Origin of the sequence: Halobacillus sp. HZG1 (assembly GCF_035818575.1) — a bacterium.
Taxonomy (GTDB): domain Bacteria; phylum Bacillota; class Bacilli; order Bacillales; family Halobacillaceae; genus Halobacillus; species Halobacillus litoralis.
This window is the reverse complement of the sequence record NZ_JAYLVQ010000070.1, coordinates 112,368-278,216: the sequence shown is the minus strand read 5'-3', so window position 1 is coordinate 278,216 and position 165,849 is coordinate 112,368. Positions and strand designations below refer to the sequence as shown.

Genomic DNA, 165,849 nt, shown 5'->3' with positions numbered 1-165,849 from the left:
TTGATTTTGATGATCTTGCATTTTATACTTCATATTAGAGTTCCTCCTAAGAATTGGTTTATCTGACTATAATCATCTTAGCGAGGGGCTCTTTTTTTATCAAACTTGAAATTTAACGCTCTACAGGAATGCTAACGGGGGCGTTAGTTAAACTATTACTGAGATTAATTTAGGGGGGGATGTGAGTGGGGCAAATTGAATTAAATCGTTATAAATTAAAGAACGGTCAAGAAGTACAAGTAAGAACTGCTCGTATTGAGGATGCTTTCAAAATACTTGAATTTAATAAAGAGATTATTAGCAACTCACCTTATTTATTGACTACTGAGGAAGAATTTCAGCTAACCTTAGAACAACAGAAAGACTTTATAAAAAAGATAGTAAATGATGAAGGAAAGCTTGCAATAGTAGCTGAGTACCGTGGAGATATTATAGGGTTTTTGGATTTCCATAACGGAAACAAAAAAAGAATTAAGCATCAAGGAAGTTTTGGGATGAGTGTCTCCGCTAGATTCAGAGGCAAAGGCATCGGTAAAGCTTTGTTGATGGAATTGCTTAAATGGGCAAAAATTAACTCGTCCATTGAGAAAGTTTCACTTGAGGTATTTGCATCTAATACTAATGCTATATTTCTTTATGAAAAGGCAGGGTTTATAGTAGAAGGTCAAAAACAAAAAGCTATCAAGGATGATTCAGGAAGATACTTTGATCTAATATTAATGGCTTATTTTGCAAAATGAAATACACACGATATATGCAGTTAGAGAAGATTATGTGAAAATTATCTCGAAACTGAGTCTTCCAGAAACGGGGGCGTTTCTGTTATTGGATAAGTAACACTATTTTAAAAGAGGTGTTGAAATGGAATTCATAGCTTTTTTCTTATTTGGATTTTTAGCATGCTTTATCATAAGTTCTATATTTAACTTTGTGTTTAATATGAGAAGCAGAAGGGACTGGATCATTACATTGGTATTGAGTATTGTACTAGGTTTAATTTTCTTGCCTTTCATGGTAGGTTAGGTTGTTTATACTCAATAACTTATGATTTATCTCAATTTCAAGTCTTATAGAAGCGGAGCGTTACTTGAACAATTGCCTTGCGTCTTAATGTTGAAGAATACTTATTATAAAAAGAGGATAGGGGTCTTCAAATGAAAGTGATTAGAATTCTATCAGCTATCCTTGTATTATCCTTAATAGTTTATAGTTTTACAATTGATAACAAACAAATCTTTGTTTCACTTTCTGAACACCCATTTTTAAAACATTCTATCTGTTTCGATTACTAATTTCCATATAAATAAAACTCATTTTGTTACGGAGAAGCCAGATAAAAGATGAAGAGAAGGTTAATCGAGTGAAATTTATTTTTGAAAGCTTCAAAAGTATTAAGGAACCTACATCATCACTTAGCACGACGTATTCTTTGAAGTATATGAACCTAATAACAGTATGTCTGTTCACTAAGCTTATTTGTGGTACAAATCAGAAGGTGGAGCTGTTGCAAGTAAAACTACAAACGAAGATGAATATTTTGAAATTACTCAAGAACAAGGAAGTACATTAAAAGATCTATTTAATAATTAGTTGATAATACTAAAGAAAACCAGGTTCCAGTTTTTTTAATATTGGTGGAAAAATCTGAATATCTTGAATTTGAGTCTTCAACTATAGTGGGAGATTATTCAATAAGACTAATTGCATAGATATGCTCTGTGATATTTTAGTTGTTTTTTATGTATTGAGGAGGGACGACAGATTAAAGTAGGTGAAGTGTTATTACTTATAATCGCCATGGCGGGAGTTTGTACATATCTTTTTTATGAGCCGGACTATTTAATTTATATAACTCTAGCTGCAGGGATTGGCTATTCAGTATTACATTTAATAAGAACATATGATAAAAGAAGGGGTGAAGTATTAGGTAACCCTGACGCTAAATACTATAATACATTTGATACATATCATGACGATTTTTCTAATGGGGATAGTTTTACTGACGATAGTGATAATTAATAAACCATTCTGCAACCAGAGTATGTGTAGATTATCTTGATATTGAGTCTTAAGGAAACGGGAGCGATTGTTCAAGAGTGCGTTCGCCCTTTAATACATAAGCGTAAGTAATATCAGTTGTTAAACCTATTTAACTGACGGATCAGTAAACTTTAATAAATAAAAGGGTTATCATTTATATAAAAATATGTGGGGGTGTAATAATGTGGTTAATATTTGGGGTTATTGCCATAGTAGTAACTTTTATAAATCTTTTTTTGTATGCAGCAGGAAAGGATTATAAGCTTGCTATGGCGTTGGCTTTATCATTTACAGCATTAACAATTTGTGCTGATTACAGTTATCTTAATCGGTGGATAGAAGCAGAAGATTGGGCGGCTATAATGGATGTAGTACCTGGTATGTCAAAGGTATTTTGGTTTTTGACAATTGTTTCTATCTTACTAAATATATCACCTATATTTTTAGAACGAATTCGTAAGAAATAATGGCTAAATATCACGTCATTTATTTAATATTCAACAATTGTGTAAGATTTTATGTATAACTAAAGGGGTTTCAAGTAGAACCGTGAAAGATATCTCGAATTCAAGTCTTACATAAACGGGTGCTTATCCGTAATCGACAAAGATAGAATGTTAGGTTCAAATTTCTCAAAAGAGGTGGTATTATGTGCGTTCTTTATTTGTATTGCTTATAGGTTGTTTAATAGGAATGAATGGTTGCTCTAGCCCTGATCAAATAATAAGAGTTGGACAGCCTAGCACAGAGAATTCTGAAAACGAAAAAGGATATAGCATACAAGGCAGTAGCATTACTCAAGAGATAAAAGATGAAGAGAAAGTTAATCGAGTAAAAGTTATTTTTGAAAGCTTCAAAAGTATTGAGGAACCTACAGACATCACTTTCCGAAAGCCCAACGTATTCTTTGAAGTATATGAACCAAATAACAGTGTGTCTGTTCACCAAGCTTATTTGTGGTACAAGGCAGAAGGTGGAGCTGTTACAAGTAAAACGACAAACGAAAATGAATATTATGAAATTACTGCAGAACAAGCAAGTACATTAAAAGATCTATTTAATCATTAGTTGATCATACTAAAGAAAACCAGATACCGGTTGCTTTTTGGAGTTAACGATTTTAGTTGATTGTAGCGGAGGAAAGTGGGGGACCTGAGCGGTTATGCTGAGGAGGCTCCCATCCCTCCACGCGGAAATCAACAGACGAACTTTATCGTCTAAAGACGACAATCAATGCGAATACAGCCTAAATAAAAGAAGTTAAATAAATGTCTCATTTAACTTCTGAAAGCTTGTTAGAAGATAACTACTTTTGGGGTGTTACTGCATAGATTGCAATACTTTCCTGTGATAAGTATCTAACAATCTCAGGGATTTGTTGTCTTGCAATATTGACTTTAAATCCATATTGTAAGTGTTCAATTTTATCAATAAAAGCAATTTTTTTAAATACTTCTAAAGTGGATTTTTTATCTGCTACTTCAAAATAGACTGAGAATTTTTTGTCACTATAATCAAATGGTGTTGTTTCCAATAAAATCACTACTTTCTATAAAAAATTCTTTATATTTAGTACCTGTTTATTTATTATATAAAAAATATCCGTTTTAAGCTAAAGAGGTCACGCTATTAATAGCTGCCTATGTTTTAATGGCCTGTTTGATCTTGAAACCAAGTCTTAAAGAAACGGGAGCAATGGTTCAATAAGAACAATCGCTCAGGGGCATTTATTGAATGACTAAGGGAACCCATTTTTAATGAGGTTCCCTTTTTAAATCCACTATTATATGTTGTGAGTAACACCGTTTGAAGTTTGTCAACGCTTTGAGAATACAGAAAGCTTTATCAGGTTTCTTTCATCATATGGCGGAAAATGATTGGAGCTAATAAAGAGAAAAGAAGGACACACAACGTTACCCACCAACCAAACGATTTAAATGTGTCTTCAGGAATGATAAATGTGTATCCCAAATAGGATAAGAACAAAATACCTTGAAGTACTTTCAATGTTTTCGCATCGGCTTGATTCTTCTCGGCTACAAGTCTCTCATCCGTCTCCGATACAATAATTTTAGGGTTCTTTTTTATTTTCATTAGTTTAAGGAAGGAAGCTAGTGCTGCACTGAAAGGAATAAGTGATAAGGCTAAGAAGGCTTTGCTGTTAGTAAAAGAAATGGCCGTTGTTTCGAAAATAAACCAGGTGATAAAAAGGGCTAAGCTAACAAATAACGATATACCAATGGTTAATTTAGTTTCCTTAACTAACTTTTCAGCACTCATTGATCATTCCTCCCAGAATAAATCGTCTAATGTTTTATTTAATGCCTTACATATGGCCGTGCACAATTTTAGACTCGGGTTATAGTTGCCAGCTTCAATTAAATTAATGGTCTGCCTTGTAACCCCTACAATATCTGCTAATTTTTCTTGAGAAACGTCGGCTTCAGCACGGGCGATCTTCATTTTTTTGTTTTTCAAAAAAAATCATCCCCTCCTCCTACATTTATAATATTTAACACCTTACAAAATGTCAATTATATTTTACTTTTTGTAAGATGTTTAAAGAGAAGTTTCATCATGGCCTAGAAAAGCATCTGTGACCTGCAAATTTTACCTTTAGGGGAAACTAGTTGATTAAGATGTCCAGGGCCGAAATTTTGGATTTATTAGGGTTGTACCTTGAAGTCGAGATTCCGGGAGGGAATAAGGGAACAGATTCCACAAAATCTATCTCGAACTCGAGTCTTACATAAACGGGTCGATTGTTCACTCGAGCATCAGCCCTTGAAGTCCTTTGTTGTTAGTAATATCAACAAAAAAGGGGAGTGTTTCAACACATGACTCGATTAGGATTCAAATCACGCGCTTCAAAGTTTTCTGTGTGAAGGTAGTTGGTTAAGACTTCATAAAGTTCTTCATCACTCAACTCCTGAGTAGAGATGTTTAACATTAAAAAAAACGGACGCTCTTAGGAGGAGCGTCCGTTTTTTCCTTAGTTTACCGATAGATCATGGATCGATGTTTTCATGTGTTTGGATAGATCCTGAAACAAGTCAGCGCTAAATTCCTTCATAGGGAGAACTTTGAAATCCTGGTCATTTTCAAAGTCTACATATGTGAGTTTAAACCTGGGTTCCTTTATATTGATGGATGTTTCTTCCATTCCTTTCACTTTTTGTACAGTCATCCCCGCTATCCCACCAATCCTTCGGTACTTTTCTTCCTGGCCTGAGAGAAAATTGCCGAGAGAATAAAAAACGAGGCTTTTAGACCCATCCGTATTTTGAATCCATTCCGGTGGCTGCAGCACGTGCGGGTGATGACCGAGGATAATATCTGCGCCTTGCTCCGCGGCAAAAGCTGCCAATTCCTTCTGCTCAGCATTTGGGTGTCTTTCATATTCCTTGCCGAAATGTAAACTCATGACTACGACATCAGATTTGCTGGAAGCCCGCTTGATGTCAGAGGCAATCAGATCTTTATCAATCCTGTTCACCAGGTAAGGCTTCCCATCAGGGGTCGGTACCCCATTTGTTCCATAGGTGTAAGCCAAAAAGGCGAAAGTGATGTCATTCCTTTTGATCGTTGTAACCGTGTCTCTTTCCTCCGGTGACAAGTAGGAACCCACTTTTTTTATTCCTAGGACCTCCCATTGATTAATCGCGTTCTCAATAGCGTGTACACCCCGGTCCAAGGTGTGATTGTTGCTCATAGATACGATATCAATGCCGTTAGCTTTTAACGTATCCCCTAATTCAAAGGGCGTGTTGAAGGAAGGGTAGGTGGATACGCCGATTGCTGCGCCACCCATGATGCTCTCTGAATTCGCAAATGTAATGTCAGCGTTTAAAAGATAGGGAGTGACCTCCTGAAACATAGGATTAAAATCATAGCCTGAAGAAGTCTTCGCATCATTGTACACTTCTTTATGTATTAACAAATCCCCTACGGCTGCGAGAGAAACTTCTGTCACTTCTTTCACTTCTGTCTTGTTCGTTGGTTTGTATAGCGTTCTCATATTGGATGACACGCGTTTTTCCAACTCTGCTTCATTAGATTGAGAGAAGATGGTGGAACCGCCAATGAAACTGGAAATCAAAATGATCACTAAAATAATAAGCAGGCTTTTATTTTTCATCATATCCTCCTGATTTGTAGATATTTTGATTCGGTTTTCCTATAATCCACCAGTAATATTCTTGAAAAAGTTATGTTAAAGAGCATTAAAAGACATAAGCGGAATAGTTTCGACATATTCATATTATTATTATAAAAGAATTGCAAAATTCAGGCAAATTACCTTATTATTATTTATTCTTTCCTAATATCTGTGAAAGAATGTAATAGGAACAAAGTCTAGAGAACCCTTTCATTAGCGAAACGATTCTTAAGGACTCCTCTGTTTGGTTACCTTTGATGTGGATAGGGATGTTTACCACTATAAAGAAGAAGTAGGAAAGCAGTAAGATAAAAGTGTGCAGCACCAGGTCACGAATCCTATTTTGCTTGGTAGGAGGAAGTGCTCTTTAAAATCATGTCACAAGATACTAAAGAAAAGACTGTCGCCGTAATTGGCAGTTGGCTATTTTCGAGTGGATTAAATAATAGTGGAGAACAGATGGGAATTGAAAAATATAAACGGCAGAAGAAAACCAATGAATCATGTTACCCGAAGGAGGAGACTATCATGGAGTTACAGAAGAGGAAGTTCAAATGTTTGTTCGTGAAGATGTTACAAAAAGCCAGATCCCATAGGTGAGGGTTGGGAATGAGTGCTATTTCTCTGCTATGCCATAGATCAATGGTTGCTTGAATCTGGACCTATGAAAGTCGGACGATGCTAAAACCTTCTTAAAACTAGGGTGGTAAGATCTGATAGTTGATTCCTTTGAAAAAGTTTTAGGGTGAAGCTCTGTACATCCTTGAAAATCACTTGGTAATAAGATATTAGATAATGTAAAGATTGTTCATAGTTAACGTCAACGAACCCGATTTCTTTGTAAAACCCAATAGTTATGGTAGGAGAAAAAGGTTTGTTCGGTTTTTTTATATTTTTGTAAGATATTCGAGTTTATCGCGTCTTATATGTAAGGAGGTGAAATGGTGACACAGCTTGAGGATATTTATCATACATACTTTAAAGATGTATTTTTATACGTGTATAGTTTATCTGGCGATAAGCATATTTCTGAAGATATCACTTCAGAAACTTTTATGAAGGCATTAACATCGCTAGACAGTTTCAGAGGTGATAGTGATATCCGTGTTTGGTTATGTCAAATTGCTAAAAACAGTTATTACTCTTATTTGCGTAAGAAAAAAAGCTTTGTAGATTTTGATTCAGTTCCAGAAACAGTTAGTGGAGACAATGTAGAACACGAAATAGCCACTTCAGAAGCGTCTATGAAGGTACACGAAATGATCCAGAATTTAAAAGAGCCATACAGAAAGGTCTTTACGCTCCGTGTATTTGGAGAACTTTCATTTAAGCAGATTGGCAAATTGTTTGCAAAAAGTGATAACTGGGCTTGTGTTACTTATCACCGGGCTAGAGAAAAGATTAAAGCGCGATTGGGGGATTACCGATGAAAATCAGCTGTAATGTGATTAGAGATATACTGCCGTTATATGTCGAGAATATGGCAAGTCAAGATACTAGGGATCTAGTTGAAGAACATATAGCTTCTTGTGAAAACTGCAAAAAACAACTTGAGGAAATGAGAACTGTTGAAGAACCGCCAGTAGATACCGATTTAGCTCCCTTAAGAAACATACAACATACATTGCGAAGAAAAAAGCTGCAAACGATTATTCTTTCAGTCATGGTAACGTTGGTTTTCGCACTGGTTACAATGGCTTACCTGACAACCCCCGAATACATCTCTTATAATGATGATGCGGTTTCAATCTTTGAAAAGGATGACGGAACAGTACTTTTGAATTTTAGTGAAGAAGTCTCTGGATTCGATGTAGAACAATATCCAGCAGCAGACAATTCAGGTTATGTTTATGATATAACAACATGGGGAACGATTTGGCACCAGAAAATAAGCAAAAACAACCTGGAAAATACGGTCTTAAACCCGAACGGGGAAACGGTCGCTTCCATCTACTATTACAATACCGATGGAAGTGAAAATACTTTAATTTATGGAGATCCCATCACGGATGGTTCTGTCATGACGTTACCTCGGCTAGTTTTAAGCTACTATGTGTTGTTTGCTATAGGGTTTACAATTATTTGTGGAATTGGATTGGTCATATTCCGTAAGAACGAGAAAATAAGAAATGGACTAGAAAAAATTATTCTAGTGCCTATCTCCTACGTGTTTGCTCACTTCCTTATAAAAGGTCTTCACTCTGCCACTTACCTTGCTGGACGAGACTTTTATCTAATATTACTAGTCGCCATTTCATTATATTTTGCGTTGTTAGCTGGAAGGAACATATTTAAGAAGTTATCATTTAAGAAGCCGGAAAGAACCTTATAATAGGGTTGCTTTCACTTAGAGTCCACCTTCAACAAAAGAGTGCGTTTGTTGAAGAGCGAGTTGCAGAAAATGATCAAAACTTTTCATAAAACAAATAAAGAAGCCGTTTTGATTTTTTTCAAAACGGCTTCTTTGTAGGAGTTATATCACTAATCTCATTAATTATTATGTTGGTGTTTTTAATTTTCTACGCAATCCTTATTGTCAGTCATTGGAAAAAGAGACGTCAAGGTAAACTAAAAAAAGCTTGCTAAGCTATTGGGAGTTGAAGGTCAACTTCATAATAACTCCGAATCGAGTCTTCACTAACGGGGGCGATTATTCATCTAAGAATGGCTGCATTTTTTATATAGGGTTAAGGATGGTGTTCGATTTCTATAAAACAATTAGTTTGAAACAAAGGGCGACTTTCTTTCGTAGATATATTTGAAACGGATGAAAATATTGAAGAAGGACTAATTGCAAATGTAATTGTGAAGATTAGAGGTGATCAAGGTGCTAAGTCATATTAGATTTTTCTTTTCCATGATTGTCGGCCTTTTATTATGGAATGCATTGTTTTCATCTAATAGCCAGACAATCGTTGATATATTTGGGATCTCTTTTTTAGGAACATTCTTTAAATGGTTGTATGAAGTTGCTTTTGAAAGAGGAGAAGGTACTGAGAAAACTTAAATTAGGGTAATTAATGGAGATGGAAACAATATGAGGTGTCTATGTAAAGAACAAGAAAAAAATGAATTGAAAGTTGAGGGGGATGTGGGAGCAGACCCTATCTGGTGTAATCAATGTAATTGTAACCTTGATCTAGAAGAGGCTCCAATTGAACTCCATTTGAAGTTGGAGTTAATGAAATGGAATGAGGAATATGGAGCATGGATTGATTGGGATAAAGATGGAATCATTCCTAATGGCGTTGAACTTGAAAAAGAGCATAATAAAAAAGGATTGAAACTTACAGAAAAAGTACAGAAAGAACTTGAAGGAAAATATAAAGTTTCATTTTCACCTTCGACATTTGCAAAAGGTATATAGAAAGGGAAGATAGATTACTTCTATACTTGCCTTTCAAATGGGCAGGAAAACATTTATAACCCAGGACGGGCGAACAATGGATAATCTGCCTGGAAAATATCAGAGGAGGTGATGGGTTGAAACAGGTCGTACACACATGGGTTCCGCATGAAGCATGTACCCGTTACATTTCGTTGGATAAATGCACACTCCTGCCTTACTGGATAGAATTGACTTTCGTGCTGCTTTTCCAAAATGATGACGGCTGCTTTAGTGAGTCAGGAAAAAAGATCACCTTTACGTTCGAATCCCCTATAGCCGTGCGGTACTCGGAGGAGGCAGATCGGGAAGACTTAATTCATGCAGATGTTGTTGATGCGGCATCTGTGGCCCAAGACCTTGTGTGGCCTTACTTCAAAGTGGAAAATTCCGAATTCCTGCAATGGCAACTCGATCTTCATGCAGCTATTGGCGACCCGAGTGAGCTGACGTGTTTTGGTTTTACCGAAGAGCACTATTTATTTGAAATTCTTAGTAATGAGGACCCTGTCGTGAAAGTAGATTAATCCCCTCTTTACATAAGGTGTTTTACTGGAGTAAGAAACTTTCCTATGGAGGTAGTATACGTTGAAAGTACTTAAAATAGTGAATTTCATCTTAGCTATTATCGCAATATTGCTGGGGTTCTCTCATCTATTTGTTAACAATTCCCGAATATTATCCGTTATATTTATTCCTTTTTTGTTGATCTTCTTTTTACTAATGGGAGTTGAGCAAGTAAAGACTAATCGAACGAAAAGAGGATATTTATACATTGTTGCAGCTATCCTTTTCGTTTTTCCAGCGATAAAAGTTTTTGCTGACTACTTATAATATAAAATGATGCCTATGTAATTACACAAGTTATTTAACGGGGGTAGTTCTGCTAAATCAGAATTGCTCCCCCTTTTTTATGTGTTGGTCAGGGGAGAAGATGCCTTAGTTTAGATACTAATGCAATAGTTACCTAAATTTTGAAACTTCATCCAGTTTTATTCGTAACTAATAGAAGGAGGGATAATTTTGAAAAACATAAATAAATACGCCCTGTTCATTGGCATAACTACCTTCTTTCTTTGTTTTTTCATCACAAAATTAGGATGAATCTATTTAAGTACATCTTTAGAAATCTATAACAGTATAAATGGCAAGCTGTATCTAGAAGAAGCGGAGTAGGAGAAGTGAATTTGAATTATTAGCATTTCTAATATACATAATCAAAAGAGGTGGAAAGTATGGATAATTCTGAAAAGAGAACTTGCCTTAAATGTGGTAGCGAAATGACTAAATGCTATGTGGCGGAGGGATTTAGGGGACTGCTTGTAAAAAACCCCGAAGGAGATCGGATATTTAGCAACAAGAAGAACACAAATATCAATCCAGTCATTTGCACCCATTGTGGGTTTGCTGAATGGTATGCAGATGAACCGGAAAATTTAATTTGATATATTCTTATTTACAAATATTTTTATACATACTGTCTTTAAAATGAAACCTTAACAAACGGAACAATTACTATAGTGATGGATAACTTCGAGTATTATCTTTCATGGGAAAATTTAAATAGAAAAATTGATAAGTAAAACCGGTTCTTAGATATATTGTAAAGGAACCGGTTTTTTATGCAGTAATGTGCTTTGTCGTTGTAGATCCTCCTTTTCACGAAGCTATCCTATGTAGAAAATCTAAAATCTATGTTAATTGACACAATTTAATACAATTGCTAAGATTACCTTACGACCGTTCGTAAGTTTTGTGGAGTAGTTTAAAAATACTAAAGGAGTCTTATATATGAAGCTTTCTTGGTTTTATGTTTTAATTGGATCTTTATTTGAGGTGGTTTGGGTTATAGGTTTAAAGCATGCCTATAATAGTTTTACGTGGATAGGAACAGGTATAGCCATTTTTCTTTCGTTTGCTATGATTATTAAAGCCACGAAGAATCTAGCCGTAGGAACGGTGTATGCTGTCTTTACAGGACTTGGCACAACCGGTACCGTATTGATGGAAATGGTAGTTTTCGGGGAACCTTTTAAGATGTTAAATGTCCTGCTGATTCTTATTCTTCTCATTGGAGTGATGGGTCTGAAGTTAGTCACTGGTGAACCTGAAGCAGAAAGGAGTGCGGCCTAATGGCATGGGTATTTCTTTTAATTGCTGGAGGTTTCGAAGTCATGGGAGTAACCGGACTGAATTTAATAAACAGACACAAGAATGTTGGGTCTGTGGCCGTATTCGTGCTTGGAATGATCTGTAGTTTCAGCTTCTTGAGTTTTGCTATGCAGACTCTGCCAATGGGAACGGCTTATGCCATATGGACGGGAATCGGAACAGTAGGGTCCGGCCTTGTGGGTATCTTATTTTTTGGTGAATCTAAGCATTGGCTTCGAATTGTATTTATGACGATGGTCATAAGTGCAGCAATTGGATTAAAGTTGATTAATTGAAAAAGCTGTCAAGTATGATAAGAGGATGGTGACTTACGTTGAGCATTACTTCGGTTCAAATTAAAGAAATATCATTGAAAAATTTTGCTCGAAATGGATATGAAGGGGCGTCGATGTCGGAAATAGCTGACGAAGTAGGGATTAAAAAACAATCGATCTATACTCACTTCAAAGGAAAAGACGACCTTTTCCTTACTTTGTGCCAGGATGCATATGAACAAGAAATAGCATTCTTAATGAATTATGTTGAACAAAAGAAGGAGCTTCATTTAAAAAACTTTTTGTACAATCTTCTTATAGAAAGTAAGGAACGTTACGAAAAAGAAGACTCAACCAAGTTCTGGATCCGTACAGCGTTTTACCCTCCGGTTCACCTGACTGACCAGATCATGCGCCTAACCTATGATTACCTGGACAGAGCAGAGGAATTATTGCTTCCTGTTATAGCTTCCGGCCAAGAAAAAGAAGAAGTTGCTGCTGAAGTTGGAAAGAAGCAGGTTGCTTCTGCTTATCTGGCCCTGCTGGATAGTCTTTACGTGGATATGCTATACGGAGGCCCTCATCGCTTAGAGAGAAGGTTAGAGGCTTCGTGGTATATTTATTGGCGCGGAATTTCGTATCGATCTCAGTAAAAAGGATAGATGAAAATCATATACTATGGCGAGTTTATAGATGAAGAAATGTATGACGTATTGCAAAGTGAGTATTGATCTTATAAAGAGTTTCTGATCTTTTATCCAAGTCTTAAACAAAGGGGTGCGATCTTTTTAACAAAAAGATCGCACCCCTTTCATCATGCTTGGATAGCATTGTTAGAAAGCTAGTTTCAATAATGATTAGACATGAAGATGAGCCATTCTCTACCTTGAAGAGTCATTCCATTAAGGTACATCAGTACAGTCACCAACAAACATAACTGGGTTTATATGAGCAGTGAAAGTGGTAGGAAAAGTGTTTCCATGGGAATATGTAGTATTAACGGTCTATAAAGCTAATCCTCCTGCTAACCCTCGGGTGATAGTCACTTCATAAATACCGCTAGGCAGAACATTCCCTGTTGTTCGAGCTGTTCCACGTATAAGGTTGTTACCTTCACAATCAATTTCTATTCTTCGTCCGGGAAGAAAATTGATTGTGTTACCGCCACTACTATCGTACATTTATTTTTTGTGTCAAAAAAGAGGGGAAGTAATCGAAAGTGTAGAAGTAATGTAATTGCCATGTAACATATTTTGGAATTTTTCAACAGTACATATTAAGAAAGAGGAGCAGGCATGACACTTACATTCTTCCGGAAATCGCTGATTCAATTTATTCTTACGTCTATCAGCATTGTTTTGATTGGATCGCTTCCTTATCTCTTCTTCAATATGAAATCTCAGGTGGACGTATTGATGATGATTGAAAAAAAAGAGTTGAATAATACGCTCTTTTTACAGGATACAATTGTGTTTAATGTGCAAGAATATGGTCTCCATATGTGGAATACCGTGAAACGAATGACGACTGGGGGCATGGGAGAGTACTACGAAAGTGGGAGATACTATTCACTTTTTCCTGAGCTATTAGAGTTATTTACGAAGTCTATGATGTATCTGATTTTAGGATTAATACTTGGTCTAGCTGTAGCTGTTGTGATGACGATACTGATTATGTCGTTATCCAGCAAAGTCCGGAAGTTCCCCAAAATGATATTGTTTGTTTTGGAATCCCTGCCTGACATCTTTATCATTCTAATTCTTCAATTATTAATCATTTGGATCTACAAAAAAACAGACCTTCTTCTATTCAATATCACCAGTACTTTGGATGGCGAACCTGTCTTACTTCCCATCCTGGTTTTATCACTTCTGCCTGGGATTTATGTCACGAAGTACTTGTTATTGGCATTTGAGTATGAAGAAAAACAACCCTATGTGAAGTTAGCCTTAAGCAAAGGACTAAGCAAATGGACCATCCTGTTCGTACATATGTTTAGAAATTCTGTCCTAACGCTATTCAATCATTTTAAAAGTATTTTCACCTTTGCTTTGGCTAATCTTTTGATGTTGGAAATCATATTTGATATAGAAGGGTTTATGACGTTCATTTATAAAAATAGTGTGTTGAATCCGGAAATACTGACGATCAGCTTATTTCTTGTGTTTGTTCCGTTTTTTATCGTTTTCACAATTATCCAATGGGTATTGGAGTCGAAGTTTTTGCAGTGGGGTGGAACTCTTGACTAGGAATAGCAAAATCTTAGTTTTCATCGGGGCTGCTTACCTTATTGGGTTAATGGTAGCAAGTTTCGGTTACAGTCATTTCATAGAACCGGAACTAGCAAAGCCGGAGAAATTATTAATTGATGATGACGGAAGTCTTATTGCCATGGCGCCATTTCCACCCTCCATGGCCTATCCATTGGGAAGTGACATTGACGGGAACAGCTACCTCACCAAAATCATAGAAGGGGCGAAATATACGATTGGTCTTTCCGTTATTATTGCTTTAGGGAGAGTTCTTTTATCTTTACTGGGTGGCTACCTTTTATTTTTACTTCCGACTTCAATGAAACGTACGTTTAAAGGGCTCTCGGATGCGCTGCCCTATGCTCCAGTCACTGTCTTCACTTATATATTAATCACGCCGGTTATTTTAACTTTTAGTTGGAGCTACGATTTGACAACCAAAATTGTATTTCCATGTTTAGTAATCATTGCAGTGAGCGTCCCTGTGTTGTCTTTATATGTACAGGAAGAGATCGACCTCGCTTCCAATAATGAGTTTATTGATAGTGCGAGAACGATGGGTGCGAGCAGGTTTCACATATTTAAAAAACATATTGTCCCTTTTCTTACCCCTAAAGTAGTAGTAACCTTTGTTCAGCAAATGGTACAAACACTCATTATTTTTGCTCATTTAGGGCTTTTAAATGTATTTATAGGAGGTTCAGAAACAAGGGTTATGGAGTACGATATTGATACGGGAGATGCAATTACTGAAACGTTTTCCATGTCAAATGAATGGGCAGGTATGATCAGTGATAACTTTCAATACATAAGGTCTTTTCCATGGATGGTTCTTGCTCCTGTTACGGCCTTTGCTTTGACAATTCTGGCCATTAATTTCATCGCGTATGGGCTGAAAACGAACCGGAAACCTAAAAGAGTAAATGTACCGCAGGAAAAATTTAAGACTACAAGTATGTCTTTGGACAAGGAGAAACTTCGCATGGTCAAGTAACATGACTCTTTAAGGTATTCCATAACAATTGGAAGTTCCTTTTTATAGGCAGATCGATCATAAAACTATATCCCAATTACCCCCCCTTTTTCGATTAGGGAAGAAGGGTTTTTAGTTCTTCTCTTCTCTCAGGTGAATAAGCTTTAATTGGGGAATCTTTGGGAGGAGTGGGTGTGATGAACCAATATGGAAATCCGGATATGTTGGCATGGCAGGCTGCTAAATATGATATGCTCGCCAACTATTATAAGTATTTGAATCCGCAAAAACATGTGCACTATTACCACATGCATCTACAATGTATGCAGCAGTGGTTGATGAGTGAGCGAAGTGATCAAATGATGGGGATAGTCGGCTCCCCGGCAAAAGTGAGAGTTCTTCACGCGTCTCCAGATGCACCAGCTGTTGATGTGTATGTGAATGGTCAGAAGGTCTTGGAAAACGTTTCTTATAAGCAGCAAAGCGACTACTTAGAAGTTCCGGAAGGCCAGTATAAAATCGATATTTATCCGGCTGGGAACACCAATCAGCCCGTACTTTCGCAGAACGTCGGCGTAGAGGGCGGGAACATGTATACCGTTGCCGCTGCTGGAAAACTAAACAACCTCCAACTGATTGCAGTCATGGATAATGACGCAGTGTCTAATGGTAAAGCTAAGGTTCGTTTCTGGCATTTATCCCCGAATGCACCTGCTGTTGACATTGCTGTCAAAGGAGGAGACGTTCTCTTTAGAAACATCCCATTTGGAAAGGCTACCCGCTATTTGACTCTGCCGCCAACCACTGTCGATTTGGAAGTCCGCGTGGCAGGAACCAATCAAACGGCTTTAGAAGTACCTGGAGTAAGTGTAAGCCCGAATCAGATATATACAGCTGCAGCGTTAGGTTTAGCTGGTGGTCAACCACCGCTGGAAGCTATGTTTCTACAACCTTAAAAAACAGGCATAGTTTATGCCTGTTTTTATTTGTACTCTTTTTAGAAATTGGATTTGCTGATGTTTGTTGTGTCGAAATCGAATCTCCAATAAACGAGTATCTCCGTTTGAAATAATTTTACTTGTAGTGATTTTACAATAGGTTACCCGATGAAATTAATTACAAAATATGGATGGTGTGGTACGGTTATATAAATATAGTTCAACACAATAGTTGTTTTTTCACGGTTACACGAATTTGCTACGTATATGTCTTACAATTAGAAAGGAGGGAGTAAAATGAAAAACATAGTCATGTATTTCATTTTATTTACTGTATTGATTCACGGTGTACTGGATATATTTGATGGAGTTGATTTGATTTACCGATTAATTAATTTAAGTTTTTTACTGTTTATTGCTGTTGTCGTTCATATATTATCAACAAAGAGAAAGAATGGCGCTGGAAACACTCAACTATAGAAACAAAGAAGAAATTTTTTGTCTTTCGTTGGTATTTTTCTTCTAAATTGAACTGCCATCAGAAAAACGAACGTTTACGTGTTTTTCAGATGCGCTGCACTATGTTTCAATTACTGTCTTTACAATCAATCTTATCCTGTGACAAAGAATAGGAATTTCATTATCCATACGTCCACCGAGAGGTCATTGCGAAGAGAACTTAGCAATAAAGGGGGAGGTATTTTGAGGAAAATAAAGATCGCCTATGTTCTTAACACGATTTTCAGCGGCTTCATTGCGATTCTTATATCCACTTTTTTTGCTGGGGGCACAATAGCCGAGAACTATACCGACAAGACCTGGGTGGCCCCGGAGTTTTTTGTAATATTGCCTATATGGGTTCTGGGATGTTTACTTGGATTGCTTGTTTACAGGAGTAAAGTCCCTGGAATCTATTTGTTTATCTCTATTCTTATCACGTGGGCTTCTATACCAGTAGGAATACATTTTGGGTTTAATCTAGCTACATAACCAGCATTCCATGACAAGAGGTCGGTGTTTATAAATACTTTAATTACAAATGGCAGGGTGAATGGACATGATAGGAATAAGTATAGCGACAAAGTGGGAATATGAAGCGGCATTGGAATACTTCAGCATAGAAGATAACGAACGTTTCGGTTATCCTTATGGCGAGTATTTCATGAGGACGATGAACAATAATGATCTTGTTTTTTATAGTACCGGTGTAAGAAAAGTAAATGGTGTTGGTGGGAATCAGTTTATGATTTCTAAATTTGATCTAACTAAAGTCATTGTCGCTGGAACATGTGCGGGAATAGATGATAAGTTCAGTACCCTGGATATTTTGGTACCAGATAAAGCCGTTCAATATGACTGCACAGTAAAGGAAATCGAGCCTTTTCTTAAAAAATCCTTCATCATCGACATCGATCTATCCAAATATGGAAATGATTTTCATTTCGGAACCATTGGCACTGCTGATAAAGCAGTAGTCATGTGGAAGGACTATTTAGAACTGAAAGAAAACAATATAATCATAGCTGATACAGAAGCGGGTGCCATTGCTTATATCTGTAAGAAGAATGATGTAGAGTGCATTATTATTAAAGGAATATCTGATTTTCCAACAGAAGAAAGTAACTTTGATAAATTTGAGACCAATAGTGAACAAATGAATATTTATATAGAAAACACTCCAAAAGTTATGAACAAAATATTTGGCGAATATTTAAAGAGGTTTGTTTGAGATATAAAGCTTACTTTGTTCTACGTTCAATAGCAATTATTAAAAAATGTTCTTATGCTAAAACTGTTGAGGGTGTTAAATCCACTTCAAGTCTGGAAGAAGGATTGGTTCCAGTTTCAAGTAATATATATGGCTCTATCGGAAATTCATGAGAAGTCGTCAACCATCAGCGGAGGATGTGTTAGCTGTAGATGGATTGTCCGTATATGAATCTCGTTACGCTAATCACCTTATCGAAAGAAAAATTCATATGAAGTATAGTGGGAGATACAAAACATTTCACATTATTGTGGTAACGAAGAGTTATTTCAAGAAGCCCGTTATAGAAGGGGGGCCTCCAGAACAATGGAGGGTCCTCTTTGTTGTTTTTGAATTTCCTTGTTTCACTAAATTTAGAAAAATTTTGTTTGAAATTCCCGCAATTTATGTCACAGTGTGATATAGTTGTAGTGTGACATACTTAAAAATGGAAAAAGGGGCTGAATGAATGAGAAAGCCAGAAAAAACATACATACCTATGACCGAAACGGCTTTCTACATCTTGCTTGCATTAACGGAACCCCGCCACGGTTACGGCATCATCAAACATGTGGAGAACCTGACAAATGGAAGAATACGTTTAGGCTCGGGGACTGTTTATGGCACGTTGACGAAGATGCAACGAGATGGTTTGATCGTCAAGTACGCGGATGGTGAGCGAAAAAAAGTATATGAAGTTACAGAAGACGGTAAAAGGATCATGAGAATAGAGATAGAAAGGCTGAATGAACTTTACACTAATGCGGTTCGTTATAGGGAGGATTTTTTATGACTACATCAATCTTTCGTCCATTTTGGAGTTATGACCCGATTAAAACGGAACAGTGGCTTGAGAAGAAAGCGAGTGAAGGGTTAGTTCTGAGCGGCTTCAATCGTTGGTCAAGAAAGTTCCATTTTGAAGAAGATGATCCTAAAAATTATACATTTAGACTTTATTATGAGAAGGTGGATCACTTCCCGAAGGCTTTAGAAGAGTCAGGATGGGAATCGATTACGAAAGAAGGTCGTTGGAGAATGATTCGCCATGAAGGCGCTGCGAACAGGGAGCCCTCAAGGGATCATGTGGCTTCTAGGAACAAAGTTCATTACTATATTTTTCTGGCGGTTTTGATTTATATGCTCCTTTCCGCTGGTTTGGTTGGAATCCTGACACTCTCCGTATTTTTAGGTGGGGGATCTGCGACGTTCGTTCCCAGTCCATATTGGGCCATAACCATTACCGTAGGGTTGACACTTTGGACGCTGGTTCCTTACTCGACACTGAAATTACATAAAGGATTGAAGAAACTTAAAGTGGACCCTTTATTTTCTACTGAAGAGAACTCAAAACCTATTACATTCACAAAATGGCGGTTAGCCTGGGTGTTTGCTCCTGACCGTTTAGAAAAGTGGTTGGAGCGTATGGAACAAAAAGGATATCACTTGGAGAAGGTAAGCAGATGGGGGATTCGGTTTTCATTCAGTGAAGGAGAACCAAGAATGGTGAGTTATGCAGCTGATTTTCAAAAATCGATTGAATCGGACTATTTCTATATGCACAGCGACCGGGGGTGGCGTCAATTGTTCCACTCTACCTCTACGTTCATGTCTTGGACGTTATGGGCGAAAACGTATACGAGTGAAGAGGATAAACCCCAGCTGTACAGTGACCCCCATCACAAGTTAAAGCATGCCAAGCGTGTGACTATATGGCAGGGAGGCATTTTCCTACCATTGACGATTTTATATATAGGATTAATCACAACGAATATCCGTACGATTCTTCAGGGAGGCATTTTTGACTCTACCTTTTGGATATTAGTGGTGCAAACGATCGTCGTCATCGAATTCGGTTATTTTTCTGTTCGGTCCTTTTTGTATTATTGGCGAGTAAGGAAGAGCATACAGTGAATGGGAAAGTATAACTCTGATCCTTTAATATCATTGAATACATAAAAGGAGAAATTGAAGACTAGAGAGGATTTTAGATATCTTTAAAAAATTATTCGCTACGTTTTATGTAACTCTTCTCATTTATTATTTGAGAATGAACCTCCTAATAAAAAAAAGAGAAAACATACACAGCATGTTAAAACGCGTAGAAAAGAAACTGATAGATTCCGGTCTAATGAATGAGAATTTTGAACAGGGTACGGTCAAGCCTGAAAATAAAACCATTGAGCGGCTGCTTCATGGTTTTTGGGTGAATCGATCCTATTCAGAAGAAGAAGGATATTACGGATACGTGGCTGATTCATTGATTGAAAAGAATACGCTGTTTTGTTGAGGGTTTCGCTCTTTTTTGCGTTTGTCTTTGTGTTATTGTGGCTCGGTATCCGAATATATGTGATGTATTTCTATTCCATTTCAGGAATCATCGCAATGGGAATGTTCGTTGGCCTGTTTGCAGCTCCGTTCTTCGGTTTATTAAGTGCTATTTTGATTCCAGGGTGGAAAAAGTATCCCTTAATACTCTTGAATCTGGGTCTGCTGATTTTTATCAATTTCAGTCTGGTATAGGATGATTTGGACTTTTGACAGTGTCCATGTTTTTCAATACGAATGGAGATGATTAAAACCATAACCAGTGAAAAAGAAAAGCGTAGGAAACCAAGATTTGAAAATCCGGTTTCCTACGCTTTTTCCTTAGTTAGAAGTCTGAAACAGTAGGATTATACTTTGATCCAAACTTCTTTTTCACATTACTGAACAGCAGCTTGTACGTCGATCACTCCGTTCCCATAATAGAAGGAATCACCAAGAGGTACAGCTGTGTCAATCAATGTTTGACGGATCTGGTCATTCGTCAATGTAGGATCATCTGCCAATATGAGAGCAGCTGCCCCTGCGACATGCGGGCTTGCCATGGAAGTACCATTGTAGCGGTCATAATTATTACCTGGGACAGAACTCAAAATATCTACACCAGGAGCCATCACTTCAAGCTCTTCCCCGACACTGGAAAAAGAAGCTCTATTATTGGCGCTGTCTACGGCACCAACAGCCATAGCTGCTGTATATTTCGCAGGATAACCGATGGTGTTTTTCTTACCTTTAGACCCTTCGTTACCAGCAGCAGCTACGACTAATACGCCTTGAGCATCAGCATTGTTCACCGCTTGTTCCAGAGTGGCTGAACCACGGCTTCCTCCAAGGCTCATGTTAATGATGTCCATGTCATTGCTGATGGCCCACTCAATTCCTTGAGCAATTCCACTGTAAGAACCGCTGCCTTCACTGCTTAATACTTTAACAGCGTAGAGCTCAGTGGATGGTGCTACACCAAGCACACCTAGTGTGTTGTTGACACCTGCAACCGTTCCAGCTACGTGAGTACCATGACCATTACCATCCACTAAGGCGTTCGGTTCACCACTGACAAAGCTCTCTCCGCCAGCTACGTTCAAGTCTTCATGTGCTCCATCGATCCCGGAGTCCAGAATCGCTACCTTTACACCATTCCCAGTCGTTCCTTGAGCTTGTACATCATCCGCATTAATTTGGGAGATTCCATAGGGCGTCGTTTGACTCGTTGCCTGTGCGGTGTAATCTTTCTCTACATAGGCGATATTAGGGTTGTTGGATAGGGCTTTTACTGCTTGTTCCGGCAGCTTGGCATGGACGACATTCATATATTTATATTCATGAAGTACTTTTCCTCCCAAGCCTTTGACAGCCTTTTGGTTCACTTTTGATTTAAAACCAATTAAGTATTCTTCGACCTGTGCCTTTTGCTCCGAAGCTTTTTCAACGGAAGCTTGGGCTATGTTATTGAATGAAAAGGCTAAAGCTAAAGCAAACACTAACACAATCCCGGCTACTTTCCACATGTGTTTACGCATCGTATTCCTCCTTTGATTTCTATTCAGATTGAGTTATATTCTGAATAGTATAAATATTATGATAACATGAATAGGAGGACAAGTGTTTGGGAAATATGGATGTGAAAAAAGCCTCTTAAAGGGGTGTTGAAAGGTCGACTTGGGCAAGTTTAATCATGGGATTGATTCTGCCGCATCATTTTTAGATCATCGGACGAGCAATTAAGAATGAGCTTGCTTGTGTAAGGTATTTCATGGAGAACAGTGTGGCTGGTTCTGGGAAAACCACATTCTTACAACATTAGAAAAAGAAGGATTCGTACGTCTTTCTATTGATGAAGAAATATGGACTGCAAATGGTCGTTATGGAATTGATTTCCCCGTTGAAAAATTGGATGCCTACAAGATAGAGGCAGAAAGAAAATTACAACATCGTTTAATAAAGTTGATTCATGATAAACAACCTGTGGTCATTGATTTCAGCTTTTGGAATCGGGCAAGATGGGACCAGTATAAAAAACGAATGGAATATTGTGGAAGAAGATGGAAACTTATTTATTTAAAAGTTCATCCTGATGATTTGCGTGAGCGACTTAAGTTACGTAACAAACGTTTTGATGCAAATTCCTTTCCTATTTTCGAAGAATTGTTATCTTCTTACCTTAAGGGGTTTGAAATCCCAAATGGTGAAGGAGAGATCGGCATTGAAAATCAAATCCATCCCCTAGCACAATTGGTTTATATTCCATTATATCTTGAAGCGGAATTTTCCAGGGAGAAGGGGCGGTAGTTGGACAGCAGCTATCGTTTATGTATTAACGGAGCAGTAACATTCTAGTGGTTTATTCATTGAAGATCTTCCGATTCAAATAAAAGGAATGGATTTATTAATCCATTCCTTTTTCATGCGCTCCGACGATGGAAGAGGAAGCTATTATTCTGCCTCATACCCTGGTTCTGTGCATCAGCCTCTTTTTTCTTTCTTTTTTATAATCCATCATAAAAAGGGTAATAATAAGAACTACTTCTACGATGGATTACACCGAAGATAGATTTTTTGAAAAAGAGGTAGGTATTTTGAATAGTAAAATCATCCCGTTTACATTAACGCTGGCAATATGGTTTATTTTTGCTGGCCGCGTGAATCTTCAAATCCTTATGGTGGGTACTATTGTTTGTTTGATGATCTCGTTTATGTTGACCAACCGTCTGTTTAGGTTAGGACATCGGACATATAAATGGAAAACAATAGGTATAAAAATATATGGCCTATTTTTGCTCATTCTTATTTATCTATTTGATGTTTTTCAATCTGCGGTCAGAGTATCCGCGCATGCCTTTGAAATAAAGCCGTCATTTTCCCCTCGTATCGTTATAATGGAAGGCTCGTTTGATAAGTCAAACCGTATTTCCGTTTTAGCCAGTTTCATTACGTGCAATCAAGGGAGCCTGGCGATGGATTTCGATCATTTAAACAATAATTACCTTATTCACTGGATGGATGTTCAAAGTGATCAGGAGGTAGAAGAAAAGAAAACACGTATCCGTGAACATGAGAAATTAATAGCGAAATTATTTGATTGAATCCGTTTAGAATCCCTGTTTTCTGGAGTGTGATGGACGTGCTTTATTTAATACTGGCTGTTGTCTTATGTGTGATTTTAACTTTTTACAGGTTAGTTAAAGGGCCTTGTCTACCTGATCGAATGGCTGCTATGTATTCAATTGGTGTGATGTTTTTATTGGTTTTGGTTTTATTGAGTAGTTATTTTGAAAGGAAACTGTTGATCGATGTGGCTTTAGTTTATGGAGTTTTATTATTTATCAATGTTTTAGTTATGGCTAAATATTTAAGAGAAGCTTAAAAGGAGGAGCTGGTGATTGATTTTCTTCATCATTTAAGACAAATCGTTGCCTATGTATTTTTTTTAACAGCGTTTTATTTTTTGTTAAGTACAGCAGTGGGAATGATGCGTTTTCCTGATTTATATACCCGGTTACATGCAATGTCTAAATGTTTAATGGCCGGAGGTATATCCGTTTTCATAGGGTGTATCATGCTGGAAGAGAGCGGGCTTGTTTCTTTAAAATTAATGGTCATTTTAATTTTTTTACTACTGACTAATCCCATAGCCATGCACGTCATAGCCCGCCTTTCCAGTCCGTTACATTTTCTACATAAAACACATGGAAAAAAGCAGAGCCATGAGTGATTGGAGGTAAGGTCATGATCGATATCATTTTTAACCTGTTACTGATCTTTTTAGTGATTACCGCATTTTTTATCGCATTTAGTAAAGATCTAGCTCAATCAGTCCTTACTCTTCCCATATTTGGTACTATACTCGTCGTTATTTTTGTCATCCTCCAGGCTCCAGGTGTCGCTTTGGCTGAAGTAGTCATGACGGCTGGCTTAACGACTTTGTTTTTTGTCATTACGATCAATAAAACGGAGCATGGTCGGAATGATTAAAACAATAGAAAGAGTAAAGACCTTCTATAAAGCAGGCCTTATGATAACGCTGGCTATTTTCTTAATCGCCCTGTTTTACGACATGCACAATCTGGATAGCGGTCGTAAAAGGTATTTATCTGAACATTATATTGCGAAAGGGGTAGAGGAAACGGGGGCGATCAACTTAGTTGCCTCTATCCTGTATGATTATCGGGCTTTTGATACGTTGGGGGAAGCAACGGTGATCTTAGCGACTGCTGCTATTTTGTCCTTTATGGTGCCAATAAGAAAAGCCTTCCTATATAGAAATGATTTTACGATTATTGTAAATCAAGCGATTAAATGTTTGCTTCCATATTTAGCGGTTTTAGGAGCATACTTAATTGTATTCGGTCATCTAAGTCCTGGCGGAAGTTTTGTTGGAGGGGTGGTTATTTCTATTATTCCCATTCTGATGACCATCGCCTATGGGGTTGGAATTTCTGAATATAAATTCAAACCTGAAAAGGAAAAGTTAGTCGAATCTATCGGGTCGATCGGTTTTCTTTTACTGGGATTAATAGGAGTTGCGACCGGGGCTGGTTTTCTCACTAGTGGACAAGGCTCTATTGGTCTGGGTTATCCGGGAGAGTTAGGGAGTGCCGGGTTTATCCCATACTTAAATGTTTTGATTGGGATAAAAGTAGGGGCGGGCCTGGCCATTATATTCAATAGTTTGATGAAGGAGAAATAACCGTGGATATACCAAGTGTCGCCGTCATCCTTTTATTTTGTCTGGGAATGTTTACGATTATTACGAAAAAAAATTTAATAAGAATCGTTCTTGGATTTACAATTGTCGAATCTTCTCTAATTTTATTATTAATGCTCATTAGCTATAAGCCGGGTGGAACGACTCCGATCCTAGACAAGGATTATGACATGGTCGTTGATCCTATTCCTCAAGCACTGGCCTTGACTACCATAGTCATTGGGGGAAGTGTTACCGCTGTGATGCTCGCGTTGGTGATGAAGTTATATACAAGATATAGAACGTTAAATATTGATGAAATTCGAAAGTTGAGAGGATAATTTTCTTTGCAGGAGGTTAATAATGGAACTTGTTGTCTGGGTAATCATTTTACCTTTATTAACCACATTTTTACTTGGGATTTCTAAAATCTATTATAAGAAAGCTCTTTTCCCTCTAGTGATCGGTAGTGCGGTCATTTATCTTTTTGTATTGATTTTAGTGTTCATCAATAGTTCTTCTCCCATGGTTTATAGTGTTGGGCAATGGGGGCGGTTGGGGATAAATTTAATGGTCGATCCGTTTTCCACTTTGTTTTTGTTCATCATTGCGTTGTTGTTCTTACCGGTTATGATATTTTCCCTGAAATATATCAAAAATCATAAACATAAATATTTCATTTTTTCTTATTTGATGATAGCCGGTATTGCGGGAATGATTCTTACCACCGATCTATTCAACCTTTATGTATTTCTGGAAGTCAGTTCTCTAAGTTCGATCGCATTGACTGCGCTGAAAAATACGGATAAAGGGATAGAAGGTACGTTCAAGTATTTGATGATGTCTACTTTAGGCAGTTTTTTTATTTTGCTCGCTACCATACTCACTTATTATGTAACAGGCACTCTGAATATGGCAGAAATTTCACTGGCTTTTCAGGATCTTCCTTTTAACATGAAAAGCACCCTAATGGGGATGTTTGTGTTTGGCTATGTCACGAAGATCGGGTTGATTCCTTTCCATGCCTGGATCCCGGATGCGTATGAGGATTCGCCTATCCCTTATAATGTCTTCTCATCGGGGCTGGTATTGAAATCTGAGATCTATGCATTAATCAAAGTGCTGTATCTTATGTTCGGAATTGATTTTTTAGATGAAAGTGGCATGTTACATATCGGTGTTTTGTGGGGGGTCATGACTTTTATTGTCGCTCATTGTTTAGCCTATCAGCAAACGAATTTAATACGGCTTCTTGCCTATTCAAGTATTGCCCAGATCGCCTATATCATGATCGGGTTATTTATGGGCAGTGAAGCTGGATTAATCGGTGGGAATTTTCACATTCTCAATCATGCCATCATGAAAGGGACGCTATTTTTAGTGGTCGCTATTTTTAATTTCAGTCTAAGCGCTGTGGATATTAAAGATATGAAAGGACTGGGTTATAAATTCCCCCTACTTTCCTTTATTTTTGTGGTGGCTTCCCTTGCCATCGTGGGCCTGCCTCCCTTCAATGGATTTATCAGTAAATGGCTTATTGTCGAAGCAGCTCTGGAAGCGGGGTTTGGTTATGCCGGTTTTTTTATTCTGGTGGGAACGCTGCTATCCTGCTCCTATTATTTGAAAGTAATCGTCAGCTTATATACAAAAAACGAAGAAGAACAAGGAATGGAAGCCCCAGGCTTATCTTTACAAGTACCTACTATTTTTCTTGGGCTGTTATGTATGGTATTCGGGTTCATACCTGCCCTGCCTTTAAGCCTCATTAATAAGATCCCGAAATTTTTACTGGACAATGGGGAATACATAAGGGTATTGCTAGGAGGTTGAAGATGATGACTCCAGGTTTCTTATATATGACAGGTGCTTTGCTATTATTTCTGCCCCTGAATAATAAAACCAGATATCTACTATCTATCCTCATCACTGCAGGAGCCCTGATGGTTACGTTTTCTTTACACCCCGGGGATCGTCTGCAACTGGATTTTCTCAAATACACCCTCATTCCTCTTGAAGTAGATCCGATCAGTAAATTAACCGGTTTAGTTTTTGCTGTTGGTGGCGTTGCTGCTGTTACTTATTCCAATTTTATAAGTGCCTTCGGTAGTTTACGGTTGATATTTGTGTTTATTGGGAGTGCCCTGACCGTCGTTTTTTCAGGTGATCTGTTTACTTTGTATATATTCTGGGAGTTAATGACCATCAGTTCCTCTTTATTGATTATCACAGCAAATGATGAAACGAAAAGGACGGGCTATTATTACTTTCTCATGCACCTGGCAGGAAGTTTATGTTTGCTGTGGGGAATCTTCATCCAGTATTCGGCCACAGGTCGCTTATCTCTGAATGCGATAGAGGCAGGAATCCCTTTTTTCATAATTGCCATAGCCGTCAAGCTGGCTTTTGTCGGTTTCCATACTTGGATGCCATTGGTCTACAGCAAGGCCCCTTTTTATGTGGCCGTCGTTTTGTCCATCTATACGACAAAAGTGGGAGTCTATGTAATGAGCGTGCTGGTTCCTGATATCCATTGGTTGGCCTATGCTGGTCTCATATCGGCTTTGTTTGGAATAATCATGGCTTTAAGGCAAACCCAGATTCGGAAATTATTAAGCTATTCGATCATCATCCAGGTTGGTTATATGATTATAGGAATTAGTGTAGGCACCACAGAGGGCACAACGGGAGCTGTTTTTCACCTTGTTAACCACATTCTTTATAAAACGGTATTATTTATGGCAGCAGGAGTGGTTATTTATACAACAGGGAAAGATCACCTCGAAAATTTAGGAGTGTTGGGTAGAAGACTCCCCATCACATCCGTCGCTACCTGGATCGCTTTTCTTGGGATTGCCGGCGTTCCTTTTTTTAATGGATACATGAGTAAAACCATTATTAAAGAAGCCATACAAGAGCCACTACTCACCTGGGGTTTGAACGTGATGAGTTTTGGAACATGCCTCCTGTTTTTAAAGTTTATGTACTATGCATTTTTCAAAGGTAGGACCATCCCCTTACAAAAGAAACCAACGATCAGCATGCAGGCAGGTTTGGTATTTCTAACATTAATGATGATCGTGGTCGGTATTCACCCCACGGTATTAGAAAACGTAACGTCTATGACCGTAGATATTCATTATTTCGATACCAAACATATGGTAAGCGGTGTTCAACCGTTTCTCTGGTCCATTCCTTTCTTTATTTTATTTAAGCAATATTTCTTGAAGGACCCTAAGAGGCTTCCGTATTTTGATATTTATCCTATTATAGGTAATGTTTTCGTATTTATAGGTTATAAGCTGAGTCACTATCATGACGGAAATCTAAATAGATATTGGTTATGGGCAACGACCACTTTGATCATTTTATGGTTATTAATGATTTAGTCCTTTGTCTTTTAACTCGGATCAGTGACGAGTATTCAATGGGGCGATGGTACTTTTAATCAATGGGGGTGGGTAGGATGTCAAAGAAGTTGTTTTCAATCATATCGGCCATTTTGTTCATATTCACCGTCTTTCCTCTGGTAGCTGGGTTAACTCAATGGGGGAATGGAATCTTCACAACTATTTTAGAGATCAGTATTTTTTTCCTTTCACTTTTGCTGCATTGGGATTAGTTGCGGGTTTATTTGGACTTAAAGGAAGTGTGAAAGTCAGTCTTGTCATCTTGAATATGATAGGGCTCAGTCTTTCTCCTTTTTACTATTTGTGGGAATCATTGGTTTTCAACAACCTTAAAAATCAAATTCCAGTGAAGGTTTTGATAATGGGAGATTTGCATCGAAAAAGTAAAAAAAGTAATGGCTAAAACCATGAGCGCAGTCCACTTTCATACTATTCTAGGAGCAGGATGATCGGACGACAACGTTTGCGTCCATTCGTCGTGCTTTTGTTCTATTTCCAATGGATAGGTTTGGTCCATAGTATTGCAGGGAAATAGTGGCGTATTCGGAGGTGCAGCTTATGAAAAAACATCGGAAATGGTGGATCGGACTGCTTGTCCTGGTTGCCATAGGTCTTGGAGTGTTCGGATTCCAATCATCCATGTCCCACCAACAGGAAGAACAAATCGTCGCGCTCGGCGATTCCCTGACTTATGGAGTGGGGGATGAGAGCGGACATGGATATGTCGAGAACCTGCAGCAGTGGTTCGATAAAAATCATGACGATCCGGTCACTGTTGATAATTATGCTATTCCCGGCCAGCAAAGTGATGGAATGCTCGGTCAGATGAATGAGGCTTTTGTCATGAAGTCGATCGAACATGCGGATTATATTCTATTCTTTATCGGAATGAACGATATCATCAAAAGTAATGGAGGGGACCTTTCTCCATTACATGAAGATAAAATCGCCATCGGGAAAAAGGATTATGAGAAGAATGTCAAAACGATACTGGATCAAATCCGAGAGGAAAATCCAGAGGCGCCGATTTTGTTTCTAGGTTTATACAACCCTTATCCGGACAACGCTGAAATCGGTCAAATCATTAAAGACTGGAATGCAACGAGCGAGTCAATGGTTGGATCTTATGAGAACGTCACGTTTATCCCGACGAACGACTTGTATGAAGAGAAGTCCTCGCGTTATTTCAGTGATGAAGTCCATTTGAATGAACAAGGGTATGAGAAGCTGACGATGCGGATCATCAAAGCTTATGATTTCAAATAAGGCATGAAAAAAGGGCTTCCTTGTGAGGAAGTCCTTTTTAAAAGCTTTTAATTGGGGATGAATCCTCCCAGTTGGAAGCCGGTCCAGGCTAAGGCGATTCCAAATGTGTAGCTGAGGACAGTGTACAGGATGAATGTTTTCCAGTTCTTTTTGAAATGAAGCTGGACAGACTCCAACTTGAAAGTGGAAAAGGTCGTCAAAGCTCCCAGGACACCTGTGCCGCCAAAGAGTACCCAGAATGTTGAAAGATCCAGTCCAGTGAGCAGACCCAGGATAAAGGAGCCGAGCAGGTTGACAAAAAGGGTGGCGACAGGGAGAGTGGATGCTGTACGTTTGCCGATCCATTGGCTGATTCCATAGCGGAGAACCGCACCGATGAATCCTCCCGCGCCAACGAGGATTAGTTTAATAAACATCAGGCACCCCACCTTCTGCCTAAGGTGAATCCGAGCATGGAAAAGGCTAGACCACCGAAAATGCTTAGGGCTATGTAAAGGAAACTAAGGATTACGTCTCCTTGTTCATAGAGAGCAACGGCATCCATACTCAGGGTGGAGAATGTCGTGTACGACCCCACCAGTCCTGTGCCGAGAGCTGCTTTCCATTTTGATGAGAGGGAAAACTTCTCAACGATTCCCATGGTGAACCAGGCAAGGATAAAGCTCCCGGTCAAATTGACGGTCAGGGTGGAATAAGGAAACCACTGGTCAGGGTTTTTCAGCCATTCACCGACCAGAAACCGAAGAGATGCGCCGATCATCCCACCGATTCCGACATAAAAATAAATCATTCCACAAACCTCCTACAAATCTAATCGTTATTATATAGACTTTCGGAGTAATTTGAAAGGAATGCTTTTTTTACACGGCAAGAAGCCTTATAATTTACATAATAGTACCAAACGAAAGAGGGTTACGCATGATACGGAGAATTTTGAAAAACATAGATTTTACCATCCTGTTCGCTGTATTGGCATTGTCTGCTTTCGGTACGGTGATGGTATATAGTGCCAGTATGGTCAGTGGTGTCATGGTTTACGAAGTAACCCCTGATTACTTTTTCAACAGACAGTTGATGTCATGGGGACTTGGCCTGGTCGCCCTATTCCTTGGGATCATCTTCCCTTACAAAAACTATCGACGGTTATTCAAGCTGATTCTGCTTGGGACCGTCATCCTTCTGGCCGCGGTCTTTGTATTCGGACATACGTCCAACAATGCCCAATCATGGCTTCCGATTCCTGGTCTTGGAAAGTTCCAGCCGGCTGAATTGGCCAAGATGTCTCTGATCATTTACATGGCCACGATTTTTACGAAGAAGAGCGGGTATATTGAAGATTTCACGAGAGCGCTGCTGCCACCGATCATTTTGATGATGCTGGTTGTCGCGATGATCTTGAAGCAGCCGGATTTAGGGACAGCCCTGATTGCTCTTGCGGTATCCGGACTGATCATCATGTCCAGCGGATTAAAGAAGGTCCACCTCTTTTCCATGATCGGGATTGCCCTTGCCGGGGCGATCTTCATGTACAATTTCGGGCTCAGTGAAGAACAGCTTTCCCGTTTTGACGGAGCTTATCAACCGTTTGAATACGCGGATGATGCTGGGTACCAGCTGATCAACTCCTACCTTGCGATACATAATGGAGGGTTGTTCGGCACAGGACTTGGTGCTGGCGTCCAGAAACTCGGATACTTACCTGAAGCTCACACCGACTTCATCATGGCCGTCATTGCTGAAGAACTAGGCGTCATCGGTGTCACTGTGGTGTTGTTGTTACTTGGTTTGATCGTACTGCGTGGATTCTATGTCAGCATGGAGAGCCACGATACCTTCGGTCGTTTGCTTGCGATTGGTGTTTCCGGTTTGATCGGCATTCAGGCCATCATCAACCTGGGTGGTTTGACCGGTCTTCTACCTCTGACCGGAGTTCCACTTCCATTCGTCAGTTATGGAGGAACGTCATTGCTCATGATGATGTTCTCTGCGGGGATTCTCATCAATATCCATGCGATTTCAAAAATTAAAAAAGGGCAGGAACAGAAAGCAGCTGCCTAAGCGAAAAACGTCACCAATGTATGGTGGCGTTTTTTTGTTTGGTTATGGTGCTTATCTCGAGGAATAGTTGGATCGCGCGAAAGAGAGGGTGAATCGCGCGAAAGAGAGGGCGAGTCGCGCCAAAGGGGGGGGAATCGCGCCAAAGAGAGGGCGAGTCGCGCCAAAGGAGGGGAGAATCGCGCCAAAGAGAGGGCGAGTCGCGCCAAAGAGGGTGCGGGTCGCACCAAAGAGGGGACGAGTCGCGCCAAAGGAGGGGAGAATCGCGCCAAAGGAGGGGCGAAACGCGCGAAAGAGAGGGCGAATCGCGCCAAAGGAGGGGCGAAACGCGCGAAAGAGAGGGCGAATCGCGCGAAAGAGAGGACGAGTCGCGCCAAAGAGAGGGCGAGTCGCGCCAAAGAGGATGTGAGCCGCGCAAAAGAAAGGCGGAATATACTAACTAGCAACTGGATTTACTAGAATAGGAAAAGATAATAGAGGGAAAATTCAAAAAAGATGAAACGTAACCGCATGCTCATTCGTTAGTATAGTAACCGGTGAGGGCAACACTGCCTAAAGAATTTGGAAGAACCGTAAAAGATGACGGATTGGTTTTTCACTGTAAAAGGAGGGAGAGGTGCTTATGGAGATCTTGATCTTTCTCGTGCTTTTCACTCCATTCTTACTTATTGGATATTTTGCCTACAAATCTTCTGGTTATCAGAAGGGCAATATTGTCATGCATTTGGATGAATGGTACAAAGATCATACGAACTATGTGAAGGCTATTGAGTTGGAATTGAAAAATCAAGGAAGAAAAGTGACGAGCGTTGGAAAATACACATTTAAGATTGATGGGAAAACATATACGCTGCACCCACAGATTGTCACTAATTCTCGTGTTCCGACTCAACGAACAGTTCTAATACCTGAAAAATGATTAACCTCACTTTGTTGTAGTGAAAGTTTTTATAAGAGGTTGGATATTAAGGAGGGACCTTATGAATTTCATCAATTTGATCATGGCTATCGCGATGATTGTGGCTCCAGCCATGTTTCTAATTTACTGGGGGAAATCAGGCTTCGATTTTGGTGGGAGAAAAGATGAAGATTAGGCGGGGCTTTTCTCCATATTTACGCAGCGTTTTACTTTTACCATCATAGAAATCAAACAATAAGGAGGTGAGTCATGAAGATACGGAAAGCTGAACGGGCGGATGTTCCGACCATCGCAAAAATTCATGTGGATGCCTGGATCGAGACTTATCGAGGACTGGTCCCAGACACTTACTTGGATCGTCTGACCTATAAAAAAAGAGAAGCTCTTTGGACGGAGAACATCCAATCTTCAAACATCATCTTAGCGGAAGATGAGGAAGGGACCGCCGGCTTTGCTACATGGCACTATTCCTCAACTTACGGAATTTACGATGCCGAATTGAGTTCATTATACATACGGCAAAGGTTTCAGCGCCGCGGGGCAGGAAAAGCTTTGCTCTCTTTCATCCTTCATGATTTGCAGGAAAAGGGTCACCAAAAGATGAGGGTCAAAGTATTATCAGTAAATCCTGCCTGTCGGTTTTATGAAGCGATGGGCGGTGAAAGAGTGGAAGAGGTTACGATCACCATTGATGGAAAAAGGCTTAAGGAAACGATTTACTTGTGGACTTTAACAGAAGAGAGTATGTCTTGATCGTTCGGATGGATTCATAAGGTTGATAAGAAAAGGGCCCTGAGTAATCACTCAGGGCCCTTTCTTTGAATGTTCCATGACCAGCACCTTGGCTCAACTTGAAGATCCTAGAGTATGAATGCAATTTTTCATAGAAAAATGAAAATGTAAACGTTTAGAAATTCATCGAAACAGGTATGGATTCTGTACGAATACGATGTGTATGGACGTTCACAATAAGTGTTTCAGCCCCGTAATGGCTTACATAGTTGGAAGAGTACATCGGCACCTGAGCGTGTTCCTGAGTGACACAAGTTCCGTCGCATTTTAATCAAGGAAGGGAGAATGATGAAATTGAAAAAAAGAATGATCCTATATATTCCGTTAACCGTACTTGTGATTCTCTTCACTTGGGGAATGGTGGAGCCCTATACGATAGATGTAGAAGAAGAAGAGGCTGTGATTCCTAATCTCCCTGAAGAATGGGAAGATAGAAAGATCATAGCGATCGGTGATTTTCAAGTAGGGATGTGGCTGGATAACGATGGACAGATTGAAGATGTGGTGGACCGCATCATAGATCGATCACCGGATGCAGTCGTTCTCCTCGGAGACTATGTCTATCAATCCGTGAATGACCACCAGAATGAAATGGAAAAAGTTCAATCCTATTTAAAGCCTTTAACAGAGGAAGGCATTCCTGTCTATGCCGTGCTCGGAAACCATGACTACAACATGAGCAGCCGTAAGGTAGACCCGAGCGAAGAGACAGCTGAACGAGTGAGAAGAAAACTGAAGGACATTGATATTGAAATTCTTCACAATCGTTCTGTAGCTCTCGAAAATGAGAGGGCAGATGAACCTCTTTATCTGACAGGAATCGGAGCTCGGTGGCCGGAAAAGGATGAGATTTCCCGCGCGTTTGAAAATATAGAAGAAGAGGATGCGCGTTTCGTCATGATGCACAATCCTGAATCGTTTGATGAAATTCCAGAGGGAGCTGCATCCACCGCGGTCGCCGGTCACACGCATGGCGGGCAAATACGGATCCCGTTTACCCCGCACTGGTCATGGAAAGATCTTGTTGCTAAAGGGAAGGCCCGTGTAGATGGGTGGACGAAAGAAGAATACGGCAATGACGAAAACAGCCTGTATGTCAACCGTGGCATCGGCTTAAGTATGATTCCGGTAAGGGTGAACAATCCACCGGAAATCACAGAATTCCAATTAACCGGGGCAGAAGAATAAAGAAGAATTTCGATGGAAGATTCCAAGTAATCACTTAAATCTATGTATATTTTATGGAATTCTCCACTTTGGATTACAATAATTTTATTATGTAAACATAAAATCAAAAGAAAAGCGGTACTACGCGATGAGTACCGCTTTTTTCATATTTTCAACGGATGACAATATGAATCTCATCCATATCTAACGTTTTCGCATCATTTTGCAGGACTAGTTTAGTTTGAAGGATATAGGTCGTCTCCGGATCATCCAAATCCAGTGTCTCTGGTAAAATGAAATGAAACGGATATTCACTTTCTTCTTTTGGATCAAGTTCACGGTTCATGAGAACGGTGGTGATCGGCTGTAAGAGGCTCGGTTTGTTTCCTGGACTTTTCTTCATTAAGTCACATTCCAGCCGTTGAATGATCTGCTGATTCGATCCACCGATCAAATGGAAGGATCCGGTCACTTTTTCTCCGGGAGCATATTCTGTCTTGGGTAGTACCAAGTCGACCTTGGGCAGGCCTGGTCCGAACCAGTTGATCAGCTTCGCTAACATGATCAAAGCCTCCTTATCTCCATCGTTCAAGATTATGGGAACCTCAAAGCTTGAACTCTATTGATTCGATATATTTGTATCATATTCGACCTTGTACATCCCGTCAATATTTTTTCGAAAATTCAGCAACTGATTATAAATCGCTTCCATAAAGGTTAATCTTGGAAAAAATCTATGGTAAAGTTATCTAGGAGGAGTGAGATGGATGGTCTCATCCATGTGATTCAATACTACGTATCTAATAAAAAACACTCGTTTATACGACATTCATACAAAAGGAATAGGATGAGACAGCATCCAAACGTTCGGCGGGAGGCGTGAAGTACCCAGTCGCTGCCGTCAACCATACACCTTTCGTAGGCTTACCTGCACACAGGTATGATTACAGTGAGGTATTCAAATTTTATGTAAGAAAAGTTGATCGTCACAAAGCGGAAGAAGCAATTCATAGATAGGAGAAAAGTAGAATGGCAAAAAAAGATTGGTCCGGTATTTTATTTTTTATCAGTGGCGTCATTCTTTACGGTTTTACAGCGGTGGGGGCGGTAATTCATCTGTCCTTTATCGAGAGCTGGAACAATCCGCCGGGGATGTATTGGAGTGCGGTGCTGCAGGGGGCCTCATGTTTCCGATGATTCTCAGTTGGATTCTCATGGTCCTCGGCATCCTCTTTATGTTCTCAAAAGAATTGAAGAAGGCGTACCAACGGTTGAGCAATTAAAAAGAGCCGGGAGCGAGTCCCGGCCTGCTTTTATTTGAAAATGCCGAACGGTTTTCCGATGGGCAGCGTGACTTTTCCAAAATGGACATTCAAGACGCTGGCGGCTGATCCGTAAAAGCTCATGATCGCAATCATTAATTCAGCTACGGCAGCTATCATATGCGTCGTGTGCGGCGCAATTCCGAGTGTAGACAGGGAAAGGCCGATGAACAGGAAGTCGATCAATACAAAAATGATGAACAACACTTTGTTCGCTTCCATGGCGCCGATCGTCATGAATAAAGAAAAAATCAGGTAACCGACATAGGCGATCCCTAATTGATGCGGGTCGACCGCCTGGGCGGCTGCTTCTCCGAAGACACCAAAGTTGATGAGCCAGGACGTTCCGACTCCGAACCAGAAGAGTCCGAAAGCAGCAAATGCCGTCGTCCCGAACGTGTTGTTATGTTTCGCATCCTGAATGGCTGCGAACAGCTGGGCAAGCCCGCCGAGGAAAATCGCCCAAGGCAGAACGAAAGATACCCCGTCCGTCCATCCAAGCTTAGCTGAAGATGCCACAAGTGTAACCATAGCGAGTCCAAAAAGTCCGATCGCGGAAGGGTCTGCGGTGGTCATTTGTACCCGTTGCGTCGTTGTTGATTGATTCATAGATGATCCCTCCTAAAAAACATACTTGTTCAATTTACATAAAAAATAGAGGCCATGCAATGAGTTTTTTCATGTAAGCGAAACTTTCATAGATTTCAAAGCCTAGAGAGGAAGTGGAAGATGTTCCAGCATGTCATTACAGATGAAAAGGAGCTTCGCGAAATGACAGGCGAACCCAGTGAACTGGTGAACAATAAGGTGATTCACCACGTGGATGAAAATGCCCGGCAGTTCATTAGACAATCGCCGTTCCTATTGCTTGCGACTTCCGATTCGGAAGGGAATGCTGACGTGTCTCCCCGGGGAGATGAGAAAGGTTTCGTTCACATCCTGAATGAAAACTACTTGATTATTCCTGAGAGGCCGGGGAACAAGCGTGTGGATTCGATGAGGAATCTGCTATCCAACCCTCATGCAGGCTTGATCTTTTTCATCCCAGGCGTTGAAGAAACGTTGAGGGTGAATGGACGGGCGCGCATCATCGCTGATAAAGATCTCCTTGACAAAATGGCTTACAGGGGAAAAGTTCCTTCCCTCGGCATTGCCGTTGAAGTCCAGGAATGCTTCATCCATTGTGCCAAAGCATTCAAACGATCCGGAATATGGAAGCCTGACACATGGCTTCCAAAAGAAGAGCGGCCATCTGCTGCGAAGATGCTGGCGGAACACGCCAGACTTCCGGACTTGGATGAGGCGGCGGTCACGGAGCGTTTGAAGGAAAGTTACACAAAACGACTGTATTGAGAGGTGTCAGGAACATGGATTTTCAAGAATTAAAAACCGATCGCCTGAAGCTCGTGGAAATCACGGACGAATATATTGATCCGTACTATGCCATCATGTCGAAAGATGAGGTCACCAAGTACTATGGAATGCCTTCTCTCACAGAACGGGAGCAGGCAGAAAACATCGTCCGTTCGTTCCGGGACAATTTTGCAGTGAAGAAGAGCATCCGCTGGGGAATCATTTGGAAAGAGTCAGAGGCATTCATCGGAACCGTCGGTTTGAACAATTGGAGTCTCTACAGCCGAAAGGCAGAAGTGGGTTATGAACTCGACCCTTCCTTTTGGAGGAAAGGGATCACATCAGAAGCCGTATCGGCCGTTATCGAATATGCGTTTCATGAGTTGGGGCTTTACCGTTTAGGTGCGGTGACTTTTCCTCAAAATGATGCCTCATCAGGATTGCTGCGGAGACTGGGATTTAGAGAAGAAGGGTTGCTGAGAGGGTATCTCTTCCAAAATGATCAGAATCATGATGCACTCATGTTTTCCCGTTTGCGGCATGAGTTCCTAAAGGAAGAATCCTGATGGAAATCAATCGTTTCTTCCTGATGTTCGCAACGACGATGATGCTGATTTTTGGAGGCGTTTTCTCTATCCGTTACCTTCGTAATGGAGAGTTCCTCACCGCTCATCTCCTGAGCGCGCTGGCAGGTTTCCTTATCCTGATCATCGCTTTGATTTGGAGGCAGAAGCATAAAGGGAGAGGATGAATACATATGTGGAAATTTCTTTTTGGTTAGTAGGGATTGGTGTAGTCATCGGCGGTGGGTATTTTGTTGGGATCATCACATCGGATGACCCTTCCTATCAGATCATGATTCAGGAAGAGGGAGGAGACACTCAGCCTCCCAATGGGGCGGTTCTGACAGAGGTCGACCAGCCTGCAAAGATGGATACCATGCTTGCCATTCTTCTCGGAAAACAGCCTGCCGATGGGGTGAGTGTCAAGGAAAATGAACCGGATGCCTCTCTGAAACTGATGAGCCCCAAAAGGTCGGTCGGATTGACGGATCTCAGAATATGGTTCACAGAAGACGGGGCAGTATTGGCAGAAAGACAAAGCGATACATGGGAGGATCCCGGCTTTTTCACGATTTCGGAAAGGGATGCATCTTATATCCAATCTGTAATTGCAGAGGAGGATGAGTAGCGTGGAGGTGGAAAAACTTCGCGGACCGATTTATTTTGTCGGTATCTGTATCCTGTTCGCCGGCTGTGCCGCTTCAAGCGGAAATAACAGCCCTGTCATTCAACAACAGGATCATTCCTATGAACTGGAGGAGATCCAGCAGGAACTTCAGATGCTGAGGCAGGAAGTCGAGATCTTGAATGAACAGCTTTCGGATGATGACACTACGGAACGTACGGGTACGAAGCGAACCTATTAATCATGGAGGGATATGTCATGAAGGATGGATTCAAGCACTATTTCTGGAAGCGGTTCTGGTTGATTTTCGTTCCGCTTTATCTGATGGCGATTGGAAATGAAAGCTATATTGTCTCGAATTCTTTTTCTGAATTCGAGGACTATGCTTCGTTTCTTTATTTCCTGGTTTTCTATTTCATCGGTTATGGAGCCATTACCGCGGGGATCCTTCACCTTTTTTGGAGAGCAGGAAGGAATTTGGGGGTCCTGAATCGTGAAGAAAAGTTTAGAGAGTAAATTTTTCCGGTTATTTACAGGGGAAGGAACGGCTCTCGCTTTGTTCCTTCTGATGTATACGTTTATGTTGGATAAAATAAATGTCATGCAACCCTTCCTTTTTTCTCCTTTGTCAATCTTCTGCTTTTTCCTCCTGGAATGGGTTTTATGTCAGGGAACGGTGTACTGGTTTCTTAAGTGGAGGAGAATATCTCTTAAGAAAAAGTCAAGGCTTGAGGGATTACAGTATCGGTGGTTCGATTGGTTGAAAAAGAGTAATCTTCTCCTGCTTTCTATTGCGGGAGGATTCCTGATATACCAATGGGTGTTCTCAAGCACAGGTAATTGGTGGGCCTTGTTCCTTTTGATTTTTGCTGGAGGGGAACATGTGAATTATTACCATATCCGTTTATCTTACCAGACACAAGAAGAGTGGAGGGATTGGAAAAGGAGAGGGTGGCAGCGCTCTTTACTTGCTCGCGAATTGAGTAAGCATAAAAGGAGACCCAGCTCCACTCATGCACGTTTTTAACCATGCAATAAATGAGTCCCATTCATATCCTTGAGAGCTTGAATGAAAAGAAGGGGGATGACAGGGTGTACTTTCCACCTATGGAAACAGAACGTCTCCATTTAGTCCATGTGAGTCAGAAGCATACGAACTTCATATTGAATCATTTCAGCAACAGCAAAGTCTGTGAGTTTTTATATGATGAAGAAGACTTGGAGAATTACGACCAGGCTCTGGCATTAGTCCAATGGTTCTCTAATCCTGAAGAAAAAGGGTACAACCGCTGGGTCCTCGAGAGTAAAGAAAAGGGCGGAATACCTCTCGGGACCTGTGGTTTCCATTTATGGGACAGGCAGAATCGAATGGCGGAAATCGGATATGATCTCTATCCCGACTATTGGGGCAAAGGACTGATGAAAGAGGCTCTTGTGGCCTGTATCAACAGCGGCTTTCAAAACATGAATCTGAACCGAATCCACGCTTATGTAGCGGTTGAGAATCAACGTTCCTCTGATCTGTTGAACCGTTTAGGGTTTACGTGCGAAGGTGTGTTCCGGGATAAACATTATTATCAAGGCAGATATTATGACCATTATACGTATTCACTGCTCCGTAGAGAATGGTAAACCTATGATGATGTAAAAGCACAGATGGAAAAGGGGGAGAAAGCTTACCCCTTTACAAAATTCATGTCCTGTTATAAGATGTAATTCGTAATCGTTACTATTAATTGAGTTGGGATTCGTTCTTTAGAAAAGGAGCGTCCTATTTTTTTACGTGTTTTTAAATCGTAATAATTACTATTTATTGAAAGGAATGAAGATATGGCTAAAAAGTCAAAAGTAGCAAAAGAGAAGAAACGCCAGGCGTTGGTTCAAAAATATGCAGCACTGCGTAAAGAGTTGAAGGAAAAAGGCGACTACGAAGCGTTAAGGAAACTACCCAGAGATTCCTCGCCCACCCGTCTGACCGGACGCTGTGAAGTCACCGGAAGGCCGCGAGGGTACATGCGCAAATTCAAAATGTCCCGCATAGCCTTTCGAGACTACGCCCACAAAGGCCAAATCCCAGGCGTGAAAAAATCCAGTTGGTAATACTCAAAAGCGGAGAGGCCTTGCTCAGCCCCGACAAGCATAAGAGGTTTAGCGGAGTGAAGTGCTCTTTCTTCGCGCAGCTGAAACACTTATGACCTCGAGGGGCTAGGCCTCGGAGCTGGACGTGGTGAAGTGTGGAGACACCCTGATAGACGCGACAAGCATAAGCAAAATCACGTCGTGGCGTTCTTTGCCACAGAGGGAGGTTGCTTATGTCTCGAGCATCTGGGTGTCGGAACCGGATCATACTCAAAAGCAGAGAGGCCTTGTTCAGCCCCGACAAGCATCAGAGGTCCAGTGGAGCTTTTTTCTCCGCTGCCTTACATAAAAAGAAAGAGGGGGTGGCTCGTTGTATAAATGGGTCATCATCGGTGGAGGCATCCAAGGGTGTACGGTTGCCTCCTACCTTATACATTCAAAAAAAGCAGATACTTCGAGCTTGAAAGTGATCGATCCACACGAGGGACCCCTTCACAGGTGGAAGACGCTCACCCGGCGCGTAGGGATGAAATATCTGCGTTCTACCTCCGTTCATCATATGGATCCTGATCCTCACTGCCTCCGGAAATTCGGAAGAAAAGAAGGGTATGCTCAACCGTTCATTGGAAGATATGATCGTCCAAGGCTTGATTTGTTCAACGATTATCACGAGGAACTTTTCCATCAATATAAATGGAACGACTTTTGGATACAGGCGACAGTGAAGGGATTAGAAAGAACAGCAGGCGGATGGGAGATCGAGACAGATCGCCACTCCATTGCTGCTGAACGGGTGGTCGTTGCCATCGGGGTCAATGACCGTCCTCATTTTCCAGAATGGGCAGACCCGTCCGATGAGCGGATGTGTCACTTGTTTTCTTCTCCAGAAACCAGGAAGAGTGGATCATTGGTCATCGTCGGTGGAGGGATATCCGCCGCTCACTTGGCCAACACGTATGCGATGGAGGGCGAGAGGGATGTGACGCTTCTGAAGAGACACCCGTTCAGGATCAATGATTTTGATAGTGATCCTGGCTGGTTGGGACCGAAATACATGAATGGGTTTCATAAAGTGACGTGTTATGAAAAGAGGCGTGAAATAATTAAAGCGGCGCGTCACCGGGGGTCCATAACAAATGGCCTTTCTGTAAAGCTGAAGCGGCATGAACGCCAGGGGAGATTGAAAATCATCACAGACCAGGTCGAAGCTGCTAATTACGATAAGGATCACATCCATCTGCATTTGAAAAATCATAAAGGAATAGAGGCGCAAACCGTGCTGCTTGCTACAGGTGCTGAACATTGTGTTCCAGGATGGGAGTGGCTCGATCGTGTTAGTGTATCTTGCGCACTTCCAACAGCTCCCTGTGGCTTTCCAGTCGTGAATGCCCGCCTGGAGTGGGGACCTGGTTTGTATGTCGCGGGAGCGCTTGCGGAACTAGAAATCGGCCCTTCTGCGAGAAATATTGCTGGAGCAAGAAGAGCGGCAGAAAGAATTGCGGCCATTTAGGAGGAAAACAGATGAACGGAAAAATACCAGTCACCGTGTTGAGTGGATACTTAGGTTCTGGAAAGACGACATTACTCAATCACCTTCTTCATAATAAAGAAGATCGGAAAATCGCAGTGATCGTCAATGATATGAGTGAAGTGAACATTGATGCATCCATGGTCAAACAAGGAGGATTCTCTCGAACGGAGGAGAAACTCGTAGAGCTTCAAAACGGTTGTATTTGCTGTACGTTAAGAGAAGACCTGATCAAAGAGGTCGAGAAATTATCAGACATGGATATTGATCATATCGTCATCGAATCGACCGGCATTTCTGAACCGATTCCCGTCGCTCAAAGTTTCACGTATATTGATGAGGAGCTCGGTATCAATCTCAGTGAAACGTGTCGTTTGGATACGATGGTGACCGTCGTCGATGCTCATCGCTTTTGGGACGATTACGCTTCGGGAGAATCGTTACTGGACAGGGAAGAAGGCGCGGATGAAACCGATGAGCGGGAAGTGATCGACCTTTTGATTGATCAAATTGAATTCGCCAATGTGTTGGTCTTGAATAAGATCGACCTGGTGGATGAAATCGATCGTAAAGAACTGAAGGCTGTCCTTCAGCAACTGAACCCTGAAGCAAAAATCATGGAAACTTCTTTCAGTGAGGTCCCACTGCAAGAAGTATTGGACACGTCGTTGTTCGACTTTGAGAAAGCGAGTCAGGGAGCAGGCTGGATCAAAGAACTGAACAATGAACACGTTCCGGAAACAGAGGAATATGGCATTGGCTCTTTCGTTTATCGTAAGAAAAGACCTTTCCACCCGGAACGTTTCATGCACTGGCTTGAGAACTGGCCCCCGGGCGTCGTTCGGGCGAAAGGATTCTTCTGGCTCGCGACAAGGAATGATGATGCCGGGCTGCTCTCTCAAGCGGGATCATCGTTAATGATTCAGGGGGCAGGAAATTGGATCGCCACCTTTTCTGAAGAGGAGAGGGCGGAGCTGCTTGAAGAAGACCCGCAGCTGAAAGAAACATGGGACGCCCGTTACGGCGATCGTCAGACAGAGCTTGTGTTCATTGGGATCGATATGGACCGTGAAGATATCATACGAACATTGGATCGTTGTTTGTTGACAGAGGAAGAAATGGACATGACCTGGTCTCGTTTTCATGATCCGTTGCCATCGTTCGCAGCAGTAGAATAACGACCATAAAAGAGTAGGGACCCCCCTGATCAAAGGGTCCCTACTTTTTACATACAGCGACACCTAAAGGATAATAGACGCCTTCACGTGGAGGCTCAATAGTGACGCCACGCTGATTATAGATTTCTTTTTCAGAAAAGTCTTCGAACAATTCCTCGAATTCCTCCGGGGTCAGTTGAAAGTAATGGAAAGGCTGACCGCATTCATAATCCCTTCCTTCGCCGAATGGAGTGGACAGAATAAGCATGCCGCCTGGCTTCAATAAATCGTACATACGCTGGACGAACAAACGGTCATTCTTGACGTGTTCGATCGTTTCAAAACTGAGAATCGTATCAAAGGTCCCGATCTCCTCTGGCAGAGAAGCATCCATCGCATCTCCCTGCTTGAAGGTGAGCAAAGGGTGATAGTAGTTGTGAACCGCGTATTGCAAGGTTTCCTCACAAATATCCATGCCTATGATTTCATCGATCTTCTCTTTTGTATCTTTCGCTATTTTGAGACTTCCATAGCCGGTCCCGCATGCCAGGTCCAATACCCTCCCATGGACATAGGGGGTGGAAAAGACGTACCGTGCAATGTGCTCAAGAAGCATGTTATTCATCGGGTCCATTTCTTTCGGTATGACCCGTTCGCCCGTATCTTCTAGCATATCAAGTTCACCGCTTTGTCTGATTTTTCTTACTATGGATCAGTATAACATAGTCCGGTTTTACAAATGGATGACCGTACGTATTGAAGAAGGCAGCATTTAGGAGGCGCTGCCCTTGGTTTGCTGCTGACTCTTGAGATGGCGGATAGTCTTCAGCAAATCCGCAGCACAGGCCCTGCCGAAGGGGCCGGTTTGTTTTTGTTGATATAGCAGTTCTCCCTCGTGGTTGATCAGGAAGCAGGCCGGTTCCCCGAATGAACGGATCCCTTCATTGGAAATTTCTCGATGTTGAGTATATACGCCGAATGCTTCGTTGATCGATAGAAATTCATCGGCTAAAAGCGGGAACGTGAAATTTTCTTTGTCCGCCATACGTTTCAACCCCGCAGTATTTTCTGCGGCAATCGCCATGACGGTGACATGCTCCTTGGAAAAGTCGCGGAGGTGATCCTCGATCTGCTTTAAAAAGCGGACGCATTCCGGTGACCATGATCCTTGGAAGAAAACAATCAAATGCCAACTTTTCTCATGAATCTCCTGGTGGGATTCTAACAAAAACTGTTCTCCGGTTACCGTAGGCAAGATAAAGTTCGGAACACGATCGCCGAGCCTGAACTCAGACATAACGGCTCCTCCTTTCCTGATGGTTCTTCTTCAAGTTAATCCTGAGGCTTGTTGTTTGTGACTTATATTTTCTTGAACGCTTTCATTATACGGTTGAATCTCTTGTGAAAATGGCTTTCTCCTTTAGATTAACCAAATTTTAAGATAATTATAATAATTGCTGGGTATCTATGAAACTTTTTCCTGTTTACGACCGTATACACAGGAGAAGAGGAAATAGAAGAGAGGGTTACAAGATGAATAGGGAAAGAGAGTTATATGAGGAAGCCAAAGCACTTGTGGAACATAGATATCCAAGCGGTTGGGGAGGAGCAGCAGCGATCCGGATCGAGGATGGCACCATCCTGACGAGCATCGCGCCAGATGTCATCAATGATGCTGTGAATCTCTGCATGGAGACAGGGGGGATTCTCGAAGCCCATAAGCGGAACCAACGGGTTACGCATTCCCTGTGCATCGCGAGAGACGATGAACGCTCTTCCTATAAAGTGTTGTCGCCTTGCGGGGTTTGTCAGGAGCGGTTGTTTTTCTGGGGCGATGATGTGAAAGTCGCTGTGACTCATCCCGGCGATCAGCTGGTGTTCAAGACACTTGCGGAAGTTCAGCCTCATCACTGGTCAAGAGCTTATGAGGAAGAAAATGAAACATCTACTGAGTGAACGAGAGTTGCAGCTGTTGAAGAATTGGACCGGTAAATCCATTCAGGTGCTGCAGTCGGATTTCTTCCAAATGAATAGACAAGATTTTAAGAATGGAGTTTTTTCTACTAGTGAAACACTAGTCATCAATACCACACCGGCCCATTACCTCGTTTTTGAACTGAACACGGATGTAGGCCCTGATTTTGAGGATGTCTACGAAATAACCATCCATGAAAAGCAGACACCAAGCCCGCTTCCCTATGAGGAAGTGGGCGGGTTGGCTCATGCCACGCGTTCTTCAGGCTTATCGTTATTCCGTACGATTGAAAGGGTCGACGTTTATCAAAAATGCATAGGAACTTTTTATTACGATCATGCCCTGGTGTTTTCTATCGGTAATGGGGATCAGTTCTGCCTCTCTGGAGACGGTCACATGTTTTGGGTCAGTTTTAATCAGAACCGGATAGATGAAAAGGTGGCTGGTTGTTCCATTCGCTGGAGAAGTGGAAAATGACATCCGAACATTTTCTATGTGTGGAAGAATGGTTGGTTTGAAGCTATCCTTACCATCAATGTGGGAGTGTGATTTTTCATGAATGGCATCAATAAGCACGTCGTTCCATCCTTGAAATATGGTGTGGGGGCATTGATGGTGTTTTTGTATGTCAATCTCCTCAGTGTGCTGGCAGCAATGATCTGGCCGGACCTCACTTTTGATTTTTCGTTATCCTTTCTGGATCACTCGCTGTACTACTTGTCTATCAAAGATACAGGTTTCCAGTGGAGCGGATCTTTTATTGTATTCGTACTCATTTTCGGGATAGGTCTTCTCGTCTACCTCATCAAGGAGAAAGTGACGAAGCAGCGGAGGTGATTCTATGGGGATGTTGATTTCTTTAATGATCATCGGGATTCTGATTGGGCTTGGATTCAGGTTCGGCATATTGTCTGTCAAACGAATGAAAGGTGGATTTAAAGGGTTGATTGCTCCCGATTCCTCTTCCATCACCTGCCACCATTGCGGGGAAAAGCTGAAAAGGGGAAAAGGCCAGACCGTCTGCCCTAACTGTTATCGACCATTATAATTTGTTCTTTGTTTTCTAATACTTTTATTATTACTTTTATTCGCAGGTTTTTGCGCGTTTTATTAGCAACTTTGTGCCATGGAGCGAATGAGAGTTGCGAACGGAAGAAATCGTGCCTCAAGCATCGGAATCGATGATCAGGATGATGATTCTTAACAAAGTGAATCTAAATTCCTAGTATTTTTTAACAAATGATGACAATAAACCCATGTCAGTATTTTCAATTTATTCCATACATGGTACGCTTTTAGTAACAATACATACGGAGAGCGCGGACGTTGTGTGCTCGAATTTACAGAAAGGTGAGACATCGTGAAGAAATTACTTGTCGTTCTTTTACTCTTAGTCGTAGGATGCAGTGTCGCTGGAAAAGATGTAAGTGCGTTCCAAGGTCAAGTGACAGCAGTCAAAGTCGGCGGTTTAGAAGTCGAATGCTCCTCGGCCGTGCACAAGGGAGAAGTGGCGGACTCGGAAGAAGGATGGCCCTGCCTCGTTCTCGTTCCTCCTGATACCCCGGTCCATACGGATAATGGAGAGGATCTGAAAATGGAGACGTTCAGAGAACAAGCGAGAGAGGAAAAACTGCTCAAAATCCGGGTGACGCTCAGTGAAAGTACAGAGATCAATGAAGATCCAGAAAGCAGGAAAGTGACAGCCAAGCAAATCACGGTCCTTGAATAACAGACATACATATAGTTGAGGTGTTGTGATGAGAAGACTTTTGTTTCATCTGGGATTTGCTGTCTTTTTGATAGCCGCGATGATGGGGATGTTGAGTATCCGTGGAGGACTCGCTGACCAGGCGGAGATGGAATTCAATGTCCTGCCACTGATGATCTTCGATTTGATCTTCCCGGTTGTTTTTGGGATGTTGTTTGCTCTTCCTTTTCTATGGCGCAGATCTAGAGAAGCCCGGCTGAAAGGTTTTGCGTGGCAGGAGTTCATCGGAATCGGTATTCCAAGTCTCTTTGTTTCCGTTTCGCACTGGTTGTATTACACGAACTTTCCACTGAATCCGGTGACGAAATTTTTTGCGATGCATGCGATTCAGGGACCCATCCTTTTTGGATTCATTTTTGGCTTTACCCTGATTCATTCGATTAGAAAAAGGGAACGTGCCTTATGAAAAGGATTTTAGTTTCGGGGATGGTTGTCATTGTGCTCCTTTCCGCCTGTTCTCCAGGAACAGGGGAAGGAGGGCTGCTGGACAGAAGGCAGGTGCTCAGCATGAATCCTGATGCGGATTTCGTGGAATTGGAGAACGGAAATGTCTATACCCATGGAGCGGAATGGATCAGCGAGAAGCATCTGACCAAAGGTGAAGAAGTCGCCATTGTTGAAAAGGGCATGGCGAGCGATCTCCCCCCAGGAACGATCCTATATGAATCGAAAGAAATCCCGGCCATATTGATCGCTGAATACGACGGAATCACGAAACGTTATCATCTGGCTATGGGAGAATAGAAGGAGGAGAAACGATGTCTATGGAAGAAAAAGTGGCACTTGTGACAGGCGGCTCTAAAGGTCTTGGAAAGGAAATCGCCTATAACCTGGCGGCCTCTGGTGTCACGGTGATCATCAATTATAATCGTGATCAGGAATCGGCCGATGAGGTCGTTCACCATATCCGGGAAAATGGAGGACAAGCGCACGCGGTCCAGGCAAATGTGACGGAAGAGGAAGAAGTGGAGCGTCTTGTGCGGGAGGCGGAACAACAAGCAGGACGTCCCGTTACGATCATCGTCAACAACGCCACAGGTCCTCAGCCCGAATATTCCCTTGAAGATGTGACCTGGGAGGATTATCTCGATCAGCTACGCTTTACAACGAAGGCTCCGTTACTCCTTACAAAAGCTATCCTGCCTTCGATGAAGGAGGAAAAGTGGGGACGGATCATCAATATTGGGAGTGAAGTCGTAGAACTCGGTAATGCCCATTTTTCCAATTATGTAACGGCGAAGTCAGCCGTTGTCGGCATGACGCGTTCGTGGGCCAGTGAACTCGGCGAACACGGCATCACAGTGAATGCGGTTCACCCTGGTTTTACTCCTGTTGAACGGCATGGAGAGGTATCGGAAGAAACAAAATCTTCTTATCTGAGTGATGTTCCTCTGAAAAGAATGGGGGAACCGAAAGATATCGCCAATGCCGTACGGTTCTTAAGCAGTGAGGATTCGTCCTTCATTACAGGACAGAACATCAGCGTCAACGGAGGGAAAACATTTTAGAGGGGTGTGTGAGTAGGATGAATCGAGAGACGATGACACGGACAAGCAAGTGGATCAAAAGGAACGCACGGCCTTTGGAGGCAGCTCGATGGCATGCCATGATGGAAGGCGGTTTGAAGAGTGAGGTCATTCATTACATACGCGCTTTCCAAAACGAGGATGGAGGTTTCGGCCATGGCATTGAACCGGACTTTTGGCTGCCGGAATCCTCTCCGATGGCGACATGGGCCGCCGGACAGTACTTGTACGAACTGGATGTCGCTTCTAAAGAACGTGTCGTCCTTGATATGCTCTCCTACCTGCTTGATACGTACGATGAAGAGACAGGCATGTGGCCTTCGGTTCTTCCTGAACACAATCATCACCCTCATGCCCCGTGGTGGCATTGGAAAGAAGGCGTCCAGCAAAATTGGATGTTCAACCCCGGCGCAGAACTGGCTGGTTTTCTCATTCACTGGTCGTATGAAGACAGTGAAGGGGCGACAACGGGTTGGGCGAGTGTAGAAAAAGCCGTCGCCCATTTGATGGCTGTCGATTTGATGGACTTTCACGAAGTCAATTGTTTTCAAAAATTGATGAATGTCCTGTTCCGTCATAAGGACATGGTCGCTGTCCATACCCCGTTTTCATTCGAAGAAGTGAATGCAAAAACTGTGCTTCTTGCAGAACGGTGCATAGAGAAAGACCCAGAGAGTTGGGGCAGCAGCTACAAACCGCTTCCGCTCGATCTCATCCATTCACCAAAACATATCCTTGCTGAAAAGCATCCGGGACTGTTGAAAGAAAATCTGGATTTCTATTTGGAAACAATGAATGAGGATGGTGTCTGGGATCTGACGTGGGATTGGGGAGATGGATCTGAAGCTTTCGCCGTCAGCAAAAGGCAGTGGCAGGGAATCCTCGCTGTGGATCGCTATCAGAAATTGAAGGCTTTCAATCGTCTGCCGGATTAACACCGTACCCTGTTCTTTAGGGGTACGTACATAATGGATACAAGGAGAAAAGTCATGAGAATCATAGACTTGAAACACATATCCACCCGGGACAAGGTGGATTTTTTTCATACCCATCGGGGTGGCACAAAGATGGTCATCTCGAGCGGGGTTTATGAATGCCCGGAGCTTAGCGGATTTGCCGCCTTGGAAGATCAAGAGATCATAGGGTTGATCACTTATGTGAAGAAGGAGGGGGCATGTGAAATCATCTCCCTCGACAGTTTAATAGAAAAAAAGGGGATCGGAACATCGCTCATCGATAAGGTGGAAGAGGAAGCCGCACGTCTGGGATGCCGTTCGTTGTCTGTCATTACGACGAATGACAACATACAAGCTCTCGCTTTCTATCAAAAACGCGGGTTCCGTATCATGGAGATCTTTCATGATGCGGTTCAGCGAGCAAGGGATGTGAAACCCGAAATCCCCGCCATCGGTGATCATGGCATCCCGATCGTGGATGAACTTTTATTGAAAAAGGAGATTTGATGAGATGCGTAAGTGGCATGTCGTGGGTTCGTTTCTTGTTATGGCCGGACCCGTGCTCATCCTCTCCGGGGTGAAGAATACGTGGCTCATCCTCTTCCTGATGGTGCCGGGAGTGCTGACTCTCATGATCCATGCTCTACTAGAGAAAAACGAGAAGAGCTTACGGTGTCGGCTTGGCCTTCATACCTATGAACGCGTCCGTTGGAATGAGGATGGACCCGGGGAAATCATCGAATGTCAGCGGTGTGAAAAGAGAAAAGAAGTGATGAGAGGCTTTTAATGGGTAAAGAACTAGGGGGAGCGAAAATGAGTCTATTGAAACTGGTTGAACCTGCCATAGAACTGGAAGAATCGTATCTTTGTTTTTATAAAGAATGGAAAGATAGTGGAGAAGCCATGATTCCATGGGTGATTGCGAAAGACCCCTCGGACTTCCCAGCTATGGTTGAGAATTTACATAAGGAAGCGAAAGGGATCGACCTGCCTGAAGGATTTGTTCCTGGGTCCACTTACTGGCTCGTCGATCAAGTGAATCGGGTGATCGGTGCCGTGAATATCCGCCATGCATTGACAGAACCGTTGCGGAATGCTGGCGGGCACATCGGCTATGGCATCCGTCCATCGGAACGAAGAAAAGGATATGCGACGGAATTGTTACGTTTATCCCTGCTGAAATCCAAAGAGCTTGGCATTACGAATACTCTTGTCGTCTGCGATGAAATCAACACGGGCTCCATGAAAACGATTTTGAACAATGGAGGTCAGGAAGATGAAGATTTTATTGAAGAGGACGGGAATGTGGTCAAGAGGTATTGGATTGAAACGTGAAGTTGACCTGGAGGGGAAGCCCTCTATCTAACGTCTCTTGATTGCCGTGGCCATACATAAAATGAACCGAAGGACTGTGAGCTTCCAGAACTTCTTTCCATGGGTGTTTCCATATTAATTGTGAGGGAAGGCTTCGAATGAATTAAAGAAACTTCAAAAGTGAATGAAGGAGTTCAATTTAAGAGTGAATTATTGCAATTTGTACCCATAATTGAACTATTTTTAATTGAAATGGCGAAGAAGGAATACGGAGGATAGTTGGTATTTTTATGGTGAAATGAGCTGAAAATCGTTATTCAAGTAACGAGGCAGTTTAGTTAAACAAGACTTTTTGTTTTTTTACAATATAATAGGTTTAAAAATCGTTGGAGGTTTTGTTTTGGATAGTAACAAGTTTTCATCAGTTGGACATAAAAATCATTCTTTTTATAATCCAATCTCCCCGTCAAAATTGGATGAAGTGATAAAACTACTTTCTTTGACAGAGAAAGACAAAGTAATCGACGTTGGTGCTGGAAAAGGTGAACTTCTACTGCGAATTAGTGAAAATTATAATTCTCATTGTACCGCTATCGAACAATTTGGGGATTTTACAGAACAATTAAAGGAGAATGCGAAGAATAGAGGGGTTTTAAATAACATCACGGTCATCAAGGAAGATGCCAATTCAGCTTTGAAGACATTGGATAATGAATTTAACTTGGGAATATGTATCGGGTCTTCCCATGCATTAGGTGGCTATCGAAACACCATAGAATCCTTGAAAAAGATGGTGGCAAAAGGCGGTTATATTCTTTTAGGTGAACTTTATTGGAGAAAAAAACCGGATGAAGAATATCTAACCGAATTTGGTGTAGAAGAAAACGAGATCTTGTATCACCCACAAAATATATTTACAGCTGAGGAGTATGCTCTAATCCCTTTATGGTCTACCGTTGCCAATGAAGATGATTTTGATGCCTATGAATGGTTGTATTCAAAATCGATTGAGGATTATTGCTATGATAACCCTGAAGACCCTGATTGTTCGGCAATGTTGAAGAGAATTAGGAATTGGAGAACCATGTATTTAAAATGGGGTAGAGAAACCCTTGGATTTGGTATCTATCTTTTTAGGAATGTTTAGGTTTCAACGTTTACGAACTAAGATATATTTCAATGATAACATTGTGAGAAACTGCCTTTAAGCTACATACGGGTGCTTTGTTTGAAGACGAAAGAATACTTTCCGATCAAGGATTTACTCTTAAATTTGCTGTGGATGAATGGAAGAGGTTAACGGATGTATTCTACTGTATTTGATGGCGGATTATCTGGAAATCCGTCTTCATTAGGCTCCACCTTGTCAGAAAAGTGAACCCAGTACTTCACTTCCACGGAATAATCATCCGTCAGTTCCTGGGTCAACTGAATCCGCTTGGCATGTTCTCCTAATACTTTTACATCTTTCACATCCGGGGCATCTGAAAATACAACCGTCACAACAGGAGAGGTCTCATCTTCTCCTTTATAAACGAAAGAGGCCGTTTCTTGAATGGCTTGATCACCCATCAACCATTCCACGGAGTCAGAGTTGTGCTTGAGGATAGCCAGGCTCAAGCCGTTAAGTTGAGAGTGCATGAACACGTAAATATAGTCGCCTTTGATTTCGTAATCCACGATATCTTCCGGCGGGAAGAAGTCATTCTCTTTCATCACTTCAACGATTTGTTCTTCCAATGGTTTGGCATCGTCTTCTTTCGGAGTGCCATCTACGTTTTCGTCATTGGAACAACTGGTAATAAAAAATAGCGCAGCAATAATCTTGATCAGTTTCTTCAACGGACATCCTCCCCTTATGAATCTCTCTTTTTAAAAATATTGGAATTTGCATCCAGTCATAGTCCTTTTTCCCTAAAACATAGAACCCTAACCGCCAGGGGCTAAGGGATCGATCATCGAAAGATTCCTCCATGCCAGTCATGAAGGAATACAGCAAATTATGTGTCCATTTAGAAAAGGAGGAAAGGGAATGAAAGGTCTGTTAGTGAAAGAACCGTGGATCGATATGATTTTGAGTGGGGAGAAAACATGGGAAATCCGTGGCACCCACACGAAAAAGCGAGGAACCATAGGCTTGATCAAAAGTGGCACCGGGCAGGTTTTCGGAACGGTGGACGTCGTGGAGAGCAGGGAATTGTCGCAGGAGGAATATAGAAAAACTACGCATCTGCATGGGATTCCAGAAGAGGATTGTAGACAAATGCCATACAAACGCACATGTGCGTGGGTTTTGCAAAATCCAGTCCTTTATGAAGAACCCTTGGCCTATACCCATCCTGCGGGAGCTGTCATCTGGGTCGACCTGGAGAAAGCACGAAGATAAATCGAAGGCCCGTCCCTCTAAGTCAGGGGCGGGCCTTCGCTTATCTTGGAATCCATATCTTCGAGAAATCGAAATGACCGAACGACTGAAACCGGACGTTTTTAATCATCGGGTGGAACGTGCGGACTTTCACAGGATGGTATTGGAAAATCAACAGCTGCTGTTGTCGTATGTACGTTTCAATTTCAGCCATCACCCGCTCACGATCATCCGCCGTATCCTGCCTTTTGAAAACCTCAAGTTTGTCATGAATCCACTGCAGTCCCCAATCCGGGAAGAAGCGTTGAAAGAAAAGGTTCTTGTTGTAAAAAGCTCCTAAAAAAGAGAGATGGGGGTCGAGCGAGGACACTTCTCCCATGAAGATCAAATCCACGTCTTTGTCCATCTCTTCCGTATAGAAATTGGAGAAGTTGAAGGGATGACGTTCGAAATGGATGCCATAGGCGGCTCCTCTTTCCTCCAGCCATTCCGCTTCCTGCACGGCACTCGGAAATTCAAGGTGATACAGTTTCAACGGTTCGCCTGCGTAGCCGGATTTTTTCAACAGCTCTGGAATCATCGCGCTCTTTTTCTGCAAGTGTATCGATCGTGATGGGGCGAAACTGCTGGCTTCGATGTAATGATTTTCGCCAGGACTTTCAGCAGGGTCAGTGAAGGAGCGCCAGCCGAAATCGGCAGCCATCCTTCCGATATCCATCAGGTGGTAGATGGCTTCTCGGAAATAAGGATTCTGGACAATGTTCTTTTTATGATGATTGAACGTCAGAAAACGGAAGCCGGTTTCGACTTCATGTTTCTGAGCCGGGTTCACGTCGTCTCCGTCTGCCACCGTGAAATTGATGATGCTCGCAGCTTCCTGGGAAACTTTGAAAAACTGGACCTCATCAAGTAACGGACGTTCTTTGAAATATCCGTCGAAGGCAGAGAGGACGAGCTTGTTCTCTGTGCGCTCCTTCAGATAAAAAGGGCCGGTTCCAATCCACTCGTATTCATTGAAGGGTGTGGCCGATGGAAGGATGCACAAATTCGATGCGGCCATGTATCTCGGAAAAAACGGATTCGGTTTCTCCAAATGGATGATGACTTTATATCGGCTCGGACAGTCAATGCCCCGAATCCCATCTGTCAGCCAGGACGTAGAGGTTTCCTTATTCCTCGCTCTCGATAACGTGAACCGGACATCCTCACTCGTCAGCTCTTCGTCATTATGAAACCGGACCCCTTTTCGCAAATGGAACGTCCAAGTCCTGGACGATTCGTCGACCTCCACGTGATGGGCGATGTGAGGGAGCACTTCATCTCGTTCCGCATCATATTTGAGAAGCGGATCGCCGAGCTGTTCGATCATATGCGCTTCGAAGGTGATGGACACTTCCAGTGGATCGAGTGTCGTCAGTGATCTAGCCATAAAAGCATGAAGCACATCTTTCGGGCTGCTTTGCTCCCGGTAGCTGAACATTTTGCGGATATCATAGGAAGCTTTCGCAATCCAGGACTTCGGGATCGGCAGGCGCAGGAGATGGGCCGCTTCATCCAGCTCATCGCGCTCCACACAGGCGGTGACGAAATCCTCGACTTCCTTCTGGAACGATTGCGGGAAAAGCAGGGTGGACGGCTTTCCGCGTCCTTTGCCTGGAATGTAGGTGAGTTTTCCATGAGCTTCCATTTCTTTTAAAATTCTCTTCGCATTCTTCTGAGAACAATACCAAATGGTTTCCAGTTCCTGCAGCTTAAACGAGATCTTCTGGTCATCTTCCCGTTCATATAAATGAGCGCGTAATGAAAAATACCGTTCGTCGAGCATCGGTGCACCTCCTAAAAGGGGACAGATTTTTCTAAATTGTACCCTTTTTACCCCTTTTTGGAAACCCCATAATAAAGGGAGCGAAGGGGGAAATCTTATGTTAAAAGAATTGCATCCCAACATCCGGATCCGGATTTATACATCTTTTCTCAGCCGGGTCGTCGGGGCGGCTGTGTTTCCATTCATGGCCATCTATTTTACAAAAGAAATCAATGCGACGGTCGCAGGAATTTTACTGCTGATCCAAGTCGGTGCCCAGTTTGTGACCGGCCTTTACGGCGGGTACCTGGCAGATATCATCGGACGGAAACGTTTGATGGTGACAGGGGAGATCCTGAAGCTTGCGGCGTTCATCGGCATGTTCCTTGCCAATTCTCCGTGGTTTCAATCCGCGTGGGTAACGTTTGTCATGCTGCTGCTCATCGGAATCGCCGGAGGACTCGTGAATCCGGCGGCCGAGGCGATGCTGATTGATGTCAGCACAAAAGACTCCCGGGCGTTCATGTATGCGATCAACTACTGGGCGATCAACATGTCGATGATGATCGGGCTCATGATCGGCGGCTGGTTTTTCGAGAGGAATCTGTTCGAATTGATCGCCGTCCTCTTAGGGATCAGCCTGCTGACGCTCTGGATGACGAGTACGAAGATCACCGATACATACGTCGTGAGCGAAGAGAAGGTGAGGGAAGGGTACGGACTGAAACCGGTCTTGAAAAATTACAGCCTCGTGATGAGAGACATCCCGTTCCTCGCATTCACGGTCGGTGGGATTGCGATCCTTGGCATCGAATTCCAGCGCAACAATTTCATATCCGTCCGTTTAGAGCAGGACATCGCTTCAAACATGATGGATCTTTTCGGCCTGTTTTCATTTGAACTGGACGGCATCCGGCTGCTCAGTCTGCTGACGGTCGCGAACACGTTGTTCATCGTCTTGTTCACATCGCTTTTCTCAAAATGGATCAAGGGGAAAAAGGAAGAACCGATCATGTATGCCGGCTTCGCTTTATTTGGGCTTGGGTATGCGTTTCTCGCGTTCAGCAATCACATCCCCGGCCTTTTCATCGCTGTCATCGTCCTATCCATCGGTGAATTGCTGTATGTTCCGACGAGGCAGTCGCTCCTTGCTGATATTGTCGACGACACACGGCGCGGAGCGTATATGGCTTTCAACGGACTCGTCTTTCAGTTCGGAAAGATCCTTGGAGCCTTGGGAATCATCATCGGGAATGTCATCGGTGGTTACGGAATGGCGGTATTATACGTCGGGCTCGTGTTCGCGGGCATCCACTTTTCCAAAATGGCGATCCGTCGGAGGAAATCACCGGAAGAAATCGTCCTTGAGGCGAGTGGTTCATAAGGATAGCAGGACTGATCCCTACCGTCGAGTAAAATGAATTTCTAATATTTTGAAACAAAAGGCGCTGCTCTTCCGTATGGAATAAGTAAGAAGAAAAAACGGAGGGGTCATTTATGGAAACCATCAAAAAATATTTGAAGCCATTATTCCTGGCAGGGATTCTACTATTATCTGTAGGCTGCACCAATTCGGAAGACGCAGAGACCCATGCCGAAGAGAATGGAAGCGAAGAAAACATCCGGACAGTTCTAGAGCATAGTTTTACCGGTCCTGATGAGGAACAGGAAAAGTTAATCGAGGGTCCTGAAGGCGATGTGGAAGAGTATGCCAAAGAGCTTGGTGATTATCGTGAGGAAAATTTCAAACCCTATATGACTGAACGTTTCTTTGAAAATTATCTGGTAAATACGAATAGGGCATTAATGGCTCAGAGCCTCGCACACCCAAATTATACGTTGAGTGTTGAGGATATAGAGATGGAAGAAGAAGAAGATTATTATACGTTCACTGTGGAAGTGTCTTATATGGATAACGAAAGCAATGAAAGTAAAACGGTTAACGTTGAAGGACATGCACAAACGAATGAAGAGGACAAATTAACAAGTATCCAATATAGCAACTTTGAAGATCTTCGTACTGCCTTAGAGTAGTAAATAGCCGCCCCCGTTTTTCAAAAGCGGGGGCGGTTTGATGTTATAGCTGTCCATCATACCAGGAAAAGTATCCGAAATAGACGGAGAAGGCAATCGTTATACCAAGCATCCCGAACATCATCACAGGAAAAAGCCAATCCTTTCGCTGTACTTTCATGGGCCGGTAAAACGTGCGGGCCTTCGTACCGGTGAACCCTTTCGATTCCATTGCGATCGCCGTGCGTTCCGCTTTCCGTATGGCGCCAGCGAGAAGCGGAATCGCGAACCGCTGGTACTGAAGAAGTTTTTCCTTCCAAGAATCCGGCCGGTTGACGCCGCGGATGCGGTGCGCCGCGCGAATCTGTTGGAATTCCGTCTTCAACATCGGCAAAAAGCGATACCCGGCAAGCACGCCGTAAGCGATTTTCGGTGGCAGCTTCAACTGCTGGATCAAGCTTAAAATAAAATGGACCATGTTCGTCGTGAACAAAAACAGCAGCGACAGGGTGGCGAACGCAAGCACCCTCAGGCCGAGGGCAGCCGCCGTCCAGATGTCTTCCGTCGGAAACTCCATCCCTAAGAAGGAAACCGAATCAGCAGCCACGTTGCTGGTATCCGAGAAGACCACCGTCGTCCAGAACATCCCGAAGGCGAACAGCGTGAACGGAATGAAATAATAGACGTAGTATCGTTTCTTGAACGTCCCGAACACGAAGGTGACAATCACCGTCCACACGATGTAAAGCAGTGGGGTGACCGGATCGAACACGAAGGCAAGGAGGAAGACGGCTCCAATTATCGTCAACGCTTTGACTGTCGGGTTTACGTCATGAAGAAACATACGCAGGCTCCTCTCGCTTCAAAACGGCACGCTTCCATTGTTCTCTTGGAGGCAGCTCTAAGTGATGGTCGTCCAAATCCGGGCGAGCCCAGAGTTCCTTCGGCTGACCATCGTAGCTGATTTCGCCTTCGTTCATGACAAGCACTCTCGTCGCGTATTTGTCCACGAGCTCCATGTCATGCGTGATCATCACGATCGTCGTCCCGTTTTCGTGTTTTTCTTTCAAAAGGGACATCAAATCTGAGGTCGACTTTTCATCCTGTCCGAACGTCGGTTCATCGAGGAAAAGCATGTTCTGATTCTCGACGATCATCGTCGCGACACTCAAACGCCGCTTCTGTCCCTGGCTGAGAAGGAAGGGATGCTGATTCTCCAGTCCGTCCAGCCGGCAGAACTTCAGTGTTTCCTCGACAATCCTTGTCCATTCGGCTTCCTTCATCCCGGCATGCTGGAGACTGAAGGCGACTTCATCATAGACCGTGTCCGTAATGAACTGGTGCTCCGGGTTCTGAAAGACATACCCGACTTCTTTTCGCATCTCACTTTCTTTCCATTTCTTTAGGGCGCGGCCGTGCAGAGACACGGTCCCTTTGCTCGGAGGCTGGATACCCGCAAGTATTCTGGAAAAAGAAGATTTTCCGCTCCCGTTCTCTCCGACGATGGCCACCCATTCTCCCTCATGAAAAGTGACGTTGATGTTCCGCAAAATCGACTTCCAATGCACAGCCTCTGCTTCCAACAATGCCTTCCCAGCAGATAGGACAGGACGGTTTTCTGGGAGAGCGACGGGTGGCATGTCTCCGATGTGAAGCGGATAGGGCGGTGTCCACCCCTGTTCCAGCGCTGTCCTTGTGGCATAAGGAAGCTGGATGCCCATCTCATGAATGTCCCGAGCGTACGTTTTCAAATGATCGTGCAGCGGACCATCGTAGGCAAGTTCTCCTTTTTCATTAATAATAAGGACCCGTTCCAACAAATCGAGCCAGCCTTCAAGCTTATGCTCGATGACAAGCAGAGTGAAAGAAAGCTCCTCTTTCAATATTTTCAAAAGCTGGATGAATTCCTTCCGCGCCACTGGATCCAGATTCGCCGTCGGTTCATCGAGAATCAATACTTCCGGTTCCATGGCGAGGATGCAGGCAAGGGCGACTTTCTGCTTCTGGCCACCGGAGAGGGAGGAGATGTCCGCTGTTTTGTAGGCTTCCATCCCGACCTGACGCAGTGCTTGGTCCACTTTTTCCACCATCGACGCATGAGGTGTATTCAAGTTTTCAAGACCAAAGGCCACTTCATCCTCAACGGTAATCATGCAGAACTGCGTCTCGGGATCCTGGAAAACGACGCCGACGTTCTGCGCCATTTCACCGGCAGGATAGGAGTCGGTCCGCTGACCTTGCACGAGAACTTCTCCGTTCATGGCACCATCTAATTCCCGAGGATAGAGCCCGTTCAAACAGTGGGTGAGGGAACTTTTCCCCGACCCGCTCGGACCAAGGATCAGCATGTTTTCTCCTTCCTCGATGGAAAAAGTCAGACGCGACAGCACAGGCTTCTGTCTCTCCTCATAACGGAGGGTAAGGTCCTCAACGCGTATCACTTCCTGACTCATGCCGCCTGCTTCCTTCGCTGTTCTTTCCCGAGAGCGAAGCTTGAGAGGACACCTGTCTTCGCTAAAGCGTCACTGAGCGCTTTACCTGCGACACCTGAGATGATCGCACCACTGATGATGCGGGCGATGAACATGGCGACGACGTACCCTGTACTGAGGGCTGCGTAGCCGGAAAGGAAGTAACCCCAGACGAAGCTGAACACCGCCGCCATCACACCGGCAAGCATGAGGGTGAACAGGTCATAACGCTTGTACCTCGTCATAGCGAAGGCGGATTCTGCGCCGAGCCCCTGGATCATCCCTGAAACGAGCAGCATCGGACCAACTGCATTCCCTAGCAGCACTTCGACCGCCGCCGCAATCGTTTCGGATAAAAACGCGGCGCCGGGTTTGCGGATGATGTAAGCCGCAATGATCGACACGATGAACCAGATGCCGAAGATGAGGTCATAGCCGATCGGTCCGAAAAAGCCGACGAGGATTTTCCCGACCGGAAGGAAGGCCAGATACACGACCGCAAAGACGACAGAAAGGACGGACATGACGACGATTTCTTTCAGTTTCCAGCTGTTCATGCTGTATCATCCTTATGGGAAGGGCTGTTGGCAGAGACCGTCACGGTCATGACCGTATGCGAAGAGCCGCTTGCTTCTGTCTCTCTGAACACATCCTCAAGTCCTTTGAAAATGTCACGCGTATCTCCGTCGAGACGGGTGGAGTAGTGGGCAGGCGTGACTTCAACGCCTTTTTCTTTCATCGCTTCGATTTGACTGTAGATAGTGTCCATATAGTCCCCGCCACCCATGGGATACAACGAGAACTTCGCCGCAATGCGTTGTTCAATTTCTCTGGAGTGAGACTTGTTCAATCGTTCTTCTGATTCATCCATGTGGGCATCCCCGGATGAATCTCCCGGACAGCCGATGGAAAAGGTTCCTTGAAAAGCGACATGGACGCCTGTTTTCGCGATATGTAACAGAATCGCTTCGGTGACATCAAAGACATGCTCCATCCGGCCGCGCACCGTCGTCGTGACGTCATCCGTCTTCATCCACACTTTCGAGCTGTCCACTTCATTCAGACTGCCCTTGATATAATCCACGAAGTTGTCGGCCATCGGGTGCACAGAAAAAGAGCACCCCGCAATTCTTGAAGTTCCACAGTTGTTTTCCATTTCTAAATTCCTCCTTTTTTAAGCACAAAAAAACTGCATCCCACGGGAATGCAGTCTACCAATCATAAAGGAAGAACCAGTCAGGTCCTTGTGAATGACGACTGCACTTCCCCACGCTAGTATTATCTAGTTCGGGTTCCAAGGGTCGGAATGTCTCCTCTCAGCCGCCTCAAGCAGCTCCCCCAGTGCAACACGCGTATGCAATTCTTGTACGTTGCTTCCATCGTAGCGGAGAGTCATAGATTTGTAAACCACCTTTTTCCTGAAAAACAAATGGACCGGACCGCCAAACGGCGGATCCGGTCCATTCCTTATGCTTTCGACAAGCGTAACTTCATTACATTCTGATCTATGACACAATCGATATAGGGTACGCGTTCATAAGGGTAATACGTGAGAGAAGTGGGTATCACTTCCATCATTTGATACAGGTCCTCTGTTGAAGCCACATCATTCAAAACCAATTGCACGTCTTCACCAGTCATCGAGGAGAACTTGGCCGAAGTGTAACCTTCATTTTTCATAAATTGGAGTAGATCCATAGTAGTCTCCTTATTATCTGACCTTGAACCTTACATTTTCCCTGAATAGCAATATTCGAAACATAAACCTTAGAAATTACTTAACGCGACATCGCTCTAACTATTATTCTACTATAACAAGGTGCAGGAAGGAAGCAAAGAGTTTCGACAAAAAAACAGGACCTGCATCGCTTCTTGTCGTGCATCAATAATAAGGGGAGATCATCAAGTAGACGATGACTCCGGTGAGACTGACGTACAGCCATAACGGCATCGTCCAACGCGCGATTTTCCGGTGCTTATCGACCTTCATCGCAAGTCCGCGGAACAAAGTGAGTAGCGCAAGCGGCACGATGAGAGCTGCCAGTACGATATGGGTGATCAAAATGAAATAATAGATGCCGGCAACGATTCCTTCACCGCCGAACGACGTCGACTCCGCCATCGAATGGTACGTCAGGTACGAAATGAGGAAAAGAGCCGTAGATGTGAAGGCAGCGAAAATGAAGCGCTTGTGCCACTTCACGTTTTTCCTGATGATCATGAACAAGGCAGCAACCAGGAACACGAACGTAAAGGAATTCAAGACCGCATTCAAGAGGGGAAGAAGTTTGATATTGAACCCGAGATCCCCGTCGACTTTTGGTAAGAACAATAAAGCCACAACGATGAGGTTGATGGCGATGGAAAGCCCCACGACCCATGGGACGTAATTGAATTTTTTCATGGTATCGATCCTTTCTCAATCTCTTTATATAGAATCCTAGTCAAGTATAAAGAAAGAGAGAGGAGAATGCTATGACAGAAAACGCACAATTTGTCGAGGGAACACGTTTTAATTGAAAACAGGACGCACGCAGGCCTTCGAAACATGAAAAAAGGCATGTCATGAATAAAGAGATGGGGCAAAAGCTCCATCTCTTTTTCTTCGTTCTGGGTGAATGGGCAAACCGATGACGACGAAAACCCATAGGATACTACACAGAAAGGAGGGACTTCGATGTCCGAAAGAAACTTGTTCCTCAGATTCATAGGCACAGGCCTCGAATTCATCGTATCCGGCTTCCTCGCCATCCTATACACAGCAACCCAGGACACTGGGCGCGGTTTTGATCCGAACCCCGTCTTTTGGAAAGCGTTCATCATCATCCATGTCTCGCTTCTCCTCGTCATTCCGCTGCTTGCGAAAGGAAGGACACTCGGCATGCTGTTGACGCATCTCACCATTGAAACGAATGCAGGAAAGCCGCCGAACTTCATGCAGATTCTCATACGTGTGATCCTCGGGTTCGGTCCGGTCATTCTTACCCAGGGAATGTGGTATTGGATTTCCTTTGTCACCGGTTTGATGGATCCGAAAGGGAGAGGGTGGAGTGAGATCATCTCTTTTACGACGATCAAATGGAAAGAGCCTCCGCCGGAGTAAGAGGCTCAGGCCTCTGCTGCTTTATATAAAGGGATTCTGACGTAGTTAGGCATAATTTATAGTTTTGAAACCATACCCGGAAGCTTTTTCTCCATCAATCCTTCAAGCCAGTGGGTGGTTTCAACGAGTGGATCCAGAGAAGCGGTTGTTTCTACGCCCATTTGATGGAACATATGAACCATATCTTCGGTACACACATTCCCTACGGCCTTAGGTGCAAAAGGGCACCCTCCGAGTCCTCCGATGGAAGAGTCGAAAGAAGTGACACCTTCCTGGTATGCGGCTAAAACATTCGCTAGTCCTAACCCTCTTGTATTATGAAAATGAAGTCTGAGAGGTACTTCACCTTTGAAAGCCTCTTGGAAGGAGTGGACGACTTTTTTCACTTGAAGCGGATTAGCCTGCCCTGTGGTGTCTGCCAATACCATTTCAGTACAACCTGCTTGTATGAAGTCTTCGGAAATTTTTAAGACTCTATTTATGGGTACGTCCCCTTCAAATGGACAGCCGAAGACAGTGCCGAGAACTCCTGTCACAGGTTTTCCTTCTTCTTGAGCTTCCTTCGTAACTTCGACCAGGGCATCTTTGGATTCTTCTACTGTTCGTTTGGCATTTTTGAGGTTGAAAGTGTCGCTCGTCGCTAAAACAGTATGGATGACGTCGATATTTGTGCGTAGAGCTCTTTCCAGACCGGATCTACTTAATACTAAGCCTGAATACTGGACGTTTGAATCTCGTGGAACCTGTTCCATGACTTGCTCTGCATCACTCATTTGAGGAACGACTTTTGGGTTCACAAAAGAAACGGCTTCCACTTGTTTCAATCCGGACTGTACAAGTCGTTCAATCAGCTCCACCTTTTTTTCAGTAGGTACCCACTTCTTTTCATTCTGCAAACCATCCCTCGGGCCGACTTCACATATATGAATCATAACTTTTCCTCCTCATTCAGGATTCATGATCTATGTTCTTCAACACGTGGTCTCTTCCTTGATATATGTGTTCCTGCATAGCAGTTTTGGCACGGTCCGGTTCATTTGCTTGTATAGCGACCGATATGGTTTGGTGCAACTCAAGAGATTTTTTTAACTGATATTCGTTATACCAATAAAAGGACCGGAAAACTAATGGGAGTACGGTCACACTAGAGATGTGAAACCTCAAATGTTCATTATGAGAGGCGTTGTAAACAGCACTGTGGAATTGGTTGTTCAACTCCATGATTTCATTCAATCTTTCTGTTCTCTCATAGGTGGGGTTTTCAAGCAAATCCTTAAACTGTTCATTGCACCTTTCCATAGCTTCGATATCCTCATCGCTTCGATTCACAGCAGCTTCGGCGGCTGCATAACCCTCCAGCAGTGCCCTCAAATTATAAATCTGTCTGATATCTTCCGTATTGAACTCACTGACTATGACACCTCTTTTTAAAGGAGAGATCAGCCTCTCTGTTTCGAGGCGCTTTATGGCTTCTCGTATCGGTGTGCGGCTGATTTGTAATTCTTTTGCAAGGTTTTCTTCCGTTAAACGGGTGCCTGGTGCGTAGGCACCTTCAATAATGGACTTTTTTATGCGTTCATAAGCTTCCATAATTCTATCCCTCCTTGGTGCTATTGTATACAAAGGGAATTTCAACAGCAACTAAATTGCTGTATTTTTCTGAATAAAGTGCAAAATACCGGCTATTTATACATAATATTTGATTTTTCTGAATTTTAAGTTGATTTATTGTATACAAAGTGCTACGATGAATTCAAATTAATGGAAATGGAGGTTGTTAACGTGGACAATTCCGAACACCTGCCGTTGCAGGGGGTACGCGTACTAGAATTAGGGACGCTTCTTGCCGGACCATTTTCAGGGAGGTTGTTAGCTGATTTCGGGGCTGAAGTCATTAAAGTAGAACCGCCTGGAAAGTCCGACCCTATGAGAAATTGGGGCAAAAAGAAAGATGGCGTAGGCTTATGGTGGCCGATTCAATCGCGCAATAAAAAGTCTATTACTCTGAATCTTAGAGAGGAAGCGGGACAACGTGTCCTGAAAGATTTAGTGAAGGAGTCGGATATTATCATAGAGAATTTCCGGCCGGGTACGATGGAAAAGTGGGGCCTCTCCTATGAGAGGCTTTCGGAGGTCAATCCGAGAATCATCATGGTCCGTACTTCCGGATTTGGTCAAACGGGGCCATATAACAAACGTGCCGGGTTCGGAAGTGTCGCAGAAGCGATGGGGGGCTTGCGCCATGTGACTGGATTCCCGGATCGTCCACCTTCTAGAATCGGCATCAGTATCGGGGATACGCTGGCTGCACTTTTTGCTACAATCGGATGCTTGACGGCATTGCACGAACGCGAAAGGTCAGGCGAGGGTCAGGTGGTGGATACTGCCATCTATGAAGCGGTATTTTCTGTGATGGAGAGTACGATTCCGGATTATCTGCTTACGGGGTATGTTCGTGAACGTATGGGAAATATACTGCCGGGAGTTGCTCCTTCGAACATATATCTGACGAAAGATGAGACGTATATTGTGATCGGAGCCAATTCCGATGGTGTATTCATGAGGTTGTGTGAAGCGATGGGTGAACCTGAATTGGCAAAGAATGATAAATATTCGACGCACGATGCAAGAGCTAAACATATGAAGGAACTGGATCTACGTATTGAAGAATGGACCAAATCGTTGCCAGCGGAAGAAAGTCTTGCCTTACTCGAAGAGCATGGAGTCCCTTCAGGAATGATTTATAGTGCCAAAGACATTGTCGAGGATCCTCATTATAAGGAGAGGGAGATGATTGTACCTGTGGAGCATCCTGAGCTTGGAGAATTTCCAATGCCTGGAGTCGTTCCGAAATTAAGCCGTACCCCGGGGAAAATACATAAACCAGGGGCTGTGAAGATGGGGATGGATAATGAGAAAGTGTTTAAAGACATCTTAGGCATGACAAGTGAGCAAATGGAAGAGTTGAAAGGAAACCATATTATTTAAAGGAGGATCTTATGTCTGATACTTTCCAGGGGTTTGGTGAAAGTATTCATTTTGGTATAAAACCGGCTGTTCTGGTCGTTGATTTCATCAATGGATTTACGGATGAATCCTGCGACCTTGGATCCAATTTAGACGAAGAAGTTTCTCATACCAAACGGTTGCTTGATCTAGCCAGGTCCCGCCAGCTGCCTATCCTGTTCACAACCGTTGTGTACGAGCCCCATTATCTCGATGGAGGTCATTTCATTGAGAAGGTTCCTGCTTTGAAGTGCCTGTTACGGGATAGTGGATGGGTGGATTTGGATGATCGTTTGGAACGGAGAGAGAATGAAGAACCGCTGATCGAAAAGAAGTTTGCCAGTTCTTTCTTCGGGACAAGTTTACATTCCATACTCGCCTACAAAAATGTCGATACGCTGATCATCACCGGATGTACGACATCAGGGTGTATCAGGGCCACAGTCGTGGATGCTCTTCAGTATGGGTACAAAGCGATTGTACCTGAAGAATGCGTCGGCGATCGATCCGAGAAAGCACATCACAGCAATTTGTATGATATTCAAACGAAGTATGGGGAAGTCATGACGGTTGAGGATGTCGGGAATTATTTGAAAACCATATAATCTAATATTCGGAGGGATCGTACATGTACAGAGTTGCTGTTGATGTCGGAGGTACGTTTACTGACGTAGTGCTTCAAAATGAAAGTACAGGAAGTATTATTGGGACGAAGACACCGTCTACTCCATCAGATCAGTCGATTGGGTTGATGAAAGGGATCCAGAAGATTTGTGAGGAAAACGATATCGAGTTATCTCAAATCCAATCCATCATGCACGGAACCACAGTTGCGACAAACGCTGTATTGGAAGGGAAAGGAGCGAAAGTAGGTCTCATTACGACGGAAGGCTTTGAACAGATCCTGCATGTGGCAAGGTCATGGACACCTGCTCCGATCAGCGCCTGGATGGGCTTCATAAAACCTGACCCTCTCGCCGACCTTATTTATACAAGAGGAGCTAAGGAAAGGATTGATGCAAAAGGGGAAGTTTTGACCGAACTGGATGAAGACCAGGTCCGTTCTGAAATCCAGGCCCTTTATGAAGAAGGAATTGAAAGTTTGACTGTAAGTTTATTGAACTCCTACGCGAATCCCACACATGAACAAAGAATCCGTGAAATGGCTGAAGAGATTGATCCGAATATCCTTGTCAGTATCTCCTACGATATCTTACCTGAATTCAGAGAATATGAAAGAACTCTCACCACTGTTATGAACTCTTATGTCAGACCTCCTATGCAAAGATACTTAACGAATATCCAAAACAAACTGGAAGATTTGAAACTAAATAGCCGTCTAAGCATCGTACGTTCCGACGGTGGGTTGATGAGTATCCCCGCTGCAGCTTCTCTACCTGTGCACACGATGCTCTCTGGTCCTTCCGGGGGTGTTACGGCTGCGGCTATGATCGGCTCGCAAACGGGTAATCGGAATGTCATCTCCTTTGATATGGGCGGTACCTCTACGGACGTATCCCTGACCTACGACGGCACACCGCGCGTATCCAGAGAAACAAAAGTGGGGGTCTTCCCAGTCAAGTCTCCTTCTTTAGAAGTAGAAAGCATCGGAGCTGGGGGCGGTTCCATTGCCCATGTTCCTCCTACTGGAGCGTTGCGCGTCGGTCCGCAAAGTGCTGGTTCAGAACCGGGCCCGGCAAGTTACGGTTCGGGAGGAGAGGATCCGACAGTGACGGATGCGAATGTCGTATTAGGGTATTTACCTCCAATCCTCGTCGGTGGAGAGATGAAGTTGGACGTAGAAGCGGCTGAGAAGGCCCTTCAGAAAGTTGCTGAAAAGTTGGATACGGACATCTACCATGCCGCTCAGGGAATTTATGACATCGTCAACGAAAACATGTATGGAGCGACAAGGGTTGTCTCTGTCGAAAGAGGGTATGATCCGAGGGAGTTCTCTTTATTGGCTCTAGGCGGAGCTGGTCCGCTGCACGCGAATGCACTTGGCAAACTGACGGGTAGTTTTCCTGTCATTTTACCTCCAACACCAGGCGTATTATCTGCTCTGGGATTCCTGCAGTCAGATATTCGAAATGAATACTCCAGAACGTATATCCACAAATTGAGTCATCTGGATCGGGAAAATCTGATTGCAGCATTGAATGACCTCTATTTGGACTGCCATTCATGGCTTGAGCAGGAGAAAGTAGAGGAAGACCAGAGGTTGATCCGATTTGAAGTCGATGTTCGTTACTTCAGACAAGGTCATGAAATCCCTATAAAAGTAACGAAAGAAGAGTTGGATCATGCCGGAGTTTCCATTTTAGCAGAACGTTTCAGCTCGATCCACGAACAGATTTATGGATTTAAAATGGACGTGGAAGTGGAACTTGTGAACATTCGGGCTATTGCAATAGGAAAAGTGGCATCTCCTTCCATTCCAATGGTGGAAGAGGGAGAGGTGGATGCATCGGGAGCAATTATAGACCATGAGCATAAAGCATTCTTTAATGGCGAATTCAAATCAACCCCTATCTATGAAAGGAACTTACTAAAACCGAACAACAAAATCATAGGCTCAGCCATCATCAGTCAAAAAGACACGACGACTTTAGTGCTTCCGGGATTCACAGCTGCCATTGATAAGAACCTGAACATTCTCATAGAGGAGGGAGCTTCCTTATGAAAAATATTGACACAATAACGGTGGATATTATTGAAAACGCTTTAAAAAACATAAAGGAAGAAATGGATGTTACTCTATTCCGATCTGCCATGTCACCAGTCATCCGGGAGCAGCATGACTGTTTTCCAATGATTACAGACGCGGAAGGACAAATGGTGGTCGGGAATTTCGGTTCCCACGTGCCAGAAGTCGTCAATCAATTCCCTGAAGGTGTCCATAAAGGGGATGTCATTTTTGTCAGTGACCCGTACAGCTGCGGAGGATCGATTTCGCATGTGAATGATTGGATGGTCATCCTGCCCATCTTTTCAGGGGAAGAGCTTGTCGGGTATTCTTCCATGTTCGGGCATGTGATGGATGTCGGTGGACCTGTGCCTTCCAGCATGCCGGTGACAGCCACTTCCATTTACGGGGAAGGGGTACGTTTTCCGCCGGTCAAACTATTTGAAAAAGGGCAATTGAATGAATCAATCATCCGTATCATTAAAGCGAATACGCGTACACCTATGGAAAATTACAGTGATCTGATGGCGATTGTAGCTTCGTGCCGTACAGCGGAAAAGCGGGTGCAGGAGTTATGTGAACGTTTCGGTATCGACACCTATTTCGGAGCTTTGGAAGCTCTGCTTGAGCGGACAAATACAATGATGCGTGAGCTGATCACGAACTTCCTGCCGACAGAACCGGTATCTTTTGAAGATTACATCGATGATGATGGACTCGGAAACGGGCCATTTAAAATGAAACTGACCATATGGCGGGAAGGGGACCACGCCTATTTTGACTGGACAGGGACGGATAAGCAGTCTCCAGGTCCTATCAACTATTATTTGAGTGAACCTATGTTCAAAATGTTCATCGGTTCGTTCCTCATTTCTGTCTTTGACCCTGCGATCAATTTTAATGATGGATTCTATGATGTACTCCATATTGAATCTCCAGAAGGGACGTTGATGAGACCAGTTGAACCTGCAGCGCTCGGATGTCGTACCCATGCCCTCAGCCGATTGTTCGATGTCTTAAGTGGAGCGCTCTCCATCAACACGCCAGAAAACAGCCCGGCAGCGGGATACGGAACGAGCCCTTACTTCATTTATTCGGGCTATGATCAAGACGGTCGATATTTCAACCTGATGGAGGTCATGTATGGAGGACTCCCGGGTCGACCGATTGGCGACGGTTTGGACGGGCATTCGTGGTGGCCGGCGTTCGTGAATATTCCGACGGAGTATCTAGAAACCTATTACCCTCTACGAGTGGAATATTATCGAACGGGTAAAGACTCTGGTGGGGCAGGAATGAATAGAGGCGGAAACTGTAATGAAAAATTATATACCTGTCTCGCGAAGGGGACGGTCTCCATTCACGATGACCGGTCGACTTTGCAGCCCTGGGGAATCAATGGAGGGGAACCAGGCGGATCTTCTTCTAAGACATTAATTAGAAAAGATGGCTCAAAACAGGAGCTGGATTCAAAAGTGGACAATATCGAAGTGGAACCTGGTGATCAGATTCTATTCATTACAGGTGGCAGCGGAGGATGGGGAGATCCTCTGGAACGTAAGCCGGAACAAGTGTGTATGGATGTGAAACGAGAATTGGTCAGCCTTGAAAAAGCAAAAGATTCCTACGGTGTCGTCTTGAATCCATCGACGTTAGAAATTCAGCACGAAGAAACGGTGGAATTGAGGAATCAGTTGAGAAGACAGAGAGGAAATTTAAAAGCGTTCAACTTCGGGAACAGAGCGGACGTTGTAAAGGTTTAGCTTCTGCCTGCTAAATCCGTATAACGAGCTCAGTCTATTCACAAGGGAGAGAGACAAGATGGGGAAAACCCTCTATGAAAAAATATGGGATCGCCATGTCGTCGAGAGCCGGGAGAATGAACCGGATCTCCTCTACATTGATCTTCACTTGATCCATGAAGTGACCTCCCCGCAAGCTTTTGACGGATTGAAAAAAGAAAATAGAACCGTCCGGCGACCTGAGTTGACGCTCGCCACTATGGACCACAGCATTCCGACTGAAAATCGGAATTTCCCATTTCAGGATCCCGTGGCCCAGCTGCAAGTGGAAGCACTCGAAAGGAATTGCAAGGAGTTTCATATCCCTCTTTTCAACCTGGGAAGCGACCGCCAAGGGATCGTTCATGTGATTGCACCTGAGCAGGGGCTGACATTACCAGGCCAGACGATGGTTTGTGGTGACAGTCACGCCTCCACTCATGGGGCGTTCGGAGCGCTCGCGTTCGGAATCGGGACAAGTGAGGTTGAGCACGTGTTAGCCACCCAATGCTTACAGTTGGTCCCTTCCCAAACGTTAGCTATTGAATTCACCGGCGAGTTAGCAAACGGCATCACATCGAAGGATTTGATATTGGCATTAATCGGTGCCTATGGGAATGACTTTGCCACAGGCTATGTCATTGAATATCGCGGAGACCCTATTAAAGCCATGTCGATGGAGCAACGGATGACGATTTGTAATATGTCGATAGAGTTCGGCGCACGGGCAGGTCTGATGGCTCCAGATCAAGTGACTTTCGATTACATCAAGGATAAACCCTTTGCCCCGAAAGGAGCGGACTGGGAAAAAGCTCTCGGAGACTGGGGGGAGTTATACAGTGATGAGGAGGTCGGTTTTGATAAGGTCATCCATTTCGATGTCACTCAAGTATCCCCGCAAGTCACCTGGGGGACAAACCCCGGCCAAGTCGTCGGCGTCAAAGGAGCGGTTCCAAGTCCGGAAGCATTTTCCGGATTTGCGCGCTCCAATGTCGAAAACGCCTTGGATTACATGGGTTTAAAACCTGGTACTAAGATGGAAGACATCCCAATTGATGTGGTTTTCATAGGTTCGTGCACGAACAGTAGAATAGAAGATTTGAGAGAAGCGGCTCGAGTATTGAAAGGATATGAAAAATCTCCTGACGTCCGAGGGATTGTCGTCCCCGGATCACAGCAAGTCAAAGCCCAGGCAGAAGCTGAAGGGCTTCATCACATTTTCCTGGAAACTGGACTGGAATGGCGGAACTCCGGGTGCAGCATGTGTCTTGGTATGAATGATGATTTCGTCGGGCCGAACGAAAGGTGTGCGTCTACCTCGAATCGGAATTTCGAAGGCAGGCAAGGGGAAAATGCAAGGACTCACCTCGTCAGTCCGGCGATGGCAGCTGCCGCAGCGGTCAAAGGTCATTTCTATGACATCAGAGACTGGGAGTACAAACTTCAGGAGGTGCATTCATGAACCCCTTTACAGTCCATGAAGGAATCGTCGCCCCTTTTAATCGGTCCAATGTGGATACAGACACGATCATCCCGAAGCAATTCTTGAAATTGATGAAGAAAGAAGGATACGGGAAGTTTCTCTTCTATGACTGGAGATACCTTGATGGAGAGGAAGAAAATCCGGAATTCATCCTTAACCAGTCCCACTATAAGAAGGCTTCCATCCTCTTGTCGAGAGATAACTTCGGGAGCGGGTCGTCGAGAGAGCATGCGGTTTGGTCGCTCAAAGATTTTGGCTTTCGCGTGATCATTTCCTCATCTTTTGCTGATATCTTTTATTCCAATTGTGTGAAAAACGGAGTGCTCCCTGTAGTTTTATCACAGGATTCTATCGATGAACTATTCGATCGAGAGGGAAAATCAGAAATCTACCGCCTGGAAGTTGATTTGGAAAAAATGATGATCACCGATTTCGATGGATTTGAAGAGTCCTTTGAAGTGGAACCATTCATTAAAGAAATGCTCCTTAACGGATGGGACGAAATCAGTATGACGCTTAGGAAAGAACAGTCCATTGAAGATTTTGAAAGGAAACATCCAATTCATTTCAGTCTGAAGGATGCTGTTCCTCAAAGGAGTTCTGAATGATTGTTTACAAGCGTTCATGCTTGTTTAACAATAAAGTCTCATGTCGCGCCCTTGGTTTTATGGTCTATTCAAACTAAGAGGAGGAATGAAAGATGAGTAAACAGACAGATGTGAAAAGCAAGGATTTTTTTGTGGAGATGGTGGAGAATCATTACTTCGGAAATGTGGATGCCAACAACTTAGAAGGAGTATTAGAGTGTTTCAGGGAAGATGCTGTATTTACAATTCAGACGGCCCATTCGGTTCATAAAGGAAAAGATGATGGAATAAAAGAAATGTTCATCAATTTGTTCAAAAACTATCAACCCAAGATGGTCCATAAAGACTTCAGGCACGTGATCGACGAGGAGAAAAACTGTTGCGCTTCGCAATTTAATGTTGAATTGATTGAAACGAATAGTGATCAAGAAGTTTTACTTACCAATTGCAATTTCTTTTATTTTGATGAACAAGGAAAGTTCAAGGAAGTGTATGTGTACATGAGTGACGGCCAGAATGTCTTGGGTTGAGGAGGATGACTATGAGTAAAAGAGTCAAAATCATCATCCCTGTCCCCGTCGATTTAGATGGAGTAGAAAATAGACGCTCCCAGCTTCCTGAAGCATGGATCCGGCCCGGGTATGAGGTCGAATTCGTATCCGTGAAAAATGGGGCTTCCCTAGGAGATAGTTATTACGACACTTTACTTATGGATATGTTCGTTTTTGAGGCAGGTTTGAAGGCGGAGGAGGAAGGATACCAAGCCGTCTGTATCGATACGGTCAGCGATTCCGGTTTGTATGCACTGAGATCAAGGTTGGAAATTCCGGTTTTCGGGCCAGGGCAAACGGCTTTTTATACTGCGTCCATGCTCGGCCATAAGTTTTCAGTCATCACCATGTGGGATGAGTGGTTCCATCTTTATCGTAAGACATTAAATGATTATGGATTGAAGGATAAATTAGCATCATTGAGATCGATTAACACCAGGCCTGACTTATCAGAGTTGTTATCTGGAAAAGAAGAGATCATCTTCGAAAAGTTGGAGCGAGAGTCATGGAAAGCCATCGAAGAGGATGGGGCGGATGTGATTGTACTCGGGTCTACAACGATGCACCAGTCCTACCAGTACTTGAAAGAACGGTTACCTGTGCCGGTCGTCAATCCTGGTTTGGTTATGTATAAGTATTGTGAAGTTTTCCTGGAGTTAGGGTTAACTCATAGTAAGAAAGCATTTCCATCTCCTGAAATAAACAAGGATGAGGTGGTATTTAATAGTTTGATGCATCAAAACTAATGGAACTTTAAATAAGTAGCCCAAAAAAACTTCCTGCTCTCTGCGAGTAGGAAGTTTTTTAACAACTTATGCCAAAGCTGCTTTACGGTATCGAAACAGGCTTGCACTTATTAAAATGAAGGTGATCAACACAAGGATCCACATTGCATCCCGGTAAGCCGAAAAGGTTAGGGGTTGGATCCAGTCGTGATAAAGTTCGATCGCGAGCCAGCCGATCGGGAAAATCGGCGCCGCTTTTGCATAGGAAGCATTCAGGGCTGCCTTTCCTTCCTCCGTTTTTCCCTTCTTCCCCCAAGTAAAGCGTAAGAGATAAACGAGCGCTATTAGAAAGATCGGGGTCAACAAAAGTCCTACGAACATCATTTTTCTTCCTCCTTTCTTATCTGTTCACTAATGGTTTGATCCAAGTATTCATCCATGGGATCTCTCTGTCCGATTTTTTTAAGTCCGTCTCCGATGAAGTAGCCGGCTAAGGCGATTCCTGCTGCCAGGATGACAGCATCGAGTGAAAATTCCATTGGTTAGAACCTCCGTCCTGTTCTTTCTCTCTTCTATACGCATAGGAAGGAGAAAGGTTTCAGGGGAGTGACCTGCTTCTCTGATTTCCCATCAAAATAAAAAGACAGAAAATTCCCTCACTTCATTTACGAGTTAAGTGTAAGATGGTAAAATTTATCATTGTAGTGAAGTAAAGAATACAAAGGAGAGAGGGCAATGGGAAACGATCTACTCTATGCAAAATCATATTTTGAGAGACTGCCGGAACTTGGAGATTTGGCACCAGAAGCGTTCAAAGCTTTTGTAGCTTTCGATAAAAAAGCACTTGAACCGGGAAAGCTGGACGGAAAACTAAAAGAATTGATCGCTGTAGCGGTTGCTCACGTGACGGGATGCCCGTACTGCATCGATGTGCATGTGGAAAATGTGAAGAAGCAGGAAGCTACGAAAGAAGAAGTGTCAGAAGCGATTCTTGTAGCAACAGCGCTGAAGGCAGGTTCTTCGATCGCACACAGTGTCAATGCATTGAATACATACGATGAAAAAGGCGACGATGCTTTGTATAAAGCTTCTTACTTCGGCCGTCTGAAAGAGCTCTCCAATCTTAATGGGGATGCGTTTCATGCGTTTGTCGATTTTGATCAGCAATCCATGAAAGAGGGAGCGATTTCCGCTAAAGATAAAGAGCTCATTGCCATAGCGGCCGCCCACACAACAGGCTGTCCTTACTGCATCGATGTTCATACGAAAGGTGCGAAACAGCAGGGTGCTGAAAAAGAGGAGGTAGCGGAAGCGATTTTTGTTGCTACGGCATTAAAGGCCGGTTCGGCTATTGCTCATAGTGTGAATGCGTTAAATGCCTACGATGATGAGTAAGAGAATGAGAATGAAGGATAAGTAAATAAAAGTTTCCAGAGGCGATTCCTTGATCAAGGGATCGCCTCTTTTACATCTCAGTATGTTGAAAAGTCCCTGACCCTGAAGTCGCTGAGGTGTTGACGTGGTGGGGCAGGAGTTTTATAAAAGCGCCCACCAATCTTCTTCCTGATCCTATTAGCTAGATTTGAAAGTTCCCTGTTAGAAAAATTAACCATTACTTTCCACCCACTAACTATCTGAAATTTACGACAATTACTACTATTATCGTATTTACCAATATCCAATAGTCTTGTACACTTTAATCGAAACGTTTCACCAAACTTTGAAAGGGAGTGTTTTTTTGAAAAAGAAGGTTTCACTTTTATTCCTGGCACTTATCCTAATGATGAGTGTAACCGTACCAGCCACGTCTCTGGCTAAACAGTCACCAAAAGGTAAAGAGAATGCTTTATCCAAACAATTGGAAGCGATTTCAAAGAAAACGTACCGGTATTTTGAAGATTTTACAGTGGAGGAAACAGGACTCACTTACGATGCTGTCAGATATGATGAGGACGGGGAAATGACGGCACAGAAACACACCTCGCCAACAAATATCGGTATCTACATGATGAGCACGATTGCTGCAGAAGAAGCGGGGCACATTTCCCGCGATTCAGCGGTTGATAAAATCAAAACGACTTTAACGACGCTTGAAGGTATGGAAAAATGGAACGGCTTGTTTTATAACTGGTACAACACCTCAGATGGGTCCCTTTATACGGACTGGGGAGAGTTCATTTCAACGGTAGACAATGGCTGGCTGTCTGCGGGATTGATTGTCGTTGGACAAGCGTACCCGGAACTCTATGATCAGTCCAACGAGATCGTACAGGATATGGATTATTCCACGCTCTATACGCCTGAAGTCGGGCAGATGAGAGGCGGATATGATGTCGCTGCAGAAAGCTATACCTCCCACCATTACGGAGCGTTCTACACGGAACCTCGTGTTGCCAGCTACATCGCGATCGGTAAAGGGGATGTACCTAAAGAACACTGGTGGAAGATGTACCGCACGATGCCTGACAGCTGGGATTGGCAAGCACAGAAGCCGGAAGGATATACGACAACGTATGATGGTGTAGATGTGTTTGAAGGCCACTATTCTTACAATGGTCAAAAGTATGTACCAAGCTGGGGTGGAAGCATGTTTGAAGCTCTCATGCCACCTCTTGTATTAAAGGAAAAAGAACTGGGTAAAGATGCATTAGGATTGAACAATAAGCGTCATGCGGACATTCAAATCCAATATGCCAAAGAGGAAGGGTACGCCGCCTGGGGAATGTCCCCTGCCGCAACGCCAGAGGATTATTCTGAGTTCGCTGCTACACCACTTGGCATGGATGGATATAAATCAGACGGCACGGTAACCCCTCACGCCACTTTCCTGGCTCTTGAATATGCACCGATGGAAGCATTCAAAAACATCCAGCAATTGAAACGTTTCGATACTTATAGCAAGTATGGTTTCTTAGATTCCGTCAATGTAGAAACAGGGGAAGTGACCAACGCTTATCTCGCTCTCGACCAGGGCATGACGATGGTTTCAATCATCAATTATCTCAAAGATGGGGTAATCAGAGACTATTTCCATGAATCAGACATTGGACACGGTCCTGAAGATCTACTGATCAAAGAAGAATTCTCCATCAAATAATAAATAACCCGGTGACTCTCAAGAGAGAATCACCGGGTTATTTTATTTGCTTCTTACAGAAGAGCGTTTCACAAACTCTGTGGAAAGATCAAACGACTGATCAACCTGCTCTCCTGCGAGCATTTGAAAAATGGTATGGACCGCTAAAGCACCTGCTTCATACTTCGGTTGCTTAACGGTAGTCAATGGTGGGTTTACATACTCCGATAACTGGATGTCATCAAATCCGACGATAGAAACGTCATCCGGAACCGCTATCCCTTTTTCAGAGAATGCTTGAAGGCCGCCGATCGCCATTTCATCATTGGCATAAAACAGCGCATCTGGCAATTGCTGCTGGGCAATGAGCATTTTAGTGGCCCGGTATCCGCCATCACGAGTGAAATTCCCACTTATTTTAAAGCGGGATTGGAACGTGATCCCATGTTCGTTCAAGGCATCTGAAAAACCTTTGAACCGTTCCTCATTGTCATGGGAATCGTGGGGACCGCTGATATACCCGATCGATCGGTGACCATTCTCAATCAAATGTTCCGTGGCTTGATAGGCGCCATGGCGGTTATCGACCTTCACATGGATCGCAAACGGATTTTGGACTTCACGATCCAGCACGATGATCGGGAAGTCTTCACGTGCAGACTCCTCAATCAACTGGGTGCTTACATTATTCGCAAGGATGATCGCTCCGTCCACTCGTTTCTCCCGAAGGAATTTCGTGGCGGTGGACCGATCGCCTCCTAATGAACTGCAGGCGATCAAATCATACTGATGACTTGCGGTCACTTCCTGGACTCCTTTGATCAATTCAGAAAAATAGGGACCTGACATATCACTCAAGATTAAGGCGATCGTGTTTGTTTTGGTCCGCTTCAGATCGGAAGCGAACCCGTTCTTCTGATAATTCAACTCTCTTGCGGCTTTAAGCACTTTTTCAATCGTCGATGCACTTACTTTTTGATTGCCATTCAATGCATAGGAAGCTGTCGAGAGAGCTACCCCTGCTCGCTTAGCCACATCTTTAATTGTAGCCATATTAAATCCTCCATCTGTCAATTCGTATATTTAATTATAACAGTTTTTTACCGGTTTATTTGATACCGGACATAGTGAAACCTTCTACAATGTACTTTTGGAAAAAAGAGAAGATGATGATGATTGGTACGACCATGAACGCAGCTCCTGCCATTTGCAGGGCAAAATTATTCGCGTACTGCCCTTGCAGCAGGGAGAGTCCGACGGATAAGGTGTAAAGACTTTCATCATTGGCGATGATCAACGGCCAAAGGAAACTGTTCCATCCCGCGATGAAGGTCAAAATCCCCTGCACAGCAAAAATCGGTTTTGCGATAGGCATGACCAGCCGGAAAAAGATATAAAACTCTCCCGCACCATCAAGTCTTGCCGCTTCAATCAAATCATCGGGAATCGTCGTCATGAACTGACGGAATAAAAAGATGCTGAAGGCGACAGCTAGTCCGGGTAAGATAATCCCTGTCATCGTGTTCGTAAGACCCATCGCATTCAACAGCAGATACACAGGGATCATGGTGACCTGACCAGGAATCATCATCGTCGCCAAGACGATATAAAACACTTTTTCCCGGCCTTTGAAATCATATTTAGCGAAACCGTAGCCTGCCATCGCATTGAACAATAATCCGAGGAAAGAGAAGAGCACAATGACGAGCGTATTCCTCAGGTACACGGCAAAATTCATGTTGGTGAACAGGTTGATATAATTATCAAGGGTCGGGTTGTCCGGAATGATGGTCGGCGGGATGGCCAAAACTTCACTTTCAGGCTTGAAGGAGCTTGAGATCATCCATATGAATGGAATCGAAACGAGAATGCCTCCCGCTACCATAATAAAGATGACAAGCGCTTGTTCCCATTTGTTTTTCTTAGTCGCTACTGCCATAACTGCTGAAACTCCCTTCGATTAATATTCCGTATCTGATTTTCTGAATTTGAATTGGATCATCGTTACGATAATGATCATCGCGAAAAGCACAAAGGACGCAGCGGCCGCATAGCCGAATTCACTGAATTGGAAACCTTCCTTGTAAATGAAGAGGGCAATGGAAATCGTGCCATCCAACGGCCCGCCATCGGTCATGACGAACGGCTCTTCGAAAAACTGCATCCAGCCGATCAAAGTGGTAACGGTCACGAAGAACGTGGCATAGCGCAGGAGCGGTAACGTCACATGAAAGAGCACCTGCAAGCGGTTCGCTCCATCCATTTCGGCTGCTTCATAATAGGATTTCGGAATTCCCTGCAAAGCGGCGAGGAAGATGATCATATTGATCCCAATCCCTTTCCAAACCGCTAAGATGATCAGGGAGATCTTAGCGATGGTCGGTTCCTGCAGCCATGGAATATTTTCAACCGTAAGTAAGGAGAGTAAGTAGTTGAACAAGCCGTACTCTGTGTTGTATAAATAACCCCAGATCACAGCAACAGCAATGATATTCGTGATCGAAGGCATATAGTACACGGCCCGGAACATCGTGAACAGTTTGCTTGTCCCGTAGTTTAGCAGCAAAGCGATGGACAATGAACAAATAATGACTAATGGAACACCGATGACGACATAAAAGATCGTATTGAAAATGGATTTGATAAATTTATCATCAGCGAATAGAGATTGGTAATTTTCAAGACCGATGAAAGAAATCGAAGACCAATCGGCCAGACCTTTCAAGTTCATATCCGTGAAACTGATGAAAAAAGCAATAAGAATCGGGATCAAACTGAAAAGGGATAACAGTAGAACAGCTGGAGAAATGAACATATAAGGATGTCTATTTTTTAATTTCATGAAAACCCACCTACCTTGTCGTGACATGGATAAAAGAAGATGGAATGGGGGTTCCATTCCATCCTGCCATGTGATGTTTTATTCTTCGATCAAGCTTTGAGCTTCCTGGTTGAACTCCTCAAGCTCTTTTTCTACGTCAGCGCCACCTACGGTAATACGCTCGATATGAGCCAGTAGTTCCTGGGCAATTCTTTCAAACTGTTCGGTCTGCAAACCAGGCTTCGTATTCTCCAGCTGTTCGCCGAATGTTGCATACATCGGGTTTTCCTGCATCACTGGATCTTCCCACGCTTCCGTGCGGGAAGGGAGGGTGTTGGATTCTTCCAACCAGCTCAACTGTGTGTCCACATCCGTCATATAGGAAATGAACTTCAGTGCGCCTTCCACGTTATCGGAGCTTTCAAAGATGGATAGATTGGCACCACCCATGCTGGACGTATTCGTTTCTTTGGTCGGCATGACAGCTGTGGACCATTTCCCTTCAAGGTCCGGAGCCTGATCATTGATGATATTGATCATCCAAGGTCCACTGAAGAACATCGGTTTCGAACCATCTTTGAAAGCTTCCACGATGTCTTTGCCTTCCTGCTTCTGACTGATTCCTTCTTCGAAATAACTCGTATAGTATTGGATCGCTTCTTTGAATTCCGGAGAATCAAAATTCAACTTTCCTTCCTCAAGATTCGCTTCATAACCATTCTGCCACGCGAAAATGAAAGGAGTGATCTGATCATTTCGATCAATGTCAAGGCCAAAGGAATCTTCGCCGCGGTCCGCTAACGTTTGAGCCGCATCCTTCAGCTCGTCCCATGTTTTTGGAGCTTCTTCATAACCCGCTTCTTTCAAGATATCCTTCCGGTAATATATGACCCGTGTATCGGCATACCAAGGAATCCCTACGACCTGGTCGTCATGTTCCATCGTCGTTACAGAACCATCGAAGTAGTTTTCCTTAGCGAAATTCGGATAATCCTCCATATATTCGGATAAATCGAGTAGAGCTCCTGCTTCTGCAAATTCTGGTACCCAGGTTGTGCCCAGTTGAACGACATCGGGTCCATTTCCTGAGGCAACCGCTGTCAACAATTTGTCATGGGCTGTATCCCATGGAATAGCTTGTACATCGACCGTCAAACCTTCGTTCTTTTCCTCGAAATCTTTACTGAACTCTTTCAGTTTTTTACCTTCTTCTCCCATCGCCCACACCGTTACCGTGTTTTCATCCCCTTCAGAGGATGAACTGTCCGAGCATCCTGCCAACATCAATGATGTCATAACAACAGCGATCAACAACCATAGTTTTCCCTTCACGTAAAGCACCCCTTTTTGAAAAAATGAAGTTTATTGAAACGTTTCGATAACTGTATTATAATTTACTTTGTATCCGCTTTCAACTACTTCTTTGATTTTTCTAATAAATTTTAATAAATCCCTATTTTAAGCGGTTGACGGATTAGATTGGCAGGATTATACTGCAATTATATTTATTCGAAACGTTTCAATTATACTTCAATTGAGGGGGAACATTCATGGCAGAACATCAAATGAAAAACTTATTGGATCAAATGACCGTAGAAGAAAAAGTAGGGCAGCTCGTCCAATTGGCCACACCATTTTTTAAAGGAGCTTCCGATCGAGGGGAAATTACAGGTCCGATGGTTCACATGAATATAGATGAAGAAGATATCCAACGTACAGGTTCGGTACTAGGAGCTTCAGGAGCTAAAGAAACAATCAATATTCAAAAGGTTCATATGGAAGAGAGCCGTTTAGGGATTCCGTTGTTATTCATGTCGGACATCGTTCATGGGTTCAAGACCATCTTTCCTGTTCCCTTAGCAATCGGCTGCTCCTGGGATATGGAGCTGGCTGAAAAGAGTGCTTCCATTGCTGCTAGAGAAGCGGCTGTCGCCGGCGTCCACGTCACATTCGCTCCGATGGTGGATTTATCACGGGAACCGAGGTGGGGACGTGTGATGGAAAGTACAGGGGAGGATACCTTCCTGAACAGCCAGTTCGCCCGTTCATTCGTCCGGGGTTTTCAAGGAGATTTGGAAAATGATCCTCATAAAGTAGCTTCATGCGTCAAACATTTTGCTGCCTATGGGGCGCCAGAGGGCGGTCGTGATTACAATACCGTCGATATGTCAGAATGGCAGCTGCGCGAAAACTACCTTCCTGCCTACAAGGCTGCGTTAGATGAAGGTGCTCAGATGGTGATGACAGCCTTCAACATCTTAAATGGCATGCCATCGACAGGAAATGAACCGTTAATGAGGGGCCTTCTACGGGATGAATGGAACTTTGATGGTGTGCTCATCTCTGATTGGGGAGCGGTGAAGGAATTGATCCCTCACGGCGTCGCAGAGAATGAAAAGATAGCCGCAGAAAAAGCGATGAAAGCAGGCGTCGATGTCGAAATGATGACGTCCTGTTACGTCAATCATGTGGAAGAACTGATCGAGGAGGGGACATTGGAAGAAAGCATCCTCGATGAAGCTGTGCTGCGCATCCTGCAATTGAAACAGAAACTTGGATTGTTTGATAACCCTTATCGGGGAGCGAGTGAACAAGAGGAAGACACCCATATCCTCTCCACTGAAAACAGAAAAGCTTCCCGTGAACTGGCCACAAAATCAATGGTGCTCCTGAAAAACGAAGGGACCCTGCCACTGCAACAGGATCAGAAAGTCGCACTGATTGGTCCGTTTGCCGACAATACCGATATCCTCGGGCCGTGGTCATGGGGAGGCTCAGCCGATGATACCATTACCGTTGCTTCCGGCCTATCCCAATACTTAAATGAAAATCAGCTCCTAACATCAGCCGGATGCGGCATTGAAACGGGAACAGACGAACAAATGCAAGCCGCATTGCAAAAAGCAGAACAGGCGGAATCCATCGTTGTAGCGCTCGGGGAACATTCCGATATGAGCGGGGAGGCTGGATGCCGGGCAGACATCCGCATTCCTGAGGTCCAGTTAGAGCTTTTGAAAAAAATCAAATCAGTAGGAAAACCTGTCACAGCCGTCCTTTTCAATGGTCGTCCCCTTGATCTACGGGAAGTCATCGAGAACGCCGATGCCGTCATTGAAGCGTGGTATCCAGGAACCGAAGGTGGGAACGCGCTCGCAGATATCCTGTTCGGCGAAGTGAACCCTTCGGCTAAATTGACGATGTCGATGCCTTATTCCGTCGGACAAGTGCCGATCTACTACAACCGTTACAATACAGGTCGTCCTAAAGGCGCGCCAGATGCGCAGGAGCGCTATGTCTCTCAATATCTTGATATCCCGAATGAACCATTATTTCCATTCGGCTTCGGAATGAGCTACAGCCGATTTGAATATAACGAACTTTCGATCTCCTCGAAACGGATCCGACAAGATGAATCACTGACTGTCTCTATTCAATTGACCAATACAGGCGACTATGCGGGAGAAGAAATCGTCCAGTTATATGTAAGAGATCTAGTTGGAGAAGTTGTCCGCCCGCTGAAGGAGTTGAAGGATTTCGAAAAAGTTTATCTCCATCCTGGGGAGCAGAAGGACGTCCATTTCACTCTTACAGAAGAGCAGCTCAGGTATTATCATGCAAATATGGAATATAAGAGTGATGCCGGGGAGTTTGAGGTTTTCGTAGGACCGAACAGTCGGGATGCGAAGTCTGAAAGATTCTCGCTTGATTAAATATATCTTCACTTCAGAACCACACGGAACCTTTCCGTGTGGTTTTTTTGTTTAAGTTGAAATTTATGAAATCATGAATGCCTTTCCATTTAAATGAAACAAATTCACTAATAATGACTTATTTCATGGCTTTTAGTAAATATTAGAGGTTGAAACAGGAGGTGAAAGAATGAAAATCAAAGGACCGATTTTATTAGGCATTTTAATTGCAGCTATTTTGAACGGTTGCGCTGGCAACGAACCAAATGAACCGGAAGATGTGAATTACCAGCCGACACGTTATGACCAGGACGATCAAAGAAACCGTTTGGACAGGGATAATGGTGAGGATACGAGGCCTGATGTTGATTATCCGATCATCGATAGAGAGGACCAGGAGATCGAGTTTGGTGACAGGGAAATTGATCTTGAGGACCCTTTTGATGAAAGAAACAATAATGACGATAATCGGGAAATGGTTGAATAACTGATAACAAAGCATCGTCGTACGTCAGAAAATCCCTGGCCTTTGCCGGGGAAAATTTCGTCCTGTGGACTTTTTTAGGAGTAATATTCTTTGTCACTTTTGAGCTCGAAAAACTTTCAATTTATAAAGTCATCCACTGAATTTTATCTACTTTAGGTGAGGAGATGCTTGAGCATACTTACCTTTCTGTACTGTACTACCCAGGATTTCATCCATATTTTTAGCATGATTAAAGACCTTCATTTACCAGTTTACTTCTAATGCGCGTGTGGTAACATATACATAATTAGAACAAATGTTCGTATTTATATTAAGGAAGTGATCATCTATGAATGGCGTATTGAGAAGGGGTTTAGAGGAGAAGCAACAACTGGAACTCATCTACATGGCTGACAAAGGGAAGATCTCACAGCGGGTCATCCGCGTAGTATCTATCAAAGAGGAGACCGTCCTGGCTTATTGTTATACACGTAAGACGGTGCGGTCATTCAAGCTCGCCAATATTTTGTCGGTAACCCCTTATAACAAGTGGAAGAAGTATAAAAAGACACCTTGAAATCCAGTCATCGAAATATGGTGAATGTACGGTTGCTCTAGCGGAAACTAGAGAAGATATCTTAGAATCGTTGAGATTTACAAGAAATAAGTATGTAAAAAAAGAACCACAAAATAGTGGTTCTTTAGTCTTTCATGGATCCTGCCTCACGCGATGTCATGGCGCCTATCCCTGCGTTTACATCCTTTTGAATTTCCTGCTTTACTTTATTTGGATCTGTTCCGGAACGTCCTGGCTTTAATGATTTCGGCTCCTCTATTCTTCCTTGTCCGACTTCGGTTCCTGCCTTTATCTGGTTCTTTGCCACTACCCAACACCTCCATATTTGTAGGTTTAGCGACAACTCAAAAAATAATCACGTGTATAGACCTTTCCTTCCTGGCGGGAAGGGATGAGTGATCTTTAAATGAAAAACACACGCCGGCTAATCTTGCGTACTTGAATGTGAAGGAGAAGATTCTTCCTCTACCTCTCTCAGTTCCTCATTCAAAGCTGCATGATCAAGGTCATCACCAATAAACACTAAATTGTTTTCCAAATTTAGAGGAGAAGGGGTGAAACTTGGCGTTCCATAAGCATATTGAAAAAGTTGAGTTCCTGATTGACCTGTAAGTCGAATATATCCCTTAATACGATAAATCTGCTCAGGCATGGATTTCAAGAAGTTTTCAAATCGTTCCTGGTTGACGGGAGAGGAGAATGTATGAACATATGTCTTAATATGAAGGTGATCAATCGTCTGCTCTTTTTCATGCTCATTTCTTTGTTTAGTTTCTATATTTGAAAATGTATCCCAGGGAACTTGAGCGTGCTTAGCTGCAAGCACCTTACCACCAGGGTTTATTTCATTCAATTCTCTCATCAACTTCTCTTTATTTCGTATAGTGAGCTGATCTGATTTATTCAGAATGACAAGGTCTGCATGCTTGACTTGTTCTGTAATCAGCTTTCTGAGTGGGATTCTGAGGTTATGCCGTCCCGCCCAACTATTGGGATCGACCATGGTTATGATCGAATTCACTTTAACTTTATCGGATAAAAGGGGAGTTAAACACGCATCTAATACCTCAACCGGGTGTGCAACACCTGTCGTTTCTATATAGAGTACATCCAGATCATGATGGTAGAGGATATCCGAGATTTGAGTTTCCAGTTTATCAGAAAGAGTGCAGCAGACACAGCCGTTTAACAGTTCTTTTAAAGGGGTGCCCTCAGGCAATGACTGGGTATCGATCGGCAGTTCGCCTGCTTCATTCATAATCACGCCCACTTTTCGTCCTCTTTGATATTCTTCTTCCAGTATTCTCTGCAATAGCGTTGTTTTTCCTGAACCTAAGAAACCAGAAAGTATGTGGATTCCGGTATGTGCCAATACATAAACACTCCTTGTAAAGTAAGTATTAGTGCCTTGCTAGTTCACATCATTTGTCATCCGTAAATTATTTTAATAGTAATGATTACGAATATTTGTGAAGGCTTACATTTTAACTTCATTTAATGAAAGATGCAACATTTTCACCCCTTTGTATTTACCCACGAGAGAGTAAAAGGGAAGGAAGAAATTAAATAAAAAATGAATTTATGCTTGTCCTCATAGAAATTAAGTGATACATTATTCTTCGTAAGTTAAATAGTAATCATTACGATTAAAACGTTCTATTGATTCGTAACATAGGGGAACATCCTTTCATGAAAAATTATCGATCATTGATTATTTACCTGAGTTCATTCACAGAAGAAAGCCAGAAGGAAATGTACTCGATCCACCCAGAAAAATGGAAACAGACAAGGTACATAGAGAGATTCGGATTCGGAGGTGAAACGATGAGTGATTATTTACTTAACATACTAACGGACCATATTATAAGTACCCTGCCACAAAAGCAGCGGGATCTATATAAGTATGTCATTAAAATGGAGGATGACATGGCAGAAGAAGTGGATTCCGCAGGAGAATTTATAACCCGTCTTAAAATTGAATCTCCGCATAAGCTAGCAGCGGACCATTTTGAATTAACTTTATTTGAATTATTGCAGGTGATGAAAGAGATCGAGGAGGAAGTCGCTCGACAGCTTCCCTCGAAGATGGACGCTGTCAAATTCATCGATTGTACAGACTCTATTCATGCTGACTTGAACGTAAAAAAGGATCAAAAACTTTATTTTGTATCACTTCCGCATTCGTAACGAAACTGGAATCGATCAGAGGAGGAAATAGGATCTCTGTAATTTTATGGTGCCCTCTACGCTTACGATCATAAGAGTGAGGAGGTTTTGATCATGTTGGATGATCTATATCGTAAAATTGTAATGGACCACGCCAAATATAAACGAAATTATGGAGCGATGGACGGAGAAAGAGATATTCATAAAATTCATTATAAAAATCCCACTTGCGGAGATATGATGGTCTTATATTTAAGCGTAAAGGAAGGGAGAATGGAGGATTTATCTTTCGAAGGTGAAGGCTTCAGCATTAGTATGGCTTCATGCTCCATGATGACTGAGGTTTTGAAAAACCATACCGTGGGGGAATGCATGAAGAAGAGACGTGCTTTTGAACGCTTAATAAGGGAAGGGCACCGGGAGGATGGGATTGAATTAGGGGATGCCGCATCACTCCAGGGTGTACATAAATTACGTGCCAGACATAATTGTGCACTTATGCCTTGGCAAGCACTTGATCGATGGTTGAAGGAGAAAAAATATGACGGAGATGGATACAAGAATACCTGTAACCATAGTGACGGGGTATTTGGGATCGGGAAAGACCACTTTCCTTAATCATTTGCTGAAACATACAGAAGAAAAGACAGCACTCATCGTGAACGAGTTTGGAGACATAGGGATTGATGATCAGCTCATTGAACAAACGGAAGAAGAAATCATCGAAATAAACAGGGGCTGTATTTGCTGTAATGTACGCAAAGATTTAATTGATACGTTATCCATGTTAGCTATATCCAGGGACGAGAAAATGATTGAGTTTGACCGTGTGATTATTGAAACGACAGGACTCGCTGATCCTGCTCCTGTTGTGCAGACATTCCTGATGGATAAAGAAGTGGTCGAAGATTACTTCATCGATGCGGTTTGTACATTGGTTGATGCGAAGCATATTTCCAGACACTTGGATCAACAGGGGGAAGCTATCAATCAAATCGCTTTTGCCGACGTTGTCCTTGTCAACAAAGTGGATTTGGTAACAAAGGATCAGCTCACGGATCTGCGAAAAAGATTGGAACGCATCAATCCCACCGCCTCTCAACACCTCTGTGAAAACAGCCGGATTTCACCGGGTGAAGTTCTTGGGATTTATTCCTTTGACTTGCAGGAAAAATTGAGAGGACATCCAGATTTTTTGAACAGCCATCACCATTCCCATGATGATGAAATATCTTCTTTGGCTCTTCGGGAAGTGAAGCCGTTGAATTTGAAAAAGCTAAACCTTTGGTTATCCTTTCTCGTTCAAATTCAGGGAGAGAAGTTATACCGTTACAAAGGGGTTTTGAACATTGAGGGAAAAGAGAGACGCTTTGTTTTTCAAGGTGTTCATATGCTTTTTGCAGGTGAGGAAGCTGGTTCGTGGGGAGATGATGAGCGGGTAAGTGAGCTTGTATTTATTGGAAAGAACTTAGATAAAAAAAGTCTTACGGAACAGTTCCAGCAGTGTGTGACGGAGTAGAAATTTTTTTACACAGTTTTAAATCGTAATCATTACTTTTATAGGAGGGTAACAATGGAGAAGAAAATACCAGTCACGGTCTTGAGTGGTTACTTAGGTTCAGGAAAAACCACGTTACTCAATCATCTATTAAACAACCGCGATGGACTTAAAATCGCTGTCATCGTCAATGACATGAGTGAAATCAATATCGACGCAGACTTAGTAGAGAAAGGCGGCCATTTTTCCAGAGTGGATGAGAATTTGGTCGAGATGTCCAATAGCTGCATCTGCTGTACGTTAAGAGAAGATTTATTGATTGAAGTTGAGAAGATTGCAAAAGCCGGGGATGTGGATTATATCGTGATTGAGTCAACTGGCATCAGCGAGCCTGTGCCGGTCGCCCAAACCTTTTCTTATATCGATGAAGAGCTCGGAATCGACCTTACCCGGTTCTGTCGTTTGGACACGATGGTAACGGTGATGGACGCTTACCGGTTTTGGCACGATTATGAATCCGGAGACCGTCTGTTGGACAGAAAGCAGGCGGTAGGGGAAGAGGACGAACGAAATCTGGCAGATCTGTTGATCGACCAAATTGAATTTTGCGATGTGCTTCTATTGAATAAATGCGACATGGTGACGGAGGAGCAACTGAATGCATTGACAAAAGTGGTGCGGACGTTACAGCCTGATGCGGAAATCATCCCAACTACATTCAGTGAAATCGATCCAGAGAAGATTATCAATACGCATCGCTTTAATTTTGAAAAGGCGAGTCAATCGGCTGGGTGGCTCCAGGAATTGATGGCAGGCCCTGAGGCCCATACCCCGGAAACAGAAGAATATGGCATTCAATCTTTTGTATATAAGAGAAGGCTTCCTTTTCATTCCCAACGCTTCTACGATTGGATCGGCCGGATGCCGACTTCGATAGTAAGGGCCAAAGGAATATCCTGGTGTGCCACAAGGAATGATCTGGCGATTCTTTTATCACAAGCAGGTCCATCGGTTTCCATAGAACCGGTCTCCTACTGGGTAGCTGCTCTCCCGAAAGAACAAAAAGATCGTACGATTATGCAAAACCCGGATGTGTTGAACGATTGGGATGTGGAGTATGGTGATCGAATGACCAAGCTGGTCTTCATTGGAGTGGAACTTGATAAGAAAACGATTACCAAAGAGTTGGATGAGTGTTTGGTAACGCCTGAAGAGGCGGACATGGAATGGTCGGAGATGGAAGATCCCTTTAACTGGAAAGTCAAATCCTATCAATGAAAATAAAGAAGGTGACAACATGATACTATCCCGCGAGTCTATACAAAACAAGGTGGAGAAAGAGGTGTTGGGCATCGATCCATTTATCCTGGATCATGTTCAGCCTGCTTCTGTTGACTTGACACTGGGCAGGCACTTTATGACAGTGGACGAACATAGTACAGGCCAACTGTCTTTCAAACAGAAAGCTTCCTATCGCGATATCTATATTGGCCATAATGAATCCATAATTATCCCTCCTCATTCATTTATTCTTGCGACGACGAAGGAATGGGTGAAATTACCTGATGATCTCACCGCATTTGTCGAAGGGAGAAGTTCCATCGGGAGGATGGGGTTGTTTGTGCAGAATGCAGGCTGGGTGGATCCGGGATTTGAAGGACGCATCACGCTGGAATTGTTCAATTCAAATCGGTGCCCGATTGAATTGACGGAGGGATGGAGGATTTGTCAACTCGTTCTTGCCCAGATGGATCGACTGACGAACGCCTATCAAGGTAAATATAGGGGTCAATCCAGTACAACAGCTAGTGCTGTATATCGAGATAAAGAGAATCATTTTTAAAAAAATTAAATCGTAAACATTATTATTAAAGGAGAGTATACAGAATGGCTAAGAAATCTAAAGTAGCAAAAGAGAAAAAAAGACAGGAGATGGTAGCGAAATACGCGGAACTTAGAAAAGAGCTGAAAGCCAAAGGAGATTATGAAGCACTTCGAAAGCTTCCTCGTGATTCCTCTCCCACTCGTTTAACAGGGAGGTGTGAAGTGACGGGAAGACCGCGTGGCTATATGAGAAAGTTCAAGATGTCCCGGATCGCCTTCAGAGAATATGCACATAAAGGTCAGATTCCCGGGGTGAAAAAATCAAGCTGGTAAGTGACCAGTGACTGGCCTTCTGTCCCTGATGAAGAGCAGGTGGATCAGGATTATGATATGAGCCACGGATATCTAATGAGTAAAGGGTGAAGTCTATTGGACTTACAAACAGCCATTTATACCTTAAAAGAAAAAGGATATAAACGTACAAAACAAAGAGAGAGAATGCTGAAGATTTTCATCGATCAGCATCATTATCTGGCAGCTAAAGATGTTATAAGGGACATTCAGCAATATTTCCCTGGTGTCAGCTATGCCACCGTTTATAAAAACCTTTATCTTTTAACAGAGGAAAAACTATTGGAAACCATAGAGATGAATAGGGAAAAGCATTTCCGGCTTGCGCGTCCGGGCCATAAGCATCTCTTTATTTGTAAGGCATGCAGGGAAACAAAAGATATAGACCTTTGTCCGATGGAACTCATCAAGAATGATTTGGAAGGGTATGTTATTGAAAATCACAAATTTGAAGTTTATGGGATCTGTCCTCAATGTCATTGAAGTGACAGGGAGCGCATATTAAAAGTAATGATTACTATTTACAAATAGTAATGGTTACGATAATATCAAGTGTGGAATAGAAGGAGGAGAACAAATGTTTAAGAAATTTTTAGGATTATTTAGTTTATGTTTCGTAATCTTTACCATGGCTGCATGTAATGGGGAAGAGGCAAGCAGTGATGAAAGTGAAAAAGAAACGCAGGATTCAACGGAAGAGATGAAGGTGTTTACGACGGTTTATCCGCTACAGTTTTTCACAGAACAAATCGCAGGAGATGCAGCTTCAGTAGAATCTATTCTGCCACCGGGAACCGACCCGCATACTTATGAACCAACGACGAAAGAAATGATAGAAATCGCTGAATCGGATGCTTTCATCTATAACGGTGCAGGATTAGAGCCTTATGCGAAGAAAATCTCTGATTCTATCGAGTCGGAAGATGTTCAAATTCTCGAAGCATCCAAAGGAATAGATTTAAAAGATCACAGTCATAACCACGGCGAAGAAGATAGCCATGACGAACATGCTCACGGTGAGGACGGCCATGCCGACGAGGGAGGTAGTCATGACGAACATTCCGGTGGTGAAGGTAGCGACGAAGAGGGACATGAGGGGCATCATCATGGCGACCAGGACCCTCACGTTTGGCTGGATCCGATCCGTTCCATTGAAATGGCCGAACATATTAAAGACACATTAGTTGAAATAAACCCTGAACAGGAAGACGTATTCCTAGAAAACTTTGAGACGTTGAAAGAAGATCTTGAACGTTTAGACGAAGAGTTCCATACGAAGATCGAAAGCCTGCCTGGGAATAAGATTATCGTATCCCATGCCGCCTATGGCTATTGGGAAGAAAATTACGGCATAGAGCAGGTGGCGGTGTCTGGACTAAGCCCTGCGAATGAACCTTCACAGAAGGACCTGGAAAATATCGTGAAAACGGCTGAAGAAAATGGCTTGAATCATGTCCTTTTCGAACAGAATGTCACCCCTAAAGTAGCAGAAGTTGTACGCCAGGAAATCGACGCCGAGACGTTACGCATCCATAACTTATCTGTCTTAACAGAAGAAGATCTTGAAAATGATGAGGATTACTTCAGCCTCATGAAGCGTAACTTAGAAGTCCTTTCAACCGCTTTAGCGAATCCTTCGGCAGCTTCAGACAACACGGACGAATCGGAGGAGCACGATCATGACCACAGCCATGAACATGGGCATGACGAAGAAGCGGAGAAAATTTATGAGGGCTACTTTGAAGACAGCCAAGTGGAGGAACGAAAACTTTCCGATTGGGAAGGAGACTGGCAGTCGGTGTACCCTTACCATAAAGACGGAACGCTTGATGAAGTCTATGCTCATAAAGCAGAAGAAGGGGACAAGACAGCTGAAGAATACAAGGAATATTATGAGCAGGGGTATAAGACAGATGTGAATCGTATTGATATTCACGGAAAGACCGTCACTTTTTATGAAGATGGAGAAGAACGATCCGGGGACTATGTCTCGGATGGGTATGAAATCTTGACTTACGATAAAGGCAATAGAGGGGTAAGATACATCTTCAAACTGGAGGAAGAAGCGGAAGGCCTTCCAACGTATATTCAGTTTAGTGACCATAGTATCTATCCAACAAAAGCGGATCACTATCACCTGTACTGGGGCGATGACCGTGAGACTTTACTTGAGGAAGTGAGTCACTGGCCGACCTACTATCCATTAGATATGGATGGACAGGAGATTGCCCATGAAATGATGGCCCATTAAAAGGGTAATCTGTTTAGAGTGACTGTTCCAGCTGATTTAAAGAGGAATGGGAAAAGCTGAAGATTGAACACGGTCTTCAGCTTTTTATTATCCAAACAGAGAAATCAATCCCAAGGGGTGGTCATGGATCTATTAAAAAAACTGAAGTATGGAGAACGATAGATATGAAGCAGAGTCGTAAAATGATCGATTTCGCGCGCAGAACCGATTTCAACATTCCTGTTGCATGGAGGAGAGAATTACAGATCGAGGACGGGATGACGGTCACGTTTAACATCGAAAATCAGTGCATCATGATTAAGCCAGCCTACAATAAAACCCTTGATGTCATGAGTACAGTGGGAAGAAAAGGATTGATTTATGTTCCAAAAGAAATCCGTACCCACTTTGAACGGAAAGGGTTGAAACGTTTCTCTATTCGTATGGAAGAAATAGAAAGGGCTGTGATCATGCAACCGTTGAAGCAATAAGGAAAAACTGAGGGGTGTGTCAGAGAGCTTGTTATGAATTCTAGAAGAGTACTCTTTCTGTCATTTCCAATGGGCGCATGCCGTTTTCATATAAGAGAATCATGAAAAGAGCGAACCATCCTGCCATGGTTCGCTCTTTTTGTTATCTCCAGCTTATGAGCACTCGAGGATTTTTTATTAGAGTGTAACTATCCATGTACAAGGGACCTATGATCATCGATCGTACTGAATCCATTCCCATTGAATAAGGCCTCCGGCAAAATTTTAAGAAAAGCCATGTTCCATACGCATATTTTTTGTGTTCAACTAGTAGATTGTTATAAATAGTAACAATTACTATTTATTGAATGGAGGAGGATGTTCGACGTGCCCATACCGACTTATATGATAAGTGGCTTTTTAGGTAGTGGAAAAACCACCGTCTTATTAAAAATGATAGAAGAATGCGAGAGGAAGAACCGACGGGTAGGCGTGATTTTAAATGAACTGGGAGAAGTGAATATAGAAAAACCTCTCTTTCAGAAACAAAACGTGAAAGAACTATTAAACGGCTGCATATGCTGTACTATCAAAGAGGATTTAGAGACGACGTTGGATGAATTTATACTAGAGGCGCAAAAGAATGAACTGGATCTTTTGATCATTGAAGGAACAGGCGTTTCCAACCCTCTCGAAGTGAAGAAAGTATTAGAGAATCCTATGTATTCGTCTCATTTCCGTTTGTATTCGATGATTAGTTTGATAGATTCCAGTACCTTTTTAGAGTATCAGAGTGTGTTTTCAAGCACGGCGGACATAAGGAAACTGCTGGAAGAACAGATCACCAGCGCCGATCTCATTCTATTAAATAAACAGGACCTGACCAAAGGGAAGACGTTAAATAAAACCATCAGGAAAATCAAGGGTCTTACAGGGGAGTCCGTCCCAATCTTTCAGACATCCTATGGGCGTGTCCCATCTCTGGAGTTATGGAAGAGACGAATACAACCTTCGATCCACTCTTCAGCGGAAAGGAGAGAAGAGGAAGCTCATTCCCATCACCACTCCGGGTTGCGTGCCGTGAAGCTCGAGCCCGTACCAAAGATGAAGAAACGAGATTTGGAGAGTTGGTTGAGCGACTTACCTGAAACCATCTTAAGAGGAAAAGGAGTCGTGAATCTTGAAGGTCATGAAGGCCTTTATTCCTTTCAATTTTCCTCCAACATGATCGAGTTTGAGAAGATTAAACATCCAGCAGGCATACATCCGGCAATCATTTTGATTGGTGATCAGCTCCAGCGAACAGAACTCATGCACAGCTTCAGCCGGTTAGGGAAGGTCTGAAATTGGTGAAGCAGCTAAGACGATGCAGAATGGACGCTCGAAGATAACAGTAGAACGAGAAAAAGTACGGGATAGGAGGAAGCTATGACTTTTAGGCTTTACAACACAGTATTGGATGTGACAGCCGTTTTAGCTTTTGTTATGGTTGCTTATTTTGTTACGTATAGTCAATGGCTTGGAAAGAGTGCTTCTATGATCCTGCCCGATTCCTTCAACCAGCTGAACACGATCTTTCTCAGTCTCATCATTGAGGCCATTCCTTTTGTACTCATTGGCGTTCTCATTGCCGGGGCTATTCAAATCTTTATTACAGAAGAACATGTGAAGCGGTGGATCCCGCAAAATAAGTACCGGGCGATCCTGATGGGCTGTCTGGTGGGATCTGTTTTTCCCGCCTGTGAATGTGGCATCGTCCCCATTGTCAGGCGGCTGGTAGCAAAAGGAGTGCCCTTGCCCGCGAGTATTGGATTTCTTCTGACGGGACCATTGATCAACCCGATCGTCATTTTATCTACGTATATGGCCTTTGGGAATGATATGAGAATGGCAGGGTTACGGATGGGTGTGGGTTTTGTTGCGGCGCTGCTGATCGCCCTCTTCATCAGCACTTTATTCAAGTCCAACCAGCTCAAACATTCGGTTTCCGGTTTGTATGGTTCTGAAGGGTCCCCGCAAACAGAAGTATCGTTCATGAAAAAGCTAAAAGGAATGTGTGTCCATTCGATTGACGAATTTTTCGATATGGGAAAGTACTTAATCATTGGTGCTTTCGTTGCTGCCTTTGTTCAGACGTATGTACAAGCCCAGTCCCTCTTTTTGTTCGGCGAAGGATTGATGGGGGCGACGGTCGTCATGATGGGGCTTGCCTTCGTGTTGTCTTTATGTTCAGAGGCGGACGCTTTTATAGGAGCTTCCTTTAGCAGTTTGTTCCCTTCCGGCGCTGTTTTAGCTTTCTTAATCTATGGACCTATGATCGATTTGAAAAATACCATCATGTTGTTGAGTGTGTTCAAGTCCAGGTTCGTGTTCACATTGTTCCTTTCCATCACGGTCATTGTATTCATATGTACGATCACTATATCTATGGTGGGCAGGTGAGTAGGCGGTGCGCTTTCACTTTTATCAATTCATGAAACTGATCCTATTAGCCGCCTTCGCTTTTTTTCTTATTCAATTGCACCATACCGGGGAGATTGTGAAATTGATCAACCCCAAATATGTCCTGATGAGTCAGGTGGCCGCAGGTGTGATCGTTCTTCTGTTCTTCGTCCAGCTGGGGAGAGTATGGCAGGGGAATAGCAGTGAACATGACTTCTGCGCTCCCGGGTGCACCGAGGACCATGATCACAAGCAGTCGTATGTGAAAAGGTGGGTGAGTTACTTGGTTCTGCTTTTTCCTTTATGTACAGGATTTGGATTGGAGCTCACCTCCCTGGATGCTACGATTGCCAAAAATAAAGGTTCCCTTCTCCCCCAAGGAGGAAATGCTTATCAAGAGGAAGCATCATCGAATCCACCGGCTCTCGATGAGAACAAGCCGATCCCCAATACCAACTATTTGACGGATGAGGAATATGAACAGAAAATGGGCCTTCTCAACGATGAAGTGATTGAAATGAACGAGGATATTTTCGCTTCTTATTATCATGAAATAGAAGAAAATCTCCATCAATATAAAGGGAAAACGATTCAAATGAAAGGTTTTGTGTACAAAGAGGAAGGATTAGATCCCAATCAGCTCGTAGTGGCAAGGTTTCTAATCACCCACTGCGTCGCCGATGCCAGGGTCATTGGATGGTTGAGTGAATCGGATGAGGCCGTTAACTTTGGTGTAGATACGTGGGTGGAAGTGCGTGGTGTGATCGATGTTGGTCAGTATAATGGTGTCGAACTTCCAATCATTCAGATAAAAGAAATCACCCCTATTCCTGAGCCGACCAATCCTTACATTTTCCCTATTTTGACGAAAGTTCTATAGAAGAAAAGAGAGTCCCTGTCCCCCTTGTGCAGAAGAGCAAAAGGGGGCAGGGGCTTTATATTATATAAACTGTCTCAAAGGCTAAGTGTTACCAGAGGATCCCCGTTGCTAAAGAAGTCATATACGTTCCTCCTCTAGTTCGTTTTCATCAGCAGGTAGATAAAGTAGGGGGCACCTATAGCTGAAACGACAATACCTACAGGAATCTCGGACGGGGCGAGTAAGTTGCGCCCGATCATATCGGCTGTGAGCAGGAGCAGGGCACCAATAAGTGCGGATGATGGAATCAACAGCTCATGCTTCGGTCCGATCAGCCTTCTTGCAAGGTGGGGGGCGACAAGACCAAGGAAAGCGATGCTTCCTGCAACCGCTACGCTTGCACCTGCCAATCCAACGGCCACAAGTAACAGGATCCTTCGTTCCCGTTCCACTCTTGTCCCAAGTCCTGTAGCCAACTGGTCACCCAAGCTCAAAACATTCAAGAACCTGGCTTTGTATAGGGCGAACGGAATGAGTAGCAGCATCCACGGTAAAACCGCTAGAACATACTTCCAATTCGTCCCCCATATACTTCCTGACAGCCAGATGGTCGCCTGCATGAAATCACGTGGATTCATTTTCAGTTGGAAAACGATGAGCACCGCACCGAAGGCAGCGTTCACTCCGATACCGACGAGAATCAGTCGCACGGGTGTCACACCTTTTTTCCAAGCTAATACATAAATGAGAAAAGCCGCAGCGGCTGCCCCGATCATTGCCATGAACGGCATGATGAAAATAGATAAAGTACCAAGTGAGGTGCTAGCCCCTTGTGAAAAATAAATATAAAGGACAACAGCAAATCCAGCGCCGGCATTAATTCCAAGAATACCTGGGTCTGCCAAACCATTTTGCGAAACGCCCTGTAAGATAGCGCCTGAAACGGCCAGACCTGCTCCTACTAACATGGCTATGACGAGTCTCGGAAGCCTGAAGTCGAATAAGACAAGCTCCTGACGCTCTGAACCCAATCCAAGCATGGTTCTGAACACGTCCAGAGGGCCGATTTGAATGACGCCCGTATGGAGACTGACTAACAAGGTAATGACGATTAAGACTGCGAGCAGCCCCATCGTCAAGAAGGCTTTCCTGTTTTTTCTTTTTATCGAATCCATCATTAAAGACCTCTCCCTTCACGTCGTGCTAAATAGAGGAAGAATGGAACTCCAACCATGGCTGTGATCGCCCCGATAGGCGTCTCATAAGGCGGATTCACCATACGTGCACCAATGTCAGCGAGGACGAGTAATAAACCGCCCAAAACGGCTGAACACGGGAGGATCCATTTATAATCAAGTCCGACAAGGAACCGGGTAATATGAGGGATAACCAATCCTACAAACCCCACATTTCCTGCGACGGACACGGCTGCTCCTGTCATAAGAAGAACGACTATGGTTCCAAGAACTTTCACCATGGTCGTCCGCTGGCCGAGTCCTTTCGCAACATTTTCTCCAAGGCTTAATACGGTGACCGATCGTGCGATGAATATAGCGATCAATCCACCAATAACAACAACCGGTAGAACAAATTGAACTTGGATCCATTGCGTCCCAGCGACTCCTCCTGCGTACCAGAAGCTCATGTCCTGGGCGACTTCAAAATGAATAGCGATCCCTGAAGAGAAAGCACTCAACAATGCTCCCACGGCTGTACCCGCAAGCGCCAGTTTTACTGGGGAAAGGCCGCCTTTGGAGAATGACCCGATTAGAAACACAACCCCTGCTGCAAGTCCCGCTCCGATAAAAGAAAAAAACATGAGACCAAGAGGAGACGTGCCGGGGAAGAAAGCGAATGCGATCGCGATCATTAAAGCGGACCCGTCCGTTACCCCCATAATAGAAGGGGAGGCGAGGGGGTTCCGTGTCATCCCTTGCATGATGGCACCGGAAACCGCCAAAAATGCACCGATGATGGCGGCTACAATGGCTCTGGGCATCCGCAGTTCCTGGATGATCTGGTGGGAGGTAAGGTCCGGATTGTATTGGAAGACCCCATTCCAGACGGTTGTGAAACTGATATCCGCTGCTCCCAGCATGACAGAAAAACCGATACTTACGATCAACAGTGCCGTCCCGGCGATGAGGATGAGCGTAGCCATAAGAGGGCGGCTTTTATATTGTTTTTTAGTTGATTTTTGTGTCGGAACATTCGACTGACCTTCCTTTGGTCTTTCCATGTTTCTCTCCACCTCTATTTCTTGCCACTTAATGCGGAAACTTTATTTGTGTTTTTTACGTCGCGCATTTATAATTGATAACGATTATCATAATCATTCATACATACATGGAGCTCGGAGGGTTTTATTATGATTAAAGAAGATCGAAAACAAGTGTACGATTTCCTAGCGAAGAATGCATTCATTCATATCGAATCGGATTTTGATGATAAAATCGATTACAGGGTAAGTGACATTATAGAAAATGAAACAAATGCTGCCGAATTTATACAAGTGCAAAAGGCGCATCGAGGCACAGAAGTTTCCACGATTGTAGGGACGCTGTTCGGTAAGCGATACACTGTTCTCGCTATGGGGATCTTCTCGCTTCTTATAAGAAGAGGGATCATGATTGATACAGCGCCACACCTCATCGGAATCAAGCTGGAAGAGGGAAAACCGAACCGGTACTTTATCGAGGAAGAAGCGGTGAAAGAAGTCTCTGATTTAACGACTGCACAGCTTCATGGGCTTATTCGCACGTTCTTGAAAAGCCACTTAGAACCTCTCTTTTCAGCTGTAGCTGCTGCTTCTCGCTGCAAAGCTGAGCATCTTCATTCTTTTGTCGCTCATAACCTGTTTCAACGCCGTCTATTATTGATGCGTCAAGAGCAAGCGGATGAGCAGACGATTGATCACTATTTGAACCTTTTTACTACAGATGAGCTATTTGGAGTGGAGGAAAGTAACCCACTAGCCTTCACATTCCCGTTGCATAAGCCCGAGGAAGGCGAGCCCTTCTACATTCGTGAGCACTGCTGTCTTTCCTACTTGTTGCATGACCGAGACCTTTCCCATTGTTGTGGAACATGCCCGCATCTTTTCAAATCGTCAACAAAAAGAGAAGGCTAAACTTAACGAAGAAGTTTAGCCTTTTTTTCTTTACTCGTTTACATACTCCATGGCTTCTTCAACCATTTGTGTCCGGCCGATGGCTCCCCATGCTTTATAAATCCAGAAGTCCGTCTTCAATACGTTTTCATTTTCAACGGCTTCCAGGTCTTTCCACAAATTACTGTCTTGAATGGAAGAGTAGTTTTCAGGTCCTCCCGAAGAGTCCACCTGCAGGAAGATATGGTCGGCGCCAAGTTCTGGGATCACTTCCATCGATAGATCCCCACGCTCTTTCTCGTCTGTTAATTCCGATGGCTCAAAGCCAAGGTCATGGTATAACATGGACACCATCGGGTGAGTGGTTTCCGGGTAGATTTGAATCACTTTTTCACGAATACGAAGGAATGCCATTTTGTTATTTTCCATGTTGGTGATGGTTTCGTTCGCTTCTGCTACCTTTTCTTCAAGCTCAGCGATTTTTTCTTTGGCCACATCTTCTTTATCGAAGATTTTTGCGATTTTCATAAGGTCCTGCTGCCAAAAGTCCGGATCATTCCGTTCTTCATCAGAGGATGCGCCCAACACGACAGTCGGTGCGATTTTCTCTAAATCTTCATACACTTCCGATGCTGTATAATCATCGACAAGAATAAGATCCGGCTCGAGTTCGAGGATTTTTTCCAAATTGACTTCCGCAGCTGAACCTACAATTTCAGCACCTTCCAGCTGATCGGCAAGGTAGGGAATATAGTCCCCGCCATATTGAGATTGAGCGGTAACGCCGACAGGTTTTACACCAATCGTTAACAGGTGGTCAAAATAACTAGGACGAAGAGCCACGACTTTCTCCACGTTTTCTGGTATTTCGGTTTCCCCTTTTAAATGCGAAATGGTTTTCGCTTCCGTTTCGGTCGTTTGTTCTGTCTTCTCTGTGTCTTCCTCTTGTGCGTCTGTGGACCCTTCGGTATCCGAGCAGCCAACAAGCAGGAGCACACTTATAAGCAATGCGAACATCACATATGTACGTAATCTCATGTCCAATCTCCTCTTTTCTATTTTTTGTAATAATGATAATCATTATCATTAACCAACGATAATGATAACCATTTTCAATGAATAAATCAAGGCTTATTGGGATATTGGTCTTATTTTTTGCATTTACTTTCAGATGAGTGAGGATGGGTCGATCGTGCATACAGGGCTTTAGTGGAAAGGAGGGATTCGATGGAATCATCACGTACAATAGCGTTAATTGGCTATGAGGGAATTAGATCGAAGGCTCACGCTTTTTTGAAAAAGAATCTCTTCCAGCTAGTTCATTGAAGATTTGAGTTGTCTTGCTAAAACATGAATCAAAACTATTGAACTCAACGAATTAGAGTGGTGAAAAAACGACAAGGTTGATTCTTAAAAAAATAAAAAACTTTCCATTTCATAGACACCAAACACACACTTCCTTCGATTATAGAATGGAGGAAGTGTTTTTCTATGCACAAATCCTCCATCTTTCCATAAGAATAGGAGAATCCAAATGAACTATATTAAAGCGATCAACGCCTTCTACGATCATCAGGAATTCAACCCTCTAACTTCTGCTGCCATCAACCTTTGGCACAGCCTCATGCATGTGAATAACAAATCCCGTTGGAAAAAAGAATTCTCGGCCTCGATGACCGTCCTTTGCCTGAAATCCAACTTGAGCGAAAGCAGCATTCGGAAAGCACGCAAGGAACTCGTGGAGAAAGGGTATGTGACGTTCACTTCGAGACCAGGCAACCAGGCTCCCATCTATCGGCTCCTCCCTTTATATGAAGAAATGGACAGCGAGAGCGACAGTGTGGAGGAGAACAATGGCGGCAAGTCGAACGGTAGCGATACCGGCAAGTCGAACACATTAAGTAAACAAAACGAAACGAAAGAAAAAGAAGCAGTAGTAGAAAAGCCAGCTGAGAATCCCCACCATTTTTACGAAAACAACATCGGGACGTTGTCGCCGTTCATCGCAGAAAAAATCACTCAGTGGTGTGAAGAGTTGTCTGATAAACTCGTCATCCAATCGATGAAGCTTGCGGTCAAGAGCAACAAGCCTTTCTTCAGCTATTGTGAAGGCATTCTGAAACAGTGGCAGCAAGGTGGCGTCCGCACCCTAAGAGGAGCGGAACGAGCCCAGCAGGATCACAAGAAGCAGAGGACCAATTCGAAACATGAGAAAAACAAATCGGTGTTCGATAAGTTGAGAGAGGAGGTGCAGGGATGAAGAGAGAAGAAGCCATCGAGGTACTTGAGACGATCAGTGAATTGTATCCACAGAAATTCGATATCACCGAGCGTGTCGCGAATATGCTGATTCCGAAGCTCTTGGAGATGGATTACCATGGGGTGATGGCCAAGCTTTCCGATTTCGCTGTCCGTAGTCCGTTCCCGCCGATCATCGGTGAAATCGCAGTCTATCAACCGGAGGAAAACCGTCACTTGGAGCAGATGAAAGTGTGGGAGGCGGAAGCAGCGGAAGTATCTGATGAGATCCGCCAGCGGTTCATGGACAAGCTCCGAACACTCGCAGAGGAGAAGTCCCATGAGTCATAATCTACAGACGGAACAGGCCGTGTTAGGTATTTTTCTCGTAGACGGGGAGAAAATCAAGCAGACGACGCTCGCCCCAGAGCATTTCTCCAGACACGACCATCGACGCATTTTCCTAGCGATGCAGCAGGTGGACAACAAGGGAACACCGGTGGATATGGTGACGGTCACAACGAGTCTCGGAGATGAAATCCCCCAGGTGGGGGGAGTGAGCTACTTGCTCGGGCTGGCCGAATCCGTCCCGACGATCGAGAACTTCCACTTCTATGAAAAGCTCCTCGTCGAATCCTACACGAACCAGCAAATGAGACAGTCGGCGATCAAATACATCGAGAACCCGAGTGCTGATGCGCTGCTCGGCTTGAAACAGCAGCTCCATTTGATGGATCAGGACACGGAAGCGGATGAACAGACGGTGAAAGAGCAGCTCAGTGACATCGCTATGGAGATGATCTCATCCCCCGTCCAGACGGGTTTAGCCACAGGGTTCGAAGACTATGACAAAATGACCGGAGGCGCGCAGCGTGGCGATTTGATCATCGTCGCTGCCAGGCCTTCGATGGGGAAGACCGCCTTCGCCTTGAACATCGCCATGAACCACTGCAAGAACGGAGGAGCCGTCGACCTGTTCAGTCTGGAAATGGGATCCAAGCAGCTGTTGCAGCGGATGATTTCATCAGAAGCACGCATCGACGGTCAGAAGTGGCGCACGATGTGTTTTTCCGCAGAGGACTATAAACGTTCCTTTCATGCCATAGGAGAAATCGCCGAATGGAAACTGTCGATCCACGAGCGACAACAAACCGTCCAAGACATCACGACGAAAATCAGAGCCTCCGTAGCTTCCGACCCCGACCATGATCACCTCATCATCATCGATTACCTGCAACTGATGAATGTCAAAGGCCGCTTTGAACGCCGCGACCTGGAAGTCGGTGCCATCACCCGCGAACTGAAACTCCTCGCTCGTGAACTCAACCTCCCGATCATCCTTCTCTCCCAACTCTCCCGAAGCGTCGAACAACGCCAGGATAAACGCCCGATGATGTCCGACTTGAGGGAATCCGGCAACATCGAGCAGGACGCCGACGTTATCAGCTTTTTGTACCGTGATGACTACTATTCTCAGGAAGGAAGTGATGTGGTGGAGGTGATTTTGAGGAAGCAGCGGAATGGTCCGGTGGGGACGGTGATGTTGGGGTTTAACAAAGAGTTCGGGCGATTCTCCTGATCTTGATTATTTAGTGAGTCAATACCAGCGCTAGGGAATGAGAACAGGTTCAAAAAAGCTAGATGCTTCCTCTTAGACATCTCTGCTGATTTGGATGATGATTGGTTGTAAATATGTATATCCCCAAGCCTTTAAGTGAGAGGCAAATAAGAATGGAAATATAATAAAAGATCTTTTAATAATAATTTACAAAGTAAAACACTGTTAAAATAAGAGGGTAGCGTAAACTTGATACCTACATCATGTATGTTTATAGTTTATTAAAGTTATGATTACTTCTATTTCAAAAAAGAAAATTAAGTAATAAGCGAGTTAGTTTAATTAGACAATAATAAAGTATATAACTCTCATATATAATGGGGGGTATTTTTATGGAATTTCTATATTGAACTTTAAAGGAGTACTATTTAACAAGACGTTAAAAGCTAGAAGTTATGATTGGTACCTTCACGAATTCCCCATCTTCCTTCGCCTTTTCCATTTGGAGCATATAATAAATTTGCTTGATCTCCAGTAGTACCTCGGAAAATATCACAATCGCTATAGTGAAGGTAAATATTCTTTCGAATTTGAACCTTCGAATTTGTGTATCTATTTAGTCTATTAATCTACTACCTTCGACTTCTTTGTATATTTCTTGAAGAGTCCCTTCTCCAACTAATCTTTTCATTGCAGTAGTAATGACATCAATCCACTTGTAATGTTGAGACATTATTTCACTCCTTCTCCTTTTATAATTTAATTTATTTTCACTAAGTAATAGTATGGTTTTGAAGTGTGTGTACAAAAAGCTCATTGTCATAGGTAGTCGGAATTCTAGCAATAGCTAATATGAATCATATCAATGTATTATAAAATAAGAAATATACTTCGTTGGCAGAAATTCCTTGAATCATGAATAATAACAATAGCTAATAAGTCTTTTGAAGAACAATTGATTGTTGAAATTAGAGAAAAATTGATGAAAATTGCAAAGGCAAGCAATTTGATGAGTACAGTGACCTATAGAAATTATTCTAGAGCTGAATGTAAAATAAAGTTACATTATTTGTATTAAATTACATGAATTACTCTGCTTTAGTAAAAGAGAATTACCTTACTGTTGTAAGGAGTATTGAGTTTATGAAATAATAATAGTAATTCATTCGATTTAGTAATCAATCTTAAGTGGCGATTAAACCGTTGCTTTTTAACTATATTGGGGGTTAGCAAATTGAAAGGTAATCCATTCGTTTTTTACTTAGATCAATATAATGTATTGTCTCCAAATCACTCTAAAATCTATGATGAATATACACACGATTCTAGTGATGAGAAGAGCTATACATTTAATGTACATACTCAAATAGAAGAAACACTATTACAAGTGTACGAAAATAATCCACAAAGTGTCATACTTACTGGTAATGCGGGTGATGGAAAAACCCGATTATGTAGAATTATATACAATTATTTTAATAATGATGATTTAACGATCTGGCCTGAAGAAGGGATCGTCGATTTTCAGTTTCCTAAAGGGACATTAAGGATTGTAAAAGACTTATCGGAACTTAAGGAAGATGTTATTCATAGGGAGCTTGATGCCCTTCAAAAGAATATTGAAAATAAACACGCTGATGGGGTTTATTACTTGATCGCAGCGAACGAAGGGAAACTAACGAAATTCTTATCTCAACACGACGATTTGAATCTACTTAACGAAGCGGTATTGAGGCGGTTTGAATCATATGAAAATAACTCTCGAGATTTTAGTATTTTTAATTTATTGGATGTAACATCCTCAGTATATGTAGACAGAGTGCTTGAAGAGTGGAACAAGGAGGAGAATTGGAGCGCCTGCCACGCCTGTCCTAAACAAGATAGATGCATTATTTATATGAACCATGAACGCACATCTCAACCCCACATTCGAGAAAAGATTGTGGAACAGTATCAGCTTCTTGACTACTTAGACACCCACATCACTATGCGTGAAATGCTCATCCATAATAGCTTTATGCTAACTGGAGGATACACGTGTGATGATGTCTTAGAAGCGGACTACAAGCAATTAAAGGAACAAATAAAGCGTCCATATTATCAGAATTTCTACGGCCGTGATTTAAGTGAGAATGCTTTCTCAGAAATGAATGCTTTGAAACTATTCAAGACTTTCGATCCGGGTAGCTATTCTCATTCATCGATTGATGACTTTATTATAAACGGTGATATTAATGGTGATGAGAAACTTGAGAATGTTCATAAGGATATATTCGGGCCTACTCTAGATTTAGAGTTAGGTTATTTCCAGAAAAGATTAACCTTATATCGCGATTATAACGTGGATAATGACCATTCATTAATAGAAGATTGGATTCCTAAGCTAAGGAGAAAACTGTTTTATGAGTTACAAGAAGAGGTAGGATTTACAACGGATCAGCTCCTCCCATATGAATACCTAAGTGACTATAAGTCTTTGTTCAACAACCCTAGAAACCAAACAGCTATAAAGAGGGAACTTACGAACGGCTTAAACCGCATATTTTCTGGAAGATTAACCACTGATATGAAAGAGTTATTAGCAACAAATAAGAACTTAATGATTTATGAGTCGTTTAAATCAAGGAAATCATTAAATCTACTAGAAGAGTTAGAGCGGACAGACTTAGATAGAAAGCCATCAAAATTTACTATGAATGTAGATGATGAAATCTCTATGAATGTCAATCTAGCTATCTTTGAATATTTAATGAGAGCAAGTGGTGGAGGAACTCATAACATCCTCCAGCAAGACGCTGAAATATTAGTTGATACATTCAAAAACGAACTCATTAGGTTAAGTGAGCCTGATGAATATGAGTTAAACATACTTCGCTATGATAGAGAAGAAGGATTATTTGTTGAAGATGAAATTAGCTTAGGCTAAGGGAGGGGTATATCGTGAGTAAAAAATCAGACGTAGAGCAGTTTTCCACACAATTATCTGCTCAAATATGGGGGCATAGGTTTAAAGACGGACAAAAAGGCCCGGAGTATGCTCTTGAGTTTTTGAACGTATTAAGTGGAACACACTATAAACTAGGTGCGGATAGCTACGAAAGAAAAAAATCTACAGGGCTACGTAAATTTATTTTTGAAGGTGAGAAGGAAGGCGCACAAGATGGCGTTGTTTCTTTGACTGCGGAAGAAAAGCAATATTTATATGAGATGGCATCAGATCGAGAGCAGATTAGTGTTATTAGAGAATTTTTTAGAAATCTTGAAGTGCCATTGCACGACGGGAAAGGAAAAGCTGCAAATCGTTCATGGTATGCAAAGACGTTATATCCATTACATGAATCCTTATTATTTTTTGAACTACGAACAAAGAATGGTGAACCAGCTTACGAGCGGAACTTTTTCGCGAGAGGTGGGGAACTTTACTTTTTAATGCTTGGGTATGGAACAGAGAATGATTTAGAACTTAGAAATAAGATAGAGGCAAGGCTTCAATATTTATTACAACGGAATAAGCAAATTGAAAACATTGTTTCGAAGCTTAGAGGTAAGTTAGATAAGTCTGAACAAAATAGAAAAGACACTTATCCATTAAGAAAAGTAGATGAGAAAACCAAGGAATACCCATACTTACCTGTTACAAATGACGCAATCTATACAGATTTTGCGAAGGAGTTTTATCAACTCATTTCTTTGAATATTGATATCTATGAAATGTTTGAGCTTATGACTAGCCTGATAACCTTCCAATTGTCTCGATATATGCTGCATAGAGCAAATGATAGCGAAGAAAATAAAGTAACCCATTTCTTTGACTGTTTGGACGGTCAAACAGGACCAATACAAACTTTATCGGGAAGGTCTTTCAGTGAAAATGAGCTGCTCATTAAGAACAAATTTGAGTCTTTCTTTGAGAACATATACTCTGAAAAGATTCAGGATGAAGAATATGTAAAGAAAAATCTCTCTGCCTGGAAAGAGAACCCTGATGACTTTCTAATTTACCTTGGTTTAAAACGTTTATCTAAGGTAAGAAAGAATAAAGTCATTAAAGTCTTAAATAAATGTAATAATTATCAAGATTTATCAACAAAACTTTATACAGTAGTCAAGGATATTATTTCTGATCAGCTAAAGAGACACCAACTAAATATAGTTAGGGGTTTAACGAGAGATGGTGGATTTGGTGGGTACAAAGCCGGAAGTAAGTATCGGTACTTTATGACTGACAACTTCTTACAAGTGCTAGTTTATATTGTTGTAAAACCTAAAGGATCAATGGAATTCAACAAATTCCTGGAGGCAATCTATAATAGATTTGGGTTTATAATAGGAGAAGTTGAGTCGAAAAGAGATGGCATTTACGAAAAATCTCGAATTAATATTAGTTACTTTCAGAAAAATGAATATGCATTACGAGAAAAATTACGCCATAATGGTTTACTAGTTGAATATTCAGATGCTACAGCAATGATTCGAAATCCTTATGAAGCGGCAGAAGTGCAGGTGGTAAAATGAAACAACATAACAATTTATTAGGTAAGTGGATTTATTCTGTTTTACGTAATCATTTTTATGATCAAAAGAGTGAGAACGCCAAAAAGCTCTTCATAAAAATTAATGGGTTAACCAAGGGAAATATTGAAGCTGCATTACATGAGCTGAGAGAAAATACTTCTGATCTAGAAGAATATTATTCTCCTATTATTCGCACAATAAGACCTGTAGAAGGGTTCGATGAATATAAACTAAGAGAGATAGAAACATCTACTAGACTTCGTAATTATACCTTTACTGATCAAGCACTTGTCATGATTATTAATGAGAATACTCCAGAGGGTCAAAGTTTAGAGAATATATTCTCAATAGACGAAGCTTATCTTCTTTCCGAAGAAGGGTTTCAAGTGTTGTATTCCTTACTCTTTAACCATTACAATTTGGCGGAAGAAGAGATAGAAACACTAAAAAGCTTTATGAAGATGTATAATCAATTAACTGATCCTCAGCTACGTTTCGTTTTACGGTTTATTTCGTCAATTGTAAATAGTGATTCACCATCAATAATAGAACGGATTCAGAATAGCCTACCAGAGTTAAACCTATTCAAAGATAATGACTTACTCATCCCTAAAGGACAAAAGAGGTTAAAGTCTAATTACCTGTTGGCTAATTTACAAAAGACTAACGGAGATCTTGATGCAGAGGATCTCCAAAATAAGTTATACGAATTTTTAGAGAACGAAGAGAAAAATGGGTATCCTAGTGAATTATGGAATAAAACAACTCAGGATACCTTTGAAGTAGAAGCGATGAATTTTTTGAGTCAAAAGAGTTTAGAGTTACTAAAGTATGATTTCAGTCTCATCGAGTCTATATTTAAATTTAAAGTAAAAATCCCCTTTGCTGAAAAGATCAGAAACGTGTTACCTCTAGAGGAGTACACGAAAGAACAAAAAGAAAGTGTTGAAGAGGGCATATCTGCTATTGAAAAGGGCGAAGATGCAGACGATATGCAGGAGTTTTATGATGAATTTGAAGGAGACATGGCAAAAGATTCTGCGCTTGTAAAAACTATAAGTCGAAAAATTGAAAAAGTTCGCCACCCTAAAGATTATAAAGATTTATCAGAGGCGCTTCTGTATCATTCATTTGTTCTTATAGAAGAAAAATGTGAAGAATTCACTTATGAGCCGATGTTTACTCTAGAAGTGGTAAACAAGAAGTTGAATCCATCTACAAAGAAGATTGCAGAAATCTTGTTTAAGAATATAAATCACGTTGTGCCATCCGTGCATTTCCTAAACGAGTCTTTGGCTGATGTAATTGAAGACGCTACTGTTAACAGCTCGGATGTGACTTTAGACCTTAAATTAGTAAGTGAGGGTAAACATTTAGGGAAAGAAAGTTTTAAAGTTTTAGACCTTGAAGCTTTGAATTTGCTAAGTTTATTCAATTCCGTTCACGAAGGGCTTCTGCCGTTTGTGAAAAATTATAAAGATGATCAGGTAGAAAAGCTCGATATTAATGACCTTGTTAAAAACGATGTGGAGAGTTTTCTTTCAGTTAATGAACCTGGAATGGAAGAGCATTATAATTCTTTCCTCAATTTTAAGAATTCATATTCTGTCATTTTGCAAAAAGCATATGAGGAAGGTATCTTCTCTATAGATTATGATACTTTTGAAAGTGAACTCTCCGCTCTCTTAGAAGGAGTTACTACGTCAGTATCCATTACCAATACTATCTATAAGTATATTAATAATATTGGTGCCATTGACTATGTAGATGTGAATTTAGGAGAAGTGGGTTATAGTTATGAACGAATGTTAACAATACTTAACCCGGTCCGTCTGTTAAGTTTGAAACATCGTTACCAAGAAATTGATAGGCAAATACATGAATGGATAAGGAAGTCTAAAGAAAATACCCTCGAAGTTACAAATCTAGAAGAGTATTTAAACCATGCAGTAGATCAAACCCTTAAACTTGCACCGAGATATTTTACAAGTGAAGGAGATGATTCATTTCTTATCGAAGTAAGCGAAACATTAGGAGAAGGGCACTATGTATTAAATACTACTCGTTCGGATAAGATGGACCACTTAGCAAAAGACTTATCTAAAGAATTGCTTACTAGTGTGAAGAGTTATTTTGATGTTTATCCTTACGCTAAAGATGGCTTAGATATTTTATTCTTGTATTGTCAAAGTGCTGAAATGATTATAGAGTCTGTTGATACGCTATTTAAGAAAATCAAAGATCTAAACAAATTAAAGATCACTGTTCATAGTACTCATGCTGCTCCGATACACAGGAAGTTAAACCAATGGGTACAACGAAGAGAGGAGTATATCCACCCTGATGGTGCTAGTAAATTTCCTAAAGTTGAATTAAAGGTGATATCAGGTCACGATGTAAATGAAATTTCTAAGCAGATTAACAGTCATATGATTGATGCAGATTTAGTTGTTTTAGCTGATTACTTTGCTCAAAGTAGTCAAATTAAGTATGACTTCGACAGGATTGATTACGTTTCTACCGACAATTGGTTCGAAGTAGTTTATAAAGAACCTCTATTGGATAACGAAGTTGTAAAAAGAATATCTTATGTAAGTGAAGCTCTTCCACCTGTACTAAAGTCATTCTATCAACTGCAGTATATCTCTCAGAAAAAGGAGATTCTCCAGGAGAATGAAGTACATGTGCTTAAGAACAAGGTTTCGTTATCAACGTTAAATAATGATCTGATCGATTTTATGCACGAAAATTTTAACTGGATTATCTTTATGGATCGATACCTAGATAAATCCTTGTTAGAAAAGACCTCAGGGAAAGCGCAGATCATTCAATATAAATCTAAAGCCGGATCCAATAATAATTACAAGTTGATTGTTTCCTCTTCAGAATATATCCGGAAGTTAAGTAACCAACAAGATGACGAATATTATGACCGACTAACAAAGAAGCTAGGGTTAATCATGAAGAATCCTAATATTACAAAAGAGAAGATGGTTGACGCAGTTCAGGAAGTTAAGAAAATATCGGGAGCACTAGTATTAAAAGCTATTGGTCCAGGTAAGTACTCTCACGAGATGGTTGCAACCTACCTTAGTAAGAAATTCAGGGAAAGGGTAGAAAGGAATGTCTTACAAGTTTGGTCAGTGTGTGATGAGCTACCTTGGTTCTCAAACAATAAGAGAAGACCTGATATGGTAATTACAACATTGAAGGAAGAAGATGGAGAGTTACATTTAGATTTTGAAGTAGTAGAGTTGAAGTTTGTTCGTCGATCTATTTTTGAGAAGGAACGCTATGACGCAGTTAAACAAGTAGAAGCTGGAAAGAGCATTTACGAGAAACTATTCGGATTTAACGAAGATAAAACAGATTCCGAATTCTGGCGTGAGGAACTGGGTCACTACTTCATCGAAAGAGGCTCCTATTCTCCTGAAGAAGCTCATCTTCTAAAGCAATTACAGGACAGGGACATGTCTGATATTAAAGTTACAATTAACACCTCAATTGATGTGTATTGTTACACATCTAATTTACAAGAAGAAGGACATGAAAAACTGGCGGATGGAGTTTATTTTGAGAAAATTGAGGGTGACTACCCTAATTATATGTTCTCAAGGTCCTTTATTTTAGATGAGTTAGGCGCTACAGAGGCTAGCCAACCTGACTATACAGAGTTAGAGGGGAGCGAAAAGGAATTTGAAAAGGAATTGGCTGGTTGGCATACTGAAGAAGATGACACCAAGAACGATCAGTCTGATGATTCTAATCAACCCGATGTGGAAAAGAAAGACTCTCCTATAAGTCCAATTCCAAAAACAGATCAGAGTAAGAATACAAATTCTGTACCTAGTGATAACTCTGAAGACGAAGATCATCCACAAGTTAAGGGTGAGGACAACCTAGTTGATAATGAAGAAGTGAGTTCTGTCTATCCTGAAGTGGTGGCGCTAGAAGGGATTGAAAATCATAAACGACAAGATTCCGAAGATCATGAGTTGCTTAAGAACGAGTACGTCAGTAAATTAGAGAACAACTTTAATCGTAATAACTTAAATGTGAAAGTAAAAGAAGCAGTGGTAGGATCCAGCGTTATAAGATTAATGCTCCATATTCCATCATCTTTAAACTCTGATAAAGTGCTAAAAAGGAAGCAGGACATTCAGTTGTGGTTAGGACTGGATCAGCCTCCGCACATGTTTATTGATAAGAATGGATTGAATATTGATATCGCAAGGGAAAACCCAGACACGATCTTCTTTGAAGAGTTCATGAAAATTTCTAGAGAGCAACTAAGTGATAAAGTGAAGAAGACAAACTTAGTTTCCCCTCTAGGCTTTGATCCTTTGAACAATGTTATAAACATCGACTTTTCGGATCCGTCGACACCTCACTTACTGACAGGAGGAACTACAGGAAGTGGGAAGAGTGTAACATTGAACTCCATCATCTTAGGTAGTATGTGTATTTATGAACCTAGTCAACTGCAATTTGTATTTATAGATCCTAAGCAAGTGGAATTTACGGTATACAATGGCCTTCCGCATACTAGAGATGTGGTCACCGATATAAATGAAGCTGTACACACTTTAAAATATCTAGTTGAAGAAATGGAAAGTCGTTATAAATTATTTGCTGATGAGTTCGTAAGTAACCTTGATGAATATGTAGAATTAACTGGGAAACAAATGCCTAGAATCGTAATCGTGTTCGATGAATTTGCAGACTTTATGAGTCAGGATAAAGAGATTGCTCAACAAGTTGAAAACTCTATTTTAAGATTAGGACAAAAAGCGAGGGCAGCAGGCTTGCATTTAATCATCTGTACCCAAAATCCTAAATCTGATATTATCAACACGAATATTAGGAACAACTTAGGAGCTAGATTAGCATTAGCCGCTACGGATGCTACGGCGTCTACGGTCATATTAGGAGACAGTGGTGCTGAGAACTTAGGTGGAAAAGGAGACTTTTTAGCTAAAACAAGTGCAAATAAATTCACTCGTGGTAAAAGCCCTTTCTTAACTCCTCAAGTAAAACGAGCATTGCTTAAATATTTCGCAAGTTTAAACAAATAAAAAAATAATGCATCTAGATCGAGGTCTAGGTGCATTATTATGTGCTTTATAGTTACTGGAAAGACTGATCCAGTAAAGGTGGGAGGAAAACGTATGGCATATGGTCAACATCAAAGTTTCTATTTAAGAGATAGATGGTTAAGTAAAGCTATTAAGCAATTAAGAACAGATAGTAGGTTTTTTTATGATAAAGAGGCATTTGAAAAGATTGGACTAGGTAAAAACATGGTTCAGTCATTAAGGTTTTGGGTAGTTGCGACGAATATGGTCGAAGAGCAAACAAATGACGAGCGAAAGAAAGTACATCACGTTACGGGTTTCGGGGATATCATTGATAGATATGATAGACATATACAATATTATGATACGGCATCGTTGTTACACTATCATCTAAGTAATGAGAGAGAGCCTTCAACTGTATGGTATTGGTTTTTCAATTTACTAGATGAAACAGCGATTAGCAAAGAGGAGTTAATTAATCATTTTATTACATGGGTAGAAGACAATGAAGAAAAGAAAATTTCTCACAAATCACTAAAGAGAGATATTGACTGTTTAATAAAACTCTATACATCTGGAGAAAACGCACAAGATCCTGAAGAAATTATTCAAAGCCCTATAAATAAAGTATCACTGCTTTCTGAAAGAAACGGTGTAGTTTATAAAAAGGCTCCTAAAAGTATAGAGTATTTGGGGTTAATTGCACTTTATTATACATTGCTAGATTATTGTCAGAAAAATGATACATTTACAGTCTCTGTTGAAGAGATCATTAACAGAGAGGGGCTATGGGGAAAAGTCTTTAACATGAATCGAAACTTAACGATTGAAGCTCTTCACCTCTTAACTAGTCATAAACGACACCCAATCATTTTTACAAGGACCAATAATCTTGATACTGTTCAGATTCCACAAAATGATCCTACTTCATTCTTAGAAGAAGAGTACAAGAGAAAGGTGCATACACATTCATGAGTTACAACGCGGTTGCTTTTAAATCAAGTGTAAATATCAAGTTTGACTTAGGTAATGAAGACTTCTTTAAGCGTTACTTACCTACACCAGCCCATGCGGATGCTCTACAGGGGCTATTAAGTGGTTTTAACGACTCAAATGCTCCTAAGTCCCACATAATAATGGGCCCTTACGGAACAGGTAAATCGTTAGTTGGTACGATTGTTAGTAGTATTACATCGAGAAATGTAAGAAGAGAAACAGTGAACATCTTGCAAAATAAATTTGAAAAAGTTGATGACGATATCTATGAAGAGTTAAACCTTATTCAGGGACAAGACAAGATTTACCTACCTATAGTCCTCAATGGAAATGAAGGTAGATTTAGAGTCTCTATCATTTCCGCGATTATGAAAAAGCTCGAAGAAAATGGTGTGCAAATCGTCATTCCTGGAGTTATTTCTAGAATTATATCAACCATAGAAAAATGGGAGCAAGAATATCCTGAGACTTATAAGCAGTTTATAAAGTTATTGAATTTTGAAGGAAAAGATATACTACTGTGGCGTCTTGAAATTTTAGGTAGTAACGTGGAGGAGATCGAGTGGTTTAAATCTATCTTTCCTAGACTTACTGCAGGTACTGAATTTGTAGTGGATTATAAAGAAGATTTTATTGAACAGATGAAGACTATTATTGATGAATTATCAAAACAAAATATCGGGTTGTTTTTAACTTATGATGAGTTCGGTCGCTTCTTACAAACTTTAGATGGCGAATTAATTCATGAAACTATGCAAGACTTGCAAGATATTGCTGAATTAGCAGACCACTATACTAATTCTTTTCATATTTTATTAATTACACACAAGAACTTACGACAGTATTTTAACTTGCTTAAAGATGAGCATAAGGATGAATTTCAGCGAATTGAAAAACGATTTAAGACATACTATGTAAACAGTGATCAGTCCACCTTTATACGTTTAACGCAATCTGTTTTAGATGAACTTCATATCATGAATTCTATCCCTACTTCAAAAAAGAATGAGGTTTTGAATGCATTACGAAGATATTCTTTTTTTCCAACGTTAAATCAAGTTGAGTTAGAAAAGCTCGTGGTGGAAGGAAGTTATCCTATTCATCCTGTCACATTGTTTTTACTACCTCATCTCTCAAGTGTTTTTGGTCAGAACGAGAGAACGCTATTTACTTTTTTGGAAAGTAATGAAACAGAGGGACTATTAAATCACCTTGAAAAGAAAGACAGCTATTATTTAGCCAATCAATTATTTGATTATTTCTTCTCTGAAGAACTAAGTATTGATATTAATGATGATGTCCAAGATACTGTTAAATTGTACAAGCAACATAATAAAAAAATTCCTACTTTAAGTAAAAAAGTTGATATCCAAAAGGATGTATTAAAATTTATTACCCTGTGGGAGATTACTGGTCTCCAATCTACTCATAATTTAAATACGGAATTAATTTCATTTGCTCTAGATCGGAGCTACGATGAAATTGAATCAGCGTTAAATAAACTATTGGATTATAAAGCGGTTAGGTATAACCGGATTCTTGGCTACTGGGAAATGTTCCAGGGTAGCACAATAAATGTAGATGAGGAGATCCAAGTACGCTTAGAGGAGACTTCAATTGATTCTAAAAAACGTAAAACAGTATTAGAGTCAACATTAGATAAAGGATTTTACCTTGCTACTTCTTATAACGATGACAAAAGCATGACTCGTTTTGCTTCCACAAAATTCTTGTTGAGTTCTGAATTAAAAGAAGATAAAGAAATAAAAGTGAGCAAAGAAAACGATGCTATCATTTATTTTGTTGTAATGGAAAATAGTGATGAGAAAGAGGAATTGAATCATCTATTAACAAGGCATGCGGAACAAGATGTAATATATGCCATATCTAATTACTCTATGAAGTATATTGAAAAAGTTGTTGATAAATTAATTATAATTAAACAAATGTTAAAGGACGAAGAACTATTAAAACAAGATGCTAATCTAAAAAGTGAAATCATACTAATACAAGAAGATTTATTACATCAAGTAAATGAATTTAATGGACTTTGGACAGGATTTACTAATGAAGTGACGTGGTTTCATAATGGTCAAATCATTTCGATTCCTAACCAGATTAAACTAGAGGATAAATTATCTGAAATTATGTATGATCTTTATCCTTTAACTCCTGAGGTAAGAAATGATTCGATTAATCGGAGAAAAATTAATAACGTGCAATTAAAAGCAGGTAAATCAGTGGTTGACCACATTCTGGAATCTCCTTATGAAGCCCACTTTAATATTACTGGAAACGGTCCTGATTACTTGGTGTATGCAACTATATTTAAGAATAATAATTTGTCTATCGCAGACTTAGAAAAGATACAGCCTTTTGAGTTCAGACAAATGAGGGATGCTCTAGTAACGCAGGTAACATCCAATGCTAAAGGAACAATGAGTGATATGTTATCCATCCTTACAAAATCTCCATTTGGTATTAGAAAACCTCTTGCTCCAATATATGTAGTGGCACTGCTTCGGGATATATGGGATCAAATCATGTTCTATAGGAACGATATGTATGTTCCAGCCATCGATGGTGACAAGCTTTATAAGATGATTGAAGAGCCAAAAGAGTATGAGTATGTCTTTTATAATTTTAATAAAAAACTAAAACCATTCTTAGATAATATAGACAGGCATTTTGGTCAATACAAGAGCGAGTATGTATCTGGAAAACCTCAGATAATACAAATGAGTAGTGCTCTTCTTGGTTGGTTCAGATCACTTCCTAAATATGCGCAAGTAACGTCAAGTATGGATCCGAATTTATTGGATTTAAAAGACAGTATTAAACGTAGTGAGGTAGATCCAACATCAACTATCCAATCCCTATTTGAAGAATATAACGATGATATTGACAATCTATTACTTAGTACTCAAGCTATTGAGGAATTTATTAATGAACAGCTATTAAAAGTGGAGCAGGTAATATTATATAGCTCTCAGGCAGAGTCATATAAGGATCTCTTGACTTGGGCTGAAAATCAACAGGGAATCATAAAAAAACAAAATGTAACAGTTAAAAGTATTTTATCTATACAAAATCAAGAGAATTGGGTCAAAGAATTTATTTTAAATTATACTGGCGTGTCCATCGAAAATTGGTCCGATGCTACATTTGATATGTTAGAAAAACAAATTGATAGAGATGTTCAATCGATTCAACACTTAGGTGAAGAAGTTCAAGCACATGAATTACAAATCGATGGTAAAAATGTTACTATAAAAAATGATATAGAGCTATCTACTAAATCTAAGACAATTTACAAAAACGTCTATAGGATGATTAATAATGCTGGACGAACAATACCACGAGATGAAGTAGAATATATAATCTACAAATTGGTAAATGAATTTGTAGAGTAATAAGGTGGGAAAGTTATGAGAAAGAAAGTACACGTTGCTATGTTTAGTGGCGGCGCGGCTAGTGCCTATGTTGCGAACCATATGGTACAAACGCACGGAAAAGAGAACTCAATTTTATTTTTCACAAACACATTATGGGAAGATGAAGATAATTATAGGTTTATGGATGAAATTGCTGAAAGCATTGGTGTGGAAATTACAGAGCGAGTCGACGGAAGAACGCCAGAGGAAGTTTTCTATGACTATAAATTCCTAGGAAACTCTAGACTTGCAAAGTGTTCTGAAGAGTTGAAGGTATATCAGACCATTACTTTCTTAGAAGAATTAAGGGATAATGAAAACTTAGAACCTATTCTATACTTTGGAATAGGCCCACATGAGAGTCATCGTGCTGATAACCTTAAAGACTTCTACGAGCACAATCCAATAGAACCTATCGAAACACGTTTTCCAATGATTGAAACGTTTAGAGAAGATCTAGATGTAAAATCAATCATTGAAAACGAATGGAAGATTAAACTCCCAAGAATGTATGAGCTTGGCTTCAGTCATGCCAATTGTGCTGGCCGATGCGTCCGTGGTGGATTCCAGCATTATGCTCAATTATATAGTATTTGGCCTGATCGTTATCAGGAGCAGGAAGATATGGAAGAGAACTTTAGAAAACACTTTGAAAAGAATGTGTCTATTCTAAAGAAAGAAGGAAAACCATATACACTAAAAGAATACCGCGAACAAATGGATAGAGAAGGAATTGATAAATTCTTGAAAGTGCAAGATAATACGGTTCCTTGTGTTTGTTCATTTTCTTAACATTCTTATCCAAGAGCAACTTATAAGTTGTTCTTGTTTTTTTTGGTATGCCTACCTTGGATAAGGTCTTGTATATTATATGGATATGGTTGATTTAGGCTACCGTGTCTATGGTCATCTCATAGTAAAAAATGCCGAGAGATAATATTTCGGCATTTCTTTAAGAACTGATAGGACAGCGTTGCGAAATTAAGTGTCTAAGAGATAAAAAGTTAATCGAATACGCAAAGGTTCTTTTTTCCGTTAGAAACTTTCCAAGACTATTACTTTGATAGTCTTACAGTATATAAGTTGCAAGATTAGATATCTAGGTTTATTCACTTTATAATTGTTAATTGTGGCAGTTGTTAAAGTATATAACGTCATAGGAGTAAGGAGGATAACATGAAACATATTATTTTTTATAGTGGTGGCCTAGGCAGTTGGGCAACAGCCAAGCGAGTGATAAATAGACACGGCAAAGATAACGTTATCTGTTTATTTACTGACACATTAATTGAAGATGCAGATCTTTATAGATTTTTACTTGAAACTACAGCAGAAATGTACAACATCAATCAATCAGACTTAATTGATAAGACAAATAACATCCCTGAAACAAGCCATGAGACCATGGAAGCTAGGAAAAAATATCTTAAACAATTATCAGAGGAAACAAATAAAAGAAATCCTAACTTCATATGGCTGAATGATGGACGCGACCCATGGGACGTCTTTAAAGATAAGCGGTTCTTGGGTAATAGTTTACTAGCTAATTGTTCCCATGAGCTCAAGCAAAAGATGTCGGAGAAATGGATTAAAGAGAAATTTGAACCTCGTGAGTGCACTTTGTATTTAGGAATTGACTGGACAGAAGAACACCGAATTAAAGCTCCGAAAAAGAATTGGCTTCCATATCAAGTTGAATTTCCTATGTGTGAAGAACCTCTTTGGACCAAAATAGATATGGCTAAGTTATTAGAACAAACAGGTATCAAGCGTCCTATGTTGTATGAACAAGGGTTTAGTCATAATAATTGTGGAGGTTTTTGTGTAAGGGCTGGACAAGGTCATTTTGCTCAGCTTTGGGAAACTAAACCACGGTTATATAAATACCATGAAGAAAGAGAAAAGGAAATGAGAGAATTCTTAAATCGCGATGTTACTATACTTTCAAAAACCAAAACTGTCGAGGAATGGGTTCAGCCTAAACTTTACAAAATAGATGAGATAGACCCAGGCTCTGAACTTTACGAAGAAATCCAGAATGGATTGCTTGAAGTTGAAAATGGTGAAGTCATTTTGCCAGGGTACCGGAAAAAGAAGTCAGTTAAAACTCCTTATACTCTTTCAGAGTTGCGCCATGAACTAGAAAGAGGCGGTGAACAAGTGGATATGTTTGATATTGGTGGTTGTGGTTGCTTTGTAAGTGAATAGATCAGGAGAATGACTGCACACAATTCCCTAAAGTGTTAACACTGCAGAGATCAAACACCATCATATCCTATATCTTAGAACCAAATTGTATTGTTCAATAAGGGCAATTAAATGGGGGAGTGAGTTGTTCAATAAGTGATTAGTGCCAGGACCTAGTCTATTCTTAGAAAGTAAAGAAAAAGAGTTACTGCTTTTAGGCCCTGGCAAACTACTGTAGGTTATTAAGTCTTAGTTGCTTAACACCTTTTGGATTTTCTTATAAATAGGTAAAGGAGTCCGTTTGAAATCTTTTAATGACTCCACAGTTTGGTTACCATGTGAGTCATGAATCACAAGACGGTTATGATTTTCATCCAATTCGATAAGGTTATGACCAATGCCAAAGGATTTTACCCCTGTAGAATTGTCTAAATGCGTATGATCGAGTATGGTCTGAACCTTATTGGAATATCTCCGTAGGAACCGCCACAATTTCAGTTCGGTATTTGATTTCATAAATAACTCTGGTAGATCCTTTGCGTGCTGCAACATGTTCAATGTCGTTAAAGTATAAACATGGATCCCGTATCCTACAGGGCGGATGGTCTTCGTTAAAGAACCCCATTCTTTTACGTTGAACTTAACATAGAGTTCTTGGGAGCGACTAGGAACCTCTTTCAGTTGTGAACGTTTTATAATATCTACATTTGTTATTTCCCCGTAATAGGTAATGCCGTTGGGTGCCCCACTTTCTGCAGCCTGTTGTGTAATATAGAGAGCAATATGTTTGGCTTCTTGCCACCCTTTTTTTAATTGCTTTAAAGGAATATGGTAAAAACGATGTTGCAAATGCGCCGTCAACCTCTTGTGGTCGTTAACTACTCCAACCAAAACTTTTTCATCGAGAGAGGACTCCCAGTATTCAAGTGATCCTTTTGGTAAGATCCCTTGGGTTTGTAAGTCTTCCGGACTGCTTTCAATTAAGTGTTCCAGAAACTCCTCCACTAGCCGATAGGTATTCGGTAAAAATGGGAGGCCGCCAATATTGACTTCATTAATGCTTTTATAAAAAGGATGAGATTCATAATTCTCTTCATCCATCCACGGAAATAGCACATAAGCACCGTAGGCATAGCGTTCGTAGGGGCCGTCATTTTTGTAAACCCAGGCGTCACGGTATCGGTGCATCGTATTAATATCCTCCTCCATCGGACTAGGGGTAGATGCCTCGTTTTCAGTCTGGCCAAAATCGATCCGGTATTTCGCATCAAAAATATACTGGTAAGCATAAGGATGGCCTTTCTTTTCTACGGTCAACATAATATCGGGTTTTTGTCGTACCGTAGGAGATGAAGGATGTCTTTCCTGAAAGCTAAGCGTGATTTGTTCTTCTGTAAAAGGATGCTGGAACCTTCGTTTGGCAGATTTGCTTTGATCAAGGTCCACAAAAAGTCCGTTTCGTTTAATTTTTATAATGTCTTGGTCGATCGCTTCATACTTTTTATGCAAGATTTGACCCATCTTTAAATACGTCCAATATTCATACAGGGTCGCAACATCCTTTACGGACATCTTGAAAACCTCACCTTGAAAGGAGAGACCTTGCGATAACACTAAGTAAATCATATAAGCATCACGATATCCTTGCTTCATTTGCATGACTAGCGTGAGTACGGATCGGTCTAGACGACTGATTTTTCGCCAAAAGGGGGACTTTTCAATAGTGTACAGTTTTCCTTGCATGAAGGTTAATGTATTCAATATAGAACGATCAGCAGAGGGGGAATTGCTCAGATAACGCTCCACTTGATAGCTTAAAGATTTTATTTTCTCCTGCAATCGGATCACCATGAATTTTACAAAGCGATTCTCTAACGTATCGAAGGATAGAGACTTTTTAGCATTCAATCCTCGTTCTGGCATCATTTGTTTTCCATTAATAGCAACTCCACGGCTAGTTTCTTTGAATAGATAGGGCCTCTTTCGTAAATATTTGCGAGACTGACTGTCCGTTCGCCTTAGTTGATCGCCTCTTACTTTGTGATATTCAGTGATCAATTGATGGTGTGGTTGCCTCTCAATGAGTTGAATGGCGTTTACAAATTGATCGAAATAATGATGAAGTAACCTGTGAAATTCTGCTTGGGAAGGAGACTTTGATGAAATTTTTGACGCCCCAAGAAACGTCTTTTTCATAAAATGAAAAGCCAAATTATACACTTCTTCGCTTACTTCCTCTAATAGACGCTTATAGTCCTCTTTGTAATCAAGTTTTGTTGGAAACAGTTCTATCGTTATATCAGCTAGCTGATCCTTACCATCTAGAATGCTAAATTGCGTTAAGCCAACCTCATTCATAAATTGAAGTTGCCCCATTAAAAAGGTAATATCTCCGACTTTTTCTTTACTTACCGATCTTTGAACTAATGGATGTTCATGGTAGAAGGAAAGTTCTTTCCCTCTTTTAGAAACGACTACTAGCTGATACACTTCATTTTCAAAGAAGATAGGTGGAAAAGGGCCTTCTGAAAGGTCTACCATTTTTTCTAACACAGGATGGAAGACTCGAACATCTGTCTCTTCTAACGCATGCACCTTTAATGTCATCGCTTGTTCTTGTACATTGACCTTTTTCTTATAGCTTTTTAAATTTTCGAAGCGACTGTTGAATGGCCTGCCCTTCAAATGCACGGAAAACTCTTCATGTTCAATGACCAGTAGATTCGTATCATTAGCGTGAGACATGTGTACCCACCTCCTTGTCAGCTTTTAACCTAGCCAAAATGAAGTGAAGCCCTGTTGTTCTTGATTCTTATACATAGTGGCTAACTTTTCAGCCGATTTCGGGAAGTGTGCATGTTCAATCGCATGCTCATAGTGCGCCATATCAAAGGGTTGGCCCGTACAGTAAGTAAACAATTCCTCGATAATCTCAGCCGTAGCAAAATCACTTCCATTTATTTTAGGCAAGACTTTCTGTAATAGTTGTCGGTCAAATGCTTCTTTTGATGTCATTAATTGTCCTAGTTGGTTGTAAATCATATAGAAGCAAATTTCGTCACGAATACGATATCCGAAATGAGTCTTATTCTTTTTTAGAATAGCGTTGATGTCTATAAGGCGGTTTGTTGTACGCTCAATGATCGGCTGATGATCAGCTAATGCATCCTTTAATGTTAAATACTTTGACTTAAGGACGTCGTTCGTAACAGGGTAATCCTCAAGTTCTTGATGATCCTGTAGACTTGGAAAGAAGCTAAGGTCTACTTCATTAAATTCCATCGTATTCGCACGGTCTAACACTTTTGAGCTAAAAGGGTGTGTAGTCTCATCCATATTGACAGTTCCAATCATATAAACATTATCAGGAATAATTACGCGTTTATTAAAGCCTTCCGGCGTAGGTATCTGAGAGGTTACGATCCGATCTCCTAACCATTTCCGACTTTCCATCACACTTAATAAATCGCTGAAGTAATATTCTACTCTGGCTAAATTCATTTCGTCTAAAAGAATAAAGTAAGGAAGCTCAGGGTTCTTTTCTGCTTCAAGCAGGACCTTTGTTAAGGGTCCGGGTTTGAAATCTCCTTTAATATCTTCATAACCAATCAATTCTGAACCATCACTCCAATCTGGACGCACAGGAATGAGGTGAAACTGCCCATTTTCTTCAGTTGCCCCAATACTATTGGCAAATTTCTCAACGATTTTCGTTTTTCCAGTTCCTGAAATGCCAGAAAGGATAACAAACGGTTTTGTTCGTAATGCCAGGTAAAGGCTTTTAACTTCTTCTTCTTTATAGTAGAAGCCTTCACTCTTTATGTAATTGTAGATATGATGGACCAATCTTTTCTCTGAGAGATTGGTTGCTTTGCGTGTCGATCTTTCAAGTTTGAAAGCTGCTGGAAAGCTTTCTTGAAACGAGATTAGAAGGTATTCAGCGAAATCTTTAGTTACTGAATAAAAATAACCTTGCTTGACATTTCCGTTCACATCAAAAGGTCCAGTTTCCTTTTTACGTTTGTCTTCTGGAATAGAAACCTTTTTTAATTTAGGATCTAGTGGGGAATATTGTACGCGGAGGAGGTTTCCGTCTTCTTCCCACAGATCTGTAGCAAACGTTGAAGGCTTCTTACTAGTGACAGCATTCTCTGTTACTTCACAGATGGAATGGATAGCTCCTTGGGAATAAGCGAATACAACATCTCCCGGATTAGCTTTAAGAAGATCTGTATGATGGGTGAGAGGGGTGCCTTGTTTGTTTCTCTTAGGGGCCCATAGGAAACCGCCTTCTACTTCATCTTTTGCTGTTTGTCCTTGGTTCACCCACCAGTAATTCCGGTTTTTATTTACCTTTTCAGACATCTCTATCACATTCCCATCTCCATCTATTAACTCCGCGTGCTTTAGCCAGTTGAAAATGTTTCTAATTCCTTTCTCAGCAACAGATTCTTTTATGGTTGTTTGATCTGTTGAACTTACAACAGTTAAGTAAGATATTTCTTTCAAAATTTCTAGCTTTTCCTTGTAGTGATACATGGACATAAACTTTAGTGATTCATAAACCATTTCTATAAATGGACTTTGAAGTATTCTTTTTCTAACTTCTTGTATGGAGTTATCTTTATTCTCTAATTTATAGTCTTTATTTAAGTAACCAAGTAATTGTAAGTTTTGACGAGCCTGAGACTTAAGCCGCTTTATGTTATCTTCCTTAAATGTTTGGGTTATAGAATCTGCTGTATATTCGCCATCAATCAATTCTTGAAGCATTGTCACGGTTTGGTCAACAGTACTAAAAGGAATGTCTAGTGTGGTGAATGTTTTAAGCTGAACTTGGTTATTTTTATGTTTTTCTACGAAGGGAAGGGAAGACAAAAAAGCGAGTATAAAAGAATGCCTTCTTCCTAAATCCACAAAATCCTGATCAGTAACGGTTCTTTTATCTATTAAGATTCCTAACGCTTGTTCCAGCCAGTCGTTACGAATAAGTACGTAAGGGACTTTCTTTTCACCCTCATTGAATTTATTGCGTGAAGACTTGGTTTCTACATGGATACCTTTTTCACTAGATGAGACTATGTAATTGGGTGCATTTGTACTTAAGGTATAAATCACCTCTGAGTGCTTAGCAAAATCTAAAATAAACCTATTAAGCATGGAAATCCTCCGGTCAGTGATATTTTCCTTTTATGGTATCACAAATGGAAGTGGTTTCTAATGTTTGGCTTTCTATACACCGATGGAATTAGGTAAGATAAGGTGTGTATAATTATGGATGTAATGTAAGGAAAAGGATAATTAGTTATATAGTTGACTGGTTCCTTTTTTTGTGATGGTGCCTGATTCCAATTTCGCCATAGTGTTAACGAGGTGGGACAGTCATTTTTTTAACTATAAATAAACTAAAGGAGGATTCTATGTGTCCTGAAAGTACTTATAAGAGCGAGGAAGAATTGATCGATCATTTGAAAAACAAGAAAGAGACGTTCTGGTCCAATGATTCACTTGAACCTTATCACACGCTTGAAAAAAATCTGCCCATCCCAACCGAAGACCTTCATGAAGCAGAAATGCTTCTCCGAAGGTTTGCTCCATATTTAGCTAAAGTATTTCCAGAAACCAAGAAAATGAACGGGATCATTGAATCTCCCATACGCGGAATACCTGCTATGCAGAAGGAACTGGGAAAACGATTCCAGCGATCCATTCCTGGCCATTTGTATCTAAAGTGTGATCATGATCTTCCGATAGCCGGGTCCATAAAAGCGCGGGGAGGTATTTATGAAGTTTTAAAGTACTCGGAAGGGCTGGCAATTCAACATGGGAAGCTTACAAAAAATGACGACTATTCTAAATTAGCCAATCCCGAATTCAAGCAGTTCTTTTCAAACTTCTCAATCGCTGTAGGATCAACAGGCAATCTGGCTTTAAGTATAGGCATCATGAGTGCTGCTTTAGGTTTCCAGGTGACGGTTCATATGTCCGTGGACGCGAAAAAATGGAAGAAAGAGTTACTCAGGGATAAAGGTGTAGTGGTGGTGGAGCATGATAAGGATTTTTCTTTTGCCGTAAACGAAGGCCGGAGACAATGTCAGGAGCAAAGGAACTGTTATTTTATTGATGACGAAAACTCCAAGGATTTATTTTTAGGCTATGCTGTGGCTGCTTTGCGCCTAAATGAACAATTGAAACAGGAGAATATAACAGTTGATGCGGACAATCCTCTGGTGGTTTATTTACCTTGCGGCGTAGGAGGAGGCCCTGCGGGGATCACTTATGGACTGAAGTATGTTTTCGGGGATCATGTGCACTGTTATTTTGCAGAGCCGACCAGCTCTCCTTGCATGATGCTTGGACTTGCCACAGGAAAACATGAGGACATTTCTGTTCAGGATATCGGGCTTGATAATAAGACGGAAGCTGATGGATTAGCTGTTGGCCGACCATCAGCTTTGGCTGGCCGGCTGATAGAAAACATGGTGAACGGCATTTATACGATCAACGACGAAAACTTGTACAAGCTGTTAGCCCTTTTGCATGAATCGGAAGGTATTTCCCTCGAGCCATCGGCACTTGCAGGCATGTACGGTCCTTCTTCTATTGATATTCAAAAACAGTTAGACCGCATGTATGGCTCCCGTTTAAGTCATGCGACTCATTTAGTCTGGGCAACAGGTGGAAGTTTGGTGCCAAAAGATATTATGGAAGGTTTTGTTTCTAAAGGAACATCATTTCTTCGTCAGGAGGAATAGAAGAAGCTAATCTGTTGAAGGGATCCTCGTGACACAATTGTTAAGCCTGGGGGGCGTGAGCTTCTATTCTTCCTTCATGATTCACACTGAAATAGCATATTTTCCAAATAGAACACTTCTATTCATTTAGGAATATGGGAGTGAAATGAGGGAGCACTAGAATTGCCCCCGCTTCAGATAATAGTCTAAGAGGGAGGAATACTTTAAATTGAAAAAAACCATAGTGCTATTAATCTCTACCTTCTTTTTTATAGCAGGTTGCTCTGATAATTCGGGTGATAATAACCAGGAAGAATCGCCACGACCTGCTGAAGGTTTAGAAGTAATAGCAGATAATCTGGAAGTTCCGTGGTCCATCGAAAAAATGGAAGATACCTTTTACTTAACAGAAAGATCAGGGAACATTGTCAAAATAGTAGATGGTGAAGTGGAAAGGCAAAGCATAGAGTTTGAAGAAGAGGTATCCACAGCTTCAGAGGCAGGATTGCTTGGCTTTGTTCTTGCCCCCGACTTTTCCGAATCGAACCTTGCCTATGCCTATTACACGTATGAAGATGGGGAAGAACAATTTAATCGTATCGTCACGCTTCGGTTGGAAAATCGTGTATGGAGAGAAGAGGATCTGCTTCTAGACCGAATCCCCAGCGGTACTTACCATCATGGAGGAAGACTTAAATTAGGTCCTGATGAAAAACTCTACGCTACGGCTGGGGATGCTTCTGATCCTGAAATAGCCCAAGACCTGGATTCATTAGGTGGAAAAATTTTAAGAATGAATTTGGATGGATCGATTCCGGATGATAATCCATTTGCGAATTCCTACGTTTATAGCTTTGGACATCGCAACCCTCAAGGGATTACTTGGTTATCAGATGGTACGATGTATGCAAGTGAACATGGGGATAATGCAAACGATGAGATTAATTTAATTGAAGCTGGTCAAAATTACGGTTGGCCGGTTATAGAAGGCACTGAAGAACAAGAGGGAATGGTTTCGCCTCTATTCACTTCTGGAGATAGCTCCACCTGGGCACCATCTGGAATGGACAATTTTGAAGGAAAACTTTATGTTGCAGCATTAAGAGGGTCTGCCGTTTTAGAATTCGACCTTGAAACAGGTGAATACAGTGAAGTGATCACTGGTCTTGGAAGGATTCGGGATGTACAGATTAAGGATGACGATCTTTATTTCATTAGTAATAATACAGATGGTCGTGGTGATCCACAGGACAATGATGACAAGCTATATAGAATTTCACTCTCAGATCTGGATTAACTACTGAAGAGTAACCGATTAAAATTGGTTCATACAAAAGAGCGCTTCCGTCACGAAGCGCTCTTTGTTATCCATCTATTTAGTGAAATGTTAAATGTTCCAAAGAGTTACCATTCATGATAGTTTTGGAGGAATGTTTTGACAATTATTTAGAACATGTTACGATATCAATGAAATCAAAAATTCATAGACGATCCACTAGGGGTGCCTTCTCATAAGGCTGAGATTAAAGTGTAGCTTTAAGACTCTTAGAACCTGATCTGGTTGATACCAGCGTAGGGAAGTGGCGGTTACGTGTATCTTAAGCTACATATAGATGTTTACACATGAAACCACTTTCTTCACGCATATGAAGAAAGTGGTTTTTTAGTGTCTGGAAATAGATGCAGAGAGTGCTTGCGTCTTATTTCTTTTTTCCTTGACCGTGGATCGTCGGGAAAAGGAGAGAGTGACAATGAAATTTTCACAACAGATTCGCGAAGCGGTGGATCCTATTTGGGAAGCAAGTTTCAACCATCCTTTTGTCCAAGGGATTGGAGAAGGGACGTTATCGCTCGAGCAGTTCCGCTACTACGTGCTTCAGGATTCTTATTATTTATCCCATTTTTCAAGAGTCCAGGCGATGGGAGCCGCGAAGTCAGAGGACATGAAAACGATGGCCAGTATGGCTTCTCATGCTCAAGGGACGTATGAAGCAGAGATGGAGCTTCATGAGAACTTTTCCAAAAGGCTTGGAATCACAGAGGAGGAGCGCAACCAGTTCACTCCTTCTCCGACGGCTTATGCGTACGCATCCCATATGTATCGGGGCGCCTACCACGGGGATTTGGGAGAGATCATCGCTACAATTCTTCCGTGCTATTGGCTTTATTATGAAGTCGGGGAGCACTTGAAAGATCATCAGCCGGAAGAACCGATTTATCAGGAGTGGATTGCCACCTATGGCGGGGATTGGTTCCGTTCGCTTGTGGAGGAGCAGATTCAGCGGTTGGATGATCTCGCGGAATTGAAATCGGAAGCTGACCGGGAGCGGATGAAAGAGTTGTTTGTGATCAGCAGTCAGTATGAATACATGTTTTGGGAAATGGCTTATGTCATGGAAGAATGGCCGTTTGATATGAGAACTTCTTTAACGGTAGGAAAAGGAGAGTGAATCGTGAGACCATCCATTCACTTGATTTCGACAGGTAAGCAGACCTTTGCTGAACTAACCAACACAGTTAAAGCAGTACAAGAGGAGGTCGATTTTCTCCACATTAGAGAAAAGCACCGCTATGCTGTTGAAATCTTTGATGGCATTCAACAACTGGTGGACGCTGGTTTTCCAAAAGAGCGCATTATCATCAATGACCGTGCTGATGTAGCCGCTGTGTCAGGATGCTTCGGGGTGCAACTGACTTACCGAAGCTTGCCAGTCGCACAAGTGAAGCGCACTTTTCCCGTCCTGAATGTAGGAAAGTCCGTTCATTCTTTAAAAGAGGCCATAGATGCGTATCAGGAAGGAGCGGATTTTCTCATATACGGAAATATCTATCTCACAGCCTCCAAGCCTGGAAAAGCGGGGGAAGGATTGAATTCGCTCCGTGAAATCATCCGGCATGTAGGATGCCCGGTCGTTGCTATCGGTGGAATAACGCCAGAGCGGGCAGGTGATATCATTCGTGCGGGAGCTCAGGGGATTGCTGTCATGTCAGGCATTCTACAGGCGGACGATCCTGTGAGTGTAGCGCAGATTTACCGGAGGGAAATCGATGGAGGGAGGATGTTATGAATACGCATTATGAAACGATTGTTGTCGGAGCTGGTGTGATCGGCAGTTCCATCGCCTATCATTTGGCACAGCGTGGACGCTCTGTTCTTCTCCTGGAGCGGGGGACAGTCGCCTGCAAAGCATCTTCAGCTGCCGCTGGCATGCTTGGAGCGCAGTCGGAGCTAAAAGACGGGGACGATTCATTGTATTCACTTGCCACAGCAAGTCGCGAGATGTTTCCGGTGCTGGCTGAAGAATTGAAAGCGTATAGCGGCATTGATATTGGATTACAGCAGAATGGCATCTATAAAATTGCTACAAATGAAGGAGAAAGAGAAGAGCTGATAGCCTATGGGGAAATTCAACGAAACCGCGGGGAGGAAGCGAGATGGATGGAGCCTTCTGAATTGCAAAGAGAAGAACCGGTGGTGTCCTCCCAGTTGAGCGGTGCCTTATTTCTCCCGGATGACGGCCAAGTTTCCGCTCCGGATTTGTCGAAGGCTTTTGCCCTGTCAGCGGTAGAGCTTGGGGCAGAACTTCTAGAGTACACCGATGTTCAAGGTTTGATTAAAGAAGGGAAGCAAGTCACGGGAGTGAGAACCAATCGAGGAGACGTAAGCGCCGATCATGTCGTAGTCGCTTGCGGGGCATGGAGTGAAGATTTGCTTGGAAAACAGGAACTCGGGATGGATATGTTTCCGGTAAAAGGTGAATGCTTTTCCGTTAAAACGAAGCGCAGACTTATTCAAGGGACGCTCTTTTCTAAGGGGTGTTACATCGTCCCGAAAGCAGGCGGGCGTCTGGTGATCGGTGCAACAGAAAAGCCTGGAACATTTGATGAAACGGTAACCTTGGGTGGGTTATTTCCCTTGATCAAAGCAGCGACTCAGTTAGTTCCTGAACTTGTTTTTGCGGAGTGGGAAACGGCCTGGACCGGGCTTCGTCCACAAACGGAAGCCGCCATTCCATATCTGGGCCCACATCCTGAGTCTTCCGGACTTATTATCGCGACCGGACACTATCGCAATGGCATTTTATTGTCCCCAATCACAGGAAAGGTGATCGCTGAATTAATCGAAGGCAAGGATGTTCCTCATGAATGGATAACTACTGGGAATTTATCACGTGGAGGGGTGAACCTATGAAACTACGAATCAATGGGGAATGGCTGACCGTTCCGGAAACGGTCGATACGATCGGTGAGCTTCTGTGTCATTTTCAATTGGATCAGCAGGTGGTCATCGTTGAACAGAATGAAACCATTCTCGAAAAAGAATCACGATCAGAATACAAGGTGCAGGACGGAGATATCATTGAAATTGTACAATTTGTAGGAGGCGGATGAAGATGTTGAAAATCGGTAACCAGGAATTCAAGTCTCGTTTGTTGTTAGGTACAGGAAAGTATCCGGATTTTGATATTCAAAAAAAAGCGGTGGAGGCATCAGGGACTGATATGCTTACCTTTACCGTAAGGCGGATGAATATTTTCGAACCGAGCCAGCCGAATTTCCTTGAACAGCTGGATGTCGAGAAATATACACTTCTTCCGAACACAGCGGGGGCGAAAACAGCAGAAGAAGCGGTCCGACATGCTAAACTGGCGAAAGCTTCAGGGCTTTGCGATATGATCAAGGTAGAAGTGATCGGCTGTGACAAGACGTTACTGCCGGATCCTGTAGAAACGCTCAAAGCAACAGAAAAACTGATTAAAGAAGGGTTCACGGTTCTTCCGTATACGTCCGATGATGTCGTGCTTGCCCGCCGACTTGAAGAATTGGGTGCTCATGCGGTAATGCCGGGAGCTTCCCCAATTGGTTCAGGACAAGGGATTATCAACCGTGAGAACCTTCAATTCATTATCGAACAATCAACGGTCCCTGTAATTGTGGATGCGGGTATCGGATCGCCGGCGGATGTGGCACAGGCGATGGAGCTTGGAGCGGACGGTGTATTATTAAATACCGCTGTTTCAGCAGCGAAAGACCAAGTGAGGATGGCTGAAGCGATGAAACTAGCGATCGAGGCCGGGCGTCTCGGTTATGAAGCAGGAAGGATTCCAAAGAAACGCTATGCCACAGCCAGCAGCCCGATGGAGGGAATGAGCCGGACATGAATGAACGCTATTCCAGGCAGACGCTTTTCTCTCCCATTGGAGAAGCCGGTCAGAAAAAAATCAACGCCAAACATGTTTTGCTCCTTGGAGCAGGGGCGCTTGGAACAGGGAATGCAGAAGCTCTCGTCCGTGCAGGAGTCGGACAGTTAACGGTGATTGACCGCGACTATGTCGAGTGGAGCAATCTCCAAAGGCAGCAATTGTACTCAGAACAGGATGCCGAAGACCGAATCCCCAAAGCAGTGGCGGCGAAACAACGCTTGTCGGAGGTGAATAGTGACGTACAAGTCGATGCCTACGTCATGGATGCGACTCCATCTGACATGGAACGGTTATTAGATGGCGTTGATCTCATGATCGATGCCACCGATAACTTTGACGCCAGGATGATGATGAACGATCTTTCTCAAAAATACCAGATTCCATGGATTTACGGGGCCTGCGTGAGCAGTTATGGCATCAGCTATACCATTCTTCCGGGAGAGACTCCTTGTTTGAACTGCCTGCTTGATCAAGTGCCCCGTGGCGGTAGGACTTGTGATACCGCTGGGATTATCAGTCCTGCTGTGCAGATGGTCGTCGCTCATCAAACCGTTGAAGCTATGAAAATACTAGTGGAAGACTGGGAGGCGGTCAGTCGTAAGCTCGTTTCCTTTGACCTGTGGCAGAATCAGTATACATCCATTGATGTATCCAGGATGAAGAACGAAAGCTGCCCTTCTTGTGGAGACGATCCTACTTATCCATTTTTAAAATACAGCCAGCAAATGAAAACGGCGGTGTTATGTGGGCGTGATTCTGTTCAAATCCGTCCTCAGGCATACAGAGAATGGAATTTAGAAGAGGTTGCCGGTGCTCTTGCTAAACATGGAGGGCAGGTAGAACAAAATCCATTCCTTATTTCTTTTACAACGGAAAACAAGCGGATGGTCCTTTTCAAAGATGGACGTGCGTTGATCCATGGAACGCAGGATGAGACAGAAGCAAAGACACTTTATCACCGGTACTTTGGCTAGGTCATCTGCATGCATTTCAAAGCGGTGGTCTGGCTCAGGACATTGTTTAAGATTAAATGGATATCCAAAATAGGGGAAGTTGATATAAGCCCCACTAAAATTCGGTGCATTCAACAAAGCCTTCCACTCATTAATAAAAAGAGCTGCCCCCACTCCGTTAAGTGATTAACGTGGTGGGGGGCAGTCATGTAATTGTTATTTTTTCAAAAGAGAAAAATGCACCTGCCAACCTGTAATTACTCCGGAATCGGTGGAACCACTTCATTATCTACCAAATCGAAGGCATTCAAGTCCATACCGTACATTGTACCAGTTGACGTGAACCCTACTGGAGCATCTGGAGAAACGGTATCCAGTGCGGTTCCCCAAGGCAACGCCACATCCAAGCGGTTACGGACCACTTGAATCTGGTCGACGGTAGGAGCGGTTGTGCCTCCGAATCGATAGTCAACGAACACGGCTAAGCGGTTAGGGTTCGGGTTTGTAATATCGTTCTCCTCTAAGAGGATGGTATCAACTTCTGGGAAATCGTTGGGAAGGAAAATAATCGAGCTTCCTGAACGGTCCTGGTGATCGATGGCATTCCGCCTTACGAATATGGACACATCCGTATAGGCAGAAGTTGCGAACAATACGAATTGGGAATGTCTTTCCATGGTGTTGTCATCGATCAGGAACGTGCCGCTGAATTGATCGGTAGGAGTGTCCTGTTGGAACCGGATGGCCGCTCTACTGACAGCTCCGCCTAAGAACGAATTATCTTTAATGTTTGTAACACCGAACGTTCCGCGTATTTCCAGCGATTGCTCATCGCCTGTATGGTTTAAGGTGTTGTTTTCTAAAGTAAAGTCATCTGCATTTACAATCAGCGTTCGTTCCCCACCGGTCAAAACGGAATACTGAATGGTGATGCCGCTGTAATAGTCGGCGACTCCACGAGCTGGAACCCGCAGGAGTGTTTCATCTCCGGTAACTCCACTTGTTGTCCGGCTGAAACTCAATCCTTCAAGGGTGATGTTATCGGCTTCGAGAGAGATGGCGGTTTCGTCCGTGAACGCACCAGGGAATGCGACATCCGTTAGGGCGGCTGAAAAACCTCTGATCGTCAGCGGTTTATCGATGACCAACTCGGCTGTCTGCGGATACTCTCCTGGAGTGACGAGGAGGGTATCTCCGTCGTTAGCATCGGCAACCGCTACAGGAATCAAGTCATAGAATGTTTGCTGGTCGACGTTGAATATGCGGCCGCCTTGAAGGGTGCAGGAGATACCTGGCGGGAATGGAACAGCATCCGGCGGGCAAGGGATGCATGCTTCTGAAGTCCTTTGCAAAATGATGCTGCACGTGTCGTTGGCACAGATCAGTGTTTCTCCGCACGTTTCATCACAAGGGAAGCAGACGATATCGCCTTCTGCAAGCCCGCCGCATTCTCCCTGGATGGTCGTGACTTCATACACACACGTGGGAACGAAACACGAGAATCCCTCGGGAAGAGAAACAGCATCCGGTGGACAAAATAGACACGCTTCCTGCGTCCGGTTCAGGGTCAACGTACAAGTTCCATTCGAGCACTGCAGTATTTCATCGCACGGTTCATCACATGGGAAACAAATCAGGTTTCCAACGGCAATCTCCCCGCACTCGCCCTCAACGTCCGTAACCTCATACACACAGGAAAGCACCGGAACTTCACATGCGAATCCTGCCGGAAGCGAGACGGCTTCTGGAGGACACGTCGTACAGGCAGCATCCGTTAAACTCAGCAGTAGCGTACATTCCCCGTTCGAGCATTGCAGAATTTCATCACAAGGTGTTTCACAAGGGAAGCAGACAACGTCACCGAGGGCAAGACCCCCGCATTCTCCATCCAGCTCTGTAATTTCATAAAGACAGAAAACCGGTGGAATGGTAACCGTCACGGCCGCATCCACTTGGGTTTGGATCCAGTCGTATACACTTTCTGTACGGATGCAGAGGTTTTCCTCCTGCTGAGGATTGACTTGTAATGGCTGTGTACGGAGAACCGGCAGTTTTTTCTCACAAGTATCGACTTCGTCGTTTCCGAAGACAGCAGGACACTGGGGTGGTCGCACCGGATCCGGACACGATATCTCAATCTGTTGTTCCCTTGGATTGCAAAAACCTGCTTCGATGTCCACGACGACAGAAGCCGTAGATTGCACATCTTGACACAAACGAAGGATGACACCTATTTCTGTCCCTTCCTCGGTTGTCATTATGGTACAAATGTGACAGGATACATCGGTTGCCTGGGCCATGATGCCTGTTCCCGGTGGAGCGCATAAATAATACCTTTCACAAACAGTGAAATCAGCAGATCCCGTCGACCTGTCTTCAAGAGTCACCGTCACGGTTCCAGTTATCCGAATATATACGACCTGGAGGATGACCTCTACACCGCTTGGCAGGATGAAGACCTTCTCTTCACGCCCCCCTGGCTGTGGAATTTCCTCGTAACTCAGGTTCGTAATCGAACAGACACTGTTATCATCTGCCTGATTGATGGTGAATCGGTTTTGTTCTGGATTCAATACCATATCGAACCTCCTTTTTGTAATCTTATTTGTTATCGATGTAGTATTTGTATGCATGTAGTCAAGCGGTGGGGAGGGCATGTGAATGAAATAGACGGATGTATAGAGCGATAGAAAACGTCTGAAGAGGATGAATGAAAAAGGAAAGTATCGCTGTTCACTTAATATAATGGAAGGAGCTGTTTAAAAACGAATAAAGAGGAGGTTGTCAGTGGAGACAATCTTAATGATTTTAATGCTGGCGTCTTTAGCAGGTGTGATTGTTTTCTTTGCATTAGCTTTTGAAAAAGGGAAAGGAAACAAACGCGGGGATTTCATGAAATCAGGAGGTTGTCTATACGCATTTCTGGCTCTAGTTGTAATCCTGGGATCCAATGATGGAATTCTTCAAGCATTCTTGGAGGTATTCATGCTAACCGCCTTTCTGGGAGTCATCGTCTTTGCGGTTTTAGCTTTCGCAAAAGGAAAGGTTAACAGGCTGAGGAACTTTGCCATATCGGGTGGATGTTTGCTCGCACTTCTCGTCCTCGCGCTGGTGGCAGGATCGATCAGTGAAGAAGCACCTGTTGCAGAAGAGGCTTCGGCTAAAGCTTCCGTAGAAGGTCAAAAGAGTGATTTGAACGTCAATCAGGAAGAGAAAGAAGAACAGGATGCTAAAGAACAAGCCCAAAAGGAGCAGGAAGAAAAGGAAGCTAGAGAACAGGCCCAGAAAGAACAGGAAGAACGGGAAGCGGAAGAACAAGCACAGAAAGAGCAGGAAGCCAAAGAGGCTGAGGAACAGGCGAAGAAGGAAGCAGAAGAGAAAGCCAAAAAAGAAGAAGAGGACCGTAAGGCGAAAGAAGAAGCAGACCGGAAAGCAAAGGAAGAGGCCGAACGTAAAGCTAAAGAAGACAGCGTAACTGTTTCTCAAAAGCAGGCGGTTGCGATGGCTGAGCATTACATTAATTTCATGGCATTCTCTAAATCCGGTTTGATCGATCAATTGGAGTTTGAGGGATTCAGCACAGAAGATGCTACTTATGGTGTAGAAAATATATCGGTGGATTGGCAGGAACAGGCGGTGATCAAGGCCGAAGAGTATCTTGATTTTATGGCTTTTTCAAGACAGGGTTTGATTGATCAGTTGGTTTTTGAAGGGTTTAGTAAGGAACATGCAGCTTATGCGGCCAGTCAAGTGGGGTTGTGATACCGAGGTGGAAGCGAGGTCAGGTGAAATAAAAAAATATACTTAAGAAATGAGGGCTTATGAAAGTGTCTGCTCCCACTAAGCTAAACATGGTGGGGGCAGGCACTTTCATTTGATATGGGTATGAACATGTATTAATTTGTGATATTACTACAATTTTTGGAAGGTATTGTAATATGTGTCTCGAATTTTAAGTGTAGAGGTGTAAAGTCCAAAAGGAGGGGTTAAGTGAGTAAACATTTGGTTGTAACTTATAGTGCAGAGAAAGCGGAAACCGGTCATGTAGATCCCAATTTCACTCAACTGGTATATGGAGATAGTGGAGATAAAAGCAATGTAATGGAAAACAATCTGGAGGAAGGATCTTACGTTTTCTTTAATGCTCGCATTGGTAGTCAAAGATATATCACAGCTTATTTCTATGTTGAGAAGATTCTCATAAAAGGTAAACATGACCATGAAATTGGATCGATTCATGCAAGTGCGAAGGAGGATAGACTCCTGATTATAGGAAATAGGTATTTCTCAAAAGTACTCACTGTTCCTTTACTTTTGGACAGAAACTTAATGGAAGAGTTAATTTCTTTTGGTGCTGATAAAGCTTATTTTAATAAAAAATCAGCAGAGGGTCACAGTGAATTAGTTGCAATCAGGGATAAAACTTTAAATCACAAATTAATTACAGAAGAGGAAAAAGAATATTTAATTGATTTATGTAAGAATCGTGGTTGAAAAGTGTCTGCACCCTCGATTAAGTGTGGACGAATTAGGGGAGGCACTTTTTTAGGGTAATGAGACCGCCCACATTTTAAAAACAACAAAGAGGTGAATAACTTGGATAATACTTTAATATCGTCGGACAATACGTGGGCGCTCTGGACGTTTCTGACAGGATGGGCCGCCATCAGTATTTATTTGGAGCAAAAGTACAAATGGGCATCGAAAATTTCCGGAGCCATCATTGCATTAATCGGAGCCATGGTATTAGCCAATTTAAATGTAATCCCGCTTGAGTCAAGTGTGTATGATGCTGTATGGAATTATGTCGTACCATTGGCGATACCGTTATTATTGTTTCAGGCGAATATTAAGAAGATTTGGCAGGAAAGCGGACGTATGTTGACTATTTTCCTTTTAAGCTCCATCGGTACGGTCGCCGGTACCATAATCTCATTTCTGCTCTTAAAAGATATGATCCCCCATCTGGATAAAATAGGTGCCATGATGGCAGGATCCTATACGGGTGGTGGGGTAAACTTTGCAGCCATGTCCACAAAATTCCAGACGCCGAGTGAACTTGTTTCGGCTACCGTGGTTGCTGACAATATGATGATGGCCACCTTCTTCTTTGTTTTGATGGCCATCCCGACATTTTCATTTTTCCGTGACAAATTCAAAACTCCTCATATTGATGAGGTGGAATCGGGCGTTTCTGGAGATGAGAGTGAAACGCAGTCCGCTTCTTTCTGGAAAGGAAAAGAAATATCCTTAAAAGATATTGCGATCAGTGTGGCAAGTGCTTTTGCCCTTGTGACAGTATCTTTTAATCTTGCAGACTTTTTTGCCGGAGTCCTACCTGGTGGCGAGGATGTAAACATCATTTATCAGGTGTTGAGCGGTATTATCGGTGATCGTTACCTGTTGCTTACGACACTTACCGTGCTGGTCGTTTCCTTGTTCCCCAGACAATTTGAAAGCATTAAAGGAACACAGGAACTTGGTACGTTCTTGATTTATTTATTCTTTGTAGTGATCGGGGTACCAGCATCGATAGCAATTGTAGTCACAACATCACCTTTATTATTGGTATTTGTTTTAATCATCGTTCTAATGAATGTGCTAGTCTCTCTGGTTTTGGGTAAACTATTTAAATTTAATTTAGAAGAGACCCTTCTTGCAAGTAACGCAAATATGGGAGGACCCACTACAGCTGCAGCCATGGCGATTGCGAAAGGATGGCATAAACTGATCGTGCCCATTCTTCTTGTTGGTACGCTCGGGTATATCATTGGAAACTATATTGGGACAGGACTCGGTTTCTGGTTTCAAAGTTTAATGTAATTAGGTGAAGTCAGAAAATTTTAAGGTGTTCTAAGTTAGCTCATATCTCAGAGGATGGAGATATGAGCTTTTGCTTTTGAAGCAAGGCGGTTTCTTGAAAAATGTATGGGAGCTACAAGAGGAGTAGTGTATGACGTGTGTATTAAACCTTTGAGGAAGTGCCTAAACCTCATATCGTTGAAGTGGTAACGTGTCGGGGTCAGGCAATTTCTATTCAGGGGGGATTATGATTGCAAGGCGGAAGCGGGGTTAGATAAAAAAATTATAGGTGAGGAATATGCTTTATTTTATAAAAGTGTCTAATCTCTACTACGCTAAGTTGTTTACGAGGCGATGGGGGAGGTATTTTTTATGTTTCCATTTATATCCTTTTCTAGTAAACTTGTAATAGGGAAGGAGGTATTGGTTTGAGTCGTAAACTCATACTTGTTTCTATTATATTGGATCAAATTGCAGAAGGAAGACGTGGATATTATCAAACAGGATGATCACTAATTTTGTTCTAGTTAAGTAGTATTATAAGTAATTAGGGGGAAGTTTCATGAAAGAATTACTAAAAGCTTCAGCAATCGGTTTACTTATTGTAGCTCTAGCAGCTTGTGGTGGAGAAGGTAATACAGAAACTAGTGGATCTGTAGGGGAAGAACAGAAAGCAGAAGAAACGACAAATGATGAAACGGAAACTACCGATGTGTCGTCTAGCGATAATGAAGATAGTGATGAAGGGGAAACGATGACAGCTGAAGAAAACGAGAGCAAAGAAGCAGAAGTTGGTGATACAGTTACATCAGAAGCAGGAGAACAGACTTTGGTCAGTCGAACAGATGATATAGGGGAATTTGAAAGCGGTCCTATTACCGTAACAATCGAAAAAGTCAATGGAGTCTCTGGTACCCTTAAAGGTGAAGTGGCCGAGTATATGGATATGGAAGAAATTGAGTACATCCAAGTAGACATGAAAGTAAGTAACTCTTCGGAAGAAGATGTGAACTTCTATGCTTCCCAGGCAACTATGACAACAAATACTGGGGAACAGTTAGAACCTGATATGATGATGAGCGATCATATTGATGGCGAATATTTAGGGCAAGTTAATAAAGAAGGCTCATCTTTTTATATTCTCAAGAATTCTAAAGCTGAGGAAGTTACCTCTGTAACGCTTCATTATGACGCGGCACATGACATGGATCTTGAAAATCTTGGAGATAAAATTAAAGTTGAAGTGGAATTAGAGAAATAATGAAATCTATATACATTACTCTAATTGTTTTAGGAATCCTTGGGTTGTTACTGAGCATGATGATGTATGGTGATATTGCTATAGCTGGACTCATTGCGTCCATCACAGCAATATTGTCAGGAGTAGGATTTTTTATAACAAATAAAAAGTTAAGTTAGACACTTAAATAAAAACATTTGAAGCGGGGAACGGTTCGGTCGTTTCCTACTAAAAAGTGCCAATCCCCCCAGCGCTTTAACACTTTAGCAAAGTGGGGGTCAGGCACTTTCACCTACTTAATATGAAATGAAAATTAGATTTGGAGTTTATTGTATTAAAAAACGAACGGAATTGGGACTTCAATCAGCAAGAGTAACAGGGTGTCTGTAGAAGAGCTAAGAAAGATAAAAAGGAAATGAGAAGGCTATGAAGCTTTATTATATAGAACAATACTAAAAAAGAAATATAAGAAATGACAATTGTGTCTAAAGCTACTTTATATAGGCAGATAAAAAGACGGAAAGTAAGTCAATAAATATTCGATATTGAGTTAGATAAGGAAAGTATAGTAACTAAGTTAATTAGTTGTTTGTTGGTGTGATATGTAAACATCACATGATGTAGTGGTAAAATATAGTAGTTATATATTCTAAATAAGTGTAGACATCTAGTTTATAGGAGGGGAAGATAGTTTGAGTAATCTGGAATGGTTAATTAGATATGAGAATGAAGGAACAACACTTGACTTCAAAAGAGAACAATATGTTAAAGCGAATTATAATGATTTAATAAAAGACATCATGTCAATGGCGAATGCTCCAATTGAAGGAAAAAAATACATCATAGTAGGTGTGAAAGACAAACCGGATGGATCAAAAGAGCATTTTTCTATACATAGGGATGAATTTGTTGACCAAGCTACATATCAACAGATTGTAAGGGAAAACGTAGAGCCTAATATAAACTTTGCTTATTATTCCATAGAACTAGATGAGAATCTACTGGGAGTATTTGAAATTGATAACTGTGACAATCCACCATATATGATGAGAAAAGATTATAGGTCATTAAAAAAAGGTGAATGTTATATAAGAAGAGGAAGCCAACAAGAACGTATTACAAGAAGAGATCTTGATGAAATATTACAACTCAAGTCAAGAAGAGTGTTTAATGATAAAATTTCAGTTGGTTTTAATAAAAGGTTAGAACAAAAGATAATTGTTAAAGCGGCTAGGGAAGTTGAATTCCCTTCTGAAAAGGCGAAACAAAAAATTGAAACTATTTTGAGAGAAAGACAGGAAAAATCTAAACTTGGGTTAAATGACCAGCATGGTTGGACACCTCGATTTAGAACACCTTTTGAAAGTGTGCCATTTGAAGAAAGAAAAACGGAAGAATTAGAAAGAAATTTAGAAGATATAAGAAATATATATCAAGACGATGATTGGTATTATTTTGGTGAAGAAGTATCCGAAAAGATTAATCTTGTTTTAAAAAATGATGGTGCTAAGTATTTGGAAGATGTTTCTATAAAGTTGAGGATTCCAAGTGAGTCTTTAACAGTGATGGATAGGATTCATCAAGAACCTCAAACAGATTACGATTTATTTAATACAACCCCACTTCCTCCAGTCATAGACTACTATCCAAGTGTTATTGAAGAAGAACGGGTTTATATTGTTGAAGAAAACCTTGGTGCACTCAAACATCAGCAATATAGTGAAGCATTCAACGAAAATCTAAGAATATTTTTTGGACGAAGTAGCGTAGGGAGAACTTTTACTTGGAATTATAAGATATACGCTAAAAATCTCCCCAAACCTATTAACGGAGAGTTATCTGTTGAAGTTGTATAAGAGAAGCACTACCCAGATATAGATGAATTAGTAAAAAGCCACTCATAAAAGTGGCTTTTTATTTTATTATTTGTGAAGTACCATTTCCTCACTTTGTATAGGTATAATTATACATGTGGGAAGGACTATATCGAACGTAGTTTCAATTCATAACATTACATTAAATATAATTTAAGCTTTAACAATGTAGGTCGCATTAAATTAAGACAATATTTAAAAGAGAGAGAACATGATATTTAAAATGGAAATAAGATGATTATGAAAGACCTTTTAAGAAGGTTAAGTTTCTTGGTTAGTATTATTGAGTGTTAACAGCTCCTTTAAAAAAATTATTATTGCAGGTTTTTTACATATAAAAGTAGAAATGTAAAATTAATAAAAATTTAGGGGGTTTTGTGTGGAATAGGTTGTTTAAAAATGGGTGCTGGCTTGATTTTGGGCAGGGCATACGGTTACCAATAGACCGGTACTTATTAGTTTTACTTATTAGTTTTTAATACCAAGGATATGATAGAGGGTTTTTGTTACTATACCTAGAAGCATAATTTCAAACATATTAATTCTGAGGTGATAAAAATTAGTACTGTATTTTATGATGCGGCAGCTGAATTCAACAAAGATTTACCCAAGGTATTTGAATTGTTTTCTGAAAAAAATAAAGCCGAACAACTTTTTTCGTCGTTAAAGAAAAGTAAGGGTGCTATAACCTGCACATTCGATCCATTGGGATTAGAAAGAGATAACTTTTTGTTAGAAAATCTACTCCACGAAATATTCGATCACTACAAACTACAAGCTCCTTCTATTGGTAGAGTTTTAAGCAAATCACTAACCAAAATTTCACTAGGAACTTCTGGATTATTGTTTCAACCAATAGCTCCAGTGCTTTCTGTTTTTAGTGCTGCATTAACGATGTTTGAACTATCAAAGAGAGAGAAGATATCCCAAGAAGATACTGCTATTAAAATCTTGCAACGTTTCAGTGCTACACAGGATAAGTTAGGTTCTGTAGAAACTATGGTGTTAGCTTGTACGTCTCTGCTATTGACATTAGGGCACTACAACAAAATTATTGTTCACATAAGAAATCCAGAACACTTGAACTCCTTAGATATACAACTTTTACGCACTTATTACAGTCTTTTTAAAGACTATCCTTCCAGGCTACAAGCCGCTTCGTTTTTACCAAAAGAATTACTTACCAAGGAAGGGCAAGCTCGTAGTAAGTTTGTAGTTGTTTTAGATTGGCAATCTATTAATTCCTCATTGGAATTAGATACCTATCAAAAAAGTGAGCAAAACACTGGGAATACAAATGAATGGGCAGAATTTCGTTGGTTCTTATATCGGTATGGTTTAGCTTTTCAACCTAATAGCACTATTCCGCCAGTAGTTATAGGAGACGATGTTTTTGTAGGTCGGGAAACAATTATGAATGAAATAGCTAATGATATATCAATCGTGCAACAAGAGAAAGCATTTTTATCTAGAAAGATAAAAGCCACAGCAGGTATGGGTAAGACAAAGATAGCGTCGGCTATTCTTGCTAGAACTATGGCAAAGAAAAAATCAGATATAGAATATGTTTATACTGGTTTTAGTGGTGAAGATAGTGTAGCTCCAACTGGACTAACAGAAATCAGGGATACTTTTACCTATTTGAATTTGAAATTAGACCAGAGATTAAGAGTGAAGCTTAAGAGTGCCTTGCTTAGTGAGAAGTCGGGTATAAAAAAGAACTTTTTTCAGTTGTTTGATCATACATCAAACTTGAACAGTATTGTAGGTGGAATTATGACAATGATTGGCGAGCAATGGTCAAAACCAATTGAATTAACGAAATCGGGTTTGTTTTCTCTTAGAGATGGTTTTACAGGTGCACTTTCATCATCCGGTCGGTCTATACAGTTTGATCAAAATATTGGAAAGTATGTTGTGGATAATAAAGAAGGTTTAGAAGAGCTTCTGGATCAACAAGTAAAACAATTCCTTACATTATTTGAAAAGAATCTAGAAGGGCGCAAAAGTTTACTTTGGATTGTGGACGACAGCCAATGGATGGACTATGCATCTGCATTGTTTTTTAGAAGACTGGTAAAAGAGCTAGGGAACAAGCAATTTCCCGTGTATCTCTTGATGTTGGAACGTCCCGATAGTATAGAAAAGCGAAAAGATTTACAAGAATTAGATAAGTTAATTACTTTAAATCAAGAACCACATACTTTAAAAGGATTCCAGTTGCCAGAGATAAGTGATTTACTCTATAACGCTGTTTCCAATGATGTAAATACGACATCTTTCTCTTCAGAGGTTGCAGAAATTATATGGAAATGGTTTAGTGAGGATGCTTCCATTAATTCTGTAGAACCTTTATTTATTGTAGAGGTGGTTAATTTGTTGGGAACATACCCTCATATACTATATCAAGTAGATCAGGGGACGTGGAAATGGAAAAATGATCCTATCACCCCAAAACTTATAGAAGAGAAGTTAAAAGAATGGAGGGATAATAATCAGATTGCAGAGACATTCGTTGGTGAGAAGAAATTTACAGCGAGTATGCTCGCTGTAATGAACGAGCGAGTTTATCGTTTAGCTAGAAGCTATCCGAATGTTCCTTCACTAATAGCTATGTTAGAAGTTGCATCCATATACGGGCAACCTTTTCAACCAAATATCATTCGTAAGCTAGTAACCCCAAAGCTTCAGTTAAAAGATATTCCATCAAAAGAGATGGAATATACTTATAAATTAGTAGTCGAAAAAGGTATGAATGTACATGAAAACTCTTGGATATCTTATATGTTTTCCCATGCGCTTTACAGAGATTATTTCATGATAAGGTATAAGCATGATAAGCGGGGTGTATCTTCAGATGTACACTATCAGATATTTTTAGAGGTTGAGAAAGCTTTAAAAGAAACTCCAAACTTGCCGGAGTTATTTTTGGATAATTTATTGCTTAAAACTGCTAATCATGGATCAAAGTCGAAAAAGCAAAAAGCTTGCAAAACAGCAATAAAAAACTATCTTTACCTGGCAGAAAAAGCAACACAATGTTATGAGTTTGATAAAGCTAAGCGTTATAGTCTATATGCATATGAGACTTCTAAATCGTACTTTTCTGATTTGCATCCACTATCACATAAAGCTACCAACATGACAGCTCTTTCTACTGCTATGCTTGGGGACGGTGAAGCGGCTCTTGAAAGGTTAGTTAATTTAATAAAGAGTTATAAAGAAAAAAAACTAAAGGGAATGAAAAGCGCTCAGAAGATAAATAAAGTGGAATTAGCTCTTTCTTATATGTATAAAGCTGATTTAATTATAAAGTTTGTTAATCAACTTAATGAAGTTAGTTATATAGGTAACAAATACACCAAGTCGGAACATATGGAGCACGCTTTTGGGGATATTAATAGTACAATAGATCTATTATCTTCTCTAGGAAAGAAAGGTAGATGGCTCTCTCGTCTTGATGAATATAGAGCGTATGCTTATTCATGTCGCGCAAGAATTCATAGGTTTAAAATGAAAAGGTATGAAGGAGAGTTGGATAAATGCACGGATGATTTAAATACTGCGATTTATTACATGGAGAAGGCTGCTGAAAAGAACCCATATTTAAACAATCAGCTATTTGTTATGTATAAATCTTTAGCATATTCTTATGAGGATATGTATGAAAGTATTATATATAAAGAATATAGATCTGTAAATCCTGAGAATGATGAAGAGTATGCTTTTTTTAGAGAATTTACCAATAAAACAATTTTACCTAAATTAAATCATGCCTTGAAAATAGCTGAAAAAATGAATGAAAATGGGATCTTTAAATATTCTAATGTAGTCCTATTTGATATTCGAAAAAGAGCATATATTTATTCTTTGTTACAGAATTGGCAGTGTGCTAGAGAGGATATCGATACTATATTTTCAAAAGCTATGGAATTAGAAGCTACTAATAAATTGAATAAAACCGGAAGAGCAATAATTGCTCTTACACATTTGTTAGTTGTAAAACTAGAATTACTCGAAGGAACAATGGAGCAAGAGCGAATGAAACATCATCTATTAGAAGCAGCAAAAATTGCAGATGATTTGTATCGTTTGAATTATCTCCTCGGAATGAACATTGAAATTCAACAAACAATAGAAATGCTTATGAATAGATTTAATATCAAAGTTGAAAGAGGTTACTATTATGACTCTTTAGGTGATTATTTCACCAATGACTACAACGAGCTCAAACCAAGCCACGTTAGAAATTTTCATCCAGGTATATAGTGAAATCAGTTAGATGTGCAAGAAAGGTAAAGACATATGCTATACATTTCAATGATACTGTTCATCTGAAAATATCAGTAGGATGATAGCTAAATTCTAGTTATCATCCTTCCAAAGGCGAAATACATTATAAATATTAGTTGTTAAAGTTAAAATATGATTTGTGTTCTTTTCCTTTACATACATCACTCTTCTATATAATATGATAAAATAATTGTATTACATACAAAACTAATTACTTTACTTAAGGGACAAAAATAAATAGGACCCGGATAGATCACAACTCATGTGCCATTTTCTACCCGGTATCAAAGATGCAGCATATCAAATAAATATTGTTAAAAGGAGTATTATCATTTCTCCTCAACTTGCGTTAAATAACTTGATAATTGTCTTCTCTCTAATTTATAGGTTTTTAATATTCCCAATATTTCTTCAGGTGTCCACAAGTGTGGTTCTCTTTGAGCGATAGTTGTAAAGAATCCATTTACATTCTCTTTCAATTCTCCTAAACCCTTCTCATTAATAACACTCGTATTAGAAGGAGTGAATGCTTCATAATGTAATTTATTAGATGGATGAATTAATACTAGTATTCCATTTTTATCTGGATAATGTTTTTTGAACCAGTTATCACTGGAGGAAATCTGTTCGCTCTCACTTTTATAAATTAAGTTTCTTTCTGTCTTAACTTCATTTTTAGCTTCTATTACAAGATAATCATCATCATAAATGTTCCATAAAATGTCGCATCCATTGTTAAACTCTGCTTCTGGTTGTTGTGTATCAAACCCTAGACATTCTCCTAATCGAGTGAAGGAGCGCTCGAATAATGTAGACGAGTCTGGTTTGAAAGCTATATCATCCAATAGTTTAGTAACATGAAGGACAATTGAATTCGCCTCTGTAAATGAACTGATAAATTGTTTTATTTTTAATGTCTGCCTTGTCTGCTTAGCTGTTAATTTCTTATAATTAATCCCGCTTGGAGGCTTTAACAAGAATGTGTTTTTTGTATGTGATGCAAGCTGGACTTCCATAGACCGACTTTTATCACCGTTGTACAGGTATGATGCGGATAATTGTAAGAACCATGCTTCATCGTCTTTTACAAAACTTCCTTTAGCATTAATAAAATGCCTTATTGTGTCTGCAGCACGAATGGATTGATTTGAACAAGCTAAGTCAAATGCTTCTCTTTCTTTAATAGCGACGTCAATTAAACTAATGTCTTTTTCTGGTGACCCGGAAGAGGTGATTCTTTGTCTGTGCAACTTAATCCACTCGGGATCTCTATCCAATACTTGTTTAATAGTTGCCCCTAACTGCTGCATAGAGGATCCACTTTCTTTACTAGCAAGTGCTGCGACTTGTGTACCTAAATTTATTTGAGTTACTGTCTGTGGAGAAAGGTGTCGTTGAAATTCATTAGTCGAAATTATAGATACTAGGTCTTTACCCAAAATAATGACTACTGAATAATCATTAACAGATCTTACTGACCTTCCAAACCCTTGTTCTATTTTTTGAGCTTGATTCATTCTCATTAACCTAGAGTCGGGCCTTGCGTATAAAGAATATTGTTCATGTAATGTAGTTGCAGATGGTAGATCATCAATAATTAAAATCCTGCATGAATCTCCAGGTAAATCTACTCCGTCATATCTATTGGATAGTACTACTTTATGACCTACGGATTCCTTTAAACTTTTTATTATTTGAGAAATCTCACTAGGAGCAGGCTTATTAAAGCAATTATCTTGCCAAAGACTTGCTCTATTATCTGAAGAAACAAGTGTAACTACATTGTAATTTTTTAGTTTAGAAAAAGACCTGGCAATATCAAATGGCTTCAAATTTTTATCGATATTTTGCGGTGCAATAATCATTCGTTCACCGATGTCTGAATAAGTATCTGATTCTATCGGATTTTCTACTGTATTTTTGTTGACCTGAAAATCCTTAATTAAAGATGAATCATCGTTTAAAGTTGCTGACATGAAAATCCTTCTTTGAGCCCTATGGAAAGAGGGTAGTTTTTGTATAGGTAGACATTTAGGTGAAAGTTCAATTCTATGAGTTGATATATATACAAAGTAATGCTCTAAGAAGTCCCTTACTAAGGGCCACTTGAATTTTAATGATTCGTCATTAGAATGCTCCGATAGTAATGTTGTTATTTCATTTATTCTATCTATCCAAGCCCAGTATGGAACCATTAAAATACCATAGGAGTCACGTCCTTCAAGCACATCTAAAGCGGTTCCTCTTGACTGGGCTACTAAAGAATCTTTAAACATCGGTACAAGCTTCTGATAAATATCACTTTGGTTATCAAATGATAGCGAGAATACCTCCCTCGCTTTGTTTAATGCTGCATGTGCATCATCAATAATTACACTCCCTATATTAATAACATCTCTAGCCCCATCACCTTCTACTCCAAAAACCGTCTTTGCATTAAATAACTTTGCAAATGTTGTAACTAATATTGCTTCACTATTTAAAAATTCCTCTGGAAAATTCCTATCTTCGAAAGTAACACAGTCAATTCCTAAATCTTCTGCATCACCTAATACTTGTTCAACTAAGAGTTTATCTAAGCATAAGTAAAGAGCAGGTCCCACATTTTCATTTAGAGAGGATTGGAGCTGAAGTAATCCTACAGCTGTTTTTCCACCGCCGGTGTTCATTTTTACAATATTATCTTTTAATTCCCTGTTTTCAAACCATTCCTGTAGTATTTTCTCTTGATCACTTCTTAAATATGGAAATCGACTACTTCTAACATTAGATTCAAATATTTCTTTTGGTTTAATCGGAGAATTTTGATTTTCATCTCCAAGTAATTTCCCGAAATCTACCATTTCGCCACTCCTTTTACCCGTTGGTCGTTATATCTTATTAAATTTTAAATATATAAACCACATGCCATTACTTTTTCTCTATATAAAATAGAAAACCCTTCAATAATAGACAAAATATCCAATATTATGTATAAAAAATCGTCATGATGTTGAATATGCTCGGGAATCATGGACTTTCACTTATTAATATCAAAGAAAGTCATACCATATATCTAGTACTTTTCGAGCGGCCTATCTTATTCATTTAATGACTTTATTTCTTCACTGTTACTACCGTCCGTATTTGATGGCCTCCCGAAAAGGTAAACAAATATTCTTCTATCTTTTGTAGTCTCTCGTAATGGTTGCCCTGAATCTCTCAATTTAATAGTATTAAAGAGCGCTTCAGTCACGAAGCGCTCTTTCTCTATGACTACTAGTTTGAGATAACCTTTTCCGAACATTCTCATTCAATGCATCCATCTCTTCAATAAACTGCTCACTCGAAGCAATAATCCGCTCCGACGACTGCTCCGTCGTCTTCAATGCCTCAAATACATTATCAAAAGACTCCTGAAGAGCTTCCATACTGATTGCCGGATTCTCCATCATCTCTGTCGTCTCTTCCGCATTCTCCTTCAGATTCCTCGAGTTCGAAAGCAGCATCTCCTCGGTCGCTTTATTGACACCATTCACCGTATCAATCACTTTCCGCTGATTGTTCAAAGCGAGCTGGATCGAAGCAGAGACAGTAATAATATTTTTCGTCAGTGTCACTGCATTACGAATCGATTCCTTCAGTTTTTCATTGTTTTTCTTGATGATATCGACAGAAGAAATACTCTGATGCAGCACACTCTTCATCTGCGTCATGTTTCTCGTCCGCGTAATGATTTTCTCTTTTCCTTCGGTAAGCAGGGCCAGATCGTATTCGCCTGTCGCTTCTTTTTCTTTCAAAAGCTCAAACAGCTTTTTCCCGAGATAAATCTGCTTGTCCAAATCATAAATACGCTTCTGGGCGTTTTCTTTGATCAGCTGTAATTCGACGCTGTCTTCTTCCAGGCGGTCTTTCCCAGCCAGGAGACTGCGGACGACCATATCAATCTTTGAGTCGACCGTTTCATACTTCTTCATGTAGCGGTCGATGGGCTGCTTTTTGCTTAGTTTATAGAAGAACTTCTGCACGCCGTTGCCTTCGGAGCGCTTAGGATCAAGGTCTGATACGATCGTTTCGAGTTCTCTCAGCGAATCGGGGATGTCGTTGTTGCCTTTCGTCATGAGGTCGTTGACCGGGCGCTTCAACGTTTCCATTGTCTCACCGGCGACGCGCTGTTCTTTTTCTCCGAGGTCTCCGAGTTCTCTCATCACATCGGATAGGGAGTCGTCTCTTGATGTATCGAACCTCCCCGCATAGGCTTCGGCCTCTTCGTTCAGACGGTCGATATCTTCCTTTTCAATAAGCGTCATCGCTTCTCTCAAGTCCTGTTGGTTCATTTCCGCTTCTTTATCTTTATAGGGAGAATGTTTACTCATGTCCATACCTCCTGTATGTCATTCGTTGGTTTTTAGCAATATAAAACGGCCGATTACTTTTGTGAAAGGAAGTTTTCGTCTTCCTTATTATATTTGGAAGCAATGATTCCTTTGCTTCTAGCGAAGTTCTGCGTATGGCTTTCTTCTTCTTTTCGCTCCAGATTTTCAATGAACTTCTGCAAATCATACATTGTTTCTACCAGTTCATGTTTCCGATTTTCCTTATTCTCGTCGGACAATCGTTGGAACGATGCGATGAAGTCAGGGACGTCTTTGTCCATCATCGTCTCAAGGGCGTATTGTTCTTCGATATCGAGTTCTTCCATCCGTCGGAACTGTTTCTCTGTCCGTTCCTTTAAAGCTGCCCACTCCTGTTGAAGGTCCGGATGATTATCGAGAAAAGGGAAGTCCCAATCTTCGAAGATCGGTTCCTCCGGATGTTCAAACGTAGTACTTTCTCCGGATACTTCCATGTGCTCGACGTAAGTATTCACATGTTTGAACAGGACCTCTGAAAAATCCCTCAGCGTGCCTCCAAGTCCCTTTTTTCTCGTGAATTCTTCTTTCAGAAAAGTAGGGAGGAAGGCTTTTTCTTCTTCAATCCATTCAAAGCGGCCCAGCAGCATTTTCGGCGGTTTGCCGTAAAACTCAAGGGTTCCCCTGAATGTATTGGACTTCGGTATCACGGCAGAGAATAAGACACCGTTCCAAAATCCATCCATAATATATCTTTTCTTCATCTCTACCAGTTCTTCTATATCCAGATCGAAATAAACAGGGCGTTTCCCTTTGATCACCTGCTTCATATCTCTCATCGTTTGAAAATCGATGTAGCGCTGATATTCGGAGGTATGTGGCATGAATGTTCTTTCCAAATTCTCAAGCATAAAAGAGTTGAGGTTTTCCATGCTTCGTCAGCCCCTTTTTCGTCTTTCCTTTTTCCACGACTAAATGAATCTATGATACTTCAAGAATACCACAAAATGGGGGTTGAGACTAAGATATGCCTACGTCACTTCCCGATGAGAAGGAGGAGGCGGAATCATCGTCTGTGGAAAATCTATCTTCCATTTACTATGAATATACGTACTTACGAGCTAGAATGTTTCACAATTTTACATATTACTCTTCAAAGTTCGAGTGGGAGTATTTATGCATATTTTTTCCTTTGTAGGGAATTGGGACCAAAAGAGAAGGACACTTGCTGTTGAAGCAAGAAGGAATATAAGGAGGAATTTCAAGGTGAAAAAGATTTTAATCATCATAGCAACGATCCTAACTGTTTTATTCGTTACCAGCGCCTGCACAAATTCGGATCAAAGCTCTGTGGAACAAAAGGGAGGTTCAAGTGAGGGTAACGAAGCCACAACCCCTTCAGATAAGAATCGTGAACGAGTACAGGAGTTTCTCGAACACGAATTTAACGGACCGAGTGAAAAAACGGAAGAAATCTATAGGGAGGGGACGACGGAAGAGCTCCGGAATTATGTAGAGGAGACGTACAAACCTTACTTTAATGAAAAAGGATACGAAGACATAACACAATTACAAAAAGCTTCGATGTATATCTGGGAAGCAAGTAGGAGCGGTTATGAATTGAACGCAACTGACATTAACATGGATAAAGATGAAGAAAATAACGCTTACGCTTTTGAGGTCGATGTGGAATTCAGCAAAGATGGCGAAACAAATGCTACAACCGTAAAAGGGAGAATCAATTTGGATGAGGATGGAAAGTTCAGCTTCCTCCGATATTCAGATCGAGGCGGATTGCTTGAGAGTATGTGAGTTTCTTTAAGCATCATGTTTGAAGTCCTCCTAAAAGCAGGACCACGATACTTACCAAAGCTGGACACCTAAACATTTGGTTAAGTTTATTAAAATTTGAACTCTTGTCCAATGAATTATGATAGGTTGGTCATACAAGGGTTCCTATTAAAATGGAAGCAGATAGAGTTCGGTATCACAAGTAGTGAACAGGAGGGGTTGAAGTGGCGAGGGTTTTGCTTTATATGGAAGGAGCATTCGTATTCCTGGCAAGTCTATATTTTTACCAGCAGAATGATTTCAGCTGGCTCGCCTTCGTGTTCCTTTTATTGATTTTCGACATTTCCATGCTTGGATACCTCGTCAATGAGAGAGTCGGGGCGGTTGTCTATAACCTTTCCCATAGTTATGTTCTTCCGTTATTACTTATCGTAGCTGCTATCGCTGCCTCCCTGGATGGGCTCCTGATGATCAGCTTGATCTGGATGGCGCATAACGGGATGGACAGGATGTTCGGGTATGGGTTGAAATATCCGACCGGTTTCAAGGACACTCATCTTCAAAGAATCTAGGGGGGTAAATCAATGGTCGATGCTTTTCTCGTAGGATGTACGGAGAAGTTCTATGAAATTTTCGGTGAGAATATAACAGGTGTGTATCTACATGGTTCGCTTGTCTTAGGTGGATTTGTGCCTTCGAAAAGTGATGTCGATTTGATTGTCGTGACGGAAAAACCGATGTCCCGTATGGATGCCGTTCAGCTGACAGATTTTCTTCTAGAACAGTCGAGCTCTCCTTATCCGATCGAAATCTCTGTATTGAACCGCCGTCAGCTTGACGAATGGCAGCACCCGTGTCCGTTTGATTACCACTACAGCGAGGCCTGGAGGAATCGTTTTCTCTCAAGCGGATCAACCTATGGCGAAGAAAGGGAAGATCCAGACTTGGCTGCTCATCTGACCATCATCCATCACAGCGGGTGTGTGCTGTTCGGAAAGCCGGTCGATGAAGTATTCCCTCCTGTTCCGAAGCAGGACTATTTGGATTCGATTCTGAGCGACTATGAGGATTGTCTGGAAAATGTCGAGGTGGAACCGGTTTATAGTGTGTTGAACATCCTCCGGGTCTATTATTATTTGGAGGACGAACGCATCTACTCGAAGGATGAGGCCGGCCAGTGGGCCTTGAGTTCTCCTTTTTCAAAAACCGTGGTGAAAGTATTGAAGCGGAGGCGGGGGGATGATGTTTCGATCTCAGATGAAGAACTCTCATCTTTCAAACGGCATTATCAAGAGCAAATAGAGGCCTCCCTTCAGGAGAAGAATGTGAGGGTGAAAGGCTCTGTCAATGTTGGTGATTGATCGTTGCTTGAAGAGGATCCACGTTGAGCAGGGGGAGGACTGGGAGCGCAAACGCTATCCTTAAAATCAATAGCTAACCGGAAAAACACCGTATACGTAAGCTTACACGAATCCTTCCGTACACAGGAAAGGTATCTTCCTGTCATCGATCAAAAACGGACTATCATCCTCCCTCTAATTCATGTATAGTAGGTAAGGCATATCTTAGGCTTTTTAAGCAGAAGATCAATTATTATTAGAGGTGAAACAGATGGACTACAATCAAATTACACAAAAAATTGAAGATATTGGCGGGAACTATATCACCATATCTTACTTGCAGGCGACCGAGGAAGATGACTCGCTATATGACGTTTTCGTTAATGTATGGCCCAATAAAAGTATGAAGAGAAACTTTGAAACGATCGTCGTTAAAACGGATATTCCAATGGAAAAAGCTGAAAACATTTCTAAACGCCTGCACACATCATTGGGTCGTGTATATGGAGATGTGCATTACACAGGACTCGAAGCTTAATATCTTAGGAAAAAAGCATGGATGCGATCCATGCTTTTATTTTTTACTTCAGGCCATCTACCGGCGCCAAATAAAAAAGAGAGAAAAGCGTCGATGGCTTTTCTCTCTCTAAAATTAAGAAATGGAGAAACTTTTTTCTTCCTGTACGCCTGCGTTTTCCGTGAATTCATCAAGCAGGGCACGCACTTCATCGGTCGATTCCGTGTTCATCAGCTGGTTTCTGAGCTCTCCGGCTCCACGGAAACCGCGCACGTAAATCTTGAAGAAGCGGCGTAGCGGTTTAAAGAGACGCGGCTCAAGTTCTGCTGAGTACTTATCATGCAGGTCGAGCTGCAGACGCAGAAGATCGAGCAGTTCTTCACTACTATGCTCTTTCTTCTCTGTTTCGAAGCAGAACGGGTTGTGGAAGACTCCGCGTCCAATCATGACTCCGTCGACGCCGTATTTCTCTACGAGTTCAAGACCTTTCTGGCGGTCAGGGATGTCTCCGTTGATCGTCAGAAGTGTGTCTGGAGCTATTTCGTCACGCATTTTCTTGATTTCCGGAATCAGCTCCCAGTGTGCGTCGACATTACTCATTTCTTTTTTCGTACGAAGGTGGATGGAAAGGTTGACGATGTCCTGTTCCAACAGGTGCTTGAGCCATGTGCGCCATTCGTCCACTTCGGTATAACCGAGACGGGTTTTCACACTGACAGGAAGTCCGCCGGCTTTCGAAGCCTGAATGATCTCTGCGGCGACATCCGGACGGCGGATCAGTCCGCAGCCTTTCCCTTTTGTCGCGACGTTCGGAGCCGGGCAGCCCATGTTGATATCGATTCCTTTGTAGCCCATTTCGGCCATCCCGATACTCATCTGACGGAAGTATTCAGGTTTGTCACCCCAAATGTGGGCGACGATCGGCTGTTCATCTTCAGTGAACGTCAGACGTCCGCGTACGCTGTCTTTTCCTTTCGGATGGCAGTAGCTTTCCGTATTCGTGAACTCTGTGAAAAACACGTCAGGTCTCGCCGCTTCACTCACGACATGACGGAACACGACATCCGTCACGGCTTCCATCGGTGCCAAGACAAAAAACGGTTTCGGCAACTCATGCCAGAAATTCTCTTTCATATATATCTGAACCCTTTCTTTATTGAAAATAATCGTAGTATTTTTTGTAAATGTGTTGTTTCTATTATATCCATTACCATTTAGGCAGGATTTGAACCATTATATACTTTAATGGTATCGCGTGAAAAGTGCAAGGGGGAGAGTTGGATTGTATCTTTACAGGTGTTTATTGAAGCCTATCATATTTCTCCTCTAATCGGTAGAAAGGGTTTGTCAGTGGCCTCTCCAGGTAATAGAATCCTAAAGAGTAGTATGGAGGGCTATTATGAATGATACGCTGATGTCAGTCATCATTATTCTATTGGTTTCAGCGGGTTGGGGAGCCATTATCCTTAGAGACTTTGATATCGCAAAAGGAATAACCAAGGGAAACGGAATTCACCTCGTGGCTGCGGCAGGATTCGCTTTTTTACTTATTTGGATAGCGACAAGCTTATAATCATAGAAAAAGCCAGTACTCCCGAAGAAGGAGACTGGCTTATTTTTATATTTCGTCAAGCACATCATTCAACTGCACACGCTGCTTTTCCATCTCTTGTAGCACAAAAGTGATATTCCGCTCATGAAGCTGCAAAATCAGCTGACCATACGTCTCCCCAGGAACTGCCCATCGGCCATTCAAGCGGGTCCACGTCGGTGCAATGCCTCGCGTGACGAGGTCGAAGCGCGGATCGACTTTTTCCAAACCGGCAGGAATCGGTTCTGTCGAAGCATAGGCGTAAAGGTGCTGGATGTGGGCGTGGACGCCTTCTTCTGGTGTTTCGAAAGAGGCTCCTTGTGTGCCGCCACCTGTCGCGCCGATACCTGCGAAGTTGTTCTGCTCTGGTCTCACATCTCCTGTGAAACGGAAGAAGTTCGTTTCGTTAAGCGCTTGGGCGTAAGCGACGTCTCCTCGGATGCCGTAAAATTCTCCGTATTTCAAATAGAAGTGTCCGAGTTTCGGAGCGGCCGGGTTTACAGTCTTCGCATAATCATCGAGTTGGCAGGCGGTCAAATACATGTCGCCGAAAATCTTGTAACCGCCGTCATCGACGGGTGGTTCCGGTTCCGTTGGCGGGGTCGAGCCGTCCGTGACAATGAAGGCATCTGTAATGCCGATCGATTGGAGACGCTCGACTTGCGCTTCGGCATTTTCTCTCATGGAATAGGCACCGGCCTGCACCCGGAAGTAGGTGACACCGTTGATTTCCACTTGGACAATCACGCTTTCAATGCCGTTTTGAGCGAGAAACGCGACTCGTTCTTCCGCATTCTCACGGTTGCGGAAAGAACCTGCGATGACGCGGAACAATCCATCCCCTGGTTCTGGTTCTGGCGGGGCAGGGGTATCTCCATCACGCACGATGAAAGCTTCTGTAATGCCGATGGCTTTAAGACGTGCGACCTGTGCTTCGGCGTTTTCCCTCTCGGCGTATGCGCCGGTTTGCACGCGGAAATAGGTTACGCCGTTGATTTCGGTCGGCACGATGAAGCTGTCGATGCCATTTTGGGCGAGGAAGGCGACACGTTGATCGGCATTCACTCGATTTTGGAACGACCCGGCGATGACACGGAACAAGCCGTCTCCAGGTTCCCCGGGTTCCGGAGGCTGAGGTGGGGCAGGTGCATCTTCTCCGCGGATGATGAAAGCATCCGTAATTCCGATGCGCTTGAGACGCTCCACCTGTTCTTTTGCATTTTCCTCATTAGAAAAAGCGCCTGTTTGCACACGGTAATACGTCGTTCCTGAAATCGTAGTCGGTACAACAAAGCCAGGAAATCCTTGGGCGGCGAGTGCTTCGACGCGTTGTTCAGCATTTTCGCGGTTTCGGAACGATCCGGCGATGACCCGGTACAAGGTGCCATCCCCTGGTGGGGAAGGTGGTGATGGGGTTCTTGGCAGATCGAGTGCATCGGCCACCCCTTCAGCGATCCCGCGGCTGACATCATTAATGAAGGCGGAATTCCTCAAAAGCGCAAGGTCGCCGGGGTTGTCGACGAACAGGACTTCGATGAGCAGGGAGCTCATGTTCGTTTCTCTTGTCACGAATAAATTAGCCCGTTTTTTCCCACGGTCGCGTACATTGTACTTTCGGATCGCGCGGTAGGTGGTGTCATGGATGATATTTTGATAGGTTCGTGTATTCGGAGCCAAAGGCCCGTTATAGATATAGCTTTCAAAGCCGCTTCCTCCTGCTGCATTGTTGTGGATCGATAAGAAGAAGTCAGCATTCACACGATTGGCGAGGTTTGTGCGGTCCCTGAGGGATACGGTAACATCTGTCGTTCGGGTCATTAGAACCCTTACTTCATAATTCAATGAAAGGATACGTTGGACATTCATGGCAATAGACAAATTGAAGGTCTTCTCCTGGAATCCTTGAAAAACGGCACCAGGATCCGACCCTCCGTGACCAGCATCGATAACGATGGTTTTCATACTAGTCAATCTCCTTTCTGACTTCCTCCTATTATATGAAAATATCGGACAAAGAGTATAGTCTCATATAATGTAAACATCACAATTCTGTTAATCTTGATAAAAAAATTACACCCGCTCTTACTTTTCCTCCCCTTTCTTTATACCTATCATTTATAATTCCAAGAAAAAATCATGTATAATGGAGGCAGATAAAGAAAAGCAGGAGGGGGACATATGGATCCACTCGATATCTTAGGCAATTTACATAAAATCAGACCAGTCTTCCAGCCGATTGTCAGTGCCATTAATCAGGGCGTCATCGGCCATGAAGTCCTGGCGCGTTATGAAGAAAATGGGAAATGGCATAGTTTAGGTCCGTTTTTCCTGGACCCTGACGTCCCGGAAGAATTTAAAGTCGAAGTCGATCAGCATGTGCTGAAGCTTGCGGTCGATCAGTTTTTAGAAAAAGGGACCGATGGGATGTTGTTCATCAACCGTAATGCAAAGCAGCTGATGATCAATGACGGAGATGACCTCTTGCAATCACTGCTTGAATATGAACAAAAGGGGTTAGAGTTGAACCGGATCGTCATTGAAGTCACCGAGCATGATTTCGATGAAGAGTTCGAGACGTTGAACCATCTGCTTCTCTATTACAAAACGTACGGCATCCAGATTGCGGTCGACCATGTCGGAGCGAAAAGCTCGAACATCGACCGGATCCGGCAGCTGGAACCGCATATCCTGAAAATCGATTCGAGGATCATCCGCCAGCAGAATGGAGATACGTTCCATGACATCATGTTCTCACTGTCGATGCTCGCACACAGGATCGGGGCGGCCCTTCTTTTTGAAAACATAGAAGATGACTACCAGCTCTATTTTGCATGGAAACATGGCAGCCGCTATTACCAAGGGTTCTATCTCGGGTACCCTGCCTTCCAACCGGTCACCCGGGAATCGCTCGCCTTGAATATCGGGGAGAAGATGGCTGGTTATGTCCAGCGTGAAAAAAGCTTACTGCAGCAGCGCCATGATTTCATCAAAGCGTGGGAAAAGAAAGTGAAGAACCTTCTGCCGAGGTGGGAAGGTCCGAAGAAAGCGGACACCTTCATAGAAGGGGTCACACAGCAATTTGATGAAGAGAGCTTCCGGATGTTCGTCTGCCACATGGATGGCCAGCAGGTGTCCTCGAACTTCAGGAAAAAGACCGATGTATGGGAACTCGAGCCCCACAAGCGTGGAGCGAACTGGGCGTTCCGTCCGTATTTCCTCGAAAACGTCATGCAGATGAAAGCCCTCAATACCGGGCTGCTTTCCGGTCTTTATTCCGATATCGAAACAAAGGAAATGGTCCGGACGTTCAGCTTTCCGCTGACGGATCAGCATTTCCTTTTCATTGATTTGAGGTATGCGTATATCTATGAACACGAATGTCTGCTTGCGTAGAGAGAAATGTCACACGTGATGCTGAGAGAGGGGGGGAACAAGTTGAACCTTACGATACATGAAATGACGGAAGCCTTCGCGTCCGAATCTCTTAGGTGGAGGTATGAACCGCCTTACGATTTTTACAACGTGGAACTTTCCGAAGAAGCGCTTGCCGAGCGGTTGGACGGAACTTACCGTTCAGTTTTGGATGACAAGGGAACGCTCATCGGCTTCTTCTGCACGGGAGAGAGTGCGAAAGTCCCGGCCGGGGAAAAGGACGGCGTCTATGAAGAACCCGCTGTCGATATGGGTCTCGGCCTGCAACCGGAACTTACAGGAAAGGGGCACGGGAAGCTTTTTGGAAAAGCGGTCCTTGCCTCTATACAGCAGGATCACGAAGGGATGCCCGTCCGTCTGTCAGTGGCGACCTTCAACGAGCGAGCCATCCGTCTGTATGAGAACATGGGCTTCGTTGAACAGGATTCATTCCAGACGGAAGCCTGCAAATTTATTACGATGGTCAAAAAATAAGCGAAAGTCCGGGACATTGGTTCCGGACTTTTTTATCCTGCTTCACTCTAATTGTCTAAACCGTTAAAATTGCCAGACATCTTTCCTGTGGGTATAATGATGAATATACAGGGATAGGTATTATGGATTATTACAGGGGAGAGGGTTGTTACAATGGTACATAGTTTAGAGAAAAAGAATGTGAAGAAAGATCTAATGTTTGAAGCCGCGGAAAAGAATCTGGCCATCATCCAATTCGGGACCGACCGGAGAGTTTCCTACGTGAATGAAATCTTTTCATCGACGATGCAGTTCCGGTCAACCGAAGACATGATGGGCTTGCATCATAAGAACTTTTGTTTTGATGACTTTGCTAAGAGTAGAGAATACGATACGTTCTGGAACGATCTGCTGAGCGGGCGCAGTTTTCAGGATAAAATCGAACGTAAAGATGCGAAAGGCCGTCGTGTCTGGTTGGAAGCGACCTACATGCCCGTGTACGAAGAAGCAGAAATCGTCGGCGTCATGAAGATTGCGACAGATATTACGAAGCGTCAAAGTGAAATCACCGAAGTGGTGGAAAGTTTGAAAGAGATGTCTGTCACACTGAATACAAGGGCCGAAGAAGGGGTTCGCCAACACGAAGAACTGAACGATAAAATCAATGAAATTGCGGTGAAATCGAAAGGGAACACGGATATCCTCATCGACTTGCGCGCCCAGGCGGAAGACATCCAGGGAGTCGTGAAGACGATCAGGGACATCGCCGCCCAGACGAACCTTTTATCCTTGAATGCAGCGATTGAAGCGGCTCGTGCCGGCGAGCATGGTCGCGGATTTGATGTCGTTGCAAAAGAAGTGCGGAAGCTTTCGACGAAGGTGGAAGAGTCGATCGGAGAGGTGCGCGAAAATATCGATAACATAACGAAAGAGATTTCCAATATCACATCAGGAACAGAGCAGATCAGAAAAGATGTGGAAGGCAGCCAGACACAGATCAACGGAGCCTCTGCAGGATATAAGGAAATCGTAGGGGCTGCCGAAGCACTGAAGAAAGAAGCAGAAGCCTTATCCGGAATCATTTGAACATTGAAACGTTTCAGATGTAGGAGGAGGGGTATCTTTATCTTAGAGTAAATAGACCTAGGTCTTAATGACTTCAAAGACACTGTTTATTCGAACCCCTTTGGAAAGGTCGTCTTCGTATGAAAATGAATTATTTGAGATGGATGCTCATTATCTATATCGTGCTCGGGACTGTCATGGGCATCAGTTTTTCACTGGTCCTCGATCAGTTCATCCCGATTCCGGAGCAACTGTTCCTGTTCTTCATGATCGCTTCGGTCTTTGCTGGGGCACTGTTAGGGTCAGTCAACTATTTGATCTATTATTACTTTACAAAACGTTTCATCCGACATGTGAATCTGGTCCTGAACGCGGTTCGAAATGGGGATTTGTCTGCAAGGACCACCTTTCGGTCCGGGGGCATGATTGGTGAATTGAATAAAAACATTAATAAAACGCTGGTCAACCTGGAGCGTTCCCAAAAGAATATCCTCCATGATGATCTGACAGGGATACCGAACAGACAGGCGTTGCAGCAGCGTTTCCTCGAAGGGGAGGAGAGCGGAGTCCATGTTCTCTTGTTTATAGACGTGAATGAATTCAAAAGGATTAATGATACATACGGCCACGTGATGGGAGATGAAATGCTCCAATCCATCGCTGCCCTCCTTCATGAAGCGGTGAAAGGGAGCGGCCACGTGTACAGGCTGAGTGGCGATGAATTCGTCATCCTTCAAAAAATACAGGACGGTGAAAGTGCGGATGAACTGTGTGCCCGCATCCATCATGCTTTTCTTGAACCGTTTCATCAAGGGGGACACCGGATTCCTGTCAGCATCAGCATCGGCGTATGTGAATTCGTGTTCGGGCAAAAAGATTTCGTCAGCATTTTGGATGAGGCGGATCAGGAGATGTATATAGCGAAAAATAGCCGGAAAGTCCGGCTACAATCGTAAAAGATAAAGGAAGAGCGCCTGGATCTAATCCAGGCGCCTTTCCAGGTTGTTGCAACATTTTATTTTACGATGAACGCCAAATCTCCGACGCCCATTTCAGCGTTGATGTGAATGCGTGGACCTCTAGAATCATACGCTTCGTTCACCCATGAGTCTCCGGATTGCATGAGACCATCCGTCTCGATATCTCCAATCCCTTTTTCAGCTGTAATTTTGACACCTGTGTCTTTCGGCAGATAAACGGTACTTTCCCCAACGCCAGTTTCGATTGTGGCATCAAAGCTTTCCTCATAATCGCCGGAAAGATCGACGGTCAACTCTCCTACGCCAGCCTCGATGGAGAGGTTCTGCAACCAGGCTTCTTTTAGATCCAGTTTCGATTCTGCGGCCCCCGTCCGGATGGCTAGATCGACCGGAATCTGATTGCTCAAAAGAACGTCCCACTCACTCTTTTGATTGTTGATGAATTTCTTTTTACCTTCCGTTTGGGAGAGTGTGATCGTGCCATCCTGATAGGAAAGTTCAGGAGTCAGAAAGTTTTCAGGGTAAAGGAACGAACCTTCCAGCCAGTCTTCCGATCCTGTATCTAACGTAAGCTCACCGACCCCCATCTCGATCTCCATCTTCAGTTGATCGGCATCATCTCGTTCAACCCGTTGAGTCTCCTCCACCTGTTCACCCGCCTGAACGAATGAACACCCGGCCAGTGTCATGAAAGTACTTGCACCCAAAAGAGTTTTGATTAATTTCTTCATCCTCATCGCTCCTTTTTTGCATCTGAAAATAGTATAGCGTGCTTCATCCAAAAGGCTAACTGGCTGCGGGTGTATCTTTCATAGGTCCTGAGATGTATTTTCTTCCATGGAAAAGGGGCGTTCTACTCGGTGGAATAGGGAATAGATTGAAAAAGAAGGAGGAGATGTCATGAAAGTCGTTGCCTTAAAAGATGTCATCGGGACGGGTCAGGATGTCGATGGAGGAACGTGGAACAGCCGGCGTCTCATCGTCAAGAAAGACGGGATGGGTTATTCCGTCCATGACACGATCATCCGCGCAGGTACGGAGACCCACATATGGTACAAGCACCACCTGGAATCGGTCTATTGCATCGAAGGAGAGGGTGAAGTCGTCACGCTGAAAGATCAAAAGACCTGGCCAATCGAGCAGGGTGTCCTCTATGCCCTCGATGAACATGATGAGCATGTGTTACGGGCAAAAACGGATATGAGAATGATCTGCGTTTTCAACCCACCCATCAGCGGGGATGAAGTCCATGATGCAGAAGGTGTGTATCCGGTCGATGAATCTTAACCTTTCCTAGTCCAGGAAGGGTTATTTTTTTCCATAAAAACGGAAATTTTTGTTACAATAAGACCCGTGGCATGTGGAAAGGAGGGTCTTTGTGTTGAAAGTGTGGGACAGAGTTGGAGGCATTTTCCTGATCGCTGGATTATTCGCTCTCATCCTTCCGTTGTTTACAGATTTTCCTTTCCGATGGGAGTTGTTATGGATTTGCTCGGTGCCATCCACAGTAGTGATGCGGGTGAAAGACATTCAGGAAGGGAAGAGAGTAGAACCGATCCTTGTCATTACTTTTTGTGTACTTATTTTTGGGTTTGCGCTGTACAGTTTGTTCTACAGTCCTTTATAAAAAATGATAGAACTCTTTGACCGCATACATATTTTTATAGGACCGTAGTCGTTTGGAGAGGGGGGATGATGTTGAAGAAGACTTGGAGATGGATCGGACATATTCTGTTCGGGGCTGCCGTTCTCATTTTTCTTGTGATGCTGCTCACCGACCTTCCATTCCGCACAGAATGGGCCTGGATGTTCCTTGCGCCATCCGTCGCCATTACGAGAGTGCGGGATATGCGTGAAACAGAAAAGACAGTAGAGCCGCTGATCACCATCGGTCTTTGTGTCCTCATTTTTAGTCTATCATTATTTGGTTTATTATTTATCTGATTACATATCGCGAGGGATTTTATATGGAAGAAGCTTTAAAACAAGAAAGTGTCGACCAGAAAAAGGTTAGAAACAAAGCCCGGAGCTCAATGTGGTACCTTTTCTTATTGATGGTTTTGTGTATTGGCTTCGGGCAGATTTTTTTCAATATGATTCAGGGTCTCTTTTATTTGGGGGCTGTCATCTTTTATGGATCTTTCCTTTACGAAACGTACATGAGCAGGAAAACGAACGAAGAGTTGTGGCAGATCTGGGATGAACGGTGGAGGGACCGGCGGTTTCTTTTCCAATTCCGTTCTTCCCTGTCCAAAAGTATAGAAGTGCTGTTCCCTGCCATTCTCGGAGCAAACGCGTCGTGGTTGATGTTTGGCCTCTTCCTGGTTATTGGGCTCGCGACCGGCTTTAGACAAGGCATACAGAAATGGAAAGCCAAAGAGCATTACTACCAGGAATACTTGGAAGATAGGGGCATGGCCGCATGAAAGCATTCAGGATATTTATCGCCCTTTGTGGAGTGATGACCATCATCCTGGTTACGGTCAGTTTTTTTCATGAACGTATTAATCTTTCGCCACTAACCAATGCTCTAATCATCGGGGTGCTCTTTATATTACTTGGAGTAGAAAATTGGATCGATGATCAAAAGAAATACGCTGCTTTTTACATACTCATGGCCTTCATTCCAATCCTATCACTCTTGATATAAAAAAAGAGCCAGAATCTGGCTCTACCTTTGATGGTACGTTAAATCGATCATTACAGTCGTACATAATAACAGAATCGCTTGATCCTCCGTCCATTCGCGGCTTCTCACATGGTAGATATCGCCCGAGAGCCACGCTTCTTTTGTGGTCGGGGCCGGGATGGATCGTTTTTGGATGGTAGCGATTTGCGTATCTCCTGCTTTCACTTCAAAATCAGATGCCATATTCTTTCCATTCACTTCAAAAAGCGTTTCCCCAGCAGATTCAGCAATGATTTTCTGCGAAATGCTTCCTTTGAAACGGAGATCGAACGTAGCATCTGCTATTTGGATAGAGACATCGCTCGTTAGTCCCTTTTTGCGGTAAATATGTGCGATGACCTCCTGATTCGTCGATAAAAGTTTGATATGTAAGCTGGTCATTTGTTTTAAATTGAAAAATTGGAGAGCATGGTTCAGCCAGTTTCCGGAGCTTGAAGAGTCCTCTTCAAACGTGGCTACTCTTTGATTCTCGTTATCTGATATGCTGTATTGTTTGCTTTGATGAGTCATGATGGTTTCGGTCTGTAGAGTGTAGTAGGTAGAATGATGTAACATAATCGTCTCGCTTTCTATAAGAGGTATGACTAAACAGTACGGATGAGTGTGTGTGAAGGTTTCATCCATTTGAAAAAGTGAGTCGCGTACTGGAAGCCTGAGTCGCGCACTGGAAGTCTGAATCGCGCACTGGAAGTCTGAGTCGCGCGCAGGGAGCCCGAATCGCGCCAAAGGAGGCTCGAATCGCGCCAAAGGGGGCCCGAATCGCGCCAAAGGGAGCCGAATCGCGCCAAAGGGGCCCAAGTCGCGCCAAAGAGGCGCACAAAAAATTACGAACCGCAAGAAAAGAATAAAAGTTAGGAAGATACATATGAAAGGAAAAACATTCATCATCTCTCTGCTGATCATCGCCATCAGTTGGGGAGGCAACTTATGGTTCTATCAATCCAAGCAGTTGGAAGAACCGATATTTCTAGAACATTTTTATGATGGAGCTGGTATGTTCGAGCTTTATTACTTAACGAATCGAGATGACCCGTCACATATCGTCCGTGTAGAGTTTAGTGACGGAACAACGTTACATGCGGAAGCGGATCAGTATGCTTTTCGGAATGAGAACCCTGCCTACGGGCCGGATGTCCGCAGCAAATCCACGCATTATCTGCTGAAAGCGACTAGGTTTGATGAGCAGAGAATGAGAGAATTGAGAGTCGATCATGAGGGGAAAGCTACGATTCATTTTAATGGTGGCGATACAATTGTAGCGGATATTGGCAAGGTGACATCCAGTGAAATACAGGATAGAAATAGCATCTTCCGTTCTCAGGGACGCTCAAGTAGCAGTAACGGACGCTCTTTTCAATCCTATACAGTAATGGAAGATTTGAAAATAGAATCGATATCGTCCCCTTTCCCTGAAGTGGCTGAAGATGTAAGGATGAAATTGTACGCGCCATCGATCGATTCTACCGGTACACCTGACGGGGGAGGGCCTCGCACGTACTCAGAAGAACTGGATCAGGATTGGAGCGAAGTGGCAGGAGCTCTTTTGGAGAACATTGATTTTCCTATAGAGATGAAGCGCGGAGATCGCATCAGGCTGACGATGCAAGAAGAGCCGGACACGATTCGCTCTTATTCCTATGAGATGACATTAAAGGTAACGTTAGAAAACGGCAAGTCGTTCACGCAGCCTTTCCTCGTCTCCAATGATCCGCAGTTTACACCAGAACAGATGGAACTCCTGATCGAAAGGAGGGAAAGAGAGTGAATCCTTTTTATCGCATCTTCGGAGGTTTATTACTTGTCTTAATCGACATCCATCTCGGCCAAATTGAAATCTTGGCTGACTTTATCGGTTATCTCATGGTATTAAGTAGCTTGAATGGAATGGATGGCAACTTGAAAGGAATGAAAGGTGCGAGAACCACAGCCCTGATCATCAGCATGCTTGCCATTCCGCTTGCTTTCATTGGTCAGCCTACAGGGACAACGATGGGGGTCAGCATTAGTACCGATCTTGTGACGATTTACCATCAGTTCACGACTATCGTTCATCTGATCCTGGCCTACTTCCTTTTTTATGTTTTCATGGATTGGTCGAGAAAAGAAGGCAAGGAAGAGCTGAGAAAGAGAACCCACAAACTATTCCAATTTTATCTAGGGGCGCATATCCTCTATTTTGTACTCATCCCCTTTTCGATCAATATTCCTGAGAACGTGACGATTCCTTTGTTTATCTTAGGGCTGGGAGCGTTGCTCATCATGGAGATCGCTTTTCTGGTTTTGATAAGAACGTACCATAAAGAACATCAGAATATCGTCCCTATTTAAAAAAAGTCGCCTCGTCATGAGGCGCCTTTTTTAGGCGGGCTGTTTTTCCAATTCCGGATCGGCTTCCGCTGCATCAATGAACAAAAAGATCGCTGTTAAAATGTGCATGACCATGCCGACGAAAGGAACCCAGCCAACGCAGGAGGTGACGATTCCGAGGATGCTTCCTCTCGTTTCCCGTCCTTTTTGCTGGGAAAGCACAAGGGTGATGATATGAAGAATGAGCATGACGGCCAGGGGCGTCCACAATAGTGTGATGACAAAAGATCCTCCAATCAAAGGGATGCCTAAGAAGGCTTCCAAAGAGGCGGTGACCCACATGAGAACACGTGCTGCTGACATACAAACACCTCCCGATTATCCTTTTTCAATGTATTC

General features: G+C 42.2%; 173 protein-coding genes and 2 riboswitches. Of the genes, 130 read left to right on the top strand and 43 right to left on the bottom strand.

What is annotated here, in order from left to right:
- Window positions 1-185: 185 nt before the first annotated feature.
- The 4 genes from VKA52_RS14630 (at window position 186) to VKA52_RS14615 (ending at window position 3,108) form a co-directional block, all read left to right on the top strand.
- Window positions 186-740, top strand: a complete 555-nt coding sequence (locus tag VKA52_RS14630) for a GNAT family N-acetyltransferase (RefSeq protein ID WP_326316215.1) — start codon at window positions 186-188, stop codon at window positions 738-740.
- A 1,036-nt stretch (window positions 741-1,776) separates the two neighbouring features.
- Window positions 1,777-2,019: a hypothetical protein gene (locus VKA52_RS14625; protein ID WP_326316214.1), complete on the top strand. Its 243-nt coding sequence runs from the start codon at window positions 1,777-1,779 to the stop codon at window positions 2,017-2,019.
- Window positions 2,020-2,222: 203 nt separating this feature from the next.
- Window positions 2,223-2,507 (top strand): hypothetical protein, encoded by a 285-nt coding sequence (locus VKA52_RS14620; protein WP_326316213.1) that lies wholly within the window; start codon window positions 2,223-2,225, stop codon window positions 2,505-2,507.
- Between the two features lie 184 nt (window positions 2,508-2,691).
- Window positions 2,692-3,108, top strand: coding sequence for a hypothetical protein (locus VKA52_RS14615; RefSeq protein WP_326316212.1), 417 nt, complete (start codon window positions 2,692-2,694; stop codon window positions 3,106-3,108).
- Window positions 3,109-3,346: 238 nt separating this feature from the next.
- Here VKA52_RS14615 and VKA52_RS14610 read toward each other — a convergent pair whose 3' ends face one another.
- The 4 genes from VKA52_RS14610 to VKA52_RS14595 all read right to left on the bottom strand — a co-directional run bounded on the left by VKA52_RS14610 (window position 3,347) and on the right by VKA52_RS14595 (window position 6,178).
- Window positions 3,347-3,583, bottom strand: coding sequence for a hypothetical protein (locus VKA52_RS14610; RefSeq protein WP_326316211.1), 237 nt, complete (start codon window positions 3,581-3,583; stop codon window positions 3,347-3,349).
- A gap of 302 nt (window positions 3,584-3,885) precedes the next feature.
- Entirely contained in the window at window positions 3,886-4,320 is a 435-nt protein-coding gene (locus tag VKA52_RS14605) for a hypothetical protein (RefSeq protein ID WP_326316210.1), read from the bottom strand.
- Between the two features lie 3 nt (window positions 4,321-4,323).
- Window positions 4,324-4,518 carry a helix-turn-helix transcriptional regulator gene (locus VKA52_RS14600; protein ID WP_160914386.1) on the bottom strand — a complete coding sequence of 65 codons (195 nt, stop codon included), beginning with the start codon at window positions 4,516-4,518 and terminating at the stop codon, window positions 4,324-4,326.
- 514 nt (window positions 4,519-5,032) lie between these two features.
- Window positions 5,033-6,178 (bottom strand): CapA family protein, encoded by a 1,146-nt coding sequence (locus tag VKA52_RS14595; RefSeq protein ID WP_326316209.1) that lies wholly within the window; start codon window positions 6,176-6,178, stop codon window positions 5,033-5,035.
- 962 nt (window positions 6,179-7,140) lie between these two features.
- Here VKA52_RS14595 and VKA52_RS14590 point away from each other — a divergent pair.
- The 16 genes from VKA52_RS14590 (at window position 7,141) to VKA52_RS14515 (ending at window position 20,207) form a co-directional block, all read left to right on the top strand.
- Window positions 7,141-7,629 (top strand): RNA polymerase sigma factor, encoded by a 489-nt coding sequence (locus VKA52_RS14590; RefSeq protein ID WP_326316208.1) that lies wholly within the window; start codon window positions 7,141-7,143, stop codon window positions 7,627-7,629.
- Window positions 7,626-8,531: a zf-HC2 domain-containing protein gene (locus tag VKA52_RS14585; protein ID WP_326316207.1), complete on the top strand. Its 906-nt coding sequence runs from the start codon at window positions 7,626-7,628 to the stop codon at window positions 8,529-8,531. The genes VKA52_RS14590 and VKA52_RS14585 overlap by 4 nt, the downstream gene beginning before the upstream one ends.
- Window positions 8,532-9,272: 741 nt before the next feature.
- A complete protein-coding gene (locus VKA52_RS14580) occupies window positions 9,273-9,566 on the top strand; it encodes a hypothetical protein (RefSeq protein WP_326316206.1) in 294 nt (97 codons plus the stop codon).
- A 116-nt stretch (window positions 9,567-9,682) separates the two neighbouring features.
- Window positions 9,683-10,111, top strand: coding sequence for a hypothetical protein (locus tag VKA52_RS14575; RefSeq protein WP_326316205.1), 429 nt, complete (start codon window positions 9,683-9,685; stop codon window positions 10,109-10,111).
- A gap of 708 nt (window positions 10,112-10,819) precedes the next feature.
- Window positions 10,820-11,029, top strand: coding sequence for a hypothetical protein (locus tag VKA52_RS14570; RefSeq protein ID WP_326316204.1), 210 nt, complete (start codon window positions 10,820-10,822; stop codon window positions 11,027-11,029).
- Window positions 11,030-11,375: 346 nt separating this feature from the next.
- Window positions 11,376-11,717, top strand: coding sequence for a DMT family transporter (locus tag VKA52_RS14565; protein WP_326316203.1), 342 nt, complete (start codon window positions 11,376-11,378; stop codon window positions 11,715-11,717).
- The gene (locus VKA52_RS14560; RefSeq protein WP_326316202.1) at window positions 11,717-12,031 is read left to right on the top strand and encodes a DMT family transporter; all 315 of its coding nucleotides are present in this window, start codon (window positions 11,717-11,719) and stop codon (window positions 12,029-12,031) included. The genes VKA52_RS14565 and VKA52_RS14560 overlap by 1 nt, the downstream gene beginning before the upstream one ends.
- Window positions 12,032-12,069: 38 nt before the next feature.
- The gene (locus tag VKA52_RS14555; protein ID WP_326316201.1) at window positions 12,070-12,663 is read left to right on the top strand and encodes a TetR/AcrR family transcriptional regulator; all 594 of its coding nucleotides are present in this window, start codon (window positions 12,070-12,072) and stop codon (window positions 12,661-12,663) included.
- Window positions 12,664-13,305: 642 nt separating this feature from the next.
- Window positions 13,306-14,259, top strand: coding sequence for an ABC transporter permease subunit (locus tag VKA52_RS14550; protein WP_326316200.1), 954 nt, complete (start codon window positions 13,306-13,308; stop codon window positions 14,257-14,259).
- Complete coding sequence (locus tag VKA52_RS14545) at window positions 14,252-15,256, top strand: ABC transporter permease subunit (protein ID WP_326316199.1); 1,005 nt, start codon at window positions 14,252-14,254, stop codon at window positions 15,254-15,256. Before VKA52_RS14550 ends, VKA52_RS14545 begins: the two co-directional genes overlap by 8 nt.
- 176 nt (window positions 15,257-15,432) lie before the next feature.
- The gene (locus VKA52_RS14540; protein ID WP_326316198.1) at window positions 15,433-16,191 is read left to right on the top strand and encodes a DUF4397 domain-containing protein; all 759 of its coding nucleotides are present in this window, start codon (window positions 15,433-15,435) and stop codon (window positions 16,189-16,191) included.
- A 279-nt stretch (window positions 16,192-16,470) separates the two neighbouring features.
- Entirely contained in the window at window positions 16,471-16,653 is a 183-nt protein-coding gene (locus VKA52_RS14535; protein WP_326316197.1) for a hypothetical protein, read from the top strand.
- Window positions 16,654-17,230: 577 nt separating this feature from the next.
- On the top strand, window positions 17,231-17,902 hold the full coding sequence (locus VKA52_RS14530) for a 5'-methylthioadenosine/S-adenosylhomocysteine nucleosidase family protein (RefSeq protein ID WP_326316196.1): 672 nt from the start codon (window positions 17,231-17,233) through the stop codon (window positions 17,900-17,902).
- 487 nt (window positions 17,903-18,389) lie between these two features.
- Window positions 18,390-18,713 (top strand): PadR family transcriptional regulator, encoded by a 324-nt coding sequence (locus tag VKA52_RS14525; protein WP_326316195.1) that lies wholly within the window; start codon window positions 18,390-18,392, stop codon window positions 18,711-18,713.
- A complete protein-coding gene (locus VKA52_RS14520) occupies window positions 18,710-19,831 on the top strand; it encodes a DUF2812 domain-containing protein (protein WP_326316194.1) in 1,122 nt (373 codons plus the stop codon). The genes VKA52_RS14525 and VKA52_RS14520 overlap by 4 nt, the downstream gene beginning before the upstream one ends.
- Window positions 19,832-20,006: 175 nt before the next feature.
- Entirely contained in the window at window positions 20,007-20,207 is a 201-nt protein-coding gene (locus VKA52_RS14515; protein WP_326316193.1) for a hypothetical protein, read from the top strand.
- Window positions 20,208-20,622: 415 nt separating this feature from the next.
- On the opposite strand, the gene VKA52_RS14510 is transcribed toward VKA52_RS14515, so the two are convergent.
- Window positions 20,623-21,762 (bottom strand): S8 family peptidase, encoded by a 1,140-nt coding sequence (locus VKA52_RS14510; RefSeq protein WP_326316192.1) that lies wholly within the window; start codon window positions 21,760-21,762, stop codon window positions 20,623-20,625.
- Window positions 21,763-21,979: 217 nt separating this feature from the next.
- On the opposite strand from VKA52_RS14510, the gene VKA52_RS14505 reads away from it, so the two are divergent.
- From VKA52_RS14505 to VKA52_RS14455, 11 genes are all read left to right on the top strand, one after another.
- Complete coding sequence (locus VKA52_RS14505) at window positions 21,980-22,531, top strand: AAA family ATPase (RefSeq protein WP_326316191.1); 552 nt, start codon at window positions 21,980-21,982, stop codon at window positions 22,529-22,531.
- A 242-nt stretch (window positions 22,532-22,773) separates the two neighbouring features.
- The gene (locus VKA52_RS14500) at window positions 22,774-23,325 is read left to right on the top strand and encodes a Na+/H+ antiporter subunit E (RefSeq protein WP_326316190.1); all 552 of its coding nucleotides are present in this window, start codon (window positions 22,774-22,776) and stop codon (window positions 23,323-23,325) included.
- 38 nt (window positions 23,326-23,363) lie between these two features.
- The gene (locus VKA52_RS14495; protein ID WP_326316189.1) at window positions 23,364-23,606 is read left to right on the top strand and encodes a monovalent cation/H+ antiporter complex subunit F; all 243 of its coding nucleotides are present in this window, start codon (window positions 23,364-23,366) and stop codon (window positions 23,604-23,606) included.
- 12 nt (window positions 23,607-23,618) lie between these two features.
- Window positions 23,619-23,954 (top strand): monovalent cation/H(+) antiporter subunit G, encoded by a 336-nt coding sequence (mnhG, locus tag VKA52_RS14490; protein WP_326316188.1) that lies wholly within the window; start codon window positions 23,619-23,621, stop codon window positions 23,952-23,954.
- A 14-nt stretch (window positions 23,955-23,968) separates the two neighbouring features.
- Complete coding sequence (locus VKA52_RS14485; RefSeq protein WP_326316187.1) at window positions 23,969-24,214, top strand: Na(+)/H(+) antiporter subunit B; 246 nt, start codon at window positions 23,969-23,971, stop codon at window positions 24,212-24,214.
- Window positions 24,207-24,929: a hydrogen gas-evolving membrane-bound hydrogenase subunit E gene (gene mbhE, locus VKA52_RS14480; RefSeq protein ID WP_326316186.1), complete on the top strand. Its 723-nt coding sequence runs from the start codon at window positions 24,207-24,209 to the stop codon at window positions 24,927-24,929. The genes VKA52_RS14485 and mbhE overlap by 8 nt, the downstream gene beginning before the upstream one ends.
- A 2-nt stretch (window positions 24,930-24,931) precedes the next feature.
- A complete protein-coding gene (locus tag VKA52_RS14475) occupies window positions 24,932-25,267 on the top strand; it encodes a sodium:proton antiporter (RefSeq protein WP_326316185.1) in 336 nt (111 codons plus the stop codon).
- A gap of 22 nt (window positions 25,268-25,289) precedes the next feature.
- Entirely contained in the window at window positions 25,290-26,756 is a 1,467-nt protein-coding gene (locus VKA52_RS14470; protein WP_326316184.1) for a complex I subunit 5 family protein, read from the top strand.
- Between the two features lie 2 nt (window positions 26,757-26,758).
- Window positions 26,759-28,312 carry a proton-conducting transporter transmembrane domain-containing protein gene (locus VKA52_RS14465; RefSeq protein WP_326316183.1) on the top strand — a complete coding sequence of 518 codons (1,554 nt, stop codon included), beginning with the start codon at window positions 26,759-26,761 and terminating at the stop codon, window positions 28,310-28,312.
- A gap of 157 nt (window positions 28,313-28,469) precedes the next feature.
- Window positions 28,470-28,736 (top strand): hypothetical protein, encoded by a 267-nt coding sequence (locus VKA52_RS14460; protein WP_326316182.1) that lies wholly within the window; start codon window positions 28,470-28,472, stop codon window positions 28,734-28,736.
- Between the two features lie 155 nt (window positions 28,737-28,891).
- Window positions 28,892-29,599: a GDSL-type esterase/lipase family protein gene (locus tag VKA52_RS14455; RefSeq protein ID WP_326316181.1), complete on the top strand. Its 708-nt coding sequence runs from the start codon at window positions 28,892-28,894 to the stop codon at window positions 29,597-29,599.
- Window positions 29,600-29,646: 47 nt separating this feature from the next.
- Here VKA52_RS14455 and crcB (VKA52_RS14450) read toward each other — a convergent pair whose 3' ends face one another.
- Together crcB (VKA52_RS14450) and crcB (VKA52_RS14445) are read right to left on the bottom strand one after the other, a co-directional pair.
- The gene (crcB, locus tag VKA52_RS14450; RefSeq protein ID WP_326316180.1) at window positions 29,647-30,015 is read right to left on the bottom strand and encodes a fluoride efflux transporter CrcB; all 369 of its coding nucleotides are present in this window, start codon (window positions 30,013-30,015) and stop codon (window positions 29,647-29,649) included.
- Window positions 30,015-30,389: a fluoride efflux transporter CrcB gene (gene crcB / locus VKA52_RS14445; protein WP_326316179.1), complete on the bottom strand. Its 375-nt coding sequence runs from the start codon at window positions 30,387-30,389 to the stop codon at window positions 30,015-30,017. Before crcB (VKA52_RS14445) ends, crcB (VKA52_RS14450) begins: the two co-directional genes overlap by 1 nt.
- A gap of 128 nt (window positions 30,390-30,517) precedes the next feature.
- On the opposite strand from crcB (VKA52_RS14445), the gene VKA52_RS14440 reads away from it, so the two are divergent.
- From VKA52_RS14440 to VKA52_RS14425, 4 genes are all read left to right on the top strand, one after another.
- Window positions 30,518-31,657: an FtsW/RodA/SpoVE family cell cycle protein gene (locus tag VKA52_RS14440; protein WP_160914453.1), complete on the top strand. Its 1,140-nt coding sequence runs from the start codon at window positions 30,518-30,520 to the stop codon at window positions 31,655-31,657.
- Window positions 31,658-32,276: 619 nt separating this feature from the next.
- The gene (locus tag VKA52_RS14435; protein WP_326316178.1) at window positions 32,277-32,573 is read left to right on the top strand and encodes a hypothetical protein; all 297 of its coding nucleotides are present in this window, start codon (window positions 32,277-32,279) and stop codon (window positions 32,571-32,573) included.
- Window positions 32,574-32,822: 249 nt separating this feature from the next.
- A complete protein-coding gene (locus tag VKA52_RS14430) occupies window positions 32,823-33,326 on the top strand; it encodes a GNAT family N-acetyltransferase (RefSeq protein ID WP_326316177.1) in 504 nt (167 codons plus the stop codon).
- A gap of 327 nt (window positions 33,327-33,653) precedes the next feature.
- Window positions 33,654-34,553 (top strand): metallophosphoesterase, encoded by a 900-nt coding sequence (locus VKA52_RS14425; protein WP_326316176.1) that lies wholly within the window; start codon window positions 33,654-33,656, stop codon window positions 34,551-34,553.
- Between the two features lie 151 nt (window positions 34,554-34,704).
- Here the strand turns inward: VKA52_RS14425 and VKA52_RS14420 are convergent, their stop codons facing one another.
- Complete coding sequence (locus tag VKA52_RS14420) at window positions 34,705-35,094, bottom strand: sporulation protein (RefSeq protein ID WP_326316175.1); 390 nt, start codon at window positions 35,092-35,094, stop codon at window positions 34,705-34,707.
- 317 nt (window positions 35,095-35,411) lie between these two features.
- Between VKA52_RS14420 and VKA52_RS14415 the strand changes: the two genes are divergently transcribed.
- Together VKA52_RS14415 and VKA52_RS14410 are read left to right on the top strand one after the other, a co-directional pair.
- Window positions 35,412-35,549, top strand: coding sequence for a hypothetical protein (locus VKA52_RS14415; RefSeq protein WP_326316174.1), 138 nt, complete (start codon window positions 35,412-35,414; stop codon window positions 35,547-35,549).
- Window positions 35,550-35,561: 12 nt separating this feature from the next.
- A complete protein-coding gene (locus VKA52_RS14410; RefSeq protein ID WP_326316173.1) occupies window positions 35,562-35,729 on the top strand; it encodes a hypothetical protein in 168 nt (55 codons plus the stop codon).
- A gap of 116 nt (window positions 35,730-35,845) precedes the next feature.
- Here VKA52_RS14410 and VKA52_RS14405 read toward each other — a convergent pair whose 3' ends face one another.
- Window positions 35,846-36,463, bottom strand: coding sequence for an acetate uptake transporter (locus VKA52_RS14405; RefSeq protein WP_326316172.1), 618 nt, complete (start codon window positions 36,461-36,463; stop codon window positions 35,846-35,848).
- A gap of 120 nt (window positions 36,464-36,583) precedes the next feature.
- Here VKA52_RS14405 and VKA52_RS14400 point away from each other — a divergent pair, with 120 nt between their 5' ends.
- From VKA52_RS14400 to VKA52_RS14355, 10 genes are all read left to right on the top strand, one after another.
- Window positions 36,584-37,207, top strand: coding sequence for a pyridoxamine 5'-phosphate oxidase family protein (locus VKA52_RS14400; protein WP_326316171.1), 624 nt, complete (start codon window positions 36,584-36,586; stop codon window positions 37,205-37,207).
- A 14-nt stretch (window positions 37,208-37,221) separates the two neighbouring features.
- Window positions 37,222-37,773, top strand: coding sequence for a GNAT family N-acetyltransferase (locus VKA52_RS14395; protein WP_326316170.1), 552 nt, complete (start codon window positions 37,222-37,224; stop codon window positions 37,771-37,773).
- Window positions 37,773-37,958: a hypothetical protein gene (locus VKA52_RS14390; RefSeq protein WP_160914471.1), complete on the top strand. Its 186-nt coding sequence runs from the start codon at window positions 37,773-37,775 to the stop codon at window positions 37,956-37,958. The genes VKA52_RS14395 and VKA52_RS14390 overlap by 1 nt, the downstream gene beginning before the upstream one ends.
- Window positions 37,955-38,398 (top strand): hypothetical protein, encoded by a 444-nt coding sequence (locus VKA52_RS14385; protein ID WP_326316169.1) that lies wholly within the window; start codon window positions 37,955-37,957, stop codon window positions 38,396-38,398. Before VKA52_RS14390 ends, VKA52_RS14385 begins: the two co-directional genes overlap by 4 nt.
- A gap of 1 nt (window position 38,399) precedes the next feature.
- Window positions 38,400-38,636: a hypothetical protein gene (locus tag VKA52_RS14380; RefSeq protein WP_326316168.1), complete on the top strand. Its 237-nt coding sequence runs from the start codon at window positions 38,400-38,402 to the stop codon at window positions 38,634-38,636.
- A 17-nt stretch (window positions 38,637-38,653) separates the two neighbouring features.
- On the top strand, window positions 38,654-38,911 hold the full coding sequence (locus VKA52_RS14375; RefSeq protein ID WP_326316167.1) for a hypothetical protein: 258 nt from the start codon (window positions 38,654-38,656) through the stop codon (window positions 38,909-38,911).
- Between the two features lie 591 nt (window positions 38,912-39,502).
- A complete protein-coding gene (locus tag VKA52_RS14370; protein WP_326316166.1) occupies window positions 39,503-40,027 on the top strand; it encodes a GNAT family N-acetyltransferase in 525 nt (174 codons plus the stop codon).
- Window positions 40,028-40,225: 198 nt separating this feature from the next.
- The gene (gene rpsN / locus VKA52_RS14365) at window positions 40,226-40,495 is read left to right on the top strand and encodes a 30S ribosomal protein S14 (RefSeq protein WP_160914481.1); all 270 of its coding nucleotides are present in this window, start codon (window positions 40,226-40,228) and stop codon (window positions 40,493-40,495) included.
- A gap of 349 nt (window positions 40,496-40,844) precedes the next feature.
- Window positions 40,845-41,984, top strand: a complete 1,140-nt coding sequence (locus tag VKA52_RS14360; RefSeq protein WP_326316165.1) for an FAD/NAD(P)-binding protein — start codon at window positions 40,845-40,847, stop codon at window positions 41,982-41,984.
- An 11-nt stretch (window positions 41,985-41,995) separates the two neighbouring features.
- Window positions 41,996-43,180 (top strand): GTP-binding protein, encoded by a 1,185-nt coding sequence (locus tag VKA52_RS14355; RefSeq protein ID WP_326316164.1) that lies wholly within the window; start codon window positions 41,996-41,998, stop codon window positions 43,178-43,180.
- A gap of 40 nt (window positions 43,181-43,220) precedes the next feature.
- Here the strand turns inward: VKA52_RS14355 and VKA52_RS14350 are convergent, their stop codons facing one another.
- A complete protein-coding gene (locus tag VKA52_RS14350) occupies window positions 43,221-43,832 on the bottom strand; it encodes a class I SAM-dependent methyltransferase (protein ID WP_326316163.1) in 612 nt (203 codons plus the stop codon).
- A gap of 99 nt (window positions 43,833-43,931) precedes the next feature.
- On the bottom strand, window positions 43,932-44,456 hold the full coding sequence (locus VKA52_RS14345) for a peroxiredoxin family protein (protein WP_326316162.1): 525 nt from the start codon (window positions 44,454-44,456) through the stop codon (window positions 43,932-43,934).
- Between the two features lie 236 nt (window positions 44,457-44,692).
- Here VKA52_RS14345 and VKA52_RS14340 point away from each other — a divergent pair, with 236 nt between their 5' ends.
- From VKA52_RS14340 to VKA52_RS14280, 13 genes are all read left to right on the top strand, one after another.
- The gene (locus VKA52_RS14340) at window positions 44,693-45,115 is read left to right on the top strand and encodes a cytidine deaminase (RefSeq protein WP_326316161.1); all 423 of its coding nucleotides are present in this window, start codon (window positions 44,693-44,695) and stop codon (window positions 45,113-45,115) included.
- A complete protein-coding gene (locus VKA52_RS14335) occupies window positions 45,096-45,611 on the top strand; it encodes a hypothetical protein (RefSeq protein ID WP_326316160.1) in 516 nt (171 codons plus the stop codon). The genes VKA52_RS14340 and VKA52_RS14335 overlap by 20 nt, the downstream gene beginning before the upstream one ends.
- Window positions 45,612-45,689: 78 nt before the next feature.
- A complete protein-coding gene (locus VKA52_RS14330; protein ID WP_326316159.1) occupies window positions 45,690-45,971 on the top strand; it encodes a hypothetical protein in 282 nt (93 codons plus the stop codon).
- Between the two features lie 4 nt (window positions 45,972-45,975).
- Entirely contained in the window at window positions 45,976-46,182 is a 207-nt protein-coding gene (locus VKA52_RS14325; RefSeq protein WP_326316158.1) for a hypothetical protein, read from the top strand.
- Between the two features lie 312 nt (window positions 46,183-46,494).
- A complete protein-coding gene (locus VKA52_RS14320) occupies window positions 46,495-46,863 on the top strand; it encodes a hypothetical protein (RefSeq protein WP_160914499.1) in 369 nt (122 codons plus the stop codon).
- Window positions 46,864-46,891: 28 nt separating this feature from the next.
- Window positions 46,892-47,308 (top strand): hypothetical protein, encoded by a 417-nt coding sequence (locus VKA52_RS14315; RefSeq protein ID WP_326316157.1) that lies wholly within the window; start codon window positions 46,892-46,894, stop codon window positions 47,306-47,308.
- A complete protein-coding gene (locus VKA52_RS14310; RefSeq protein ID WP_326316156.1) occupies window positions 47,305-47,646 on the top strand; it encodes a hypothetical protein in 342 nt (113 codons plus the stop codon). Before VKA52_RS14315 ends, VKA52_RS14310 begins: the two co-directional genes overlap by 4 nt.
- A gap of 14 nt (window positions 47,647-47,660) precedes the next feature.
- Window positions 47,661-48,410 carry an SDR family NAD(P)-dependent oxidoreductase gene (locus VKA52_RS14305; RefSeq protein WP_326316155.1) on the top strand — a complete coding sequence of 250 codons (750 nt, stop codon included), beginning with the start codon at window positions 47,661-47,663 and terminating at the stop codon, window positions 48,408-48,410.
- Window positions 48,411-48,427: 17 nt separating this feature from the next.
- The gene (locus VKA52_RS14300) at window positions 48,428-49,363 is read left to right on the top strand and encodes a hypothetical protein (protein ID WP_326316154.1); all 936 of its coding nucleotides are present in this window, start codon (window positions 48,428-48,430) and stop codon (window positions 49,361-49,363) included.
- A 54-nt stretch (window positions 49,364-49,417) separates the two neighbouring features.
- Window positions 49,418-49,891, top strand: coding sequence for a GNAT family N-acetyltransferase (locus VKA52_RS14295; protein ID WP_326316153.1), 474 nt, complete (start codon window positions 49,418-49,420; stop codon window positions 49,889-49,891).
- A 4-nt stretch (window positions 49,892-49,895) separates the two neighbouring features.
- Window positions 49,896-50,171, top strand: a complete 276-nt coding sequence (locus tag VKA52_RS14290; RefSeq protein ID WP_326316152.1) for a hypothetical protein — start codon at window positions 49,896-49,898, stop codon at window positions 50,169-50,171.
- Between the two features lie 26 nt (window positions 50,172-50,197).
- The gene (locus tag VKA52_RS14285; protein WP_326316151.1) at window positions 50,198-50,719 is read left to right on the top strand and encodes a GNAT family N-acetyltransferase; all 522 of its coding nucleotides are present in this window, start codon (window positions 50,198-50,200) and stop codon (window positions 50,717-50,719) included.
- Between the two features lie 379 nt (window positions 50,720-51,098).
- Window positions 51,099-51,845 carry an SAM-dependent methyltransferase gene (locus tag VKA52_RS14280; RefSeq protein WP_326316150.1) on the top strand — a complete coding sequence of 249 codons (747 nt, stop codon included), beginning with the start codon at window positions 51,099-51,101 and terminating at the stop codon, window positions 51,843-51,845.
- A gap of 149 nt (window positions 51,846-51,994) precedes the next feature.
- Here the strand turns inward: VKA52_RS14280 and VKA52_RS14275 are convergent, their stop codons facing one another.
- A complete protein-coding gene (locus VKA52_RS14275; protein ID WP_326316149.1) occupies window positions 51,995-52,540 on the bottom strand; it encodes a hypothetical protein in 546 nt (181 codons plus the stop codon).
- 190 nt (window positions 52,541-52,730) lie between these two features.
- Between VKA52_RS14275 and VKA52_RS14270 the strand changes: the two genes are divergently transcribed.
- Window positions 52,731-53,084, top strand: a complete 354-nt coding sequence (locus VKA52_RS14270) for an ASCH domain-containing protein (RefSeq protein ID WP_326316148.1) — start codon at window positions 52,731-52,733, stop codon at window positions 53,082-53,084.
- A gap of 40 nt (window positions 53,085-53,124) precedes the next feature.
- Here the strand turns inward: VKA52_RS14270 and VKA52_RS14265 are convergent, their stop codons facing one another.
- Window positions 53,125-54,888 carry an ABC transporter substrate-binding protein gene (locus tag VKA52_RS14265; RefSeq protein WP_326316147.1) on the bottom strand — a complete coding sequence of 588 codons (1,764 nt, stop codon included), beginning with the start codon at window positions 54,886-54,888 and terminating at the stop codon, window positions 53,125-53,127.
- Between the two features lie 97 nt (window positions 54,889-54,985).
- Between VKA52_RS14265 and VKA52_RS14260 the strand changes: the two genes are divergently transcribed.
- Complete coding sequence (locus tag VKA52_RS14260; RefSeq protein ID WP_326316146.1) at window positions 54,986-56,251, top strand: MDR family MFS transporter; 1,266 nt, start codon at window positions 54,986-54,988, stop codon at window positions 56,249-56,251.
- 113 nt (window positions 56,252-56,364) lie between these two features.
- The gene (locus VKA52_RS14255; RefSeq protein WP_160914520.1) at window positions 56,365-56,901 is read left to right on the top strand and encodes a hypothetical protein; all 537 of its coding nucleotides are present in this window, start codon (window positions 56,365-56,367) and stop codon (window positions 56,899-56,901) included.
- A gap of 43 nt (window positions 56,902-56,944) precedes the next feature.
- On the opposite strand, the gene VKA52_RS14250 is transcribed toward VKA52_RS14255, so the two are convergent.
- The 6 genes from VKA52_RS14250 to VKA52_RS14225 all read right to left on the bottom strand — a co-directional run bounded on the left by VKA52_RS14250 (window position 56,945) and on the right by VKA52_RS14225 (window position 61,755).
- Window positions 56,945-57,724, bottom strand: coding sequence for an energy-coupling factor transporter transmembrane component T family protein (locus tag VKA52_RS14250; RefSeq protein WP_326316145.1), 780 nt, complete (start codon window positions 57,722-57,724; stop codon window positions 56,945-56,947).
- On the bottom strand, window positions 57,711-59,333 hold the full coding sequence (locus VKA52_RS14245) for an ABC transporter ATP-binding protein (RefSeq protein ID WP_326316144.1): 1,623 nt from the start codon (window positions 59,331-59,333) through the stop codon (window positions 57,711-57,713). Before VKA52_RS14245 ends, VKA52_RS14250 begins: the two co-directional genes overlap by 14 nt.
- Window positions 59,330-59,908 carry an ECF transporter S component gene (locus VKA52_RS14240; RefSeq protein WP_160914526.1) on the bottom strand — a complete coding sequence of 193 codons (579 nt, stop codon included), beginning with the start codon at window positions 59,906-59,908 and terminating at the stop codon, window positions 59,330-59,332. The genes VKA52_RS14245 and VKA52_RS14240 overlap by 4 nt, the downstream gene beginning before the upstream one ends.
- Complete coding sequence (locus tag VKA52_RS14235; RefSeq protein ID WP_326316143.1) at window positions 59,905-60,507, bottom strand: YkoF family thiamine/hydroxymethylpyrimidine-binding protein; 603 nt, start codon at window positions 60,505-60,507, stop codon at window positions 59,905-59,907. Before VKA52_RS14235 ends, VKA52_RS14240 begins: the two co-directional genes overlap by 4 nt.
- 91 nt (window positions 60,508-60,598) lie before the next feature.
- A riboswitch (TPP riboswitch) is annotated at window positions 60,599-60,701 on the bottom strand.
- 117 nt (window positions 60,702-60,818) lie between these two features.
- Entirely contained in the window at window positions 60,819-61,049 is a 231-nt protein-coding gene (locus VKA52_RS14230; protein ID WP_160914529.1) for a hypothetical protein, read from the bottom strand.
- A 184-nt stretch (window positions 61,050-61,233) separates the two neighbouring features.
- On the bottom strand, window positions 61,234-61,755 hold the full coding sequence (locus VKA52_RS14225) for a DUF420 domain-containing protein (protein ID WP_326316142.1): 522 nt from the start codon (window positions 61,753-61,755) through the stop codon (window positions 61,234-61,236).
- 273 nt (window positions 61,756-62,028) lie between these two features.
- Between VKA52_RS14225 and VKA52_RS14220 the strand changes: the two genes are divergently transcribed.
- The gene (locus VKA52_RS14220) at window positions 62,029-62,454 is read left to right on the top strand and encodes an RDD family protein (RefSeq protein WP_326316141.1); all 426 of its coding nucleotides are present in this window, start codon (window positions 62,029-62,031) and stop codon (window positions 62,452-62,454) included.
- Between the two features lie 56 nt (window positions 62,455-62,510).
- Here VKA52_RS14220 and VKA52_RS14215 read toward each other — a convergent pair whose 3' ends face one another.
- Together VKA52_RS14215 and VKA52_RS14210 are read right to left on the bottom strand one after the other, a co-directional pair.
- The gene (locus tag VKA52_RS14215) at window positions 62,511-63,386 is read right to left on the bottom strand and encodes a hydroxymethylglutaryl-CoA lyase (protein ID WP_326316140.1); all 876 of its coding nucleotides are present in this window, start codon (window positions 63,384-63,386) and stop codon (window positions 62,511-62,513) included.
- Window positions 63,387-63,402: 16 nt separating this feature from the next.
- On the bottom strand, window positions 63,403-64,044 hold the full coding sequence (locus VKA52_RS14210) for a GntR family transcriptional regulator (RefSeq protein ID WP_326316139.1): 642 nt from the start codon (window positions 64,042-64,044) through the stop codon (window positions 63,403-63,405).
- Between the two features lie 192 nt (window positions 64,045-64,236).
- Between VKA52_RS14210 and VKA52_RS14205 the strand changes: the two genes are divergently transcribed.
- The 8 genes from VKA52_RS14205 to VKA52_RS14170 all read left to right on the top strand — a co-directional run bounded on the left by VKA52_RS14205 (window position 64,237) and on the right by VKA52_RS14170 (window position 73,294).
- Complete coding sequence (locus VKA52_RS14205) at window positions 64,237-65,442, top strand: CaiB/BaiF CoA transferase family protein (RefSeq protein WP_326316138.1); 1,206 nt, start codon at window positions 64,237-64,239, stop codon at window positions 65,440-65,442.
- 11 nt (window positions 65,443-65,453) lie between these two features.
- A complete protein-coding gene (locus tag VKA52_RS14200; RefSeq protein ID WP_326316137.1) occupies window positions 65,454-66,065 on the top strand; it encodes an isochorismatase family protein in 612 nt (203 codons plus the stop codon).
- A gap of 23 nt (window positions 66,066-66,088) precedes the next feature.
- The gene (locus VKA52_RS14195; protein WP_326316136.1) at window positions 66,089-68,143 is read left to right on the top strand and encodes a hydantoinase/oxoprolinase family protein; all 2,055 of its coding nucleotides are present in this window, start codon (window positions 66,089-66,091) and stop codon (window positions 68,141-68,143) included.
- On the top strand, window positions 68,140-69,909 hold the full coding sequence (locus tag VKA52_RS14190) for a hydantoinase B/oxoprolinase family protein (protein ID WP_326316135.1): 1,770 nt from the start codon (window positions 68,140-68,142) through the stop codon (window positions 69,907-69,909). Before VKA52_RS14195 ends, VKA52_RS14190 begins: the two co-directional genes overlap by 4 nt.
- A 58-nt stretch (window positions 69,910-69,967) precedes the next feature.
- Window positions 69,968-71,389: a 3-isopropylmalate dehydratase large subunit gene (leuC, locus tag VKA52_RS14185; protein ID WP_326316134.1), complete on the top strand. Its 1,422-nt coding sequence runs from the start codon at window positions 69,968-69,970 to the stop codon at window positions 71,387-71,389.
- Entirely contained in the window at window positions 71,386-72,018 is a 633-nt protein-coding gene (gene leuD, locus VKA52_RS14180) for a 3-isopropylmalate dehydratase small subunit (protein WP_326316133.1), read from the top strand. Before leuC ends, leuD begins: the two co-directional genes overlap by 4 nt.
- Window positions 72,019-72,110: 92 nt before the next feature.
- Window positions 72,111-72,527 carry a nuclear transport factor 2 family protein gene (locus tag VKA52_RS14175; protein WP_326316132.1) on the top strand — a complete coding sequence of 139 codons (417 nt, stop codon included), beginning with the start codon at window positions 72,111-72,113 and terminating at the stop codon, window positions 72,525-72,527.
- Between the two features lie 11 nt (window positions 72,528-72,538).
- A complete protein-coding gene (locus VKA52_RS14170) occupies window positions 72,539-73,294 on the top strand; it encodes an aspartate/glutamate racemase family protein (protein ID WP_326316131.1) in 756 nt (251 codons plus the stop codon).
- A 66-nt stretch (window positions 73,295-73,360) separates the two neighbouring features.
- On the opposite strand, the gene VKA52_RS14165 is transcribed toward VKA52_RS14170, so the two are convergent.
- Together VKA52_RS14165 and VKA52_RS14160 are read right to left on the bottom strand one after the other, a co-directional pair.
- Complete coding sequence (locus tag VKA52_RS14165; protein WP_160914552.1) at window positions 73,361-73,657, bottom strand: hypothetical protein; 297 nt, start codon at window positions 73,655-73,657, stop codon at window positions 73,361-73,363.
- Window positions 73,654-73,812 carry a hypothetical protein gene (locus VKA52_RS14160; protein ID WP_206945392.1) on the bottom strand — a complete coding sequence of 53 codons (159 nt, stop codon included), beginning with the start codon at window positions 73,810-73,812 and terminating at the stop codon, window positions 73,654-73,656. The genes VKA52_RS14165 and VKA52_RS14160 overlap by 4 nt, the downstream gene beginning before the upstream one ends.
- Before the next feature lie 196 nt (window positions 73,813-74,008).
- Here VKA52_RS14160 and VKA52_RS14155 point away from each other — a divergent pair, with 196 nt between their 5' ends.
- Both VKA52_RS14155 and VKA52_RS14150 read left to right on the top strand, forming a co-directional pair.
- Window positions 74,009-74,668, top strand: coding sequence for a carboxymuconolactone decarboxylase family protein (locus VKA52_RS14155; RefSeq protein WP_326316130.1), 660 nt, complete (start codon window positions 74,009-74,011; stop codon window positions 74,666-74,668).
- Window positions 74,669-75,053: 385 nt separating this feature from the next.
- Complete coding sequence (locus VKA52_RS14150; protein ID WP_326316129.1) at window positions 75,054-76,370, top strand: glucoamylase family protein; 1,317 nt, start codon at window positions 75,054-75,056, stop codon at window positions 76,368-76,370.
- A 42-nt stretch (window positions 76,371-76,412) separates the two neighbouring features.
- On the opposite strand, the gene VKA52_RS14145 is transcribed toward VKA52_RS14150, so the two are convergent.
- From VKA52_RS14145 to VKA52_RS14130, 4 genes are all read right to left on the bottom strand, one after another.
- A complete protein-coding gene (locus VKA52_RS14145; RefSeq protein WP_326316128.1) occupies window positions 76,413-77,402 on the bottom strand; it encodes a LacI family DNA-binding transcriptional regulator in 990 nt (329 codons plus the stop codon).
- A 55-nt stretch (window positions 77,403-77,457) separates the two neighbouring features.
- Window positions 77,458-78,288 (bottom strand): carbohydrate ABC transporter permease, encoded by an 831-nt coding sequence (locus VKA52_RS14140; protein ID WP_160914555.1) that lies wholly within the window; start codon window positions 78,286-78,288, stop codon window positions 77,458-77,460.
- Between the two features lie 21 nt (window positions 78,289-78,309).
- Window positions 78,310-79,191 (bottom strand): carbohydrate ABC transporter permease, encoded by an 882-nt coding sequence (locus VKA52_RS14135; RefSeq protein WP_237417507.1) that lies wholly within the window; start codon window positions 79,189-79,191, stop codon window positions 78,310-78,312.
- Window positions 79,192-79,269: 78 nt separating this feature from the next.
- A complete protein-coding gene (locus tag VKA52_RS14130; protein ID WP_326316127.1) occupies window positions 79,270-80,502 on the bottom strand; it encodes a sugar ABC transporter substrate-binding protein in 1,233 nt (410 codons plus the stop codon).
- 218 nt (window positions 80,503-80,720) lie between these two features.
- Between VKA52_RS14130 and VKA52_RS14125 the strand changes: the two genes are divergently transcribed.
- The 3 genes from VKA52_RS14125 (at window position 80,721) to VKA52_RS14115 (ending at window position 83,902) form a co-directional block, all read left to right on the top strand.
- Window positions 80,721-82,880 carry a glycoside hydrolase family 3 N-terminal domain-containing protein gene (locus tag VKA52_RS14125; RefSeq protein WP_326316126.1) on the top strand — a complete coding sequence of 720 codons (2,160 nt, stop codon included), beginning with the start codon at window positions 80,721-80,723 and terminating at the stop codon, window positions 82,878-82,880.
- A gap of 169 nt (window positions 82,881-83,049) precedes the next feature.
- Entirely contained in the window at window positions 83,050-83,346 is a 297-nt protein-coding gene (locus tag VKA52_RS14120; RefSeq protein WP_160911658.1) for a hypothetical protein, read from the top strand.
- Window positions 83,347-83,674: 328 nt separating this feature from the next.
- Window positions 83,675-83,902, top strand: coding sequence for a WYL domain-containing protein (locus tag VKA52_RS14115; protein ID WP_326316125.1), 228 nt, complete (start codon window positions 83,675-83,677; stop codon window positions 83,900-83,902).
- Between the two features lie 124 nt (window positions 83,903-84,026).
- Here VKA52_RS14115 and VKA52_RS14110 read toward each other — a convergent pair whose 3' ends face one another.
- The gene (locus tag VKA52_RS14110; RefSeq protein WP_326316221.1) at window positions 84,027-84,209 is read right to left on the bottom strand and encodes a hypothetical protein; all 183 of its coding nucleotides are present in this window, start codon (window positions 84,207-84,209) and stop codon (window positions 84,027-84,029) included.
- Between the two features lie 117 nt (window positions 84,210-84,326).
- Window positions 84,327-85,274, bottom strand: coding sequence for a CobW family GTP-binding protein (locus VKA52_RS14105; protein WP_326316124.1), 948 nt, complete (start codon window positions 85,272-85,274; stop codon window positions 84,327-84,329).
- Between the two features lie 317 nt (window positions 85,275-85,591).
- Here VKA52_RS14105 and VKA52_RS14100 point away from each other — a divergent pair, with 317 nt between their 5' ends.
- The 12 genes from VKA52_RS14100 to VKA52_RS14045 all read left to right on the top strand — a co-directional run bounded on the left by VKA52_RS14100 (window position 85,592) and on the right by VKA52_RS14045 (window position 95,763).
- Window positions 85,592-86,089: a hypothetical protein gene (locus tag VKA52_RS14100; protein WP_326316123.1), complete on the top strand. Its 498-nt coding sequence runs from the start codon at window positions 85,592-85,594 to the stop codon at window positions 86,087-86,089.
- A 93-nt stretch (window positions 86,090-86,182) separates the two neighbouring features.
- Window positions 86,183-86,686 (top strand): Fe-S cluster assembly sulfur transfer protein SufU, encoded by a 504-nt coding sequence (gene sufU, locus VKA52_RS14095; protein WP_326316122.1) that lies wholly within the window; start codon window positions 86,183-86,185, stop codon window positions 86,684-86,686.
- Window positions 86,610-87,587, top strand: a complete 978-nt coding sequence (locus VKA52_RS14090) for a CobW family GTP-binding protein (RefSeq protein ID WP_326316121.1) — start codon at window positions 86,610-86,612, stop codon at window positions 87,585-87,587. Before sufU ends, VKA52_RS14090 begins: the two co-directional genes overlap by 77 nt.
- 54 nt (window positions 87,588-87,641) lie before the next feature.
- On the top strand, window positions 87,642-88,844 hold the full coding sequence (locus tag VKA52_RS14085; protein ID WP_326316120.1) for a CobW family GTP-binding protein: 1,203 nt from the start codon (window positions 87,642-87,644) through the stop codon (window positions 88,842-88,844).
- A gap of 19 nt (window positions 88,845-88,863) precedes the next feature.
- Window positions 88,864-89,409, top strand: a complete 546-nt coding sequence (gene dcd, locus VKA52_RS14080) for a dCTP deaminase (RefSeq protein WP_326316119.1) — start codon at window positions 88,864-88,866, stop codon at window positions 89,407-89,409.
- Window positions 89,410-89,453: 44 nt separating this feature from the next.
- Window positions 89,454-89,723, top strand: a complete 270-nt coding sequence (gene rpsN, locus VKA52_RS14075) for a 30S ribosomal protein S14 (protein WP_326316118.1) — start codon at window positions 89,454-89,456, stop codon at window positions 89,721-89,723.
- A gap of 96 nt (window positions 89,724-89,819) precedes the next feature.
- On the top strand, window positions 89,820-90,224 hold the full coding sequence (locus VKA52_RS14070; protein WP_326316117.1) for a Fur family transcriptional regulator: 405 nt from the start codon (window positions 89,820-89,822) through the stop codon (window positions 90,222-90,224).
- A 94-nt stretch (window positions 90,225-90,318) separates the two neighbouring features.
- Window positions 90,319-91,992 (top strand): metal ABC transporter solute-binding protein, Zn/Mn family, encoded by a 1,674-nt coding sequence (locus VKA52_RS14065; protein WP_326316116.1) that lies wholly within the window; start codon window positions 90,319-90,321, stop codon window positions 91,990-91,992.
- 164 nt (window positions 91,993-92,156) lie between these two features.
- Window positions 92,157-92,462, top strand: coding sequence for a hypothetical protein (locus tag VKA52_RS14060; RefSeq protein ID WP_326316115.1), 306 nt, complete (start codon window positions 92,157-92,159; stop codon window positions 92,460-92,462).
- Between the two features lie 366 nt (window positions 92,463-92,828).
- Complete coding sequence (locus tag VKA52_RS14055; RefSeq protein WP_326316114.1) at window positions 92,829-93,785, top strand: CobW family GTP-binding protein; 957 nt, start codon at window positions 92,829-92,831, stop codon at window positions 93,783-93,785.
- A gap of 84 nt (window positions 93,786-93,869) precedes the next feature.
- Complete coding sequence (locus tag VKA52_RS14050) at window positions 93,870-94,883, top strand: permease (RefSeq protein ID WP_326316113.1); 1,014 nt, start codon at window positions 93,870-93,872, stop codon at window positions 94,881-94,883.
- Between the two features lie 31 nt (window positions 94,884-94,914).
- A complete protein-coding gene (locus VKA52_RS14045) occupies window positions 94,915-95,763 on the top strand; it encodes a TIGR03943 family putative permease subunit (RefSeq protein WP_326316112.1) in 849 nt (282 codons plus the stop codon).
- A gap of 134 nt (window positions 95,764-95,897) precedes the next feature.
- On the opposite strand, the gene VKA52_RS14040 is transcribed toward VKA52_RS14045, so the two are convergent.
- Complete coding sequence (locus VKA52_RS14040) at window positions 95,898-96,917, bottom strand: FecCD family ABC transporter permease (RefSeq protein ID WP_326316220.1); 1,020 nt, start codon at window positions 96,915-96,917, stop codon at window positions 95,898-95,900.
- Window positions 96,918-96,919: 2 nt separating this feature from the next.
- Window positions 96,920-97,903: a FecCD family ABC transporter permease gene (locus VKA52_RS14035; protein WP_326316219.1), complete on the bottom strand. Its 984-nt coding sequence runs from the start codon at window positions 97,901-97,903 to the stop codon at window positions 96,920-96,922.
- 207 nt (window positions 97,904-98,110) lie between these two features.
- On the opposite strand from VKA52_RS14035, the gene VKA52_RS14030 reads away from it, so the two are divergent.
- Window positions 98,111-98,872, top strand: coding sequence for a (2Fe-2S)-binding protein (locus VKA52_RS14030; protein WP_326316111.1), 762 nt, complete (start codon window positions 98,111-98,113; stop codon window positions 98,870-98,872).
- Between the two features lie 30 nt (window positions 98,873-98,902).
- On the opposite strand, the gene VKA52_RS14025 is transcribed toward VKA52_RS14030, so the two are convergent.
- Window positions 98,903-99,889: an ABC transporter substrate-binding protein gene (locus tag VKA52_RS14025; RefSeq protein ID WP_326316110.1), complete on the bottom strand. Its 987-nt coding sequence runs from the start codon at window positions 99,887-99,889 to the stop codon at window positions 98,903-98,905.
- 496 nt (window positions 99,890-100,385) lie between these two features.
- On the opposite strand from VKA52_RS14025, the gene VKA52_RS14020 reads away from it, so the two are divergent.
- From VKA52_RS14020 to VKA52_RS13975, 10 genes are all read left to right on the top strand, one after another.
- Window positions 100,386-101,111 carry a DnaD domain protein gene (locus VKA52_RS14020; protein WP_326316109.1) on the top strand — a complete coding sequence of 242 codons (726 nt, stop codon included), beginning with the start codon at window positions 100,386-100,388 and terminating at the stop codon, window positions 101,109-101,111.
- Window positions 101,108-101,440, top strand: a complete 333-nt coding sequence (locus VKA52_RS14015; RefSeq protein WP_326316108.1) for a hypothetical protein — start codon at window positions 101,108-101,110, stop codon at window positions 101,438-101,440. The genes VKA52_RS14020 and VKA52_RS14015 overlap by 4 nt, the downstream gene beginning before the upstream one ends.
- Window positions 101,430-102,668 (top strand): replicative DNA helicase, encoded by a 1,239-nt coding sequence (gene dnaB, locus VKA52_RS14010; protein WP_326316107.1) that lies wholly within the window; start codon window positions 101,430-101,432, stop codon window positions 102,666-102,668. Before VKA52_RS14015 ends, dnaB begins: the two co-directional genes overlap by 11 nt.
- A 1,213-nt stretch (window positions 102,669-103,881) precedes the next feature.
- A complete protein-coding gene (locus tag VKA52_RS14005) occupies window positions 103,882-105,573 on the top strand; it encodes a hypothetical protein (RefSeq protein WP_326316106.1) in 1,692 nt (563 codons plus the stop codon).
- Window positions 105,574-105,587: 14 nt separating this feature from the next.
- Window positions 105,588-107,162, top strand: coding sequence for a hypothetical protein (locus VKA52_RS14000; RefSeq protein ID WP_326316105.1), 1,575 nt, complete (start codon window positions 105,588-105,590; stop codon window positions 107,160-107,162).
- On the top strand, window positions 107,159-112,237 hold the full coding sequence (locus VKA52_RS13995; protein WP_326316104.1) for an FtsK/SpoIIIE domain-containing protein: 5,079 nt from the start codon (window positions 107,159-107,161) through the stop codon (window positions 112,235-112,237). Before VKA52_RS14000 ends, VKA52_RS13995 begins: the two co-directional genes overlap by 4 nt.
- 93 nt (window positions 112,238-112,330) lie before the next feature.
- Window positions 112,331-113,212, top strand: coding sequence for a DUF4007 family protein (locus VKA52_RS13990; protein ID WP_326316103.1), 882 nt, complete (start codon window positions 112,331-112,333; stop codon window positions 113,210-113,212).
- Window positions 113,209-116,646: a hypothetical protein gene (locus tag VKA52_RS13985; protein WP_326316102.1), complete on the top strand. Its 3,438-nt coding sequence runs from the start codon at window positions 113,209-113,211 to the stop codon at window positions 116,644-116,646. The genes VKA52_RS13990 and VKA52_RS13985 overlap by 4 nt, the downstream gene beginning before the upstream one ends.
- 15 nt (window positions 116,647-116,661) lie before the next feature.
- Window positions 116,662-117,459 carry a phosphoadenosine phosphosulfate reductase domain-containing protein gene (locus VKA52_RS13980; protein WP_326316101.1) on the top strand — a complete coding sequence of 266 codons (798 nt, stop codon included), beginning with the start codon at window positions 116,662-116,664 and terminating at the stop codon, window positions 117,457-117,459.
- A 384-nt stretch (window positions 117,460-117,843) separates the two neighbouring features.
- Window positions 117,844-118,875, top strand: coding sequence for a hypothetical protein (locus VKA52_RS13975; protein WP_326316100.1), 1,032 nt, complete (start codon window positions 117,844-117,846; stop codon window positions 118,873-118,875).
- Between the two features lie 228 nt (window positions 118,876-119,103).
- Here the strand turns inward: VKA52_RS13975 and VKA52_RS13970 are convergent, their stop codons facing one another.
- Together VKA52_RS13970 and VKA52_RS13965 are read right to left on the bottom strand one after the other, a co-directional pair.
- Window positions 119,104-121,599, bottom strand: a complete 2,496-nt coding sequence (locus VKA52_RS13970; protein WP_326316099.1) for a restriction endonuclease-like protein — start codon at window positions 121,597-121,599, stop codon at window positions 119,104-119,106.
- A gap of 24 nt (window positions 121,600-121,623) precedes the next feature.
- Window positions 121,624-124,014, bottom strand: coding sequence for an McrB family protein (locus tag VKA52_RS13965; protein WP_326316098.1), 2,391 nt, complete (start codon window positions 124,012-124,014; stop codon window positions 121,624-121,626).
- Window positions 124,015-124,274: 260 nt separating this feature from the next.
- Here VKA52_RS13965 and VKA52_RS13960 point away from each other — a divergent pair, with 260 nt between their 5' ends.
- The 8 genes from VKA52_RS13960 to VKA52_RS13925 all read left to right on the top strand — a co-directional run bounded on the left by VKA52_RS13960 (window position 124,275) and on the right by VKA52_RS13925 (window position 131,766).
- Window positions 124,275-125,609 (top strand): D-serine ammonia-lyase, encoded by a 1,335-nt coding sequence (locus tag VKA52_RS13960; RefSeq protein ID WP_326316097.1) that lies wholly within the window; start codon window positions 124,275-124,277, stop codon window positions 125,607-125,609.
- 208 nt (window positions 125,610-125,817) lie between these two features.
- Complete coding sequence (locus tag VKA52_RS13955) at window positions 125,818-126,885, top strand: PQQ-dependent sugar dehydrogenase (protein WP_326316096.1); 1,068 nt, start codon at window positions 125,818-125,820, stop codon at window positions 126,883-126,885.
- A gap of 190 nt (window positions 126,886-127,075) precedes the next feature.
- Window positions 127,076-127,184, top strand: a riboswitch (TPP riboswitch).
- Between the two features lie 155 nt (window positions 127,185-127,339).
- Window positions 127,340-128,038 (top strand): thiaminase II, encoded by a 699-nt coding sequence (gene tenA, locus VKA52_RS13950; RefSeq protein WP_326316095.1) that lies wholly within the window; start codon window positions 127,340-127,342, stop codon window positions 128,036-128,038.
- Between the two features lie 3 nt (window positions 128,039-128,041).
- On the top strand, window positions 128,042-128,656 hold the full coding sequence (tenI, locus tag VKA52_RS13945) for a thiazole tautomerase TenI (RefSeq protein ID WP_326316094.1): 615 nt from the start codon (window positions 128,042-128,044) through the stop codon (window positions 128,654-128,656).
- Window positions 128,653-129,780 carry a glycine oxidase ThiO gene (gene thiO / locus VKA52_RS13940; RefSeq protein ID WP_326316093.1) on the top strand — a complete coding sequence of 376 codons (1,128 nt, stop codon included), beginning with the start codon at window positions 128,653-128,655 and terminating at the stop codon, window positions 129,778-129,780. Before tenI ends, thiO begins: the two co-directional genes overlap by 4 nt.
- A complete protein-coding gene (gene thiS / locus VKA52_RS13935; protein ID WP_326316092.1) occupies window positions 129,777-129,980 on the top strand; it encodes a sulfur carrier protein ThiS in 204 nt (67 codons plus the stop codon). Before thiO ends, thiS begins: the two co-directional genes overlap by 4 nt.
- Window positions 129,981-129,982: 2 nt before the next feature.
- A complete protein-coding gene (locus VKA52_RS13930; RefSeq protein WP_326316091.1) occupies window positions 129,983-130,750 on the top strand; it encodes a thiazole synthase in 768 nt (255 codons plus the stop codon).
- Window positions 130,747-131,766 carry a thiazole biosynthesis adenylyltransferase ThiF gene (locus VKA52_RS13925; RefSeq protein ID WP_326316090.1) on the top strand — a complete coding sequence of 340 codons (1,020 nt, stop codon included), beginning with the start codon at window positions 130,747-130,749 and terminating at the stop codon, window positions 131,764-131,766. Before VKA52_RS13930 ends, VKA52_RS13925 begins: the two co-directional genes overlap by 4 nt.
- A 236-nt stretch (window positions 131,767-132,002) precedes the next feature.
- Here VKA52_RS13925 and VKA52_RS13920 read toward each other — a convergent pair whose 3' ends face one another.
- Window positions 132,003-134,324, bottom strand: coding sequence for a hypothetical protein (locus VKA52_RS13920; protein WP_326316089.1), 2,322 nt, complete (start codon window positions 134,322-134,324; stop codon window positions 132,003-132,005).
- A gap of 208 nt (window positions 134,325-134,532) precedes the next feature.
- Here VKA52_RS13920 and VKA52_RS13915 point away from each other — a divergent pair, with 208 nt between their 5' ends.
- From VKA52_RS13915 to VKA52_RS13890, 6 genes are all read left to right on the top strand, one after another.
- Complete coding sequence (locus VKA52_RS13915; protein ID WP_326316088.1) at window positions 134,533-135,507, top strand: Ltp family lipoprotein; 975 nt, start codon at window positions 134,533-134,535, stop codon at window positions 135,505-135,507.
- Between the two features lie 228 nt (window positions 135,508-135,735).
- A complete protein-coding gene (locus VKA52_RS13910; RefSeq protein ID WP_326316087.1) occupies window positions 135,736-136,239 on the top strand; it encodes a hypothetical protein in 504 nt (167 codons plus the stop codon).
- Between the two features lie 102 nt (window positions 136,240-136,341).
- Window positions 136,342-137,568 carry a DUF819 family protein gene (locus VKA52_RS13905; RefSeq protein WP_326316086.1) on the top strand — a complete coding sequence of 409 codons (1,227 nt, stop codon included), beginning with the start codon at window positions 136,342-136,344 and terminating at the stop codon, window positions 137,566-137,568.
- A gap of 541 nt (window positions 137,569-138,109) precedes the next feature.
- Window positions 138,110-138,808 (top strand): hypothetical protein, encoded by a 699-nt coding sequence (locus VKA52_RS13900; RefSeq protein WP_326316085.1) that lies wholly within the window; start codon window positions 138,110-138,112, stop codon window positions 138,806-138,808.
- A gap of 671 nt (window positions 138,809-139,479) precedes the next feature.
- Window positions 139,480-140,643, top strand: coding sequence for an ATP-binding protein (locus tag VKA52_RS13895; protein ID WP_326316084.1), 1,164 nt, complete (start codon window positions 139,480-139,482; stop codon window positions 140,641-140,643).
- 567 nt (window positions 140,644-141,210) lie between these two features.
- Complete coding sequence (locus tag VKA52_RS13890; protein WP_326316083.1) at window positions 141,211-144,930, top strand: hypothetical protein; 3,720 nt, start codon at window positions 141,211-141,213, stop codon at window positions 144,928-144,930.
- Between the two features lie 353 nt (window positions 144,931-145,283).
- Here VKA52_RS13890 and VKA52_RS13885 read toward each other — a convergent pair whose 3' ends face one another.
- From VKA52_RS13885 to VKA52_RS13875, 3 genes are all read right to left on the bottom strand, one after another.
- Window positions 145,284-147,797: a DEAD/DEAH box helicase gene (locus VKA52_RS13885; RefSeq protein WP_326316082.1), complete on the bottom strand. Its 2,514-nt coding sequence runs from the start codon at window positions 147,795-147,797 to the stop codon at window positions 145,284-145,286.
- A 384-nt stretch (window positions 147,798-148,181) separates the two neighbouring features.
- Window positions 148,182-149,309 carry a toxic anion resistance protein gene (locus tag VKA52_RS13880; RefSeq protein ID WP_326316081.1) on the bottom strand — a complete coding sequence of 376 codons (1,128 nt, stop codon included), beginning with the start codon at window positions 149,307-149,309 and terminating at the stop codon, window positions 148,182-148,184.
- Window positions 149,310-149,362: 53 nt separating this feature from the next.
- On the bottom strand, window positions 149,363-150,217 hold the full coding sequence (locus tag VKA52_RS13875) for a hypothetical protein (protein WP_326316080.1): 855 nt from the start codon (window positions 150,215-150,217) through the stop codon (window positions 149,363-149,365).
- A 334-nt stretch (window positions 150,218-150,551) separates the two neighbouring features.
- Between VKA52_RS13875 and VKA52_RS13870 the strand changes: the two genes are divergently transcribed.
- The 4 genes from VKA52_RS13870 to VKA52_RS13855 all read left to right on the top strand — a co-directional run bounded on the left by VKA52_RS13870 (window position 150,552) and on the right by VKA52_RS13855 (window position 152,954).
- Window positions 150,552-151,097 (top strand): hypothetical protein, encoded by a 546-nt coding sequence (locus tag VKA52_RS13870; RefSeq protein WP_326316079.1) that lies wholly within the window; start codon window positions 150,552-150,554, stop codon window positions 151,095-151,097.
- A gap of 224 nt (window positions 151,098-151,321) precedes the next feature.
- On the top strand, window positions 151,322-151,648 hold the full coding sequence (locus tag VKA52_RS13865) for a DUF4260 domain-containing protein (RefSeq protein ID WP_442788850.1): 327 nt from the start codon (window positions 151,322-151,324) through the stop codon (window positions 151,646-151,648).
- A 12-nt stretch (window positions 151,649-151,660) separates the two neighbouring features.
- Window positions 151,661-152,437 (top strand): aminoglycoside adenylyltransferase domain-containing protein, encoded by a 777-nt coding sequence (locus VKA52_RS13860; protein ID WP_326316077.1) that lies wholly within the window; start codon window positions 151,661-151,663, stop codon window positions 152,435-152,437.
- 250 nt (window positions 152,438-152,687) lie between these two features.
- Window positions 152,688-152,954, top strand: a complete 267-nt coding sequence (locus tag VKA52_RS13855; protein WP_160914691.1) for a hypothetical protein — start codon at window positions 152,688-152,690, stop codon at window positions 152,952-152,954.
- Between the two features lie 114 nt (window positions 152,955-153,068).
- On the opposite strand, the gene VKA52_RS13850 is transcribed toward VKA52_RS13855, so the two are convergent.
- Window positions 153,069-154,067 carry a tRNA dihydrouridine synthase gene (locus tag VKA52_RS13850; protein WP_160914693.1) on the bottom strand — a complete coding sequence of 333 codons (999 nt, stop codon included), beginning with the start codon at window positions 154,065-154,067 and terminating at the stop codon, window positions 153,069-153,071.
- A 265-nt stretch (window positions 154,068-154,332) separates the two neighbouring features.
- Between VKA52_RS13850 and VKA52_RS13845 the strand changes: the two genes are divergently transcribed.
- Window positions 154,333-154,506 (top strand): hypothetical protein, encoded by a 174-nt coding sequence (locus VKA52_RS13845; RefSeq protein ID WP_206945327.1) that lies wholly within the window; start codon window positions 154,333-154,335, stop codon window positions 154,504-154,506.
- A 45-nt stretch (window positions 154,507-154,551) separates the two neighbouring features.
- Here VKA52_RS13845 and VKA52_RS13840 read toward each other — a convergent pair whose 3' ends face one another.
- Window positions 154,552-156,486 (bottom strand): SPOR domain-containing protein, encoded by a 1,935-nt coding sequence (locus VKA52_RS13840; protein WP_326316076.1) that lies wholly within the window; start codon window positions 156,484-156,486, stop codon window positions 154,552-154,554.
- A 216-nt stretch (window positions 156,487-156,702) separates the two neighbouring features.
- Between VKA52_RS13840 and VKA52_RS13835 the strand changes: the two genes are divergently transcribed.
- From VKA52_RS13835 to VKA52_RS13820, 4 genes are all read left to right on the top strand, one after another.
- Entirely contained in the window at window positions 156,703-157,917 is a 1,215-nt protein-coding gene (locus tag VKA52_RS13835; protein WP_326316075.1) for an EAL domain-containing protein, read from the top strand.
- 42 nt (window positions 157,918-157,959) lie between these two features.
- A complete protein-coding gene (locus VKA52_RS13830; protein WP_326316074.1) occupies window positions 157,960-158,430 on the top strand; it encodes a GNAT family N-acetyltransferase in 471 nt (156 codons plus the stop codon).
- 153 nt (window positions 158,431-158,583) lie between these two features.
- Window positions 158,584-159,495, top strand: coding sequence for a methyl-accepting chemotaxis protein (locus VKA52_RS13825; RefSeq protein WP_326316073.1), 912 nt, complete (start codon window positions 158,584-158,586; stop codon window positions 159,493-159,495).
- Window positions 159,496-159,614: 119 nt separating this feature from the next.
- The gene (locus VKA52_RS13820) at window positions 159,615-160,430 is read left to right on the top strand and encodes a GGDEF domain-containing protein (RefSeq protein ID WP_326316072.1); all 816 of its coding nucleotides are present in this window, start codon (window positions 159,615-159,617) and stop codon (window positions 160,428-160,430) included.
- 59 nt (window positions 160,431-160,489) lie between these two features.
- Here the strand turns inward: VKA52_RS13820 and VKA52_RS13815 are convergent, their stop codons facing one another.
- The gene (locus tag VKA52_RS13815; RefSeq protein WP_326316071.1) at window positions 160,490-161,185 is read right to left on the bottom strand and encodes a toast rack family protein; all 696 of its coding nucleotides are present in this window, start codon (window positions 161,183-161,185) and stop codon (window positions 160,490-160,492) included.
- A gap of 169 nt (window positions 161,186-161,354) precedes the next feature.
- Here VKA52_RS13815 and VKA52_RS13810 point away from each other — a divergent pair, with 169 nt between their 5' ends.
- The 5 genes from VKA52_RS13810 (at window position 161,355) to VKA52_RS13790 (ending at window position 163,104) form a co-directional block, all read left to right on the top strand.
- Window positions 161,355-161,741, top strand: coding sequence for an ectoine synthase (locus VKA52_RS13810; RefSeq protein WP_326316070.1), 387 nt, complete (start codon window positions 161,355-161,357; stop codon window positions 161,739-161,741).
- Window positions 161,742-161,832: 91 nt separating this feature from the next.
- Complete coding sequence (locus VKA52_RS13805; protein ID WP_160914710.1) at window positions 161,833-162,081, top strand: hypothetical protein; 249 nt, start codon at window positions 161,833-161,835, stop codon at window positions 162,079-162,081.
- A gap of 71 nt (window positions 162,082-162,152) precedes the next feature.
- Window positions 162,153-162,398, top strand: coding sequence for a hypothetical protein (locus VKA52_RS13800; RefSeq protein ID WP_326316069.1), 246 nt, complete (start codon window positions 162,153-162,155; stop codon window positions 162,396-162,398).
- Window positions 162,399-162,421: 23 nt separating this feature from the next.
- Window positions 162,422-162,880: a hypothetical protein gene (locus VKA52_RS13795; protein WP_326316068.1), complete on the top strand. Its 459-nt coding sequence runs from the start codon at window positions 162,422-162,424 to the stop codon at window positions 162,878-162,880.
- Window positions 162,877-163,104 carry a hypothetical protein gene (locus VKA52_RS13790; protein ID WP_326316067.1) on the top strand — a complete coding sequence of 76 codons (228 nt, stop codon included), beginning with the start codon at window positions 162,877-162,879 and terminating at the stop codon, window positions 163,102-163,104. The genes VKA52_RS13795 and VKA52_RS13790 overlap by 4 nt, the downstream gene beginning before the upstream one ends.
- Window positions 163,105-163,125: 21 nt before the next feature.
- Here the strand turns inward: VKA52_RS13790 and VKA52_RS13785 are convergent, their stop codons facing one another.
- Window positions 163,126-163,698 (bottom strand): hypothetical protein, encoded by a 573-nt coding sequence (locus VKA52_RS13785; RefSeq protein WP_326316066.1) that lies wholly within the window; start codon window positions 163,696-163,698, stop codon window positions 163,126-163,128.
- A 310-nt stretch (window positions 163,699-164,008) separates the two neighbouring features.
- Here VKA52_RS13785 and VKA52_RS13780 point away from each other — a divergent pair, with 310 nt between their 5' ends.
- Together VKA52_RS13780 and VKA52_RS13775 are read left to right on the top strand one after the other, a co-directional pair.
- Window positions 164,009-164,908: a hypothetical protein gene (locus VKA52_RS13780; protein WP_326316065.1), complete on the top strand. Its 900-nt coding sequence runs from the start codon at window positions 164,009-164,011 to the stop codon at window positions 164,906-164,908.
- Complete coding sequence (locus VKA52_RS13775; RefSeq protein ID WP_326316064.1) at window positions 164,905-165,471, top strand: hypothetical protein; 567 nt, start codon at window positions 164,905-164,907, stop codon at window positions 165,469-165,471. Before VKA52_RS13780 ends, VKA52_RS13775 begins: the two co-directional genes overlap by 4 nt.
- 30 nt (window positions 165,472-165,501) lie before the next feature.
- Here VKA52_RS13775 and VKA52_RS13770 read toward each other — a convergent pair whose 3' ends face one another.
- Window positions 165,502-165,813: a hypothetical protein gene (locus tag VKA52_RS13770; protein ID WP_160914724.1), complete on the bottom strand. Its 312-nt coding sequence runs from the start codon at window positions 165,811-165,813 to the stop codon at window positions 165,502-165,504.
- Window positions 165,814-165,849 lie beyond the last annotated feature (36 nt).

Bases quoted from the DNA above. Each gene is read 5' to 3' on its own strand.
- VKA52_RS13930 (WP_326316091.1), top strand. From the start codon at position 129,983: ATGTTGAAAATCGGTAACCAGGAATTCAAGTCTCGTTTGTTGTTAGGT.
- VKA52_RS14025 (WP_326316110.1), bottom strand. From the start codon at position 99,889: ATGAGATTACGTACATATGTGATGTTCGCATTGCTTATAAGTGTGCTC.
- VKA52_RS14410 (WP_326316173.1), top strand. From the start codon at position 35,562: ATGGCAAAAAAAGATTGGTCCGGTATTTTATTTTTTATCAGTGGCGTC.
- VKA52_RS13900 (WP_326316085.1), top strand. From the start codon at position 138,110: ATGAAAGAATTACTAAAAGCTTCAGCAATCGGTTTACTTATTGTAGCT.
- rpsN (WP_326316118.1), top strand. From the start codon at position 89,454: ATGGCTAAGAAATCTAAAGTAGCAAAAGAGAAAAAAAGACAGGAGATG.
- VKA52_RS14150 (WP_326316129.1), top strand. From the start codon at position 75,054: ATGATGAGTGTAACCGTACCAGCCACGTCTCTGGCTAAACAGTCACCA.
- VKA52_RS13810 (WP_326316070.1), top strand. From the start codon at position 161,355: ATGAAAGTCGTTGCCTTAAAAGATGTCATCGGGACGGGTCAGGATGTC.
- VKA52_RS14290 (WP_326316152.1), top strand. From the start codon at position 49,896: ATGCGTAAGTGGCATGTCGTGGGTTCGTTTCTTGTTATGGCCGGACCC.
- VKA52_RS13875 (WP_326316080.1), bottom strand. From the start codon at position 150,217: ATGGAAAACCTCAACTCTTTTATGCTTGAGAATTTGGAAAGAACATTC.
- VKA52_RS14370 (WP_326316166.1), top strand. From the start codon at position 39,503: ATGGAAACAGAACGTCTCCATTTAGTCCATGTGAGTCAGAAGCATACG.
- VKA52_RS14325 (WP_326316158.1), top strand. From the start codon at position 45,976: ATGGGGATGTTGATTTCTTTAATGATCATCGGGATTCTGATTGGGCTT.
- VKA52_RS14245 (WP_326316144.1), bottom strand. From the start codon at position 59,333: ATGAGTCAGGAAGTGATACGCGTTGAGGACCTTACCCTCCGTTATGAG.
- VKA52_RS14350 (WP_326316163.1), bottom strand. From the start codon at position 43,832: ATGCTAGAAGATACGGGCGAACGGGTCATACCGAAAGAAATGGACCCG.
- VKA52_RS14220 (WP_326316141.1), top strand. From the start codon at position 62,029: ATGTCCGAAAGAAACTTGTTCCTCAGATTCATAGGCACAGGCCTCGAA.
- VKA52_RS14595 (WP_326316209.1), bottom strand. From the start codon at position 6,178: ATGAAAAATAAAAGCCTGCTTATTATTTTAGTGATCATTTTGATTTCC.
- VKA52_RS13855 (WP_160914691.1), top strand. From the start codon at position 152,688: ATGGACTACAATCAAATTACACAAAAAATTGAAGATATTGGCGGGAAC.
- VKA52_RS14170 (WP_326316131.1), top strand. From the start codon at position 72,539: ATGAGTAAAAGAGTCAAAATCATCATCCCTGTCCCCGTCGATTTAGAT.
- VKA52_RS14135 (WP_237417507.1), bottom strand. From the start codon at position 79,191: ATGAAATTAAAAAATAGACATCCTTATATGTTCATTTCTCCAGCTGTT.
- VKA52_RS14435 (WP_326316178.1), top strand. From the start codon at position 32,277: ATGGAGATCTTGATCTTTCTCGTGCTTTTCACTCCATTCTTACTTATT.
- VKA52_RS14300 (WP_326316154.1), top strand. From the start codon at position 48,428: ATGAATCGAGAGACGATGACACGGACAAGCAAGTGGATCAAAAGGAAC.
- VKA52_RS13880 (WP_326316081.1), bottom strand. From the start codon at position 149,309: ATGAGTAAACATTCTCCCTATAAAGATAAAGAAGCGGAAATGAACCAA.
- VKA52_RS14520 (WP_326316194.1), top strand. From the start codon at position 18,710: ATGACTACATCAATCTTTCGTCCATTTTGGAGTTATGACCCGATTAAA.
- VKA52_RS14165 (WP_160914552.1), bottom strand. From the start codon at position 73,657: ATGATGTTCGTAGGACTTTTGTTGACCCCGATCTTTCTAATAGCGCTC.
- crcB (WP_326316179.1), bottom strand. From the start codon at position 30,389: ATGATTTATTTTTATGTCGGAATCGGTGGGATGATCGGCGCATCTCTT.
- VKA52_RS14460 (WP_326316182.1), top strand. From the start codon at position 28,470: ATGGGGGAATGGAATCTTCACAACTATTTTAGAGATCAGTATTTTTTT.
- crcB (WP_326316180.1), bottom strand. From the start codon at position 30,015: ATGTTTATTAAACTAATCCTCGTTGGCGCGGGAGGATTCATCGGTGCG.
- VKA52_RS14060 (WP_326316115.1), top strand. From the start codon at position 92,157: ATGAAGCAGAGTCGTAAAATGATCGATTTCGCGCGCAGAACCGATTTC.
- dnaB (WP_326316107.1), top strand. From the start codon at position 101,430: ATGAGTCATAATCTACAGACGGAACAGGCCGTGTTAGGTATTTTTCTC.
- VKA52_RS14215 (WP_326316140.1), bottom strand. From the start codon at position 63,386: ATGATTCATATATGTGAAGTCGGCCCGAGGGATGGTTTGCAGAATGAA.
- VKA52_RS14605 (WP_326316210.1), bottom strand. From the start codon at position 4,320: ATGAGTGCTGAAAAGTTAGTTAAGGAAACTAAATTAACCATTGGTATA.
- VKA52_RS14225 (WP_326316142.1), bottom strand. From the start codon at position 61,755: ATGAAAAAATTCAATTACGTCCCATGGGTCGTGGGGCTTTCCATCGCC.
- thiO (WP_326316093.1), top strand. From the start codon at position 128,653: ATGAATACGCATTATGAAACGATTGTTGTCGGAGCTGGTGTGATCGGC.
- VKA52_RS14020 (WP_326316109.1), top strand. From the start codon at position 100,386: ATGAACTATATTAAAGCGATCAACGCCTTCTACGATCATCAGGAATTC.
- VKA52_RS13790 (WP_326316067.1), top strand. From the start codon at position 162,877: ATGAAAGCATTCAGGATATTTATCGCCCTTTGTGGAGTGATGACCATC.
- leuC (WP_326316134.1), top strand. From the start codon at position 69,968: ATGGGGAAAACCCTCTATGAAAAAATATGGGATCGCCATGTCGTCGAG.
- VKA52_RS14530 (WP_326316196.1), top strand. From the start codon at position 17,231: ATGATAGGAATAAGTATAGCGACAAAGTGGGAATATGAAGCGGCATTG.
- VKA52_RS14515 (WP_326316193.1), top strand. From the start codon at position 20,007: ATGTTAAAACGCGTAGAAAAGAAACTGATAGATTCCGGTCTAATGAAT.
- VKA52_RS14565 (WP_326316203.1), top strand. From the start codon at position 11,376: ATGAAGCTTTCTTGGTTTTATGTTTTAATTGGATCTTTATTTGAGGTG.
- VKA52_RS14250 (WP_326316145.1), bottom strand. From the start codon at position 57,724: ATGTTTCTTCATGACGTAAACCCGACAGTCAAAGCGTTGACGATAATT.
- VKA52_RS14200 (WP_326316137.1), top strand. From the start codon at position 65,454: ATGTCTGATACTTTCCAGGGGTTTGGTGAAAGTATTCATTTTGGTATA.
- VKA52_RS13815 (WP_326316071.1), bottom strand. From the start codon at position 161,185: ATGAAGAAATTAATCAAAACTCTTTTGGGTGCAAGTACTTTCATGACA.
- VKA52_RS14140 (WP_160914555.1), bottom strand. From the start codon at position 78,288: ATGGCAGTAGCGACTAAGAAAAACAAATGGGAACAAGCGCTTGTCATC.
- VKA52_RS14395 (WP_326316170.1), top strand. From the start codon at position 37,222: ATGGATTTTCAAGAATTAAAAACCGATCGCCTGAAGCTCGTGGAAATC.
- VKA52_RS14455 (WP_326316181.1), top strand. From the start codon at position 28,892: ATGAAAAAACATCGGAAATGGTGGATCGGACTGCTTGTCCTGGTTGCC.
- VKA52_RS14620 (WP_326316213.1), top strand. From the start codon at position 2,223: ATGTGGTTAATATTTGGGGTTATTGCCATAGTAGTAACTTTTATAAAT.
- VKA52_RS14590 (WP_326316208.1), top strand. From the start codon at position 7,141: ATGGTGACACAGCTTGAGGATATTTATCATACATACTTTAAAGATGTA.
- VKA52_RS14240 (WP_160914526.1), bottom strand. From the start codon at position 59,908: ATGAACAGCTGGAAACTGAAAGAAATCGTCGTCATGTCCGTCCTTTCT.
- VKA52_RS14535 (WP_326316197.1), top strand. From the start codon at position 16,471: ATGAAAAACATAGTCATGTATTTCATTTTATTTACTGTATTGATTCAC.
- VKA52_RS14050 (WP_326316113.1), top strand. From the start codon at position 93,870: ATGACTTTTAGGCTTTACAACACAGTATTGGATGTGACAGCCGTTTTA.
- VKA52_RS14500 (WP_326316190.1), top strand. From the start codon at position 22,774: ATGGATTACACCGAAGATAGATTTTTTGAAAAAGAGGTAGGTATTTTG.
- VKA52_RS14585 (WP_326316207.1), top strand. From the start codon at position 7,626: ATGAAAATCAGCTGTAATGTGATTAGAGATATACTGCCGTTATATGTC.
- VKA52_RS14330 (WP_326316159.1), top strand. From the start codon at position 45,690: ATGAATGGCATCAATAAGCACGTCGTTCCATCCTTGAAATATGGTGTG.
- VKA52_RS14525 (WP_326316195.1), top strand. From the start codon at position 18,390: ATGAGAAAGCCAGAAAAAACATACATACCTATGACCGAAACGGCTTTC.
- leuD (WP_326316133.1), top strand. From the start codon at position 71,386: ATGAACCCCTTTACAGTCCATGAAGGAATCGTCGCCCCTTTTAATCGG.
- sufU (WP_326316122.1), top strand. From the start codon at position 86,183: ATGTTGGATGATCTATATCGTAAAATTGTAATGGACCACGCCAAATAT.
- VKA52_RS13820 (WP_326316072.1), top strand. From the start codon at position 159,615: ATGAAAATGAATTATTTGAGATGGATGCTCATTATCTATATCGTGCTC.
- VKA52_RS14230 (WP_160914529.1), bottom strand. From the start codon at position 61,049: ATGGATCTACTCCAATTTATGAAAAATGAAGGTTACACTTCGGCCAAG.
- tenA (WP_326316095.1), top strand. From the start codon at position 127,340: ATGAAATTTTCACAACAGATTCGCGAAGCGGTGGATCCTATTTGGGAA.
- VKA52_RS14305 (WP_326316155.1), top strand. From the start codon at position 47,661: ATGTCTATGGAAGAAAAAGTGGCACTTGTGACAGGCGGCTCTAAAGGT.
- VKA52_RS14235 (WP_326316143.1), bottom strand. From the start codon at position 60,507: ATGGAAAACAACTGTGGAACTTCAAGAATTGCGGGGTGCTCTTTTTCT.
- VKA52_RS13990 (WP_326316103.1), top strand. From the start codon at position 112,331: ATGGCATATGGTCAACATCAAAGTTTCTATTTAAGAGATAGATGGTTA.
- VKA52_RS14405 (WP_326316172.1), bottom strand. From the start codon at position 36,463: ATGAATCAATCAACAACGACGCAACGGGTACAAATGACCACCGCAGAC.
- VKA52_RS14175 (WP_326316132.1), top strand. From the start codon at position 72,111: ATGAGTAAACAGACAGATGTGAAAAGCAAGGATTTTTTTGTGGAGATG.
- VKA52_RS14315 (WP_326316157.1), top strand. From the start codon at position 46,892: ATGAGAAGACTTTTGTTTCATCTGGGATTTGCTGTCTTTTTGATAGCC.
- VKA52_RS14015 (WP_326316108.1), top strand. From the start codon at position 101,108: ATGAAGAGAGAAGAAGCCATCGAGGTACTTGAGACGATCAGTGAATTG.
- VKA52_RS13975 (WP_326316100.1), top strand. From the start codon at position 117,844: ATGAAACATATTATTTTTTATAGTGGTGGCCTAGGCAGTTGGGCAACA.
- VKA52_RS13795 (WP_326316068.1), top strand. From the start codon at position 162,422: ATGGAAGAAGCTTTAAAACAAGAAAGTGTCGACCAGAAAAAGGTTAGA.
- VKA52_RS14385 (WP_326316169.1), top strand. From the start codon at position 37,955: ATGAATACATATGTGGAAATTTCTTTTTGGTTAGTAGGGATTGGTGTA.
- VKA52_RS14260 (WP_326316146.1), top strand. From the start codon at position 54,986: ATGTTAAAAGAATTGCATCCCAACATCCGGATCCGGATTTATACATCT.
- VKA52_RS14045 (WP_326316112.1), top strand. From the start codon at position 94,915: ATGAAACTGATCCTATTAGCCGCCTTCGCTTTTTTTCTTATTCAATTG.
- VKA52_RS13845 (WP_206945327.1), top strand. From the start codon at position 154,333: ATGAATGATACGCTGATGTCAGTCATCATTATTCTATTGGTTTCAGCG.
- VKA52_RS14470 (WP_326316184.1), top strand. From the start codon at position 25,290: ATGGAACTTGTTGTCTGGGTAATCATTTTACCTTTATTAACCACATTT.
- VKA52_RS13925 (WP_326316090.1), top strand. From the start codon at position 130,747: ATGAATGAACGCTATTCCAGGCAGACGCTTTTCTCTCCCATTGGAGAA.
- VKA52_RS14040 (WP_326316220.1), bottom strand. From the start codon at position 96,917: ATGGATTCGATAAAAAGAAAAAACAGGAAAGCCTTCTTGACGATGGGG.
- rpsN (WP_160914481.1), top strand. From the start codon at position 40,226: ATGGCTAAAAAGTCAAAAGTAGCAAAAGAGAAGAAACGCCAGGCGTTG.
- VKA52_RS14125 (WP_326316126.1), top strand. From the start codon at position 80,721: ATGGCAGAACATCAAATGAAAAACTTATTGGATCAAATGACCGTAGAA.
- VKA52_RS14210 (WP_326316139.1), bottom strand. From the start codon at position 64,044: ATGGAAGCTTATGAACGCATAAAAAAGTCCATTATTGAAGGTGCCTAC.
- VKA52_RS14035 (WP_326316219.1), bottom strand. From the start codon at position 97,903: ATGGCTACGCTCATCCTCATCGCCGGGACGGCACTGTTGATCGTAAGT.
- VKA52_RS14560 (WP_326316202.1), top strand. From the start codon at position 11,717: ATGGCATGGGTATTTCTTTTAATTGCTGGAGGTTTCGAAGTCATGGGA.
- VKA52_RS13985 (WP_326316102.1), top strand. From the start codon at position 113,209: ATGAGTTACAACGCGGTTGCTTTTAAATCAAGTGTAAATATCAAGTTT.
- VKA52_RS14355 (WP_326316164.1), top strand. From the start codon at position 41,996: ATGAACGGAAAAATACCAGTCACCGTGTTGAGTGGATACTTAGGTTCT.
- VKA52_RS14295 (WP_326316153.1), top strand. From the start codon at position 49,418: ATGAGAATCATAGACTTGAAACACATATCCACCCGGGACAAGGTGGAT.
- VKA52_RS14485 (WP_326316187.1), top strand. From the start codon at position 23,969: ATGATCGATATCATTTTTAACCTGTTACTGATCTTTTTAGTGATTACC.
- VKA52_RS13865 (WP_442788850.1), top strand. From the start codon at position 151,322: ATGGAAGGAGCATTCGTATTCCTGGCAAGTCTATATTTTTACCAGCAG.
- dcd (WP_326316119.1), top strand. From the start codon at position 88,864: ATGATACTATCCCGCGAGTCTATACAAAACAAGGTGGAGAAAGAGGTG.
- VKA52_RS14335 (WP_326316160.1), top strand. From the start codon at position 45,096: ATGAAACATCTACTGAGTGAACGAGAGTTGCAGCTGTTGAAGAATTGG.
- VKA52_RS14145 (WP_326316128.1), bottom strand. From the start codon at position 77,402: ATGGCTACAATTAAAGATGTGGCTAAGCGAGCAGGGGTAGCTCTCTCG.
- VKA52_RS14085 (WP_326316120.1), top strand. From the start codon at position 87,642: ATGGAGAAGAAAATACCAGTCACGGTCTTGAGTGGTTACTTAGGTTCA.
- VKA52_RS14155 (WP_326316130.1), top strand. From the start codon at position 74,009: ATGGGAAACGATCTACTCTATGCAAAATCATATTTTGAGAGACTGCCG.
- VKA52_RS14030 (WP_326316111.1), top strand. From the start codon at position 98,111: ATGATTAAAGAAGATCGAAAACAAGTGTACGATTTCCTAGCGAAGAAT.
- VKA52_RS14190 (WP_326316135.1), top strand. From the start codon at position 68,140: ATGAAAAATATTGACACAATAACGGTGGATATTATTGAAAACGCTTTA.
- VKA52_RS13770 (WP_160914724.1), bottom strand. From the start codon at position 165,813: ATGTCAGCAGCACGTGTTCTCATGTGGGTCACCGCCTCTTTGGAAGCC.
- VKA52_RS14310 (WP_326316156.1), top strand. From the start codon at position 47,305: ATGAAAAGGATTTTAGTTTCGGGGATGGTTGTCATTGTGCTCCTTTCC.
- VKA52_RS14090 (WP_326316121.1), top strand. From the start codon at position 86,610: ATGACGGAGATGGATACAAGAATACCTGTAACCATAGTGACGGGGTAT.
- VKA52_RS14160 (WP_206945392.1), bottom strand. From the start codon at position 73,812: ATGGAATTTTCACTCGATGCTGTCATCCTGGCAGCAGGAATCGCCTTA.
- VKA52_RS13885 (WP_326316082.1), bottom strand. From the start codon at position 147,797: ATGGTAGATTTCGGGAAATTACTTGGAGATGAAAATCAAAATTCTCCG.
- VKA52_RS14570 (WP_326316204.1), top strand. From the start codon at position 10,820: ATGGATAATTCTGAAAAGAGAACTTGCCTTAAATGTGGTAGCGAAATG.
- VKA52_RS14420 (WP_326316175.1), bottom strand. From the start codon at position 35,094: ATGTTAGCGAAGCTGATCAACTGGTTCGGACCAGGCCTGCCCAAGGTC.
- VKA52_RS14255 (WP_160914520.1), top strand. From the start codon at position 56,365: ATGGAAACCATCAAAAAATATTTGAAGCCATTATTCCTGGCAGGGATT.
- VKA52_RS14375 (WP_326316167.1), top strand. From the start codon at position 38,654: ATGAAGGATGGATTCAAGCACTATTTCTGGAAGCGGTTCTGGTTGATT.
- VKA52_RS13825 (WP_326316073.1), top strand. From the start codon at position 158,584: ATGGTACATAGTTTAGAGAAAAAGAATGTGAAGAAAGATCTAATGTTT.
- VKA52_RS14390 (WP_160914471.1), top strand. From the start codon at position 37,773: ATGGAAATCAATCGTTTCTTCCTGATGTTCGCAACGACGATGATGCTG.
- VKA52_RS14120 (WP_160911658.1), top strand. From the start codon at position 83,050: ATGAAAATCAAAGGACCGATTTTATTAGGCATTTTAATTGCAGCTATT.
- VKA52_RS14425 (WP_326316176.1), top strand. From the start codon at position 33,654: ATGAAATTGAAAAAAAGAATGATCCTATATATTCCGTTAACCGTACTT.
- VKA52_RS13960 (WP_326316097.1), top strand. From the start codon at position 124,275: ATGTGTCCTGAAAGTACTTATAAGAGCGAGGAAGAATTGATCGATCAT.
- VKA52_RS13995 (WP_326316104.1), top strand. From the start codon at position 107,159: ATGAAACAACATAACAATTTATTAGGTAAGTGGATTTATTCTGTTTTA.
- VKA52_RS13980 (WP_326316101.1), top strand. From the start codon at position 116,662: ATGAGAAAGAAAGTACACGTTGCTATGTTTAGTGGCGGCGCGGCTAGT.
- VKA52_RS14195 (WP_326316136.1), top strand. From the start codon at position 66,089: ATGTACAGAGTTGCTGTTGATGTCGGAGGTACGTTTACTGACGTAGTG.
- VKA52_RS14285 (WP_326316151.1), top strand. From the start codon at position 50,198: ATGAGTCTATTGAAACTGGTTGAACCTGCCATAGAACTGGAAGAATCG.
- VKA52_RS14345 (WP_326316162.1), bottom strand. From the start codon at position 44,456: ATGTCTGAGTTCAGGCTCGGCGATCGTGTTCCGAACTTTATCTTGCCT.
- VKA52_RS14265 (WP_326316147.1), bottom strand. From the start codon at position 54,888: ATGCTCGACGAACGGTATTTTTCATTACGCGCTCATTTATATGAACGG.
- thiS (WP_326316092.1), top strand. From the start codon at position 129,777: ATGAAACTACGAATCAATGGGGAATGGCTGACCGTTCCGGAAACGGTC.
- mbhE (WP_326316186.1), top strand. From the start codon at position 24,207: ATGATTAAAACAATAGAAAGAGTAAAGACCTTCTATAAAGCAGGCCTT.
- VKA52_RS14270 (WP_326316148.1), top strand. From the start codon at position 52,731: ATGAAAGGTCTGTTAGTGAAAGAACCGTGGATCGATATGATTTTGAGT.
- VKA52_RS13835 (WP_326316075.1), top strand. From the start codon at position 156,703: ATGGATCCACTCGATATCTTAGGCAATTTACATAAAATCAGACCAGTC.
- VKA52_RS13920 (WP_326316089.1), bottom strand. From the start codon at position 134,324: ATGGTATTGAATCCAGAACAAAACCGATTCACCATCAATCAGGCAGAT.
- VKA52_RS14510 (WP_326316192.1), bottom strand. From the start codon at position 21,762: ATGCGTAAACACATGTGGAAAGTAGCCGGGATTGTGTTAGTGTTTGCT.
- VKA52_RS13970 (WP_326316099.1), bottom strand. From the start codon at position 121,599: ATGTCTCACGCTAATGATACGAATCTACTGGTCATTGAACATGAAGAG.
- VKA52_RS14540 (WP_326316198.1), top strand. From the start codon at position 15,433: ATGAACCAATATGGAAATCCGGATATGTTGGCATGGCAGGCTGCTAAA.
- VKA52_RS14340 (WP_326316161.1), top strand. From the start codon at position 44,693: ATGAATAGGGAAAGAGAGTTATATGAGGAAGCCAAAGCACTTGTGGAA.
- VKA52_RS13785 (WP_326316066.1), bottom strand. From the start codon at position 163,698: ATGTTACATCATTCTACCTACTACACTCTACAGACCGAAACCATCATG.
- VKA52_RS14465 (WP_326316183.1), top strand. From the start codon at position 26,759: ATGATGACTCCAGGTTTCTTATATATGACAGGTGCTTTGCTATTATTT.
- VKA52_RS14100 (WP_326316123.1), top strand. From the start codon at position 85,592: ATGAAAAATTATCGATCATTGATTATTTACCTGAGTTCATTCACAGAA.
- VKA52_RS14400 (WP_326316171.1), top strand. From the start codon at position 36,584: ATGTTCCAGCATGTCATTACAGATGAAAAGGAGCTTCGCGAAATGACA.
- VKA52_RS14115 (WP_326316125.1), top strand. From the start codon at position 83,675: ATGAATGGCGTATTGAGAAGGGGTTTAGAGGAGAAGCAACAACTGGAA.
- VKA52_RS14430 (WP_326316177.1), top strand. From the start codon at position 32,823: ATGAAGATACGGAAAGCTGAACGGGCGGATGTTCCGACCATCGCAAAA.
- VKA52_RS13965 (WP_326316098.1), bottom strand. From the start codon at position 124,014: ATGCTTAATAGGTTTATTTTAGATTTTGCTAAGCACTCAGAGGTGATT.
- VKA52_RS14440 (WP_160914453.1), top strand. From the start codon at position 30,518: ATGATACGGAGAATTTTGAAAAACATAGATTTTACCATCCTGTTCGCT.
- VKA52_RS13850 (WP_160914693.1), bottom strand. From the start codon at position 154,067: ATGAAAGAGAATTTCTGGCATGAGTTGCCGAAACCGTTTTTTGTCTTG.
- VKA52_RS13860 (WP_326316077.1), top strand. From the start codon at position 151,661: ATGGTCGATGCTTTTCTCGTAGGATGTACGGAGAAGTTCTATGAAATT.
- VKA52_RS13840 (WP_326316076.1), bottom strand. From the start codon at position 156,486: ATGAAAACCATCGTTATCGATGCTGGTCACGGAGGGTCGGATCCTGGT.
- VKA52_RS13780 (WP_326316065.1), top strand. From the start codon at position 164,009: ATGAAAGGAAAAACATTCATCATCTCTCTGCTGATCATCGCCATCAGT.
- VKA52_RS14065 (WP_326316116.1), top strand. From the start codon at position 90,319: ATGTTTAAGAAATTTTTAGGATTATTTAGTTTATGTTTCGTAATCTTT.
- VKA52_RS14550 (WP_326316200.1), top strand. From the start codon at position 13,306: ATGACACTTACATTCTTCCGGAAATCGCTGATTCAATTTATTCTTACG.